The 226941-nt window shown below is 68.8% G+C and carries 218 protein-coding genes, 2 tRNA genes, 4 pseudogenes and 1 riboswitch (1 of these 225 only partly in view); of the genes and pseudogenes, 76 read left to right on the plus strand and 148 right to left on the minus strand.

Features of this window, described 5'->3' with window-relative positions; all coding sequences use genetic code 11:
* Positions 1–285: 285 nt before the first annotated feature.
* Positions 286–1584, plus strand: coding sequence for a CoA transferase (locus WDU99_RS08065; protein ID WP_337331939.1), 1299 nt, complete (start codon positions 286–288; stop codon positions 1582–1584).
* Positions 1585–1639: 55 nt separating this feature from the next.
* On the opposite strand, the gene WDU99_RS08070 is transcribed toward WDU99_RS08065, so the two are convergent.
* From WDU99_RS08070 to infC, 24 genes are all read right to left on the minus strand, one after another.
* Positions 1640–2455, minus strand: coding sequence for a DUF4184 family protein (locus tag WDU99_RS08070; RefSeq protein WP_337331940.1), 816 nt, complete (start codon positions 2453–2455; stop codon positions 1640–1642).
* Positions 2456–2466: 11 nt separating this feature from the next.
* Entirely contained in the window at positions 2467–3768 is a 1302-nt protein-coding gene (tyrS, locus tag WDU99_RS08075) for a tyrosine--tRNA ligase (protein ID WP_337331942.1), read from the minus strand.
* A gap of 39 nt (positions 3769–3807) precedes the next feature.
* Positions 3808–4557 carry a hypothetical protein gene (locus WDU99_RS08080; RefSeq protein WP_337331943.1) on the minus strand — a complete coding sequence of 250 codons (750 nt, stop codon included), beginning with the start codon at positions 4555–4557 and terminating at the stop codon, positions 3808–3810.
* Entirely contained in the window at positions 4554–5198 is a 645-nt protein-coding gene (locus WDU99_RS08085; RefSeq protein ID WP_337331944.1) for a SatD family protein, read from the minus strand. The genes WDU99_RS08080 and WDU99_RS08085 overlap by 4 nt, the downstream gene beginning before the upstream one ends.
* Before the next feature lie 85 nt (positions 5199–5283).
* Positions 5284–6708, minus strand: a complete 1425-nt coding sequence (gene argH / locus WDU99_RS08090) for an argininosuccinate lyase (RefSeq protein WP_337331945.1) — start codon at positions 6706–6708, stop codon at positions 5284–5286.
* Positions 6708–7643 (minus strand): ornithine carbamoyltransferase, encoded by a 936-nt coding sequence (argF, locus tag WDU99_RS08095; RefSeq protein WP_337331946.1) that lies wholly within the window; start codon positions 7641–7643, stop codon positions 6708–6710. The genes argH and argF overlap by 1 nt, the downstream gene beginning before the upstream one ends.
* Positions 7640–8827 (minus strand): acetylornithine transaminase, encoded by a 1188-nt coding sequence (locus tag WDU99_RS08100; RefSeq protein WP_420063998.1) that lies wholly within the window; start codon positions 8825–8827, stop codon positions 7640–7642. The genes argF and WDU99_RS08100 overlap by 4 nt, the downstream gene beginning before the upstream one ends.
* Before the next feature lie 32 nt (positions 8828–8859).
* Positions 8860–9759, minus strand: a complete 900-nt coding sequence (argB, locus tag WDU99_RS08105) for an acetylglutamate kinase (RefSeq protein WP_337331948.1) — start codon at positions 9757–9759, stop codon at positions 8860–8862.
* Entirely contained in the window at positions 9756–10913 is a 1158-nt protein-coding gene (gene argJ, locus WDU99_RS08110; RefSeq protein ID WP_337331949.1) for a bifunctional glutamate N-acetyltransferase/amino-acid acetyltransferase ArgJ, read from the minus strand. The genes argB and argJ overlap by 4 nt, the downstream gene beginning before the upstream one ends.
* The gene (gene argC / locus WDU99_RS08115) at positions 10910–11962 is read right to left on the minus strand and encodes an N-acetyl-gamma-glutamyl-phosphate reductase (RefSeq protein WP_337331950.1); all 1053 of its coding nucleotides are present in this window, start codon (positions 11960–11962) and stop codon (positions 10910–10912) included. Before argC ends, argJ begins: the two co-directional genes overlap by 4 nt.
* A 263-nt stretch (positions 11963–12225) precedes the next feature.
* Positions 12226–14352, minus strand: coding sequence for a bifunctional hydroxymethylpyrimidine kinase/phosphomethylpyrimidine kinase (locus WDU99_RS08120; protein ID WP_337331951.1), 2127 nt, complete (start codon positions 14350–14352; stop codon positions 12226–12228).
* Positions 14349–15191 (minus strand): hydroxyethylthiazole kinase, encoded by an 843-nt coding sequence (gene thiM, locus WDU99_RS08125; RefSeq protein ID WP_337331952.1) that lies wholly within the window; start codon positions 15189–15191, stop codon positions 14349–14351. The genes WDU99_RS08120 and thiM overlap by 4 nt, the downstream gene beginning before the upstream one ends.
* Positions 15183–15276, minus strand: a riboswitch (TPP riboswitch). It overlaps the preceding gene by 9 nt.
* Before the next feature lie 27 nt (positions 15277–15303).
* A complete protein-coding gene (locus WDU99_RS08130) occupies positions 15304–16269 on the minus strand; it encodes an NAD-dependent epimerase/dehydratase family protein (RefSeq protein ID WP_337331953.1) in 966 nt (321 codons plus the stop codon).
* A 133-nt stretch (positions 16270–16402) separates the two neighbouring features.
* On the minus strand, positions 16403–16987 hold the full coding sequence (locus WDU99_RS08135; RefSeq protein ID WP_337331954.1) for a pyridoxine/pyridoxamine 5'-phosphate oxidase: 585 nt from the start codon (positions 16985–16987) through the stop codon (positions 16403–16405).
* 40 nt (positions 16988–17027) lie between these two features.
* Positions 17028–19553 (minus strand): phenylalanine--tRNA ligase subunit beta, encoded by a 2526-nt coding sequence (pheT, locus tag WDU99_RS08140; protein WP_337331955.1) that lies wholly within the window; start codon positions 19551–19553, stop codon positions 17028–17030.
* Positions 19553–20593, minus strand: coding sequence for a phenylalanine--tRNA ligase subunit alpha (gene pheS, locus WDU99_RS08145; RefSeq protein ID WP_337331956.1), 1041 nt, complete (start codon positions 20591–20593; stop codon positions 19553–19555). The genes pheT and pheS overlap by 1 nt, the downstream gene beginning before the upstream one ends.
* A gap of 46 nt (positions 20594–20639) precedes the next feature.
* Positions 20640–21569 (minus strand): amino acid ABC transporter permease, encoded by a 930-nt coding sequence (locus WDU99_RS08150; RefSeq protein ID WP_337331957.1) that lies wholly within the window; start codon positions 21567–21569, stop codon positions 20640–20642.
* Entirely contained in the window at positions 21566–22222 is a 657-nt protein-coding gene (locus WDU99_RS08155; protein ID WP_337331958.1) for an amino acid ABC transporter permease, read from the minus strand. Before WDU99_RS08155 ends, WDU99_RS08150 begins: the two co-directional genes overlap by 4 nt.
* Positions 22223–22297: 75 nt before the next feature.
* Entirely contained in the window at positions 22298–23218 is a 921-nt protein-coding gene (locus WDU99_RS08160; RefSeq protein ID WP_337331959.1) for a glutamate ABC transporter substrate-binding protein, read from the minus strand.
* 32 nt (positions 23219–23250) lie between these two features.
* Positions 23251–24000 carry an amino acid ABC transporter ATP-binding protein gene (locus WDU99_RS08165; RefSeq protein WP_337331960.1) on the minus strand — a complete coding sequence of 250 codons (750 nt, stop codon included), beginning with the start codon at positions 23998–24000 and terminating at the stop codon, positions 23251–23253.
* A 96-nt stretch (positions 24001–24096) separates the two neighbouring features.
* Positions 24097–24903, minus strand: coding sequence for a TrmH family RNA methyltransferase (locus tag WDU99_RS08170; protein WP_337331961.1), 807 nt, complete (start codon positions 24901–24903; stop codon positions 24097–24099).
* Positions 24904–24995: 92 nt separating this feature from the next.
* Positions 24996–25382, minus strand: coding sequence for a 50S ribosomal protein L20 (gene rplT, locus WDU99_RS08175; RefSeq protein WP_337331962.1), 387 nt, complete (start codon positions 25380–25382; stop codon positions 24996–24998).
* A gap of 37 nt (positions 25383–25419) precedes the next feature.
* The gene (rpmI, locus tag WDU99_RS08180; RefSeq protein WP_179410442.1) at positions 25420–25617 is read right to left on the minus strand and encodes a 50S ribosomal protein L35; all 198 of its coding nucleotides are present in this window, start codon (positions 25615–25617) and stop codon (positions 25420–25422) included.
* A gap of 74 nt (positions 25618–25691) precedes the next feature.
* A complete protein-coding gene (gene infC, locus WDU99_RS08185) occupies positions 25692–26315 on the minus strand; it encodes a translation initiation factor IF-3 (RefSeq protein WP_337332179.1) in 624 nt (207 codons plus the stop codon).
* Positions 26316–26562: 247 nt separating this feature from the next.
* Between infC and WDU99_RS08190 the strand changes: the two genes are divergently transcribed.
* Positions 26563–26937, plus strand: coding sequence for a DUF1844 domain-containing protein (locus WDU99_RS08190; protein ID WP_337332180.1), 375 nt, complete (start codon positions 26563–26565; stop codon positions 26935–26937).
* A gap of 151 nt (positions 26938–27088) precedes the next feature.
* On the opposite strand, the gene WDU99_RS08195 is transcribed toward WDU99_RS08190, so the two are convergent.
* The 6 genes from WDU99_RS08195 to WDU99_RS08220 all read right to left on the minus strand — a co-directional run bounded on the left by WDU99_RS08195 (position 27089) and on the right by WDU99_RS08220 (position 31450).
* A complete protein-coding gene (locus WDU99_RS08195; protein WP_337331963.1) occupies positions 27089–27880 on the minus strand; it encodes an SseB family protein in 792 nt (263 codons plus the stop codon).
* Positions 27864–28610, minus strand: coding sequence for a bifunctional 1-(5-phosphoribosyl)-5-((5-phosphoribosylamino)methylideneamino)imidazole-4-carboxamide isomerase/phosphoribosylanthranilate isomerase PriA (priA, locus tag WDU99_RS08200; RefSeq protein ID WP_337331964.1), 747 nt, complete (start codon positions 28608–28610; stop codon positions 27864–27866). Before priA ends, WDU99_RS08195 begins: the two co-directional genes overlap by 17 nt.
* A gap of 92 nt (positions 28611–28702) precedes the next feature.
* Positions 28703–29335, minus strand: a complete 633-nt coding sequence (gene hisH / locus WDU99_RS08205; RefSeq protein ID WP_337331965.1) for an imidazole glycerol phosphate synthase subunit HisH — start codon at positions 29333–29335, stop codon at positions 28703–28705.
* On the minus strand, positions 29332–29955 hold the full coding sequence (hisB, locus tag WDU99_RS08210) for an imidazoleglycerol-phosphate dehydratase HisB (protein ID WP_337331966.1): 624 nt from the start codon (positions 29953–29955) through the stop codon (positions 29332–29334). The genes hisH and hisB overlap by 4 nt, the downstream gene beginning before the upstream one ends.
* Positions 29952–31043, minus strand: a complete 1092-nt coding sequence (locus WDU99_RS08215; protein ID WP_337331967.1) for a histidinol-phosphate transaminase — start codon at positions 31041–31043, stop codon at positions 29952–29954. The genes hisB and WDU99_RS08215 overlap by 4 nt, the downstream gene beginning before the upstream one ends.
* A gap of 44 nt (positions 31044–31087) precedes the next feature.
* On the minus strand, positions 31088–31450 hold the full coding sequence (locus WDU99_RS08220) for a LysM peptidoglycan-binding domain-containing protein (RefSeq protein WP_337331968.1): 363 nt from the start codon (positions 31448–31450) through the stop codon (positions 31088–31090).
* A gap of 302 nt (positions 31451–31752) precedes the next feature.
* Between WDU99_RS08220 and lexA the strand changes: the two genes are divergently transcribed.
* Positions 31753–32439, plus strand: coding sequence for a transcriptional repressor LexA (lexA, locus tag WDU99_RS08225; RefSeq protein WP_337331969.1), 687 nt, complete (start codon positions 31753–31755; stop codon positions 32437–32439).
* A gap of 106 nt (positions 32440–32545) precedes the next feature.
* On the opposite strand, the gene metE is transcribed toward lexA, so the two are convergent.
* Both metE and WDU99_RS08235 read right to left on the minus strand, forming a co-directional pair.
* Positions 32546–34858: a 5-methyltetrahydropteroyltriglutamate--homocysteine S-methyltransferase gene (gene metE / locus WDU99_RS08230; RefSeq protein WP_337331970.1), complete on the minus strand. Its 2313-nt coding sequence runs from the start codon at positions 34856–34858 to the stop codon at positions 32546–32548.
* Positions 34859–34866: 8 nt separating this feature from the next.
* A complete protein-coding gene (locus WDU99_RS08235) occupies positions 34867–35808 on the minus strand; it encodes a methylenetetrahydrofolate reductase (protein ID WP_337331971.1) in 942 nt (313 codons plus the stop codon).
* Between the two features lie 133 nt (positions 35809–35941).
* Here WDU99_RS08235 and WDU99_RS08240 point away from each other — a divergent pair, with 133 nt between their 5' ends.
* On the plus strand, positions 35942–37825 hold the full coding sequence (locus tag WDU99_RS08240; RefSeq protein WP_337331972.1) for a prolyl oligopeptidase family serine peptidase: 1884 nt from the start codon (positions 35942–35944) through the stop codon (positions 37823–37825).
* Positions 37826–37828: 3 nt separating this feature from the next.
* On the opposite strand, the gene smpB is transcribed toward WDU99_RS08240, so the two are convergent.
* The 3 genes from smpB to ftsE form a co-directional block, all read right to left on the minus strand.
* Positions 37829–38305, minus strand: coding sequence for an SsrA-binding protein SmpB (smpB, locus tag WDU99_RS08245; protein WP_337331973.1), 477 nt, complete (start codon positions 38303–38305; stop codon positions 37829–37831).
* A gap of 65 nt (positions 38306–38370) precedes the next feature.
* Complete coding sequence (gene ftsX / locus WDU99_RS08250; RefSeq protein WP_337331974.1) at positions 38371–39285, minus strand: permease-like cell division protein FtsX; 915 nt, start codon at positions 39283–39285, stop codon at positions 38371–38373.
* The gene (gene ftsE / locus WDU99_RS08255; protein ID WP_337331975.1) at positions 39282–40310 is read right to left on the minus strand and encodes a cell division ATP-binding protein FtsE; all 1029 of its coding nucleotides are present in this window, start codon (positions 40308–40310) and stop codon (positions 39282–39284) included. Before ftsE ends, ftsX begins: the two co-directional genes overlap by 4 nt.
* Before the next feature lie 178 nt (positions 40311–40488).
* On the opposite strand from ftsE, the gene WDU99_RS08260 reads away from it, so the two are divergent.
* On the plus strand, positions 40489–41451 hold the full coding sequence (locus tag WDU99_RS08260; RefSeq protein WP_337331976.1) for a DUF2510 domain-containing protein: 963 nt from the start codon (positions 40489–40491) through the stop codon (positions 41449–41451).
* Between the two features lie 81 nt (positions 41452–41532).
* On the opposite strand, the gene prfB is transcribed toward WDU99_RS08260, so the two are convergent.
* Positions 41533–42642 (minus strand): peptide chain release factor 2, encoded by a 1110-nt coding sequence (gene prfB, locus WDU99_RS08265; RefSeq protein ID WP_337331977.1) that lies wholly within the window; start codon positions 42640–42642, stop codon positions 41533–41535.
* A gap of 74 nt (positions 42643–42716) precedes the next feature.
* On the opposite strand from prfB, the gene WDU99_RS08270 reads away from it, so the two are divergent.
* Positions 42717–43940 (plus strand): MFS transporter, encoded by a 1224-nt coding sequence (locus WDU99_RS08270; RefSeq protein ID WP_337332181.1) that lies wholly within the window; start codon positions 42717–42719, stop codon positions 43938–43940.
* A gap of 22 nt (positions 43941–43962) precedes the next feature.
* Here WDU99_RS08270 and WDU99_RS08275 read toward each other — a convergent pair whose 3' ends face one another.
* The 16 genes from WDU99_RS08275 to WDU99_RS08345 all read right to left on the minus strand — a co-directional run bounded on the left by WDU99_RS08275 (position 43963) and on the right by WDU99_RS08345 (position 53182).
* Positions 43963–44409: a pilus assembly protein TadG-related protein gene (locus WDU99_RS08275; protein ID WP_337331978.1), complete on the minus strand. Its 447-nt coding sequence runs from the start codon at positions 44407–44409 to the stop codon at positions 43963–43965.
* Positions 44406–44873 carry a TadE family protein gene (locus WDU99_RS08280; RefSeq protein ID WP_337331979.1) on the minus strand — a complete coding sequence of 156 codons (468 nt, stop codon included), beginning with the start codon at positions 44871–44873 and terminating at the stop codon, positions 44406–44408. The genes WDU99_RS08275 and WDU99_RS08280 overlap by 4 nt, the downstream gene beginning before the upstream one ends.
* 7 nt (positions 44874–44880) lie before the next feature.
* Positions 44881–45288: a TadE/TadG family type IV pilus assembly protein gene (locus tag WDU99_RS08285; protein ID WP_337331980.1), complete on the minus strand. Its 408-nt coding sequence runs from the start codon at positions 45286–45288 to the stop codon at positions 44881–44883.
* A 3-nt stretch (positions 45289–45291) separates the two neighbouring features.
* On the minus strand, positions 45292–45477 hold the full coding sequence (locus WDU99_RS08290; RefSeq protein ID WP_337331981.1) for a hypothetical protein: 186 nt from the start codon (positions 45475–45477) through the stop codon (positions 45292–45294).
* 106 nt (positions 45478–45583) lie between these two features.
* Entirely contained in the window at positions 45584–47215 is a 1632-nt protein-coding gene (locus WDU99_RS08295) for a recombinase family protein (protein ID WP_337331982.1), read from the minus strand.
* Entirely contained in the window at positions 47212–47376 is a 165-nt protein-coding gene (locus tag WDU99_RS08300; protein ID WP_337331983.1) for a hypothetical protein, read from the minus strand. Before WDU99_RS08300 ends, WDU99_RS08295 begins: the two co-directional genes overlap by 4 nt.
* Positions 47373–47708: a DUF4314 domain-containing protein gene (locus tag WDU99_RS08305; protein WP_337331984.1), complete on the minus strand. Its 336-nt coding sequence runs from the start codon at positions 47706–47708 to the stop codon at positions 47373–47375. The genes WDU99_RS08300 and WDU99_RS08305 overlap by 4 nt, the downstream gene beginning before the upstream one ends.
* Positions 47709–47720: 12 nt before the next feature.
* A complete protein-coding gene (locus tag WDU99_RS08310; RefSeq protein WP_337331985.1) occupies positions 47721–47939 on the minus strand; it encodes a hypothetical protein in 219 nt (72 codons plus the stop codon).
* Positions 47936–48211: a hypothetical protein gene (locus WDU99_RS08315; protein ID WP_337331986.1), complete on the minus strand. Its 276-nt coding sequence runs from the start codon at positions 48209–48211 to the stop codon at positions 47936–47938. The genes WDU99_RS08310 and WDU99_RS08315 overlap by 4 nt, the downstream gene beginning before the upstream one ends.
* Positions 48212–48313: 102 nt before the next feature.
* The gene (locus WDU99_RS17270) at positions 48314–49096 is read right to left on the minus strand and encodes a WhiB family transcriptional regulator (RefSeq protein WP_420063992.1); all 783 of its coding nucleotides are present in this window, start codon (positions 49094–49096) and stop codon (positions 48314–48316) included.
* 74 nt (positions 49097–49170) lie between these two features.
* Positions 49171–49566, minus strand: a complete 396-nt coding sequence (locus tag WDU99_RS08320; protein ID WP_337331987.1) for a hypothetical protein — start codon at positions 49564–49566, stop codon at positions 49171–49173.
* Positions 49567–49639: 73 nt separating this feature from the next.
* Positions 49640–50017 carry a hypothetical protein gene (locus WDU99_RS08325; RefSeq protein WP_337331988.1) on the minus strand — a complete coding sequence of 126 codons (378 nt, stop codon included), beginning with the start codon at positions 50015–50017 and terminating at the stop codon, positions 49640–49642.
* Between the two features lie 90 nt (positions 50018–50107).
* A complete protein-coding gene (locus tag WDU99_RS08330; protein ID WP_337331989.1) occupies positions 50108–50452 on the minus strand; it encodes a hypothetical protein in 345 nt (114 codons plus the stop codon).
* Positions 50449–50676 carry a hypothetical protein gene (locus tag WDU99_RS08335; protein ID WP_337331990.1) on the minus strand — a complete coding sequence of 76 codons (228 nt, stop codon included), beginning with the start codon at positions 50674–50676 and terminating at the stop codon, positions 50449–50451. Before WDU99_RS08335 ends, WDU99_RS08330 begins: the two co-directional genes overlap by 4 nt.
* A gap of 233 nt (positions 50677–50909) precedes the next feature.
* A complete protein-coding gene (locus WDU99_RS08340) occupies positions 50910–52961 on the minus strand; it encodes an AAA family ATPase (RefSeq protein WP_337331991.1) in 2052 nt (683 codons plus the stop codon).
* Positions 52961–53182 carry a hypothetical protein gene (locus tag WDU99_RS08345; protein WP_337331992.1) on the minus strand — a complete coding sequence of 74 codons (222 nt, stop codon included), beginning with the start codon at positions 53180–53182 and terminating at the stop codon, positions 52961–52963. Before WDU99_RS08345 ends, WDU99_RS08340 begins: the two co-directional genes overlap by 1 nt.
* 588 nt (positions 53183–53770) lie before the next feature.
* Here WDU99_RS08345 and WDU99_RS08350 point away from each other — a divergent pair.
* On the plus strand, positions 53771–54634 hold the full coding sequence (locus WDU99_RS08350; protein WP_337331993.1) for an AbiJ-NTD4 domain-containing protein: 864 nt from the start codon (positions 53771–53773) through the stop codon (positions 54632–54634).
* A gap of 35 nt (positions 54635–54669) precedes the next feature.
* Here the strand turns inward: WDU99_RS08350 and WDU99_RS08355 are convergent, their stop codons facing one another.
* Together WDU99_RS08355 and WDU99_RS08360 are read right to left on the minus strand one after the other, a co-directional pair.
* The gene (locus tag WDU99_RS08355) at positions 54670–55770 is read right to left on the minus strand and encodes an HNH endonuclease family protein (protein ID WP_337331994.1); all 1101 of its coding nucleotides are present in this window, start codon (positions 55768–55770) and stop codon (positions 54670–54672) included.
* Between the two features lie 2 nt (positions 55771–55772).
* Complete coding sequence (locus WDU99_RS08360) at positions 55773–56861, minus strand: adenine-specific methyltransferase EcoRI family protein (RefSeq protein ID WP_337331995.1); 1089 nt, start codon at positions 56859–56861, stop codon at positions 55773–55775.
* Positions 56862–57031: 170 nt separating this feature from the next.
* On the opposite strand from WDU99_RS08360, the gene WDU99_RS08365 reads away from it, so the two are divergent.
* Both WDU99_RS08365 and WDU99_RS08370 read left to right on the plus strand, forming a co-directional pair.
* Positions 57032–57304 (plus strand): hypothetical protein, encoded by a 273-nt coding sequence (locus tag WDU99_RS08365; protein ID WP_337331996.1) that lies wholly within the window; start codon positions 57032–57034, stop codon positions 57302–57304.
* Positions 57305–57397: 93 nt separating this feature from the next.
* Complete coding sequence (locus WDU99_RS08370; RefSeq protein ID WP_337331997.1) at positions 57398–57589, plus strand: zinc finger domain-containing protein; 192 nt, start codon at positions 57398–57400, stop codon at positions 57587–57589.
* Between the two features lie 4 nt (positions 57590–57593).
* Here the strand turns inward: WDU99_RS08370 and WDU99_RS08375 are convergent, their stop codons facing one another.
* From WDU99_RS08375 to WDU99_RS08395, 5 genes are all read right to left on the minus strand, one after another.
* A complete protein-coding gene (locus WDU99_RS08375; protein WP_337331998.1) occupies positions 57594–57752 on the minus strand; it encodes a hypothetical protein in 159 nt (52 codons plus the stop codon).
* Positions 57753–57981: 229 nt separating this feature from the next.
* On the minus strand, positions 57982–58680 hold the full coding sequence (locus WDU99_RS08380) for a hypothetical protein (protein WP_337331999.1): 699 nt from the start codon (positions 58678–58680) through the stop codon (positions 57982–57984).
* A 138-nt stretch (positions 58681–58818) separates the two neighbouring features.
* Positions 58819–59697, minus strand: a complete 879-nt coding sequence (locus tag WDU99_RS08385) for a type II secretion system F family protein (protein WP_337332000.1) — start codon at positions 59695–59697, stop codon at positions 58819–58821.
* The gene (locus WDU99_RS08390; protein WP_337332001.1) at positions 59694–60551 is read right to left on the minus strand and encodes a type II secretion system F family protein; all 858 of its coding nucleotides are present in this window, start codon (positions 60549–60551) and stop codon (positions 59694–59696) included. The genes WDU99_RS08385 and WDU99_RS08390 overlap by 4 nt, the downstream gene beginning before the upstream one ends.
* Positions 60548–61708 (minus strand): TadA family conjugal transfer-associated ATPase, encoded by a 1161-nt coding sequence (locus WDU99_RS08395; RefSeq protein ID WP_420063993.1) that lies wholly within the window; start codon positions 61706–61708, stop codon positions 60548–60550. Before WDU99_RS08395 ends, WDU99_RS08390 begins: the two co-directional genes overlap by 4 nt.
* Before the next feature lie 125 nt (positions 61709–61833).
* Here WDU99_RS08395 and WDU99_RS08400 point away from each other — a divergent pair.
* Both WDU99_RS08400 and WDU99_RS08405 read left to right on the plus strand, forming a co-directional pair.
* A tRNA-Leu gene (locus WDU99_RS08400) sits at positions 61834–61915 on the plus strand.
* 115 nt (positions 61916–62030) lie between these two features.
* On the plus strand, positions 62031–62795 hold the full coding sequence (locus tag WDU99_RS08405; RefSeq protein ID WP_337332003.1) for a DedA family protein: 765 nt from the start codon (positions 62031–62033) through the stop codon (positions 62793–62795).
* Between the two features lies 1 nt (position 62796).
* On the opposite strand, the gene ku is transcribed toward WDU99_RS08405, so the two are convergent.
* Positions 62797–63618 carry a non-homologous end joining protein Ku gene (gene ku, locus WDU99_RS08410; protein WP_337332004.1) on the minus strand — a complete coding sequence of 274 codons (822 nt, stop codon included), beginning with the start codon at positions 63616–63618 and terminating at the stop codon, positions 62797–62799.
* A 77-nt stretch (positions 63619–63695) separates the two neighbouring features.
* Between ku and WDU99_RS08415 the strand changes: the two genes are divergently transcribed.
* Entirely contained in the window at positions 63696–66152 is a 2457-nt protein-coding gene (locus WDU99_RS08415; RefSeq protein ID WP_337332005.1) for an ATP-dependent DNA ligase, read from the plus strand.
* On the opposite strand, the gene WDU99_RS08420 is transcribed toward WDU99_RS08415, so the two are convergent.
* Entirely contained in the window at positions 66139–66855 is a 717-nt protein-coding gene (locus WDU99_RS08420) for a hypothetical protein (RefSeq protein WP_337332006.1), read from the minus strand. The two genes, WDU99_RS08415 and WDU99_RS08420, sit on opposite strands and share 14 nt — an antisense overlap.
* Before the next feature lie 72 nt (positions 66856–66927).
* Positions 66928–67848: a cation diffusion facilitator family transporter gene (locus tag WDU99_RS08425; protein WP_337332007.1), complete on the minus strand. Its 921-nt coding sequence runs from the start codon at positions 67846–67848 to the stop codon at positions 66928–66930.
* Between the two features lie 174 nt (positions 67849–68022).
* Between WDU99_RS08425 and WDU99_RS08430 the strand changes: the two genes are divergently transcribed.
* Complete coding sequence (locus WDU99_RS08430; protein WP_337332008.1) at positions 68023–68724, plus strand: DedA family protein; 702 nt, start codon at positions 68023–68025, stop codon at positions 68722–68724.
* Here the strand turns inward: WDU99_RS08430 and rdgB are convergent.
* From rdgB to WDU99_RS08455, 5 genes are read right to left on the minus strand one after another with little or no spacing between them, the layout of a single operon-like run.
* The gene (gene rdgB / locus WDU99_RS08435; RefSeq protein ID WP_337332009.1) at positions 68721–69314 is read right to left on the minus strand and encodes an RdgB/HAM1 family non-canonical purine NTP pyrophosphatase; all 594 of its coding nucleotides are present in this window, start codon (positions 69312–69314) and stop codon (positions 68721–68723) included. The genes WDU99_RS08430 and rdgB overlap by 4 nt on opposite strands.
* 11 nt (positions 69315–69325) lie before the next feature.
* Positions 69326–70081 carry a ribonuclease PH gene (gene rph, locus WDU99_RS08440; protein WP_337332010.1) on the minus strand — a complete coding sequence of 252 codons (756 nt, stop codon included), beginning with the start codon at positions 70079–70081 and terminating at the stop codon, positions 69326–69328.
* A 53-nt stretch (positions 70082–70134) separates the two neighbouring features.
* Positions 70135–70971 (minus strand): glutamate racemase, encoded by an 837-nt coding sequence (gene murI / locus WDU99_RS08445; protein WP_337332011.1) that lies wholly within the window; start codon positions 70969–70971, stop codon positions 70135–70137.
* An 11-nt stretch (positions 70972–70982) separates the two neighbouring features.
* Positions 70983–71918: an N-acetylmuramic acid 6-phosphate etherase gene (gene murQ / locus WDU99_RS08450; RefSeq protein WP_337332012.1), complete on the minus strand. Its 936-nt coding sequence runs from the start codon at positions 71916–71918 to the stop codon at positions 70983–70985.
* Positions 71915–73459, minus strand: a complete 1545-nt coding sequence (locus WDU99_RS08455) for a glycoside hydrolase family 3 protein (protein WP_337332013.1) — start codon at positions 73457–73459, stop codon at positions 71915–71917. The genes murQ and WDU99_RS08455 overlap by 4 nt, the downstream gene beginning before the upstream one ends.
* Before the next feature lie 91 nt (positions 73460–73550).
* Here WDU99_RS08455 and WDU99_RS08460 point away from each other — a divergent pair, with 91 nt between their 5' ends.
* Positions 73551–74870 (plus strand): nicotinate phosphoribosyltransferase, encoded by a 1320-nt coding sequence (locus WDU99_RS08460; protein ID WP_337332014.1) that lies wholly within the window; start codon positions 73551–73553, stop codon positions 74868–74870.
* A 3-nt stretch (positions 74871–74873) separates the two neighbouring features.
* On the opposite strand, the gene WDU99_RS08465 is transcribed toward WDU99_RS08460, so the two are convergent.
* From WDU99_RS08465 to WDU99_RS08475, 3 genes are all read right to left on the minus strand, one after another.
* Positions 74874–75140, minus strand: coding sequence for a DUF3039 domain-containing protein (locus tag WDU99_RS08465; protein WP_337332015.1), 267 nt, complete (start codon positions 75138–75140; stop codon positions 74874–74876).
* An 82-nt stretch (positions 75141–75222) separates the two neighbouring features.
* A complete protein-coding gene (locus tag WDU99_RS08470) occupies positions 75223–76788 on the minus strand; it encodes a hypothetical protein (protein ID WP_337332016.1) in 1566 nt (521 codons plus the stop codon).
* On the minus strand, positions 76764–78701 hold the full coding sequence (locus WDU99_RS08475; RefSeq protein WP_337332017.1) for an ATP-binding cassette domain-containing protein: 1938 nt from the start codon (positions 78699–78701) through the stop codon (positions 76764–76766). Before WDU99_RS08475 ends, WDU99_RS08470 begins: the two co-directional genes overlap by 25 nt.
* Before the next feature lie 240 nt (positions 78702–78941).
* On the opposite strand from WDU99_RS08475, the gene WDU99_RS08480 reads away from it, so the two are divergent.
* The 4 genes from WDU99_RS08480 (at position 78942) to WDU99_RS08495 (ending at position 82979) form a co-directional block, all read left to right on the plus strand.
* Positions 78942–79634 (plus strand): phosphocholine cytidylyltransferase family protein, encoded by a 693-nt coding sequence (locus tag WDU99_RS08480; RefSeq protein ID WP_337332018.1) that lies wholly within the window; start codon positions 78942–78944, stop codon positions 79632–79634.
* 120 nt (positions 79635–79754) lie between these two features.
* Positions 79755–80768: a hypothetical protein gene (locus WDU99_RS08485; RefSeq protein WP_337332019.1), complete on the plus strand. Its 1014-nt coding sequence runs from the start codon at positions 79755–79757 to the stop codon at positions 80766–80768.
* Between the two features lie 77 nt (positions 80769–80845).
* Entirely contained in the window at positions 80846–81151 is a 306-nt protein-coding gene (locus WDU99_RS08490; RefSeq protein WP_337332020.1) for a hypothetical protein, read from the plus strand.
* A gap of 211 nt (positions 81152–81362) precedes the next feature.
* Positions 81363–82979 (plus strand): HNH endonuclease signature motif containing protein, encoded by a 1617-nt coding sequence (locus WDU99_RS08495; protein ID WP_337332021.1) that lies wholly within the window; start codon positions 81363–81365, stop codon positions 82977–82979.
* 22 nt (positions 82980–83001) lie between these two features.
* Here WDU99_RS08495 and WDU99_RS08500 read toward each other — a convergent pair whose 3' ends face one another.
* A complete protein-coding gene (locus WDU99_RS08500; RefSeq protein ID WP_337332022.1) occupies positions 83002–83268 on the minus strand; it encodes a helix-turn-helix domain-containing protein in 267 nt (88 codons plus the stop codon).
* A gap of 134 nt (positions 83269–83402) precedes the next feature.
* Between WDU99_RS08500 and WDU99_RS08505 the strand changes: the two genes are divergently transcribed.
* Complete coding sequence (locus tag WDU99_RS08505; RefSeq protein WP_337332182.1) at positions 83403–85121, plus strand: type I restriction-modification system subunit M; 1719 nt, start codon at positions 83403–83405, stop codon at positions 85119–85121.
* Between the two features lie 230 nt (positions 85122–85351).
* The gene (locus WDU99_RS08510) at positions 85352–86323 is read left to right on the plus strand and encodes a restriction endonuclease subunit S (protein ID WP_337332023.1); all 972 of its coding nucleotides are present in this window, start codon (positions 85352–85354) and stop codon (positions 86321–86323) included.
* A gap of 92 nt (positions 86324–86415) precedes the next feature.
* Here the strand turns inward: WDU99_RS08510 and WDU99_RS08515 are convergent, their stop codons facing one another.
* Entirely contained in the window at positions 86416–86781 is a 366-nt protein-coding gene (locus WDU99_RS08515; RefSeq protein WP_337332024.1) for a DUF5615 family PIN-like protein, read from the minus strand.
* A complete protein-coding gene (locus WDU99_RS08520; protein ID WP_337332025.1) occupies positions 86778–87200 on the minus strand; it encodes a hypothetical protein in 423 nt (140 codons plus the stop codon). Before WDU99_RS08520 ends, WDU99_RS08515 begins: the two co-directional genes overlap by 4 nt.
* Before the next feature lie 62 nt (positions 87201–87262).
* Between WDU99_RS08520 and WDU99_RS08525 the strand changes: the two genes are divergently transcribed.
* Positions 87263–90391 (plus strand): type I restriction endonuclease subunit R, encoded by a 3129-nt coding sequence (locus WDU99_RS08525; protein WP_337332026.1) that lies wholly within the window; start codon positions 87263–87265, stop codon positions 90389–90391.
* On the opposite strand, the gene WDU99_RS08530 is transcribed toward WDU99_RS08525, so the two are convergent.
* On the minus strand, positions 90392–90535 hold the full coding sequence (locus tag WDU99_RS08530; protein WP_337332027.1) for a hypothetical protein: 144 nt from the start codon (positions 90533–90535) through the stop codon (positions 90392–90394).
* Positions 90536–90622: 87 nt separating this feature from the next.
* Here WDU99_RS08530 and WDU99_RS08535 point away from each other — a divergent pair, with 87 nt between their 5' ends.
* Together WDU99_RS08535 and WDU99_RS08540 are read left to right on the plus strand one after the other, a co-directional pair.
* The gene (locus tag WDU99_RS08535; protein WP_337332028.1) at positions 90623–92221 is read left to right on the plus strand and encodes an acyl-CoA carboxylase subunit beta; all 1599 of its coding nucleotides are present in this window, start codon (positions 90623–90625) and stop codon (positions 92219–92221) included.
* A complete protein-coding gene (locus WDU99_RS08540) occupies positions 92218–92433 on the plus strand; it encodes an acyl-CoA carboxylase subunit epsilon (protein ID WP_337332029.1) in 216 nt (71 codons plus the stop codon). The genes WDU99_RS08535 and WDU99_RS08540 overlap by 4 nt, the downstream gene beginning before the upstream one ends.
* Before the next feature lie 249 nt (positions 92434–92682).
* Here the strand turns inward: WDU99_RS08540 and WDU99_RS08545 are convergent, their stop codons facing one another.
* From WDU99_RS08545 to WDU99_RS08560, 4 genes are read right to left on the minus strand one after another with little or no spacing between them, the layout of a single operon-like run.
* Entirely contained in the window at positions 92683–93684 is a 1002-nt protein-coding gene (locus tag WDU99_RS08545; RefSeq protein WP_337332030.1) for a hypothetical protein, read from the minus strand.
* Entirely contained in the window at positions 93681–94913 is a 1233-nt protein-coding gene (locus WDU99_RS08550) for a sensor histidine kinase (protein WP_337332031.1), read from the minus strand. Before WDU99_RS08550 ends, WDU99_RS08545 begins: the two co-directional genes overlap by 4 nt.
* Positions 94906–95568 (minus strand): response regulator transcription factor, encoded by a 663-nt coding sequence (locus WDU99_RS08555; protein ID WP_337332032.1) that lies wholly within the window; start codon positions 95566–95568, stop codon positions 94906–94908. The genes WDU99_RS08550 and WDU99_RS08555 overlap by 8 nt, the downstream gene beginning before the upstream one ends.
* Before the next feature lie 49 nt (positions 95569–95617).
* The gene (locus tag WDU99_RS08560) at positions 95618–96865 is read right to left on the minus strand and encodes a class I SAM-dependent RNA methyltransferase (RefSeq protein WP_337332033.1); all 1248 of its coding nucleotides are present in this window, start codon (positions 96863–96865) and stop codon (positions 95618–95620) included.
* Between the two features lie 34 nt (positions 96866–96899).
* Between WDU99_RS08560 and WDU99_RS08565 the strand changes: the two genes are divergently transcribed.
* Positions 96900–97547 (plus strand): Maf family protein, encoded by a 648-nt coding sequence (locus WDU99_RS08565; RefSeq protein ID WP_337332034.1) that lies wholly within the window; start codon positions 96900–96902, stop codon positions 97545–97547.
* A gap of 66 nt (positions 97548–97613) precedes the next feature.
* On the plus strand, positions 97614–99383 hold the full coding sequence (locus tag WDU99_RS08570) for an acetyl/propionyl/methylcrotonyl-CoA carboxylase subunit alpha (RefSeq protein WP_337332035.1): 1770 nt from the start codon (positions 97614–97616) through the stop codon (positions 99381–99383).
* Positions 99384–99457: 74 nt separating this feature from the next.
* On the opposite strand, the gene WDU99_RS08575 is transcribed toward WDU99_RS08570, so the two are convergent.
* Positions 99458–100906: an NAD(P)H-quinone dehydrogenase gene (locus WDU99_RS08575; RefSeq protein ID WP_337332036.1), complete on the minus strand. Its 1449-nt coding sequence runs from the start codon at positions 100904–100906 to the stop codon at positions 99458–99460.
* A gap of 48 nt (positions 100907–100954) precedes the next feature.
* Here WDU99_RS08575 and WDU99_RS08580 point away from each other — a divergent pair, with 48 nt between their 5' ends.
* Genes WDU99_RS08580 through WDU99_RS08590 form a run of 3 tightly spaced genes read left to right on the plus strand, consistent with a single transcriptional unit; the run spans position 100955 to position 103760 of the window.
* Positions 100955–101788, plus strand: coding sequence for a purine-nucleoside phosphorylase (locus tag WDU99_RS08580; protein ID WP_337332037.1), 834 nt, complete (start codon positions 100955–100957; stop codon positions 101786–101788).
* A gap of 32 nt (positions 101789–101820) precedes the next feature.
* On the plus strand, positions 101821–103497 hold the full coding sequence (locus WDU99_RS08585; protein ID WP_337332038.1) for a phospho-sugar mutase: 1677 nt from the start codon (positions 101821–101823) through the stop codon (positions 103495–103497).
* The gene (locus tag WDU99_RS08590; RefSeq protein ID WP_337332039.1) at positions 103494–103760 is read left to right on the plus strand and encodes an HPr family phosphocarrier protein; all 267 of its coding nucleotides are present in this window, start codon (positions 103494–103496) and stop codon (positions 103758–103760) included. The genes WDU99_RS08585 and WDU99_RS08590 overlap by 4 nt, the downstream gene beginning before the upstream one ends.
* On the opposite strand, the gene WDU99_RS08595 is transcribed toward WDU99_RS08590, so the two are convergent.
* Complete coding sequence (locus tag WDU99_RS08595) at positions 103757–105673, minus strand: BglG family transcription antiterminator (RefSeq protein WP_337332040.1); 1917 nt, start codon at positions 105671–105673, stop codon at positions 103757–103759. The two genes, WDU99_RS08590 and WDU99_RS08595, sit on opposite strands and share 4 nt — an antisense overlap.
* A 157-nt stretch (positions 105674–105830) precedes the next feature.
* On the opposite strand from WDU99_RS08595, the gene WDU99_RS08600 reads away from it, so the two are divergent.
* The 9 genes from WDU99_RS08600 (at position 105831) to WDU99_RS08640 (ending at position 115472) form a co-directional block, all read left to right on the plus strand.
* Entirely contained in the window at positions 105831–106160 is a 330-nt protein-coding gene (locus WDU99_RS08600) for a hypothetical protein (RefSeq protein WP_337332041.1), read from the plus strand.
* The gene (locus tag WDU99_RS08605; RefSeq protein WP_337332042.1) at positions 106157–106432 is read left to right on the plus strand and encodes an HPr family phosphocarrier protein; all 276 of its coding nucleotides are present in this window, start codon (positions 106157–106159) and stop codon (positions 106430–106432) included. Before WDU99_RS08600 ends, WDU99_RS08605 begins: the two co-directional genes overlap by 4 nt.
* On the plus strand, positions 106429–108087 hold the full coding sequence (gene ptsP, locus WDU99_RS08610; protein ID WP_337332043.1) for a phosphoenolpyruvate--protein phosphotransferase: 1659 nt from the start codon (positions 106429–106431) through the stop codon (positions 108085–108087). The genes WDU99_RS08605 and ptsP overlap by 4 nt, the downstream gene beginning before the upstream one ends.
* 47 nt (positions 108088–108134) lie before the next feature.
* Positions 108135–110234 carry a PTS mannitol transporter subunit IICBA gene (locus WDU99_RS08615; protein ID WP_337332044.1) on the plus strand — a complete coding sequence of 700 codons (2100 nt, stop codon included), beginning with the start codon at positions 108135–108137 and terminating at the stop codon, positions 110232–110234.
* Positions 110231–111391, plus strand: coding sequence for a mannitol-1-phosphate 5-dehydrogenase (locus WDU99_RS08620; protein ID WP_337332045.1), 1161 nt, complete (start codon positions 110231–110233; stop codon positions 111389–111391). Before WDU99_RS08615 ends, WDU99_RS08620 begins: the two co-directional genes overlap by 4 nt.
* A gap of 43 nt (positions 111392–111434) precedes the next feature.
* Positions 111435–112154, plus strand: coding sequence for a sulfite exporter TauE/SafE family protein (locus tag WDU99_RS08625; RefSeq protein WP_337332046.1), 720 nt, complete (start codon positions 111435–111437; stop codon positions 112152–112154).
* Between the two features lie 83 nt (positions 112155–112237).
* A complete protein-coding gene (locus WDU99_RS08630; protein ID WP_337332047.1) occupies positions 112238–113542 on the plus strand; it encodes a flavin-containing monooxygenase in 1305 nt (434 codons plus the stop codon).
* Positions 113542–114528, plus strand: coding sequence for a bile acid:sodium symporter family protein (locus WDU99_RS08635; RefSeq protein ID WP_337332183.1), 987 nt, complete (start codon positions 113542–113544; stop codon positions 114526–114528). The genes WDU99_RS08630 and WDU99_RS08635 overlap by 1 nt, the downstream gene beginning before the upstream one ends.
* Positions 114525–115472 carry an SDR family oxidoreductase gene (locus WDU99_RS08640; protein ID WP_337332048.1) on the plus strand — a complete coding sequence of 316 codons (948 nt, stop codon included), beginning with the start codon at positions 114525–114527 and terminating at the stop codon, positions 115470–115472. The genes WDU99_RS08635 and WDU99_RS08640 overlap by 4 nt, the downstream gene beginning before the upstream one ends.
* Before the next feature lie 56 nt (positions 115473–115528).
* Here the strand turns inward: WDU99_RS08640 and WDU99_RS08645 are convergent, their stop codons facing one another.
* From WDU99_RS08645 to WDU99_RS08680, 8 genes are all read right to left on the minus strand, one after another.
* Positions 115529–116644, minus strand: a complete 1116-nt coding sequence (locus tag WDU99_RS08645; RefSeq protein ID WP_337332049.1) for an adenosine deaminase — start codon at positions 116642–116644, stop codon at positions 115529–115531.
* Entirely contained in the window at positions 116641–117981 is a 1341-nt protein-coding gene (locus tag WDU99_RS08650) for a thymidine phosphorylase (protein ID WP_337332050.1), read from the minus strand. The genes WDU99_RS08645 and WDU99_RS08650 overlap by 4 nt, the downstream gene beginning before the upstream one ends.
* Positions 117978–118376, minus strand: coding sequence for a cytidine deaminase (locus tag WDU99_RS08655; RefSeq protein ID WP_337332051.1), 399 nt, complete (start codon positions 118374–118376; stop codon positions 117978–117980). The genes WDU99_RS08650 and WDU99_RS08655 overlap by 4 nt, the downstream gene beginning before the upstream one ends.
* A gap of 13 nt (positions 118377–118389) precedes the next feature.
* Positions 118390–119673: an ABC transporter permease gene (locus tag WDU99_RS08660; protein ID WP_337332052.1), complete on the minus strand. Its 1284-nt coding sequence runs from the start codon at positions 119671–119673 to the stop codon at positions 118390–118392.
* Positions 119670–120956: an ABC transporter permease gene (locus tag WDU99_RS08665; protein WP_337332053.1), complete on the minus strand. Its 1287-nt coding sequence runs from the start codon at positions 120954–120956 to the stop codon at positions 119670–119672. The genes WDU99_RS08660 and WDU99_RS08665 overlap by 4 nt, the downstream gene beginning before the upstream one ends.
* The gene (locus tag WDU99_RS08670) at positions 120953–122533 is read right to left on the minus strand and encodes an ABC transporter ATP-binding protein (protein WP_337332054.1); all 1581 of its coding nucleotides are present in this window, start codon (positions 122531–122533) and stop codon (positions 120953–120955) included. Before WDU99_RS08670 ends, WDU99_RS08665 begins: the two co-directional genes overlap by 4 nt.
* A gap of 94 nt (positions 122534–122627) precedes the next feature.
* On the minus strand, positions 122628–123725 hold the full coding sequence (locus WDU99_RS08675) for a BMP family lipoprotein (protein WP_337332055.1): 1098 nt from the start codon (positions 123723–123725) through the stop codon (positions 122628–122630).
* Positions 123726–123879: 154 nt separating this feature from the next.
* The gene (locus WDU99_RS08680; protein ID WP_337332056.1) at positions 123880–124992 is read right to left on the minus strand and encodes a mannose-1-phosphate guanylyltransferase; all 1113 of its coding nucleotides are present in this window, start codon (positions 124990–124992) and stop codon (positions 123880–123882) included.
* Positions 124993–125141: 149 nt separating this feature from the next.
* Here WDU99_RS08680 and sdhC point away from each other — a divergent pair, with 149 nt between their 5' ends.
* Genes sdhC through WDU99_RS08720 form a run of 8 tightly spaced genes read left to right on the plus strand, consistent with a single transcriptional unit; the run spans position 125142 to position 132467 of the window.
* A complete protein-coding gene (gene sdhC, locus WDU99_RS08685) occupies positions 125142–125576 on the plus strand; it encodes a succinate dehydrogenase, cytochrome b556 subunit (protein WP_337332057.1) in 435 nt (144 codons plus the stop codon).
* The gene (locus WDU99_RS08690) at positions 125576–126028 is read left to right on the plus strand and encodes a succinate dehydrogenase hydrophobic membrane anchor subunit (RefSeq protein ID WP_337332058.1); all 453 of its coding nucleotides are present in this window, start codon (positions 125576–125578) and stop codon (positions 126026–126028) included. Before sdhC ends, WDU99_RS08690 begins: the two co-directional genes overlap by 1 nt.
* Positions 126029–126045: 17 nt before the next feature.
* On the plus strand, positions 126046–127872 hold the full coding sequence (gene sdhA / locus WDU99_RS08695; RefSeq protein WP_337332059.1) for a succinate dehydrogenase flavoprotein subunit: 1827 nt from the start codon (positions 126046–126048) through the stop codon (positions 127870–127872).
* Positions 127872–128660, plus strand: a complete 789-nt coding sequence (locus tag WDU99_RS08700; protein ID WP_337332060.1) for a succinate dehydrogenase iron-sulfur subunit — start codon at positions 127872–127874, stop codon at positions 128658–128660. Before sdhA ends, WDU99_RS08700 begins: the two co-directional genes overlap by 1 nt.
* A gap of 31 nt (positions 128661–128691) precedes the next feature.
* Positions 128692–129954, plus strand: coding sequence for a YihY/virulence factor BrkB family protein (locus WDU99_RS08705; RefSeq protein ID WP_337332061.1), 1263 nt, complete (start codon positions 128692–128694; stop codon positions 129952–129954).
* A 9-nt stretch (positions 129955–129963) separates the two neighbouring features.
* On the plus strand, positions 129964–130860 hold the full coding sequence (locus WDU99_RS08710) for an exodeoxyribonuclease III (protein ID WP_337332062.1): 897 nt from the start codon (positions 129964–129966) through the stop codon (positions 130858–130860).
* Between the two features lie 10 nt (positions 130861–130870).
* A complete protein-coding gene (gene trpS / locus WDU99_RS08715; RefSeq protein ID WP_337332063.1) occupies positions 130871–131875 on the plus strand; it encodes a tryptophan--tRNA ligase in 1005 nt (334 codons plus the stop codon).
* A gap of 22 nt (positions 131876–131897) precedes the next feature.
* Positions 131898–132467, plus strand: a complete 570-nt coding sequence (locus WDU99_RS08720; protein WP_337332064.1) for a hypothetical protein — start codon at positions 131898–131900, stop codon at positions 132465–132467.
* An 11-nt stretch (positions 132468–132478) separates the two neighbouring features.
* On the opposite strand, the gene pth is transcribed toward WDU99_RS08720, so the two are convergent.
* Both pth and WDU99_RS08730 read right to left on the minus strand, forming a co-directional pair.
* On the minus strand, positions 132479–133060 hold the full coding sequence (gene pth / locus WDU99_RS08725) for an aminoacyl-tRNA hydrolase (protein WP_337332065.1): 582 nt from the start codon (positions 133058–133060) through the stop codon (positions 132479–132481).
* Between the two features lie 95 nt (positions 133061–133155).
* A complete protein-coding gene (locus WDU99_RS08730; RefSeq protein WP_337332066.1) occupies positions 133156–133776 on the minus strand; it encodes a 50S ribosomal protein L25/general stress protein Ctc in 621 nt (206 codons plus the stop codon).
* Between the two features lie 207 nt (positions 133777–133983).
* On the opposite strand from WDU99_RS08730, the gene WDU99_RS08735 reads away from it, so the two are divergent.
* Both WDU99_RS08735 and gndA read left to right on the plus strand, forming a co-directional pair.
* Positions 133984–134109: a hypothetical protein gene (locus tag WDU99_RS08735; protein ID WP_337332067.1), complete on the plus strand. Its 126-nt coding sequence runs from the start codon at positions 133984–133986 to the stop codon at positions 134107–134109.
* 88 nt (positions 134110–134197) lie between these two features.
* Positions 134198–135673, plus strand: a complete 1476-nt coding sequence (gene gndA / locus WDU99_RS08740) for an NADP-dependent phosphogluconate dehydrogenase (RefSeq protein ID WP_337332068.1) — start codon at positions 134198–134200, stop codon at positions 135671–135673.
* A gap of 77 nt (positions 135674–135750) precedes the next feature.
* Here gndA and WDU99_RS08745 read toward each other — a convergent pair whose 3' ends face one another.
* Positions 135751–136977, minus strand: coding sequence for an FAD-binding oxidoreductase (locus WDU99_RS08745; protein WP_337332069.1), 1227 nt, complete (start codon positions 136975–136977; stop codon positions 135751–135753).
* A 151-nt stretch (positions 136978–137128) separates the two neighbouring features.
* On the opposite strand from WDU99_RS08745, the gene WDU99_RS08750 reads away from it, so the two are divergent.
* Both WDU99_RS08750 and WDU99_RS08755 read left to right on the plus strand, forming a co-directional pair.
* Complete coding sequence (locus tag WDU99_RS08750) at positions 137129–137857, plus strand: response regulator transcription factor (protein ID WP_337332070.1); 729 nt, start codon at positions 137129–137131, stop codon at positions 137855–137857.
* A gap of 11 nt (positions 137858–137868) precedes the next feature.
* Positions 137869–139404: a sensor histidine kinase gene (locus WDU99_RS08755; protein ID WP_337332071.1), complete on the plus strand. Its 1536-nt coding sequence runs from the start codon at positions 137869–137871 to the stop codon at positions 139402–139404.
* Here the strand turns inward: WDU99_RS08755 and WDU99_RS08760 are convergent.
* The 6 genes from WDU99_RS08760 to WDU99_RS08785 form a co-directional block, all read right to left on the minus strand.
* Positions 139398–140948 carry an FAD-dependent oxidoreductase gene (locus WDU99_RS08760; RefSeq protein ID WP_337332072.1) on the minus strand — a complete coding sequence of 517 codons (1551 nt, stop codon included), beginning with the start codon at positions 140946–140948 and terminating at the stop codon, positions 139398–139400. The two genes, WDU99_RS08755 and WDU99_RS08760, sit on opposite strands and share 7 nt — an antisense overlap.
* Before the next feature lie 25 nt (positions 140949–140973).
* Positions 140974–141828 carry an FAD:protein FMN transferase gene (locus WDU99_RS08765; RefSeq protein WP_337332073.1) on the minus strand — a complete coding sequence of 285 codons (855 nt, stop codon included), beginning with the start codon at positions 141826–141828 and terminating at the stop codon, positions 140974–140976.
* Positions 141829–141837: 9 nt separating this feature from the next.
* Positions 141838–142302 (minus strand): FMN-binding protein, encoded by a 465-nt coding sequence (locus WDU99_RS08770; RefSeq protein WP_337332074.1) that lies wholly within the window; start codon positions 142300–142302, stop codon positions 141838–141840.
* Positions 142303–142337: 35 nt separating this feature from the next.
* Entirely contained in the window at positions 142338–143372 is a 1035-nt protein-coding gene (locus tag WDU99_RS08775; RefSeq protein ID WP_337332075.1) for a ribose-phosphate diphosphokinase, read from the minus strand.
* A 12-nt stretch (positions 143373–143384) separates the two neighbouring features.
* Positions 143385–144815 (minus strand): bifunctional UDP-N-acetylglucosamine diphosphorylase/glucosamine-1-phosphate N-acetyltransferase GlmU, encoded by a 1431-nt coding sequence (glmU, locus tag WDU99_RS08780; protein WP_337332076.1) that lies wholly within the window; start codon positions 144813–144815, stop codon positions 143385–143387.
* A gap of 1 nt (position 144816) precedes the next feature.
* A tRNA-Gln gene (locus WDU99_RS08785) sits at positions 144817–144888 on the minus strand.
* Between the two features lie 100 nt (positions 144889–144988).
* Between WDU99_RS08785 and WDU99_RS08790 the strand changes: the two genes are divergently transcribed.
* Positions 144989–145483, plus strand: coding sequence for a MarR family winged helix-turn-helix transcriptional regulator (locus tag WDU99_RS08790; RefSeq protein ID WP_337332077.1), 495 nt, complete (start codon positions 144989–144991; stop codon positions 145481–145483).
* A 56-nt stretch (positions 145484–145539) separates the two neighbouring features.
* Positions 145540–146478, plus strand: a complete 939-nt coding sequence (locus WDU99_RS08795; protein ID WP_337332184.1) for a pseudouridine synthase — start codon at positions 145540–145542, stop codon at positions 146476–146478.
* Between the two features lie 31 nt (positions 146479–146509).
* Here the strand turns inward: WDU99_RS08795 and WDU99_RS08800 are convergent, their stop codons facing one another.
* On the minus strand, positions 146510–147622 hold the full coding sequence (locus tag WDU99_RS08800) for an ROK family transcriptional regulator (RefSeq protein WP_337332078.1): 1113 nt from the start codon (positions 147620–147622) through the stop codon (positions 146510–146512).
* A gap of 118 nt (positions 147623–147740) precedes the next feature.
* On the opposite strand from WDU99_RS08800, the gene WDU99_RS08805 reads away from it, so the two are divergent.
* From WDU99_RS08805 to WDU99_RS08820, 4 genes are read left to right on the plus strand one after another with little or no spacing between them, the layout of a single operon-like run.
* Entirely contained in the window at positions 147741–149912 is a 2172-nt protein-coding gene (locus WDU99_RS08805) for an alpha-galactosidase (RefSeq protein ID WP_337332079.1), read from the plus strand.
* A 32-nt stretch (positions 149913–149944) separates the two neighbouring features.
* Entirely contained in the window at positions 149945–151225 is a 1281-nt protein-coding gene (locus WDU99_RS08810) for an ABC transporter substrate-binding protein (protein WP_337332080.1), read from the plus strand.
* A gap of 1 nt (position 151226) precedes the next feature.
* A complete protein-coding gene (locus WDU99_RS08815) occupies positions 151227–152144 on the plus strand; it encodes a carbohydrate ABC transporter permease (protein WP_337332081.1) in 918 nt (305 codons plus the stop codon).
* Between the two features lie 17 nt (positions 152145–152161).
* Complete coding sequence (locus tag WDU99_RS08820; RefSeq protein ID WP_337332082.1) at positions 152162–153058, plus strand: carbohydrate ABC transporter permease; 897 nt, start codon at positions 152162–152164, stop codon at positions 153056–153058.
* Positions 153059–153091: 33 nt separating this feature from the next.
* Here WDU99_RS08820 and WDU99_RS08825 read toward each other — a convergent pair whose 3' ends face one another.
* From WDU99_RS08825 to rsmA, 12 genes are all read right to left on the minus strand, one after another.
* Positions 153092–153751, minus strand: a complete 660-nt coding sequence (locus WDU99_RS08825; protein WP_337332083.1) for a methionine ABC transporter permease — start codon at positions 153749–153751, stop codon at positions 153092–153094.
* The gene (locus tag WDU99_RS08830; RefSeq protein ID WP_337332084.1) at positions 153751–154791 is read right to left on the minus strand and encodes a methionine ABC transporter ATP-binding protein; all 1041 of its coding nucleotides are present in this window, start codon (positions 154789–154791) and stop codon (positions 153751–153753) included. The genes WDU99_RS08825 and WDU99_RS08830 overlap by 1 nt, the downstream gene beginning before the upstream one ends.
* A gap of 82 nt (positions 154792–154873) precedes the next feature.
* A complete protein-coding gene (locus WDU99_RS08835; protein WP_337332085.1) occupies positions 154874–155782 on the minus strand; it encodes a MetQ/NlpA family ABC transporter substrate-binding protein in 909 nt (302 codons plus the stop codon).
* 136 nt (positions 155783–155918) lie between these two features.
* A complete protein-coding gene (locus tag WDU99_RS08840; protein WP_337332086.1) occupies positions 155919–157742 on the minus strand; it encodes an ABC-F family ATP-binding cassette domain-containing protein in 1824 nt (607 codons plus the stop codon).
* A gap of 86 nt (positions 157743–157828) precedes the next feature.
* On the minus strand, positions 157829–158953 hold the full coding sequence (locus tag WDU99_RS08845) for a sugar-binding protein (RefSeq protein WP_337332087.1): 1125 nt from the start codon (positions 158951–158953) through the stop codon (positions 157829–157831).
* Positions 158954–158991: 38 nt separating this feature from the next.
* Positions 158992–160383 (minus strand): multiple monosaccharide ABC transporter permease, encoded by a 1392-nt coding sequence (gene mmsB, locus WDU99_RS08850; protein WP_420063994.1) that lies wholly within the window; start codon positions 160381–160383, stop codon positions 158992–158994.
* Positions 160370–161932, minus strand: a complete 1563-nt coding sequence (mmsA, locus tag WDU99_RS08855; RefSeq protein WP_337332186.1) for a multiple monosaccharide ABC transporter ATP-binding protein — start codon at positions 161930–161932, stop codon at positions 160370–160372. Before mmsA ends, mmsB begins: the two co-directional genes overlap by 14 nt.
* Before the next feature lie 122 nt (positions 161933–162054).
* Entirely contained in the window at positions 162055–163068 is a 1014-nt protein-coding gene (locus WDU99_RS08860) for a LacI family DNA-binding transcriptional regulator (RefSeq protein ID WP_337332088.1), read from the minus strand.
* Positions 163069–163143: 75 nt separating this feature from the next.
* Positions 163144–164535, minus strand: coding sequence for a threonine/serine exporter family protein (locus WDU99_RS08865; protein ID WP_337332089.1), 1392 nt, complete (start codon positions 164533–164535; stop codon positions 163144–163146).
* A gap of 32 nt (positions 164536–164567) precedes the next feature.
* Positions 164568–165500, minus strand: coding sequence for a 4-(cytidine 5'-diphospho)-2-C-methyl-D-erythritol kinase (locus WDU99_RS08870; RefSeq protein ID WP_337332090.1), 933 nt, complete (start codon positions 165498–165500; stop codon positions 164568–164570).
* Positions 165501–165552: 52 nt separating this feature from the next.
* The gene (mgrA, locus tag WDU99_RS08875; RefSeq protein ID WP_337332091.1) at positions 165553–166617 is read right to left on the minus strand and encodes an L-glyceraldehyde 3-phosphate reductase; all 1065 of its coding nucleotides are present in this window, start codon (positions 166615–166617) and stop codon (positions 165553–165555) included.
* Positions 166614–167495 carry a 16S rRNA (adenine(1518)-N(6)/adenine(1519)-N(6))-dimethyltransferase RsmA gene (gene rsmA / locus WDU99_RS08880; protein WP_337332092.1) on the minus strand — a complete coding sequence of 294 codons (882 nt, stop codon included), beginning with the start codon at positions 167493–167495 and terminating at the stop codon, positions 166614–166616. The genes mgrA and rsmA overlap by 4 nt, the downstream gene beginning before the upstream one ends.
* A gap of 58 nt (positions 167496–167553) precedes the next feature.
* Between rsmA and WDU99_RS08885 the strand changes: the two genes are divergently transcribed.
* Positions 167554–168816 (plus strand): MFS transporter, encoded by a 1263-nt coding sequence (locus WDU99_RS08885; protein ID WP_337332093.1) that lies wholly within the window; start codon positions 167554–167556, stop codon positions 168814–168816.
* On the opposite strand, the gene WDU99_RS08890 is transcribed toward WDU99_RS08885, so the two are convergent.
* The 5 genes from WDU99_RS08890 to rsmI form a co-directional block, all read right to left on the minus strand.
* Entirely contained in the window at positions 168813–169397 is a 585-nt protein-coding gene (locus WDU99_RS08890) for a GNAT family N-acetyltransferase (protein WP_337332094.1), read from the minus strand. The two genes, WDU99_RS08885 and WDU99_RS08890, sit on opposite strands and share 4 nt — an antisense overlap.
* A gap of 24 nt (positions 169398–169421) precedes the next feature.
* Positions 169422–170336: a TatD family hydrolase gene (locus WDU99_RS08895; protein WP_337332095.1), complete on the minus strand. Its 915-nt coding sequence runs from the start codon at positions 170334–170336 to the stop codon at positions 169422–169424.
* Positions 170337–170386: 50 nt separating this feature from the next.
* Positions 170387–171979 carry a methionine--tRNA ligase gene (gene metG, locus WDU99_RS08900; RefSeq protein WP_337332096.1) on the minus strand — a complete coding sequence of 531 codons (1593 nt, stop codon included), beginning with the start codon at positions 171977–171979 and terminating at the stop codon, positions 170387–170389.
* A 302-nt stretch (positions 171980–172281) separates the two neighbouring features.
* On the minus strand, positions 172282–172923 hold the full coding sequence (locus tag WDU99_RS08905; RefSeq protein WP_337332097.1) for a class I SAM-dependent methyltransferase: 642 nt from the start codon (positions 172921–172923) through the stop codon (positions 172282–172284).
* Between the two features lies 1 nt (position 172924).
* Entirely contained in the window at positions 172925–173740 is an 816-nt protein-coding gene (rsmI, locus tag WDU99_RS08910) for a 16S rRNA (cytidine(1402)-2'-O)-methyltransferase (RefSeq protein WP_337332098.1), read from the minus strand.
* A 59-nt stretch (positions 173741–173799) separates the two neighbouring features.
* Between rsmI and WDU99_RS08915 the strand changes: the two genes are divergently transcribed.
* Positions 173800–175356, plus strand: a complete 1557-nt coding sequence (locus WDU99_RS08915) for a dolichyl-phosphate-mannose--protein mannosyltransferase (protein WP_337332099.1) — start codon at positions 173800–173802, stop codon at positions 175354–175356.
* A gap of 2 nt (positions 175357–175358) precedes the next feature.
* A complete protein-coding gene (locus WDU99_RS08920; protein ID WP_337332100.1) occupies positions 175359–175577 on the plus strand; it encodes a hypothetical protein in 219 nt (72 codons plus the stop codon).
* 22 nt (positions 175578–175599) lie between these two features.
* Here the strand turns inward: WDU99_RS08920 and WDU99_RS08925 are convergent, their stop codons facing one another.
* From WDU99_RS08925 to WDU99_RS08975, 11 genes are all read right to left on the minus strand, one after another.
* Positions 175600–176523: a DUF808 family protein gene (locus WDU99_RS08925; RefSeq protein WP_337332101.1), complete on the minus strand. Its 924-nt coding sequence runs from the start codon at positions 176521–176523 to the stop codon at positions 175600–175602.
* Positions 176524–176607: 84 nt separating this feature from the next.
* Positions 176608–176955 (minus strand): GntR family transcriptional regulator, encoded by a 348-nt coding sequence (locus WDU99_RS08930; RefSeq protein ID WP_337332102.1) that lies wholly within the window; start codon positions 176953–176955, stop codon positions 176608–176610.
* Entirely contained in the window at positions 176952–177866 is a 915-nt protein-coding gene (locus WDU99_RS08935) for a hypothetical protein (protein WP_337332103.1), read from the minus strand. Before WDU99_RS08935 ends, WDU99_RS08930 begins: the two co-directional genes overlap by 4 nt.
* Positions 177867–177943: 77 nt before the next feature.
* Entirely contained in the window at positions 177944–178180 is a 237-nt protein-coding gene (locus tag WDU99_RS08940; RefSeq protein WP_474199789.1) for a hypothetical protein, read from the minus strand.
* Between the two features lie 32 nt (positions 178181–178212).
* Positions 178213–178851, minus strand: a complete 639-nt coding sequence (locus tag WDU99_RS08945; protein ID WP_337332105.1) for a GyrI-like domain-containing protein — start codon at positions 178849–178851, stop codon at positions 178213–178215.
* Positions 178848–180638 (minus strand): thioredoxin domain-containing protein, encoded by a 1791-nt coding sequence (locus WDU99_RS08950; RefSeq protein ID WP_337332106.1) that lies wholly within the window; start codon positions 180636–180638, stop codon positions 178848–178850. The genes WDU99_RS08945 and WDU99_RS08950 overlap by 4 nt, the downstream gene beginning before the upstream one ends.
* A gap of 148 nt (positions 180639–180786) precedes the next feature.
* Complete coding sequence (locus WDU99_RS08955) at positions 180787–181623, minus strand: aldo/keto reductase (RefSeq protein ID WP_337332107.1); 837 nt, start codon at positions 181621–181623, stop codon at positions 180787–180789.
* Positions 181624–181678: 55 nt separating this feature from the next.
* A complete protein-coding gene (locus tag WDU99_RS08960) occupies positions 181679–181969 on the minus strand; it encodes a transcriptional regulator (RefSeq protein ID WP_337332108.1) in 291 nt (96 codons plus the stop codon).
* Complete coding sequence (locus tag WDU99_RS08965) at positions 181962–182642, minus strand: hypothetical protein (protein ID WP_337332109.1); 681 nt, start codon at positions 182640–182642, stop codon at positions 181962–181964. The genes WDU99_RS08960 and WDU99_RS08965 overlap by 8 nt, the downstream gene beginning before the upstream one ends.
* Before the next feature lies 1 nt (position 182643).
* On the minus strand, positions 182644–183432 hold the full coding sequence (locus WDU99_RS08970) for a CPBP family intramembrane glutamic endopeptidase (RefSeq protein WP_337332110.1): 789 nt from the start codon (positions 183430–183432) through the stop codon (positions 182644–182646).
* A gap of 75 nt (positions 183433–183507) precedes the next feature.
* Entirely contained in the window at positions 183508–184584 is a 1077-nt protein-coding gene (locus WDU99_RS08975) for a heparan-alpha-glucosaminide N-acetyltransferase domain-containing protein (protein ID WP_337332111.1), read from the minus strand.
* A gap of 198 nt (positions 184585–184782) precedes the next feature.
* Here WDU99_RS08975 and WDU99_RS08980 point away from each other — a divergent pair, with 198 nt between their 5' ends.
* From WDU99_RS08980 to WDU99_RS08995, 4 genes are all read left to right on the plus strand, one after another.
* A complete protein-coding gene (locus WDU99_RS08980; RefSeq protein ID WP_337332112.1) occupies positions 184783–185241 on the plus strand; it encodes a hypothetical protein in 459 nt (152 codons plus the stop codon).
* A gap of 458 nt (positions 185242–185699) precedes the next feature.
* A complete protein-coding gene (locus WDU99_RS08985; protein ID WP_337332113.1) occupies positions 185700–186158 on the plus strand; it encodes a hypothetical protein in 459 nt (152 codons plus the stop codon).
* Between the two features lie 153 nt (positions 186159–186311).
* On the plus strand, positions 186312–186854 hold the full coding sequence (locus WDU99_RS08990; RefSeq protein WP_337332114.1) for an RNA polymerase sigma factor: 543 nt from the start codon (positions 186312–186314) through the stop codon (positions 186852–186854).
* Entirely contained in the window at positions 186851–187831 is a 981-nt protein-coding gene (locus WDU99_RS08995) for a hypothetical protein (protein ID WP_337332115.1), read from the plus strand. Before WDU99_RS08990 ends, WDU99_RS08995 begins: the two co-directional genes overlap by 4 nt.
* 220 nt (positions 187832–188051) lie before the next feature.
* Here WDU99_RS08995 and WDU99_RS09000 read toward each other — a convergent pair.
* The 7 genes and pseudogenes from WDU99_RS09000 to merA all read right to left on the minus strand — a co-directional run.
* A pseudogene (locus WDU99_RS09000) lies at positions 188052–188621 on the minus strand (integrase core domain-containing protein); the annotation flags it as partial.
* A gap of 57 nt (positions 188622–188678) precedes the next feature.
* Positions 188679–189926 carry an IS256 family transposase gene (locus WDU99_RS09005; RefSeq protein ID WP_337332116.1) on the minus strand — a complete coding sequence of 416 codons (1248 nt, stop codon included), beginning with the start codon at positions 189924–189926 and terminating at the stop codon, positions 188679–188681.
* A gap of 122 nt (positions 189927–190048) precedes the next feature.
* Positions 190049–190486, minus strand: a pseudogene (locus WDU99_RS09010) (helix-turn-helix domain-containing protein); the annotation flags it as partial.
* A gap of 69 nt (positions 190487–190555) precedes the next feature.
* On the minus strand, positions 190556–191476 hold the full coding sequence (locus WDU99_RS09015; protein ID WP_058623030.1) for a cytochrome c biogenesis CcdA family protein: 921 nt from the start codon (positions 191474–191476) through the stop codon (positions 190556–190558).
* Between the two features lie 3 nt (positions 191477–191479).
* A complete protein-coding gene (locus tag WDU99_RS09020; RefSeq protein WP_337332117.1) occupies positions 191480–191854 on the minus strand; it encodes a TlpA family protein disulfide reductase in 375 nt (124 codons plus the stop codon).
* Positions 191855–191867: 13 nt separating this feature from the next.
* Positions 191868–192263, minus strand: coding sequence for a hypothetical protein (locus WDU99_RS09025; RefSeq protein WP_337332118.1), 396 nt, complete (start codon positions 192261–192263; stop codon positions 191868–191870).
* Positions 192264–192308: 45 nt separating this feature from the next.
* A complete protein-coding gene (gene merA, locus WDU99_RS09030; RefSeq protein ID WP_337332119.1) occupies positions 192309–193733 on the minus strand; it encodes a mercury(II) reductase in 1425 nt (474 codons plus the stop codon).
* A 105-nt stretch (positions 193734–193838) separates the two neighbouring features.
* Here merA and WDU99_RS09035 point away from each other — a divergent pair, with 105 nt between their 5' ends.
* Positions 193839–194228: a heavy metal-responsive transcriptional regulator gene (locus WDU99_RS09035; RefSeq protein WP_337332120.1), complete on the plus strand. Its 390-nt coding sequence runs from the start codon at positions 193839–193841 to the stop codon at positions 194226–194228.
* A 172-nt stretch (positions 194229–194400) separates the two neighbouring features.
* On the opposite strand, the gene WDU99_RS09040 is transcribed toward WDU99_RS09035, so the two are convergent.
* Genes WDU99_RS09040 through WDU99_RS09055 form a run of 4 tightly spaced genes read right to left on the minus strand, consistent with a single transcriptional unit; the run spans position 194401 to position 197516 of the window.
* Positions 194401–195546 (minus strand): ABC transporter permease, encoded by a 1146-nt coding sequence (locus WDU99_RS09040; protein ID WP_337332121.1) that lies wholly within the window; start codon positions 195544–195546, stop codon positions 194401–194403.
* Positions 195543–196235 carry an ABC transporter ATP-binding protein gene (locus WDU99_RS09045; RefSeq protein WP_337332122.1) on the minus strand — a complete coding sequence of 231 codons (693 nt, stop codon included), beginning with the start codon at positions 196233–196235 and terminating at the stop codon, positions 195543–195545. The genes WDU99_RS09040 and WDU99_RS09045 overlap by 4 nt, the downstream gene beginning before the upstream one ends.
* Positions 196228–197025 (minus strand): efflux RND transporter periplasmic adaptor subunit, encoded by a 798-nt coding sequence (locus tag WDU99_RS09050; protein WP_337332123.1) that lies wholly within the window; start codon positions 197023–197025, stop codon positions 196228–196230. The genes WDU99_RS09045 and WDU99_RS09050 overlap by 8 nt, the downstream gene beginning before the upstream one ends.
* Positions 197026–197033: 8 nt before the next feature.
* Positions 197034–197516 (minus strand): hypothetical protein, encoded by a 483-nt coding sequence (locus tag WDU99_RS09055; RefSeq protein WP_337332124.1) that lies wholly within the window; start codon positions 197514–197516, stop codon positions 197034–197036.
* A gap of 775 nt (positions 197517–198291) precedes the next feature.
* On the opposite strand from WDU99_RS09055, the gene hrpA reads away from it, so the two are divergent.
* The 7 genes from hrpA (at position 198292) to WDU99_RS09090 (ending at position 210206) form a co-directional block, all read left to right on the plus strand.
* Positions 198292–202389, plus strand: coding sequence for an ATP-dependent RNA helicase HrpA (hrpA, locus tag WDU99_RS09060; RefSeq protein WP_420063995.1), 4098 nt, complete (start codon positions 198292–198294; stop codon positions 202387–202389).
* A gap of 186 nt (positions 202390–202575) precedes the next feature.
* Complete coding sequence (locus tag WDU99_RS09065; RefSeq protein ID WP_337332126.1) at positions 202576–203520, plus strand: quinone oxidoreductase family protein; 945 nt, start codon at positions 202576–202578, stop codon at positions 203518–203520.
* A 79-nt stretch (positions 203521–203599) separates the two neighbouring features.
* Positions 203600–204919 (plus strand): O-acetylhomoserine aminocarboxypropyltransferase/cysteine synthase family protein, encoded by a 1320-nt coding sequence (locus tag WDU99_RS09070; protein ID WP_337332127.1) that lies wholly within the window; start codon positions 203600–203602, stop codon positions 204917–204919.
* A gap of 94 nt (positions 204920–205013) precedes the next feature.
* Entirely contained in the window at positions 205014–206003 is a 990-nt protein-coding gene (locus WDU99_RS09075; protein ID WP_337332128.1) for a Gfo/Idh/MocA family protein, read from the plus strand.
* Positions 206000–207004 carry an NYN domain-containing protein gene (locus WDU99_RS09080; RefSeq protein WP_420063996.1) on the plus strand — a complete coding sequence of 335 codons (1005 nt, stop codon included), beginning with the start codon at positions 206000–206002 and terminating at the stop codon, positions 207002–207004. Before WDU99_RS09075 ends, WDU99_RS09080 begins: the two co-directional genes overlap by 4 nt.
* 105 nt (positions 207005–207109) lie before the next feature.
* Positions 207110–208900, plus strand: a complete 1791-nt coding sequence (locus WDU99_RS09085) for a glycoside hydrolase family 3 protein (RefSeq protein WP_337332130.1) — start codon at positions 207110–207112, stop codon at positions 208898–208900.
* Between the two features lie 4 nt (positions 208901–208904).
* On the plus strand, positions 208905–210206 hold the full coding sequence (locus tag WDU99_RS09090) for an exo-beta-N-acetylmuramidase NamZ family protein (RefSeq protein ID WP_337332131.1): 1302 nt from the start codon (positions 208905–208907) through the stop codon (positions 210204–210206).
* Positions 210207–210248: 42 nt separating this feature from the next.
* Here WDU99_RS09090 and WDU99_RS09095 read toward each other — a convergent pair.
* A pseudogene (locus WDU99_RS09095) lies at positions 210249–210788 on the minus strand (sugar phosphate isomerase/epimerase family protein); the annotation flags it as partial.
* 57 nt (positions 210789–210845) lie between these two features.
* Between WDU99_RS09095 and WDU99_RS09100 the strand changes: the two are divergent.
* The 3 genes and pseudogenes from WDU99_RS09100 to WDU99_RS09110 form a co-directional block, all read left to right on the plus strand.
* Positions 210846–211853, plus strand: a pseudogene (locus tag WDU99_RS09100) (ROK family protein); the annotation flags it as partial.
* 51 nt (positions 211854–211904) lie between these two features.
* Positions 211905–212525 (plus strand): DUF4166 domain-containing protein, encoded by a 621-nt coding sequence (locus WDU99_RS09105; protein ID WP_337332133.1) that lies wholly within the window; start codon positions 211905–211907, stop codon positions 212523–212525.
* Positions 212522–213496 carry an epimerase gene (locus WDU99_RS09110; RefSeq protein ID WP_337332134.1) on the plus strand — a complete coding sequence of 325 codons (975 nt, stop codon included), beginning with the start codon at positions 212522–212524 and terminating at the stop codon, positions 213494–213496. Before WDU99_RS09105 ends, WDU99_RS09110 begins: the two co-directional genes overlap by 4 nt.
* Positions 213497–213503: 7 nt before the next feature.
* On the opposite strand, the gene WDU99_RS09115 is transcribed toward WDU99_RS09110, so the two are convergent.
* From WDU99_RS09115 to WDU99_RS09160, 10 genes are all read right to left on the minus strand, one after another.
* Positions 213504–214766, minus strand: coding sequence for an MFS transporter (locus WDU99_RS09115; protein WP_337332135.1), 1263 nt, complete (start codon positions 214764–214766; stop codon positions 213504–213506).
* Positions 214763–215365, minus strand: a complete 603-nt coding sequence (locus tag WDU99_RS09120) for a helix-turn-helix domain-containing protein (protein WP_337332136.1) — start codon at positions 215363–215365, stop codon at positions 214763–214765. The genes WDU99_RS09115 and WDU99_RS09120 overlap by 4 nt, the downstream gene beginning before the upstream one ends.
* Before the next feature lie 141 nt (positions 215366–215506).
* Positions 215507–215902, minus strand: coding sequence for a PLDc N-terminal domain-containing protein (locus WDU99_RS09125; protein ID WP_337332137.1), 396 nt, complete (start codon positions 215900–215902; stop codon positions 215507–215509).
* Between the two features lie 41 nt (positions 215903–215943).
* A complete protein-coding gene (locus WDU99_RS09130; RefSeq protein WP_337332138.1) occupies positions 215944–216783 on the minus strand; it encodes a sulfurtransferase in 840 nt (279 codons plus the stop codon).
* 24 nt (positions 216784–216807) lie between these two features.
* On the minus strand, positions 216808–217980 hold the full coding sequence (locus WDU99_RS09135) for a serine hydrolase domain-containing protein (RefSeq protein WP_337332139.1): 1173 nt from the start codon (positions 217978–217980) through the stop codon (positions 216808–216810).
* A complete protein-coding gene (locus WDU99_RS09140) occupies positions 217977–218804 on the minus strand; it encodes an ATP-binding cassette domain-containing protein (RefSeq protein ID WP_337332140.1) in 828 nt (275 codons plus the stop codon). Before WDU99_RS09140 ends, WDU99_RS09135 begins: the two co-directional genes overlap by 4 nt.
* Positions 218804–219763, minus strand: coding sequence for an ABC transporter ATP-binding protein (locus WDU99_RS09145; protein WP_337332141.1), 960 nt, complete (start codon positions 219761–219763; stop codon positions 218804–218806). The genes WDU99_RS09140 and WDU99_RS09145 overlap by 1 nt, the downstream gene beginning before the upstream one ends.
* The gene (locus WDU99_RS09150) at positions 219760–220656 is read right to left on the minus strand and encodes an ABC transporter permease (RefSeq protein WP_337332142.1); all 897 of its coding nucleotides are present in this window, start codon (positions 220654–220656) and stop codon (positions 219760–219762) included. Before WDU99_RS09150 ends, WDU99_RS09145 begins: the two co-directional genes overlap by 4 nt.
* Positions 220653–221669 carry an ABC transporter permease gene (locus WDU99_RS09155; protein WP_337332143.1) on the minus strand — a complete coding sequence of 339 codons (1017 nt, stop codon included), beginning with the start codon at positions 221667–221669 and terminating at the stop codon, positions 220653–220655. The genes WDU99_RS09150 and WDU99_RS09155 overlap by 4 nt, the downstream gene beginning before the upstream one ends.
* A 21-nt stretch (positions 221670–221690) precedes the next feature.
* Positions 221691–223289, minus strand: a complete 1599-nt coding sequence (locus WDU99_RS09160) for an ABC transporter substrate-binding protein (protein WP_337332144.1) — start codon at positions 223287–223289, stop codon at positions 221691–221693.
* Between the two features lie 112 nt (positions 223290–223401).
* Here WDU99_RS09160 and WDU99_RS09165 point away from each other — a divergent pair, with 112 nt between their 5' ends.
* From WDU99_RS09165 to pgi, 3 genes are all read left to right on the plus strand, one after another.
* The gene (locus WDU99_RS09165) at positions 223402–224289 is read left to right on the plus strand and encodes a LysR family transcriptional regulator (protein ID WP_337332145.1); all 888 of its coding nucleotides are present in this window, start codon (positions 223402–223404) and stop codon (positions 224287–224289) included.
* Positions 224290–224452: 163 nt separating this feature from the next.
* Entirely contained in the window at positions 224453–226672 is a 2220-nt protein-coding gene (locus WDU99_RS09170) for a hypothetical protein (RefSeq protein ID WP_337332146.1), read from the plus strand.
* Between the two features lie 33 nt (positions 226673–226705).
* On the plus strand, positions 226706–226941 hold the beginning of the coding sequence (gene pgi / locus WDU99_RS09175) for a glucose-6-phosphate isomerase (protein ID WP_337332147.1). 1444 nt of this gene lie beyond the right edge of the window; only the first 236 of its 1680 coding nucleotides appear in the window; it begins with the start codon at positions 226706–226708; its stop codon lies beyond the right edge, outside the window.

Consider the following 226941-nt stretch of genomic DNA (forward strand, 5'->3'; position numbering starts at 1 on the left):
ATACCGGACGTTCCAGGGGTTGCTGTGCAGCCAAGCCGGAGCCGGAACCTCTACCTTACACCAACGTTGCCGTGAGTGAAAGTTAGAAGTGGTGTTCGCTACTTGGAGGGGAGCCAGGCCTTCTGGCCTTCCGCTCAACCGCTTGGGGCGAACAAGTAATAATTTACGTGGATCCCGGCATCCCGGCAAATCACCGCAGCATCCCGGGCGTGTCGCACGAGTCCCTCTGGAGGGATCATCCCAGGTCACAAGCGCTTCCGGCCCCCGTCGACGTACGATCGACGCATGTCGGCGCCCTCCGCAGTGCACGATGCGCACCCTCCGGTCCCCCTGCCCTCGTCGCTGTCCGTCGGTGCACTCGCCTGGCGCAGCGTGACCGCCGCGGGCCGTGCCTTCGCCCGCCTTTCGCCGCCGACGGACGTGGCGATGCATCCCGACGCATCGCGCATCGCCGCGGCCTATCGCAGTGAACGGCACCTCCTGATCGACGGGTCGAGCCCCGGTGCGTGGTCATCGCTCTCGCGCTTCTGGCCCGTCGCCGATGGGTGGGTTCGCACGCACGGCAACTATCCGCACCACGCGACGGCACTGCGCACTGGCCTCGCGCTCTCCGCTTCCGCGGGAGCCGACGACGTCGCAGCCCGCCTGCGAGAACTGTCCATGTCCGCCGCGGTCTCGGCGATCGGCTCCGTCGGCGGTCTGTGCGTACCCGTGCGTACAGAGGATCCGGCTCCCGATGCGGCGCTGCGACAGCATCCGATCGTCGCCACCGAGCGTCTCGGCGATGCTCCCCCTCGTCGCCTTCCCACCGCATCGGCCGCACAGCCCCTGCGGGGCGTGCGGGTGCTCGACCTGACGCGGGTGATCGCGGGCCCCGTCGCCACGCGCACACTGGCACTCGCCGGAGCCGAGGTGCTGCGGATCGACGCCCCGCAGCGCCCGGAGTTCACCTGGCAGCATCTCGACACCGGCCACGGCAAGCGCACGGCGCTGCTCGACATCCGCGCGCAGCCGGATCGTCTGGAGCAGCTGCTTGCGGGTGCCGATGCGGTCGTGCTCGGCTACCGACCCGACGGACTGCGCCGGCTGGGACTCGCGCCGCACGCACTGGCCTCGAGACACCCGCATCTCGTCATCGCCCAGCTGACGGCCTGGCCCGGCGCCGATTCGCCGCGCGGCTTCGACAGCCTCGTGCAGGCGGAGTCGGGCATCGCGTGGCTGGAATCGCCCGACGGCGGCGACACCCCGGGTGCGCTGCCCGCCCAGGCGCTGGATCATTCGGCGGGGTACCTGCTCGCGGCCGGCATCGCCGATGCCCTGCGTCGCCGCGCTGACGAGGGCGGCACGTGGACCGTGCGCACCTCGCTGAGACGCGTCGCCGCCGAACTGCTCGGGATGCCGCGCGGCGAGGCAGCCCGCACGGTCGGCGATCCGCCGGCCGACCCCGTGACGCAGTCCTTCGACGTCGACGGGCAGCGGGTCACGACCGCGGTGCCCGCCGTCGTGTGGCCCGGTTCGCCGACCCTGTACGCGCCACCGCGCGCGTGGGGTCGTGACGCCCCCGAGTGGCTGCCGACGCCCTGACCGCGCTCGCCCATCACGCGTCGAGCGCGACGGCCCGCGCACGTTGTCATAACCCTCAACGCGATGCGGTCCGAGAAGCTTCCTGCTTCGCCGGCGCATGCCGTGGCAGCAGCACGATGACCACGCACAGCAGCACCGTCATCCCGCCCCACAGGCCGGAGGCGGTGGGCAGGGTGCGATACGCGAGGTGCTGCACGGTGAACTCGTCCGACAGCGGGCCGAACGCGGCGAGCCCCAGCAGCCAGGCGGCGAGAAGCATGGCAGGCAGAGTGAGCATCCACACCCACCGCAGCCAGTTCGGCAGCAGACGGACGTGCTGCAGCACCGGTCGTCTGCGGATCCACCGCATCGCGAAGACCGCCAGGATCACCAGGCCGATGATCCCCGACCCGTACTGCAGCCACTTGTAGCCGAGCAGCGGACCCCACATCTCATCGAGCACCGGGAACGCCACGACACCCCAGCGCCCCTCGTGGGTGAACGCGTCCCACACGATGTGCGAGAGCACACCGATCATCAGCGACAGCACCAGCAGCAGCGGACGGCCGAACCGGTCTCCCGAGCCGACCGCGTCGAGCGCGACCGCCGGGCCGGTGCGCCGCCAGTCTTCGGGCATCCGCCAGGCGATGGGGTCCGGTGCGAGCTCGACCAGACCCGGCCGAAGCACCACCCTCCACACCAGGAAGAGCACGAGGGCGATCAGCGTCGTCCACACCACGTTCACGGCGGAATGCGTGAAGCCGTACGTCGCACCGACCCTCACGAACAGGGGCAGATCCGGCGCCATCGCACCGATCGCGATCGCTGCCGGAACCAGCGGCGTGCGGATGAACGGCAGCGCGACGATCGCGTGGCTCGGGGTGAAGGGCATGACGGACCGACTCAGCCGGCGAACACGCCGGCGAGGGTCTTCTTGCCGCGACGCAGCACGGTCACCGCCCCTGGCAGCGCGAAGCCGACGACCGCGTCGTCGGCAGTCACCTTCTCGCCGTCCATCGACACGCCACCCTGCGCGATAGCGCGACGGGCCTCCGAGGCACTGGAGACGAGGCCGGTCGCCACCAGCGCCTCGACGACGCCGGTTCCCTCGGGAAGAGTCGCGTTGGGCAGTTCGTCGAGCGCTGTGCGCAGCGTGGACGCGTCGAGCGTCGTCAGGTCGCCCTGGCCGAACAACGCCTCGGATGCTGCGATCACCGCCGCGGTCGCCGCGATGCCGTGCACGGTCGCGCACACCTCGAGGGCGAGCCGCTTCTGCGCCGCACGACGGAACGGCTCGGCCTCGACCAGGGCCGCGTACTCGGCGATCTCGGCGCTCGTCAGGAATGTGAACACCTTGAGCCGGTCGATCACGTCGGCATCCGCAGTGCTGAGCCAGAACTGGTACATCCGGTACGGGCTGCACATCTCGGCATCAAGCCAGATCGCGTTTCCCTCGCTCTTGCCGAACTTCGTGCCGTCGCTGTTCGTGATCAGCGGAGTGCCGATAGCGTGCGCCGAGACGCCCTCCACCCGATGGATGAGGTCGGTGCCACTGGTGAGGTTGCCCCACTGGTCGGATCCGCCGGTCTGCAGCACGCAGTCGTACGAGCGGTACAGCTCGAGGAAGTCCATGCCCTGCAGGATCTGGTAGCTGAACTCGGTGTAGCTGATGCCGGCATCCGAGTTCAGGCGCGCAGCGACGGCATCCTTCTTCAGCATCGTGCCGACCCGGTAGTGCTTGCCGATCTCGCGCAGGAAGTCGATCGCGCTCAGGGGCGCGGTCCAGTCGAGGTTGTTGACGATGCGCGCGGCGTTCTCACCCTCGAAGCTGAGGTAGCGCTCGACCTGGGCTCGCAGCCGATCCACCCACTCCTCGACGGTCTCGCGGGTGTTCAGCGTGCGCTCTGCGGTGGGGCGGGGGTCGCCGATCAGGCCGGTCGAGCCGCCGACCAGACCCAGAGGCTTGTGGCCGGCGAGCTGGATGCGACGCAGGGTCAGCAGCTGCACGAGGTTGCCGAGGTGCAGGCTCGGAGCAGTGGGGTCGAAGCCGCAGTAATACGTGATCGGGTCCCCGGAGAGCAGGGCGCGCAGCGCCTCCTGATCGGTGGACACGTGGACGAGGCCACGCCAGACGAGCTCGTCCCACACGTTCTCGAACGCGGGATCGAGCGCCTCGGGCGCTGTCGTCAGAGCGGTTTCAGACACGCGTCCCAGGCTATCAGCGCGCAGGTCGACCGCCCGCCGTCAGACGCGGGCGCCCCACCACAGCAGGAGTGCCGCGCCGAGCGCCACCACCCAGCTGACCAGGCTGCCCACCAGGAAGTACTCGGCGCGCGCGCCCGTCTCGCCGTCCTTCGAGATCTCCGGGAAGCGCACGATGCCCTTCGCCGCCAGCATCGCCGCGAGCAGCGCATATGCCCCGGCCAGCATCAGCACGACCACGAGGAAGCGCTCCAGCGGCCCGATCAGTCGTCCGCCCTGGAATCCCGTCGCCGCCTGCGGTGACTGGCGCAGCTGACCGCCCCGGAACAGCCCGCCCTGCTCGGCGGGCCGCCAGGTGCCCTCGCGGTCCAGCGCGGCGCGCACGATGAGGTTCGCGGACTCGCCGACGAACAGCACGACGCCGACCGCGAGGATCGCCACATCGAACGGGATCTCCCCGTCGGGCGCGGGCAGGTGCCACACCGCGCCGATCACGCCTGGTTCGTCGCGCGCCGGCATGAGCGCGGTGGTCGCGGTCGCGACCACCGCAACCAGAACCGCGGGCCAGAAAGACGCCCTGCCGGTGGCATCCAGCGGCATCAGCCAGATCCACGCACCGCCGATGACGACGCCGATCACGGCGGGGATGATCGCGTCACTGCAGGCGCCGGTCACGATGACGGCCGCCGCCAGCAGGAGCAGGAGCACCGTGCGCGCCAGACGGGCGGGCACGAAGCGCCGCAGCAGATCGCCGCCGCCGATCGCCACCAGCGTGAACGCGGTGAGGATCACGCGGTCACCCCCTGGAACAGCTCGATGCCCTCGAGCAGTGCGACCGCACCCGAGCTGCGCAGCGACTTCGACACGCTCGGCTGAGTGACGCCCTCCTGCTCGGCGAGCGCCTGCTGCGACATGCCGCCGAATCGGCCGTAGGCGATGCGTCTCTCTCTCGCCGTCATGCGCACGACGATCTCATCGCGAGCGAGCAGATAGGCGTTGGATGCGGCGATGACGGTCTCCATGACCTCATCCTGCCCCGGGGCACCGACGATCCAGGTGCGCGCGCTCGGCACGGCCCTGTCCTGCCTGGCGTGCACGACCTCGATCGCGTCGCGGGCCGCCCACCAGCCGGGACCATCCGAGAGCTCGCGATGCGCGGACTCGACGGACGTCACCGCCCCGATCCCCAGCCCGAAGCGGAACTCACTGTCCTCGGGCAGGGCGAGCTGCAGCAGGAGCAGCGAGGTCAGCGCGTCGGCGAGTGTGGCGTACACACCCTGCTGCTCATCCCCCACCGTCGGTCGTAGCGGCTGCTCTGCCAGGGGATGCTCGCGTTCGACGAGGGCGATCGTCTCGTCGAACGTGCGCTGTGCGCTGTTCCTGTCATCGAGTCGACGCGACCCGATGATGTCGGCGATCACTGCCACAACCATGGCATAACCGTAACACGACTAATGGCGATTTATAACTTATTCGGTTATTTCACACGAATAGTCGCGGGATGTGCATGCCCGGTCGTCATAGGCCAAGAGCGTGCGCGGCCGCCTGCGTACGGGCGACCAATTCGGCCCGCTGCTCGGCCACCCGCACCGGCGCGGTGCCTCCCGCACCCGATCGCGAGGCGACCGACCCCTCGATCGAGAGCACCCCGCGCACGTCTGGAGTCAGGTGCACCGACACGGAGGCCAGCAGGTCGTCATCGGCATCCTCGAGTCCGATCCCGCGCTCCTCGCACGCGCGCACGAGCGCACCCGAGATCTCGTGCGCATCGCGGAACGGCACACGCTGCTTCACCAGCCACTCCGCCACGTCGGTGGCGAGCGAGAAGCCCTGTGGAGCGAGCTCGGCCATGCGCGCGGTGTCGAAGCGCAGCGTCGCGATCATGCCGGCGAAGGCCGGCAGCACGACCTCGAGGGTCTGCACCGAGTCGAAGACGGGCTCCTTGTCCTCCTGCAGGTCGCGGTTGTAGGCCAGCGGCAGACCCTTCAGCGTCGCCAGCAGGCCCGTCAGGTTGCCGATCAGCCGACCGGACTTGCCGCGCGCGAGCTCGGCGATGTCGGGGTTCTTCTTCTGCGGCATGATGCTCGAGCCCGTCGAGTACGCGTCGTCGAGCGTGACGAAGCCGAACTCCCTCGTGTTCCAGAGGATGATCTCCTCGCTCAGCCGCGACAGGTCGATGCCGGTCATCGCGGTGATGAACGCGAACTCCGCCACGACATCGCGCGCCGCCGTGCCGTCGAGCGAGTTCTCCGCCGGACGATCCAACCCGAGCTCACGGGCGACGAGCGCCGGGTCCAGCCCGAGTGTCGAGCCGGCGAGCGCTCCCCCACCGTATGGCGAGACGCCCGCGCGCACACGCCAGTCGACCAGCCGCTCGAGTTCGCGCACCAGCGGCCAGGCGTGCGCCTGAAGGTGGTGGGCGAGCAGCACCGGCTGCGCGTGCTGCAGGTGCGTGCGTCCGGGCAGGATCGCCTCGGGGTGCGCCTCGGCCTGGGCCACCAGCGCATCGATCACGCGCAGCAGGTCACGGGCGATCACCCGTGCGTGGTCGATCAGGTACATCCGCACCAGGGTGGCGATCTGGTCGTTGCGGCTGCGCCCAGCGCGCAGGCGGCCGCCGACCTCGGCTCCGACCTCGGCGATCAGGGCCTTCTCGAGGGCGCCGTGCACATCCTCGTCACCCGGGGCGGGCAGCAGGGTGCCATCGGCGACCTTGGCGGCGAGTGCGTCGAGCCCGGCGTGCATGATCCGGGCCTCCTCCGCCTCGAGATAGCCGGCGGCCTCGAGCGCCGTGGCGTGCGCGTGGGATCCGGCGATGTCGTAGGGCGCGAGGATCCAGTCGAACTGCGTCGACCGGCTCAGCTCGGCGAGCTCCGGCGAGGGCCCGCCGGCGAATCGGGCGCCCCAGAGCGCTCCCTCATTGGTGCCGTACGCGTCAGCCATCACGCCGCCTGCTCCTGCTTCTCGAGCAGCCAGACCAGCAACGCCTTCTGCGCATGCAGCCGGTTCTCGGCCTCGTCCCACACCACGCTCTGCGGCCCGTCGATCACCTCGGAGTCGACCTCGTACCCGCGGTCGGCGGGGAGGCAGTGGATGAAGATCGCCTCGGGATCGGCGAGCGACATGATCTCGGTGGTGACCTTGTAGCCGCCCAGCTCGCGCAGCCGGCTGATCTTCTCGTCCTCCTTGCCCATCGACACCCAGGTGTCGGTGACCACCACGTCGGCGCCGAGCGCGGCCTCACGCGGGTCGGTGAGCAGGGTGACGGATCCGCCGGTCTCGGCGGCGCGCTTCTCGGCGGCCGCCACGACGTCGGCGCGCGGTGCGTACGAGGCCGGCGAGGTGATGCGCACGTGCATGCCGGCGGTGACGCCTGCGAGCAGGTAGGAGTGCGCCATGTTGCTGCGGCCATCGCCGAAGAAGGTCAGCGTGAGTCCGGCCAGCTCGCCCTTGTGCTCGCGGATCGTGAGCAGGTCGGCGAGCAGCTGGCAGGGGTGGAAGTCGTCGGAGAGCGCGTTGACGACGGGCACCCGCGTGCCGCGCGCCATCTCTTCGAGCCCCGCCTGGGCATAGGTGCGCCAGACGATCGCGGCGACTTGGCGTTCGAGCACGCGGGCGGTGTCGGAGGGGGTCTCCTTGCCGCCGAGCTGGCTGTTCGCCGTCGAGATGATCAGCGGCGAGCCGCCGAGGTCGGCGATGCCGACGGCGAACGAGACGCGGGTGCGGGTGGACGACTTGTCGAAGATGACGGCGACGGTCTGCGGACCGGCCAGGGCCTTGTTCGCCCAGCGGTCCTTCTTGAGCTCGAGCGCGAGATCGAGGATCTCGGTCTGCTCGGCGCGGGTCAGGTCGTCATCGCGAAGCAGGTGGCGGGTCATACGAGGGTCTCCTGGGTGGATGCGGATGCTGCGACGTCGGCGAGCGCCGCGCCGAAACGGGTGAGGAACTCCTGCACCTCGGCGTCGCCGATGGTGTACGCCGGTGCAATGCGGATGACGTCGGGAGTGGGTGCGTTGATGATGAGGCCGTGCTCGTGCGCGGCGGCGCGCACCTGGGCGGCGATGGGGTCGCGCAGTCGGATGCCGATGAGCAGACCGGCCCCGGTGGTGCCGGTCACCTGCGGCAGCTCCTCGACGGCGGTCCGCAGCTCGTCACCGCGGGCGACGACGTTGTCGAGGACGTGCTCGTCCTCGATGAATCCGAGCACGGCGTTCGCGACGGCACTGGCCAGCGGATTGCCGCCGAAGGTCGAGTTGTGGGTGCCGGGGTAGAACAGATCGCTGGCGGCCGCGAATGTGATCAGCGCCCCCAGCGGGAACCCGGCGCCGATGCTCTTGGCCACCGTGACGGCATCCGGGATCACGCCTTCGCGCTGGAAGGCGAACCACTCGCCGGTGCGGCCCGACCCGGTCTGCACCTCGTCGAGGATCAGCAGCGCGTCGTGCTCGGCGGTCAGCGCACGAGCACGCGCCAGGAAGCCGTCTGGCATCTCCACGACGCCGGCCTCCCCCTGGATGGGCTCGACGATCATCGCCGCGATGTCGCCGTCGGCGAAGGCCGCGTCGAGACTCTCGATCGACTGCTCGACGGTCACCACGTCGGGGATCGCGGGCAGGAAGGGATCGCGGTACGCCGCCTTCGGGGTCAGCGACAGCGTGCCCATGGTGCGTCCGTGGAACGCTCCCTCGACGACGACGATGCGGGTGCGCACCCGCTCACCGCGCTCGGCGAACCGCGCGCCGTGCAGGCGGGCGAGCTTGATCGCGGTCTCGTTGGCCTCGGTACCCGAGTTGGCAAGATACACGCGTCCGCGCTCTCCGGTGCCGGCGAGGCGCTTGAGCCGCGCGGCGATCTCGAGCTGCGCGGGGGTGGCGAAGTAGTTCGACACGTGCGAGAGCGTCGCGGCCTGGGTCGAGACGGCCTCGACGAAGACCGGGTGCGCGTGGCCCAGGCAGTTCACGGCGATCCCGCCGAGGAAGTCGAGGTAGCGCTTGTCATCCGCATCCCACACCCACGAGCCTTCGCCGCGGGTGAGCATCGCGAGGCGCCCGCCCAGGCTCATCAGATCGCGGGAGGCATCTGCGTTCCAGTCGCTCACTTCGCCACCACTTCCGTTCCGATCCCCTTGCTGGTGAACAGTTCGACGAGCACCGAGTGCGGCACCCGCCCGTCGATGATTGCCGCGGCATCGACTCCGCCCTCGACCGCGTCGAGGCACGCGCGCATCTTCGGGATCATGCCCGACTCGAGCGACGGCAGCATGCGGGTGAGGTCGCTCGAGGTGAGGTGCGACACCAGCGAATCCCGGTTGGGCCAGTCGGCGTACAGCCCGGGCACGTCGGTGAGGATGACCAGTTTTCGGGCGCCGAGGGCGACGGCCAGGGCGGATGCCGCCGCGTCGGCGTTCACGTTCAGCGACTGCCCCGGGTGATCGAGATCGGGAGCGATCGATGAGACGACGGGGATGCGTCCCGCGGCGAGGTGGTCGAGCACCGGTGTCGGGTCGACCTGCACGACGTCGCCGACCCGGCCGAGGTCGACCTCTTCGCCATCGATCATGACACCGCGGCGACGACCGCCGAACAAGCCGGCGTCCTCACCGCTCAGGCCGGTCGCGATCGGTCCGTGGGAGTTGATCTTGCCGACCAGCTGCGGGTTGACCTGTCCGGTGAGCACCATCCGCACGACGCTGATCGCCTCGGTGTTGGTCACCCGGTAGCCGCCCTTGAACTCGCTGGGGATGTCGAGCCGGTTGAGCATTGTCGAGATCTGCGGACCGCCACCGTGCACGACGACCGGCTGCACGCCGACGTAGCGCAGGTAGGCGATGTCCTGCGCGAAGGCCTCCTGCAGCTCATCGCTGACCATGGCGTTGCCGCCGTACTTGACGACGACGATCTGGTCGCGGAAGCGTTTCAGCCACGGCAGCGATTCGATGAGGGTCGCGGCCTTGTTCGCGGCTTCCTCGGGGGCGGTGTCCTGCAGATCGGTCATGAGGCGTAGGTGCTGTTCTCGTGCACGTAGTCGTGGGTCAGGTCGTTGGTGAGGATGGTCGCGGTGGCCTCGCCGGTCTTGAGGTCGATCTCGAGATGGGTGGCGCGGGGGGTGAGGTCGACCTCCTCACGGGGACGGTCGGGGCCGCCGGCCGTGCACACGCGCACGCCGTTCATCGACACGTCGACGTCGTACGGGTCGAACTGCGCGGCGGTCGTGCCGATCGCGGCCAGCACACGGCCCCAGTTGGGGTCATTCCCGAAGATCGCGGCCTTGAACAGGTTGTTGCGTGCGACCGAGCGGCCGACCTCGACCGCCTCGGCTTCGGTGGCGGCGCCGGTGACCTCGATGGTGATGTCGTGGCTGGCGCCCTCGGCGTCCTGCTGCAGCTTCGACGCGAGCTCGTGGCAGAGCCCGGTGAGCGCATCGACGAAGTCGTCCATATCGGGTCGGATGCCCGAGGCGCCGTTGGCCAGCAGAGTGACCTGATCGTTCGTCGACATGCAGCCGTCGGAGTCGAGCCTGTCGAAGGTGACCCCGGTGGCGCGCCGCAGCGCGGCATCCGCCTCCGCCGCATCGAGATCGGCATCGGTGGTGAGCACGACGAGCATGGTCGCAAGCCCCGGCGCGAGCATGCCCGCGCCCTTCGCCATGCCGCCGATCGTCCAGCCGTCGCGCGAGACCGCCCCGGTCTTCGCGACGGTGTCAGTCGTCATGATCGCCTCGGCCGCGGACGGGCCGCCATCGGCGCTGAGCGCGGCGACGCCCTGTTCGACGCCCTCGAGCACCTTCCCGCGGAACACCTCGTCGCCGGTGCCGATCAGCCCGGTGGAGCAGACCAGCACATCGCCGGCGCTGACCTCGAGCAACGCGGCCGCCTTCTCGGCGGTGAGGTGGCTGGTCTGGAATCCGAACGGTCCGGTGAAGCAGTTCGCTCCACCGGAGTTGAGCACGATCGCCTCGACGACGCGATCGGCGATGACCTGCTGAGACCAGATGATCGGGTTCGCCTTGGCGCGGTTGGTCGTGAAGACGGCAGCACCGACCTTGCGCGGACCGCGGTTGACGACGACGGCGACATCGGGCTTTCCGGTGGGCTTCAGGCCCACGGCGACGCCGGCCGCCTCGAAGCCCTGGGGTGCGGTGACGGTCACGGCGCTACTCCGTTCACGGTGAGCGCGCGGTCTTCGGGAAGACCGAGCGCGAGGTTCATGGATTGCACGGCAGCGCCGGCGGTGCCCTTGACGAGGTTGTCGACCGCGGTCACGACGGTGACCCTGTTCGCGGCGCGATCGATGGCCAGCCCCATCAGCGCGGTGTTGGCGCCGAGCACGTCGGCCGTGCGGGGGAAGGTTCCCTCGGGCAGCAGCTGAACGAACGTCTCATCGCCGTAGGCGCTCTGCCAGGCGTCGCGGATCTGCGCGTCGCTGACGCCGTCGACGATCGGCGCGGTCGAGGTGGCGAGGATTCCCCGCGCCATCGGCACGAGCACGGGGGTGAAGGAGATGCGGATGCTGTCGGCGGGAACCGGTGCGGCCGCGGCGAGCGCCTGGCGGATCTCGGGGATGTGCCGGTGCGTCCCACCCACCGCGTACGGGTTGGCCGTGCCGAGGAGCTCACTTCCGAGCAGGTGCGGCTTGAGGCTCTTGCCGGCGCCCGAAGGTCCGACCGCGAGCACGCTGACGATGTCGGAAGGGTCGATGACCCCGGCCGCGACACCGGGCGCGAGACTGAGGCTGACCGTCGATGCGTTGCAGCCGGGGGCGGCGATGCGGCGCGCGCCCCGCAGGTTCTCCCGCTGCTTGACGCCGCCGACGATCAGCTCGGGCACGCCATAGGCCCACGGCTCGTGGAAGTGCCCGCCGTAGAACGCGTCCCAGGCATCCGGAGACGTCAGCCGGTGGTCGGCCCCGGCGTCGATCACGAGCGGCGTGTCACCGAGAGCATCGGTGTACTGGCCCGATTGGCCGTGCGGCAGCGCGAGGAACACGATGTCGTGTCCGGAGAGAAGCTCGGGTGTCGTCGGCTGCAACTCGAGTTGCGCCAGCGAGCGCAGGTGCGGCTGGTGCTCGACAAGACGCTGCCCGGCGTTGGAGTGCGCGGTCACGGTGCGGATCTCGATGTCGGGGTGTGCGGCGAGAAGCCGCAGGATCTCGCCCCCCGCGTAGCCGGATGCGCCGGAGACGGCGACGGTATGCGTCATGCTTCTACCTTAACGGTCGGTGTGCGCCCGATGACGGGCCTGGCCGAGGCGGCGACACCGCATTCCACCGAAGGTGGCTCCCCGTGCCGATGCAGCGGCGCAGGGGGCGGGGTCGCCTAGAGTCGGCGGTCGCCGCGGCGTCGACGCACGCGCACCGGAGCGACGCGCGGAGTGCGCGTCGGGCGGAGGTGCGGAGCCGAAGGCATGCGGTGACGATATCGGCTCACCGTCGGCATCCGCAAATCGACACCCGACGCGCCCACTCAGCGCAGGTCGAAGAATGCGCGTTCGTGCACGGATGCCGCCTCGAACGCGCGGCGCATGCGCTCGCGCGTTCCGTCATTGGCTCCGGCCGCGGCCTCGGTGACGTACCTGATCGCCCGCTCGGTCGCCTCTGCGAACGCGGGGTCGGCGTACGTCGCCAGCCACGAGGCGAACGGATGCGCGGCATCGAGCGCCTGTGCGCCGAATTCGCCCGCATGCAGGCGCGCGCCGAGGTCGGTGTACAGCCAGAAGCACGGCAGCACGGCGGCGATCAGGGTCGGGTAGTCGCCCGAGAAGGCCACGGCGCGCAGATGATCGAGGTACGCCGTCGTGACGGCGCTCGGCGAAGCCGCGAAGGTCGCCGCCGAGATGCCGGTCTCAGGGGTGAGCCACGAAGCGTGCAGTTCCAGCTCGCCGGCGATCGCGCCCTGCGCGGCGTCCGCCCAGAACGCCTGCTCGACCGGGGTGGGCGCGCGCCGGGCCGCTTCGGCGAGCACTCGGGCGTACTCGCGCAGGTACAGCGCATCCTGGGCGAGATAGGTCAGGAACAGTCCGCGCGCCAGTGTGCCCTCGGCGAGTCCGCGGATGAAAGGCAGCCTGTCTATTTCCCGGCGGATGTCGGCGATGCCGTCCCACCACTCCTCGCGGATGGTGTCGGCCGTCGGCCTGATCTGCAGTCCGCCGCGTCGCCACAGCCCGGCGAAGTGACTGATCGGACCGCTCCCCCGTCCGACGTCGAGGGAATCCGCGGCATGCAGCGATTCCCGCAGCCAGGCACGGGCGGCCCCCACCGTTTCGGGCCATTCGACGCCCGTCGCGCGCACGGTCGCGAGTGCCGCGGAGAGCGAGCAACCCGTGCCGTGCGTGCTCGTCGTGGCGATCCGCGCCCCGGGGAAGACGGTGATCCCGCCATCCCGATCGACGAGCGCATCAGGGGCGTCGGGGCCCGCGAGGTGCCCGCCCTTCACCAGCACGAGTGCATGGGATTCCGCGGCGACCGCCTGTGCCGCGCGCAGCGCGTCATCCCAGCCCTCCAGCGCGCGTCCGGCGAGCACGGCGAGCTCGTCGAGGTTCGGCGTGAGCAGGTCGGCCCGAAGTGCGAGGCTGCGCAGCGCGGACTCGGCGCGCGGGTCGAGCAGCCTGTCGCCGCTGGTGGCGACCATGACCGGATCGATCACGACCGTGGTGGGTCGGTGCGCCGCCAGCCAGGAGTCGACGACATCGATGACCTCGGCATCCGCCAGCATCCCGATCTTGACGGCGTCGATGTGGATGTCGTCGGAGATCGCGTCCAGCTGCGCCAGGAGGAACGGGGCGGGCGGCACGTACACCTCTCGCACGCCGCGCGTGTTCTGCGCGGTCAGCGCGGTGATGGCCGCCATGCCGTATCCGCCGTTCGCGGCGATCGCCTTCAGGTCGGCTTGGATGCCCGCGCCCCCGGAGGGGTCGCTGCCGGCTATGCTCAGCACCCGCGGGGCGACGCGGCCGGTCCAGTGTCGACGGAACTCCTGTGCGGTGCTGCGGGCGTCCTCCGCCGCGCAGATGGCCGAGACCACGGCGATGCCGGCCGCACCCGCCTTGCGCAGCGGCGCGACGTCGTCGATGCGGATCCCGCCGATGGCGACCGCCGGCACCGGGCTGTCCGCGGCGAGCGCGCCGAAGCCGTCGACGCCGAGCGCGGGCGGATGATCGACCTTGGTGCTGGTGGGCCGGATCACGCCGACGCCCACGTAATCGACCGTTCCCTCGGGAAGCTCGCGGAGCGCCGCCAGATGGGCCGGCGTGTTCGCGGTGAGGCCGATGACGGCATCCGGTCCGAGTCGCCGGCGGGCCTCGGCAACCGGCATGTCGGACTGTCCCAGGTGCACGCCGTCCACGGCGGCTCCGCGTCGGCGGGCCGCGATGGCGGCGTCGACGCGATCGTCGACCACGAGCAGGGCGCGCCCGTCGATGACCTGCGACAGCTGCACGAGCTGATCGACGACGGCCGCGTCGTCGGCGTGCTTGTCGCGCAGCTGCACGACGGTCACCCCGCCGGCGACTGCCTGGCGCACCGTCTCGACGACTCCACGCTCGCCGCACAGTTCCGGATCGGTGACGAGATGGATCCACAGCTCGGGGTTCACAGCATCCCCTCATCGGTGCGGGCTCGAGCGGCGACGTCGTCCGCACCGACCGCGTCGAGGGCGTCGAGCAGTGCGACGGCGAAGCTTCCGGGGCCACCCGCGACGGCAGCGGCCCGCTCGGCGGCCACCGTGTACACGAGTGCGGCAGCAGCGACGGCGTCCAGCGCATCGACGTCCTTCGCACGCGAGGCGCCGAGGAAGGCCGCCATAACGGCACCGAGCGCGCAGCCGCCGCCGGTCACGCGCGTGAGCAGCGCGTCGCCGTTCGCGATGCGGATCACCCGCTCGCCGTCGGTGAGCAGATCGACGGGGCCGGACACGGCCACGACGGCACCGGTCCGGGCGGCGATGCTGCGCGCCGCGTCCGCGGCGGCATCCGGTGTGTCAACCGCGTCCACGCCGCGGCCGCCCGCACCGTCGCCGGCCAGCGCGAGGATCTCGCTGGGGTTGCCGCGCACGGCCGTGGGGCGGTGCGCGAGCAGTTCGGATGCCAGTGCTGTGCGCACCGGCAGCGCGCCGACGGCGACGGGGTCGAGCACCCACGGCGTGCCGGCCGCGTCCGCTCCCCGCACGGCTTCGAGGATCGCGGCCCGCTGCTCGGGCGTCGGGGTGCCGAGGTTCACGACCAGGCCGGAGGCGATGCGCGCGAACATCCCGGCCTCGCCGACGATGTCGACCATCGCCGGGGCGGCCCCGACGGCGAGCAGCGCGTTGGCGGTGAAGCCGGTGACGACGGCGTTGGTGATGCAGTGGGTCAGCGGCGGGGTGCCGCGCACCCCCTGCAGCAGCTCGCCGGCGACTGCCGGGATACGGGTGGATGGACGCAGACGATCGCTCATGGGCGACATCCCTTCGCTAGTACGAACTAGATCAGGTTCGACGGGTGTGTTCTCAGCCGCGCGTGCGGCACCCCGTGTCACTGCCCGCGAGTCTAGCGAAGCGCAGCGCGCATCAGGTGAGCTGCGCGAGCAGGGCGAGTTCGTCTGCGCGGCGGAGCCCGGCACGGCGCTCGCGATCGAGGCCGCGCGCACGCTCGTCGGCGAGCACGCGTCGGATCGTCTGCTCGAGGGGCGTGGCGCGACCGCCGGATGCCCGGTATGCGGTGGTGTCGTGGCGCGCGAAACCGGTCATGTCGTGCGGCAGCCACAGCGGCAGCGAGCGCTCCCCCATCCAGTACTGCACGTCGTGTGCCTCGAGCCAGTCGTCGTCGGCCGCGACGACCTCGCCGCTGTGCTGCGCCGCGCTGCGGGACAGGTCGATGACCTCCGCGAGCGGGCGCGGGTCGTCGATCGCGTTCACGAAGCCCGAGCGCGGCTCGGCGGCGATGTAGTCGGCGAGGTCGTCGACGTCGATCACCTGCGTGTACCGGTCGGCGAGCACGGGGGTGAGCACAGGACCGTCGCCTGCCCGCGCGAACGCCGCCGCCCAGTAGCCGAACCGATCACTCGGGTCGCCGTCGCCGACGATCAGTCCCGGACGCACGATGAACGCACGCTCGCCCAGGGCGCTCACCGCCTGCTCGGCCGCGACCTTCTGCGCGGCGTACTCGTACTCTTCGCCGTCCTGGGCCGGTTCGTGCAGCGGCCCGGACTCATCCAGGCCGATCGTCATCTCGTCGGCGTACACCGACACCGATGAGACGTACGTCCAGTGCGCGGCTCGGTCGCCGAGCGCGGCGACGGCGGCACGCGCGTGGTCGGCGCGCGACGAGATGTCGACGACCTCGTCCCAGTCCCGCAGTGCGAGCGCGTCGTACACGTGCGGGTCGTCGCGGTCGCCGCGCAGCAGCAGCGTGCCCTCCGGTGCCGGGCGGGCGCCACGAGCCAGGCAGGTCACCTCGGCACCGGTGTCCCGCCACCGCTGCGCGATCCGCGTCGAGAGCCATCCGGTTCCGCCGAGCATGAGCACCTGGGTCATGCCTCCATGCCACCGTTCACCCGGCGAGGGTGCAAGCGGTTCCGCTCACACCGGAGGGGCGGATCGTCGCCCGCCCGGCTACCAGGGCATGGCGCGGTCGGGTCCCCGCCGACTGTCGTCACCTGGTGATCGCTCACCCGCTTTCCTCCCGATCGGCCGCAGCCTCGGCGCGCAGCATCCGATGAGTCCAACCGTGCGCTCCGCGTCGGTAGACGATCCGCGCGTGGTTGCGGTCGGCCCTGCCCTGCCAGAACTCGACGCGCTCGGGGACGACACGCCACAGCATCCACTCCCCCGGTGCGATGCCCGCGCGCGCGGCCGCGGAGCGCGCCGCGAGGTCGGCTGCGCTCTCGGTCTCGGATGCCGGCACGACGCGTCCCCGCACGCGCACGGCGCGCATCAGCGGCTGCCACCAGAAGCTCAGTGCGGCGGCGGGATTCTGTCGCAGCTGTCCGCCCTTCGCGGAGTCGCGGTGCCCGGCGAACGCCCAGCCATGAGCGCCCACTTCTTTGAGGATCAGCGTGCGGGCATCCGGCATGCCGTCCGCATCGACCGTCGCGAGGGTCATGGCGTGGGCCTCGGGCACGCCGCGGTCGACGGCATCCGTGAGCCACTCGCCGAACAGCGTCTCAGGGTCGACGGGCAGGGCGTGCAGATCGAGTGCGGGTGCGGTGCCGGTGAGACTCGGAAGGGATCTCAACCATCCGGCGTCCGTCATGGGAGCGAGCCTACCTGCCCGCTCCCTTGACGGAACGCGATCAGTCGCGGATGCTCGCGCCGAAGCGCTCGGTCGCGAGGGCGACGCCGGCGAGCTTCGCCTCGGTCGCCTCGGCCGCGGTCAGAGTGCGATCGGATGCCCGGAAGCGCAGCGCGTAGCTGAGGCTCTTCTGCCCCTCGCCGAGCCCTTCGCCGCGGTAGTCGTCCACCAGACGGACCGATTCGAGCAGTTCCCCCGCTCCCTCGACCAGGGCGGCGCGCACCTCGGCGGCCGGGACCTCGTGGTCGACGACGAGCGAGACGTCCTGCGTGGCCGCGGGGAAGGTCGACAGCGAACCGGCGACCACGCGCTCCCCTGCCAGCGTCAGCAGACGGTCGAGATCGAGCTCGAGCACGAAGACGCGGCCCGGCAGGTCGGCGTCGGCCGACACCTGCGGGTGCAGCTCGCCGACGTACCCGATCGCCTCGCCGCGCACGCTCAGCGCGCCGGCGCGACCCGGGTGCAGTGCCGCACGCTGCGTCTGCGCCACATCGATGTCGACACCCGCGGCGACGGCGATCACCGTCACGGCGTCGAGTGCGTCGGCGAGCTCGACGTGCTCGGCCGATCTGCCGGGCTGACGCGGCGTGATGTTGCCCGCCAGGAGGGCGGCGACATGACGCGGCTGCGGCGGGATCGCGGCGTTCAGTGCGGCGATCGTCTCGTCGTCAGGGCGCTGGCCGAGCGGCGGGACGAACTCCGTGCCGTACTCGACGCCGGGCTCGGGCGTGAAGACCGAGCCGACCTCGAACACACCCAGATCGACCAGACCACGCGAGATGTTGCGGTGCGCGGTCTGCACCAGTCCCGGCAGCAGCGAGCGGCGCAGGAACGGCGCCTGTCCGTCGAGCGCGTTGGCCAGTCGGATGCCGGGAAGGCTCTCACCCGAGGCCGAGCCGTGCAGGTCGTTGGCCTCAGCGGTGGTGAACGGGAACGACGGCGTCTCGACGAAGCCTGCAGCCGCGAGGGCGTCTGCCACGCGCTTGCGGCCCTGCTGCAGCGCCGTGTATCCGCGGCCGGACGGCGGAGTCGGCAGCACCGAGGGGACGCGGTCGAGTCCGTGGATGCGCGCGACCTCTTCGACCAGCGTCCACTTGTCGGTGAGGTCGGGACGCCAGCTCGGCGGGATGACGAACCATCCGTCGTTCTGCTGGGTCCCTGAGCTCGTCGAAGGCGTGACCTCGGCGCCGATCATCTCGAGCGCGCCGACGACCTCCTGGTCGGTGTACTCGACGCCGATGAGGCCATCGGCGAACCCGCGCGGCAGGTCGATGCCGGCGATCTCGACCTCGGTGTACAGCGCACCGCCCTCGTCGGTCAGGCTGCCGCCGGCGAGCTCGACCATCAGGTCGGCGACGCGGCGCGCGGCGACGAACGGGACCAGCGGGTCGACGCCGCGCTCGAAGCGCTTGGACGCCTCGCTGGGGAGCTTATGACGACGCGCCGTGCGGGCGATCGTGACGGGATCGAAGGTCGCGGCCTCGATCAGCACATTCCGCGTGGTGTCGCTCATCTCGGTGGTGCCGCCGCCCATGACGCCGGCGAGGCCGATCGGTCCGGAGCCGTCGGTGATGAGCAGATCCTCGACGTGCAGTGCACGGTCCTGACCGTCGAGAGTCGTCATCCGCTCGCCCTCGGTCGCACGGCGCACGACGATGCCGCCCTGCAGCTTGTCGAGGTCGTACCCGTGGATCGGGTTGCCGAGCTCGAGCATCACGTAGTTGGTGATGTCGATCAGCACGCCCAGCGAGCGCATGCCGGCCAGCGCGAGGCGCGCGACCATCCACGGAGGGGTGGGGCGCGACGGGTCGACACCGCGCACCACGCGGGCGACGAACTCGCTGGCGCCCACCTTGCCGCGGATCGGCGCCCTGTCGTCGACGCGGATGTCGAAGCCGGAGCCCGGCTGCAGTTCGGCGAAGTCACGGTCGGCAGGGTCGCGGAACTCGGCTCCTGTGGCGTGCGCGTACTCCCGGGCGACGCCGCGGAGTGAGAATGCGTAGCCGCGGTCGGGCGTGACGTTGATCTCGACCGCCGCGTCGTTCAGGTGCAGCAGCTCGATGGCATCCGATCCGACCTCGGGATCGAGACCGAGGGTCGACAGCACGATGATGCCGTCGTGCTCGTCACCGAGACCCAGCTCGCGCGCCGAGGCGATCATGCCGTCGGAGACGTGACCATAGGTCTTGCGGGCGGCGATGGGGAACGGCCCCGGCAGCACGGCGCCGGGCAGGGTCACCACGACCTTGTCGCCGACGACGAAGTTGTGCGCGCCGCAGACGATGCCGCGGACACCGCCGTTCGCCGGGCCGACGTCGACCTGGCACCAGTTGATCGTCTTGCCGTTCTTCTGCGGCTCGGGGACGATCTCGAGCACCTGCCCGACGACCACCGGACCACTGATCTCGATGCGGTGGACGTCCTCCTCCTCGAAGCCCACCGAGAGGAACGACGCCAGGACGTCCTCCGGCGTGGCATCCGCTGCCACATCGACGTACTCGCGCAGCCAGGAAAGCGGAATGCGCATCACACCACCATCCCGAACTGCTCGCTGAAGCGCACATCGCCCTCGGCCATATCGCGCATGTCCTTCACATCGCTGCGGAACATCAGGGCGCGCTCGACGCCGATGCCGAACGCGAACCCGCTGTACGCCTCGGGGTCGATCCCCGCCGCGCGCAGCACGTTCGGGTTGACCATGCCGCAGCCGCCCCACTCGATCCAGCGTGCGCCGCCCTTGAAGGTCGGATGCCACAGGTCGAACTCGGCGGAGGGCTCGGTGAACGGGAAGTAGTTGGTGCGCAGGCGCGTCTTCGCCTCGGCTCCGAAGAGCTGGCGGGCCAGGTGATCGAGCGTGCCCTTCAGGTGTGCCATGGTGATGCCCTTGTCGACGACGAGGCCCTCGACCTGCGTGAACACCGGCAGGTGCGTCGCGTCGAACTCGTCGGTGCGGTAGACCCGGCCGGGGCACAGCACGTAGATCGGCACCTCGCGGTCGAGCATCGAGCGCACCTGAACCGGGCTGGTGTGCGTGCGCATCACCAGGTGACGCGAGGTCGGGTCGACGTAGAAGGTGTCCTGCTCCTGACGCGCCGGGTGGTCCTCGTCGAAGTTGAGCGCGTCGAAGTTGAACCACTCGTGTTCGAGCTCGGGTCCCTCCGCGATCTCCCAGCCCATTCCGACGAAGATGTCGCTGATCTGCTCCTGCATGAGAGGCAGCGGGTGCCTGGCGCCCACGCGCGAACGCGAGGCGATCGCCGTGATGTCGACCCGCTCGGACTCCAGCCGCGCCGCGGTCTCGGCCTCGGCGAGCTCAGTCTCCTTGGCGGCGAGTGCCTGGGTGACCCGGCCCCTGCCCTGCCCGATCAGCTTGCCGAACGTGGCCTTGTGCTCAGGGGCAACCTGGCGCATGGATGCGTTCAGGACGGCCAGCGGAGACCCGTCGGCGACGTGCGCTGCGCGGGCGGCTTTCAGCTGGGCGGTGTCGGATGCCGCGGCGATCGCCGCAAGCGCGGCATCGACGGCGGATTCGACCGCTTCGGAGGTGATCTCGGGAGTCTCTGACACGAGATCAGAGTCTACCGGCGCTCAGGACACGCGCCGTCCGGATGGCTCACCCTGCACCCGTGTTGGTGCCGTCGAACTTGCCGGCGCCTCTCTGCATGGCGATCACCTCGGTGACCGTCGAGCCCTCGTGGATGCGCGGATCCTGATCACCGGCGTCTGGGGTGTATCCCTTGAGCTTCGGCGACCGCCGGGTGCGCACCTCGAGCCACTTCGCGATGCCGGACAGGATCAGACACATCACGATGTAGATCCCGCCGATGACGAGCGCGGACTGCAGGATCGGGCGCCCCGGCTGCGAACTGAGCAGCTTGGCGTAGTACAGCAGCTCCTGGTAGGTGATGATGAACCCGAGCGCGGTGTCCTTCATGACGACGACCAGCTGCGCGACGATCACCGGCAGCATGGCGCGCACGGCCTGCGGCAGCAGGATCAGCATCATCACACCGCTCTTGCGGAGTCCGATCGCGTAGCCGGCCTCGCTCTGGCCACGGGGCAGCGCCTCGATTCCCGCCCGGAGCGCCTCGGCGAGCACCGAGCCGTTGTAGACCATCAGCGCCAGCACGACGGCCCAGTACGGGTCGACCTTCACCCCGAGCGTGGGGAGCCCGTAGTAGAGGATCATCATCATCACGAGCACCGGGACCGCGCGGAACAGCTCGGTGATGACGGTGACGGGCACGCGCACCCACTTGTGATCGGAGAGGCGTCCGATCGCGAGGATGAATCCCAGGGCGAGGCTGAGCACGGCGGCCAGTGCGAAGGCGCGCAGCGTGTTCAGCAGCATCTCGCCGATCGAGGACCAGACGACGCTGTAGGTGAAGACGTTCCACTTCGCGGCGCTGAACTGATTGGTGAGGGTCAGTCGCCAGACGATGAACGCGAGGAACGCGACGACCACCGCGACGGTGACGACCGCCAGGATCGCATTGCGGCGCCGTGCCCTCGGGCCGGGAACGTCGAAGAGGACGGAAGTCATCGTGCGATCCTCCAACGCTTCTCGAGGCTTCGCTGCAGCCAGGTGAGCAGCATGACCAGGGCGATGAAGATGAGTGCCACCCAGAGCAGGACCTCCATCGGGCTGCCCGTGCGGGTGTGGGAGTTCGAGATGGTCGACTGCAGCTGCGGCAGCACCGCGATCGAGAAGCCGGCCGCGACCGTGGTGTTCTTGAGCAGGGCGATGAACACGCTCATCATCGGCGGGACGACCGAGCGGAACGCCTGCGGCAGCACCACCAGGGTCATCACCTGCCCGAACGGCAACCCGATCGCCCTGGCCGCCTCGGCCTGACCGACCGGCACGGTGTTGATGCCCGCGCGCAGCGTCTCAGCCACGTACGTGGCCGTGTAGACGCCGATGGCGAGGATGCCGAGCACGGTGTTCGACAGGGTGGGCAGCGCCAGAGCGCTGTACCCGAAGACGAAGAAGAAGAAGACCAGTGTCAGCGGGGTGTTGCGCACCAAGGTGACGTACAGCGTGCCGACCGCACGGGCGACGGGCACCGGCGAGACGCGCATGGCGCCCACGATGGTCCCCAGCACCAGTGCGATGATGCCACCGCCGAAGAACACCAGCAGGGTGTAGGTGATGCCCTCGGCCCACAGGTCGAGGTTTCCGTTGATCGCGTCCACGGACGCTCCTTCTCTGAGGTGTCGACGGGGAGCTCGCCGCCGGTGTGCCGACGGCGGGCTCCCCGTCGATGCGGATTACTCGACCGGGTCGACGGCCGGCTGGTCGACCGAGATGCCCGACTGTCCGAGCGTCGCGTCGAAGATCGCCTGCCAGGTGTCGCCACCGTCGGTGAACAGCGTGTTGATGTGCTCCAGCAGGGCGGTGTCGCCCTTCGGGATGCCGACGCCGTAGCGCTCCTCGGTGAACAGTCCGTCGAGGACCTTCAGCTCGTCGGGGTTCTGTGCCGCGTAGCCGATCAGGATCGCCGCGTCCGTGGTGACCGCGTCGACCTTGCCGCTGAGCAGGTCCTCGACGCACTGCGAGTAGATGTCGTACTCCTGCGTCTTGATCTCGGGGTAGTTGTCCTTGATGTTCTGGATCGGCGTCGAACCCGTCGCCGAGCAGACCGTCATGCCGTTGAAGTCGGAGACGTCGCTGACCTCGGTCATCTCGCTGTCCGCTCCGACCAGGAAGCCCTGACCGGTGACGAAGTAGGGTCCGGCGAAGTCGATCTGCTCCTTGCGGGAGTCGGTGATCGAGTAGGTGCCGACGTAGTAATCGATGTCGCCGTTCACGAGCGCCTGCTCGCGGTTGGCCGAGGCGATCGGCTCGTAGGTGATGTCGCCCTCCTCGAACCCGAGCGAGGCCGCGATCCAGCGGGCGATCTCGATGTCGAAGCCGCTGCGCTCACCCGTGGTGACGTCGAGGTAGCCGAGGTTGGGCTGGTCTTCCTTGACGCCGATGATCGGGCCGCCGCGCTCGACCATCGCATCGAACGTGGGGCTGCCCTCGAGCTGGACGTCGGTGGCGACCTCGTATGCGGGTGCGTCGCCGCCATCCCCGCCGTCGCCGCCATCTCCACCCGGGCTGGTCGGGCTGCCGCTGTTGCAGGCGGTCAGTGCGAACAGGGCCACGGTCGCGATGCCGAGCCCTGCCAGTGTGCGTGTACGTCGCATGTTCGTCTCCTTATGGGATGGGTGGTCGGAAGTCAGTGCGTGAGCAGCTTCGAGAGGAAGTCCTTGGCCCGTGTGCTCTGCGGGTTGGTGAAGAACTCCTCGGGCGTGGCCTCTTCGACGATCTGCCCGTCGGCCATGAACACCACGCGGTTGGCGGCCTTGCGGGCGAAGCCCATCTCGTGGGTGACGACGATCATCGTCATGCCCTCCTTGGCCAGCCCGATCATCACGTCGAGCACCTCGTTGATCATCTCGGGGTCGAGCGCGCTGGTGGGCTCGTCGAACAGCATGACCTTCGGGCGCATGGCCAGGGCGCGCGCGATCGCCACGCGCTGCTGCTGTCCGCCGGAGAGCTGCGCGGGGAGCTTCGAGGCCTGCTGCGCCACGCCGACGCGCTCGAGCAGCGCCATGGCCTCCTTCTCAGCATCCACCTTCTTCAGTCCACGCACCTTGATCGGTCCGAGCGTGACGTTCTCGAGGATCGTCAGATGGGCGAAGAGGTTGAACGACTGGAACACCATGCCGACCTCGGCACGCAGATGCGCCAGGGCCTTGCCCTCGGCCGGCAGCAGCTTGCCGTCGATGCGGATCTCGCCGCTGGTGATCGTCTCGAGCCTGTTGATGGTGCGGCACAGCGTCGACTTGCCCGAGCCGGAGGGCCCGATCACCACGACGACCTCGCCCGTCTCGACGGTGAGGTCGATGTCCTTCAGCGCCTGGAAATCGCCGTAGTGCTTCTGCACGTTCTCGACGACCACGAGGGCGTCTCTGCTCTCTGCCATGACGACAACTCTAGGGCCGCAGGCGCCGGCGAACCGTGCGCGCACGGCGGGTTTTACCGTTTCGTGACCGTGCCCGATGGCCCGGGCGCGGCGTCGTCAGCCGGCGGCGCGCTGCGAGAAGGCGCTCTCGTACAGGCAGACACTCGCTGCGGTGGCGAGGTTCAGCGACTCGGCCCGGCCGAAGATCGGCAGCTTGAGGGCGTGATCGGCCAGCGCGAGGGCATCCGATTCGAGCCCGCGCGCCTCGTTGCCGAACAGCCAGGCCGTCGGGCGGTCCAGCACGCCCTCGGCGCGCGCGGCGAGCAGATCGTCGCCCTGCACATCGGCGGCCAGCACCTGCATGCCCGCGGCGTGCGCACGGGTGACCACGTCGTCGAGCTCGCCGCCCACCGAGATCGGCAGGTGGAACAGCGATCCGGTCGTGGAGCGGACGACCTTCGGGTTGTACGGATCGACGGTGCGGCCGGTGAGCACGACGGCATCCGCCCCCGCCGCGTCCGCGGCGCGGATGATCGTGCCGAGGTTGCCGGGATCGCGCACCTCCTCGCAGATCGCGATGAGCGTCGGGGATGCCGCGAAGATGTCCTTCACCGCGGTCGGCGTCTGCCTCGCCACGGCGACGAGCCCCTGCGGGGTGACCGTGTCGGCCATCGCCGAGAGGACGTCCTCGGTCACGTACTGCACCTCGAGGTCGGCGTCCGCCGCGAGGTCGCGCACGTCGGCGTGCTTCTCCCAGCTCGTCGGCGTCGCGAACAGCTCGACGATCGCCTCGGGCAGATAGCGCAGCGCCTCGCGGACCGCCTGCGGCCCCTCGAGCAGGAACAGCCCGGTCTCGGTGCGGGCGCTGCGCTTGGACAGCTTGGCGACGGCACGGACGCGGGGTGAGCGAGGATTCTCCAGCACGGGGCCAGTCTATCGGCGCGATGACCCCGATCCGGGGATGCGAAACGGGCGCCTCCCCGCAGGGAGACGCCCGTTTCCGGAGAGCGAACCGATCAGGCGGCCGACTTCGGAGCGTTGACGTCCGAGGGCAGCGCCTGCTTCGCGGTCTCGACCAGCGACGCGAACGCGGCGGCGTCGGTCACGGCGAGCTCGGCGAGCATGCGGCGGTCGACCTGCACACCGGCCAGGCCCAGACCCTGCATGAAGCGGTTGTACGTGATGCCGTTCTGGCGGGCAGCGGCGTTGATGCGCTGGATCCACAGACGACGGAAGTCGCCCTTGCGCTTGCGACGGTCACGGTACGCGTAGACGAGCGAGTGGGTGACCTGCTCCTTCGCCTTGCGGTACAGACGCGAACGCTGGCCACGGTAACCCGAGGCGCGTTCCAGGATGACGCGACGCTTCTTCTGGGCGTTTACGGCCCGCTTGACTCTAGCCATTTTCGTGTATTCCTCTTCGTACGTTCAGTCCGGGCGCTCAGCCGCGACCGAGAAGCTTGTTCGCGACCTTGGAGTCGGCCTTCGAGAGCACCTGGTCCTGGTTCAGGCGACGGGTGCGACGGCTCGACTTGTGCTCGAGGTTGTGGCGCATACCGGCCTGCTGCTTCTTCAGCTTTCCGCTGCCGGTGATCTTGAAGCGCTTCTTCGCACCCGAGTGGGTCTTCTGCTTCGGCATCTTCTCTTCCTTCGTGTGGCGCCCTGGCGGGCGACGGTGGATACCCGCTCGCAAGCGGGAGACTGGGGGGCCGCTCAGGCGGCGGATTCGTCCTTGGCGGCGTCGCCGCCCTGCGCGGCGGACTTCGCATCGCGGGCTGCCTGCTTGTTGGCGGAGCGGACGGCGTTCTGCTCTGCCTTGGCCTCGGACTTGTTCTTCAGCGGCGCGACGACCATCACCATGTTTCGGCCGTCGATGGTCGGGTTCGACTCGACCGTGCCGAACTCGGCGACGTCCTCGGCGAACTTGCGCAGCAGACGCACGCCCTGCTCGGGGCGCGACTGCTCACGTCCGCGGAACAGGATCATGGCCTTGACCTTGTCGCCCGCCTTGAGGAAGCCCTCGGCGCGCTTGAGCTTGGTCGTGTAGTCGTGGGCCTCGATCTTCAGGCGGAAGCGGACCTCCTTGAGGATGGTGTTCGCCTGGTTGCGGCGCGCTTCCTTGGCCTTCTGCGCGGCCTCGTACTTGAACTTGCCGTAGTCCATGATCTTGACCACGGGCGGCTTGGAGTTGGGCGCCACCTCGACGAGGTCGAGGTCGGCTTCCTGGGCCAGACGCAGCGCTGCCTCGATGCGGACAACGCCGATCTGCTCACCCGCGGGGCCGACGAGGCGGACCTCGGGGACGCGGATGCGCTCATTGGTACGGGGATCGCTGATGCGGAGCTCCTTAGACGTGGGTTTCGGCCACCGATCCGCTTTGTGCGTCTCGGGCGAAGTCGGAGTTCTCCCCACCCGCCGATGCATGAGAAGCACCGGCTTACACACCCTTTCCACCGGAATCCGGCGGGGTGCAGAACCCGGTAGCCTGGAACGGCAAGCGCGGGTGGGATTCGATCCTCTTTCGTACCGGAGCAGAAAGCTCCGGAGCCCGCAGAAGTCTACCAGAAAGCACCCCGAAGTGACGATTCCTGCTGACGACCACCGCCACGAGACCTGGGAACAGCAGGAGCGCGCCGCGAACGCGGCAAGCCGCGACATCGCCGACGTTCCCGCCGTCGAAGTGATCACCACGACGGCCGTGCACCTGATGAGCGCCGCCGCCGTCAAGCTGGGCCTGGCCGACGACCCCGACAACCAGCTCGATCTCGACGAGGCGCGCAAGCTGATCAACGCCCTGGCCGGGCTCATCACCGCCGGCGCCCCCGAGATCAGCAGCGCCCATGCCGCTCCCCTGCGCGACGGCCTGCGCTCACTGCAGCTCGCGTTCCGCGAGGCGTCGTCGATCCCGGATGCCATCGGCCAGGGCCCCGGCGAGAAGTGGACCGGGCCGGTCAACTGAGGCACTGAGAGCCGGCTGCGGGAAGGATCCCTGCGCTCGCAGAGCGGGTACCCCTCCCGCTTCGCGGGTCCCTCCCCGATGCTCGCTCCGGGAACCTTCCCTCCGCCTTGCGTCTCAGGTTGACCTTTGAATGAGAAGTGAGGAAGAGAGGTCAGGCGGAGCGGGTGAGCTTCACCGTCAGCGAGTCGACCAGCACGGCCATGCGGTCATCCGCCGCCCAGCGCTGGGCGAGCCGTGCGAGCACGGCGTCGAGGGTCTCGCGGTCGAGGCCGTCGATCAGCTCGAGGGTGACGATCAGCTCGGGACCGCGCATGCGGGCATCCGGATCACCGGCCGAGACCGACACGTCGATCACCGCCATCTCCTGGCCGATGCTCTCGTGCAGCGCCGTGAAGACCTCGGGCGAGAGGAAGCTCGGCTCCCAGGGCTGACCCTGCGCGATCGCCCAGACCGCAGGCCGCCGCAGCACGAACTCGGTGTCGGATGCCGGATCGAGCACGATCAGGTCGGTCTCCTCACCGGAGGCCGACAGCGCGACCCGCACCGCCTCGACCGGGATCGGCCGCGCCAGGGCATTCCATCGCCGCATCGTGTCGACCGACGAGAACACCGGCTGCACGCGCCGACCGTCCGGGGCTGCGACGGTGACGATCGACAGCTCCTGGCTCTTGTCGACCTTCAGGCCGGTGGGCCCGACACCCTCATCACCCTTCTCGGCGACGAGCGGCACGAGCACGCGGGCACGGCGGAACGCGTCGACGACCTCGACCTGGGAACCCTTGCCGGCACGGAAGCGCACCAGGGCCGCGAGCAGCGCGGGGTCGGCGGAGCCGTCGTCCCCCGCATTCGGGTTCGCCTCGAAGCTGCGCCCCTCCCAGGGGACACCGGCGGAATCGGCCGTGTTCGCCCCGCGGTCGCAGGCGTCGTCAGTCCCCTGCGACATCCAGTGCCTCAGCCAGCGTGAACTGACCGGCGTAGAGCGCCTTGCCGACGATCGCGCCCTCGACGCCCAGCGGCACGAGCTCGCGCAGGGCGGCGATGTCGTCGAGGTTCGAGACACCACCCGAGGCGATCACCGGCTTCGGGGTGCGCGAGGTGATCTCGCGCAGCAGATCGAGGTTCGGGCCGCGCAGTGTGCCGTCCTTGGTGACGTCGGTGACGACGTAGCGGCTGCACCCGGCCTCTTCGAGGCGCTCGAGCACCTCCCAGATGTCGCCGCCCTCCTTGGTCCAGCCGCGGGCCGCGAGCGTCGTACCGCGCACGTCGAGCCCGACCGCCACAGCCTCGCCGTAGCGGCTGATCACGTCGGCCGCCCACTCGGGGTTCTCGAGTGCCGCGGTGCCCAGGTTGATGCGCGCCGCGCCCGACTCGAGCGCCGCCTCGAGCGAGGCGTCGTCGCGGATCCCACCGGAAAGCTCGACGTTCACGCCACGGTACTGCTTGATGACCTTGCGCAGGATGGCCGTGTTGCTGCCGCGTCCGAATGCCGCATCGAGGTCGACGAGGTGGATCCACTGGGCGCCTGCGTCGACGAACTCGCCGGCCGCGTCGACGGGATCGCCGTAGTTGGTCTCGGTGCCGGCCTCGCCCTGGGTGAGTCGCACCGCCTTTCCGCCCGCGACATCAACGGCGGGCAGCAGGATCAGGGCAGGTGACTGTGCGAAATCGTTCATGTCTTCCTTGAAGAGGGGTGACGACGGCCCGAGTGGGCACGAGAGTCGAGAGTAGTCCGGGTCGGCGCTGCGCTCAAACCATGTTGCGCTTGTCAGAGCGCTTCGACCCAGTTGCGCAGCAGGCGGATGCCGGCGTCGCCGGACTTCTCGGGGTGGAACTGGGTCGCCGACAGCGGCCCGTTCTCGACGGCCGCGATGAAGCGCTCGCCGTGCGTGGCGTAGGTGACCGCGGGCTGCGGGAACGGCGGGATCACGTCGAGTTCCCAGGTCTTGGCCGCGTAGGAGTGCACGAAGTAGAAGCGCTCCTGCTCGATGCCGCGGAACAGCACCGTGCCCTCGCCCGGCTCGACCGTGTTCCAGCCCATGTGCGGCAGCACCGGTGCGTCGAGTTCGGTGACGGTGCCCGGCCACTCCCCCAGTCCCTCGACGTCGTGACCGCGCTCGACTCCGCGCTCGAACATGATCTGCATGCCGACGCAGATGCCGAGCACGGGACGCCCGCCCGCCAGTCTGCGGTCGACGATCTCGTCGCCGCCGTGGGCGATCAGGGCGTCTCGCACAGCGGCGAACGCCCCGACGCCCGGCACGACGAGCCCATCGGCCTCGAGGGCGCGACCGCGGTCACGGGTGAGCTCGACCTCGGCACCGGCGGCTGCGAGGGCCTTCACCGCCGAGTGGACGTTGCCAGACTCGTAGTCGAAGACGGCGACGCGGGGAGCGCTCACAGCGCTCCCTTGGTGGAGGGGATGCCCTCGACCAGTGGGTCGATGGCCTTCGCCTGCCGGAAGGCACGGGCGAACGCCTTGAACTCGGCCTCGGCGATGTGGTGCGGGTCACGCCCGCCGAGCACGCGCACGTGCACCGTGAGCCCGGCGTTCAGCGTGATCGCCTCGAACACGTGGCGGACGAGCGAGCCGGTGAAGTGGCCGCCGATGAGGTGGAACTCGAAGCCGGCCGGTTCGCCATCGTGCACCAGGAAGGGGCGACCCGAGATGTCGACGACGGCCTGCGCGAGGGCTTCGTCCAGGGGCACCAGTGCGTCGCCGTACCGCGAGATGCCCGCCTTGTCACCGAGGGCATCGCGGATGGCCTGTCCGAGCACGATCGAGATGTCCTCGACGGTGTGGTGGGCGTCGATGTGCGTGTCGCCCTTGGCCCGGACGGTGAGATCGGTGAGCGAGTGCTTTGCGAACGCGGTGAGCATGTGGTCGAAGAAGGGCACCGAGGTGTTGATGTCGGTCCGGCCCGTTCCGTCGAGGTTCACCTGCACCTCGACGGTCGACTCGGACGTGCTGCGGGTGCGCTGCGCGGTACGCGGCTGCGGGGCGGTGCGGGAGTCGCTCATGAGTGGGATCCTATCGATGCGAGGGCTTCGAGAAAGGCGCTGGTCTCGGCCTCGGTTCCTGCCGAGACGCGCAGGTGTCCGGGGATGCCGACATCACGGATCAGCACACCGCGCTCGTACAGAGCGCGCCAGAGTGCGGGCGGGTCATCGACCCCGCCGAAGAGCACGAAGTTCGACCACGACTCGTGCGGCGTGAAACCGAGCGCTTCGAGCGTGGCCGAGATGCGGTCGCGCTGCTCGACGATCTCGTCGACCATGCGCAGCATCGTGTCGGAGTTGCGGAGCGCTGCCAGGGCGGCGGCCTGAGTCAGGGCACTGAGGTGGTAGGGCAGCCGCACCAGGCGCAGCGCGTCGATGAAGGCCGGGTCCGCTGCGACGTAGCCGACGCGGGCGCCCGCGAACGCGAAGGCCTTGCTCATCGTGCGCGAAACCGCCAGCCGTGGGCGACCGTGCAGCAGGGTCACCGCCGATACCGCCTCGTGGGGGGCGAACTCGAAGTAGGCCTCGTCGACGATCACGACCCCGCGCGCGGCCTCGTACACGGCCTCGATCACGTCGAGCCCGAGCGGGGTGCCCGTGGGGTTGTTGGGTGCGCACACCATGACGACGTCCGGATCCGCGGCGGCCACCTGTGCCGCAGCATCGTCGGGACTCAGCGAGTAGTCGTCGTCGCGAGTGCCGGCCACCCAGCTCGCACCGGTGCCCTGGGCGATCAGCGGGTACATCGAGTAGGTCGGCGCGAACCCGAACACCGTGCGTCCGGGTCCGGCGAAGGCCTGCATGATGTGCTGCAGCACTTCGTTGGACCCGTTGCCCGCCCAGATCTGATCGGCGGTCAACCCGTGTCCGAGGTACTCGGCGAATCCCTCGCGGAGCGCCGTGAACTCGCGGTCGGGGTACCTGTTGACATCGCGCAGAGCGAGGGCGATGTCATCGAGGATGTCACTGGCGACCTCATCGGGAACCGGATGCGTGTTCTCGTTCACGTTCAGCGCGACGGGCAGAGGAGCCTGCGGGGCGCCGTAGGGAGTGAGTCCGCGAAGGTCATCGCGGAGGGGCAGCTCATCGAGGGAGGTCACCCTTCCCATCGTAGAGCGGGTGGCCGTGAGTGGAGGCTCGATGACGCCGGGCGTCAGCTCGTGTAGGCGGTGGGAATGGAGATCTCGGCACCGACCTGGATCGCACCGGAGCTGAGGTTGTTCAGGCGCTTGATGTCTTCGATGACCACGCGCGGGTCTGCGCCGGGTGCCGCTTCAGCGGCGATCGACCACAGGCTGTCACCCGGCAGCACGGTGACCGACTCGAACGAGACCGGCTCGCTGTGAGAGCCGGACGCGAGCGCCGAACCGCCGGCGAGCACTGAGAAGGCGATGCCCACCGCGACGGGAAGGGCCGCCGCCACCGCGAGCACCCGGCGACCACGGGCGGTGATCCGCAGCCGGGTGGCCATCGGGACCGGTCGGCTCGTCGTCGCCTGGATTCCGATCGTGCTCATGGTGACTCCTCTGCTCTCCCCGCCATGGGGTGGAAGTGGTACAGCTTTCGCATCCGGCATCCGGCCGGGGATGCCGGATGCGAAGCTACGTACCGAACTTATCTTCGATATCGAACATCTGTCAAGACTTCTTCGAAACCACACCCGTGACTTTGTCGACACGCTCGAACAGATCTTCCGATTCGGGCATGTTCTCGGATACGGTTTCGATGAAGACAGCCCACCATGGGCCACCGACATTCGAACCGGAACGCCGCGCAGCCGCGGTTCCCGCACCGGCAGGAACGCACGAAGGAGCACCGATGAGCGACACCCCCGCCCCCGCATCCGAGGCTCCGCGCACACGGCGTCGCAAGAATCTCAGCGCCAAGCAGATGGCGATCCTCGAGGTGATCCAGACGTCGATCGCCCGGCACGGCTACCCGCCGAGCATGCGCGAGATCGGCGACGCCGTCGGCCTGAAGTCACTCTCCAGCGTGACCCATCAGCTCGGCCAGCTCGAGCTCAGCGGCTACCTGCGCCGCGACCCGGGCAAGACGCGGGCCATGGAGGTGCTGATCGACCTGCCGGGCTCCGGCACCGAGAACCCCGCCGACACCTCGCCGACCGTCGGCGACGCCGCGCTCGTGCCCCTGGTCGGTCAGATCGCCGCCGGGGTGCCGATCACCGCCGACCAGCAGGTCGACGAGATCTTCCCGCTGCCGCGCCAGCTGGTGGGCAAGGGCGACCTGTTCATGCTCAAGGTCAGCGGCGAGTCGATGATCGATGCCGCGATCTGCGACGGGGACTGGGTCGTGGTGCGCACACAGAACACCGCCGAGAACGGCGAGATCGTGGCCGCCATGATCGACGGCGAGGCCACGGTCAAGACGTTCCGCCAGCGCGATGGCCACACCTGGCTGCTCCCCCGCAACTCCGCCTTCGAGCCGATCCTGGGCGACGATGCCGTGGTGCTCGGCAAGGTCGTGGCGGTGCTGCGCGCGGTCTGATCCACGCCCCCTCTGAACGCCGACGCCCCCTTCCAGATGCGCATCTGGGAGGGGGCGTCGACGGTGCGAGGGGGCGTCGGTGGATATCGCCTCGCGTATGCGCGGCTCAGACCGCGACCGACACGTCCTCACGCACGCGGCGGGTGGCCTCGACGATGTTGCGCAGCGAGGCGACCGTCTCGTCGTAGCCGCGGGTCTTCAGCCCGCAGTCGGGGTTGACCCAGAGCTGGCGCACGGGCAGCGCGTCGACGGCGCGACGCAGCAGCACCTCGATCTCGTCCACGCCGGGAACCCGCGGCGAGTGGATGTCGTAGACTCCAGGGCCGATGCCGTGATCGAATCCGTTCGCAGCGATGTCGTCGACCACGTCCATCCGGCTGCGAGCGGCCTCGATCGAGGTGACGTCGGCATCCAGCGCGCGGATCGCGTCGATGACGACGCCGAACTCCGAGTAGCAGAGGTGCGTGTGGATCTGGGTGGCGGCCGCCGCACCGCCGGTGGCGAGACGGAACGAGCCGACCGACCAGTCGAGGTATGCCGGCTGGTCGATGCTCTTCAGCGGCAGCAGTTCGCGCAGCGCCGGCTCATCGACCTGGATGATGCCGATGCCGGCCGCCTCCAGGTCGCCGATCTCGTCGCGCAGCGCGAGGGCGACCTGGTTGGCCGTCTCGCCCAGGGGCTGGTCGTCGCGCACGAACGACCACGCGAGGATCGTCACCGGGCCGGTCAGCATGCCCTTGACCGGCTTCACGCTCAGCGACTGCGCGTACGACGCCCACGACACGGTGATGGGCGCAGGACGCGACACGTCGCCCCACAGGATCGACGGACGCGTGGCGCGCGATCCGTAGGACTGCACCCAGCCGTGCTGGGTCACCGCGAAGCCGTCGAGGTTCTCGGCGAAGTACTGCACCATGTCGTTGCGCTCGGGCTCGCCGTGCACGAGCACATCGAGGCCCAGATCCTCCTGCAGCGCGACGACGCTGTCGATCTCGCGCTTGAGGAAGTCCTCGTAGTCGTCGGCGGGCAGCTCGCCGCGAGTGAACTGCGCGCGGGCGCGGCGGATGTCGCCGGTCTGCGGGAACGATCCGATGGTGGTCAGCGGCAGCGCCGGCAGGCCCAGCGCCCGCTGCGCCTCCTCGCGCGCCTCATAGGGTGCGCGTGCGAAATCGGCATCCGCCAGCGTGCGCCCGCGCACGGCGCCGTCGCGAACGCCCGGCGCATCCCGACGGTCGGCGAGTGCGGACGACGCCGCCTGCAGCTCCTCGGCGATGGCATCCGCACCCTGTGCGAGCCCGGCGGCGAGGGTGACGACCTGGCCGACCTTCTGGTCGGCGAAGGCGAGCCACGACACCAGACGGTCATCGAGCAGGCTCTCGTCGCTGACATCGTGCGGCACGTGCAGCAGCGACGTCGAGGTCGAGGCGGCGACCGATACGGCGCCGAGGGCACGCAGCTGCTCGAGCTTGCCGAAGGCGCCGGCGAGGTCGCCGCGCCAGATGTTGTGCCCGTCGATCACACCGCCGACGAGCGTCTTCTCACCGAGTTCGGGGAGCGCGGCCGGCACGCCACCGCGCACCAGGTCGATCGCGATCGCCTCGATGGGCGCGGCAGCCAGCACGGCGAGCGTGTCACCGAGCGCCGCGTAGGGCGCGGCGACGAGGATCGACGGACGCTCCGACTCGGCGCCCAGCACGGCGAGGGCGCGATGTGCGGCATCCGCCAGCGTCGCCGGGTCGGCCGGCAGCGACTCGCTCACCAGCGCGGGCTCGTCGAGCTGCACCCAGTCCGCGCCCGCGGCCTTCAGCCGGCCGAGCAGCTCGACGTACACCGGCAGCACATCGTCCAGACGGCTGAGCGGGTCGTAGCCCTCGGGTGCGGCATCCGACGCCTTCGCCAGCGCGAGCAGCGTGACGGGTCCGACGATGACCGGGCGGGTGCGGTAGCCGCCCGCGACCGCCTCACGCACCTGCTGCACGAGGCTGTCGTTCGAGAGCGAGAACGTCGTCTCCGGGCCGATCTCGGGAACCAGGTAGTGGTAGTTGGAGTCGAACCACTTCGTCATCTCCGACGCGGCGCGGTCACCCTCGCCGCGCGCGATGGTGAAGTAGGCCGGCAGGCCGATGGAGCCATCGGCGTCGCGCAGGTCCTCGAAGCGCGCCGGGATCGCACCGACCGTCACGGCGGCGTCGAGCACCTGGTCGTAGAACGAGAACGACTCGGGGATCGCCGAGTCCTCGCGACCGAGACCCAGCTCGGCGAGACGGGCGCGCGTCGCTGCGCGCAGCTCGGCGGCGGTGCTCTCGAGCTCAGCCAGGTCGGAGCGACCGGCCCAGAAGGACTCGACCGCCTTCTTCAGCTCGCGGCGACGGCCGATGCGCGGGTAGCCGAGGATCGTTCCAGCGGGGAAAGCGGTCATGGTGTTCCTTACTTCGATGGTGCGGAGAGCTGACAGTCGGGGATCACGTCCGCCGCGCGGAGGACGTCCAGCACGGTGTCGTGCTGGTTGAAGGCGTAGAGGTGCACCCCCGGTGCACCGCCGTCGACGACGGCGCGGACGAGATCGGATGCCCAGCGGATGCCGATCTGCCGGCGCCCTTCGGCGGTCGGCTCGATCTCGAGGGCGATGGCCAGTTCGCTCGGCAGCTCCTCACCGGTCAGCTCGAGCACGCGCGTCAGACGGGCGGGTGAGGTGATCGGCATGATTCCGGGCAGGATCGGGATGGTGACGCCGGCGCGACGCGCGCGCTCGACGAAGGCCAGGTAGTGGTCGGGATGGAAGAACAGCTGCGTGATCGCGAGGGTCGCCCCGGCCGCCTGCTTGGCCAGCAGCGCGTCGACGTGCTGACTGCTGTACGCGGAGCGCGGATGCCCGTTGGGGAATGCCGCGACGGCGATGTTCACCTTGCTGCGCGGCGCCACGCGCACCGCACCGGGGTTTCCGGGAACGGGCGACTCCTCGTACGGCGCCCGCTCGGCCTGCACCCGGTCGATGAGCTGTACCAGCTGCGCCGAGCTCTCGAGATCGCCGAGGAACGGCTCGTCCTCGTCGTGCCCGGCGGGCGGGTCGCCGCGCAGGGCGAGGAAGCTGCGCACTCCGGCGTCGAGGAACTCCCGGATCAGCCGGGCGGCGCCGGTGTAGGTGTTTCCGACGCAGGTCAGGTGGGCGAGCGGCTCGGTGTCGGTGTGCGCGCGGATGTAGCGCAGCACCTCGAGCGATCGCCCGCCCGTCGAGCCGCCCGCGCCGTAGGTGACCGAGAGGAAGTCGGGTCCGGCCGCGGCGAGGTGGTCGATCGTGGCGTGCAGGGCCTGCGTGCTGGCCTCGGTGCGCGGCGGGTACAGCTCGAAGGAGAACGGGACGCTGCTCATGACATTCTCCTCACGGTGTCGGGGTGCATAGGGCACGCCGGGGGCGCACCCAGAACGCTAAGTGAGCGGCCCGCTCGGATGCACGATGTGTGACGCCGTGTGACACTCGCGGTCCGCCGTTAGGCTCGGATGCATGACCTCGTCGTTCGGATCGTGGCCGTCTCCGTTCACCGCTGCGCACATCGCGCAGGCATCCCCCCGCATCGACGGGGCCCGCTTCGTGGGCGACGAGATCTGGTGGGGGGAATCGGTGCCCTCCGAGGGCGGGCGAATCACCGTGCGCAGCTCATCGGGAGCCGAGATCCTGCCGGCTCCGTGGAACGCGCGTTCGCGCGTGCACGAGTACGGCGGCGGGTCGTGGACGGCGGACGCCGACGGCACCCTGTTCTTCGTCGACGGCGCGGATCAGCGCGTGTATCGGATGCCCCGTGCCGGCGCCCCGGTGCCACTGACCGCACCGGGGGCGGCTTACGGGGGGCTGCGCGCGCAGCACGGGCGTCTGCTGGCGGTGCGCGAGGATCTGCGCCCCGAGCCGCACGTGCGCGCGATCGTCGAGATCCCGCTGGACGGGTCGGCCGCGGAGGACGACGCCGCATTGACGACCGTGATCGCGACGAGCGGATTCGTCGCGCACCCCGCGCTCTCGCCCGACGGCTCGCACGTCGCGTGGGTGCAGTGGAGCACGGTGCACATGCCGTGGGATCGGGCGCTGCTGCATGTCGCCCCCGTCGACGGTGATCAAGTCGCGGGCGGCGATCAGATCGCGTCGATCGCGACCAGAGCTGCGCTGCAGCCGGAGTGGACGGCCGACGACGAACTGCTCTACCTCGACGATCCGACCGGCAGGTGGAACCTGCAGCGTGTGCGTCTGACGGACACGTCCGCGACGCCGCCGCCCGAGCCGGTCGCTCCCGCCGATTCCGATACCGGTGGCGGACTGTGGGTGCTCGGCAACCGCTGGTATCAGCCGCTCGACGACGGCCGCATCGTCGCCGTGCGCACCAACGGTCAGGATGAGATCGTGCTCCTCGGCGCCGATGGCCGGGTCGAACTGCTGACCGTGCCGATCACGGCCGGCGCGAGTGTCGACGACGCCACCGGTTCGCGCGTGCTCATCTCGGGTTCCGGTGCGACGGTGGGCGCGGGCCTGTGGTGTCTCGACGTGGATCGCGGCACGGTGACGACCATCACCGGCGGCGACGAGGCGGACGCCGCCTGGGTGCCGCGTGCGCGGCCGGTCACGTTCGAGGGCCGGCACGGCGCCGTGCACGCCTTCGACTACCCGCCCGCCAACCCCGACGTCACGGCGCCGCAGGGCGAGCTGCCGCCGTACATCGTCATGGTGCACGGCGGTCCCACCTCGCACGTCTCAGGTGCCGCATCCACCGCCTATGCGTACTGGACCAGCCGGGGAATCGGCGTGCTGGATGTGAACTACGGCGGATCGACCGGCTACGGTCGCGCGTACCGCGAGCGCCTCGACGGCGCATGGGGTGTCGTCGACGTCGACGACGTGATCGCGGCGGCGCGCGGGTTGGCGGATGCCGGGCTCGCCGATCCCGACCGGATCGCGATCCGCGGCGGGTCCGCCGGAGGCTGGACCGTGCTGAGCGCGCTCGTGCGCGGCGGCACCTTCGGCGCCGGAATCTCACGGTACGGCGTCGCCGACCTGCGGATGCTGGCGGCCGAGACCCACGACTTCGAGGCGCGCTACCTCGACGGTCTCGTGGGCCCGCTGCCCGAGACGGAGGCGGTGTACATCGAGCGCTCTCCCCTGTCGCACGTCGATCGGATCGACGTGCCGGTGCTGCTGGAGCAGGGCAGCGAGGATCGGGTGGTGCCGCCGTCGCAGTCGGAGGCGATCCGCGACGCGCTGGCCGCCCGCGGCGTGCCGCACGAGTACGTGCTGTACGAGGGCGAGGGGCACGGGTTCCGCGCGGCGGAGACGATCATCTCGTCGCTGGAGACCGAGCTGCGCTTCCTCGGCCGGGTGTTCGGCTTCGACCCGCAGGTGTGAGGACTACTCCCCCATGCGGTTGCGGGTGCGCATGGCGCGCTCGGCCTCGCGGGTGTCCTGCCGCTCGCGCAGCGTCTGCCGCTTGTCGAACTCGCGCTTGCCCTTGGCCAGGGCGATCTCGACCTTGGCGCGCCCGTCCGAGAAATACAGTCGCAGCGGGATCAGCGTGTAGCCGCCGGCCGAGACGGCGTGCTCGAGCTTGTGGATCTCGTCACGGTGCAGCAGCAGCTTGCGGATGCGCTTGGCGGAGTGGTTGGTCCAGTGCCCCTGCGAGTACTCCGGGATGTGCACCGCGTCGAGGAAGGCCTCGCCGCCCTTGATGTACGCGTAGCCGTCGCTGAGGTTCGCGCGCCCCTGGCGCAGCGACTTCACCTCGGTGCCGGTGAGCACGAGGCCTGCTTCGTACGACTTCTCGAGGTTGTAGTCGTGACGCGCGCGACGGTTGGTCGCGATGACCTTCTCACCGCGTTCCCTGGGCATGTTCTTCTCCTGACGATGGGCAGCCCACAAGTATATGCCGGATGTGGCCGCGCGCGCAGCCGGTGCTAAGCGCGCAGCCAGCGGCGGATCGCGAAGCCGGCCGACAGGGCGGCGAGCACGATGCCGATCCCGATCAGCACCGGCACCACGAAGACGGCATCCGACATCCCGACCAGCGGACGCATGAACGGCACCCGCTCGGCGAGATAGCCCTCGACCCCGAATTGCACGCCGGCGAGCACCGCGCCGCTGGCGAGCACCGAGCCGAGGAACGCCGCGAACACACCCTCGAGCACGAACGGCAGCTGGATCGATCGGTTCGACGCGCCGACCAGACGCATGATCGCGATCTCCTTGCGGCGGGCGTACGCCGACAGGCGGATGGTCGTGCCGATCAGCAGCACCGCCGCGATCAGCATGAGAGCCGCGACACCGACGGCGATGTACGTCGCCACCGTCAGCCCCGAGAAGAGCGGATCGAGCAGCTTGCGCTGGTCCTGCACCTCGTCGACACCGGAAACGCCCGAGAACGCCTCGCTGATGACGTCGGACTGCTGCGGGTCCTTCAGGGTGACGCGGAACACCTCGCCCATGTTCTCGACGCCGAACGCTCCTGCCTGCTCCTCGCCGAAGCGCTCGACCCAGAGCTCGAAGGTGGCCTGCTTGTCTTCGAAGACCACGTCGCTGATCAGCGGCGACAGGGCGTCGCCGTCGAGATCCTGCTGGATCCTCTCCACCTGCTCGGGGGTGGCCGCCCCGTCGACGCAGTTCGCCGACGTCGACAGCGGAGAGCACATGTACACCGTGACCTCGGCCTGCTCGCCCCAGTACGCGCGCATGGTGCTGATCTGGGTCTGCATGAGGATCGCCGCGCCCACGAAGGTCAGCGACACGAAGGTGACCAGCACGACCGAGATGACCATGGAGATGTTGCGGCGCAGCCCTGCGAGTGCCTCACCGACGATGAGTCCGAATCTCATGACGTGGGACCCACTTCCTCGTCGTCGCCGTCGGAGAGGCCGAGACGATCGGCCATGCCGAGCTCGGCGACGTCGACCTCAGGCAGGATGATCGGGTTCGTGCGCGGCACGCGGGCGGAGGCCTGCTCGTCGCCGGATGCCGGCGCCTGCCCGGCGTCCGCGGGCTCGCCGGATGCCGCGGGCTCGGCGGCGCGAGTGGGTCGGTTCGTCTCGGCGGGCGGGTCGGGCGGGCGCACCTCGGGGACGGCAGCGGTCTCGCGCTGCACCTCCTGCACGGCTGTCAGCGCCGCTGCGGCGGCAGCGCCGCGCACCGTCTCGGGCTGCAGACGCGGGATGCTGGAGGTGTCGCCGTAGCCGCCACCCAGCTCGTCGCGCACCATCACGCCGTTCTGCAGCTCGATCACGCGCCGCTGCATCTGGTCGACGAACGCGGCCTCGTGCGTCGCCATCACCACGGTCGTGCCGCCGGCGTTGATGCGGGTGAGCAGCTGCATGATGCCGACCGAGGTGGCCGGGTCGAGGTTTCCGGTGGGCTCGTCGGCCAGCAGCACCTTGGGCCGGTTGACGATGGCGCGTGCGATCGCGACGCGCTGCTGCTCGCCGCCGGAGAGCTCATGCGGCATGCGCTTGGCCTTGCCGTCGAGGCCGACCAGCGCGAGCGCCTCGGGCACGGCCTGCTGGATGAATCCGCGTGAGGAGCCGATCACCTGCAGGGAGAAGGCGACGTTCTGCGCCACGGTCTTCGACGGCAGCAGGCGGAAGTCCTGGAACACCGACCCGATCTGGCGCCGGAAGTAGGGCACCTTGCGGTTGGCGAGCGAGCGCAGGTCCCGACCGAGCACGGCGACACGGCCGGTGGTGGGCACGTCTTCGCGGAGGATCAGACGCAGGCAGGTGGACTTCCCCGAGCCCGATGCTCCGACGAGGAACACGAACTCACCCGCCTCGACGTTGAAGTCGACATCGGAGAGCGCCGGGCGTTTGGTGCCGCGATAGCGCTTGGTGACGTTTTCGAACCGGATCATGGCGTTTCGAGCCTAGGCGCGCGTCGCCGTTCGAGGCACAGCGACACTCCCCGGGTGTCGGGTGGCGGCGATCAGGCACCTGCCCGCGTCCTGCGACTGATATACACGTAGGGGCGCATTTCGACGCCGATGAGGGGATGCCGGCCGAGGCCGGGACAGACGTGAGGAGGGTGCTGCCATGAGCACGCCTGCAGGATGGTACGACGACGGATCCGGTCGTCAGCGCTGGTGGGACGGCCAGCAGTGGACCGAGAACTTCGCCCCGGAGGGGCAGAACGCGGCTGACGCCGCGACGTCGGAGGCCGGCATCCCGGCCTTCGACCCCGACGCGACCGTGCTGCGCGAAGACATCGCCACGCCGGCATCGCAGGACGAGCAGCCCACTCAGGCCTACCCGCCCTCGGATGTCGCTGCGCCCGGCTACGCGCCTCCGGCCGCGCCCGGGTTCGCCGATGTGAACGCGACCGCGGCCTACCCCGGTGCCTACCAGGCGCCCGGCACGGGAGATCAGTATGGGGCCTATCAGGGGGGCGGTGCCTACCAGGGCCCCGGCGAGCCGGCCGGGCCAAAGAAGAAGGTCTCTGTCATCGGCTGGATCGCCTTCGGCGTTGCACTGCTGGGGCTGCTGATCTGCTGGATTCCCTTCGTCGGTCTCTTCCTGCCGGTTATCGGTCTCGTGCTCTCGATCATCGCCCTGTTCATGAAGGGCGCGAAGTGGCCGGGCATCGTCGGGCTTGTCGCATCCGTGATCGGCTTGATCGTTTCGGTCCTGATCGTGATCGGCATCTTCGCACTCGCCCAGCAGGCGAGCGAGTACAGCAGCTACCCGTCCTCAACCTCCGACACCGTCGAGCCCGACGAGACCGACTCCGATGAGCCCACCGACGCCTCGGGCGAGGGTCGCCCCTCGGCCGACGAGGTCGCCACCGGGTTCGAGGAGATCATCGCGACGATGGGCATGACCGACGAACTCACCGACGAGCAGATCACCTGCTACGCCGACTACTTCGTGGCCTCCGACATCCCCGACGAGACCCTGTGGGTGATCGCCTCGGGTGACGAGACGCTCTCCGACGTCGATGCCGCCACCGAGTTCACCGAGAAGCTCACCGACGGCATGAGCACCTGCCTGATCCCGTAAGCGGGACCGTCGACACGACGAAGGCCCGGGAGCGCTGCTCCCGGGCCTTCGGTCTGTGCCCCCGTCTGTGCGGGGTGAGGATCAGTCCTCTTCTTTGCGCTTGCGCCAGCGGATGCCCGCCGAGATGAAGTCGTCGAGGTCGCCGTCGAACACGCGGTCGGGGTTGCCGGACTCGTGTCCGGTGCGCAGGTCCTTGACCAGCTGCTGGCCGTAGAGGAAGTACGAGCGCATCTGGTCGCCCCAGCTGGCGGTGATGTTGCCCGCAAGCTCCTTCTTCTTCGCCGCTTCCTGCTCCTTCTGCAGCAGCAGCAGGCGGGTCTGCAGCAGGCGCATGGCGGCGGCGCGGTTCTGGATCTGCGACTTCTCGTTCTGCATCGAGATGACGATGCCGGTCGGCAGGTGGGTGATGCGCACGGCGGAGTCGGTGGTGTTGACCGACTGTCCTCCGGGACCGGACGAGCGGAACACATCGACGCGGATGTCACCCTCGGGGATCTCGACCTCGGTGGCCTCCTCCATCAGCGGGATGACCTCGACGGCGGCGAACGAGGTCTGCCGCTTGTCGGCCGAGCCGAACGGACTGATCCGCGCGAGGCGGTGCGTGCCTGCCTCGACCGACAGGGTTCCGAACGCGTACGGAGCGGTGATCTCGAAGGTCGCCGACTTGATGCCGGCGCCCTCGGCGTAGGAGGTGTCCATCACCTTGGCGGGATATCCATGGTGCTCGGCCCAGCGCAGGTACATGCGCATGAGCATCTCGGCGAAGTCGGTGGCGTCGTCGCCGCCCGCACCGGAGCGGATCGTGATGATCGCGTTGCGGTCGTCGTACTCGCCGTCGAGGAGCGTCTGCACCTCGAGCTGGTTGATCGTGTCGGTGAGACCGGCGAGCTCGCGACGGGCCTCTTCGGCCGAGTCCTCGTCCTGCATCTCGTTGGCGAGGTCGACGAGCACCTCGAGGTCGTCGAGACGCTGCTCGACCTCGGTGACGCGCTTGAGGTCTGCCTGCTTGTGGCTGAGCGCGCTGGTCACCTTCTGCGCTTGCTCGGGGTCGTCCCAGAGATCCGGGGCCCCCGCTTCTTCGCTGAGTCGCGCGATGTCGGATTGGAGCCCCTGGACGTCGACGACCTCGCGGATGTCGCCGAAGGTGTGTCGCAGGGCCTGGATGTCGGCGGAGAGATCGAGTTCGAACATGGCAGTTCAGCCTATCGCGCTAGCGTGATGGTGTGAGCGACAGTGCAGCCAGCGTCCTGAAACGGTTCGGACCGATGGTGTACGCGCCGACGGTCCTGTTCGCACTGGGCGAGGGCGCGGTCATCCCGCTGATCCCGGTGATCGCGACCCGGCTCGGCGCCGACGTGTCGATGGCCGCGCTCGTCGCATCCGCCCTGGTCATCGGCCAGCTGTGCGGCAACATCCCCGCGGGTGTGCTCGTCGCCAGGATAGGCGAGCGCTTCACGATGGTCTTCGCCGGCATCGCCTCGGTGATCGCCGGCGTGGGGATGCTGCTCGCACCGTCACTGGTGCTGTTCGCCGCGGCGGTGTTCCTGCTGGGCTTCTGCGCGGCGGCCTTCGGCCTGGCGCGGCACGCCTTCATGACCACCCGCGTGCCACCGCGGTTTCGCGCCCGGGCGCTGTCGCTTCTGGGCGGGAGCTTCCGCTTCGGCGTGTTCATCGGCCCCTTTCTCGCTGCTGGGCTCATTCAGCTGACGGGCACCGAGATGTCGAGCATGTGGGTGCTGCTCGCGTGTGCGGGCGTGATCGTGCCACTGGTGCTGTTCGGCCCCGACCCCGAGAAGAGCAACCCGGTGCTGCTGAAGCCGACCGGAGCGGCGGTGGCCGAAGACTCCGGCGAAGTCGTCACGGGCTCGATCCCGACGATCGACCAGCAGGGCGTGCTGCGCACCATGTGGGCGTATCGTGCCGTGCTGCTGCGGCTCGGCTCGTCGGCCGCCGCACTGTCGGCGGTGCGCTCGGCGCGGCAGGTGATCCTGCCGCTGTGGGGCGTATCCCTCGGACTGGACGCGTCGACCATCGCCCTGGTGGTCGGTGTGACCGGCGCGATCGACTTCGCGCTGTTCTATGCGAGCGGCCAGGTGATGGACCGCTTCGGGCGGATCTGGGCGGCGATGCCCGCGATGCTGATGATGGGGGCCGGCTTCATCGCGCTCTCCCTCACGCACGACCTCGACGAGGCGACCATGTGGTTCGCGCTGATGGCGGCCGTGCTGGGCGTCGGCAACGGTCTCTCCAGCGGCATCCTGCTGACGTTCGGCGCTGATCTCGCCCCTGAACGCGAGCCCGCGGCCTTCCTGGGTTCGTGGCGCACTCTGACCGATGCGGGTGGAGCGGCCGCGCCGCTGATCGTCGCCGCGGTCACGGCGGCCGTGTCGCTGCCGCTGGCAACCGGTGTGATGGGAGCCGTCGCGCTGCTCGGCGCGGCCGGCTTCGTGCGCTGGACCCCGCGGTACCTGCCGAAGCGCCCCGTCTGAGCGCACGCCCCGACCGGCGGGCTCAGCGCAGCGCGGTGCGGCTGGTGCCGGTGGCCTCGAGGGGCACGCCGTCGGGCACGAACGGCGAGAGGACCGGCGGATGCCAGGTCGTCGCGACCGTCACGCGGGCCGATACCCCGTCCGGGGTTCCCGCCGCGATGAGCTCGGCGCCGTCGGAGATCGCGGAGACCACGGCATCCGCCTGCTCGCGCACCCCCGCATCCGTCAGCTCGGCGCGCACGTCCTCGCCCTCGACCTGCAGCACGAAGCCGTCGGAGCCGGCGAGCGCGGCGGCATCGGCGAGGGAGTCGAGCCGCTTCTGTGCGATGTACAGGTCGGTGGCGCAGACGCAGGTGAGGACGACCGCGATCGCCAGCAGGGTGTAGCCGAGGATCAGCGGCAGGATGCTGCCGTCGTCGTCTGCGGCGAGCGCGCGCAGCCGCGCACTCAGGCCGGTCGGGCGGTTCATTCGCTCCCCCACAGCCGGGACACCTTCTGGGCGGACTGCGCCTCGACGGGGATCGCCGCGATCCTGTCGAGCCCGAACAGCGGGGGCATGAACGGCAGCGACACGCTCGTGCGCACAGTGACGATCACCGTGGCGCCCGCGTCGGGGCAGCGTGAGGTGGCCGGCCGGCACGAGATCCCCACGTCGACCGCGTCGGGGTCCATCCCGTACTCGCGGACGACGCTGGCCAGCACGGCGTCGCCGGCGGAGGCCGCGGCGTCGGCGTCCGGGGCCTGCCCGATCACGCGCGCGGTGTGCCGCGCCGCCGCCTCGGCGCCGAGGGTCTGCTCCTGCACCGCGCCGAGGGTCAGCACCAGGTACACCAGCGGCACGAGCAGCAGGACGCCGACGACGATGAACTCCAGCGCCGCCGAGCCGGTCTCATCGGTCAGCATCCGCCGCTGCGGGGTCCGCGCCGGCAGCATCCGCCGCTCACTCCTCACCGAACGTCTCCACCGGCGCACGCGCCTCCACCTCCATCCCGTACGGGATGCCGATCAATCCCAGCACCGGCAGCATCGTGCGCACGCGCACGACCACGCTCGGATGCCCCAGGCTGCGGTCCTCGCCGACCGTGACATCGTCGGCGTAGGCCGTGCCCACCGCGCGGGTGATGACCGTCCGGGTGCGGGCGGCGCCCTCAGCGGGTGTGGTGTCGGCGAGCGCGGCGTAGTGCGCCCCTTCGACGGCGGCATCGTGCACGACGTTGCGCACGTACACTGCGAACGCGATCTGCAGCACGGCCAGCACGAGCGCGGTCAGCAGCGCCCCGACGAGCACGAACTCGACGGGACTGGATCCCCGCTCCTCGGCGAGGGGCTGCCGCACGCGCACGGACACGGGTCAGATGCCGGAGACCCGCGACATCGCCTGTTCGAACAGATCCACCAGCGCGGGACCGGCGACAGCCCAGATCACGACGACCAAGGCCGCGGTCATCAGCGTGACGAGGACCCAGCCGGGAACGTCGCCGCGCTCGTCCTCGGCGAGCCTGCGCCCGGCCCGGTACAGCTTTCCGATGGTCGCCATGTGTTGCTCCTTGTCTGTGAGGTGAAGGTGGGGGCGGCTCAGCCGAGGCCGAGACGAAGGATGAAGAGCCCCGGGTAGATCGCGAAGAGAACGGAAAGTGGGAGGATCAGGAAGACCAGCGGCAGCAGCCTGCCTGCTCGGCTGGCTTGCGTTCTGCCGCGTCCGCCGGAAGGAACATCGAGGGGTCAAGCACACCGTGAATGGTGATCGCCTGGGGTCGTCCCTGCACGATGTCCGACACGAGCACCCGCACGTCCAGAAGCTCCACGACCTCCCGGCGCATCGCCGCCGAGGCGTTCTCCAGACGACCTCGGGCCCTCTCCGCGAGCGCCGCCACGTCGGTGATCCGCTGGGCCTGGTCCTCCCGCCGCGAGTGTATCGACGCGAGCGCCTCCAGCCGCTCGCGTACGTCTGCGAGCTCCCCGCGCAGGCGCTCCATCGTCGCGCGGTGCTCTTCGGGGTCGTCAGCCATGAGGTACAGGTCCTTGGCGCGACCCATCGCCCGCTCTAGGGTGGTCTCCTGCTTGCGGAGCGCCGCCACCATCGGGGCGTCGTCGTTCAGGTCGGCGTCGTCATCCAGTTCCAGCCACTGCCGCGCGAGGCGCTCCAGCCGCTCGGGGTCGGCCAGCATCGCGGCCAGCTCATCCCAGACTGCCGCGTCGATAGCCGGTCCCTTGATCTGGGTGCAGGAGCACCGGGGCTGTTCCTTCGACCGGTACCGCTTGCCCGAGCACAGGTAGTAGTGGTTCGGGCGGCTCTTCGTGGCCACCCCGTCGTAGTGCTTGCCGAAGTCGCACGGGCCGAACAGTCGACCGGTCAGCATCTGTCGCTGAGGGGCCGAGGGGGTCCACGATGCTTTACGGTTGACGGCGCGTTGGAGTGCTTGCCACTCCTGCCGCGTAAACACCGGCTCGCCGAGGGTGACCGTCACAGTGTCCCCGTATTTCGGGGTGCCGTCGCGGTTCGTCTTGGTGACGTGGGCGTACTTCCGTCGCGCGTGGTCCGGGCGGCTCGGTGCACCCCAGACGGTCTCCCCCGTCCACAGCGACGGATTCGTCGCTGTCTGCCGGACGGTCTGGTACTGCCAAGTCGCGGCCTGGCGCGGGCGAAGCCCCATGAGGTTGAGCCGTTCCGCCACTTCGGCGGTGCTCAGGCGCTCCTTCACGAACAGGTGGTGCATCGTGCGGAGCACTTCGCGCTCGCGCTCGTCAGGCACGGGGCGGGCGTCCTTCTTGAGCCCTTCGAGCCGCCAGCCGAACGGCGGCTTGGAGCCTGCCCACCCTCCGGCGCGGCCCTTAGCACGCTGACCGGCGGCGGTGCGGGCGACGATGGTGTCGCGCTCGAATTCGGCGAACCCGGCCAGCATTGTTCGCATTGCGCGCCCTGCCGGGGTGCTCATGTCGATCTGCTCCTTGACCACCACGAGGTCCACGCCCATGTCGGATAGGCGGTCGGTCTCGCGGATCGCGTCACCGGCTTTGCGAGCGAAGCGGTCGAGCTTGGCGACGACCACGGCGTCCACCTTGCCGTCGCGGGCGTCCTGGAGCATCTGTCGCCAGGCGGGCCGGTTCGAGTCGGTGCCCGAGAGTCCCTCGTCCACGTATGCGCCGACGAGCTCCCAGCCGCGCGCCTTGATCGTGGCTTCGCAGATTTCGCGCTGTTCCGGCAGTGAAGTGTTGTCCACCTGGAGGTCGGTGCTGACGCGGGCGTAGTAGGCGGCGCGGGTCTTGGCGCTCATGTGGTCCTCCGGGCGTACGCCTCGCGGCGGGTTTCGTTGATGCAGTCGCGGCACCACGCCTGCCGGGACTCGCCGCCCCGCTTGCGGAGGGCGAACGCCGACACCGGCAGGTCTCGCGTGCAGTGCGGGCAGGTCTTGGTGGCTTCGGCAGTCATGGTCATCGGGTCACTTCCTCCATCGGGGTCGGGAGCCAGCGCGGATGAATCCGCCGCCAGCGGTCCACGCCCGGGATCAGCCCGAGTGTCGAACCGTCGTCCCAGGCGACGTGAACGGTCCCGGCGTCGTCCACGCCGGTCACTTCACCAGTCGCGTTCGGTTCGAGTCGGGTGTACGGGTCCGCCACGGAAACGAGCGCGATTTGCGCGCCCGCATCTGTGGGGTTCAGGTTCTCGGGCAGGTTGGCCCAGTCCTCGGCGTCTGCGGCCTGCTTCGCGAGGATGCGCTGACCGATCTCGCCCGCAATCTCGGCGGATCGTGTCTGGTCGTCAGTCATAGTCGGGTCTCCTCAGAAGTCGTAACCACCGCAGGCGAGCGCGACCTCGTACACCTCGGCGTAGTCGTCGGCGTTGTCCGGGTCGGCAGGGCGGTCGTGGTCGAGTTCGAACTGTTCGGTGGCGGCACGGACCGCACCCTCGGGGTAGAAGTCGAGGTCGAGGTCGTCGGTCATCTGCCGGACGAGGGCGTCCCAGACGCCCCCGTTGTAATCGACGTATTCGAGGGTCACGCGGCCTGCTCCTCGGTCTTGGCCTTCGGTTCGGGCTTCGGGGCGGTCGCACGGGCGACGGCGCGCTGGGCCTTCGCGCGGAGCGCGTCACTTGGCAGGGTCGCCAGCAGGGCCTTGGCTTGCTTCGGGTTCTCGACCACTGCGCGGGCGACCATCCCGGCGTGGCGCGCATCGTGCCCTGGGCGATACGTCGCCTTCGGCCCGACCGGCTCGCCGCACGTGCAGGCGCAGGTGTTCAGCGGAATCTGGGTGGCGGTGACCTTGGTGTTCATGGGGTATCTCCAATTTGCCGTCTGACCAGGGCTTTCCTGGCTTCGTTTTCCATGAAAACACACCCGTGTTTTCGACACAATCTTGGGCTCATCTGGGCTTTTCTACTCTCGTACCCCGAGCTGGGCGCGGAGTTTGGCTTGCAGGCGTTCCGAGTGGGCGACCTCGGCCAGGGCCGCGTCGGCGGTGATGGTCTTTGAGCGAAGGTCGGCGCGGAGCCTCGCGAGGTGACGCGAGTCGTGACCGCTGAGGTACCAGCCGCCCTTCGTGACTCCGCCGCACCCGCACGTACAGTCACGCTGGCCCGGGCTCCAGCGTCGGCCTTCACGGGACGAGCGGCGACTGGCTCGGTCACGGCCCTTACCTGTCGTACCGCGCGCCTTCCGCGCCGCCCACTCCGCCGAGATGGCCCGGGTCTTGTTCCGCGTGACGCCCGCCCACGTCCCGGCGCTGGGCTCCTCCGCGTCGGCGTAGCGCTGGCAGAGGGCGAACACCGGGCAGAGCAAGCAAAGGTCGGCGGCGAGCTCCTGGTCTGTCGCGTCGTCAGACGTCCACGCCTCCGCACCAGGTCCGAGGCAGGGCACCTCCTGCCGCTTCTCCCGAGCCAACAACAGGCCGTGGCTCAAGTCGTCGAACGCCTCCGCCGCCTCAACTGTCTGCGAATGCCATTGGAAGACCTCGGCGATCAGCTTGTCGGTCTGGGCCGTCGTGAGACCGCGCGGCTGGGTCTCCCCGGCCTTCCGTACCGCCTCCGGCGACCTCACAGAGCCTGTCGGGCCCGGGAGGAGGGTTGCAACCTGCGAGGTCGCCGGAGAAGTCGTGAGAGCGGAAGCCGTAGCGAGGACGGACGTGCCGACTGCAAACCCCATACGATGAACTCCCCACATTCCGGCCCGCCCGTGCCCAGCGGGAAGTCCACCAGGCGCGGGCGGTCGATGGAATCAACCACGTCGAGAGACCGCTAGATCGACACATCGCGTCGATCAGACGCGCCCTCGACGGCGAACCGGCCCAGCTCGCGCACGAGCCCGGCGACCTGGAAGTTGTAGAGCCATTCCAGGACGGCGCGCTTGTGCTCGTCGTTGAAGTAGAAGAGGCCGCCGCCGTACTCGACCGGTCCCCCGAGCCCCGAGATTCGCCCGAGGTCGTACATGACGCTCATGCGGGCGTACTCGATGCCGCACCCGAGCCGGTCGCGGCGCAGAGAGACGAGCTCGTCGAGCGCGATGGGCCCGAGCGCGAGGACCCAAACGGCGAGCTCCGGCGCACGCTTCGCGTCGGCGGCTTCCTCGTAGAGCGCTTCGAGGCGCACGAGGTCGGCCTGGGTCATGGTCTCGGTGGTGTTGGTGGTGTTCATGTCGTCCTCCTCAGGGCTGTTGATGTGAGGTTGTGCCGGGGGCCGGGTCGCGCCGACCCCCGGCGGGATTGAGTCAGAGCGCGTACGAGATGGCGTCGAGCAACTCGGAGCCGACCCGTTCGAGCGCCGCGCGGTAGCCCTTGCGGAACTGCTTGGACTCCGAGCCGTCCAGCGGCCACGCATCGACGTTGATCGACTCCAAGATGTCTGCCGTGTAGGCGAGGACACCCGCGACGAGGTACGCGGCCTGGTTGGCGTGCTGGGCGGCGTCGAAGTCCGCGTCGTGGAACACGTACGACAGCGCGTCGGTCGTGTCTCGATGCGCGTAGAACCGGCGCGACACGTCGCGTGCGAGTTCGCGAAGGCGTTGCAGTTGCTCATCCTGCGAGGTGCCCATGATGCTAGGCGGGGTCACAGGCTGAACGATCTGCGTCGGGTTGAGAATGGTCATGATGTTGCCCTCCTTGGGCGATTGCGATTGGTGTCGTGTGGTCGGAAGCAGGGCCGCACGGTGGCGATCGCGCCCTACTGCGCACGGCGCTCATGACCCGGCTTCCAGCGAGGACGTGCGCCCCGCTGTTGTCTTGCGGGCGAGGCGCTTCGCGTTGAGCTCCTCGATGACGGCGACCATTTCGTCCATGCGCTTCTGCTGTCGTCGTGCCCAGCGGACCCGACGCGTGGCCTCCTTGCGGTCGACGCCCTCCTCGGCCACGATCTGGCCGGGCGTCTTCGTCGCATCCGAGCGCCAGGTCTCGTGCAGGTCTCGCGCGGGCGCGCGCAAAGGGTCGATTACATCCACGCCCTCGGCGGTCTCCGACTCAGCCCGTCTTCCGTCCTCGCGTGCGCCCGCGTGCGAGGGCTCGATAACGTCGCGCTGCTCGTTCATGCGCCGCTCCTCTCCGACCGGTGCTGTTTGGGAACGTCGGCGGGTCGCGGGTTCCATGCGCGCTGTGCACGGCGGTGGTGGGTCTTGCAGAGTCCGTGCAGGTGCGCATCGCGATGGCACTCGGCCACCCAGCACTCACGCGCTGCGGACGTCGGCCCCCAGTCGGCCACCTCCTCGGCGTGCGGGGTGAGCCAGTCCGGCAGGCCGGTCGGGATCGTGTTCATGTCGGCGCTCCTCTCGCGCGCGTGGGCCTCGGAGGGCAGGGATGATTGGTTGTTGTCGGCGGTGCCCCCGTGGGTTCCCCCGCTCCCCCGCCTTCCTAAAGTTGGCGGGGGAACTGGTCGGGGAACCTCGTGGGGGAACTCGGGGGAATTCGGGGGAACCGCGTCGTGACGGGGCTCGCCGGCTCGGAGGAACTCGGGGGAACCGGGTGTGGGGGAACTCGGGGGAACCGGCATCAGAACTCCTCCTCATCGACACCCGCGAGAGGTGTCTTGGTCTCCGCGTCGGGGTGGCCCGGCGGGTACCAGAGCGAGGCGTTGTTAGGCCCCTTTCGCCACCCGATCCGGCCCGCGAATCGCATCGCTTTGAGGGCGTCGTTCTCGGCCCCCTTCTGGAAGCTGTTGCCGCTCTCCTTGAGCCGCTTGCCGACCACGGTCGAGTTGATGCCCGGGTCCGCTGTGACGAGTCGCAGGATCTCCGGTTCGAGGTCGCTCCGCTTCTGCGCCTGCTTCACCTCGCGCCGCGACCCCTCGCCGGTCAGCGAGAGCCGGTATGTCGACGGGTCGAATGCCAGTTGCATCTCCTCCACGTCCACGTCGCGGCCCTTCGCCTCGATGTAGGTGGACTTGTCGCCCTTCTCCCGGTCGCCGGGCTTGAGCCAGATGATCGAGTCCGGGTGGTCCTCCGTGGCTGATGCACCGCGTGAGCGGTCGGCGTTCCATCCCGCGTGGACGTTCAGCACCACGTCGGTCGCGCCGGCCTCAGAGCGGGCGAAGGTGTCGAGGTCGGAGAGGAATCGCTGCATCTGCGTGTTGTCGTTGCCGTTGTCGCCGTAGAACGCACGACTCAGCGGATCCACGAACAAGAACTCGACCTCGCGCTGGCGCAGGTACGCCGCGAGGTCGGCCCGGTCCTGCGGGTGCAGGAGCGGGTTCCGGCGTCCCCGGAGCGTCACGATGTCGAACCGTTCGGGATCGACGCCGACGAGGTGAGCCCAGTGAGCCACCTGCTTCGCCGCGACCTCGAAGTTGAGCAGCGCAATGCGACCCTTGACAGGCTCGACCGGGAACCGCCCGAGGAAGTCGCGCCCGGTGAGCAGCGCATCCGCGAGGTTCAGGTTAAACGTCGTCTTGCCGGTCTTGCGTGCGGCGACGACGGTGGTGAACCCCTCTGCGAGGATCAGCCCATCGACACGGAAGCGAGTCGAGTCGGGCCGCGCGAGGATCTCCGCGAGCGAGCCCGCGTCGAACGGCTCGGCGGGTTCGAGCTCGGCAAGCGCGCGGGTAAACAGCGCCTTGGCCTCATGTTCGATGATCTTGGCCTCGACGCGTTCCTCGATGCGGCGAGCGCGCTCCCCCTCCTTCGAGTGCTCCGAGTTCCACACCGACTCGACCGTCTTGGCCTTGTCCTCGTAGGACGGGTCGACCTTCGCGATCCACTCGTTGACGTGGTAGTCGTACAGTTCGCGGGCCTCGCGGTGCAGACGGGCGTAGTAGCCCGCGACCTTAGTGAGCGCGTCGTTGGTGATGCCCTGCCCTCGCGCGGGAGGGTCGAGGAGGAACCTGACGGCCTCGGACTGGGCGAAGAGACCGCCTGCCGCTTCCGTGTTACGGGAGGGCCGTTCGGGGGCTGCGTCGGGTGCCTTCCGCTCCCCTGGGAGCTGGACGCCGTATGCCGACCAGATCGCGCGCACGTCGTCATCGGTCAGGGCGTGCTCCGGCACCTCCGGATTTGCGACCGTGTAGGGCTTGCCCGTGTCCGGGTGCCTTGACGGCGGCAGGACGACGTAGGAACCTGCCCCAGCGCGGATGTCGATCCCCTTGCCCAGGACGTTGACGCCGGGCCTGATCTGTCGGGCGAGGGTGCCCCCGACTCGGTAGATCAGGTGTACGTTGCCGTTGCCCCTGCCGCTGAGGTGCTCCCTCGTCGGCGGGAACACGTCGAGGCGCTTCGCGTCGTGCTGCACGTCGAGGTCGAAGATCACCCGGTCCGTCGCCGCCCCGCCGACATTGCCGGTCGGATACGAGGCAAACAGCCGCCCGAGGGCGTCGGCGCTGCGTGTGGCGTCGAGGACTCCGTGGCCGAACTTGCCGCAACGACCGTCGCACCTGACCGGCTTGCCGCTCGCGTCCTTCTCGCCCTTATGCACGTTGGGAATCGCGGGCGTCTTGTCGTTGTGACGGAGCGGGAACGTCGGCCACCCCCGCTCGCTCCAGTTGAGCGCGGAGGCGAGCGCCGGATTCTCTGCCCCGCTCGGCTCTAGCGTGTAGTCGGGTGCCTTCACCATCAGGCCACCCCCGACAGTTCGCGGGCGACGGCCTCGGCGTGGAACTGCGCGAGATGAGCGTCGAGACGGTCGAACGAGGCCCACAGGCCGCAGTCCGGCGGTGTCGCGTCGTCTGCCTCCCGGGCAGGCTCGGCCTCCGGTCCGAACAGCAGCGTCAGAAGGCGGCTGGTGTTCTCGGGCGGAAGCTGCTGAGCTTCCCAGTGTGTGGTCGGTGTAGCCACCGCGCACTCCCCTTTCGGGTGAGGAGTGCGTCAAGACGACGAAACGCACCCCGAATCCGAACCCGCTGTTGCGGGGAGGGGAAGCGTTGCCGCCGGATTCAGAATGCCGTCTGAACCTTCCACCCTCAGTGGGATTCGGTGTGCGTTGTAGGGATGCTCACCGTCCGGCCCAAACCAGGAACCGGATGTCGTCTTCAGTTGTTGTCCGGCCTCTCGGCTGAACAAGTCCAGTCGAACATGGCGTGGTACGTCGCCACAAGTGACGTACGACAAGACTGTGACCCTCTACAGCGCGGCGGGTCTCTCGCCCCGTCCGGGCGTTTGTAGATCGTCCACGATGACGCTCTGTCACGGGTAAGACGAGACCCCCGCGCTGGGCATCAGCCGGGGGTCTCGATGTCGTTCGGAGTGCGCCGTTCGACCCTCCAATCCAAACATCGGGCCAACGGTGGGAGGAATCCCGGCTCGACGTGTCGCACTACGGCGAGCTCTCCGGGATGCTGAGATTTTCGCGCGGGATGGTGTTGGTCATCGCGGGGCCCGACGCCCCTCCCGGCGAGCGTCGGGCCTCCTCAGTAATCTGAGTCCATGGCTTCCTTCGCGGAGCGGGTCGGCAAACGCGCGACCCGCACGATCACCCAGACAGACGACCTCGACGTCGAGACTCGCACCGAGCTCTGGAACACGTTCGTCGTGCTCCGCGACATCCTCAACGAGGCCGGGCGGCGGTCGAACTGGGACAACGACACCGCGAAGAACCTCCTCACATCAGTGTGGGCCTGGGAGTTCAAGAAGCCCCGCGACGAGATGAAGGGCGAGGGTCAGGTCTGGGGCCTCATCAAGAAGACCGTGATGGAGGCTGAGTGGTTCGACGTACTCGACCTAATCGAGGAGACCGTCAAGTACCTCAAGCGCTACGCGGAGCAGTACACACGGACCCTGGATGAGACCTTCACCGAAGCGTTCAACAACCGCTTTGAACACTTCCTGGTCGGGTACCGCTTCATCGGTCAGGAACTGACCCCCGTCGACACCAGCGCGGAGGCGGACGCGATCAACGCGGCAATCGAGGACGTGGCGTCAATCGCGGGCGCTCGTCACAGCCTCGAACGCGCGACGGAGCTTCTTGCCGACAGGGACAAGCCCGACTACCCGAACTCGATCAAGGAGTCCATTTCTGCGGTTGAGGCAGTGGTCAAGAAGGTCACCGGCAAGGGCGAGCTCAGCAAGGGTCTGGCCGACCTCGAAGCCGCCGGGCTGACGATCCACCCCGCCCTCAAAAGCGCGTGGATCAAGATGTACGGCTGGACCTCCGATGACGACGGAATCCGCCACGGCGGAATCGACGCAGCGGACGCCGACCAGGCGCTTGCCGCGTACATGCTCAAGACCTGTTCGGCGTTCGTGTCCTACCTCACCGAGGAGGGCAGGAAGACCGGTCTGCTCAAGTAGTTTCCAGCAGGAGCGCCCGTCCCGGCGGGAAGCCGCTAGTTCCCGCCCTTGCTGAGGTTGTCGGTGATGCAGAGCATCTGGCAATTCGCCGCCTCGGTCTTGCCGCCCTTGTGCCACGGTTTGATGTGGTCGGCGTGCATCTCCGTGAACTCGAAGTGCTCCTTGCAGAACGGGCAGATCCCCTTCTGCCGCTCGTACGCCTCGCGCTTCTGGTTTGGTGTGAACGCCCGAATGCTGAGGTGCTTCTCCTGGCCATCGAGCACGTACGAGTAGATGCCCTTCTTACGGGTCACGTCCTCGTCCTGCATCAGCCGCGCCACCTCAACTTCGAGCGTCGCCGCGTCCCAGGTCGCGCCCTTGTGCGCGTTGTAGAGCTCGCCCCACGGCACGCCCTTCATCGGCGCACGGTAGACAGGGAACGTCGCCTCAGCCCACGTGATCACGTTCTGAAAGTAGAGCCACAGGTCGAGGGCATTCGCGTCATGCTGGTGCGTGGCCATGTACCCCTTGACGTCACCGTCGTTGATCCACTTAATCGCGGTCTCCAGGTACGCCTGGCGGTTCAGTTCACCCGTAACGTACTTGCTCCCGAGCCCGTAGGCCGGACAGCCGCTCTTGCTGAAATAGCCCTTCGCGGACGACACCCACGGACCGGCGAACACCGCGTTCCGAAGCTCCTGCTGGGTGAGCTCCTCGCCCGCGATGTTGATCGTTTCGAACCACGCGAGCTTCTCGCTGGCGGGGCCCGAGCATAGGTAGACGGTCAGCTCGTAGTCGAGGATCTGGTCCTTCTCGTCGGGCTGGAGGTTGTGGAAGTAACGCCCTTCGAACGCGAAGTCACCGTCTACGTACTGGCAGATGCTGATGGTGCGCTGTTGGCCGTCCATCACCTCGTAGACGCGCTCGTCGCCGTCCGGCACGTCGTCGCGCACGGCCCAGTACATCACGTTGAGCGGGTAGCCCTTGATGAGGGTGTCGATAACGGCGTCGCGTTGCTTGTCCTTGTAGACGAACTCGCGCTGGTACGGCGGGCGGATGTCCAGCTTCCCCGCGTACCCGACGACTCCGGCCTCAGCGTTGTCCTCGTAGTCTTCCGTGAGTTCGCGGACGGTGACCTTGGTGTGCTCGATGGTCATCTTCATGCCGTGGCTCCCTTGCGGCGGATCAGGATTCGGGCGTACAACTGCACGTACTTCTCCCCGGCGACCTCGTAGTAGGTCTTTCCGTGCGGCGGCTCGTCTACCTTCATCGCGGGACCATCGTTCAGCTTCTTTACTGTGCTCCGGACGCCCTTGCTGCTCACCTGGGTCTGCGTCGGGTAGATCTTGCTGGGCTTGCCCATCGGGGCCTTCGCAATGCCGACAATCTCGAACTGATCGGGGTTGTACTTGTCGAGGAAGGTAATGGGCACACCCATCACGCCGTCGTAGTCCGCAGGGATCTCAACGGTCTTGCCTACCTCGATTGCGTCGTAGTTGTCGTACGCCGGATAATCATCCGGACTGTACGTCTTGTAGAGCACCAGCTCTTCATGCCGCTTCGAGATGTCCATGTTTGTGAACCACGTGACGTTACGGAACTTCACTAGACCGGTGGCCGGGTCGTAGACGCCCTTGGCATAGTCGGCATCCCTCGGAATGGCGAAGTAGGCGTTGCCAGCCTGGAACCCGTAGCCGAGCCAGAGTTTGTTCTGTTGGATGAGGGGGAAGATGCCCTGGTAGGTGATCGCGTTGTGCGGCCCAATAATAAGGAACTTCTTGTCGTACTCGATCAGCTGGGCCACATACTCGCGGAACAGCGAGAACGGGGGGTTGGTGACCACGATGTCGGCCTGCTTGAGCAGTTCAATGCTCTCCGGGCTCCGGAAGTCACCGTTGCCCTTGAGGGGCACGATGCCGATCTCCTCGGGGTCAGGAACCCCGTTCCCGCTCGTGTCGCCTTCGTATTCAAGGTAGATGGCCTGCTCTGCGTCGTACTGGCTGAACAGGTCAACGTCCTGGCTCTTGTAACAGGCCGCGATGAGCTTCTTCAGCCCGAGCTTCTCGAAGTTGTAGCTGAAGTAGTGGAAGAAGTTGCTCATCCGGGGGTCGTCGCAGTTTAGGTAGACGACCTTGCCCTTGAAGTGCTTCCGGTAGTGCTTCAACTCCCGTTCGATATCGGGAAGTTGCGTGTAGAACTCGTCCTCTTTGGCCGACTTGGCCGAGGTGAGATTAGCGGTGTTCGACACGGTGGCGGGTCACTCCTCAAGTTGGTTCGCGCGGATTCCCGGCGTCGCCTCGATCCTACGGGCGGGCACGGACGTTGAGTCGTAGCCGCTGGTCGCGTCGCCCCCGCGTCAATGTCGGTGGCCGCACATAGCCTGTTCCCGTCCGCTCCCGCGTACCCGAGGAGGCATACATGGCGGTTCACTGGGTCAACTACGACCTCAACAAATCCGGTCAGGACTATACGAAGCTGATCGAGTACCTGAAGTCCCACAACGGCTGGGCCAAGCCACTCAAGAGCAGCTTCTTCGTCGCCACGTCGCTAACGGCTGGTCAGCTACGCGACGGGATCAAGCAGCACATCGACTCGAACGACGATGTGGTGGTCGTCGGAGTCGGCGGTAAGGGGTGGGCCACCTACGGGCTCTCCGACGAGCTGAACAAGTGGCTCAAGGACAACCTGTAGGGGTGCGTTGGTCGGAGTCGGAAACAGGTCATCTGCCGCACGCCCGCGCCGTGCTCGTAAGCTGTCAGCGAGCTGATCAGTAAGGGGATGGCAATGAGTGATCTGACGTTGAAGGTCGGATGCGACTACTGCGGGGCACAGCCTGGCGAGCGCTGCCGCACATCGTCTGGCGCGGAGGCGTCGTCCAATCACGGCGCGCGGAACGCGGTCAGCGGAGAGTTCTTCCGGCAGGGCATGGACTTCGGCTACGAACAGGGGTTCGCTGACGGGCAGGCGCAGAGCTAGCCCGCTAGGCCGACCGGGAAGCGCCGCACTCTCGGCAGAGCCACATCAGGTCGTCGTCGACCTCGGCGGGCTCCATGCGGTGTAGGCATTCCGGGCAATTCGGCACGTCGAGGAGCCGGTCGCGCTCCCGCCGAAGTTCCCTCTGCCGCTCCAGATCGTCCATCCCGCCAGCCTACGCAGGCGCGAGTAGGTGCGCGCGGCTTCCCGTGGGGGCTTCCTTGACCTCGGACGGCCTCGCCGGTATTCGTGGGGGTCCCGGCGCTCTCAGGACGCGGGAGAGGCCTCCGTGACTTCGCGCCGCCCGGATACGACGAGACCCCCGGTCGCCGAAGCGATACCGAGGGCCTGTCGCTGTACCGGGGAGCGGTAGGGCGCTTACCCCGGCGGGTCTGTCACGCGGCGTGCGGGCCGACCTTGAACGTCTGGTCGAGCTTGCGCACGGCCTCCGCCGTGTCCGCGTTCACCACCGGCTCGGTGTTCGACGCCATCAGCGCCTCGAACCCCTCGTGGTCGGCCTTGAACAGCGCGGTGAGCCCCGCGCCGGTCTGCGCACCCTCGATGATGTCCTTGACCACCTCGCGCCACGCGGCCTGCTCGTCGAACTGCGCCTGAGCGTCCCGAGCGATGGTGGCCTGCGGGTGGCCGACCTCGACCAGCGCCTCGAACACCCGCTCGTGGATGCTCGCTACGACTGCCACCGGGTCGTCCGAGCGGAGCACCTCGGGCATCACTTCGGCGTTGCTGGCGATTGCCGCGAGGCGCTCGGGGCTGGCCCCGCGCATGACCTCCGCCAGTGTGCGACCCGAGGCGATGAGCCGGTCCACGATCCCCAGTTCCCGCGCCTGCACCGCGACCTGGTCGGCAGTCGTGGGGGTGAGCCCCGCGATGACCGACGCCCGATTGGCCCTCGGGGCCTCGGGCTCCGCCGGGAGCGACTTGAGGAGCTCCGCACGGGCCTCCATCACGCCGAGGTGCTTCCGCTTCGTGTTCGCGGTGTTCGTGCGCTCCGGGTCGTGTAACTTCACCGCCGTAGCGGTGTCGGCGCGGAACTTCGTGATTGCGGCCACGAGGGCCGACTTGTTTACTGCCATTGTGTTTCTCGATTCCCTGGACGGGGCTCTCGCCCCTGGGCGGGCCGGTCTGACGGTTGACAGACCGGGGTCTGTACCGTCTACGCGGCGCGCGGAAGCGCGACCTCGAACGGGAACTTGGGGAGGGGGGCGACGGGGCTAGATGCAAGCCCACCGAGTAGGGACGAGCATCAGGATCTCCTTCTGCCCGGCCTGCTCGATCAGCACCCGCTTGGCCTCTTCCCGGGCATCCGACGCCTGCGAATGCAGCACCGCGGCCAGCGGGGCGCCGTGCTCGAGCGCCGCGACGATCTGATCGACCGCGCGGGTGAGGCCGGGCAGCTGCAGACGCGAGGCGGTCTCGCCGAGGGCGTCGGCGAGCGGTGAACCGGTGTGCACGGCCAGCACGGTCTGCTTGAGCTCGTCGGTCAGCTCGCCGGTGCCGATGTCGGACACGCGGCGCAGGGCGTCGAGCAGTGACTCCCCCGCCGACAGGCACAGTGCCAGGAACTCGAGCGTGGTCGGCAGCTCATCGGCCAGTCGTGCCCGCCGGGACTTCGCCCTGGCCGTGAGCTGCATGTCGTAGGCCACGGCGGCGCCGGCCGCGGCGAGGATCGGCAGCAGCGCGGCGGGCGGCGTCATCCGGTCGGTGACGGCCAGCACGATCAGCAGCAGCGCTCCGGCGACGAGCCCGACGACGCCCCAGGCCAGCTGACGGGCCCGGAACGCGGCCGCGCCCTGCGCACTGCCGGCCTGCGCCAGCCGCAGCGACAGCGCGTCTCCGCCGCCCAGCATCCGCTCGAACCGCGCCTTCGCACCCGCCCACAGACGACGGCCGTGTACGGGCATCGCACCTACCGAGGGGAGGACACCCGAGGGGAGCATCTCGTCGGGGACGACGTCGCGCACGTACGGCGCGATGCGGCGCTCAAGCGGCAGGGCTCCCCAGCGCGGCAGGGCCGAGAGCATGCCGATCACACCCAGCGCGAACGCACCGCCGAGCAGCACGGCCAGGGCGACCTGGGTGATCATGGTCATCCGAACCACCGCTCCGGCTCGGGAAGCCTGCCGATGCGAAGCATGATGCGATACGCCACCACCGACACGGCCGCCCCGACGAGGATCACCGTGACACCGGCGGCACTGGCGTACGCCTCACGCCCCTCGGGGCGCATGGCGAGCAGCGCGAGGATCACCCACGGTGCGATCGATCCCAGCACGGCCGCACCGCGGATCCACGACTGCCGGGCCTCGACCTCGCCGCGCAGCGCCGCATCAGCGCGCACCGAGCCCGACAGCGCGCGCAGCACGCCGGTCAGTTCCATGCCGCCGACCTGTCGTGCCATCCGCAGCGTCTCGACGATGCGGTCGGCGATCGGGTCGGCCAGCGTCTCCTTCAGTCGGTCGAGGCTGGTCTCGAAGCGCCCGGTCGCCCGCAGATCACGCGCGAACACCGCGAACGCGGGGCGCACGGCGGGCGGCGCGGACTCGGCCAGGCTCGCCACGGCATCGGGCAGTGAGAGTCCCACCCGGATCGCCGCGACCAGCAGATCGCACACGTCGGGCCACACCTGCCGGCGGGCCTTGCGCAGTCTCAGCCGGCGCCCTCGCAGGTAGAAGACCGGCGCCGAGGCTGCGGCAAGAGCCGCCAGCAGCGCCAGCACCGGCAGCGTCGTGATGAGCCAGACGAGGGATGCCCCGGTGAGGGCACACGCGAGCATCACGACGACCAGGGTGCGCGTCGCGGTGCGTGCGTGCCCGGATTCGTCGAGCAGCCGGCGCAATCGGCCGCGGCCCGCGGGCTTCTCCGCCTGCGCGCGCGGCGGCCACAGCCACGGCGATGCGCACAGCAGCAGCCCCGCGCCGAGCAGTGCACCGACCAGCAGGGTCATACCCATTCCTCCACCCGATGCGCCGCGTCGGACGCGTATACGGATCGGGTGATGATGCGACCGTCGACCACCTCGCCGGTCGGCGCGATCACCTCGGTCACGCGTCGGGACCCGTCGCTCTCGCGACGGCAGTGCACGACGTACGAGATCGACGTGGCCAGTGCCGGGGCGATGAATCCCCGGTCGATGTTCCGGCCCGCCAGCAGCGGCAGCAGGGCGAGCTTCTCGAGGGCCTCAGCGGCGGAGTTGGCGTGCACGGTCCCGGCGCCCGGCACGCCCGTGTTCAGCGCCAGCACCAGATCGAGGGCCTCGGCGTCACGCACCTCGCCGACCACGAGGCGGTCGGGCCGCATCCGCAGCGCCTCCTTGACCAGGCGCCGCAGGGTGATCTCACCGGTACCCTCGAGGCTGGCCTGACGGCCCTGCAGTGCGACCACGTCCGGACCGTCGACCGCGAGCTCGAACGTCTCCTCGACCGTGATGATGCGCTGCTGCGCGGCGACGGATGCCAGCAGTGCGCCCAGCAGCGTCGTCTTGCCGGCGTGCGTCGCCCCCGAGACGATGACGCTGCTGCCGTCGAGCATCGCCCGGTGCAGCAGCTCGGCGAGCCGGGCCGGCATCGTGCCCTGTGCGATGAGGGAGTCGAGCGTGCGGTGCTGCGGCAGGAACTTGCGGATGTTCACGGCCCACGAGCCGCGCACCACATCGGCGATGGCGACATGCAGACGCGAACCGTCCGGCAGTGACGCGTCGACGAAGGGCTGGCTGACATCGACCCGGCGGCCGGTCGACTGCAGCATCCGCTCGACCAGGTCGCGCACGATGGCATCCGTCAGCGACAGGTCGACGCGCTGGGTGCTGCCACCGCGCGCCACGAACACGCGGTCGGGTCCGTTCAGCCAGATCTCCTCGATCGTGTCGTCGTCGAGCAGCGGCTGCAGGGCGCCGAAGCCCGATACGGAGGCCAGCACGTCGCGCACCAGTGCCGCCTCGTCGTCGATCAGCGCCTCGCCGCGCTGCAGCGCGTGGTCGTTGTGACGGCGCACCTCGGTCTGCGCGATTCGACGCGCCTCCTCGGGCTGCGACGACGGGTCGGTGTGCTCCAGGCGCAGACGACGCCGCACCCTCTCGGCGACCACAAGGGACGGATGACTCACGTGACGCATCCTGGCAGAACGCGCCGCACCGCCGCAGAAGTTATCCACAGGCGGTGTTCCGGACCCCGAATTGACAGCAGATCAACGGGAAGCGAACTTCTGCCCGCCACTAGACTGATCCGTGCGCGGGAGTGGTGGAATTGGTAGACACGCAGGATTTAGGTTCCTGTGCTTTCGAGTGTGTGGGTTCAAGTCCCACCTTCCGCACACGTGGCCGTAATCGGCCCGCCGGGCTGTGACGGGCCCACACGCGCAACAGCAGCACCGCCGACCGTGAACGACGGGACTCCCCCTTTTGCTCCACTCCGCAATCCAGCCTCCGATGGGCATCCTGCCCGACTGGCTCGACCCCGCCGTGATCATCGATGCGGCCGGCCCCTGGGCCCTGCTCGTCGTGTGCTTCATCGTCTTCGCCGAGACCGGTCTGCTGGTCGGCTTCCTGCTGCCCGGCGACACGCTGCTGATCATCTCGGGCCTGCTGACGCACACCAACGACATCTTCGGCGTGAACATCTGGGTCGTCGCGCTGCTGATCGCACTGGCCGCGTTCATCGGCGGCGAGGTCGGCTACTTCATCGGACACAAGGGCGGGCCGGCCGTGTTCGAGCGCAAGGAGTCGGGCCTGTTCAGCCGCGCGAACGTGGAGCGCACGAATGCGTTCTTCGAGCGGTTCGGCGGCATCACGATCATCCTGGCGCGCTTCGTGCCGATCGTGCGCACCTTCGCGCCGGTCGCCGCGGGCGTCGGGCACATGCCCTGGAAGCGCTACTCGCTCTACAACCTGATCGGCGCGCTGCTGTGGGGATTCGGACTGACGATGTTCGGCTACCTCATCGCGTACATCCCGTGGGTGTCGGAGTTCGTCGTCGACTACATCGACCTGATCCTGCTCGTCGCCGTCGGCGGCACCATCATCGTGACGGCCTGGCACTATTTCGTCGAGCGACACCGCGCCCGCAAGGCGGCCGCCGCAGAGGCAGCAGCCGCCGATGCGGGAGCGCAGGCGTCGGAAGCGGCGGCACCGGCATCCGAGGTGTCGGCACCGCCCGCCCCCACGGCGCCGACGCCCACCCAGTCATCCTCCTGAGCTAGCCGGCGTCCTTCTTGCGCGATGCGTCCTTGCGCTCGGACTTCGTCCGCTCGACGCTGGCGCGCAGCGCCTCCATCAGGTCGATCACCTCGCCGCCGGTGCCCTCCCCCTCGTCGGCGAACGTCTCGGACACCTCGAAGCCCTCGCCGGCCTCGATCTTGGCGTCGATCAGCGTGCGCAGCTCCTTCTGGTACTCGTCGACGAACGACTCCGGGTCGAAGTCGCTGGAGTAGCTGTCGACGAGCGAGGATGACAGCTCGAGCTCCTTCTTGCTGATCGTCACGTCCTCGTCCAGTGCGGGGAAGGACGCCTCGCGAACCTCATCGGCCCACAGCAGGGTCTGCAGCACCAGCACGTCGCCTCGCACGCGGAGGGCCGCGAGGCGGGTCTTCTGCCGCAGTGTGAACCGCACGATGGCGGTGCGATCGGTCTGCTCGAGCGTCTTGCGCAGCAGCACGTACGCCTTCGGCGATTTGGAGTCCGGCTCGAGGTAGTACGCCTTGTCGAGCGTCAGAAGATCCACCTGCTCGCTGGGCACGAACTCGACGACGTCGATCTCGCGGCTCTTCTCCGCCGGGAGCGCGGCCAGGTCGTCCTTGGTCAGCACGATCGTCTGGTCGTCGTCGACGTACGCGCGGTCGATGTTCGCATACGCGATCGTCTGGCCGCACACCTCGCACACGCGCTGATAGCGGATGCGCCCGCCGTCCTCATCGTGCACTTGATGCAGCGGCACATCGTGGTCCTCGATAGCCGAATACACCTTCACGGGCACGTTCACGAGCCCGAAGGTCAATGCGCCCTTCCAGATGCTTCTCATGCCCCCAGTGAACACCAGTCGCACCGGTCACGCATAGGGCTTGCGCTTTCGGCCGGGACGACCGTTACCCTGACCTCATGGCGCCCCCGCAGACCGTGCTCATCGATGGCCGGCGTCTGCGGGTGACCAACCTCGACAAGGTCGTCTATCCCGAGACCGGCACGACGAAGGGCGAGATCATCGCCTATTTCACGCAGGTCGCGCACGTCTCGCTGCCGCACCTGCGCGGTCGACCGGTGACGCGCAAGCGGTGGGTCGACGGCGTCGGAACGGCGGATGCCCCGCAGCCGAGCTTCTTCGCCAAACAGCTCGAGCCGGGCGCCCCCGACTGGGTGCGACGCATGCCCATCGAGCACTCCGACGGTCCGAAGGAGTATCCGCTCGCCGATGACGTCGCCACGCTGGCGTGGTTCGCCCAGGTCGCGGCCCTCGAGCTGCACGTTCCGCAGTGGCGGTTCACGCACTCCGGCGGCCGCGGCAGACCCGACCGCCTCGTGCTCGACCTCGACCCCGGCCCCGGCGTGGGACTCGCCGAATGCGCCGAGGTCGCGCGCATCGCCCGCGGCATCCTCACGGGCATGGGCCTCGACCCGCTGCCGGTCACGAGCGGCAGCAAGGGCATCCACCTGTACGCGCGGCTGCCCACCGCCGACGACGGCACCGGCAGGCAGAGCAGCGACGACGTGTCGGCTGTCGCCAAGGAACTCGCCCGCCTGATCGAGGCCGACCATCCGGCTCTGGCCACGCACGTGATGGCGAAGTCGGCGCGTGGCGGCAAGGTCTTCATCGACTGGAGCCAGAACAGCGTCTCGAAGACGACGATCGCCCCCTACTCGCTGCGCGGGCGCGCCCGACCGTGGGTCGCCGCTCCCCGTACCTGGGACGAGCTCGACGACCCGAAGCTGCGTCACCTCGAGTTCGCCGAGGTGCTCGAACGGGTGGATGCCGGCATCGATCCCCTGGCACCGCTCGCGCCCCCGTCACCCGCGCTGTCGTCGTACCTCGGCAAGCGCGACGCCGGCAAGACACCCGAGCCCATGCCGCGCACGGCATCGGCGTCTCCGACCGGAGCGACGCGCTTCGTCGTGCAGGAACACCACGCCCGCCGACTGCACTACGACCTGCGCATCGAACGTCACGGCGTGCTGATCAGCTGGGCCGTGCCGAAGGGCATCCCCGAATCCACCACCGGCAACCACCTCGCGGTGATGACCGAGCCACACCCGCTGGAGTACCTCGCCTTCGAGGGCGAGATCCCTCGCGGCGAGTACGGCGCGGGCTCGATGACGGTCTGGGACACCGGCACAGTGCAACTCGAGAAGTGGCGCGACGACGAGGTGATCGGCACGTTCACCGGACAGGTCGGCGGACGGATGGGCACCGCGCGGCTGGCTCTGATCCGCACGTCGGGCGAGGGCGAGAAGTCGCAGTGGCTGCTGCACCGCATGAAGGACGCGGTCGCGGTTCCTGAGCGCCCTTCGTCTCGTCGCTCCGCTCCTCGCTCAGGAACAGACAGTCCGGGTTCCCCGGTTCCTGAGCGAGCGAAGCGAGACGAAGGGCTCGCCCCGATGCTCTCCGAGCCGGGCACGCCCGGCCTGGCCCGCGCCCTCAGCACCCCGGCCTGGGCGGAGATCAAGTGGGACGGCATCCGTGCGATCGGCACGTGGCAGACCTCGGATGCCGGCGACGGCCGCTTCACGCTGCGCGCTCGCAGCGGCACCGACATCACCGCCCGCTACCCGGAGCTCACCGCCGACGGGGCGCCGCAGCTGCCGGCATCCGACGCCGTCGTCGACGGCGAGATCGTCGCCTTCGACGCGCAGGGACACCCGAGTTTCGCCCGCCTGCAGAATCGCATGCACCTCACGCGCGCCCGCGAGATCGAGCGCGAGGTCGTGCGCACCCCGATCGTGTACCTGCTGTTCGATCTGCTGCGGCTGGACGGACACGATCTCACCCGCATGCCGCTGCGGCAGCGCCGCGAACTGCTCGAGCAGCTGGCATCCGACCTCGACGCACCAGTTCAGGTGCCACCTGTGTTCGACGACCTCGATGCCGCACTGCGCATGAGTCGCGAGCACGGGCTGGAGGGCATCGTCGCGAAGGACCCGTCCTCGCCGTATCGGCCCGGTGCACGCTCGGCGTCATGGCTGAAACTGAAGAACACCCGCACGCAGGAGGTCGTGATCGTCGGCATCCGCCCAGGGCAAGGCCACCGCTCGGACGGCATCGGGTCGCTCCTGCTGGCGATTCCCGGCGACGACGGCGCGCTGCGATACGTCGGACGGGTCGGCACCGGGTTCTCCGCACGGACACTGACCGACCTCGACCGGCGACTGCAGCCGCTGCGCATCGACGACGCGCCCCTGAGCGGAGTTCCCGCCGCGGACAGCCGCGACGCGCTGTGGGTGCGGGCCGAGCTGGTCGGCGAGGTCGAGTTCGCGAACTGGTCGCCCGGCGGCATCCTGCGGCACTCCCGCTGGCGGGGCCTGCGGCCCGACAAGGCGCCGTCCGAGATCGTCAGGGAGTCGTGACCGCCTGCTCCGAACCCGAGCGCGCGGAGTCCGTCGCCAAGGCGAAGGCGAGCGCGACGGCGGGAGTGAGCGCGACGATCTCACCGCCGTCCTCGATCACCGTGAAGATCACATCACCCAGCGAACCCAGCGCGAACAGGCTGTGCACGGTGTCGACGACGACGGCGAAGAAGACCAGCACGGCGAAGAACAGCACGATACCGGCCGCATCTCGGCGGTCGTCGGTGCCCGCCCGCAGATACGAGATCACGAACAGCGTCGCGACCACGACCGCGACGACCCCGAGCCAGAGCAGCTCGCCCAGCTGCACCGAGAGGATGCCCCATCCGCTCAGCCCCGGCAGGGCGGCCAGGATCCTCTCGTTCAGGTGCCAGCCGATGCGCTCGTGCAGGATAAGCGCGTCCTCCAGCAGCAGCACCAGACTGCCCGCTGCGATGGCGGCGAAGACCGCGGCACGGCGGCGCCTGGCGAGCACGACGCCGAGAACCGCGATCCAGCCGAACTTGATGTACAGCAGGAACTCGCCGTACGAGCGGTCGACGCCCAGGTCGAAGTGCACGCCGGCCGGGACGCCGAGCAGCGTGTAGGCGAGGTGCAGTGCGATCACAGCGAGGTCGACGAGCACCAGCATCACCAGCAGCAGCGCTGCGGTGTCGTGACGCAGCGGGCGCAGGTCGATCAGTCGGCGGGGTGCGGCGGGCATCCCCTCAGGATGGGCCGCGCGCGTGGGTCAGGTGCGCGAGGGCCACGCGTGCGAGGGTCAGGCGCGCGCGGGTCAGGCGTGCGCGGCCTCGCACTCATCGCGCCCCGCGGGCTCGAGCTGGAACGTGGAGTGCTCGACGTCGAAGTGCTCGGCCAGGCACGACTGCAGGTTCTGCAGCAGCTCGGCGCTGCGCCCCTCGATCAAGAGCTGCGCGTCGACCGCGACATGGGCCGTGAACACGGGGGCACCGCGCGTGAGCTGCCACACGTGCACGTCGTGCACGTCGACGACGCCCTCGTACTGGCGCAGGTGATCACGGATCTCGGCCGCCGACATGCCCTTCGGGGCGGATTCCGCCAGCACCGAGAACACCTCCCGCAGCAGCGAGACCGCCCGCGGCAGGATCATCACCGCGATCAGCAGCGAGGCGATGGCATCCGCGGGCATCCATCCCGTGGTCACGATGACGATCGCGGCCACGATCACCATCGCCGAGCCGATCAGGTCGCCCATCACCTCGAGGTACGCGCCACGCACGTTGATGCTGGTCCTCTGCGCCGCACTGAGGAGCCACAGCGAGATCGCGTTGGCGATCAGGCCGATCACCGCCACGATCAGCATCAGCGGCCCCGCCACCTCGACATCGCCCGGGTCGAGCAGCCGCTGCACGCCCTGCACGGCGACGACGGCCATCAGCACGATCAGGATGATCGCGTTCACCAGAGCGCCGAACACCTCCGCGCGCTGATAGCCGAAGGTGCGCCGATCGTCGGCCGGACGGGCGGCGACCGAGCTCGCGATCAGTGCGATCAGCAGCGCCGACGCGTCGGTGAACATGTGCGCCGCATCGGCGAGCAGGGCGAGCGATCCCGACAGTGCGGCGCCCACGATCTGCACCACCATCACCGTGGCGGTCAGTCCCAGCGATATCGCCAGCAGACGTCGGTTGCCGGCGCCGCGGATGCCGCCGGGAGCGGGAGCATGATCGTGCATGTCTCCAGGCTAGGCCGGGTCGTCGGCGCCGGGCGCCGTTTCCCCGCAGTCGGGAACGGTAACGATTCTCATCAGCATCCGCCGCTCTCCAGGAGGTGCTCAGGTCGACTCGCGCGGACCATGGCACGATGGGATCGACGCGCGCCTGCGTCGCGATGAAGGGGGACGACGCAGATGATCTCGAGTGCGCTCGTGGCGCTCAGCGCCGCCGACGCGGAGTACGAAGGCTTCATCGGCTGGGTGCTCTCCCTGATGCAGACGCTCGGTGAGATCGGGGTCGGCGTCGCCGTGCTGCTCGAGACCTTCATCCCGCCGATCCCGTCCGAGGCGGTCCTGCCCGGCGCGGGCTTCCTCGCCTACGCCGGCAAGATGAGCTTCTGGTGGGCGTGGATCGCCGCGACCGCCGGCGCGCTGATCGGCGCGTGGATCTGGTACGCCCTGGGGGCAGCACTCGGTCGTGATCGCACGCGTCGCCTGGTCGGCGCGATCCCGCTGATGGAGACGGAGGACTTCGACAAGGCCGAGACGTTCTTCCAGCGCTGGGGCGGCGTCGCGGTGCTGGTGGGGCGGTGCGTGCCGCTGGTGCGCTCGTTCATCTCGATCCCGGCGGGTATCGAGCGGATGCCCCTGTGGAAGTTCACCGCATACACGCTGCTCGGATCGGGCATCTGGAACGGCGTGTGGATCGGCCTCGGCTTCGCCTTCGGCCCGGCGATCGAGCCGGTGCTCGCGCAGTGGAGCGGTGTGCTGTCGAAGGCCGTGCTCGCCGTCATCGCGCTGCTGGTGCTGTGGTTCATCGTGGCCCGCCTGCTGCGCCTGCGGCGTCAGAAGCGGACCGCAGCGACCGCGGACGAGCCCGACGCGCGCGCGGGCTAGAGGGATTCGAGCAGGGGCACCAGCGCGGTGAACGCCCGCGCGCGGTGCGACTGCGACTGCTTCTCGGCGTCGGTGAACTGTCCGACGGTGCGCTCGGATGCCGGATCCTGGCCGTCCGGGATGAACACCGGGTCGTAGCCGAAGCCGCCCTCCCCCGCCGCGGCGTGCGCGAGACGCCCCGGCCACACTCCCTCGACCACGTGTTCGGCGCCGTCGGACGTGACAAGTGCGATCGTGGAGCGGAACTGCGCCGTGCGCTGCGGGTCGGCGATGTCGCGCAGCTGGTCGAGCAGCAGCTCGAGGTTGGCGACGGCATCCTTGCGCTGCCCGGCCCAATATGCCGAGAAGACACCGGGCGAACCGCCCAGCACGTCGACGCAGATGCCGGAGTCGTCGGCGACGGCGGGCAGCCCGGTGTGCTCGGCGGCGGCCCGCGCCTTGATCAGGGCGTTCTCGGCGAAGGTCACGCCGTCCTCCACCGGCTCGGGCCCGTCGTAGCCGACGACCTCGAGATCGGGCCTGGTGGCGGTGACGATCTGCTGGAACTCGCTGACCTTGTGCGGATTGTGGGTGGCGAGGACGACCTTCATGCCGGGGCCCCTCAGCTCGCCGAAGCGCCCGACGCGCCGGCCAGCGCTGCGAGCTGGTGCTCCTTCAGCGTCGCGCAGCCGTTCAGGCCCAGCTCGGTCAGGGCGTCCAGCTCGCGCTTGTCGAAGGGCGCCCCCTCGGCGGTGCCCTGCACCTCGACGAAGAGTCCGCGCCCGGTGACGACCACGTTCATGTCGGTCTCGGCGCGCACGTCCTCGACGTATGCCAGATCGAGCATGGGCTCGCCGTCGATGATGCCGACCGACACGGCGGCGACCGAATCCAGCAGCGGCGTGGAGTTCTTGCCGATGAACTTCTTCTCGCGCCCCCACTCGATGGCATCCGCCAGCGCGACGTACGCCCCGGTGATCGCCGCGGTGCGGGTGCCGCCGTCGGCCTGCAGCACGTCGCAGTCGATGACGATCGTGTTCTCGCCGAGCGCCTTGGTGTCGACGACCGCGCGCAGCGCTCGGCCGATCAGGCGGGAGATCTCGTGCGTGCGTCCGCCGATCCTGCCCTTCACGGCCTCGCGATCGTTGCGCGAGTTGGTGGCCCGCGGCAGCATGGCGTATTCGGCGGTGACCCACCCCTTGCCCTTGCCGGTCAGCCAGCGCGGCACGCCGTTGGTGAACGACGCGGTGCACAGCACCTTGGTTCCGCCGAAGCTGATCAGCGCCGATCCCTCGGCGTGTGCGGACCAGCCGCGTTCGATGGTGACCTCTCGGAGCTGATCGGTGCTGCGGCCGTCGGCGCGGACTATGTCGGTCATGGTGTCCTCTCGGAAGGGATCAGGGCTGCGTGTGACTCAGGGCCAGGTGTGGCTCAGGGCTGGGTGTGCGACAGGTCGGGCAGATCGATGACGCCGGTCTGCACGAGCTGCACGTCGCGCACCTCGCGGCCCATCAGCCGGTTGGCCAGCGCGGTGAAGTCATCGGCCGAGTCGCCGGTGGCCTCGTAGGTGTAGGTGGCGACGGCGCCGGGCGGGGCGAGCAGATCGCGGCGCACCAGCTGGCGGTACACATCGGCGGCGGTCTCATCGTCGCTGGAGACCAGGGACACCCCGTCGCCCATCACGTAGCTGATCGCGCCGCGCAGGAACGGGTAGTGCGTGCATCCGAGCACCAGGGTGTCGACGTCGGCCTGGCGCAGCGGCGCGAGGTAGTCCTCGGCCGTGGCGAGCACCTCCGGCGAGCCGGTGATGCCGGCCTCGACGAACTCGACGAACCGCGGGCAGGCGGCGGTGACCACCTCAAGCCGCTCGTCGACCTCGAGCATGTCCTGGTACGCCCGCGACCCGATCGTGCCGACGGTGCCGATCACGCCGACGCGGCCGTTGCGCGTGGTCGAGACGGCGCGGCGCACAGCAGGGCCGATGACCTCGACAACGGGCACGTCGTAGCGTTCGCGTGCGTCGCGCAGCACAGCGGCGGATGCTGTGTTGCAGGCGATCACGAGCATCTTCACGCCCTGATCGACGAGGGTGTCAAGCACCTCGAGGCTGTACCGGCGGACGTCAGCGATGGGCTTGGGCCCGTAGGGCGAGTGCGCGGTGTCGCCGATGTAGACGAGCGATTCCTGCGGCAGCTGCGCTCGGATGGCTCTGGCGACCGTGAGCCCGCCGACCCCGGAGTCGAAGATGCCGATGGGCGCGTCGTTCATGGTCACCCAGCCTACTCGGGGTGCGCGTCCGTCCGGGTCGCGGCGAGCGCGTCGCGCAGTTTCCCGCCGGCGGCGTCGAGTGCCTCGCGAGCCGCTCGGGCATCCGCTCCGGTCTCGACGATGACGATCGCGAGCTTCACCGAGCCGTCCGCAGCCAGCAGGGCCGCAGCGGCGTCCTCCGCCGTGCACGAGGTGGCGTGCATGACGGTGCGCTCGGCACGGGCACGCAGCTTCTCGTTGGTCGACTGCACGTCGACCATGAGGTTGCCGTACACCTTGCCCGACTGCACCATAGCCAGGGTCGACAGGGTGTTCAGCACGAGCTTCTGTGCGGTGCCGGCCTTCAGCCTGGTGGAGCCGGCGACGACCTCGGGGCCGACGACGACCTCGATGGCGACATCGACGCCGACCGAGATCTCGGCGTCGCGGTTGCAGGCGAGGCTCACGGTGAACGCGCCCTGCTCTCGGGCGGCCCGCAGTGCGCCCGCGACGTACGGGGTGCGTCCCGAGGCGGAGATCCCCACGATCGCGTCGTCGGGGCCGAGTTCGCGACCGGCGCGCTCCCCCGCGTCGATTTCGTCCTCGGCGTTCTCGACGGCGCCGCGCAGCGCATAATCTCCGCCGGCGATCAGCCCGGTGACCAGGGACGGGTCGGTGCCGAACGTCGGCGGGATCTCACTGGCATCCAGCACTCCCATGCGCCCCGCGGTGCCGGCGCCGATGTACACCAGTCGGCCGCCGCGGTGCAGGCGCGCGACGATGCCGTCCACGGCACGGGCGATGCTCGCCCGCTCGGCGGCGACGGCCTGGGCTGCGACGACGCCCTGAGCGGCCATCAGTGCGACCTGATCATCGGTGCCGAGCAGGTCGAGTTCGGCGAATGCCGGGTCGACGCCTTCGGTGGCCAGGGTGCCCAGTGTGGAGCGCAGCCGCGCACGTTCTGTCATCTCTGCTCTTCTTCCGTCGAGATCGGGGTGGGCTTCGGTCGCTGCAGCGCGCGGCGCGCTGCCCGCGCGGCGAGGGGGCTCGCCGCCGGCGAGGACACGACGGGACCGTCGATGTCGGCGGGCATCCCGACGTTGACGACGGCGACGTGCGCCGCCAGGTCGGCGGGGATCGCGGCTCGGATGCTGTCGAGCACGGCCCGCTGCGGCGCGCCCTCATCGGCCCGGTCGACGAGGATCACGCACTGCGCGGGTGCACCGGTCGCGGTGATCGTGTTCCGTGCCGTCGTGATCTCAGCATCCGACGCGGTCTCGGCGTCGAGGCGCACGATCTCACCGCCGGCCGCGAGTGCCACGGCGACGTGCGCGGCGGCGCTGTCGACGGCGAGGCTGGACGGGCGCCGCAGGTCGATCACGGTCGTCGGTCCGTCGTCGTGCGGGGCGGGGTCACCGCTGATCCGCACGGCGCGATCCGCGATGGCATCCGCGTCGAGGGAGACCTCGGATGCTGTCGTGTGCGATGCTCCCGGGCGTGCGCGGACAGCATCCGCCATCGCCGCCACGCGCCGTGCGGCGTCCTCGACGCGCTGCCGCGGCAGATCGCCGCTGCGGAGCGCCGCGACGATCGCGTCGCGTGCGGCGAGGAAGTCGTGTTCGTCCTGGCCGGGCAGCATCTCGGGGCCGGGGTTGGTGGGATTTCCGATGCAGAGCAGGTCGGCTCCGGCGGCCAGCGCGCGTACCGCTCCCTCGCCGATGCCGACGGTCTCGCGGATGGCGGCCATGTCGAGGGCATCGGTGATGATGACGCCGTCGAACCCCGAGGCGCGCAGCCCGCCGAGCACAGCGGGGTTGAGCGTGGCGGGCGCATCGCCCCAGTGGGCGGCAGTGATGTGCGCGGTCATGATCGCCTGCACGCCGGCTCGGGTGGCCGCGACGAACGGCGGAAGATGCACCGCGCGGATCTCGTCCTCATCGAGGTCGATGTGGGGCAGGTCGTGATGCGAGTCGGTGTGCGTGTCGCCGTGGCCGGGATAGTGCTTCGCGCACGCCGCGACGCCGGCGCTCTGCACACCCTGCACGGCGGCGGCGACGTGGCGCGAGACCAGGCCGGTGTCGGCGCCGAACGCGCGCACCCCGATCACGGGGTTGCGCGGGTCGGTGTTCACGTCGGCGACGGGTCCGATCACCACGTCGGCACCGATGCTGTCGACGCGGCGTCCGATCTCGTACCCGGTCGCCCTCGTCGCGTCGAGGTCGTCGACGACACCCAGCTGCGCGGCACCGGGCACGGTCGAGCCGGTCTCGGTCTCCAGCCGGGTGACGCTGCCGCCCTCCTCGTCGATGCCGATCAGGGCCTGCGGATTGAGACGGTGGATCTCGGCGCTCAGCGCGGCGGTGTCGCCGCCGAGGTTCTGCGCGAAGTAGACGACGCCGGCCAGCCCCTCGGCGAGCGCGTCGGCCAGCCACGACGGCACCTCGTGCCCGAGGAAACCGGGCCAGAGCACGCAGCCGGCCAGTCGCTCGAGCCCATCGGCCTGTGTCATACTCCGGTCCCCATCGCTCGCGCCTGATCGGCCGGAGTCTTCCGGCCCGGTGATCAGTATTCCCGATTCACCGGCTGGATACACTGGGCCGATGAGCTCCGCGTTCCTCACCGACCGGTACGAACTGACCATGCTCGCCGCGTCGCTGCGCGATGGAACCGCCGATCGACCCAGCGTCTTCGAGCTGTTCTCGCGTCGACTGTCGGGCGGGCGCCGGTTCGGTGTGGTCGCCGGCACCGGGCGACTGCTGGAGCTGCTGCGCGGATTCCGGTTCGGCGACGACGAGCTGCGGTACCTGCGCGACAACGACGTGGTGGATGCCGATGCGCTGGGGTACCTGGAGCGCTACCGCTTCACCGGCACCATGCGCGGATATCGCGAGGGGGAACTGTACTTCCCCGGCTCGCCGATCCTCACGGTGGAGGGGACCTTCGCGGATGCCGTCGTGCTCGAGACCCTGGCGCTGAGCGTGCTGAACCACGACTCGGCCGTGGCGACGGCTGCCTCGCGCATGAGCATCGCCGCCGGCGAGCGTCCGCTTGCTGAGATGGGGTCGCGCCGCGCCGCCGAGCAGTCCGCCGTCGCGGCCGCGCGTGCCGCCTACATCGCCGGCTTCGGGGCGACCAGCAATCTCGAGGCGGGTCGGCAGTGGGGCATCCCCACCATGGGAACCGCCGCGCACTCGTGGACGCTGCTGCACGACTCCGAAGAAGCCGCGTTCCGTTCGCAGATCGACAGCCTGGGCACCTCGACGACACTGTTGGTCGACACCTACGACATCCGCACCGGCGTCGAGACGGCGATCCGCGTGGCCGGCACCGGGCTCGGCGGAGTGCGGCTCGACTCGGGAGACCTGCCGCTCGTCGCCGCGTCCGTGCGGGCGCAGCTCGACGAGCTCGGCGCGACCGGGACGAAGATCACCGTGACCAGTGACCTCGACGAGTACGCGATCGCCGCCCTCGCCGCCTCTCCGGTGGACTTCTACGGAGTGGGCACATCGGTGGTCACGGGGTCGGGCTACCCGACGGCGGGCATGGTCTACAAGCTCGTGGCCCGCCAGGATCCGACCGGATCCTGGGTGGCCGTGGCGAAGGCGTCGGCAGACAAGAGCTCGAAGGGTGGTCGCAAGGCGGCGTTCCGCACTCTGCGGAACGGCGTGGCCGTCGCCGAGACCATCTCGGTCGCCGACGGCTTCGAGAAGGTCGACGGCGCCGCCGAGCACCCCGACGCCAGGGCGCTGCAGGTCGTGCTCGTCGACGGCGGCGAGATCGATTCGTCGTACGAGGGGCCCGCGGGCACGGCATCGGCTCGCGCGCACCACCTGCGCGTCCGTGAGGAGCTGCCGGTGCGCGCCCTCGCGCTCAGCAAGTCCGACCCGGCGATCCCGACCCTGTTTGTTGACGCGGACTGACGCTCAGCGCACCATCGACTCGTAGATCTCCTTGCAGGTCGGGCAGACCGGGAACTTCTCGGGGTCACGCCCCGGGGTCCACTTCTTGCCGCACAGGGCGCGCACCGGCTTGCCGGTGATCGCCGACTCGAGGATCTTGTCCTTCTTCACGTAATGCGAGAAGCGCTCATGGTCGCCGGGCTCGATCTGCTCCTCGCGGAGGAGCTCTTCGAGTTCGCGATCAAGTGTTGCCACGCCACCCTGATCGGGGCTGTCCAGCGGAGTACTCATGTCGTGATTCTAGCCCGCGCGACGGACACCGGCTCGGTCGTCTGCGACGGCGGCTCGGGTCGTCTCGCTCGGGTCGTCTTGCTCAGGTCGTCTCGACGAACTCCATCAGCCGTTCGCCGCTGCGCTCGAAGATCGCGCCGCCGATGGCCGCTCCGCCGATCAGCACGAGCACCCCGGTGATGATCCCCACCCAGAACGTCGCGGGAGCGTGCTGGCTGCCCTCCGTGACAGTCAGCGCGAACAGCCAGATCGTGGGCGCACTGAACAGCAGCGCGCCCAGGAAGGTCCCCGCTGCTCCGAACGAACCGTGCGCTGACGAGCGCTGCGGCTGCTGGAAAGGGCTGTCACCCGGCCGCGAGACCGCGTACGGGAAGACCACCGAAGCGATGCTCGACATGCCGAGCGCACTGAGCAGCAGTGCAGCGGCGACGCCGATCAGCGGCAGCAGCAGGCTCCACTGCGCGATGAACGCGAGCGTCACCGAGACGGCGATCGCCAGCACGGGGATCGACACCAGCAGCACGGGCACCAGACGGCCCAGTCTGTCGGGGAGCCCGCGCAGTCCGCTCGCGATGTGGATCCACAAGGCCGTCGAGTCGTAGGCGACGTCGTTGTGGGGCAGCCATCCGAAGAACAGCGCCATCAGCGGCACCGGAACCAGGGCGGCGATCCACACCGGCACCCCGGCGACGATCAGCGGGAAGACCGTGAGCACACCGGCGATGGGCACGACGATGAAGTTGACGATGTAGCGGCGATCACGCAGCCAGTAGACGAGGCTGCGTGCGGCCACGGCGCCGAACGCATTGGCGGGCAGCGAGCCGAACCACCCGAGTCCGGATCGCTCGCGCGTCGCGTACGGCCGCTCGGTGACGGTGCGGAGGCGGTGCACGAGGTACGCCCAGAGCGCGAGCAGGATGACCAGGGATGCCAGGGCGATCGTCCCGCTGACCCACGCCTCACGGGTCTCGCCCGCCGCGATGTGGAACAGCAGCGCGTGCGGAGCGGCGAGCGGGGAGAAGCCGACGACGGTGGTGGCTGCGTCGACGGCCGACGGCACGTTGCCGTCCCATCTCAGCGAGGCGAAGTAGGCGGCCACGGGGAATGCGACGACGAGCACCGGGATCGTGATCAGCACGGTGAGCTCGCGAGACCGGCGCTCGGGCAGCAGGATGGCGCTGAGCGCCATGCCGATCCGCGCGATCACGGTCGTCGAGATCACTCCGACGGCGCCGGCGAGCACCGAGATCGTCACGGGCGCCCCCGCACCGACGACGACGACCACCAGACAGGCGGTCACAGCGATCAGCGCGAGGCTGGGCACGCTGACCAGCGAGGCGAGGGCGAGGATCCACGGCAGCTGCCGGCCATCGACGGCGAACGGTGCGAAGCGCCTCGGGTCGAGCTGGTCGGGCGACCCGGTGAGCATGGGTGCCAGGAAGAACGCCAGGAACGTCGCGGCGGCGCCGAGCACCAGCACGGTGTATGCCGTGGGAAGCGGCGCGGATCCCAGCCCGATGATCGCGATGCAGACGGCGACGGTGACGGCGATGGATGCCAGCAGCGCGAGCACACGTCGGACGGCGTGTTCGCCGCGGGCCGCGCCGACGAGCAGCGCGAGCCTCAGTCGGAGAACGTGTGCAACCACTCGAGCCCCTCCACTTCGCCCCCGGAGCCCGAGAGCTCGACGAACCGCTGGCTGAGGCTGCGCCCGGCGCGCACCTCGTCGACGGTGCCCTCGGCGAGCACCTCGCCGCCGACGATCACCGCGACCCGCGAGCAGACGCGCTCGACGAGGTCCATGCCGTGACTGGAGAGGATGACGGTGCCGCCGTGTGAGACGTAGGCGCGGAGGATGTCGAGGATCACCCCGGATGAGACCGGGTCGACGGCTTCGAACGGCTCATCGAGCACGAGCACGCGCGGCGAGTGGATGAGTGCCCCGGCGAGCATGAGCTTCTTGGTCATGCCGGCGGAGTAGTCGGAGACCACACGGCTCAGCGCGTCGGTGAGGTCGAAGGCGCGCGCCAGATCGGCCGTGCGGCTCTCGATCACCGCCCGCTTCAGGCCGCGCAGCTGTCCGTAGTAGAACAGCAGCTGCCGTCCGGTGAGCCGGTCGAATGTGCGCAGCCGATCGGGCAGCACGCCCATCACCCGCTTGGCGTCGAGGGGTCGCGTGCGCTGATCGATGCCGCTGATGTGCACGGAGCCGACGTCGGGCCGCAGCAGGCCCGAGATGATCGACAGCGTGGTGGTCTTGCCGGCGCCGTTCGGGCCGACGAGTCCGTAGAACGACCCGGCGGGCACGGTGAGGTCGATGCCGTCGACGGCCGTCGTGTCGCCGAAGCGCTTCACGAGCCCGCGGATGCGGATCGCGTCGGTGATGCCCGTCGGTGCGGTGTCGGATGCTGACGGCGCGGACTCAGGATCGAACGCGGGCGTCGGCTGGTCGGCCAGGGTGTCGCCCTGGGGGGCGACGGTGTCGGTCTGGGCGACAAGGGGGTCGGTCTGGGCGACAAGGGGGTCGGCCTGGGCGACAAGGGGGTCGGCCTGGGCGGCGGTGCCGGTCGGGGCGGTTTCGCGGGGTTGGCGCGCCTCCGCTGCCTCCGGCGCGCTGTGCGAGGCCGCCACGAGACGGCGCGCCGAGGGCGCGGCCTCGAGGTCGATGACGACGTCCGCGGTGAGGATCGGCGTCGCGACCTCGCTCGCCGCGGGGACGGCCGCGACGGCCACCGTCTTCGCGGGAGCCTTCTTGACCGATGCCTTCCTCGCGGGTGTGGCCGCCCTGCCGCCGGTGGTCCTGGCCGGAGCCTTGGCGGCTGCGGCGGTGCCGGCCGGGGCGGTCTTGGCGGCCGCCTTCTTGGCGGGCGTACCTCTGACCGGCGCCTTCTCGGCGGGGCTGGTCTCGGCTGGGCTGCTCTGTACGGGTGCCGGCAGTGTGTCGATCACGGGCGCAGCCGCTGCTGCAGCTCGCGCGGCCGGCGCCTTCTTCGTCGTGGTCGTCCTGGTGGAAGCCTTCTTCGCGGGCGACTTCTTGGCGGTGGTCTTGGTCGCGGTGGACTTCGCGTCCGCGGTCTTGGCCGCGGTGGACTTCGCCGCCGCGGTCTTGGCCGCCGCGTCCTTCGCCGCTGCCTCCTTGGCCGCGCTCTTCGCCGCCGCGGTGGTCGTGGCCGCCTTCTTCACCGCTGCCGTGCGCTTCGCAGCCGTCGCGGCCGCGGTCTTGGCCGCCGTCGTCTTGGCAGCGGCGTTCGACGCCGCGGCCTGCTTCGCGGCGGCCGTCGCCTTCGGATCGCTGTCGGCCACCGGCTTCTTCGCCGGACTCTTCTTCGCCGCAGTCTTCGTGACCGCAGGCTTCTTGACCGCAGGCTCCTTAGTCGCAGGCTGATCACCCGCGGTCTGCTTTGCCGGAGTCTTGCTCGCGGAAGTCTTCTTCGCCGGAGCCTGCTCGGTGGGGCTCACCTGCACGGCGCCGGCTTCCGATGCGGGACGTGTGTCAGCATCCGCGATCTCGGTCTGCACCGTCTCGATGCGGGCGTCCTCTGATTCCGGCGAAGCTGTCACGCGTCTACGGTATCAATCCGATCTGACAGAACATCGGAGCCGGTGACGGCCTGTTTCGGCCGCGGCAGCCCTCGACGCCGCACGAGAACCCTGACAGACTCGTGTGCAACACATCACGAAACAGCAACGGCGTCTGTAACGTCCCGTGGCCTCCCAGGTGGGATCAGTAGCATTGCGGAGGCACGAAGAGGTGTCCCGTCGATGAATCGACAGTGAACACAGTTCTTATTAGGAGAAATCGTGACTCTTCAGACCGTCATCCTGGCCGCCGGAATGGGCTCGCGCCTCGGTCGCGCCCTGCCCAAGCCGCTGACAGAGCTCAGCGACGGCCGCACCATCATGCGCCAGCAGCACGACAACATCCGGGCGGCGTTCGGCAGCGATGCCCGCATCACGGCTGTCGTCGGCTACCGCGCCGAGACGATCATCGAGGCCTTCCCCTCGGCCAAGTACGTGCACAACGAGCGCTACGACGTCACCAACACCTCCAAGAGCCTGCTGCGTGCGCTGGGCGCCACCGGCAAGGGCGGCGTGCTTTGGATGAACGGCGACGTCGTCTTCGACCCGCGCATCCTGGGCCGCGCCATCGAGTTCATCGAGCGCGACCAGTCGTTCGTGACGGTCAACACCTCGAAGGTCAGCGACGAAGAGGTCAAGTACACCGTCACCGCCGAGGGGTTCATCAAGGAGCTCTCGAAGACGGTCAAGGGCGGCCTGGGCGAGGCCGTCGGCATCAACTACATCTCGTCCGCCGACAAGAAGGCGTTCATGCGCCAGCTGCAGCGCGTCGACGACCAGGACTACTTCGAGCGCGGTCTCGAGCTGGCGATCGCCGAGGACGGCCTGCTCCTCGAGCCGATGGACGTCTCTGACCTGTACGCGGTCGAGGTCGACTTCGCCGAGGACCTGGAGCGCGCGAACCTCTTCGTCTGAGCGCACATCGATTCCCGGGCGACCCGGTTCCTGAGCGAGCGCAGCGAGACCCGGTTCCTGAGCGAGCGCAGCGAGACGAAGGGTCGGCGTTCTTGCGGACGCTGTGCATAGGATCGCCGCATGTCCGAGAAGGTCCACAAGATCCACTCACTGCCCGACGGCGCACCCTGGGATGTCCCGGTCCCGCCGGTCGGCTCGAACGAGCATCCCCTCACGGTGCGCGGGATCGATCGGGTCATGGCAGTGCAGCGGCCGCTGGTGGTCGCGCACATCCGCAGCATCCGACTGCGCAACCCGAGCGCGACGCCCGGCCAGATCGTGCGGATCCTCGAGACGCGCTATCTCGCCGCGGTCACGACCGGTGGCGCGGCGGTCGGCGCGACCGCCGTCGTGCCCGGCATCGGCACCGGGGTGACGCTCGCGCTGTCGGGCGTCGAGACCATCGGGTTCATGGAGTCAACGGCGCTGTTCGCGCAGTCGGTCGCCGAGGTGCACGGCATCGCGATCGAGAACCCGGATCGTGCCCGCGCGCTGGTGATGACGCTGATGCTGGGCAAGGAGGGCGTCGACCTGGTCTCGCAGCTGGCGCGACAGGCAGCCGGAAAGGGCGGGCCTCGCTCGTCGTACTGGGGTGAGCTGGTGACGAAGTCGCTGCCGCGCGCGGCGGTCGGACCGCTCGTCGACCGATTGAAGTCGGAGTTCATCCGCCAGTTCGCCGGGCACGGCGGCGCGTCGTTCATCGGCAAGGCTCTGCCGTTCGGCATCGGCGCCGTGATCGGCGGCGCGGGCAACAACATCCTCGGCCGGCGCGTGCTGACGACGTCGCGGCGTGCCTTCGGCGCCGCTCCGTCGGTGCTGCCGGCCGAGCTCGAGCCGATGCCCGGCTCGGAGAAGCTGGAGCGGCGGATGCTGACCGGTGCGCGCTCCATCGGCGGCGGCATCGTCGGCGCGGCGGGCAGCGTCGGGAGAGGACTCGGCGCGGCGGGGCGCGGGATCGGCGCGGCGGGGCGCGGTCTGGGGTCGAAGCTGCGCAGGCCGCGGCGGGAACTGGGTGGCGGTTCGGACACGGAGTCGGATGCCCTTTCGGGCGCCGGCTCGGATGCTCGTGACTCGCCCTCCACAGGTACGGACTGAACCGACTTCTCCACAGCGACTGGCGCACGCGCGTCGGCGGGGCTTCTGGCGTCGGCGGTCGTTTCTAGCGTGACGGCATGCCCCATCGCATCGATCCCGCTCAGCCCGTACCGCCGCTCGCCTACTGCGTACCCTGGACGATCGTTCGCGCCGATCGCACCCACCCCGTCGTGACGAACGGCGGAAGCGAGCCCGTGGACTTCGTGCGGGTGTTCCGCGACGACGTCGACAGCCACAAGGTCGTCGACCTGTGGGGTCAGGTGCTGCCGACAGAGACGATGGAGCTGTGCCTGTGCGCATCGGACCCCGACGAGGTCGTCGTGACCGTCGCGTGGTTCCGTCAGGCCGACGGGCTCGAGTACGTCTGGCGGTTCGTGGTGTGAGCTTCCCGGCGCTGCGCGCGACCTTCCGGTCGTTGAGCGACCGAAGCACCCCCAGTCGTTGAGTAAGCGCAGCACCCCCGGTCGTTGAGCGACACTTCGACTCGCTGCGCTCGCTCAGTGCGGGTCTTCGCGAGACGAAACGGCCCAGCTTGCCAGAACAATCACGAACAGAACCCTTGCGTTATTCGCATCTTTGTTCTAGCCTAGACTTATGATCATTTCACCCACCTTCGATCGCATGGACGCTGCAGCGCACGTGCTCGACGAGTGGGTCTCCGTGCGCGAGCAGATCAATCGACTCGAAGCGCGCGCCTCCGAGCTGTTGATCGAGCGCCTGTCGCTGCACGACGAAGACGTGGCCGAACTGCCCGTGCACCGCGAAGCGATCTGGCGCTCGATGCTGAGCGAGTTCTCGGCCGCCGGGCGAATCGCCCAGGGCGCGGCGGAGTACGCGTTCATCGATGCACGCACGTTGTCCTCCGGTGAATTCCCGGTCCTGCGCGAGTCTTTCCGCGCGGGTCGCATCACGGCATCGCACGTGCGTGAGATCCTGCGGGCGTCCTCCCCTGTCACTGCGGCGATCACCGAGGGCACGGTCGAACAGGGCACACTCGGCCTCTATGAGACTGCGACTGTGGTGTTCGCCGAGGCGGAGTCGCCGTCACGCACCCGCGTGCACGCGAAAGAGGTGGCCGCAGCGCTGGCCGGATCGACCATCGCCGACCGACACCGTCGCGCGAAGGCCGATCGCGCCGTGACCGTGCAGACGATCGGTGACGGGCTGGCGTTGCTGCAGGTCGTGCTACCCGAGCATCTTGCCGTGGCGATCCATGATCGTCTCAGTCAGATGGCTCGGCATCAGAAGCAGCACGTGGCCGACCGCGAGCCCACTCTTCCCGTTGACGAAGATGCCCTGGAGGCCGAGGCGAACGACCCGCGGCACTTCCACCCCGACTACGAGAACCCGTTCAGCGGCCGCGCAGGCGCTGACTCCGGTGCGGGTGCCAACTTCCCAGGCAGCACGATCTTCGGCGACGGCGACACCTTCACCAGCGACCCCTTCGACGCCGATCGCGACCCCTTCAAAGGAGACCCGGACGCGTATTGGGCGCACGTCGAGAAGATGATCTCGCAGGGTTCGCAGCCCATCCAGATTCCGGCCGACGAGCGCACACTCGACCAGATCCGCGCCGACCTGCTGGCCGATCTACTGCTGACGGCCGAGCCGAGTGAGGTGCAGGGTGACGGGCTCGGCAGTATCAAGGCACGCATCCAGGTCACGGTCGGAGCGGGAACGCTACTCGGCACCGATGATGCCCTCGCCCAGTTGGACGGACATGGTGAGCTGCACCCAGACATCGCCCGTGCACTCGCCGGCAGAAATTCCGGGTGGACTCGCCTGTTTCTCGATTCGAGCGGCATGGTGACAGAGACCGACACCTACACTCCGACCGAGCCGATGCGTCGGTTCCTGCGCGCCCGCGACCAGCATTGCCGCTTCCCGGGGTGCCGCATGCCGGTGCACCGGTGTGAGACCGACCACACTTTCGACTTCGCGCTCGGCGGCCAGACGTCGATCGACAACCTCGCCCACCTCTGCAAGAGGCACCACACCCTGAAGCATCCCGACATCCCCGACGATCATCGCTGGCGGGTCAGGCAGCTGCCGAACTGGGAGCTCGAGTGGACGAGCCCCACGGGTCGCGTGCACACCGACGCCCCTCCGCGCCGCGTGATGTTCGCGCCATCCCCCGCAACAGCTCCCCAGGGCGCTGCGCGCAGCTGGGATGACCCCTCCGACGCTGCAGGCGTCGACGCGCCGTTCTGATCAGCGCTGCTCGCGTCTCTGATCAGCGCTGCTCGCGGCGACGAAGTTCGCGACGAAAGTCCGCCTCCGAGTAGGGCTTCAGGCTCTCCGGCAGATCGGCGGCTGTCAGGCCCTTGATGAAGGTCTCCGGCTTCACGTCAAGCGCAGTGGCTAGTTGGATCAGCACGAACAGCGTCGGATTCCCCTCCCCCGACTCGATGCGCGCCAGGTGTGAGACGTCCATGTCCGCGCGATCGGCAAGACGGGAGCGCGGAATGCTCGCCTTCGCGCGGAGCTCCCGAATGAGCATTCCGACATGCTCGGATGCTCGAGACCGGGGCGCTTTCATCCCTCAAGCTTCCAAGCGTTACGCGAATTGCAACACCGCTTATATGCATGGGCTTGTATGCCTATGGTTAAGCGGTGAGTAGCCTCGGGACTTTTGTGTGGCAGATCGCGGATCAACTCCGGGGGCCCTTCAAACCGCATCAGTACGGCGACGTGATCCTGCCGATGACGATCCTTCGTCGCTTGGACGGGATCATGGCCGCGCATCGTGATGCCATCGACGCAGTGCTCGCCGCAACCGAGAACGACGAGCTTCGCGAAGTGCGGGTAAGGCAGAAGACCGGCTTGGGCTTCTACAACGCATCGCCGTGGACGTTCACGCGCCTGCTCGGCGACCCCGAGGGTCTGCAGGCCAACCTCGTCGACTACATCTCAGGGTTCTCACGCACGATCGACGTGTTCGAACGGTTCAAGTTCGAGGACCAGATCGAGGCGCTCGCCGAGAGCAACCGGCTGCTCATCGTGGTGCAGCGGTTCGCCGAGGTCGACCTCTCCCCCGAGGCACTGCCCAACGCGGCGATGGGCGACCTGTTCGAAGAGCTCATCCGCAAGTTCGCCGAAGCGTCGAATGAGACGGCCGGCGAGCACTTCACCCCGCGCGATGCGATCCGACTGATCGTCGACCTGCTCTTCGCGGGCGACGATTCCGGACTCACCGACAAAGGCGCCGTCCGATCGATCTATGACCCGACGGCCGGCACCGGCGGCATGCTCTCGGTTGCCGAAGAGCACCTGCTCGAGATGAATCCGGATGCTCGGCTGCGTCTGTACGGGCAGGAGATCAACCCGCAGTCGTACGCGATCTGCAAGAGCGACATGATCGCGAAGGGGCAGGATGCCACCAACATCCGCCTCGGCAACACACTGTCCGACGATCTGTTTGCCGGCCAGCACTTCGACTACTGCCTCTCGAACCCGCCGTACGGAGTGGACTGGAAGGCGTCGCAGGCGGCGGTGAAAGCGCATGTGCAGGATGCCGGCGAGCGCAGCCGCTTTCCGGGCGGCCTCCCGCCGATCAGCGACGGGCAGATGCTGTTCCTGCAGCACCTGGCGACGAAGATGCGTCCGGTGCACGAGGGCGGCGGCCGCGCGGGCATCGTACTGAACGGCTCGCCGCTGTTCACCGGGGCAGCCGAGTCCGGGCCGAGCCAGATCCGCCGGTGGCTGCTCGAGCACGACCTTGTGGATGCCATCGTCGCCCTGCCGACGAACATGTTCTACAACACCGGCATCGCCACTTATGTCTGGCTGCTCGACAACAGGAAGCCGGCCGATCGCATCGGCACGGTGCAGCTGATCGACGCGACCGGTTTCTGGAGCAAGCTGCGCAAGAACCTCGGCCAGAAGAACCGCGAGGTCTCAGCGAAGGACCGCGCCGAGATCGTGCGGCTCTACGACGAGCACGTCGAGCAGAAGCACTCGAAGATCTTCCGCAATGACGAGTTCGGCTACTGGACGATCACCGTCGAGCGTCCGCTGCGCGACGACGACGGCGAGATCGTGCGCGACCGCAAGGGCAACCCGAAGCCGGACTCGAAGCTGCGCGACACCGAGAACGTCCCGTTCACGTGGGGCGGTAATGAAGCGGGGTCGGATGCCCGGGATGCCACCATCCAGGCCTACTTCGACTCGGAGGTGGTCCCCCACGTCGAGGACGCCTGGGTGGACACCGCCAAGACGAAGGTCGGCTACGAGATCCCCTTCACCCGCCACTTCTACGAGTACGTGCCGCCGCGTCCCCTCGAAGAGATCGACGCCGAGCTGAACCAGCTCGTCGGCGAGATCATGGAGCTCCTCAAGGAAGTGGAGCGGTGAACAGCACCGTGGCATGGGCTCCCACGTTGCCCAGCGGCTGGCGGACTGCACGTGGTCGTCACCTCACATCGCCCGTACGACGTGAGCCGCGTCCAGCAGACGGGATCGTCACAGCGTTTCGCGATGGCACGGTGACCCTTCGTTCAAATCGTCGCACTGACGGGTTCACCGAAGCAATCCAGGAAATCGGCTACCAGGGAGTGAGAACTGGAGACCTGGTTATACACGGAATGGACGGATTCGCGGGCGCGATCGGGGTGTCCGACTCAGAAGGCAAAATGTCGCCCGTGGTGCATATTTATCACCCCGTGGGCGCGGACGCCCGCTACCTGGCCCATGCTTTGCGGGTTGCGGCTTCGAGCGGCTTCGTGACCGCACTCGCCAAAGGTATTCGCGAACGATCAACGGCATTTGACCGCAAGACCTTCCGGGACATGGACTTGCCATGCCCTCCCCTGTCCGTACAATCCGCGATCGCTGACTACCTCGACCGCGAGACCGCCCAGATCGACAAGCTCATCGCCAAGCAGGAACGGCTCATCGCCACCCTCCGCGAGCGGCGCACACAGATGATCGCCAACGCCGTGACCGGAAGTCTTGCGAGCTCCCACTCAACTCGACCGGGTGGTGTCAGTTGGTTGAGTAGCATCCCGTCGCACTGGGAGCTGGCGCGAGTACGTCACATCGCGGATATCGCCACCGGGTACGGAGATACGGTCGACGCTGAGGACGTCGGAGAGTTTCCGTTCTACGTGCGATCGCAGACGCCTCTGAGAAGCTCCACGTGGGATCACGAGGGCCCCGCAGTACTCACCGCTGGCGACGGCGCAGGAGTCGCTAAGGTGTTCCATCTCGTCGGTGGGAAGTTCAAGGCGCATCAACGCGTGTATGTCCTTGACAACTTTCGTCGTGTCCTCCCTCAGTTTTTCCTCGCCTACTTCTCCACGTTCTTCAGTCGAGTTGCGCTGGACGGCAGCGCCAAATCGACGGTCGATTCAGTGCGCCGTCCCATGATCAGCGATATGCCCATATGCATTCCCGGCTTGGACGAGCAGCGAGATATCGTCACGTTCGTATCGGGTGAGACGACGAAGATCGACACCCTCATCGCCAAGGCCGAGCGGTTCATCGAGTTGTCGAAGGAGCGGCGGGCGGCGCTGATCACGGCGGCGGTGACGGGGCAGATCGAGGTTCCTGCGTAGGGGTCTGCTGCTTCGTCTCGCTGCGCTCGCTCAGCGCAATTCGACTCGCTTCGCTCGCTCAATGACCGGGAGAGGCAGACGGCCCTAGCAACTCACACCAACCAGTCCTCAATGGGGCGCGCATCGGCATCCGGACGCTCAAGCCACGCGGCGAGCGCGGCGATGATCGCGGCCGTGCGGTCTCCCGAGCCACGCGGGAATCGCCGTGGCGATACCAAGAGCAGCGAGGCGGCCGGTTCGTCTCGTGCGAGGGCATCCATCAGCAACGGTCGGAAGTCCTTGATATTCTCAGTGACGACGCGGCGGCCCTGCTCAGCAGCCGCCGCGTAGACCATGGCGTCACTCGCACTGCGCAGCGCAGGATCCGCCACGACCGACACGACGTCGAAGCGGCGCTCCCGAAGGGCGACGGCGACTGCTTCGCCGTAGTGCTCGTCGAGCAGCAGTCGTGCGGTCACGAGACGAGTCGCTGCTGGGCTTCCCACGACTTCAATGCCTCTTCGGCGGCACGGTCGTTCTCGGCGATCTCAGCGTCGATCTCGTCGGCGTGCGCACCGTAGTAGGCGAGCGCGATCCGTACGCTCGCGGGCGTGAGGTCGAAGTCCGCCGCAACGGCATCGACGGCTGCGTCCCCGCGGGCGTCGACATCACGAAGGGCAGAGGCGATCTCCCAGACGTCCGGACCGACTGCCAGTGACGCGCGTCGACCAGATGGTCCGTCACGAAAAACGATGCCCGGGAAGTCTTGCGCGCGCAGCGCTTCTTCGACGTAGCGCTGGATGAGGCTGGACGCCGTCGTGTCTCGCATCACGGCAGAGCGTCGCACACGGTCGAGCAGCGCGTCATCGAAGCGAATGGACACGGGAGTGGAAGACATGCACTACATTGTAGTGTGATATCCGCGTGTCCCCCACTCGTAAATGCGACATGCTTACAAGCATGGGACTTCAGCACGAGAAGGCTTTCGAGGAAGAGATCTGCGAGCACCTCGCCGCGAACGGGTGGATGTACGAACCCGAGAACACGCAGGGCTACGACAAGGCCCGCGCGCTCTTCCCCGAAGACGTCTTCGCGTGGATCCAGCAGACGCAGCCCGAGGAGTGGGCGAAGGTCGTGAAGCCCGGGGCATCCGGCGCCGAACAGGGCAAGGCAAAGGAACAGCTGCTCGACCGGCTCGTGAAGTCACTGGATCTGCCTCTCGATTCCGGCGGCGGCACGCTCAACGTGCTGCGGCGCGGGTTCAAGAAGACGCCCGCGAACATCCGGATGTGCGCGTTCAAGCCCGCCACATCACTGAACGCCAAGGCCCTGACCGACTACGAGGCCGTCCGCCTGCGCGTCGTGCGTCAGGTCTACTACTCCACGAAACATTCCGGTTCCATCGACCTGGTGCTGTTCGCGAACGGCATCCCTGTCGCGACTCTCGAGCTGAAGACCGACAACACGCAGTCGATCGCGGACGCCATCGCGCAGTACCGCCACGCCCGCGACCCCAAGGGCGAACCGTTGCTCGGCTTCGCCAATCGCGCGCTCGTGCACTTCGCCGTCTCGACCGACGAGGTTGCGATGACCACGAAGCTCGCGGGCAGCGCGACACACTTCCTGCCCTTCAACCTCGGCCGCGATCAGGGCGCCGGCAACCCGGTGAACCCGCATGGTGCTGCCACCTCGTATCTCTGGGAGCGAGTGCTGCGGCGCGACGCGTGGCTGAACATCCTGGGCCGCCTGCTGCACATCGAGAAGTCGTCATCGACCGACCCGATCACCGGGGCGATCACCCACAAAACCGCTCTGCTGTTCCCGCGGTTCCACCAGTGGGAGCTCGTCACCGACCTGCTGCAGACCGTCCGCGAAGAGGGACCAGGCAACCGGTACCTGGTGCAGCACTCGGCAGGCTCCGGCAAGACCAACTCGATCGCGTGGCTCGCCCACGGACTGTCGAACCTGCACGACGACACGAATCACAAGGTGTTCGACTCGGTGATCGTCATCACCGACCGCACCGTGCTCGATGACCAGCTGCAGAAGGCCATCAAGCAGATCGAGGGCGTCGACGGCACCGTCGCGACCATCAACGCCGACGAGGTGCGCAAGGCCGGAGAGTCCTCGAAGTCGGGCCTGCTCGCGCAGACGCTGCTCTCGGGCAAGCTCATCATCATCGTCACCCTGCAGACGTTCCCGTTCGCACTGAAGGCCATCCAGGACAACGCGGGGCTCGCGGGACGCAACTTCGCGATCATCGCCGATGAGGCGCACTCCTCGCAGACCGGCGAGGCCTCGAAGAAGCTGCGAGAGGTGCTCACCGCCGACGAGCAGGCTGCGCTCGACGACGGTGGCGAGGTGGATGCCGAAGCAGTGCTCGCCGCACAGATGACCGCCCGCGCAGACTCGCCGAACCTGTCGTTCTTCGCATTCACCGCGACACCCAAGCCGAAGACGCTCGAGCTGTTCGGACGCCCGGATGCCGAAGGCATCCCGATGGCCTTCCACGTCTACTCGATGCGTCAGGCCATCGAAGAGGGCTACATCCTCGACGTGTTGCGCAACTACACCACCTACTCCACCGCGTTCCAGCTCGCCGAGAAGACCAAGCGCCACCTGCAGATCGTCGACGAGGTCGATGAGTCCGAGGCCGTCAAGGGTCTGATGCGCTGGGTGTCGCTGCATCCGACCAACATCGCGCAGAAGGTGCAGATCATCGTCGAGCACTACCGCGCCAACGTGCGCCACCTGCTGGACGGGCATGCCAAGGCGATGGTCGTCACCGCATCGCGCGAGCACGCGATCCGCTACAAGGAGGCGATCGACGCCTATATCGCCTCGAAGAAGTACCCGCTGGCGACGCTCGTGGCCTTCTCGGGAACGATGACCGCTGAGCAGGTGCCCGGTGTCGCTTTCGCCGGCGTCGAGCCGCCGTTCTCCGAGGCCAACCTCAATGCCGGTCTGCGGGGGCGCAGCATCCCGACCGCCTTCGCCTCCGATGATTTCGATGTGCTCATCGTTGCGAACAAGTACCAGACCGGCTTCGATCAGCCGCTGCTGTGCGCGATGTACGTCGACAAGCGCCTTGACGGCGTGACGGCCGTGCAGACACTGTCCAGACTGAACCGCACCTACCCCGCCGGCGGCAAGGACACCACCTACATCCTCGACTTCGTCAACGATGCCGACGAGATCCTCGAGACGTTCCGCGATTACCATCGCACGGCCGAGCTCAGCGCCACGAGCGATCCAGATCAGGTGCATGACCTGCAGAACAAGCTCGACGGCGCCGGCATCTACACCGATCCCGAGGTCGAGGCCTTCGCGAACGCGTTCCTGGCCACATCGGCCCCGCCCAAGCATGGAGCGCACACGGCGCCGTTGAAGGCCGCAGCCACCCGATTCAACGAGCGGTACGCCGCGTCGCTGGCATCCGACGACAAGGCTGAGCAGGACGCCCTCGACCTGTTCCGCAAGGACGTCGGGACGTTCGTGCGGCTCTACGACTTCCTCTCGCAGATCTTCGACTACGCCGACACCGGTCTTGAGAAGCGGTCGCTGTTCCTGCGGCTGCTGCTGCCGCGGCTCACCGGTCGCGTCGCGAACGAGCAGATCGACTTCTCAGCCGTCGAGCTGACCCACATCAAGCAGACCCGCCACGGCGAGCACGCCCTCGATCTGGATGCCGGTACCGCCGAACCCATGCAGCCCGCCGGTGCGGGCGGCACCGGCACTGCCCGCGATCCGCGCTTCGCGCGACTGGCCGAGATTCTCGCCAGGATCAACGAGCTGTTCTCCGATGAGGACTTCAGCGACTCCGGCATTCAGAACTGGGCCGACGGCGTCGTCACCGTGCTGACCGAGAACCCGCAGCTGCGTACCCAGGCCGCCGCCAACTCGCTGACCCAGTTCATCGAGTCCCCCGATCTCAGCGACGCGGTGACGGATGCCGTGCTGAGCAATCAGCACACCAACAACCGCATCGTCGACTACGTGTTCAGCCGGCCCGAGATGCGAACCACCCTCGAGCGACTGCTCGGGCAGCTCGTGCACGAGAACGTCACCGCCGACCAGGAGACCGCCTGATCAGGGGTCGGGCGAGTCGGCCGGCGCCAGCACCCACAGCCCGGCCCGCCGCGCGGCGTCCGCCATCTTCTCGTCGTACGTGATGATCTCATCGACGCCGAGCGACAGCGCTGCGGCCAGGTGAAGGGCATCCTGCGAGCGCAAGGGCGTGATTCGCCTGCCCCATCCCCCAAAGGAATCGTCTCCCCGTTGTGCCGAGCATCCAACGGCAGCGCGCACCCCGGCGCTAGGGTGGAATCCGTGACGGAAAAGCCTGACCTCTCGACCACGGCCGCGAAGCTCGCGGACCTTCGCTCCCGCTTCAACGAAGCGGTCGTCGAGCCCGAGAAGCTCGCGCAGCAGAAGCAGCACGCCAAGGGCAAGATGACCGCCCGCGAGCGCATCGAGCTGCTGGTCGACACCGGCAGCTTCGTCGAGTTCGACGAGTACGTGCGCCACCGCACGACCTCGTTCGGCATGGACCGCAACCGCCCCTACGGCGACTCGGTCGTCACGGGCGTCGCCACGATCCACGGCCGCACCGTCGCCGTGTACTCGCAGGACTTCACCACCTTCGGTGGTTCGCTCGGCGAGGTCGCCGGAGACAAGATCATCAAGATCATGGAGTTCGCGCTCCAGGGCGGGATGCCGATCATCGGCATCCTCGACTCCGGCGGCGCCCGCATCCAGGAGGGCGTGCTGGCGCTGAGCAAGTACGGTGAGATCTTCCGGCACAACACTCGCTCCTCGGGTGTCATCCCGCAGATCTCGATCATCATGGGGCCGGCTGCCGGCGGCGCCGTCTACGGCCCCGCCCTCACCGACTTCGTCATCATGGTCGACAAGACCAGCCAGATGTTCGTCACCGGCCCCGACGTCATCAAGACCGTCACCGGCGAGGACGTCGGCATGGAGGAGCTCGGCGGGGCGTACACCCACAACACCCGCTCCGGCGTCGCGCACTACCTGGCCGAGGACGAGGACGACGCGCTCGACTACGCCCGCACGCTGCTGAGCTATCTGCCCGACAACAACATGGCAGAGGTGCCGTCGTACGACTCGGCGTTCGAGTTCGAGACGACGGATGCCGACCACGCGCTCAACACGATCATCCCCGACTCCCCCAACCAGCCGTACGACATCCACACCGTCATCGAGCACGTCGTCGACGAGGGCGAGTTCCTCGAGGTGCAGCCTCTGTTCGCCCCCAACATCGTGATCGGATTCGGCCGCGTCGAGGGTCGATCGGTGGGCATCATCGCAAACCAGCCGTCGCAGATGGCCGGCACGCTGAACATCGAGGCCGGCGAGAAGGCCAGCCGGTTCGTGCGCTTCTGCGATGCGTTCTCGATCCCCATCGTCACGCTCGTCGATGTGCCAGGCTATCTGCCCGGCACCGACCAGGAATGGACGGGCGTCATCCGCCGTGGCGCGAAGCTCATCTACGCCTACGCCGAGGCCACCGTGCCGCTCGTCACCGTCATCCTGCGCAAGGCGTACGGCGGCGCGTACATCGTGATGGGCTCCAAGCAGCTCGGCGCCGACGTCAACATCGCCTGGCCCACCGCCGAGATCGCGGTGATGGGCGGTCAGGGCGCCGTGAACATCCTGTACCGCAACGAGATCAAGAAGGCCGAGGAGAACGGCGAAGACGTCGCGGCGGTGCGCACGCGCCTCGCCAATGAGTACACCTACAGCGTGACCTCGCCGTTCCTCGCCGCTGAGCGCGGCGAGATCGATGGCGTCATCGAACCGGCCGCCACTCGCGTCACGATCGCCAAGGCGCTGCGCTCACTGCGCGGCAAACGCGCTGAGCTGCCGCCGAAGAAGCACGGGAACATCCCGCTGTGACCGACGAGCAGCCCACCGCGATCGAGATCGTTCGCGGCACCCCCACCGCCGAGGAGCTCGCAGCGCTCATCGCGGTGGTCAGCGACGCCCACGCGCGCGAGACGAGTGAAGCGGTCGCCGCAGTGCCGCACGTCTCGGCCTGGCAGCGCTCGGCCCGCGGCCTGCGCACACCGCTGCGCCGCGACATCCCGTGGGGCCGATATTCGGGCTGAAATGCCCGAGATGGCGTACTCCGACCTGAAATCGCCGAATTTGTCCCCCGAAATACCTACAGACAGACACGTTTCTACGCGCGAAACTATCAGAGACGCTTCGCGTTAGGCGGCTGCTCTGTCCCAGGGTAGACAGACGCAGTACGCCCCCAGCGGACAGTTTTCGGGTAGCTGTTCCGCGTCGGCGAGGGGCGGGCGGCTTCGCCGCCCCTCGCCCATCTCACTCCCCCGGAGTGGCCCCGGTCGGGGTCATTCCGCCGCGCGCCGGATCTCGTGCCACAGATCGACGGCATCATCGTCGTGCGCACCGCCGGCCGCTCGACCGACGACCGTCACCGCCACCCTGTCATCACGTCCCGCGCGGATGATCACCCGATTCGATCGTGCCCGCTCCAGCACCGCGGCGAGTTCATCGCGGATCTCCTCCGCGCGCACCTCGTCGAGTCCGTCCATCCCGCCCTCGTCGAATACGGTCACCGAGGTTCCGCGCCGCCGGGCATCCGAGATCGCCGAGCGCACCGCCTCGTTGAGCAGCGCCGCACCGCGCAGCTCGTCGCGCAGCGTCCCCTCGGCGAGACGCGCATCAAACCGCTCCTGCGCCGTGAGATCGCCGCGCGCGGCGACCGTGCGCGTGAGCACCGGACCGGCGACGGCGAGCGCGAGTTGAGCCCGCACGCGGCGCTCGCGCTGCCGCACCTCCTGCGTCGCGTTCCATGCCGACACCGCCTGCTGGATGTCGGCGAGGCGCTCGGTATCGCGCACAGCCCTGTCCCAGAACAGCACCAGCAGCTGGGCGACGACCACCCACGTGATCGAGCCCACCAGACCCAGCGTGAACGCCTCGCCGAGACCCATGTACAGCGATGCCGCGACGATCAGGGCGGCGAGCATCAGCCAGCCGCACAGCAGCCGGCGGCGCACGATGCACACCACCGCCAGCAGCCCGATCGCCCCGATGTACCAGGTGGCGAACGGCGCATCACGCTCGTGCCACGGCAGGGAGAGACTCACCAGGGACGGCACGGCCAGGCTTGTCACGAACGCGAGAACGGCCGGTCCCGACGGCATCCGCACACTGTGCGCTGCACCCGCCAGCACGGTCGTCAGTGCGGTCGCGAGGTACAGACCGATCGCGCTGACCATGAGCAGCGGCGCGGTGGGCTGCACGATCCACCAGATGCCTCGGGCGGCGAAATACAGCGCGAACCCGAGAGCCAGCGCGGTCACGATGCTGCGGACGGTCCGTCTCATGCCGGCTCCCAGCCGAGCTCCACGACCGTGCCGCCGGCATCCGTCCTGATATCGGAAGTGCCGGCGACCGCCGCCATCCTCGCCACGATCGAGGCGCGGATGCCGAGGCGATCCTCGCCGATGGCATCCGGATCGAAACCGGGCCCGGCGTCGACGACGGTCAGCGTCAGACGATCATCTGCGGCCGACTCGGCGATGACGTGCAGTCCGCGTCCTCCGGCGTGGTCAAGAGCATTGCCGATCGCCTGCCGGGCGGCGAGCACCATCGCCCGCGCCACACGACCGGGCAGCTCGGCGGCGACACCGCGCTCCTCCACCACGGCGTCCACGCCCTGCTCCGAGAGCGTCCGCCGCAGCTCGGCGACGATCTGCGCCCGGCTGATCGGCTCATCGTTGCCCTCCTGTGCGATCGAGGCCTCGGTGTTCGCCAGCCTCGTCAGCGCCTCGCGCGCCATCACGACGGCGAGGTCGTGTTCACGTTCGGACGTCGCCCGCTCCGCGGCGATCAGAGCAGCCAGCACGCTGTCGTGCATCAGCGCCGACATCGCCACCCGCTCCTCCTCAGCGGCGGATGCCGCCGCCGCAGCCGCGTACGTCGCCACGGCCTTGCCGCGGGCGTCATCGACACCGGCCGCAACCTGCCGGAACATCCAGCCGAGCGAGACGATCACCGCGCCGAGGATCAGGGTGAACGACACATCGAACGCGGTGGTGATCCAGAACTCCTGCGAGAAGCCGCCCTCGACGAGCCGCACATACCCGTACACGAACGGCAGCCCGAGCGCCCACATCAGCTGCAGACGCGGACGGAAGGCGAGCAGCGCTGCGACGACGGCGATGTTGACGAGGAAGAAGATCCACGGCTGGCTGGCCGGTTCGCGCGTCGTGCGGTCGACGATCACCGGCCACAGCACCAGTGCGACCACGTAGGCGACGGCGAACGAGCCGCAGGCCGGCCTGATCGCGCGAGCGCTGATGCACGCGACGATCATCCACAGCAGAGGACCGAACACCAGCAGCATCATGGCGACGCGCGGTGCGTCGACGACGCTGATGTTGGTCACGGCCGCCAGGAGCGCCTGTGCGCCGAGCGCGGCCGAGCCGATCGCCGCGACGATCGCGAGGATGCGCTCGATCCGGTTGCCGGTGAAGCGCTCGAGCCCGACCGCGACATCCCCGGGCGAGGGGATGTTCTGCCAGGCCTCGCGGATGCCGCGGCTGTCAGCCACCACTCGGCACCCCGTCAGGGGCGACGATGCCGTCCTCCATCGCCCGGCGCAGCAGATCGACCTTCGTCGGTGCGGGGCGCCCGACCTCGACGTACTTGACCCGGATGCGGGTGATGTTCTCCTTGGCGGTGGAGTAGGCCACCCCGAGGCGCTCGGCCACGGCCTTCAGCGGCAGGCCCGCGGCGTACAGCCTCAGCACCTCGCGCTCGCGCGCGGAGAGCTGCGCGTCTGCGAACTCCCGGTCGCCGTCGACGGCGCTGGCCCACTCGACGTTGTTCAGCGCGTCCCCGCGGGCCACGGTGCGGATCGCGTCGAGCACGTCGTCGAGCGCGGAGGACTTGCTGACGACGCCGGCGGCCCCGGCGACGAGCGCCTCGCGCACGGATGCCGGGCGGTCGGCGACGCTGTGGATGACGACACTCGCTCCGTCGGCGACGAGCGTCGCGACGTTCTCGGTGACGGTGGTGCCGTCGCCCAGCGTCAGATCGAGTACGACCACATCGACCGGCGGCGCTTCCGAGCCGTGGCGCCAGGCGAGGTACTCCTTGACGGTGCCGCCCGAGAAGACGATCTGCTGCTCCCCATCGCGCACACACGCGGCCTCGAGGCCGAGACGGACCGACTCGTGGTCGTCGATGAGGGCGACGGTACTCATCCCGCCAGCCTACTCAGTGCCCGACCCGTGTCCCGTCCGGTGCCGTAAGTCACCGGGTCAGAACGGCAACGGCCTCGAAATGATGAGAGTGCGGGAACAGGTCGAACGCCCGCAGGGATGACACGTCCCAGCCCAGACCGCGGAACGTGCCCAGGTCCCTGGCGAGTGCCACCGGATCGCAGGCGACGTAGACGACGGCCTCGGGATCGACCCCGTGGATCGACTCCACGACCGCGCGTCCTGCCCCCGCCCGCGGCGGGTCGAGCACCACGGCACCTGCCCGCGTGCCCTCGGGCAGGCCGGCCAGGAAGCGGTCGACACGCGCCGTCACGGCCTGCGCGTCGAGATCGGCGAGGTTCTCCGCGGCGTACTCGGTCGCCCGACGGTCGGATTCGACGGTGACGATGTCGGTCGCACCCTGCTCACCCAGCGTCGCGGCGAACAGGCCGACACCCCCGTAGAGGTCGAAGTGCGTGGCGTCCGGATCCACGCGTCCGGCGAGCGCGTCGGCGACGGCCGCGTGCAGGGTCTCCCCCGCTCGGGGATGCACCTGCCAGAAGCCGCCGGCATCGAGGCGGAACCGGCGTCCGGCCACGCGCTCGACGATCGTCTCCGACCGTCCGCGCCGCCCGCCCTCAGGGCGCGGCAGCACGTGCACGCGTTCATCGCCCGACTCGACGAGATCGACGCGGCCCGGCTTCTGCGCGCGCAGCGCGAACGCCGCCTGTTCGACGGCGGCCCGCGCCAGCGGCAGCGACGCCACATCGATCACCCGGTGGCTGCGTGCGGCGTATGGTCCGATGCGGCCCTCGGCATCGACGTGCAGCGAGATCCGGGTGCGCCAGCGCGTGCCGTCGCCGTCGTCCACCGACCGCACCTCGGGGGCGCTCAATCCCGCTCCGGCGAACTTGTCGAGTGCCTCCTGCAGCACGCGGCGCTTGAACACGCGCTGCTCGTCGAGGGCGATGTGCCCGAGGTCGGCACCGCCGACGCGATCCTCAGGAGCGCGGGAGACATCGGCCTCGGCCCACACGTGCGGGCGGCGGTGCGGCGAGGGATCGAGCACCTCGAGGGTCTCGGCTCGCCAGAAACTCCGCGTGTCGGCCCCTGAGCCCGACGCTTGTACTGAGCGAGCGTCAGCGAGACGAAGTGAAGGGTCGACGATGCGCGCCCGCACCCGCTCGCCGGGAATGGCGTCCGGCACGAACACGACGCGCCCCTCGTGGCGGGCGATGAAGGTGCCGCCGTGGGCGATGCCGGTGATGTCGAGGTCGAGGACGGGGGCCTGAGCGGTCATCGTTCCAGGATCCCACACCGGCTAGCGTGGGAGCATGCGCGTATGCCTGGCATCCACCTCCCCCGCCCGACTGATGCTGCTGCGTCAGGCCGGCATCGAGCCGCTGCTCATGGCCCCCGAGGTCGATGAGGACGCCGTCTCCGCCGCGGCGGAGGCCGAGCGCGGCGGCCCCCTGGCCGCTGACGAGCTCGTGCTGCTGCTGGGCAGGGCGAAGGCCGCCGACGTCGCCCGGCGCGTGCGCGCCGAGCATCCGCACTTCGACGGCATCGTCATCGGCGGCGACTCGATGTTCGCGATCGGGGGTCGCGTTCTCGGCAAGCCGCACACCGCGGAGGTCGCCAGGGAGCGCTGGCACGCCATGCGCGGCGCGACGGGAATCCTGCACTCCGGCCACTCGGTGTTCCGCGTGCGTCCCGGCCACGATCCGGTGGAGGCCGCGGACGTCGCCCAGGCGGCGGTCACCTTCGCGGAGGACGTGTCGGATGCTGAGATCGACGCCTACATCGCCACCGGCGAGCCGCTGCACGTCGCCGGCGCCTTCACCGTCGACAGCCTGGGCGGCGCGTTCATCACGCGGGTGGAGGGTGATCCCTCGACCGTGGTGGGGATGTCGCTGTCGACGATTCGCCGGCTGGCCGGCGAACTCGGCGTCGTGTGGACCGACCTGTGGACGCAGTCATAGCGAAACCGAGATTTCTTGTGGAGAGTCGTCAAAAGGAACGCGGCGTCACTCGCTAGGCTGAAACCCATGCCTGCTATCGCCAAGGTGCTCATCGCAAACCGCGGCGAGATCGCCGTACGCATCATCCGTGCCGCCCGGGACTCCGGGATCTCCTCCGTCGCCGTGTACGCCGACCAGGACCGTGACGCGATGCACGCGCGACTCGCCGACGAGGCTTACGCCCTCGACGGCGCCACGAGCGCCGACACCTACCTGCAGATCGACAAGATCCTCTCGGTCGCGCGCCGCTCCGGTGCGGATGCTGTGCATCCCGGCTACGGCTTCCTGGCCGAGAACGCCGAGTTCGCCCGCGCCGTCATCGCCGCGGGACTGACCTGGATCGGGCCGTCGCCCGAGGCGATCGAGTCGCTCGGCGACAAGGTCACCGCTCGCCACGTGGCCGAGAAGGTCGGCGCCCCGCTGGCCCCCGGCACCCCGGGACCGGTCGCCGGCGCCGACGAGGTCGTCGCCTTCGCCCAGCAGCACGGGCTGCCCATCGCGATCAAGGCCGCGTACGGCGGCGGCGGACGCGGACTCAAGGTTGCCCGTGAGCTCGACGAGGTCGCCGAGCTGTTCGAATCGGCGACCCGCGAGGCGGTCGCCGCGTTCGGACGCGGCGAGTGCTTCGTCGAGAAGTACCTCGACAAGCCGCGCCACGTCGAGACCCAGTGCCTGGCGGATGCCGAGGGAAACGTCGTGGTCATCTCGACCCGCGACTGCTCGCTGCAGCGCCGCCACCAGAAGCTCGTCGAGGAGGCGCCGGCGCCGTTCCTCACCGATGAGCAGAACGAGCAGCTCTACACCGCGTCGAAGGCGATCCTCAAGGAGGTCGGCTACGTCGGCGCCGGCACGTGCGAGTTCCTCATCGGCGCCGACGGTACGGTGTCGTTCCTCGAGGTGAACACCCGCCTGCAGGTCGAGCACCCCGTCTCCGAAGAGGTCACGGGCATCGACCTGGTGCGCGAGCAGTTCCGCATCGCGGCCGGCGGCACCATCGACTACGACGACCCGACTCCGCAGGGCCACTCGATCGAGTTCCGCATCAACGGCGAGGATCCCGGCCGCGGCTTCCTGCCCCAGCCCGGCCCGATCAACGTGTTCAAGACCTTCGGCGGTCCCGGTGTGCGCCTCGACTCCGGTGTCACCGCGGGCGACGCCGTCTCGGGTGCGTTCGACTCGCTGCTGGCGAAGATCATCGTGACCGGGCGCGACCGCTCCGAGGCGCTCGAGCGGGCCCGCCGCGCCCTCGACGAGTTCGAGGTGTCGGGTCTTCCCACCGTGCTGCCGTTCCACCGCCAGGTCGTGCGCGAGCCCGCGTTCGTCGCCGAGGACGGCGAGTTCGGCGTGTTCACCCGCTGGATCGAGACCGAGTTCGCAGGTGAGATCCCGGCGTGGGACGGCGAGCTCGACGACCCGACGCCGGCGCCCGGCCGGCACACGGTCGTCGTCGAGGTCGCCGGCAAGCGACTCGAGGTCAGCCTGCCCGACCGCGTCGCCGCCCCCGTCGCCGGGACCGCCGGCCGCCCCGCCGCGGTGCCACCGTCCCGCCGCAGCCATGCCACCACCGCCAACGCGGGTGCCTCGGGCGACGCCGTGAAGTCGCCCATGCAGGCGACCGTCGTCAAGGTCGCCGTCGAGGACGGCCAGCAGGTCGTCAAGGGCGACCTGGTGGTGGTGCTCGAGGCGATGAAGATGGAGCAGCCCCTGCAGGCGCACAAGGACGGCGTGATCGGCAACATCAACGCCGACGCGGGCAGCACGGTCTCGGCCGGGCATCAGCTGCTGACGATCAGCTGACGCGCACTGCACAGACCGGCGGCCCTGCACCCTCGAGGGTGTCGGGCCGCTCGGCTCGGCTGATGTCGACCGCGTCAGCTGATGTTGACGGCGTGCATCGCGCGGCTCGCGTCGGTGATGCTCGAGGTCAGTGACGGGTAGGCCGCGAACACGCGCGAGACCTGGTCGACGTTGAGTCGGCGCTCGACGGCCATCGCGAGCGGGTAGATGAGCTCGGATGCCCGCGGCGCCACGATCACCCCGCCGATCACGGTGCCGGATCCCCGTCGGGCGATGATCTTCACGAAGCCGTCCTTGATGCCCATCATCTTCGCGCGCGGGTTGGCCGCCAGCGGCAGCTTGTAGGCGATGCCCTCGGCCTCGCCGTTCTCGATGTCGCGCTCGGAGTAGCCGACGGTGGCGATCTCCGGTGCGGTGAAGATGTTGGCGGTGATCTTGCGGTGCTCCAGCGGGATCACGATGTCGCCCAGCGCGTGGAAGACGGCGGTGCGTCCCTGCATCGACGCGACGGATGCCAGCGGGAAGAAGTTCGTGCAGTCGCCGACGGCGTACACGTTGGGCACCGAGGTGCGCGCGACCCGGTTCACGCGCACGTGGCCGGACTCGTCGAGCTCGACGCCGGCCTCCTCGAGACCGATGCCTGCGGTGTTCGGGATGGATCCGACCGCCATCAGGCAGTGGCTCCCCTCGACCGTGCGTCCGTCCGAGAGCGTGACCATCACACCGTCCTCGGTGCGCTCGACCTTGTCGGCGCGCGACTTCGAGAGCACCTGCATGCCGCCGCGCTTGAACACCTTCTCGAGCACGTGGGCGGCGTCGACGTCCTCACCGGGCAGCACCTGGTCACGGCTGGAGACCAGCGTGACCCTGGCACCGAGGTTCATGTAGGCCGAGGCGAACTCCGCGCCCGTCACGCCCGAGCCGACCACGATGAGGTGCTCGGGCAGCGACTTCATGTCGTACAGCTGCGTCCAGGTGAGGATGCGCTCCCCGTCGGGCTTGGCCGAGTCGAGCTCGCGCGGCGATGCGCCCACCGACACGACGACGGTGTCGGCCTCGACGCGATCGAAGTCGGTGCCGCCGGGCCCGGTGGCGACCACGATCGCGTTCGGCCCCTCGAGTCGTCCGTGCCCGGACAGGATGCGCACTCCGGCCTCGAGCAGCGTGGCGCGCATGTCTTCGGACTGCTGCCCGGCCAGCGCCAGCAGCCGCTTGTTCACCGCGGCGAGGTTGATGGCGATCTCGGGCTTGAGCGGCTTGCCGTGGGCGCCCTTCGCATAGAACTGCACGCCCAGATCGGATGCCTCGGAGATGGCAACGGCGGCGTCGGCCGTCGCGATGAGGCTCTTCGACGGCACCACGTCGGTCAGCACGGCGGAACCGCCCACACCGACACGCTCGACGAGGGTCACCTCCGCACCGAGCTGCGCGGCGGCGAGTGCTGCCTCATAACCGCCGGGGCCGCCGCCGAGTACGGCGACGCTCTGCCTGTTCGCGAAGGAAGTCTGGGACATGCTCTCCATTCTTCCGCAATCCTGGCTCCGCAGCCGCCACCTTCCTAGAGTGGAGTCATGCCTGAAACCGCATTGCACCCCCTCGACGACCCGAACGCCGATCCGTTCGCCATCGCCACGCAGGCCGCTGCAGACATCGCGCGCCTCACCGGGGTCGACCACCACGACATCGCACTGACCCTCGGCTCGGGCTGGGGCAAGGCCGCCGAGCTCATCGGCGAGACCATCGCGACCATCCCCGCCACCGAGGTCACCGCCTTCTCCCGGCCGGCACTGGACGGCCACGTCGGCACGCTCCGCAGCATCCGCACCCCCGGCGGCAGGAACGTGCTCGTGATCGGCGCCCGCACCCACTACTACGAGGGACACGGCGTGCGCCGGGTCGCGCACAGCGTGCGCACCGCTGCCGCCACGGGGGCCAAGATCATGGTGCTCACCAACGGCGCCGGCGGCATCCGCGACACATGGAAGCCCGGGCAGCCCGTGCTGATCAGCGATCACATCAACCTCACGGCCGACTCGCCCCTGGAGGGCGCCACCTTCGTCGACCTCACCGATCTGTACGCGAAGCGCCTGCGCGACATCGCCCACACGATCGACCCGAACCTCGACGAGGGCGTGTACACGCAGTTCCGCGGACCGCACTACGAGACGCCCGCCGAGGTGCAGATGGCGAAGGCCATCGGCGGCCACATCGTCGGCATGTCCACCGCCCTCGAGGCCATCGCGGCCCGCGAGGCCGGCATGGAGATCCTCGGATTCTCGCTCATCACGAACCTCGCCGCCGGCATCCAGCAGACCCCGCTGAGCCACGCCGAGGTGATCGAGGCCGGCCGCGAGGCCGAGCCCGTGATCTCAGCCCTGCTCGCCCGAGTGATCGAGGCGCTGTGAACGACGCAGGCGCCGTGAACGAGAGGCGCACCGTGAACGACCGACTCGCCCAGGCCCGCGCCTGGCTGAGGCAGGATCCCGATGCCGAGACGCGCGATGAGCTCGCAGGCATCATCACGCGCGCGGCCGCCGGCGACGCGGCCGCCGCCGCCGATCTCGACGACCGGTTCGGCGCCCGCCTCGCCTTCGGCACCGCGGGTCTGCGGGGCGCACTGGGCCCCGGCAGCAACCGCATGAACCGCGTGCTGGTCGCCCAGGCGGCCGCGGGCTTCGCCGCGTACCTGCGGCAGCGCACCGCCGGAGCCCCGACCGTGGTGATCGGCTACGACGGGCGTCGCAACTCGCGCCGGTTCGCCCAGGACTCCGCGGAGCTGTTCGCCGGCGCGGGGCTGCGGGCGATCCTGCTGCCGCGGCTGCTGCCGACTCCGGTGCTCGCCTTCGCCGTGCGCCACCTCGGCGCGGATGCCGGCGTGATGGTCACCGCCAGCCACAACCCGCCCGACGACAACGGGTACAAGGTCTATCTGGGCGGAGCTGACGGCGGATCGCAGATCGTGGCGCCCGCCGACGCCGAGATCGCCGCGCACATCGCCCGCGTCGCCGAGCAGGGCGACGTCGGCCTGCTGCCCCGCTCTGAGGCGTACGAAACCGCAGGCGAGGAGGTCGTCGAGGCCTACATCGCCGCGACGGCGGGGCTGGCCCCCGCGCCGTTCGGCGTTCAGGAGATGCGCTGGGTCTACACCGCCATGCACGGCGTGGGCTGGCAGACGTTCTCGCGGGTGCTGAAGGCCGCCGGCTACCCGGCGCCCCGCGTCGTCGACGAGCAGAGCGATCCCGACCCGAGCTTCCGCACCGTCTCGTTCCCCAACCCCGAGGAGCCGGGCGCGATGGACCTCGCCTTCGCCCGTGCCCGCACGGCCGATGCCGAGTTCGTCCTCGCCAACGATCCCGACGCCGACCGGCTCGCGGTCGCGATCCCGGATGCCGGTGCCGACGGCGGCTGGCGGCGACTGACCGGCAACGAGGTGGGACTGCTGCTGGGCTGGCGCGCGGCACGGACCGCCGCCGAGGCGGGCGATGCATCCACGGCGTCGCTGGCCTGCTCGCTGGTCTCCTCCCCCGGCCTCGGTGCGATCGCCGAGCGGTACGGGCTCGCCTTCCACGAGACGCTCACCGGTTTCAAGTGGATCTCGCGCGCCCCCGACATGGTGTTCGGCTTCGAGGAGGCGCTGGGCTACCTCGTCAACCCCGGGACCGTGCGCGACAAGGACGGCATCTCGGCCGCCATGGCGATGCTGTCGCTGGCGGCAGAGGCCCGCGTGCGCGGGGCGACGATCGCCGACCTGCTCGATGAGCTGGGCGCCGAGATCGGGCACTTCGCCAGCGGCCAGGTCTCGATCCGGGTGGACGACCTCTCGGTGATCTCCGGCACCATGGCGTCGCTGCGTGCGCAGCATCCGACCGCCTTCGGCGCACGAGCCGTCGCGAGTGCGGAGGACCTCGCCGTCCCCGCCGACGACGCCGTGCCGACCGGTGACGTGCTGCGCTACCGGCTCGCCGACGGATCGCGGGTGATCGTGCGCCCCAGCGGCACCGAGCCGAAGCTCAAGGTGTACATCGATGCGCGCGCCGACTCGGCCGACGAGGCGTCGGCCGCGGTGACCGAGCTCGAGGCCGCAGCGCGGGAGCTGCTCGCGGAGCGACGATGAGCGTGCTGCGGAGGCGGGTCACGGTCGCCGTGCACAACGGCGTCCACGCGCGACCCGTCGCAGAGCTGGTGCGGCTGGCGGAGGCGCACGGCGCCGTCGTGATGCTCTCGACCAGCGGCGGCGACACAGTGGATCTCTCCAGCGTGCTCGCGGTGATGGATCTCGGCATCGCCTCCGGCGACGAGGTGACCCTCGAGGTCGACGACTCCCCTGAGGCTGCGACGCTGCTGGACAAGCTCTCGGCGGTGCTGGCGCCGGCCTAGCCGTCGATGACCGCGACCAGCTCGTCCAGGAAGGACTCGAAGTCCGCGGAGCGGCGCATGATGCGCTGCACGCTGTCACGCTCGCTGAACACCTCGACCAGCTGCTCGAACACGGTCTGGAAGGCGTCACGGTCGGTGTCGCTGAAGGCGGCGAGCGCGACGACCTGCACGCGTCCGCTCCCCCAGGCGACCGAGCCGTCGGCGATGCCGATCGCGATCGCCGTGCGCTGCGCGCTCATCTGCAGCGCGTGCGGCACCGCGAGTGCGTCGGTGAACGCCGTGGACGACATGCGCTCGCGCGCGATCGTGTTCTCGACGTAGTCCTCTCCGATGAGGCCGGCCGCCTTGAGCATCCCGCCGAGTCGCCGGATGATCTGCTCCTCGCCGATGTCCGGGAGCGGCACGAGGTAGGCGTCGGCGGAGAAGTAGCGCTGCAGCTCCGTGCGCAGCCGACGCAGGCGGCGGCCACGGCGGATCCTGGCGGCGGCCTGCTGCACGCGCTCGACATCCGCCTCGGCCAGGAACGGCTGGATGCGCACGACGCGGTCGTCGGCGCCGGCCAGCGGGATCGTGCTGAGCACCAGGTCGGTGTCGAGGTCGCGCCAGTCCGGGTCGACGCTCGTCTCGACGCGCACCACCTCGATGAGTCGCCCGAGCGACTGGTCGACGCTGGAGCGCAGCAGCTCCTGCAGCTCCTGGTAGCCGGGGCAGACGATGGTGGCGGTGAGGATGGCATCCGCCGCTCTGCTGCGCTCGAGGCGCCCGCCGACGTGCATGGCGATGTAGGCGATCTCGTCCTCCTGCAGCGGCACGCCGAGCCGGTCGTGCAGTCCGCTGGCGATCGACACGGCGACCTCGAAGATCATCGGATACGACGATTTCAGCGATCGGGTGAGGGGGTTGCGCGTCCACGCCTGCTCCTGCGAACGGTGCAGCAGGTTCTGCACGTGCAGCGTGAGGCGCAGCGCGAACGCGTCATCGACGAGGTCGACCTGGTAGTCGCGCGCGGCCTGCTCGATCTCGGCGCGCACCGCCCGCGCCACCTCGGGGTCGGTGCTGCGCGGCGCCCGCTCGCGCGCGCTGTCGCCGGGAGTGACGACCCTGGTGAGGACGAGGTTCGCCAGATGCTCCCGGTCGCCGTCGCCGAGCGTGACACCGAAATGCTGCTCGGCCAGCCGTGCGATCGCCTCGCCGACGGCCGCCACCGCGTCGTCATCCGCGGTCGAGCGGCCCTCCAGCGCCCGTCCGCCCGCGACCCGCTCTGCGGCGATGGTGATGTGCAGCAGCACGTCGCTGATCGCCAGTTCGTTCACGTAGTACCCGAGCGACCCGAGTTCGCCCACCAGCGCGGCCTTGAACGGCCCGATGGCCCCGGCCGGCACCGCCTCGGGCGCCAGGGCGCGCTGCAGCGCGTCGGCGCGCAGCGGACCGGCATCCATCTCATCCTGCGCGAGCCTGCTCAGCAGGCGCCGCAGCGCCTGCTCGTCGCCGCGCAGGCGCACCGCGTCGCGTTCGCGCTCGAGGCGCACCGCGGTGCCGTCCAGCAGCGCGCGCACGCGCATGAGGTCGTTCTCGAGCGTCGTCTCGCTCACCTGCAGGGTCAGCGCGCTGTCGTAGACGTCGATGCCGCCCGGATCATCGACCAGCGCGCGCAGCAGCCGATGCAGACGCGCGCGGGGCGTGTGCGCCTGTTCGCCGGTGCCGACCGCGTCGTGCGCATGTGCACCGGCGCGATACCCGGCCGAACCGGACTCGACCGCGTCGCCGTCGGCGACGCGCGCGTTGAGAGCGGCGACATAGGTGCGGATGCTGCGCGGCGTGACGCCCAGCTGGTCGGCCAGGCTCGCGGCCGTCGACCAGGCATCCTGACGCAGCAGGAGGGCGAGGAGCTGGTCCTGTCGCTGACGTGACATCCTCCGTCTTCCTCCCTGACGACGCGTGCGCCTCCATGATGCCAGCCCGAGCGACCGGGCGGGCGGAAGCCGATGTTCCGCAGGGGCGGAAAGAACGTTGCTGGAAGAACGCTGAACGCCCCGGGCACACTGATCGGAAGAGCGCAAGCGGAAAGGGATGTCGATGCGGATCCTCGTGGTGTGCGGCGCCGGAGCGTCGAGCACGTTCGTCGCCCAGCGCCTTGCGCGCGCGGCGAACGCGGCGGGCATGGCGTGGTCCACGGAGGCCGGCACGGAGCGGACTGCGCTGTCGGCGGTCGGCGTCGACATGGTGCTGATCGGGCCGCATCTGGCCGATCACGCGGAGGGCATCCGCTCGGCCCTGACCGGGCGCTCCCGCGTCGTCACCCTCCCCGACGACGCCTTCAGCGATCTCGACGGCAGCCGAACGCTGCGTCTCGTCCGCGACGCGATGGCCGCGCCGCACGACCGGAAGGAAGCACCATGACCGTCTCCAGAACCGTTCGGGTCGGCTCCTCGCACGGACTGCACGCCCGGCCGGCGAAGCTGTTCGCGCAGGCGGCGAAGGACGCCGGCATCCCGGTGACCATCGCGAAGGATGCCGGGAAGGCCGTCAACGCCGCCAGCATCCTCAGCGTCATCGCACTCGGCATCGACTTCGGCGACCACGTTGTGATCACCGCCGACGGCGAGAGCGCCGAGCAGGTGCTCGACACGCTCGTCGAGCTGCTCACCACCGACCACGATGAGGGCGCATGAGCGCCATGCGCGGTGTCGGCATCGGCCAGGGCGTGGCGACCGGACCGGTCGTGCGCATGGCCGAGGCGCTGCCCGCCCCGCAGGATCAGCCGAGCACGCTGAGTGCCGACGAGGAGCGCACCCGCGCCCGCGAGGCCGTCTCCGCCGTCGCCGCTGAGCTGCAGCAGCGCGCGGAAGCGGCCGGCGGTGCCGCGCAGGAGGTGCTCGAGGCGCAGGCGATGATCGCCGAGGATCCCAGCCTGCAGGACGAGATCGACTCCAGGCTCGGCGAAGGGGCCACCGCCGAGTGGGCCGTGCACGACGCGTTCGCCGGCTTCCGTGCGACCCTGGAAGCCGTCGGCGGCTACCTCGGCGAGCGCGCCGCCGACCTCGACGACATCGCGCAGCGCGTGCTGGCACGTCTGCAGGGAGTCGCCGCGCCCGGTGTGCCCGACCCCGGGCATCCGTTCGTGCTCGTCGCCCGCGACCTCGCCCCCGCTGACACGGCGCTGCTGAACCTCGAACAGGTGCTCGCGCTGATCACCACCGACGGCGGCCCGACCTCGCACACCGCGATCCTCGCCAGGGAGAAGGGCATCGTCGCCATCGTCGGCGCCGGGGACGCCTCAGCCCTCGCCGACGGTCAGACCGTCATCGTCGACGCCGCCGCGGGCACCGTCAACGACGCGCCGACGGCGGAGGAGATCGCCGCCGTGGCCGATCGACTCGCCGCACGCGCGGCCGAGGAGTCCGGCCCGCCCGCCCCCGGTGCCCTCTCGGACGGCACGCCGATCGGCCTGCTCGCGAACCTCGGCAAGCCCGCCGACGCCGCCGACGCGGTCTCGCGCGGCGCCGAAGGTGTCGGCCTGTTCCGCACCGAGTTCCTCTTCCTGTCGTCGGCACAGGCGCCGACGATCGAGCAGCAGCGCGCCTCGTACATCGAGCTGCTGCAGCCCTTCGAGGGCAAGAAGGTCGTGGTGCGCCTGCTGGATGCCGGAGCCGACAAGCCGCTGGCCTTCCTCAACGACGCACACGAGGAGAACCCCGCGCTGGGTCTGCGCGGCCTGCGCGCGCTGCGCGCCAGCGAAGACATCCTGCGCGAGCAGCTGACGGCGCTCGCCGAGGCGGATGCCGCGACGTCGGCCGATCTGTGGGTGATGGCCCCGATGGTCACCACCGTCGAGGAGACCGCGTACTTCACCGCCCTCGCGCACGAGTACGGGCTGCGCACCGCAGGCGTCATGGTCGAGGTGCCCGCGAGCGCGCTGCTCGCGGACCGGGTTCTGGCGCACGCCGACTTCGCCTCCATCGGCACGAACGACCTCACCCAGTACACGATGGCCGCCGACCGGCTGCTCGGCTCCGTCGCCTCGTTCCAGGACCCGTGGCACCCCGCCGTGCTGCGCCTGGTGCGCGAGGTCGGCGAAGCCGGCGCGCGCACCGGCAAGCCCGTCGGCATCTGCGGCGAAGCCGCCGCGGACCCCCTGCTGGCGGTCGTGCTCGTCGGGCTCGGCGCTACGAGCCTGTCGATGGCTCCCGCCGCCCTCGCCGACGTGCGCCGATCGCTGGCCGCGCACAGCTCCGACGACGCCCGGCGCCTGGCCGAGGCGGCCCTCGCCGCCGACGATGCCGCGGGCGCCCGAGAGGCGGCACGGGCCGCCTCTACCACGACCTGAATCCCCCTCCACCCGACACAGCACCTGATACGAGAAAGAGACAGATCATGACGACGACGTCACCGACCAAGCCCGGAGGAGCCCGCGTCGCGGTGCAGCGCTTCGGCACGTTCCTGTCCGGCATGATCATGCCGAACATCGCGGCGTTCATCGCCTGGGGCTTCATCACGATGCTCTTCATCCCCGCCGGGTTCTTCGGCGCCGACAGCCCGTTCGACTGGCACTGGGCGCCCGTCGCCGAGATCCTCGGCGGCGGCGGCGACGCGGCGATCATCAACTGGCCGGGCGCCATGACCGCCCTCAGCGAGGGCGACGCCGGCAACTACGCCGCCTACGTCGGTCTGGTCGGCCCGATGATCACCTACCTGCTGCCGCTGCTGATCGCCAACACGGCCGGCCGCATGGTCTACGCCGAGCGCGGCGGCGTCGTGGCGACGATCGCCACGATGGGCGTCATCGTCGGCACCAACATCCCGATGTTCCTCGGCGCGATGATCATGGGCCCGATCGCCGCATGGATCACCAAGCAGATGGACCGCCTCTGGGATGGCAAGATCAGGCCCGGCTTCGAGATGCTGGTGAACAACTTCTCGGCCGGCATCCTCGGCATGGTCCTCGCCATCGTCGGATTCTTCGCCTTCGGACCGCTCATGCTCGGCATCAGCGCGGTGCTCGGCGGCGCGGTCGGCTGGCTGGTGTCCATGCAGCTGCTGCCGCTCGTGTCGATCATCGTCGAGCCGGCGAAGGTGCTGTTCCTCAACAACGCCATCAACCACGGCGTGTTCACCCCGCTCGGCATCGAGCAGGCCGCTGAGACCGGCAAGTCGATCCTGTTCCTCATCGAGGCCAACCCCGGCCCCGGACTCGGTCTGCTGATGGCCTTCACGTTCTTCGGCGTCGGCGCCGCCAAGGCATCCGCACCTGGCGCGGCGATCATCCAATTCTTCGGCGGCATCCACGAGATCTACTTCCCGTACGCGCTGAGCAAGCCGATCACGATCCTCGCACTGATCGCCGGTGGCGCAGCCGGTGTCACCACGAACATGATCCTCGGCGGCGGTCTGGGCTTCCCCGCCGCCCCCGGCAGCATCATCGCCGTCACCGCCGCGGCCATCGGGCCCGGCGTCACCAACCTGCTGGTGGTGTACCTGTCGGTGCTGATCGCGGCGACCGTCACCTTCCTGCTCGCCGCCGTGATCCTGCGCGCATCGCGCCGCCGCGACCTCGAGGCCGAGGCCGACACGTTCGGCGCAGCCATCGCGCAGACCGAGGCGAACAAGGGCCGCTCGTCCAGCACGCTGTCGGGCCTCGCCGCGAGCGCGGCCGCTGGAACCGCCGTCGCCACCAGGCCGATCTCGTCGATCGTGTTCGCCTGCGACGCCGGCATGGGCTCATCGGCCATGGGCGCCAGCGTGCTGCGCAACAAGATCAAGAAGGCAGGCATCGACGGCATCACGGTCACCAACGCGGCGATCGCGAACCTCGACGGCACCGCCGACCTGGTGATCACGCAGCAGCAGCTCACCGACCGCGCCAGGTCGAAGTCTCCGGCGTCGATGCACGTCTCGGTCGACGAGTTCATGAACTCGCCGAAGTACGACGAGGTGGTCGAGCTGGTCAGGGAGCAGGCTCAGGGGGCATCCGCGACCGAGGCGCCGTCGGCGGTCGCATCCGACGCCGGCGCGCCCGCTGCGGGTGCCGGCGCGCCCGCGTCGGCCGTGCTCACGCTCGACCGGATCCGCATCCACGCCGGGTCCGCGACCCGAGATGAGGCGCTGAAGGAGGCGGCCGACGCCCTCGTCGCCGCCGGTGCCGTGACGCCCGACTACCTGCGGGCCATGCACGACCGCGAGGCCTCGGTGTCGACGTTCATGGGCAACGGCCTGGCGATCCCGCACGGCACCAACGATGCCAAGGACGCCGTGCTCGGCTCCGCGCTCAGCGTCGTCCGCTACGACGGCGGCGTCGACTGGGACGGCGACACCGCGACCTTCGTGATCGGCATCGCCGGCAAGGACGGCGATCACCTGCAGATCCTCTCCCAGATCGCCGAGCTGTTCTCGGATGAGGATGACGTGGCCCGCCTCAACGCCGCGGCCACGCCCGAGGAGCTGTACGAACTGCTGGGGGCGGTGAACAGGGCATGAAGGCCGTCCACTTCGGCGCCGGCAACATCGGGCGCGGCTTCGTCGGGCAGCTGCTGCACGAGGGCGGCTACGAGCTGGTGTTCTCCGACGTCGCAGCACCGCTGGTCGACGCGATCAACGCCGCCGACAGCTACACGGTGCACGAAGTGGGCGAAGGCGGCCGCGACACCGTGGTCACCGGCTTCCGCGCGATCAACAGCGCCGAGCATCCCGACGAGCTCGTCGCCGAGATCGCGAGCGCCGACGTGGTCACCACCGCCGTGGGCGTGGGTGTGCTGCCGTTCGTGGCCGAGCCGATCGTCGAGGCTCTGCGCCGTCGGGATGCAGCGGCTCGCCCGCTGCAGGTCATGGCGTGCGAGAACGCGATCGGCGCGACCGGCCTGCTGCGGCAGGAGATCACCGCACGCGCCGGCGGGGACTGGGGGGCCCTCGCCGGGCGGGCGGTGTTCGCCGACACCGCGGTCGATCGGATCGTGCCGGGCCAGCCGGCAGGCGCCGGGGTCGACGTGACCGTCGAGCCGTTCCACGAGTGGGCGATCGAGAAGGCGCCGTTCGGCGACGAGCTCCCGCACATCCCGGGTGCGCATTTCGTCGACGACCTGACCCCCTACATCGAGCGCAAGCTGTTCACGGTGAACACCGGGCACGCCACCACCGCCTACCTCGGCGCGCAGGCCGGCATCGAGCGCATCTCGGACTCCCTCGCCGACACCCGGATCGCCGAGGCTGTGGCGGCCGTGCTGCAGGAGACCTCCGTCCTGCTGGCCGCCAAACACGGTCTCGATCCGGACGAGCTCGCCGAGTACCGGGCGACGATCCTGCGGCGATTCGCGAACCCCGCACTGCCCGACACGGTGTGGCGGGTGGGCAGGCAGCCGCTGCGCAAGCTGGGACGGCACGACCGGTTCATCGGGCCCGCGGCCGAGGCCGCCGAGCGGGGGCTGCCCACCGAGGCGCTGATGCACGCGGTCTCGGCGGCGCTCGCCTTCGACGCCCCCGACGACCCGCAGTCGGTCGAGCTGCAGCAGCGGCTGCGCGCCGAGGACGCGGTCGCACTGGCATCCGCGGTGACGGGTCTCGACGACGGGCATCCGCTCTTCCCCGCGGTGCGCGCGGCCTTCGTCGCGCGCGCCGCGCAGCTGGCCGACGCACCGTAGCCTCGACCGGGAACGGCCCGCACCGCGGGCCACGGGAGGTCGGATGCTGGTGCTCATCGCCGCGGCGACGGTTCTGGCCTCGGTCATCCAGCGCGTGACCGGCCTCGCGTTCGTGCTGGTGCTGATCGGCCCGATCGTGCTCGCATACGGGCCCGTCGAGGGTGTGACGGTCGCCGTCCTGCTCGCGGTGATCGCCTCGCTGTTCGCGGTTCCCAGCGCCTGGCGCGAGGTGGACTGGCCGCGCACCCTGTGGCTGCTGGGCGCCGGTGTCATCGCTGCGCCCCTGGGAGCGCTCACCGCCGCGGCTCTGCCCGAGCCCGCGCTGCTCGCGCTGATCGGCGCGATGGGCGTGCTCGCGCTGAGCGCCCAGCGCCTCGGCCCTCTCGCCCGGCACGTGCGTGGCAGGCCCGGTGCGATCGGGGCGGGTGCGGTGGCCGGTTTCATGCATGCCTCGAGCGGCCTGTCCGGCCCGGCGCTGGCATCCTTCGCCCTCGGTGATGACTGGCCGCAGCGCCGTTTCGCCGCCAGCGCGCAGATCATCTTCCTCGGCTACGGTGCCGTATCGGTCGCCCTTCGCGGCCTGCCCACGATCGCTCCCATCGAGCTGGGCGTACTCGCCGTATGCACTGTCGTGGGCATGCTCGCGGGTGCGTACGCGGCACGGCGCGTGGCACCCGCACTCGCCCGCCGCGTGATGCTGCTGTGCGCCTGGGCCGGCACGCTCGTGGTGCTGGGGCGCGCCATCGCAGCGCTGCTCGGCTGACGGCGGTGTTTCGAACCGCCGCGTACACGATACGATCGGATCACCCGGGGGGATGTCTGTGCACGACGTCGTGCGGGAGTGAAATGAAGAGATACGCCGTCATCGGCGCCGGCCCCTCAGGTCTGGCAGCTGCGCGCGCCCTGCAGAGGCGCGGCATCCACGTCACCGGTTACGAGGCGTCCTCAGGCGTCGGCGGCCTGTGGGACATCGATAATCCGCGCAGCACGATGTACGAATCGGCGCACCTGATCTCGTCGCGCACGACGACCGAGTTCGCCGAGTTCCCGATGGACTCCGATGCCGACTACCCCGGCCACCGCGAGCTCAAGCGCTACTTCGACGCGTACGCCGACGGATTCCGACTGCGCGAGCTGTTCCGCTTCGACACGAAGGTGGTGCGCCTGGAGCCGTCCGGCGGCTCGGGCGACGGGTGGATGCTGCTGGCCGAGGGCGACGAACCCCGCCACTTCGACGGCGTCGTGCTCGCCAACGGCACGCTCGCAGAGCCGAACGTGCCGACGTTCGAAGGCGCGTTCACCGGCGAGATCATGCACACCAGCGCCTACAAGGAGCCCAGCGTGCTCACCGGCAAGCGGGTGCTGGTCGTCGGGGCGGGCAACTCGGGCTGCGACATCGCGGTCGACGCCGTGCACCATGCCGCGTCCGTCGACATGAGCGTGCGTCGCGGGTACTACTTCGTGCCCCGCTACCTGTTCGGCCGGCCCAGCGACACCCTCAACCAGGGGCGTCCGCTGCCCGCCCGTCTCAAGCAGGCCGTCGACACCCGCGTGCTCAGGGCCTTCACCGGCGACCCGGTGCGGTTCGGATTCCCGAAGCCCGACTACCGCATCTACGAGTCGCACCCGATCGTGAACACGCTGATCCTGAACCACCTCGGGCAGGGCGATCTGCGCATCCGCGGCGACATCGAGCGCTTCGACGGCGACACCGTGCACTTCGCCGGCTCGTCGCACTTCCCCGGCGGCTCCTCGGCCGCATACGACCTCATCCTGCTCGCCACCGGGTACACGCTCGACTACCCGTTCGTCGACCGCGAGCACCTGCATTGGGCCGGCGCCTCGCCGCGACTGTTCCTGAACCTGTTCCCGCCCTCGTTCAACGGACTGTACGTGATGGGCATGATCGAGGCGTCCGGCATCGGCTGGCAGGGGCGCTACGAACAGGCCGAACTGCTCGGGGCCTACCTGGCAGCACTCGAGAAGCGGCCCACCGCGGCGGCGGCCTTCCGCGAGCGCGTCACGGGCCGGCCGTGGCCCGACACCACCGGTGGGTACCGCTATCTGGGCCTGGAGCGCATGTCGTACTACGTGAACAAGAACGCGTACCGCTCGGCGGTGCGCTCGGCGGCCCGCACCCTGGAGGCGTGATGGACTTCGACGACCTGGTGCTGAATTTCACCCCCGGCACGCTGCTGATCCTGAACATCGTGCTCGGACTGATCATGTTCGGCATCGCCCTGGACACCGCGCCCAAGGACTTCAAGGTCGTGGCGCGGCACCCCAAGCCGTTCATCATCGCGATCCTCGCCCAGCTGCTGGTGCTGCCGGCGGTCACCTTCGGTCTGACGCTGATCCTGCCGGTGAGCGCATCGATGGCGCTGGGCATGATCGTGGTCGCCTGCTGCCCGCCCGGCAACATCTCGCAGGTGCTGACCCACCGCTCGGGCGGCAACGTCGCCCTGTCGGTGTCGATGACCGCGGTTGGCAACCTGCTGTACATCGTCGCGATGCCGCTCAGCATCGCCTTCTGGGGATCGCTGCACCCCACCGGCCGGGAACTGCTGCGCACGGTCGAGCTCGATCCGTGGAAGATGCTGCTGGAGATCGTGCTGATCATCGGGCTGCCGTTCGCCATCGGGCTGCTGATCAGGGCCCGCGCACCGCGCTTCGCGCAGCGCGTGCAGCCGTTCGTGCGCTGGTTCAGCCTGCTCGCCCTGCTGGGGTTCATCATCGGCGCGCTGGCCGGCAACTGGGCGGTCTTCCTGAGCGTGATCGGCACGGTGCTGATCGTCGTCGCCGTGCATGACGCCGTCGCCCTCGCGATCGGCTACGGCACTGCCGTCGCCGGGGGCCTCGGCACGCGTGAGCGCAAGGCGATGACCTTCGAGGTCGGCATTCGCAATGCGGGCCTCGGCCTCGGGCTGATCTTCACCTTCTTCGGCGGTCTGGGCGGCATGGCCGTCGTCGCCGGATGGTGGGGTGTGTGGGACATCATCGCGGGCCTGCTCGTGGCGGGCCTGTGGGCCCGGCACACGCGCCGGCGCACCGGCTCGGCGCAGGGCGATGCGAGTCGGCTCGCGGTGTCGTCCGATACGCCGGGGGCATCGGATGCTGCGCCGGAGGCGACCCGATGACGCGGGTGCTGGTCACCGGCGGTGCCGGCTTCCTCGGCTCGCACGTGACCCGCCTGCTCGCCGGGCATCCCTCGGTCGAGGTCGTCGTGAGTGGCGACCTGCGCGACTCGGACGTGCCCGGTGTCGTCTCGGCGCGCTTCGATGTGACCGACGGGGATGCCCTGGCGCCGGTCCTGGCGGCGCACGACATCGACACGGTCGTGCACCTGGCGGCGATCGTGAATCCCGGCAAGGATGTCGGCCTCGAGTACCGGGTCGACGTCGAGGGCACCGCGCATGTGCTCGACGCCTGCATCCGCACGGGTGTCCGGCGCATCGTCGTCTCCAGCTCGGGCGCCGCGTACGGCTATCACGCCGACAACCCGGAATGGCTCACCGAGGACGCCCCTGCCCGGGGCAGTGACGAGTTCCCCTACTCGAAGCACAAGCGCCTGGTCGAGGACATGCTCGCTGCGGCCCGCGACGAGCACCCGGAGCTCGAGCAGGTGATCTTCCGGATCGGAACGATCCTCGGGCCCACCGTGCGCAATCAGATCACGGCGCTGTGGGATGCGCCGCGCCTGCTGCGGGTCGCGGGCTCCGACTCGCCGTTCGTGTTCGTCTGGGTGGACGATGTGGCCGGCGCCATGGTGCGGGCCGCGACCGACGGACCGGTGGGGATCTTCAACGTCGCCGGCGACGGCCGGATGACGGTGCCCGAGATCGCCGAGCGCCTCGGCAAGCGGATGCTCACCATCCCCGCCTGGCTGCTCGGCGGCGCTCTGCGCGTCGGGTGGGCGCTGCGCCTGACCGAGCACGGCCCCGAGAAGGTGCGGTTCCTGCGCTACCGTCCCGTGCTGGCTAACACGCGGCTGAAGGAGCAGTTCGGGTATGTTCCCCTGCTGACCACTCGCGAGGCGTTCGAGGAGTACCTGCGCACGCACCCCGGCGTCGCGCGCCGATAGCCTTGGCGCTCACGACGAGCGCACGCGGGATGTGGATCACGAGGGTCTGGGCTGACTCAGCGCTCGAAGCCCTCGGCGATCATCTCCACGAGCTCTTCGCGCTCCTCGACCGGCAGGAACGCGGCCGAGGCCGCATTGAACTGGAACGTCTCGAGGTCGTCGAGGTCGTAGTCGAAGGCGTCAACCAGAAGACCGAGCTCGCGGGTGAGCGTCGTGCCGCTCATCGTGCGATTGTCGGTGTTGACGGTCACCGAGAAGCCCAGCTGGTACAGCAGATCGAAGGGGTGATCGGCGAGTTCGTCACCCCAGCGGGCGATCGCGCCGGTCTGCAGGTTCGACGACGGCGACAGCTCGAGCGGGATCTCGCGATCGCGCACCCACCGGGCGAGGTCGCCGAACTGCACCTGCACCTCGTCGCCCTCCTGCTCGATGATCTGCAGGTCTTCGGCGATGCGCACGCCGTGCCCCAGCCGCAGCGCGCGCCCGTCGACGAGCGCGGAGCGGATGGATGCCGGCCCCGCCGCCTCACCGGCGTGCACGGTCACCGGGAAGAACTCCGCGGCGAGGTAGTCGAAGGTCTCGCGGTGCTGCGAGGCCGGGAAGCCGTCCTCGGGCCCGGCGATGTCGAACGCGACCACGCCGCGCTCACGGAAGGCGACGGCGAGCTCGGCGACCTCGCGCGCGCGGTCGTTGTGCCGCATCGCGGAGAGGAGCTGCGCGACGCGGATGCTGTCGCCTGCCGCATCCGCCTCGTCCTCGCCCTGCTCGATGCCGCGCTGCACGGCGTCGACGGCCTGGGCGAGCGTGAGCCCACCGGTCAGGTGCTGTTCGGGCGCCCATCGCACCTCGCCGTAGATCACGCCGTCACGGGCGAGGTCGACGACGTACTCCCGCGCGATGCGGGTCAGCGCCTCTTCGGTCTGCATGACCGCGGTGACCAGATCGAAGGTCTTCAGGTACTCGGTCAGCGATCCCGAATCGGCCTGCTCGGCGAACCAGCGACGCAGCTGCCGCACCTCGTTCGCCGGCGTCGGCACACCGGTCTCGGCCGCGAGCTCGAGGATGGTCGCGGGGCGCACTCCCCCGTCGAGGTGGTCGTGCAGCGAGATCTTCGGGAGGTCTCGCAGCGACAGGCCCTGAACCCTGCGATCGGCGTACTGGTCGGCGGTCATGATGCCGTCCCCTCCGCGGTGATCCGCTCACGCACGATGGGCCGCGCTTCCACGTGGGCTGCCGAGCCCGTCGAAGCGTCCTCGATGGCGAAGGCGCCCTCGAGCGCGTCCAGCGCGCGGGCGAAGCGCCCCTCGTCGTCGGCCGACAGCGTGAACAGCGGCTGTCCCGCGGTGACAGTCTCGCCCGGCTTGACGGCCAGGTCGATGCCCGCAGCGTGGATGACGGCATCCTCCGCCCGCGCGCGGCCGGCACCAAGGCGCCAGGCGGCGATTCCGAACGGCAGCGCGTCCATGCGGGTGACGACGCCGTCGCGGTCCGCGGTGACCACGTGGGTCTCGCGCGCGATGGGCAGCGCGGCCTCAGGGTCGCCGTCCTGCGCGCGGATCATCGCGTTCCAGCGGTCCATGGCCCGCCCATCGTCGAGGGCGGCCTCGACGTCGGCATCCGGCTGCCCGGCCAGGGCCAGCATCTCGCGGGCCAGCGCCATGGTCAGCTCACGCACGTCGCCGGGCCCACCACCGGCGAGCACCTCGACCGACTCCCGCACCTCGTTGGCGTTTCCGATCGCGCGGCCGAGCGGCGCGTTCATGTCGGTCAGCAGCGCGGTGGTCGCCACGCCCGAGTCGGTGCCGAGCTCGACCATCGTGCGCGCGAGCTCACGGGCGCGGTCGATGTCCTGCATGAAGGCGCCGTTGCCGAACTTCACGTCCAGCACCAGTGCGTCGGTGCCCTCGGCGATCTTCTTCGACATGATGCTCGAGGCGATCAGCGGGACCGCCTCGACGGTGCCGGTCACGTCGCGCAGCGCATAGAGCTTCTTGTCGGCCGGGGCCAGCCCCGAACCCGCGGCGCAGATCACCGCACCGACCTCGCCCTGCAGCTGCGCGAACATCTCGTCGTTCGACAGCGCGGCGCGCCAGCCGGGGATCGACTCCAGCTTGTCGAGCGTGCCGCCGGTGTGACCGAGACCGCGGCCGCTCAGCTGCGGAACGGCGACCCCGAACACGGCGACCAGCGGGGCCAGCGGCAGCGTGATCTTGTCACCCACACCGCCGGTGGAGTGCTTGTCGACGGTGCGCTTGCCGAGCGCGGCGAAGCTCATCCGCTCCCCCGAGGCGATCATCGCGTCGGTGAGCACCCTGATCTCGTCGCGCTGCATGCCGCGCTGGAAGACCGCCATCGCGAACGAGGCCATCTGGGCATCGGACACGTAGCCGCGGGTGTACGCATCGACCATCCAGCGCAGCGCCGGCTCGGGCACCGCCCCGCCGTCGCGCTTGGCGCGGATGACGTCGATCGCGTCGAACGCCTCGGTCGCGGTCTGTTCGGCGCTCATCGCACGTCCTCCAGGTCGGCGGGCCCGAACCGGTCGGGCAGCACCTCGTCGATCGTGCGGATGCCGGCCACGGTCTCCAGCAGCATCCCGGGCATCGCGTGCTCCGAGAGCAGCTGACGGCAGCGACCGCACGGCATGATCGTCTGGCCCTCGCCGTTCACGCAGACGAAGGCGACGAGCTTGCCCCCTCCCGACATGTGCAGGTCGCCGATCAGGGCGCATTCGGCACACAGCGTCACCCCGTACGAAGCGTTCTCGACGTTGCATCCGGCGACGACGCGCCCGTCGCCGACCAGCGCCGCCGCACCTACCTTGTAGCGCGAATACGGCGCGTACGCCTTCTGCATGGACTCGGTGGCGACCTGTCGCAGCTCGTCCCAGTCGATGTCGGTCATCTGCGTGTCTCTCCTATGACTTGATGTACGGTTCGCCGTCAGCGGCGGGCGGACGCGAGCGTCCGACCAGTCCGGCCACCGCGAAGATCGTCACGACGTACGGCAGCATCAGCATGAACTGGCTGGGCACCGGCGATCCGATCACGCTGAGCACGCCCTGCAGGTTGGTCGCGAAGCCGAACAGCAGCGCCGCCAGCGTCGCGCGGATCGGATCCCACTTTCCGAAGATCACCGCGGCGAGGGCGATGAAGCCCGCCCCCGCTGTCATCTCCTGGTTGAACCTCGGCACCGACACGAGCGTGTAGAAAGCACCGCCCATGCCCGCGACCGCTCCGGCCAGCAGCACCGCGCGATAGCGCGTGGCCGCGACCTTGATGCCCACGGTGTCGGCCGCCTGCGGGTGCTCGCCCACGGCGCGCAGGCGCAGCCCCCAGCGGGTGCGGTACAGCGAGAACGCGACGAGTGCGACGACCGCGTACATCAGATACACGATGAGCGACTGCTGGAACAGGATCGGCCCGATCACCGGGATCTCGCCGAGCACCGGGATGGGGATCACCGGGAAGGTCTCCGGGCTGTTCAGCGTCTCGGTGTTCGGTGCGAGCACCTGACGGAACAGGAAGGTCGTGAGGCCCACCACCAGCACGTTCAGCACCACGCCGACGATGATCTGGTTCACGTAGTACGTGATCGTGAAGACGCCGAGCACCAGTGCGACGAGAACACCGGCGGCCATGGCGGCGACCAGTCCGGCCCACGGCGTGCCGGCCAGCGATGCGGCGACCGCCGCGGTGAACGCTCCGGCGAGCAGCTGCGCCTCGATCGCGATGTTGACGACGCCGGCACGCTCGCCGATGACGCCACCGAGAGCACCGTAGATCAGCGGGGTGGCCAGCGCCAGCGCACCGGCGAGCAGGCCGATCATCGGCAGGGTCGCCCCAGCCGCAGCCCAGGCGAGGAAGCCGATCAGCAGCACGGCCACGTAGGCGACGATCAGCCACAGCGAGATCTTGCGGTGGCTGCGCACCGCGAGCGCGGCGACGACGGTGCACACCGCGAGCAGCACGACGGCGACCCACGCGGTGACCGTGGACGGCAGCACCACATCGGGCACCGGGATGGCCGCGTTGCCCTCGGCGAGCCGGAACGTGGTCACCCCCTCGCGCGGGACCAGCAGCGGCAGCAGCGCGAACAGCACCGTGAACAGGCCGAAGATGATCGGCGTCTTCCACGAGACGACGGCGACGCGGCGCGGCTCCTCGATCTGCGCGTCGTTGATGGGAGCGGTGACGGTCATGCCGACACCTCCGTTCCTTCGGCCTTCTGCGAGCGACGCTTGGCTGCGGCGCGCTTGCTGCGCCGCGACGGGCGACCGGGCTGCGGAAGCCCGAACATGGCGCGCACCAGCGGCGGCGCGGCGATGAACAGCACGATCAGGGACTGCACGACGAGGATGATCTCCACCGGGATGCCCTGCGATGACTGCATGGTGAAGCCACCCGTCTTGAACGCCCCGAACAGCAGACCTGCGCCGAGGATGCCCAGTGGCGAGGAGCGCCCGAGCAGCGCGACGGTGATGGCGTCGAAGCCGATGCCGGCGTCGATGCCACCGCTGAATCCGTTCACCTCGGTGCCCAGCACCTGGCTGATGCCGGCGATGCCGACCAGCGCACCGGCGATGAGCATCACGACGAAGTACATCCGCCCGACGTCGATTCCGGCGACACGCGCTGCCGCGGGGTTCTCTCCGACCGCGCGGAACCGGAACCCGAGCGCCGAGCGCTCCAGCAGCCACCAGGTGAACGCGACCGCGATCAGCGCGAGCAGGAAGCCGGCGTGCAGCTTGTACCCCGGGCCGAGGATCAGCGGCAGCTGCGCCGTCTCCGGCATGGGGGCCGTCTTGGGGTTGCTCGAGCCCGGCGCCTGCAGCAGCCCCTGCGTGGCGAGCATCCAGGCCAGCAGGTAGAACGCGATGTGATTGAGCATGATCGTCGTGATCACCTCGTGCGCCCCGGTGCGCGCCTTCAGATATCCGGCGATCCCGCCCCAGACCGCTGCAGCGACCATACCGGCGATCACTGCGACGATCAGGTGAAGCACGATCGGCAGGTTCATCGTGGTGGCGACGTAGCCGGCCGCTGCGGCGGCCATCAGCATCTGCCCCTGACCGCCGATGTTGAACAGACCGGCCCGGAAGGCGAGCCCGACGCCGAGGCCGGCCGCGATCAGCGGCGTCGCGAACTTCAGCGTCTCGGTGAGGGGTCGGATGCCGGCGGCGAACGAGTCGGCGTTGTAGTTGTAGATCGCGCCGCGGAACAGTGCGGCGTACGCGCCGGACACCGACTCCCAGATGGCGACGAACGTGTCTGCGGGCTGCGCGAAGAAGTATCCGGCCGCGGCCTGCACGTCCTCGTCGGTGGCGGCGATCATGATCGAGCCGACGACCACCGCGATCAGCACCGCGAGCAGCGAGATGATCCCGTTACCGTGCACGATCGCCTGCAGGGTGACCTGCCAGCGCGAGGGTGCGATCTTCGTCTCGGGCTCGGCGAGCGGACCAGGTGTCTGCGTGACACTCATGCGATCTCTCCGTTCTGGTCGGCGGAGGGGTTCTGGTCGGCGGAGGGCCGTGCGGTGACGCTCTCGGCGGCTGCGTCCGACTCGTTCATGCCGGCCATCATCAGACCCAGCACCTCGCGCGAGGTGTCGCCGGGCACGATCCCGACGATCCGCCCGCGGTACATGACCAGGACGCGGTCGGCGAGCGCCGAGACCTCGTCGAGTTCGGTGGAGACGAGGATCACCGGCACGCCGGCGTCGCGGGTCTCGACGATGCGCTTGTGGATGAACTCGATCGATCCGACATCGACACCGCGGGTCGGCTGCGCCGCGACGAACAGCGAGAGATCGCGGCTCAGCTCGCGGGCCAGCACCACCTTCTGCTGGTTGCCGCCCGACAGACGTCCGGCGGACTGCGTCGGTCCCTGTGTGCGGATGTCGAACTCGGCGATCTTGTCGTGGGCGAAGGTCTCCAGAAGGCCTCGCTGCACGGCGCCGGCGACGACGAACGGCTTGCCGTACGAGCGGTCGAGCATCAGATTCTCCGAGATGGAGAACTCCTTCACCAGACCGTCGACGCTGCGGTCCTCGGGGACGAAGCCGACGCCGGCCTCGAGGATGTGCCGCACCGAGCGGCCCACCAGCTCCTGCCCGTCGAGGCGGATGCTGCCGTGCACGTCATGCTGAAGACCCATGATCGCCTCGGTGAGCTCGGTCTGGCCGTTGCCCTGCACGCCGGCGATCGCCAGCACCTCGCCTCCCCGCACCTCGAAGCTCGCTCCGTCGACGGTGACGGTGCCCGCCTCGTCGGCGACGGTCAGGTCAGTGACGACGAGGCCGTTGTCGCGCAGCGTCGGCTCGTCCTTGCTGACGGTGAGCTCGACGGCGCGGCCGACCATGAGCGAGGCCAGTTCGGCGTTGGATGCCGTGGGCTCGGCCTCGCCGACGACTTTGCCGAGCCGGATGACGGTGATGCGGTCGGCGACCTCGCGGACCTCGCGCAGCTTGTGCGTGATGAACACGATCGAGGTGCCCTGCTCCTTGAGCTGACGCATCGTCGCCATCAGCTCGTCGGTCTCCTGCGGGGTCAGCACCGCGGTCGGCTCGTCGAAGACGAGCACCCGCGCCTCGCGCGAGAGCGCCTTGATGATCTCGACGCGCTGCTGCACGCCGACCGGCAGGTCCTCGACGAGGGCGTCGGGGTCGACGTGGAATCCGAACCGGTCGGAGATCTCGCGCACCTTCGCACGGGCGGCGGCGATGTCGAGACGTCCGCCGAATGTGGTCTGCTCATGACCGAGCATGACGTTCTCGGCGACGGTGAACACCGGGATGAGCATGAAGTGCTGGTGCACCATGCCGATGCCGGCGGCCATCGCGTCGCCGGGTCCCGCGAAGTTCTGCTCGACATCATCGAGCAGGATCTCGCCCTCATCGGCCTGGTAGAGACCGTAGAGCACGTTCATCAGGGTCGACTTGCCGGCACCGTTCTCGCCGAGCAGGCAGTGGATCTCCCCTGCCTCGACGGTGAGATCGATGTGGTCGTTGGCCGTCAGCGCGCCGAACCTCTTCGTGATGCCGCGCAGTTCAAGCTTCATGTGTTGATCCTATTCAGGCGCCGTCCTGTGCGGGAGGGCCCGACAGGCAGAATCGGGGAGGCCGGCGTCCGCCGACCTCCCCGATCCCATGGCATCAGTTGTTCAGGTACGAGGTGACCTCGACGGTGCCGTCGATGATGTCCTGACGCAGCTGGGTGACCTCGTCCTGCAGCTCCGCGTCGACCTTGTCGGCGAAGTTGTGCAGGTCGGCGATCCCGACGCCCTCGTTCTCGAGGGTGCCGATGTACGCCTCGGCGTCGAACTCGTCGTTGCCGCTGGACAGCACCGCCTGGTAGGTCGACAGGTCCATGGCCTTGAGCACCGAGGTCAGCACGATGTCGGCAGTGCTGGGGTCGGTGACGAACAGGTCGGCGTCGGCGCCGATCAGGGCGATGTCCTTGCCGGACTCCTTGATCGCCTGCTGGGCCGACTGGTAGATCGGGCCGCCGACGGGCAGGATCACGTCGACACCCTGGTTGAGGATGTTGACCGCGACCTGCTTGGCGTCGGGGTTGGCCTCGAAGCCGCCGGTGAACGAGCCGGTCGTGCCGTCCCAGCCGACGACCTCGACGTCATCGCCCTTGACCTCGTTGTAGTGGTTGACGCCCTGCAGGAAGCCGTCCATGAAGATCGTCACGGTCGGGAACTCCATGCCGCCGTAGGTGCCGACCTTGCCGGTCTCCGAGTAGCCGGCTGCCAGGTAACCCGCCAGGAACGCGGCCTGGGCGGTGTCGTAGAGCAGCGGCTTGATGTTCTCGGCGTCCTTGGTGCCGTCGAAGTCGTTGTCGGCGGCGTCGTCGACCAGGATGAAGTCGATGTCGGGGTTGGCGGTGGCGGCCTCGACGGTCGCGGCCGAGAGGGCGAAGCCGACGGCGACGATGGCGTTGCAGCCCTCGCTGACCAGGTTGGTCATGTTGGGGCCGTACTCGGTCTCGGCATTGGACTGCACGTCCTTCAGCTCGACGCCGAGCTCGTCAGCAGCCTTCTTGGCGCCTTCGAACGACAGCTGGTTGAACGACTTGTCGTCGAATCCACCCTGGTCGGAGACGATGCAGGGCAGGAAGTCGAGCGCTTCGCCTCCCCCGTCTCCCGCAGGGGTGTCGGTGGGGGCCTGACCACACGCGGCCAGGCTGAGGACGACGCCGGCAGCGACCGTCGCGCCGAGCAGCTTCTTGGTGATGGAGATGGACACTCGTGCCTCCCTGAACGGTTCCGCGGACATCGCGGATCGATCGAGATTACCTACTGTTACGCGCTCTGCGCACCCTCGGCGGGGATGTGCTCGCGAAAGGTTACAGATCTGCAATGATGACCGCGCGATGCGCACGGACATCCGACCAGGCGACTCAGAGCACGTCGCCGCGACCGGTCAGCTTCAGCGACTCCACCACGCCCTTCACGCGCTGTGCGTGCTCCACGGTCGTCACCAGCAGCGCGTCGTCGGTGTCGACGACCACGATGTCCCGCACGCCGACCAGGCTGATCACGCGGCTGGTCTGACTGACCAGGATTCCGCTGGCGGCATCCGAGAGCACGCGCGCCCGCGGACCGAGCACGGCGAGGTCGTTCTTGCGGCCGTGCGTGATGAGCTTGGTGAGCGAGGCGAAGTCGCCGACGTCGTCCCAGTCGAAGTGACCGGGGATCACCGCGAGGTGCCCCCGCTCGGCGGCCGGCTCGGCGACCGCGTAGTCGATGGCCACCTTCTTCAGCGACGGCCAGATGCGGTCGACCGCCGGACCGCGGAGGTCGCGGTCGTCCCACGCCTCGGCGAGTTCGAGCAGGCCCGCGTGCAGCTCGGGCTCGTTCGCCGCGAGCTCGTCGAGCAGCACACTCGCCTTCGCGATGAACATGCCCGCGTTCCACAGGTAGTCGCGATCGGCTGCGTACTCGCGGGCCGTCTCGAGGTCGGGCTTCTCGACGAAACGCTCGACCAGCGTCGCCTCGGGAGCGCCCTCCACCACGATCTCCTCGGCGCGCTTGATGTAGCCGAACCCGACGGAGGGCTCGGTGGGCGGGATGCCGATCGTCACGATGTAGCCCTGGCGCGCCACCTGCACCGCTTGCTGCACCGCCCATTCGAACACCTGCGTGCCGCGGATGACATGGTCGGCGCTGAACGAGCCGATGATCACATCGGGGTCGCGCCGGTGCAGGATCGCCGCGGCGAGGCCGATGGCCGCCGCCGACTCGCGCGGTTCGGATTCGAGGATGACGTTCTCATCCGGGATGCCCGGCAGCTGATCCTCCACGGCGGCGCGGTGCGCACGCCCGGTGACCACGGCGATGCGCCCCTCGCCCGCCAGCGGCACGAGCCGATCCCAGGTGTCGCGCAGCAGCGAGTGACCGGAGCCGGTCAGATCGTGCAGGAACTTCGGCGCGTCCGCGCGGGAGAGCGGCCACAGCCGGCTGCCGATGCCGCCGGCCGGGATCACCGCGTAGAAGTCATCGATTCTGCCCATGGCATCCAACCTATCCGCCCGCCGTCCGCCGCCGAAGACGCGCTAAGGGTCGCCTTCGTCGCACCCAGCGTTCTGACAGGAATAGGATGGAGACGGCCGGGCGTGCCCTGACGCACGCACCCGACATCTCATCGATCAGGGAGGACGACGTGTCCACGAGCACACGCTTGACACCGTCGATTTCGGAGACCACCTCGAAGTCTCCGCGCGGAACGCTCTACCGGGGGCGAGAAGGCATGTGGTCGTGGGTGCTGCACCGCATCACCGGCGTCGCCATCTTCTTCTTCCTGCTGGTGCACGTGCTCGACACGGCGCTCATCCGGGTCTCGCCGGAGGCGTACGACGCGGTCATCGGCACCTACAAGAACCCCGTCATGGCGTTCGGCGAGGTCGTGCTGGTCGCCGGCATCGCCTACCACGCCCTCAACGGCCTGCGCATCATCCTCGTCGACTTCTGGACGAAGGGCGCGCGGTACCAGCGCCAGATGTTCTGGATCGTCCTCGGGCTGTGGGCGGTGGTGATGGCCGGCTTCGTGCCGCGCCACCTCGCGCTCGCGTTCGCCGGATTCGGAGGGGGTCACTGATGTCCGCCCAGACCGCTGTGCCCGCCGCCCGCCGCCAGCGCGGCATCAACCTCGAGAAGTGGGGCTGGCTGTTCATGCGCGGCTCCGGCGTCATCCTCGTCGTGCTGATCTTCGGCCACCTGTTCGTGAACCTGATGCTCGGCGACGGCATCCGCGCCCTGGACTTCGGCTTCGTCGCGGGGAAGTTCGCCACCCCGTTCTGGCAGTGGTGGGACGTGCTGATGCTCTGGCTCGCGCTGATCCACGGCGCGAACGGCATGCGCACCATCGTGAACGACTACGTCACCAACGAGAGGGCGCGCAAGACGCTCGTGTGGGCGGTCGGCCTGGCTGCGGCCCTGCTCATCATCCTCGGCACCCTGGTCGTCTTCACCTTCGATCCCTGCCTCGGCCTGACCGAGGGCAGCGCACTCGAAGAGGTCTGCGCCGCCCAGGGCATCTTCCCGAACTGACAAGAGAGCAACGACAAGTGACTACTGAGACCCAGGATTCCGTCGTCCGCGACGGCGTGCACTACCACCAGTTCGACATCGTGATCGTCGGCGCCGGCGGCGCCGGCATGCGCGCCGCGATCGAAGCCGGACCGGGCGCGAAGACGGCGGTGATCTCGAAGCTGTACCCCACGCGTTCGCACACCGGTGCGGCACAGGGCGGCATGGCAGCGGCGCTCGCCAACGTCGAGGACGACAACTGGGAGTGGCACACCTACGACACCGTCAAGGGCGGCGACTACCTCGTCGACCAGGACGCCGCCGAGATCCTCGCCAGGGAGGCCATCGACGCGGTCATCGACCTCGAGAACATGGGCCTGCCGTTCAACCGCACCCCGGACGGCAAGATCGACCAGCGCCGCTTCGGCGGACACACCGCTGAACACGGCAAGAGCCCCGTGCGCCGCGCGTGTTACGCCGCGGACCGCACCGGTCACATGATCCTGCAGACCCTGTTCCAGAACTGCGTCAAGCTCGGCATCAACTTCTTCAACGAGTTCTACGTGCTCGACCTGATCACGGTGAAGGACGACGCGGGTGCCACCCAGGTCGCAGGCGTCGTCGCCTACGACCTCGCCACTGGCGAGCTGCACGTGTTCCAGTCGAAGGCCGTCATCTTCGCCACCGGCGGATTCGGCAAGATCTTCAAGACCACCTCCAACGCGCACACCCTCACCGGAGACGGCGTCGGCATCGTGTGGCGCAAGGGCCTGCCGCTCGAGGACCTGGAGTTCTTCCAGTTCCATCCCACCGGTCTCGCTGGCCTCGGCATCCTCCTCACCGAGGGTGCGCGCGGTGAGGGCGCGATCCTGCGCAACGCCTCGGGTGAGCGCTTCATGGAGCGCTACGCCCCCACGATCAAGGACCTCGCCCCGCGCGACATCGTCGCGCGCAGCATGGTGCAGGAGGTCGCGGAGGGTCGCGGCGCCGGTCCGCACAAGGACTACGTGTATCTGGACTGCACCCACCTCGGTGCCGAGGTGCTCGAGACCAAGCTGCCCGACATCACCGAGTTCGCGCGCACCTATCTCGGTGTCGACCCTGTCGTCGAGCCCGTGCCGGTGATGCCCACCGCCCACTATGCGATGGGCGGCATCCCCACCAACAACGACGCCGAGGTGCTGGCCGACAACACCACAGTGGTGCCCGGCCTGTACGCCGCCGGCGAGTGCGCCTGCGTCTCGGTGCACGGCTCGAACCGTCTGGGCACCAACTCGCTGCTCGACATCAACGTGTTCGGCAAGCGGGCCGGCCGCAACGCGGTCGAGTTCGTCAAGACCGCCGAGTTCGTGCCGCTGCCCGAGAACCCCGCCGGGTTCGTGGGCGACATGATCGAGGGCCTGCGCAACAACCAGGGCACCGAGCGCATCGCCGTGCTGCGCAAGAAGCTGCAGGACGAGATGGACAAGGGCGCGCAGGTCTTCCGCACGCACGACTCGCTCGAGCACGTGCTGGGCGTCATCAAGGAGCTGCGCGAGCGCTACAAGAACGTCCACGTCGACGACAAGGGCCGACGGTTCAACACCGATCTGCTCGAGGCCGTCGAGCTGGGCTTCCTGCTCGACATCGCCGAGGTCGTCGTGTACGCCGCACAGAACCGCGAGGAGAGCCGCGGCGGCCACATGCGCGACGATTTCCCGAACCGCGACGACGAGAACTACATGAAGCACACGATGGCTTACCTTACCGGCGACCCGCACTCGTCGACCCCGGCCGATCACATCAAGCTGGACTGGAAGCCCGTCGTCTTCACGAAGAACGACAAGGGCGAGTTCAACTACCCGCCGATGGAGAGGAAGTACTGATGTCCACCGCAGTCGTCGAGGCAGAGACCACCGGCCAGGCCGAAGCCGCCGACGCGGCATCCGACTCCGGGGTCCAGTCGTTCCTCGTCACGTTCAACATCCGTCGCTTCGACCCCGAGGTCGACGAGGAGCCGCGCTGGGTCGATTACGACGTCGAGCTGTACGCCACCGACCGCGTGCTCGACGCGCTGCACAAGATCAAGTGGGAGGTCGACGGCTCGCTGAGCTTCCGCCGCTCGTGCGCTCACGGCATCTGCGGTTCCGACGCCATGCGCATCAACGGTCGCAACCGCCTCGCCTGCAAGACGCTGATCAAGGACCTCGACATCTCGAAGCCGATCTACGTCGAGGCGATCAAGGGATTGCCGCTCGAGAAGGACCTCATCGTCGACATGGAGCCGTTCTTCGCCTCCTACCGCGAGGTGCAGCCCTTCCTGATCGCGAACTCGACGCCCGAGAAGGGCAAGGAGCGCGTGCAGTCCATCGCCGACCGCGCGATCTTCGACGACACGACCAAGTGCATCCTGTGCGCCGCTTGCACCTCGTCGTGCCCCATCTTCTGGACCGATGGCCAGTACTTCGGCCCGGCCGCGATCGTCAACGCGCACCGCTTCATCTTCGACTCGCGTGACGACGCCGGAGACGTGCGTCTTGACATCCTCAACGACAAGGAGGGCGTGTGGCGCTGCCGCACGACCTTCAACTGCACCGAGGCGTGCCCGCGCGGCATCGAGGTCACCAAGGCGATCGCCGAGGTCAAGCAGGCGGTGCTGCGCGGCGGTGCCTGAGCGACGCTGACCGGCTCGCTACTCTGGGTTCGTGACCGAGAGCGAGTCAGCAGAGACGACGCGAGGCAGCGCGCGTGAGCGACGTGGCCTCGCGGCGCGAGCCGCGCGCGAGGAGCAGGATCTCCGAGCGCGCTGGGAGGCGACGCAGGAGAGCCTCCGCGAGCGCTTCGATGTGCCGATCGCGCGTGCGACGACCCTGACCCGCAAGACGCTGGCGCTGTTCCCCGTGCGCGTGTGGCGCAACTTCCTGCAGCACGAGGGCTTCCTGCTCGCCGCCGGAGTCAGTTACCAGACGCTGTTCGCGACGTTCGCGGCCGTGTACGTCGCCTTCGCAGTGGTCGGGGTCTGGCTCGGCAGCGATGTGGCCGCCGTGGACGCACTGATCAACGTCATCAACGACTACATCCCCGGCATCATCGGCGAGAACGGCATCGCGACACGGGAAGACGTGCTGACCATCACGACCCGCAACAGCGTCGGCCTGACGATCACCGGTGCGATCGCGCTCGGCACGCTGATATGGACCGCGATCGGCGCGATCTCGTTCGCGCGCCGCGCGGTGCGCGGTGTCTTCGGGATCGCGCCCGATCGGCGCAACTACATCCTGCTGAAGTCTCTCGACCTGCTGGCGGCCATCGTGTTCGGTGCGGGTCTGGTTCTCGGCACGATGCTGGGGACGCTGGGCACCTGGGCGCTGAGCCTCGTGTTCGAGATCATCGGCATGAGTGAATCGTCAGCGCTGTTCGGCTTCATCGTGCGCGCGGTCACGGTGCTGATCCTGTACGGCATCAACACCGCGCTCCTGGCCGGGCTGTTCCGCTTCCTGACGGGCACGAGCCTCACCTGGCGGCGCATCCTGCCCGGTGCCCTGCTCGGCGCGAGCGCGACCACTCTGCTCCAGCTGGGCTTCGGTCTGTTCCTCAGCTACTCGCCGACCAACCCCCTGCTCGTGACGTTCACGGTCTTCATCGTGCTGCTGCTGTGGTTCCGGCTGATCGGCATCGTGCTGCTGGTCTCGGCCTCGTGGATCGCGGTGGCCGCATCCGACAAGCATGTCGCACTCATCCCTCAGACCGAGGCCGACCGCCTCGCCGCCGAGCACAAGGCCCTGCTGCTGGCCGCGCAGGTTCGGCTGCGCACCGCCGTTGACGAGCGCGAGACGGCGCCGTGGTACCGACGGTGGGCGGCGGAGCGCGCGGTGCGTGATGCGCAGGAGGAGCTGCGCCAGGTCGAGGATGCCACCCCGCCGGCGCCGAAGAAGCGCGGGAGCGTGAGTGTCCGCACCGGTCGTTAGGCTGGTTGCATGCCTCATCTGCGTATCGCCTCGGTCAACGTCAACGGGATCAGGGCGGCGGTGCGCAACGGGCTGCACAGCTGGCTCGACGCCGCCGATGTCGACATCCTGACCGTGCAGGAGGTGCGTGGGGCTGATGAGCATCTCGAAGCGGCGTTCCCCGGGTGGTCGATCCTGCACGACGCCGCCACGGCGAAGGGCCGCGCCGGCGTCGCCGTCGTGAGCCGCGAGCCGGCGCTCGCGTCGCGCACCGCTCTCGGGAGCGACGACTTCGACTCGGCCGGCCGCTGGCTCGAGGCGGATTTCCTGCTCGGTGACACGCCGCTCACCGTCGTGAGCGCCTACGTGCACTCCGGCGAGGCCGACTCGCCGAAGCAGGACGAGAAGTGGAAGTTCCTCGACGCGATGGAGCAGCGCATGTCCCAGCTGGGCGCCGACGGCGCTCTCGCGCTGATCACCGGCGACCTCAACGTCGGCCACCGGCCGCTTGACATCCTGAACTGGCGGGGCAACGTCAAGAAGTCGGGTTTCCTGGCGCGTGAGCGCGCCTACTTCGACCGCTTCCTGGGAGCCACCGGCGAACCCGTCGTCGGGCAGGAGGGCATCGGGCGCGGAATGGTCGGACAGCTCAGCGACACGCGACTTCACGTGACGGAGGGCGGTGGCATCGGTCTCGGCTGGATCGACATCGGGCGCGCCCACCACGGCGAGATCGACGGGCCGTACACCTGGTGGTCGATGCGCGGCAAGGCGTTCGACAACGACAGCGGCTGGCGCATCGACTACCACCTGGCCACTTCCCCGCTCGCCGCACGCGCGACGGGGTACTCCATAGCCAGGGCGGCGACCTACGCCGAGCGCTGGAGCGACCACGCCCCGGTCATCGTCGACTACGTGTACGAATAGGATTGAACGCGTGACGAAACCACGCCTCTACTCCGGAATGCAGCCCTCCGCCGACTCCCTCCAGGCCGGCAACTACATCGGGGCGCTCCTGCAGTGGCGTGACATGCAGGCGTCGTACGACGCGTTCTTCTCGGTGGTGGATCTGCACGCGATCACCGTGCCCCAGCAGCCCGAGGAGCTGCGGGAGAAGACGCGTCGCACCGCGGCCCAGTACATCGCCGCCGGCATCGAGCCGTCGAAATCGACGCTGTACGTGCAGTCGCACGTGCGCGCCCACGCCGAACTCGCCTGGATCCTCAGCACGATCACCGGCTTCGGCGAGGCCGGCCGGATGACCCAGTTCAAGGACAAGTCGCAGCGGTACGGGTCGGATGCGACCTCGGTCGGGCTGTTCACCTACCCGGTGCTGATGGCCGCCGACATCCTGCTGTACCAGAGCGAGCTCGTGCCGGTCGGTGACGATCAGAAGCAGCACGTCGAGCTGACCCGCGATCTGGCGGAGCGCTTCAACAGCCGCTTCGGAGAGACGTTCACGGTGCCGATGCCGGTGATCCAGAAGGACACCGCCCGCATCTACGATCTGCAGAACCCCACCGCGAAGATGTCGAAGTCGGCCGAGAGCGACGCGGGCGTGCTGTGGCTGCTCGATGACCTCGCGAAGTCGGCGAAGAAGATCATGCGCGCCGTCACCGACAACGAGGGCTCGGTGCACTTCGACCGCGAGAACAAGCCCGGCGTCTCCAACCTGCTGACCATCTACGCCGCCCTCACCGGCCGCCAGGTGGGATCTATCGAAGACGAGTACGCGGGCCGCGGCTACGGCGATTTCAAGAAGGGACTCGCCGAGGTGGTCGTGAACGAGTTCGGTCCGGTTCGGGAGCGGGCGAACGAACTGCTCTCGGATCCCGCCGAACTCGACCGGATCCTGGCCGCGAACGCGGCCAAGGCGGATGCTGTGGCCGACGCCACCCTCGCCGATGTGTACGACAGGATCGGGCTGCTGCGCCGCGTCTGACGGCCCGTTCCAGGAAGACGAGATGACTGATCAGCCCACCCCTCCTGCGCCAGGGCAGACCGCTCCCGCTTCGAGCCCGTTCCCCGCGAACCCGTTCGGCCCCCCGCCTCCGCCGCCCGCGCCGTATGCGCCGCCCACCGGCGCGTACGGCGTTCCCGTGGGCGGATACACGGCGCCCGCGGGCGGCTACACCGTCCCGAGCACCGAACGTCCCGCCTCGCGCGGCGCCGGAGCGATCGCGCTGATCGCGGCGGTGCTCGCCGCCGTGGTCATGCCGATCCTCGGCGCCGTGTTCGCCTTCCAGATCGGCGCGCTGCTGCCGGTCGAGTACATCGACGTCGACACGACCCTCGAGAACGACCTCGCCGCGCTGTCGCCGGCACGCATCCAGGTGCTCTGGGCCGAGATCGCCTTCTGGGCAGGCACGGCGCTCGGCGTGCTCGCACTGGTCATGGGTATCATCGCCGTCGCCAGGCGCCGCGGCCGGGGTCTGGGCATCGCCGCGATCGTCGTGGCAGTGATCGGCCCTGTGCTGTTCTTCGTCGCCGTGTTCGTGATGCTCGGAATCGGGGCGGCGGTCGGGACGCTGTAGCCCGCGAGCGCTCAGCCGCGCGAGTGGTGCTTCTGCTGCGCGGCGAGCAGCCCCTCGTCGACCAGCTGCTCGACGGCGTCGGCCAGGTCGACGATGAAGTTCGGCAGGGTCTTCTGCTCGACCGAGCCGAACGGCGCAAGCACCCAGTCCGCCGGATCCTGGCGCCCCGGCGGACGCCCGATCCCGGCCCGGACCCGGGGGAACTCCGGCGTCGTGAGCGTGCGCGCCACGTCGCGGACGCCGTTGTGGCCGCCGTGGCCGCCGCCGATCTTCATGCGGATGCTGTCGAACGGGATGTCGAGCTCGTCGTGCACGACGACCACGCGCTCGGGGTCCACCGAGTAGAACCTCGCCAGTGCCGCGACGGGCGTCCCTGAGACGTTCATGAAGGAATTGGGCTTGGCGAGAACCAGCTTGTCGCCCCCTGGCCGCAGCCAGGTCTCGACGACGCGCGCGCCGGCCTTGTGCTCACGGAAGCGCTCACCACGGCGGCCGGCGAGCTCGTCGACCACCATCTGCCCGATGTTGTGTCGGGTCGCCGCGTACCGGGGGCCGGGGTTGCCCAGCCCGACGATCAGCCAGGTGGCCGTCATGCTCTGCTCCTCGCAATCACGACTGATGTCTTCAGCCGGATATGACGAAGGGGACGCGATCAGCTCGCGCCCCCTCCGTCGATGTCATCGGCGGATCACTCCGCAGCGGCCTCCTCGGCCGACTCGGCCGGAGCCGCAGCGGTCTCGGCCTCTTCGGCGTTCTCCTCGGAGACCTCGGCGGCCGGGATCGAGACGGCGACGAGCAGAGCCTCGGGGTCGTCGAGCAGCGACGCGCCCTTGGGCAGCGTGACCTCACCGGCGGTGATGTGTGCACCCTCTTCCAGGCCCTCGACGCTGACCTCGACGTGCTCGGGGATGTGGGTCGCCTCGACCTCGAGCTTGATGGTGGTGAGGTCCTGGGTCACGATGGTGCCCGAGAACGACTCGCCCACAAGCACGACGGGCACCTCGACGGCGACCTTCTCGCCCTTCTTCACGACCAGCAGGTCGATGTGCTCGATGATCTGGCGCACCGGGTCCTTCTGCACGTCCTTGACGAGCACCAGCTGCGACTTGCCCTCGATGTCGAGGTCGAGCAGCGCGTTGGCACGGCGGATGATCAGCGACACCTGGTGTCCGGGCAGCGCGACGTGCACCGGGTCGGTGCCGTGGCCGTAGATGACCGCGGGGATCTTGCCCTCGGCGCGCAGACGACGGGCGAAGCCCTTGCCGAAGTTGGTGCGGAGGTCGACGTGGACCTTGTTGTCATCGGACATGAGTGGTTCTCCTTCAGACACGCGGTCGGGCCGCGCGGTGGTCATGGATCGGCGTCTCGGACGCGGACACGAGGAGGCGAAGCCACGATGCCCATGAAGACCAGTGTGCTCACATCGCCGCGTCGATTACGGATACCTGCGCACGCGCGAAGCATCCCTCGCCGAGGAACATCTCCATCGTACCGGAAACGTCGATATGCTGTTGCCATGCTTGATGCCGCCTTCATCTCCCACGCGATCCTCTGGCTGATCGGCGCCATGACCCTTGGCGCGATCGTCACCACCGCCGGTGCGCTCTTCGCCATGGGACGCTCGGGCTACCGCAAGGACTGAGCTCCGCAGCGGATGTCATACGGACTTCCCGGGCATCGCGTGACGGTACGCTGAGACCGATCCACCCGTTGCCCTCGAGGAGTTCACTGTGCCCGAAGCATCTGCCAACATCGGAGTCGTCGGCCTGGCCGTGATGGGGTCTAATCTGGCCCGTAATCTTGCCAGCCGCGAGGGCAACACGGTGGCGGTGCTGAACCGTTCCCGGGCCAAGACGGATGAGCTGGTCGCGGCGCATCCGGAGGCGGGTTTCGTGCCGGCGTTCTCGTATGAGGAGTTCGCGGCGTCGCTGCAGCGCCCGCGGACGGCGATCATCATGGTCAAGGCCGGAGGGCCGACCGATGCGGTGATCGATGAGCTGGTGCGGGTGTTCGAGCCGGGCGACATCATCGTCGACGGCGGCAACGCCTACTTCCCGGACACGATCCGTCGGGAGAAGGCGGTGCGCGAGACGGGCATCAACTTCGTCGGCGCGGGGATCTCCGGCGGTGAGGAGGGCGCCCTGCTGGGCCCGTCGATCATGCCCGGCGGGTCGAAGGAGTCCTGGGTCACGTTGGGTCCGATCCTCCGCTCGATTGCGGCGGTGGCGGAGGGGGAGCCGTGCGTGACGCACATCGGCGCCGATGGTGCGGGGCACTTCGTGAAGATGGTGCACAACGGCATCGAGTACGCCGACATGCAGCTGATCGCCGAGGCGTATGACCTGATCCGCCGCGGCACCGGGAAGACCCCCGCGCAGATCGCGGACATCTTCGCCGACTGGAACACCGGGGAGCTGGAGTCGTATCTGATCGAGATCACCGCCGAGGTGCTCCGCCAGACCGACGCCGAGACCGGGCGGCCGCTGGTGGATGTCATCGTCGACCAGGCCGGCGCCAAGGGCACCGGCGCGTGGACGGTGCAGACCGCCCTGGCCCTCGGGGTGCCGGTGTCGGGGATCGCGGAGGCCACCTTCGCCCGGTCGCTGTCCTCCCACCCCGAACAGCGCGCCGCCGCCGCACACCTGCCCGGCCCGGACGCCCTTCGTCTCGCTGCGCTCGCTCAGGGACCGGAGGGGGTCGCTGACGAGGACGCGTTCATCGAAGATGTGCGCCTGGCCCTGTATGCGTCGAAGATCGTCGCCTACTCCCAGGGGTTCGATGAGATCCGTGCGGGCGCTGCCGAGTACGGCTGGGATATCGACCTCGCCGCCGTCAGCAGGATCTGGCGCGGCGGGTGCATCATCCGCGCCCAGTTCCTGAACCGCATCGCCGACGCCTACACCACCACCCCCGACCTGCCCGTGCTGCTGGCCGCCCCCTACTTCACCGAGGCCCTCACCCGCAGCCAGACCGCCTGGCGGCGCGTGGTCATCGCCGCCGCCCAGTCCGGCATCCCCGCCCCCGCCTTCTCCTCGTCCCTGTCGTACTACGACGGCATCCGCGCCGACCGCCTCCCCGCCGCCCTCATCCAAGCCCAACGCGACTACTTCGGCGCCCACACCTACCGTCGCACCGACAAACCAGGCACCTTCCACACCCTCTGGTCCGGCAACCGCACCGAAATCGAAGCCGAAGACACCCACTGATCCCCACGCCCACTCCACCCGCCGCTGACGCGTCGCGCGGAGCCTCCGGGCGCGTGGCCCCACAAAGGAGCCCGCACTCAGACGATGTTGTGGTTGCGCCGGAACGTGTTGCGCGGGTCCCACTGCGCCTTCACCTCACGCAGTCGCGCGTAGGCCGCATCGTCGAACATGCCCGGCACCCTGTCTGGCGCCTCGACGGGCACGAAGTTGCCGTATTCGGCGAGGCGACCCTGCTGGATGCTGTTCGCGTCGGCATCCATCGCCGTGCGGGTGTCGTCGTCGACCATGCCGGGGATGTCGAACCCGCCCGCCATGACGAACCAGGTCGCATCACGCGCCGGGAACGCCGTGGCGTCCTGCGCCACGGCACCGTAGGCGCCGCCCAGAGAGCGCAGGAAGACCACCGACACGGGGTACGCCGCGCGGAATGTCACCAGGCGGTCGATCAGCTCATCGTCGAGTGAGGCGAACAGTCCGTTGCCGCCGATGAAACCCGGCGGCGGCTGATCGGGATCGGCCGGCGCCGGAAGCTCCGCGAGGATGTCGCGGTACGCCGGGGTCGTGATCTCAGCGGCCACGCCGTCGATCTCGTGCACCGGTGCGAGCGCCGCGCGCATGCGCGCTTCGTCATCACCGGCCCACACCGCGACCAGGCTCGCACCGGCCGGTGCGCTGGGGTCCATCGGCGGGACATCCATGTACGTCACCGTCAGTGCGTCCGGCGCGTTGCGCATCGCATCGCGCATGGCCCGCAGCAGGGCCGCCGGATCGCCCGCGCCGGTGTACCGGGCGTGGACGATGGCGGGCAGTCGGTGTGCGGCGAAGTCGAACCGGATCACGACGCCGAAGTTCCCGCCTCCGCCGCGCAGTGCCCAGAACAGGTCGGGGTGCTCGTCTGCCGAGGTCTCGACCACCTCGCCGTCGGCGGTCACGAGTTGTGCGCCGACCAGCTGGTCGGCCGCGAGTCCCCAGAGTCGCGTCATCCATCCGATGCCTCCGCCGAGGGTGAGTCCGCCGACACCCACCGAGGCGGTGTCACCCGAGCTGATGGCCAGGCCCTCGTCGGAAAGTCGCGCGGCGACGGCACCCCAGGTCGCCCCTCCCCCGACGCGCACCGTCGTTCCGTCGACGTCGATGTCGGTCAGCGCCGACAGGTCGAGCCGCAGGCCGTCACTCGGCGCGTGCGCCCAGGGCCCGTGCCCGCCGGCCACGACGGTGACGGCGAGATCGTCCTGCCGGGCGCGGCGCAGCGCCTCGACGACCTCGGCGGTGGAGCCCGGCTTCACGGTGATCTGATCTGTCATGGTTCACGACGATAGACCCGGCCGCCGACAAGCGGACACGCGGTCGCACCGTCCGGACGATCTGTCGGGTGCGCCGGACGCTCGATCTGCTCACAGGCCCCGCACAGCAGAACCTATGGATTTTCGATGATCCACCGCGCAGAATGGGCACATGAGCACCGAGCACCCCGAACTGCGCCGCGCCGACGGCGCTCCGCTGCGCATCCTGGCCGTCGACGACGAACCCATGCTCACCGATCTGCTCGCCATGGCACTGCGCATGGAGGGCTGGGAGGTGCGCACCGCCGCCTCGGGTCTCGAGGCTCTTCAGGTCGCCCGTGAGTTCGAGCCGGACGCCCTGGTGCTCGACGTCATGATGCCCGATCTCGACGGCATGAGCGTGCTGCGGCGCCTGCGAGAGTCCGGCAACCTGGTTCCGGTCGTCTTCCTCACCGCGAAGGACGCCGTCGCCGATCGGATCGCCGGCCTCACCGCGGGCGGAGACGACTACGTCACCAAGCCGTTCAGCCTGGAGGAGGTCATCGCGCGCCTGCGCGCCGTGATCCGCCGTTCCGGCCAGGGCCGCACCGAAGACGAGCAGGCGATCCTGAGGGTCGCCGATCTGTCGCTGAACGAGGACAGCCACGAGGTGATGCGCGGCGACGACGAGATCGAGCTGACGGCCACCGAATTCGAGCTGCTGCGCTTCCTGATGCGCAATGAGCGCAGAGTGCTCTCGAAGGCGCAGATCCTCGACAGGGTGTGGAGCTACGACTTCGGCGGCAAGTCCTCGGTGGTCGAGCTGTACATCTCGTACCTGCGCAAGAAGATCGACGCCGGTCGCACCCCGCTACTGCACACCGTGCGCGGTGTGGGGTACATGATCAAGGCGCCCCAGTAGGAGGAATCCGCATGCGCTCCCATCCGCTGAGCCTGCAGGCCCGGCTGATGGCCGCGGTGATCGGGTTCGTCAGTCTCATCCTGGTGATCGTCGCGATCATCACCAGCGCCACCCTCGGCAACACCCTCGAGATCCGCCTGCAGGAGCAGGTGCGCGGCGCGGCAGCCGAGACGGTGCCGCTGGTGCGGGACCGCGCTCAGACGGCCGCCCTGCACGGGCAGCTGCTCACCGCCGAGTACGTCATGGAGGGGCAGAACGTGCAGGGCAACGATCTGCTGCTGATGGTCGTTCCGCCCGGCGCCGCCCCCTCGGGGATCATCATCACGCCCGACGAACGCAGCCCGCTCTCGGCTTCAGATCTGCTCACCCTCACCAACGCTCTGCAGAACTCCGCCAGCGCGACCGTCATCCTGCCGGACTTCGGCTCGTACCGCGTCACCGCCGATCGCACCGACAACGGCGTCGTCGTCGTCACCGGCCTCTCGCGCGCGGACGTGCAGCACACCATGACCTCGCTGTTCACCACGATCGCGCTGGCGACTCTCGGCGGACTGATGCTGCTCGCGATCACCACCGCGCTGACCATCAGCATGGGTCTGCGTCCGCTGCGTGCCGTCGCCGCAACGGCGACCAGAGTGGCGAGCCAGCCGCTGGACCGCGGCGAGGTGACCATCACCGAGCGGGTGCCCGATTATGAGGCCGACCCGCGCACCGAGGTCGGCCGGGTGGGCGTCGCGCTGAACACGCTGCTCGACCACGTCGACTCCTCACTGTCGGCCCGCCAGCGCAACGAGGAGCGGATGCGGCGCTTCGTCGCCGACGCCAGTCACGAGCTGCGCACGCCATTGGCATCCATCCGCGGCTACTCCGAGCTCTCGCTGCGTGCGCTGGGGCAGGGTCACGGGCCGGATGCCCTCGAGCACACGGCCTCAGCGCTGGAGCGCATCCAGGCCCAGTCGCTGCGCATGACCCGCCTGGTCGAGGATCTGCTGCTGCTGGCGCGCCTCGACGAGGGCACCGAGCTGGTGCACGGCACAGTCGACCTGTCGCAGCTCGCGGTGGAGGCACTGGCCGACGCCCAGCCCACCGGCCCCGACCACGTGTGGGAGCTGGAGGCACCCGAGGATCCGGTGACGGTTCCGGGCGACACGGGGCGCCTGCATCAGGTCGTGGCGAACCTGCTCGCCAACGCGCGCACCCACACCCCCGCCGGCACCACCATCACCCTGACCGTCGCCGCGGTCGGCGGCGGTGCGGAGCTGCGCGTGCACGACGACGGTCCTGGAATCGATCCAGCAGTGCGAGACGAGCTGTTCGCCCGGTTCGCTCGTGGTGACGTGTCGCGCGCCCGTCAATCCGGCGGCACGGGGCTCGGCCTCGCGATCGCGAAGGCGATCGTCGAGGGGCACGGCGGCACGATCTCGGTGGCCAGCGAACCGGGTGACACGACGTTCACCGTGCACCTGCCCGCTGCCGAACCGGTACCGCCGCCGGCCCCGGAACAGCACACTCCCCCACCGCCGGCTCCCCCGGCACCGGCTCAGTAACCGGCGAACGCGTCGGTGGTGAGGCCCCGCGCCTTCTGCAGTGCGGGGGCGAGGTCGGCGATCAGACGCGGCGGGCCCGAGATGTAGGCATGACGGGCGGCGAGATCAGGCACGACCTGCTCGAGTCCATCGGCGTCGAGTCGGATGCCCCGGGCCCACGTCCAGTGCGCGGGAAGGTCGGCGGGCCGGTCGCGTGTGAACACGATGGTGGGTGTGCCCGTGGCCTCGAGCTCGGGCCGGAAGGCGAGCTCTTCAGCCGAGGAGGCGACGTAGACGAGCACGATGTCGCGCTCCTGCCCCGTGGCCTGCAGCTGACGCAGCTGCGAGACGAACGGCGTCACGCCGATGCCCGCGGCCACCATCAGCACCGGCGCGGTGCCGCGCGGCAGCACGAAGTCGCCCCACGTGCCGGTGACGCCGAGCACCGCACCGGGCTCTGCCGCCTTGAGCGCCCGCTTGTAGCTGGACGGATGCTTCTGGTCACCGTCCTTGTAGGCGATGCGCAACTGGGGCAGATCCGCCGGCGCCGAGACGATGCTGAACTCGCGCCGCGTGCCGCGCGCGTCGGGGTTGCGATGCGGCACCTCGAGCTCGAGGTACTGACCGGCGACGAACGACAGGCGCCCCTTGGTGCGGAACGTGAGCTTCTGCGCGGTGGGCGTGACGAACTCGCGCCGGGTGAGGATGAGCCGCACCGACCCGCGCACGGCGAACGCGAACGCGAGCAGGTTGCCGATCAGCAGCGCCCGCTCCTGCCCGAGGGTGACCACCGCGCCCAGGGCGATCGGCCACCCGGCGAGCACGCCGACGAGCGACGCGACGCTGAACTGCTGCCAGCGGCGCGGCGGCAGGGTGAGCGGCTCCGAGAGCATGAACGCCCCCAGGAACAGGTACGGCGTCTGCGTGAGCGATAGGGCGACAGCATCCGACAGCGCGAACGGCAGCCCCGCCCCCTGGGCGAGGGCGGCCTGGCGCACGACGGAGACGCCCACGGCGATGAGCAGGAACACCAGCACGATGCGCACCTTCTCAGTGCGCCACAGCACGATCAGTCCCAGCAGTGCGACGGGAACAGCCATGGCCGGGGTACCGACCCACCATGACGAGAACGTGCCGAGGCCCGCGACGGTGACGACCGCCGCGCCGAACGCGGCAGGGTTGAGGATGTGCCGCCCGCGCCAGGCGATGAGGTACTTCGACAGGGCGGCGAGCGCTCCGGCCAGTGCGTTCCCGGCGAGGCCGGCCGCGGTCAGCGAGGGGTGCAGCACGAACAGCAGGATCAGCGCCGTCACCAGCGACGACTCGATGCGCCACGGTTTGCGCAGCACGCGCTGGGCGACCGCGTCGACCGCCGAGATGACGACGGCGAGGACGACGAAGGATGCCAGGATCTCCACCGCCGTCGGCCCGACGAGCCCTGCCAGCGACAGCCCGACCGCGATCACCCCCAGCGCGATGAGGGCGAACAGCACGAGCCGGTACATGGAGAGGGCGCCGAGTACGGCGAGCACCCGCTGCCGCAGCGCTGTGAAGGAAGTGATCACCCCACCACTCTTCCGCATTTCCCTATCACCGGGCTTCGGTGAACAGCCGGCCCGTGAACCCCTCGGAGCGCTCGACGCGCCCGTCGGTGGTCATCCGCACCCAGTCCGCACCCCAGTCGTCGGCCAGTTCGGCACCGCCGTCGAAGAACAGCGCCGTCGCGACCGCGTCGGCGCGCATGGCGTCGTCGGCGATCGCCCAGGTCGCCGCCCACTGACGCACGGGGATGCCGGTGCGGGCGTCCAGCACGTGATGCAGGCCGTCGCCCCAGGCCCGCCGGTTCACCGCCGACGCGCACAGTGCCCTGCCGTTGACCTCGGCCACGCCGATCGCCGACGTCGGGTCGTAGGGGTGCTCCAGGGCGATGCGCGCGCTGCCGCCGATGATGCGCAGGTCACCGGAGGCATCGACGATGGTGCGCCCCGGCAGATCCCGCAGAGCATCGGCGACGAGATCCACCAGCCGGCCCTTCCCGAGCGCGCCGACGTCGATCACGGCCGGTCCGCGCAGCGTCAGCATCCCGTCGGTGCAGGTCAGCATCCGATCCCACTGGGCGGGCGCCGGCTCGGGATGCCCGCGGCGCAGCGTCACCTCGGAGTCGTACCCGATCGCCTCCAGCCCTCCTCCGACAAGGGGGTTCACCGCGCCGCGCGTGGCGCGACTGAGCTGCCGGTACGCGTCGAGCATCGGCACGGCGTCGGGCGGGGCGACCGCCGTTCCGCCGTCACGCAGTGCGCTCACGACCGACTCGGTGCGGAACCGCGACCACTCCCGGTCGAAGCGGTCGATCACCGCCGTCACACGCGCACGGTGACCGGCCGTCAGCGGCGTCGTGGTCTCGATCTCCCAGTGGGTGCCGATCGCCTCGAAACGCCAGCTCATGGCATCCGCCTATTCGGCCACCGTGTCGTCGACAGCGGCCGCACCGGCGACGGCCTGATCCTTGATGCCGACGACCGCCTGATTGAAGCCGCCGCTGGTCAGCGACGACCCCGCTACACGGTCGACGTCGAGCTCGTCGAGCTTCTGGCCCACCACCACATCCGCGATGCCCGCGATGAACTGGCCCTGGAATCGGGTCGACTCGGGAGCGGTCGGGTCACCGTCCACCTCGACGGCGGTGACCACGTCATCGGTCAGCGTCATCGTCACCGACACCGTCTCGACGGTCTCCGGCGTCTGGTACGCGCCCTCGGCGGTGTAGGTGCCATCGGCGTACGGCGCCGTCGCATCGGTCGAGCTCGGAGCGGGGTCGGCATCGCGAGCGGCATCAGCCGAACCGGAGCATCCGGCCAGCAGCAGTGCACCGGCGACGCCCAGCAGGGCCGATCCGGCGCGAGCGGGGTGGATGGTCATCGTCCCAGCATCCGACACGCGGCTATGTGCGGCTCTCAGGCGTCGCCGCCGAACATGCTCGTGACCGAGCCGTCTTCGAAAACCTGCTTGATCGCCGCCGCGAGCAGCGGCGCGATCGGCAGGATCGTGAGGCCGTCCCAGCGCCGCGACTCGGTGAGCGGGATGGTGTCGGTGATGACGACGTCATCGATCGCCTCGTCCTGCAGGCGCTCGGATGCCGGGTCGCTGAAGACCGCGTGCGTGGCGGCGACGATCACCTTGCGCGCGCCGTTCGCCTTCAGCGCCTGCGCGGCCTTGACGATCGTGCCACCGGTGTCGATCATGTCGTCGACCAGCAGGCAGGTGCGGCCGTCGACCGCACCCACGATCTCGTGCACCGAGACCTGGTTGGCGACCTTCGGGTCGCGACGCTTGTGGATGATCGCCAGCGGGGCACCCAGGCTGTCCGACCACGTGTCGGCGACCCGCACGCGGCCCATGTCGGGCGAGACGATCGTGAGGGTCTCACGGTCTTCGGGAGTCAGGGTGCGCTCGAAGTGGTCGAGCAGGACTGGCTTGGCGAAGAGGTGGTCGACCGGGCCGTCGAAGAAGCCCTGGATCTGCGCGGCGTGCAGGTCGACGCTCATCACGCGGTCGGCGCCGGCGACCTTCAGCATGTCGGCGATCAGGCGCGCCGAGATCGGCTCGCGACCGCGGCCCTTCTTGTCCTGGCGGGAATACGGGTAGTACGGGGCGACGACGGTGACGCGCTTGGCGGATGCCCGCTTCGCGGCGTCGAGCATGATGAGCGTCTCCATCAGCCACTCGTTCACCGGCTCGCCGAACGACTGCACGATGAACAGGTCGCACCCGCGGATCGACACCTCGAACCGCGCGTAGATCTCACCCGAGGCGAAGGTGCGGTGCTCGACGGGAGCGACCTCCTGCCCGAGCACGGCCGCCACCGCGCCGGTCAGTTCGGGGTGCGAACGCCCGCCCGCGACGACCAGTCGCTTCTTGGTCTTGGCGATCAGACCGGGGGCGACCCCGTTCTCACGATCCAGTGCCGCGCGCTTCTTCTTCTGGCCCATGAGTGCCCGCCCCTACTCCGCCGATCGTTCCCGGGCCGCCGCATCGGCTGCGCCCGTGCCTGCTCTGTTCTTCTCGACCCACCCGACGATGTTGCGCTGGGGGGCGACGCTCATGGCCAGCGCGCCGGCGGGGACGTCCTTGCGGACGACGGCGCCGGCGCCGGTCTTCGCACCTGCTCCCAGCCTAACGGGAGCCACGAGCACGGTGTGCGAGCCGGTGTGCACCTCGTCGCCGATCTCGGTGCGGTGCTTGTTGACGTCGTCGTAGTTGGCAGTGATCGTGCTGGCGCCCAGGTTCACGCCGCGGCCGATCGTGGCATCGCCCACGTACGACAGGTGCGGCACCTTGCTGCCCTCGCCGATCTGCGCGTTCTTCGTCTCCACGTACGCCCCGATCTTGCCGCCGGCACCGAGCACGGTTCCAGGGCGGAGGAACGAGAAGGGACCGACCGTGGCGTTCGCGCCGATCACGGCGAGGTTCGCGTCGGTGCGGCGCACGACGGCATCCTCACCCACCTCGCAGTCGACCAGGGTGGTGTCGGGGCCGATGACGGCCCCGGCGGAGATCACGGTGGCCCGCAGGATCTGCGTGTTAGGCAGGATCGTCACGTCGGGCGCGAGCTTGGCGTCATCGTCGATCCAGGTGGTCGCGGGGTCGATGATCGTCACGCCCTCGCGCTGCCAGTGCCGCACGATCCGCTGATTGAGCACGCGGCCCGCCTCGGCGAGCTGGGCGCGGTCGTTGACGCCGAACGTCGAGACGGCGTCGGATGCCCGCTCGGCGGCGACCTTCTCGGCGTCGCCGCGCAGCAGGCCGATCACGTCGGTGAGGTACATCTCGCCCTGCGCGTTGTTCTGGTCGACCCTGGCGAGCGAGCTGCGCAGTGCGCTCGCGCGGAACACGTACACGCCGGCGTTGATCTCGGTGACCGCGGCCTCGTCGGGCGTCGCGTCCTTCTGCTCGACGATCCGCTCGACCACACCGTCGGCCCCGCGGATGACACGGCCGTAGCCCGTGGGGTCGTCGAGGTGGGCGCTGAGCAGAGTGGCGGCGGCAGCGGCGGCCCGGTGCCCGGCGACCAGCGCCTGCAGCGTGTCGGCCTGCAGCAGCGGCACGTCACCCGAGAGCACGAGCACGTCGCCCTCGAAGTCGGCGGGCAGGGCGTCGAGCGCCACCTGCACCGCGCGTCCGGTGCCGGGGATCTCGTCCTGGTCGACCACCACGGCATCCGGGTAGTGCTCGGTCAGCGCGGCGACCACCTGATCGCGCTCGTGACGCACGACGACCTCGATGTGCTCGGCGGCCAGCGCCCGCGCCGTGGTGAGCACGTGCCCGACCAGCGGCCGGCCGCCGATCTCGTGCAGCACCTTCGGAAGGCGCGACTTCATGCGGGTGCCCTGCCCTGCGGCGAGCACGATGATGGCGAGTGGGGTGTTCGACATGCTCCGCCGCCAGGATTCGAACCTGAACCTCACAGCTCCAAAGGCTGTCGTGCTGCCGTTACACCACGGCGGACCACGGCCACCCGCACGCGCGCGGCCGCCTGACAAGTCTGCCACGTCCCGGCTGTGTCTCACGTCCCGACGCGACAGCGGCGGCACGCGATAATGGGTGCATGAGCGAGGCGGATGAGGTCGATCGCATCGTCGGCGCCTGGAACACCCAGCGACCCGACCTGGACTTCTCACCCCTCGAGGTGCTCTCCCGCATGGACCGGCTCTCGCGGCACCTCGACCGTGCCCGCCGCGAGGTGTTCCACCGCAGCGACATCGAGCCGTGGGAGTGGGATGTGCTCTCGGCGCTGCGCCGCGCCGGGGCCCCGTTCCAGCTGTCGCCGAAGCAGCTGCTGCAGCAGACCCTGGTCTCCAGCGGCACCATGACCAACCGCATCGACCGGCTGGTGGGGCGCCGGTTCGTGCGACGTGAGGCGGACCCCGCCGACGGCCGCAGCATCCTCGTCATCCTCACCGACGATGGCAGGATCCGCGTCGACGCCGCCATCACCCGCCTGGTGGATGCCGAGGCGGAGCTGCTGCGCGCGCTCCCCCGCGCCGACCGCGACCGGCTGGCGGCGCTGCTGCGCAAGCTGAGTCTGAGCTTTGATGCGTGATGGGTTTCGACACGTGATGGGCTTCGACACGTGATCGCCGGCGGTTCGTGATGGCGATGGCATCCCCGCTGCCGGTGCGCGACGGCGTCGGCGCGACCCGGCTGCATCTGCCGATGGACGGCCCGTGGCCGACGATCGGCGCCTACATGGCCGAGAGGTTCTTCCACCTCGATCCCGAGCGGCTGCTCAGCCGCTTCGACCGCGGCGAGATCGTCGCCCGTGACGGCACCGCCCTCACCCGTGAGACGCCGCTGGGCGCACACGAGTTCGTCTGGTACTACCGCGAACCGCCGGTCGAGCGCGAGATCCCGTTCGAGGTCGAGGTGCTGCATCAGGACCGTGATCTGGTCGTCGCCGACAAGCCGCACTTCCTGCCGACGACGCCGGGCGGCAAGTACGTGCAGAACTCGGCGCTGGTGCGACTGCGCAACCAGCTCGGGATCCCCGAGCTCACGCCGATCCACCGCCTCGACCGCGCGACCGCCGGACTGCTGATGTTCTCAGTGCGGCCCGAGACCCGCGGCGCCTACCAGCTGCTGTTCGAGCGCCGCACGGTCGAGAAGGTGTACGAGGCCGTCTCGGCGCTGCCGGACGAGTGGGATCCGGCATCCCCCGCCCTGGGCGGCCATCCGTTCCCGATCGTCTACCGCAACCACATCGAGAAGCTGCGCGCGAACGTCTGCGTGAGGGTGGATGCCGGACGCGAGCCGAACTCCGAGACGCTGATCGAGCTGATCGGCGCCGACGACCGCGTCGTGCACACCCTGCTCCGTCCGCACAGCGGACGGATGCACCAGCTGCGCGTTCATCTGGCAGCGCTCGGCGCGGGCATCCTGAACGACGGCTTCTACCCCGAGCTGCTGCCCGAGGCGCCCGACGACTTCGACCGGCCCCTGCAGCTGCTCGCCCGCGAGCTGCGCTTCACCGACCCGCTCAGCGATGCGCCACGCGAGTTCGTCACGCAGCGGACGCTGCAGAACGCACCGGTCGCATGACGGGGCGCCGGGTGCGCACACGCGGCCGGCGTCACCGACCGCCCAACCCGTTCATGGCCGACTGGATGGCCACGGCCGCAGCCCCCCGCGCCCAGGCGCGGAATCCGGAACGGTCGACATGGATCTCGACCGGCTCCGCGTCCGGATCGCGCCCCTCGGCGATCGCCGCCCGCACCTCCTCCTCGACGATGGAGAACAGCTCGACCCCCTCACCCGCCAGGACGACGGCCGGCTGCAGCGAGAGGTTGACGGCCAGCGCGATCATGCGCCCCAGCGCCGTGCCCGCGGCTGCCACGACGCTGCGTGCAGCCGGCTCCCGATCGGCGGCCCTTCGCAGGACCTCGTCATAGGTGACCGGCTCACCGGACGCAGCCGAGACCTGCCTCTCGATCGAGGCCGAGGTCAGCATCGCCTGCGCGCACCCGCGGTGCCCCGCCGTACAGAGCGGACCGTACGGATCCAGGGGGATGTGCCCGCCCGTGCCGACAGTGGAGTCGGGCGTGCGCACCACGCGCCCGTCGACGACGAGTCCGTAGCCGACGCCGGCACCCACCGTGATGGTCACGAAGCCGGGCAGCCCTCGCCCTGCTCCGAACCAGCGCTCGGCCTCCGTCAACGCCACGAGGTCGTTCTCGAGGACCACCGGCACCTGCAGCTTCGACTCCAGACGCATCGCGAGATCCACATTCCCCCAGCCCAGGAACGGCGCATGGCGCACGACTCCGTCGCGCACGCTGCCACCGAGGCTCACCCCGATGCCGGTGAGCGAGTCGACCGCGAGGGCGTCGACCGCCTCTTCGATCCGCGTCTCGACCGCCTCGGGCCGCTTGTCTGTCAGTGGTCGCGCCCAGTCCGAGACGACGTCGGCGCGGATGTCGGTCCCGACGGCGTAGAGATGATCACCGGTCAGCTTGATGCCGATGAACCGGCCGAGGTCCGGGGCGATGTCGAGTGGTCGCGACGGCCTTCCCACTGTGCCGTCCAAGACGTCACCGAGCTCGACGAGCACTCCCCCGTCGATCAGCGGCTTCGCAATCCGGGTCAGGCTCGCGGGCGACAGCCCGAGCCGCGAGGTCAGTTCACGTCTCGACAGCGGACCGTGGATCAGCACGGCCCGAGCCAAGGCTGCTTCGTTGTCGCCCATTCGCGCCCCTTTCGAGCCGATTGCTTCCAGTCTGGCACGAATCCGTCAACCCGAGCACGCAGAAACCCCGACGAACACGTCATTGACAGCATATTTATTTCCGTGCTAGAACTAATTCATGCTCGCCACCGACCCTGACGTCACGACCCCGCTGCACCAGGGCTCGACGATGCCCCCGGTGGTGCATCTGCGCAACGGGGGCACCAGCCTGGTCGTCGATCTGACGGCACATCCCAACCCCGCGATCGTCCACTGGGGTGCCGACCTCGGTGACGCCTCGGAGCGAACACTCGAGTCGCTCGCCGTCGCCGCACGCCTGCAGCGTGTCTCCGGCGGCCTCGACGCGACCGCACGGCTCACCGTGGCCCCCACGGATGCCGGCGGCTGGCTCGGCACGCCGCCCCTCGAAGGTCATCGCAACGGTGCGAGCACCAGCGCCCTGCTCACCCTGAACGGGATCGAGCACGATGGCGCCGCCGTGCTCATGCACCTGGTCGACGATGAGAACGCCCTGACACTTGATGTGCGCCTCTCGGTCGGATCGGCGGGACTGGTCCGCGCGGGAGTGACCCTGACGAACACGGGAATGACCGAATACACCGTGCAGACCCTGCAGGCGATGCTGCCGGTGCCCTGGGATTCCACCGAGATCCTCGATACGACGGGGCGGCACCTGCGGGAGCGCACGTCGCAGCGCCATACGATGACCTTCGGCAGCTATGTGCGCGAGAGCCGGCGAGGTCGCCCTGGAGCGGATGCGACGCTGCTGCTCGCGGCCGGTCGTCCGGGATTCGGCTTCGAGCATGGCCAGGTCCACGCCGTTCATCTCGCCTGGAGCGGCAACCAGCGGGTTCTCGCCGAACGCGGGACCACCGGCGAAGTGTTCCTCGGCGGAGGCGAGCTCTTCGGTCCGGGAGAAGTGACCCTGGCCCCCGGAGAGCGACTCGCCGCGCCGGAGCTGATCGGCTCGTGGGGCGACGGCCTGAACGAACTGGCCGGTCGCTTCCACGACGAGTGGCGCGCCCGCCCCCAGCATCCGCGTCGCCCCCGCCCGATCACGCTGAACACCTGGGAGGCGGTCTACTTCGACCACTCACTCGCGCGGCTGACCGCGCTCGCCGACGCGGGCGCACGACTGGGAGTCGAACGATTCGTCCTCGATGACGGCTGGTTCCGTCATCGCCGCGACGACACGGCAGGGCTGGGCGACTGGTACGTCGATGACGGCGTCTGGCCGCAGGGACTGCACCCGCTGACCGACCACGTCACCGGCCTCGGAATGGAGTTCGGACTGTGGTTCGAACCCGAGATGGTCAACCCCGACAGCGACCTGGCACGCGCGCACCCCGACTGGCTGCTGCGCGGGCGAGAGACTCTTCCGCCCTCGGCCCGTCAGCAGCAGGTGCTGAACCTCGCCCACCCTGACGCGTACGACTATCTGTTCACGCGTATCAGCGCGATCCTCACCGAGTACCCCATCTCGTACATCAAGTGGGATCACAACCGCGATCTGGTGGATGCCGGCTCCGGCCCGAACGGTGCACGCCGGGTGCATGCACACACGCTGGCCGTGTACCGCCTGATCGACGCGCTCAAAGCGGCCCATCCGGGTCTGGAGATCGAGAGCTGCGCCTCGGGCGGCGCTCGCGTCGACCTCGGCATCCTCGACCGCACCGACCGCATCTGGGTCAGCGACTGCCTCGACCCGGTCGAACGCCTCGAGAACCAGCGCTACACCGGGCTGGTCGTGCCCCCCGAGATGATGGGGATGCACCTGACCACCCCGCACGTGCACTCGACGGAGCGCACCGTGCCGCTCACGATGAGCGGTGCGGTCGCCCTCTTCGGCCACTTCGGCATCGAGTGGGACGTGAGCGCCCTGTCGGATGCGGATGCCGCCACCGTTGCCGATTGGGTCGCGCTGGCCAAGTACGTGCGCCCCGTGGTCGCCACAGGGCGCGTCGTGAACGTCGACGTCGCCGACCCCGGACTCGACGTGCGCGGCGTGGTCTCGGCCGATCAGAGCACGGCGTTCTTCACGATCTCGCAGACACAGACGCTGATCTCCTCGCCCACCGGGCGCATCCGCCTGCCGGGCCTGGTCGACGGGCACGAGTACCGTCTTCGCGTCATCACGCCCGGCGGCGTGGTGACCGAACCCGCACAGTCCCCGTTGGAATGGGCGCACCACGACACCGTCCTGACCGGACGCCAGCTCGGCGCCGTCGGCGTGCGTCCCCCCGTTCAACATCCGCAGCAGTCCGTCGTCGTCGCCCTTACACGCGTCTAGACCCGGCTACCCACCAGCGCAAGGAGGCGCACATGAGAAAGCGTCTGATCCGCACCACAGCGGCTATCGGCATCGTCGGGCTCGCCGCTCTCAGCGGCGGGTGCGCGGCGAACCCCGCCGGCGAGGTGACCACCCTCGACTTCTTCCAGTTCAAGGGCGAGGCGCTGGGCGATTTCAACGACATCATCGCCGATTTCGAAGCCGAGAACCCCGATATCAAGGTGGTGCAGAACCAGGTCGCCGATTCGGAGACGCTGATCCGCACGCTGCTGGTGAAGAACAGCACACCGGATGTCATCACCCTCAACGGCAACGGCAGCTTCGGCAGGCTCGCCGAGGCCGGCGTCTTCTACGACTTCTCCGACGAGCCCGTGCTCGAGACCATCAACCCCGGGGTGCAGGAGATCCTCGCCCAGCTGGGCAACGCCCCCGGCGAGGTCAACAGTCTCGGCTACGTCAACAACGCCAACGGCATCATCTACAACCGCCAGATCTTCGCCGAACAGGACCTCGACGTACCCGAGACCTGGGACGAACTGATCGCGCTGTGCGACACGCTCGTCGAGCGGGGCATCACCCCGTTCGCGACCTCACTGGCCGAGAACTGGACGGCGATGCCCTCGTGGAACGGGATCGGCGCCTACTACAGCCAGGACGACTTCTTCGACGCGATGCGCGCCGAAGGCGAGAACGTCGGCCCCGACTCGGCGGTGTCGTTCGAGAAGGACTTCCCCGATGCGATGGCGCAGCAGGCACAGCTGTTCGAGTACTCGCAGGACGGATACCGCGGCGCGTCGTACGACGACAGCACCTCGTTGTTCGCGCAGGGCGGTGCCGCGATGATGTTGCAGGGCATCTGGGCGCTCAGCCCGGTCAAGGCCGCGAACCCCGACATCGATGCCGCGATCTTCCCGTACCCCGTGCCCGCCGACCCCGACGATCGGATGCTGGTCTCCGGCGTCGACGTCACCGTCACGATGGCCAGGGACACCCCGCACCGCGAGGAGGCACTGCGCTTCATCGAGTACCTGTTCCAACCCGATGTGATCGAGAGTTTCGCCGCCTCGCAGACGATGGTGCCCTCGGTCATCGGCGCGTCGCTGAGTGACGACCCGGCACTGCAGTCGATCGCTCCGTACTTCGACGCCGGGCGCATCACCGGGTTCATCGACCACCAGGTTCCCCCGGCGATCCCGCTCACCGGCATCGTGCAGCAGTTCCTGTACGACGGCGACGCCACCGGTGCGCTGCGCACTCTCGACAACGAGTGGCGCAAGGTCGCCGCGCGTACGATCACCCCGACGGAGGACTGAGATGGCCACGCTCACCGCACCTGCCCCGCCCGCTCGCGAATCATCGCCATCACGGCGACGCAGCCGGCTGGCCCCACGTGGCTACTACTGGTTCGTCTGGCCGGCGGTGATCGCCTTCGCCGCGTTCCACACGCTGCCCGTCATCATCGGCGTGTTCTTCAGCTTCACGAACTACGCCGGATACGGCACCTGGGACTTCGTGGGGTTCGCGAACTACGCGAACATCTTCCGCGACGACCGCGTGCTGCAGGCCTACGGGTTCTCGTTCCTGTTCGCCATCGTCGCGACGGTGCTGACCAACGCGATCGCGCTCGCGATCGCGATGGGACTCAACGCCAGGATCCGGGCCCGCAACTTCTGGCGCGGCGTCTACTTCGTGCCGTACATCCTGGCCGTCCTCGTCGTCGGGTACGTCTTCCAGTTCCTGTTCTCCAACTCGCTGCCGAAGATCCTCTCCGGCATCCCGCTGTTCGCCGACAACATCCTCACCGACCCCACCTGGGCATGGACGGCGATCGTGGCGCTGGCGGTCTGGCAGGCCTGCGCGTTCGCGATCATCATCTACCTGGCGGGGCTGCAGACCATCCCGGGTGAGCTGTACGAGGCCGCCGCCATCGACGGGGCGAGCACGGCCCGTCAGTTCCGCTCGATCACCTTCCCGCTCATCAGCGCGTTCTTCACGATCAATGTCGTGCTCAGCCTGAAGAACTTCCTGCAGGTGTTCGACCCGATCGTCGCCCTCACCAACGGCGGCCCGGGCACATCCACCGAATCCGTCACGCTGTTGATCTTCCGCGGCGGCTTCACCGGCGGCGAGTTCGCCTACCAGACGGCGAACGCCGTGCTCTTCTTCATCGTGATCACGCTCGTCTCACTCTTCCAGTTCCGGGTCCTTCAGCGCAGAGAGGCCGACTTCTGATGTCCGACTCCACCACAATGCCTCACACGAACGACGCCACCCGTGCGGTCGTCATTCCCCGCCGACGTCGCGAGCCAGGCGGCGACCCCGCCGACACGCGACGCACGAACTGGTGGGCGACCGCACTCATCGCCGTCTGCTCGCTGACGGTGTTCATCCCGCTCTACCTGTCGGTGTCGGTCGCACTGAAGACGCCCGAGCAGCTGGCATCCGGCACGGGTTTCGAACTGCCCTGGCCGATCAACTGGCAGAACTTCGCCGTCGCGTGGGAACGCACCGACTACCCACGGGTGCTGCTGACCACGGCGATCATCACGGCGGGCTCGGTCGTGTTCACGCTGCTCACGAGCTCACTGGTCAGCTACGCGCTGGCGCGCAACCTGCACCGGCCGTTCTTCAAGGGCGTGTTCTACTACCTGCTCGCCGCACTGTTCATCCCGTTCCCGATCATCATGCTGCCGCTGGTGAAGCAGACGTCGCTGCTGGGCCTGGACAACCCGGCGGGGATGATCATCCTGTACACGATCTACGGCCTGAGCCTGAACATCTTCATCTACACGGCGTTCATCCGCTCGATCCCGATCGAGCTCGAGGAGGCCGCGCGCATGGACGGCGCATCGACGTGGCGCGTGTTCCGCCAGATCGTGTTCCCGCTGCTCATGCCGATGAACGCCACAGTCGGGATCCTGACCTGCGTGTGGGCGTGGAACGACTTCATCATGCCGCTGGTCGTGCTGACCTCGCCCTCCGATCGCACACTCTCGCTCGCGCAGTACGTGTTCCAGGGACAGTACAACACCGACTACACGGTCGCCTTCGCGTCATACCTGATGGCGATGGCACCGCTGCTGATCGTCTACATCTTCTCGCAGCGATGGGTCATCTCGGGCGTGATGCGAGGCTCGATCAAGTGATCCCCGGGGTGGGCTTCGGTCACCGGTCGGGCATCAGCGCCGCATGATGACGCGTGCCAGTCTCGTGCCCAGCAGCTGCACGAGGTGCACGAACACGACGATCAGGATGATCGCCGCCCACATCACGACCGGCTCGAACTTGCGGAAGCCGTAGATCTGGGCGAACGCGCCGAGGCCGCCACCGCCGATGAGCCCTGCCATCGCGGTCATGTCGATCAGGGCCACGACGATGAAGGTGTAGCCGAGGATCAGCGGGCCCAGGGATTCGGGGATCGCGACGGTGAACAGGATCCGCCACGGCCCCGCGCCCATCGATCGGGCCGCCTCGATCACGCCGGGCGAGACCGAGACGAGGTGCTGCTCGACGATGCGGCCGATCGCGAAAGCAGCCGCGATTCCGATCGCGAAGGCTCCGGCGGTGGTGCCGATGCCGATGCCGATCACGGCGCGCGTCACCGGCTGCAGCACCGCGATGAAGATCACGAACGGAATCGGCCGGAAGAAGTTCACCAGCAGCTCGAGGATGCCGTTGACGAGCCGGTTCGCCATCAGACCACCCGGACGGGTCACGTACAGGCCGATGCCGATCAGCGTGCCGAGGATGCCGGCCAGCACGAGCGCGTAGGTCGTCATGTACAGCGTCTCGAGCGCGGCATCCCAGAACTCGGGCCACAGTTCGTTGAGGCGATCCATCAGGCGGCCCCTTCCTGGATCTCAGTGACCGTCGCGTGGGACCGGATCTTCTGCAGGGTCGCGTCGACCGCGGCATCCGCCCCTCTGATCGCCAGGGTGAGGTGACCGAAGGCGCGACCGCGGATGTCGTTGATGCCGCCGTAGACGAGCTCGAAGCCGAGTCCGGCCTCGGCGAGGTCGACGAAGACCTGTGCCTGCGACGAGTCGCCGTCGCGGAACGAGAACGTGACCAGTCGCCCCTCGTGGCGCGCGCGCAGCGCGGCGCTCTCGACAGGCGACGGGATGCCCTTGATGACCGTGCCGACGAAGCGCTGCGAGGCGGGGTTCTGCGGGTCGGAGAAGACCTCGAACACGTCGCCCTGCTCGATCACCCGGCCGTGCTCCATGACGGCGACCTTCGTGGCGATCGTCTGGATGACGTCCATCTCGTGCGTGATGACGATGATCGTGACGCCCTGCTCTTCGTTGACCCGCTTGAGCAGCGCGAGCACCTCGTGCGTGGTCTGCGGGTCGAGTGCGCTCGTCGCCTCGTCCGCCAGCAGGATTGCGGGGCGGGTGGCCAGTGCCCTGGCGATCCCGACGCGCTGCTTCTGTCCACCCGAAAGCTGCTCGGGATACGCCTTGGCCTTGTCGGCGAGACCGACGAAGCGCAGCAGTTCATCGACCCGCGCGTCGATGTCGGCCTTCGACCAGCCGGCGAGCTTCAGCGGATAGGCGATGTTCGCCTTCACGGTCTTCGACGAGAACAGGTTGAACTGCTGGAAGATCATGCCGATGCCGCCGCGCACCCGACGCAGTTCGCGTTCACTCAGCGCGGTGATGTCGACGCCGTCGACGTGGATCGTGCCGCGGGTGGCGGGCTCCAGCGCGTTGACCAGCCGCACCAGCGTCGACTTTCCGGCCCCGGAATAGCCGATGATGCCGAAGATGTCGCCACGATCTATATCGAGCGACACGTCGTCGACCGCGATCACCTCCGCACCGCCCTTGGCTGCGGGCGGGTACGTCTTGGTGACGTCGGTGAGGCTCACGATTGTCATCTGCTTCTCCTTGTGAGCGCGGGAATCGGGCGGCGCAGGATGCGCACCGCCCGATTCTCTCGCAGTCAGTCTCCGAGCGGGCTCAGCCCTGCGCCGCGGTGTCCTCCTCGACCTTGGCCAGCGACTCCTCGAGATCGGCGACCGGCGTCTGCAGCGGGACGATGGTGTTGCCGGATGCCTCGAGCAGGCCCTCCTGCACGGCCTCGTCGGTCTGGAAGATCTCGACCAGCTTCAGGTAGGTCTCGTTGTCCTTGTCCTCGGCGCGCGAGGCGAAGATGTTCACGTACGGCAGAGCGTTGGGGTCGCTCGGGTCGTCCTGTGCGATGGCGTCCTCGAACTTCAGGCCGGCCTGCGTGACGAAGTCGTTGTTGATGATGGCCGCGGCCACGTCGGGCAGCGAGTTCGGGATCAGCGCCGCCTCGAGCGCGATCACCTCGACCTTGGACTTGGCCTCATCGATGTCGGAGAGATCGGAGAAGATCGTGCCGCCGCTCGTGAGCTCGATGAGTCCGGCGGACTGCAGCACGAGCAGGGCGCGCGCCTGGTTCGACGCGTCGTCGGGAACGGCGACCTTCTCGCCCTCCTCGATGTCGGCGACGTCGTCGACCTTCTGCGAGTACAGACCCAGCGGGTAGATGCCGGTCGACCCGATCGGCGTGAGGTCCTCGCCAGAGGCGACGTTGTAGCCGGCCAGGTACACGATGTGCTGGAACTGGTTCAGATCGAGCTCGCCCTCCGTCAGCGCGGGGTTCGGCTGCTCGTAGGAGCCGAAGTCGACCAGCTCGACGTCGATGCCCTCGGCGGCGGCGGCCTCGACGAATGCGGGCCACTGCGGATCGCTCTTGCCGACGACGCCGATGCGGACGGTCTCGTTCTCGGCCGATCCGGCGTCACCGCCGTCCGCGGCGGGTGACGAGGCGCATCCGGCGAGGGACACGATGAGCGCGGTCGCTGCTGCGGCGACTGCGAGGGTGGTGGTGCGGCGGGACATCTCGGGTCTCTTCCTCTCGTGGGGACTCGAAAACCGTATGCTCCGGGCACACGCGCCCAGTAATCAGCGCGTCATATTACGTCACAGCGAACGCGATGTGAGTAATCTTCGCGCCGCAGCGCTCTTCCGCAGTGTCTCAGCCCAGCTGCTCGGTGAGCTCGAACCAGCGAAGCTCGAGCTCTTCGATCTCGTCCTGCTGCGCCTGGATCTGCTGCATCTTCTCGCCGAGACCCGCGTAATCGGCCTGGTCGTGATCAGCGAGGGCGTGCTTGGCCCGATCGACCTGGTCGTTGAGCTTCTGCATCTTGCGTTCGAGCGCGGAGAGCTCCTTCTGCGCGGAACGGAGATCGGCTCCCGAAAGAGCAGGGGCAGACGGCTCTCCGCCGCGTCGCGTCTCGCCTCGCTCGCTCGACGACCGTGGTGCGGCGGTCTGCGCCGCACGCAGTCGCAGGTACTCGTCGATGCCACCGGGCAGGTGGCGCAGCCGGCCGACCCCGTCGGCGCCTGCGAGCACGGCGTACTGCTGGTCGGTGACCCGCTCGAGGAAGTAGCGGTCGTGGCTGACGACGAGCAGCGTGCCCGGCCACGAGTCGAGCAGATCCTCGATCGCGGCGAGCATGTCGGTGTCCATGTCGTTGGTCGGCTCGTCGAGGATCAGCACGTTCGGCTGGTCGAGCAGCACCAGCAGCAGCTGCAGGCGACGCTGCTGACCTCCGGAGAGGTTCTTGACCGGGGTGGAGAGCTGTGCCGAGGTGAAGCCGAGCCGTTCGAGCAGCTGGCCCGGGGTCAGGTCCTGCGCTTTGGAACCGGCGCCGAACGTGTACGAGGTGCGCAGGCCGTTGATCACGGTGCGCACGGGATCGTTCCAGTGCTGCTCGAGCTCGTCGATCCGCTGGGTGAGGGTGCGCACCTGCACGGTCTTGCCGCGTTTGACACGGCCGCTGGTGGGCTCGACGGTGCCGGCGACGAGACCGAGCAGCGTCGACTTGCCCGCGCCGTTGACACCGAGGATGCCCGTGCGCTCCCCCGGCGCGATGCGCCACTCGACGTCCTTGAGCACTTCACGATCGCCGTAGCTCACCCCGGCATCCAGCAGGTCGACGACGTCCTTGCCGAGGCGGGCGACGGCGAGCGACTGCAGCGAGACCGTGTCGCGGATCGGCGGCTCATCGGCGATCAGCGCGTTGGCCGCGTCGATGCGGAACTTGGGCTTGCTGGTGCGCGCCGGGGCGCCGCGGCGCAGCCACGCGAGCTCCTTGCGGGCGAGGTTCTGGCGCTTCGCCTCGGACGCGGCGGCCATGCGGTCGCGCTCGACCCGCTGCAGGATGTATGCCGCATACCCGCCTTCGAAGGGCTCGACGATGCGGTCGTGCACCTCCCAGGTGGCGGTGCAGATCTCGTCGAGGAACCAGCGGTCGTGCGTCACGACCAGCAGAGCGCCAGCGGTCTTCGCCCAGCGCGACTTCAGATGCCCGGCCAGCCAGGTGATCGCCTCGACATCGAGGTGGTTGGTCGGCTCGTCGAGGGCGATGACGTCCCAGTCGCCGGCGAGCAGCCGCGCCAGCGAGACCCGGCGGCGCTGGCCGCCGCTCAGTGCGCTCACCGGGGCATCCCACTCCAGGTCGCCGACGAGACCGGCGATGACGTCGCGGATCTTCGCATCCCCCGCCCACTCGTGCTCGGGGGTGTCGCCGACCACCGCTCCGCCGACGGTCAGCGAATCATCGAGCGTGTCGGCCTGGTCGAGCACGCCGATGCGCGTGCCACCGCGGACGGTCACGCGACCGGCATCCGGCTCCTTCCTGCCCGCGAGCATCGCGAGCAGGCTCGACTTGCCGTCGCCGTTGCGCCCGACGATGCCGATCCGGTCCCCCTCCTCGATGCCGAGGGTGACGGAGTCGAAGACGACGCGAGTGGGGTATTCGAGGTGGAGCCCTTCGGCTCCGAGCAGATGTGCCATGTCGTCTCCAGGGTAGTCGCGTCGCACGCACGAGCCGCCCGCACCCCGAGGGGAACGGGCGGCCGGTGCGCAGCGACGCGGAGTCGTTACTGGTACGACTCGACGATCTCGAGCAGGTTCGGCACGTTGGCGTAGGCCTCGGCGGCGTTGTCCTTCGTGACGATGACGGGGTCGAGCAGGTACGACGGAACGATCTTCATGCCGTTGTCGTACTGCTCGGTGTCGTTGACGTCGACGTCGGTGCCCTCCTGCAGCTGGCCGACCATCTTGATGGCCTGCTCCACGAGCAGCGCGGTGTCCTTGTTGATCGTGGAGTACTGCACGCCCTCCATGATCGACTTGACCGACTCCACCTCGGAGTCCTGACCGGTGACGACCGGGATGTCCTTGCCGGCCTGCTGCACGGAGGTCAGGATGGCGCGGGCGAGCGTGTCGTTCGGCGAGAGCACACCGTCGATGACCGTGTCACCGCCGTACGTCGAGGTGATCAGGGTGTCCATGCGGTTCTGCGCGTTCTCGGCCAGCCAGCCCTCGGTGGCCGTCTGCCCGATCTCGGTCTGACCGGATGCCACGACGAGCGTGCCGTCGTCGATCTTCGGCTGCAGCACGTCCATCGCGCCGTCGAAGAAGACGGCCGAGTTCGCGTCGTCCGGCGAGCCGGAGAACAGCTCGATGTTGTACGGCGCCTCGTGGCCGGCGTTCGCCTCCAGCCCGTCCAGCAGCGCCTGCCCCTGCAGCTGGCCGACCTTGAAGTTGTCGAAGGCGACGTAGTAGTCCACCGCCTCGGTGTTCTCGATCAGGCGGTCGTAGGCGATGACGTAAGCACCGGCGTCCTTCGCCGCCTGCACCTGGGTGGCCAGTTGCTTGCCGTCCTTGGCGCCGATGATGATGACCTTCGCACCGCCGGTGACCATCGCCTGGATCTGGTTCTGCTGCTCTGCCACCGTGTTGCTCGCCGGGGCGTACTGAACGTCGGCCTTGAAGCCGGCCTCCTCCAGCCCGTCGGTGAACAGCTGCCCGGCCAGCACCCAGTTCTCACTGGTCTTGTCCGGAAGGGCGACGCCGATGGTCGCCCCGGCCTCGAAGCCCGCGGCCTCCTCGCCGCCGGTGTCACCGCCGGTTCCGCCGCCGCGCTGCGCGCCCGAGCAGCCTGTGAGGGCCAGTGCACCTGTGACGACCAGCGCTGTCGCCGCTACTGCGATTCTCTTCATGCGATCACTTTCTCTCAAGGTGTCAGGGCCGCCCGCGCTCAGCGCGAGGACGGCTCCCTTGTCCCGTTCGCGCCGTCGGCGACGGGGGTCTGCAGGGTCGACGAGCCGAAGTCATCGGTTCGGGCTCGGCGACGGGTGAGGAATCCGATGAGCGAGGGACGTCCCTGCTGCTTGTTCCACACGTCGATGCCGACGGCGAGCAGCAGCACGAGGCCCTTGACCATCGAGACGACATCGGCCGACAGGCCGAGCAGCGCCATCCCGTTGTTGAGGAAGGCCATCACGAGACCGCCGATGATCGAGCCGATCACCGTGCCGATCCCGCCCGACACGGCAGCGCCGCCGATGAACACCGCCGCGATCGCGTCGAGCTCCCACATGTTGCCGTCGCCGGGGCCGGAGGCCTGCGAGCGGGCGACGAAGATCATCCCGGCGAGCGCGGCCAGCACCGACATGTTCGTGATGACGAAGAAGTCGACCCAGCGGTCCTTCACGCCGGACAGCCGTGCCGCCTGCCGGTTGCCGCCGACCGCATAGATGTGCCGGCCGAAGATCGTGTTGCGGGTGATGAAGGTGTACAGGATCACCAGTGCGAGAAGGATCAGGCCCGAGATCGGGAAGCTCGTGCCCGGACGCCCGGTGGCGAACAGCCAGCCGGCGCCGAGGATGACGGCAGACAGCACGACGACCTTCGTGGTCGCGACCCACGTGGGCGCGACCTCCGCCCCCATCTTCCGCTGGCTGCGCCGGGTGCGCAGCTCGTAGACGACCACCCAGGCGACTGCGACGAGGGCGAGGATCATCGTCGGCACGTTGAAGTTCATCCCGGGAATCGGGACCTCGGGCATGTACCCGGCGCCGATCACGACGAACTCCTTGGGCACCGGGACGGTGGTCGACTGCCCGATGAACTGGTTCGCGCCGCGGAAGAACAGCATTCCCGCCAGCGTCACGATGAAGGCCGGCACGCCGACATACGCCACCCAGAACCCCTGCCACGCGCCCACCAGAGCACCTACGACGAGCCCCAGCACGATCGCCCAGGGCCAGGGAAGGCTCCATTCGGTCATCGCCTTGGCGACGATGATGCCGGTGAAGGCCGCCACCGATCCGACCGACAGATCGATGTGCCCCATGATGATGACCATCACCATCCCGATCGCGAGGATCAGGATGAACGAGTACTGGTTGATCACGTTGATGAGGTTGTTCGGTGACAGCGTGGCGCCGTTCGGATTGCGCATCATCGTGACGACCTGGAAGAACAGCACGATCACCAGCAGGCTGCCCAGGATGCCGAATTGACGCAGCGACGAGGTGCCGTTGCCGCCGAGCATCTGCTTGATGTCGCCGAAGTGGAAGCCGCGCTTCCCCGTGTCGGTCGTGGTCGTGCTCACGTCGACCCGCTCCGCTCTCTCAGTTCGTGCCATGCGCATTCGCCTTCTGGTTCGTGGAGGTCATGCTGCGCATGAGCGCCTCCGGTGTGGCCTGGTCCGCGGGGATGCAGTCGGTGACGCGCCCCTCGAAGATTGTGTAGATGCGGTCGGAGATGCCCATCAGCTCCGGCAGCTCGCTCGAGATCACGATGACGCCCTTCCCCTGCGAGGCGAGCTCGTTGATGATCGAGTAGATCTCGTACTTCGCGCCGACGTCGATGCCTCGGGTGGGCTCATCGAGGATCAGCAGGTCGGGATCGGTGAACATCCACTTGGCGAGCACGACCTTCTGCTGGTTGCCGCCGGAGAGCTTCGAGACGCCCTCGTCGACGGTCGGGGTCTTGATGCGCAGCGCCTTGCGGTAGCGTTCCGAGACCGCGTACTCCTCGCGATCGTCGACCACGCCCCGTCGGGCGATCTTCGACAGCTTCGCCGAGACGATCGAGCGCTTGATGGTGTCGAGCAGGTTCAGGCCCAGCACCTTGCGGTCCTCGCTGACGTAGGCCAGTCCGTGCCGGATCGCCGACGCGACGTCGGGCAGCACGATCTCCTGTCCGTCTTTGACGAGCGTGCCGCTCTGGTAGATGCCGTAGGACCGCCCGAAGACGCTCATCGCGAACTCGGTGCGCCCGGCTCCCATGAGCCCGGCGATGCCGACGACTTCACCTCGGCGCACGGTGAGGCTGGAGCCCTTGACGCTCATGCGCTCCGAGACGGTCGGATGCTGCACCCGCCAGTCGCGGACCTCGAAGAACACCTCGCCGATCTCCGGGGTGCGATCGGGGTACCGACTCTCGAGCGAGCGACCCACCATGCCGCGGATGATGCGATCCTCGCTGATCTCACCGCGGGTGATGTCGAGGGTCTCGACCGTGCGCCCGTCGCGGATGATGGTGATCTCGTCGGCGATCTGCTCGATCTCGTTGAGCTTGTGGCTGATGATGATCGACGCGATGCCCTTGGCCTTCAGACCGAGGATCAGATCGAGCAGGTGCTGCGAGTCGGACTCGTTCAGCGCTGCCGTGGGCTCGTCGAGGATGAGCAGCTTGACGTCCTTGTTGAGCGCCTTGGCGATCTCGATCAGCTGCTGCTTTCCGACGCCGAGGTGCTTGATGGCGATGTCGGGGTCCTCATCGAGGCCCACGCGCGCCAGCAGTTCGAGCGCACGGGTCTTCGCGGCCCGCCAGTCGATCGCGCCGAAGTGGGCGATCTCGTTGCCGAGGAAGATGTTCTCGGTGACGGAGAGCTCGGGGATCAGCGCCAGTTCCTGGTGGATGATCGCGATCCCGGCCTGTTCGCTGGCGGCGATGTCCCTGAAGCGCTGCTCCTGCCCGTAGAGCAGGATGTCGCCGTCGTAGCTGCCGAACGGGTACACCCCCGACAGCACCTTCATGAGCGTGGACTTGCCCGCGCCGTTCTCGCCGCAGATCGCGTGGATCTCGCCCGCCCTGACGGTGATCGACACGTCGGAGAGAGCCTTCACCCCGGGGAACTCCTTGGTGATGTTGCGCATCTCCAGGATGGGGGCTGACACGGTCGGCATCGTTGCTGTGGTGCTCACGGATCTTCCTCGCGATTCGACGGTCACGCGATGTGACCGTTCACATGATCACATTTCTAAGCCTTGGCATCCACCGCTGTCAAGTGCGACGGGCGACTGCGACCTCATCGTGATGAACTTGACTCGCGTGTGCGCAGGATCGGGTCGAGCGCGCCGAAGACCGGCACCTGCTCGCCGCGGATCTCGGCGAGCAGGATCGCCACCGCGCGCCTGCCCAGCTCGGTGAAGTCCTGGTGCACGGTCGTCAGCGTGGGGCAGACGTGCGCCGCCACCGGTATGTCGTCGAAGCCGACCACGCTCACGTCGCGCGGCACATCGATTCCGGCGTCGCGGAATCCGTGCATGAGCCCGATCGCCATCAGATCGTTCGCGGCGAACACGGCCGTGAAATCGCGTCTGCGCGCGAGCTCTCCCCCGGCGAAGTACCCGAAGTCGGCCGTCCAGTCGCCCCGGATCGGCGGGAACGTCGTCAGGTCGGCATCCCGCATCGCGTCGAGGTAGCCGCGCATCCGCGACTCGGCCTCGATCCAGTCCTGCGGACCGGCGAGGTGCAGGATCTCGGTGTGCCCCAGCGCGATCAGATGCTGCGTGACCAGCCGCGCACCGGTGAGCTGATCGGCGGAATGCGTGACCCCGTCCGACCCGGACGCGGTCTGCAGGCTGACGTAGGGCACGCCGATCGCCATCCCGCGCAGCACGTTGAACACGCGCACCTGCGGCGCCAGCGCGACGATGCCGCTGACCTGCTCGCGTGCCAGCTGACGGATCGCCTCGCCGATCGCCTCCGGCGTCGTCTCGGGGAGGTTCACAGTGGTCACCGAGTACCCCTCCGCGCGTGCGGCGTCCTCGATGCTCGCGATCGACGCCGTCGGCCCGAACTCGCCGACGGTGGCCGAGAGGATGCCGATGTTCGTCGTCCTGCTCGTCACCAGTGCGCGGGCAGCGCGGTTGGGGCGGTAGTCGAGCACCGAGATCGCATCGAGGACGCGGCTCTTGGTCTCGGGCCGGATGCTCGGGTGGTCGTTCAGCACCCTCGAGACGGTCTGATGCGAGACTCCGGCCAGACGCGCCACATCTCGGATGCTGGGCACCCGGGCGCGCTCGGAGGACTCAGCCATCGGAACGCCTCCCTCGGAATGTGCACGATCACATCAATAGTGCCATTATGCCGGGTCGGTGCCGGGCCATGCCGGTCAGCGGATGCGCCCGCGTCGGCGCACCACACTCTGCAGGGTGTCGCGCACCGGTGCGCCGAGGAAGAGTCCGAGAGACGCACCGGAGGCCAGCGCGAGTCCGATCGCTCCGGCCTGGAACAGCTCCGAGAATCCCAGGATCAGGCCTGTGACGTCGCCTTCGGCCTCCACGATGCCGAGCAGCCCGCGGTAGACCACCGATCCGGGCACCATCGGCACGATCGCCGCGGTCGTCACGGCGATGGAGGGGACGTGCAGACGGTGCGCCACGAGAGTGCCGACGAAGCTCGCGATCAGCGCACCGACGGCACTGGCCAGCGGCACGCCGATGCCGGCTGCGACAGCCGCGCTGAAGCCGCCCCAGGCGATGCTGCCCAGCAGCGCCGAGACGAGGATGGTGCGTCCGGCGGCGCCGTTCCATACGGCGACGGTGACGGCGATCAGCACGACTCCGGCGACCTGCATGGCCACCGGACCCAGCGTCGGCGGGTCCGTCGAGAGCGGGATGCCCAGACCGACGCGCTGCGCCAGCGAGACCCCGCCCACGATGCCGATGACGACTCCGAGAGTCAGCAGCGCGAGATCGAGGATGCGCCCGCCGGCGGTCAGCGCGAAGCCGTCGATCGCGTCCTGAGCGGCCGCCACCACCGACATCCCGGCGAGCATCAGCACGATCCCTGCCGCCACGATGATGCCGGGGCTCGCGTCGTCGAAGAGGGGGACACCGTTCACACGCAGGGCGTTCGCTGCGGCGGCGAACGCCGTCACCACCAGCGCTCCCCCGGCCTGCGAGAAGAAGAACGGCACGTGCATCCGCGCCATCCACCGCTGTGTCAGCGCGGCGCCGCAGGCGGCGAGCAGCGCCACCAGCGTCGTCATCCACGACGCCCCGTACAGCAGGCACACGCCGACGGCGAGCAGCCCCTGCGCCAGCACGATCACGGCGGGGCGATACCGGAACGGCGTGCGGCGGATGACGTGGAAGCGGATCCGCGCCTCGCCGAGGTCGAGCCCGGCCTCGATGTCGGCGACGAGGGCCTGCAGCTGCTGCAGCTTGGCATGGTCGGGCACCGGAGCGCGCACCACCCGGATCAGCGTGAACGGCAGGTCGGACTCATCGCCGTGGTACGAGACAGCGATCGAGTTGAAGGTGATGTCGACGTGCACCGGTCGGATGCCGAATGCCGCGGTGACCCGGGTGACCGAGAGCACCACCTCGTTGGCAGCGGCCCCGACGGCGATCAGCGCTTCGGCGATGCGCATCGACAGATCGATCACGCGACGCGCGTGCATCTCGTCGATCGACAGGATCGCCTGCGTCTCGGGGCGCGAGGCCGCGTCGACATGGATCGCCTCGGCGATGCGCACACGCCAGTTCTTCCGTGCAGCCATCACCCCATCCTCACAGGATGCTCGGCCACGGCTCAACCCATCAGTCGGGCGCCCGCCACGGGGCCGTGCACGTGCAGCGCGGTGCGGCCGGTCGCCTGCAGCTCCTGCTGCACCGTGCGGGCGACGTCGGGGCCCGCACAGAGGAAGGCGATCGTGGGTCCGGATCCCGACACGATGCCCGACAGCGCGCCGAACCGCACTCCGTCGGCGAGCGCGAGCTCGAGATCGGGCCGGCCGTCGATCGCGGCCCGCTCGAGGTCGTTGAACATCACCGGGGCGAGCGCCGTGGCATCCCCCGCGCGCAGCGCCTGCAGCACCGCGACGGGCACGTCCAGCGACAGCGGGGGGGCATCGGCGAGCGCCTCGCCGTGCGCGCGCAGCGCGTCGAGGCGGCCGTAGATCTCGGGGGTCGAGAGACCGTCGGCGCTGGTCACCAGCACCCAGTCGAATCGTCCCCGTGCCAGTGCCGGTGTCAGCTCGTCGCCGCGTCCGGCACCCAACGCGGTACCCCCGTGCAGTGCGAAGGGCACGTCGGCACCCAGTCGGGTGGCGAGCTCGTGCAGGCCGTGCACACCCAGTTCGGTGCCCCACAGGGCATCGCAGGCCACCAGCGCCGCCGCGGCGTCGGCCGAGCCGCCGCCCATCCCGCCCGCGACGGGCACCCCCTTGCGGATCTCGAGATGCACGCCAGTGGTGACCCCTGCCGTCTGCGCCAGCAGCTTCGCCGCCCGCATGGCCAGATTGCGGTCGTCGGTGGGCACATCGCCGACGTCCACATCACCGTGGATCTCGAGCGAGAAGCCGTCGGACGGGTGGGCGTAGACGTCCTCGTACAGCGACACCGCCTGGAAGACCGTGGCGAGCGAGTGGTAGCCGTCGTCGTGCCTGGGCCCGACGCCCAGGTACACGTTGATCTTCCCCGGGGCGCGCACGTGCACGGCATCCGCCGATCGTGCCGTGCTCACTTCGACTCACTCCGCTCGCTCAGTACACCGCATCGCGATTCCCCGATCCTGATCACAGGTCCGACGACACGGCCCACAGGTTCACATCGATACCGTGCGAGAGCGCATCGATCGCGGTCAGCTCCTCGTCACTGAAGGCGGGGCCGTTCACCGCGGCGATGTTCTCGTCGAGCTGCTCGGGTCGCGAGGCGCCGATCAGCGCCGATACCACCACCGGGTCGCGCAGCACCCACTGCAGCGCCATCTGCGCCAGGCTCTGGCCGCGCTCGACGGCGATCTCGTTCAGTCCGCGCAGCACGGCCAGTCCCTCTTCCGAGAGGGGCTTGTCGGGCAGCGAACCGCGCTTCTGGGCGCGCTCTGCGGTGCCGTCGGCGAGGTACTTGCCGGTGAGCAGCCCCTGCGCGAGCGGGGTGAAGGCGATCGCGCCGACGCCCTCGGTGCGCAGCACGTCGGTGAGGCCGTCTTCAACCCAGCGGTTCAGGATCGAGTACGACGGCTGGTGGATCACCAGCGGCGTGCCCAGATCGCGGGCGACCGCCATCGCCGCCTCGGTGCGCTCGGCGCTGTACGACGAGATGCCGACGTAGAGCGCCTTGCCCTGGCGCACGAGCGTGTCGAGCGCGCCGATGGTCTCCTCGACCGGGGTCACCGGATCGACGCGGTGCGAGTAGAAGATGTCGACGTAGTCGAGGCCCATGCGGGTGAGCGACTGCTCGGCGCTGGCGAGGATGTACTTGCGGCTGCCGAGGTCGCCGTACGGCCCGGGCCACATGTCCCAGCCGGCCTTCGACGAGATGATCAGTTCGTCGCGGTACGGCGCGAAGTCCTCGGCGAAGATGCGGCCGAAGTTCTTCTCGGCCGAGCCGTACGGCGGGCCGTAGTTGTTGGCCAGGTCGAAGTGCGTGATGCCGTTGTCGAACGCGTGGCGCAGCAGCGCACGCTGGTTGTCGAGCGGGATGTTGTCGCCGAAGTTCCACCACAGGCCGAGCGAGATCGGCGGCAGATACAGCCCCGACGAGCCCACTTGACGGTATTCGAACCGCTGATAGCGGTCGGCCGCGGCGACGTACGGTCGGTGGATCTCGGGGACGTGAGGCTGAAAACGCGGTTCGGTCACGGTGCCAGAGTATCCGCATCGGCGCTGACAGGCGTCGCCGGGGCGACGAGGGCGATGCGATGGTAGTCGTCGACGGTGAGGTCCTCGCCGCGCGCGGTCGGTGCGACGCCGGCCGACTCCAGGACCTCGGATGCTGCCGCCGAGCTTCCGAACAGGCCCGACAGCGCCTGGCGCAGCATCTTGCGACGCTGGTTGAAGGCGGCATCCACGATCCGGAAGGTGCGGCGCCGCTCGTCTTCGCCGCCCCGCGGCTCGGCGTCTCGCACGAAGCCGACCAGCAGGCTGTCGACGTTGGGCACGGGCCAGAAGACCTGCCGCGACACGGTGCCACGAAGCTGCCACGGCCCGTACCAGGCGGCCTTGACGCTCGGAGCACCGTAGATCTTCGACCCTGGCTTCGCCGCCAGTCGCTCGGCGACCTCTGCCTGCACCATCACGACCCCGCGCTGCAGGTCGGGGAAGGTCTCCAGGAAGTGCAGCAGCACCGGCACCGAGACGTTGTACGGCAGGTTGGCGACCAGGATCGTCGGGTCGCCCGGCAGTTCGGTGACCTGCATCGCGTCGGCATCCACCACCGTCAGCGCGCCGTCGGCGACCCCGCGCTCGGCGGCCGTGTGCGGCAGCCGCTCGGCGAGGCGGTGATCGATCTCGACGGCGGTGACGGATGCCCCGGCCTCGAGGATCGCGAGGGTGAGCGACCCCAGCCCTGGGCCGATCTCGACCACCCGCTCCCCCGGTTCGACGCCGGCGGCGTGCACGATCTTGCGGACGGTGTTCGCGTCGACGACGAAGTTCTGCCCCAGCTTCTTGGTGGGGGTGACGTCGAGCTCGGCGGCGAGCCTGCGGATCTCGGTGGCGCCGAGCAGTGAGACGGTCATGGTGACATTCTTCCGCATAAGCCATCGCCCGTCGGTGCCCGCCCCTAAGATCAAGCGGGTGACCGCACTCGGAGAGCTCATCGCACCACGCCGGATGGGCCGTGACTTCCGCTGGCTGCTGGCGTCGTCGTGGACGAGCAACATCGGCGACGGTGTCGCGCTGGCCGCCGCGCCGCTGCTGATCGCCTCGATGACCTCATCGCCGATCCTGGTGGCCTCCGGCGCGGTGCTGCAGTTCCTGCCATGGCTGCTGTTCGGTCTGCACGCGGGGGCTATCGCCGATCGCTTCGACCGCCGCCGGCTGGTGATGTTCGCCAACGCGGCGCGGGCGGTCGTGCTCGCCGCGCTGTGCGTCTTCCTGCTCACCGGCACGGCGAACATCTGGATCGTGCTGGCCGTCGCCTTCCTGTACGGCACGGCCGAGGTGTTCGTCGACACCACGGCCAGCACCCTGCTGCCGATGCTGGTCCGGCCTGCCGACCTCGGCATCGGCAACGCGCGGCTGCAGGCCGGGTACCTGGTCGCGAACCAGTTCGCAGGGCCCCCGCTGGGCGCCTTTCTGTTCGCCGCGGGAGCCGCGTGGCCGTTCCTGCTCGAGGTGCTCTGCGTGACGCTCGCGATCGTGCTCGTGTCGCGGATGGCCGCGACACCGGTTCCGGCGCGCGCCTCAGGAGCCGACAAGCCGCCCGCCGTGCACACCGACATCGCCGAGGGGGTGCGCTGGATGTGGCGCAACCCGCCCGTGCGGATGCTGGTGCTGATCATCCTCACCTTCAACGTCACCTGGGCGGCGCCCTGGGGCGTGCTGGTGCTCTACGCCACCGACCACCTGAACATGGGAGCGGTCGGCTTCGGTGCGCTCACCACAGCATCCGCCGCCGGAGGTCTGCTCGCCACCGTCAGCTTCGGCTGGCTCGAGCGGCACGTCTCGTTCGCCACCATGATGCGCGCGTGTCTGTCGCTCGAGGTTCTGATGCACCTCGCCTTCGCCCTGACGACCACCGGGTGGGTGGCGCTGGTGATCATGGCGGGCTTCGGCTTCTACGCGTTCGTGTGGGGCACCATCTCGACCACCGTGCGCCAGCGCCTGGTGCCGCCGGAGCTGCAGGGTCGCGTGGCGTCGGTGAACATGGTGGGCGTCTTCGGCGGCATGGTCATCGGCCAGGCGCTCGGCGGCGTGATCGCCCAGACCTGGGGTCTCACGGCGCCCTGGTGGTTCGCGTTCGCCGGCGCGGCGGTCACGCTGCTGCTGGTCTGGCGTCCGATCTCGCACATCGTGAACGCGAAGCCGGTGCTCGAGCAGGCCGAGCCCGACGCTTAGAACCGTGCGAGCCGGGCATCGAGCCCGTTCCGCACCGCGGGCCACTCGTGCGGAAGGATCGAATAGACCACCGTGTCGCGCAGCGAGCCGCCCGGCGAGATCCGGTGATTGCGCAGCACTCCGTCGAGCTTCGCACCGAGGCGCTCGATCGCCGCGCGGGACTGACGATTGTGGAAGTGCGTCATGAACGTGACGGCGATCGCCTCGCACGCCTCGAACGCGTGCGCGAGCATGAGGCGCTTCATCGCGGGGTTGACCTCGGTGCCGTGCGCGTCGGCGCTGAGCCAGGTGTATCCGATCTCGACGCGACGGTTCGGCTGGTCGATGTTGCAGTAGGTGGTCATGCCCACCACCTCGCCCGTGGACCGCCTCCGCACGGCGAACGGGTTCATCATGCCGTCGGTGTGCAGGGCACGGCGCCCGTCGATCTCCGCCGGAACCTGATCGGCGTTCGGAACCGACGTGTACCAGGCGTGCGAAAGCGTCGTCGCCGCGCGCGCGAGATCATCGGCATGGACGTGGTCCAGCGGCTCGAGCCGCACGTGGTCGTCCTGCAGGGTGATCGGTTCGTCGAAGCGCACCCGGCAAGCGTAGCGGCGACTCGGTCAGTCGCTGAACGAGCCGTAGACCGCGAGCGTGTTCGCAGCGAGCTGCGTGCACAGCTCATCGACGTCGATGCTGAGCTCGGTTGCCATGAACCGCACCGTGATCGGCACGAGGTACGGCGCGTTGGGTCGGCCGCGCAGCGGCACGGGTGTGAGGAACGGGGCATCCGTCTCGACGAGGATGCGGTCCAGCGGCGTCACAGCCAGCGCATCGCGCAGGTTCTGCGCATTCTTGAAGGTGATGTTCCCCGCGAACGACAGGTAGTAACCGGCATCCGCCGCGACCCGCGCCATCGGCTCGTCACCCGAGAAGCAGTGGAACACCGTGCGCTCAGGCGCCCCGACGCGCGCGAGCGTCTCGAGGACGTCATCGTGCGCATCACGGTCATGGATCTGCATGGCGATGCCGTGCTTCTTCGCCAGCCCGATGTGCGCCTCGAACGACTCGTGCTGTGCGGCGCGGTCGCGCGAGCCGGCCACCGCGGCGTCCGGCGTGCGGAAGTAGTCCAGCCCCGTCTCGCCGATCGCCCGCGTGCGCGGATGCGCGGCGAGCTCGTCGATGACAGCGATCGCCTCGTCGAGGCTCCCCTCGGCCGCATACGTGGGCGCATCGTTGGGGTGGATCGCGACGGCGGCGAGCACGCGGCTGTCGGATGCTGCAGCATCCACCGCCCATCGCGACGACTCGATATCGCCCGACGCCTGCACGACACCGGCCACCCCCACCGCCTGGGCGCGATCGAGCTGCTCCGTCAGGGTCAGCCCCTGAGTCCCTGAGCCTGTCGAAGGGCCATCGGTGATCTCGAGGTGCGCGTGGTTATCGTACACCGGCACGGTCAGCGGCTCAGGGGCAGCCGGGTAGCTCAGATCCTTGCGCCCCTTCGTCGAGCGCTCCTGGACATAGGTGTCTGTCACGCGTTTCGTCTCCTCGCTGCGCTCTTCGCTCAACGACCGGGAAGGCGCACTCAGGCGGTCTGCTCCACGCGCGGGAACAGCGGGGCCAGCGTCGAGACCGTCGTCCCCGGCTTCAGCGCACCCCACGCACCGGCCTCGCGGATCGGCTGCGCCGTGAGCTCCCCCAGCGAGCCGGCGACGCCGAGGGCATCCCACAGCTTCGCGGTCGACTGCGGCATCACCGGCGACAGCAGCACGGCCAGCGCGCGCAGGCCCTCCGCGCAGGTGTACAGCACGGTGCCGAGGCGCTCACGCTGAGCCTGGTCTCCGCCGTCTGCCTGCTTGGCGAGCCCCCAGGGCTCGTTCTCGGTGATGTAGTGGTTGAGCTGGTCGACGATCGTCCAGATCGCGTCGATGGCCTCGTCGATGCGGAACTGCTCTATCGCCGCATCCGCCCCCTTCGCAGCATCCGCCACCGTCTTCTGGATCTCGAGGTCGCGCTCGTTGTACCCGGCCGCAGCCGGCACGACACCGTCGAAGTACTTCTCGATCATCGCGACCGTGCGCGACGCGAGGTTGCCGAAGCCGTTCGCGAGCTCGGCCTGGTAGCGGGCCGACAGGTCCTCCCACGAGAACGAGCCGTCCTGGCCGAACGCGATGGCCGACAGGAAGTAGTAGCGGTACGCGTCCGAGCCGAACACATCGGTGATCTCGGTCGGCGCGATGCCGGTGAGCTTCGACTTCGACATCTTCTCGCCGCCGACGAGAAGCCAGCCGTGGGCGAAGACCCCCTTCGGTACGTCGACACCGGCGGCCATCAGCATGGCCGGCCAGATCACCGCGTGGAAGCGCAGGATGTCCTTGCCGACCACGTGGTGTGCGGGCCAGCGGCGGTCGAAGTTCTGCTGGTCCTCGCCGTAGCCGACGGCGGTGGCGTAGTTCAGCAGCGCATCGACCCAGACGTAGATGACGTGCGACTCGTCCCACGGCAGCGGGATGCCCCAGTCGAAGGTCGAGCGCGAGATCGAGAGGTCCTTCAGACCCTGGCTGACGAACGAGACGACCTCGTTGCGCGCGGAGTCGGGGCGCACGAAATCGGGCTGGGTCTTGTACAGCTCGAGCAGACGGTCCTGGAACTCGCTGAGCTTGAAGAAGTAGTTCTTCTCCTGCAGCAGCTCCAGCGGCTTCGAGTGGATCGCGCAGACCTTCAGGCCCTCGAACGGACCGGTGCCGTCGACGATCTCGGAGTCGGGCTTGAACTCCTCACAGCCCACGCAGTACAGCGCCTCGTACTCGCCGGCGTAGATGTAGCCCGCGTCGTACAGCTTCTGGAAGAACACCTGCACGTTCTTCTCGTGCCGCTCCTGCGTGGTGCGGATGAAGTCGTCATTGGCGACGTCGAGCGTCTTCAGCAGCGGGAACCAGCTCTCGCCCACGAGACGGTCGACCCACTCCTGCGGGGTGACGTTGTTCGCCGCAGCGGCGCGGAGCATCTTCTGACCGTGCTCATCGGTGCCGGTGAGCATCCAGGTGTCGTCCCCTGCCTGGCGGTGCCACCGCGACAGCGTGTCGACGGCCACCGTCGTGTACCCGTGGCCGATGTGCGGCACATCGGACGGGTAGTAGATGGGCGTGGTGATGTAGAAGGAATCGCCTGCGGGCATGCTGTCGATTCTAGGCGGGAACGCGGGCGGGTTCGGCTTCGTGACTGCTACTGGTACGGGCGGGCTCCGGGATGCCGCCGCCGCTCGCAGAGTGGGGCCCCTCCGCTTCGCTCCTCCCCAATGCTCGCTTCGGCGGCATCCCTGCGCCCTCACCGGAGACCGGTTCTTGAGCGAACTCCAGCGAGACGAAGGACGCGTGTGTACACCCCACGCGGGAATGTGCGCTTCGCGCGGATGGATTCCGGGAATTCGTCCGCGCGTGGTGTACAAATCCGCGCGAAGCGTCCGGTGACGAGCAGTGGTCAGCGCCGGGCGGCGGTGAGAGAGGCGTGCGGGCGGATGCTGACCTCACCGGGGGCGCGACCGCGACGTTCGGATGCTGTCACCGTGAAGCCCGCGGATTCGAGCAGTTCGGCGAGGGCATCCGAGGTCCAGAAGTAGGCGGTCGTGACGGCGTGGGCGAACTGCTCGCGCGGGGTGCCGTCGAAGAAGCCGATCAGGACGCTGCCGCCGGGCGCCAGCACGCGGGCGAACTCGGCGAAGACCGGGGGCAGTTCCTCGGGCGGGGTGTGGATCAGTGAATACCAGGCGAGGATGCCGCCGTGCGACGCATCGGCGACGGGCAGCTCGGTGAACGAGCCCTCGACGAACTCCAGGTGCGGATAGCGCGACCGTGCGTTGGCGATGAACTCCGCCGACAGGTCGATGCCCAGCACGGCGCGGGATCCGCCTGCCGATCCGCTCTGAGGCGAGTCACCCGCGTGCAGGAACTGCGCCCAATGGCCAGGCCCGCACCCGGCATCCAGCAGTCGGCCCGTCGTGGCATCCCGCCAGCCCGCGATCAGCGCACGGTCCTCTTCAGCCATCTGTTCAAGGTCTCCGGCGAGCGCGATGTACTCCCCCGCCCGCGCACCGTACGCCGCCGCGATCTCGGAATCCGGCATGTCAGCGGGCGGCGAGCGCGGCCTGGTACAGGTCGCGGGACGACAGGCCCGTGGCGGCGGCGACCTCAGCGGTCGCGTCCTTCAGACGGGTTCCGGATGCCACGAGTGCCTGCACCTGCGCGAGGGCGTCCTCTGCGGAGACCGCGGCGGCGGCGGCGCCGGAGACAACGATCACGATCTCACCCTTCACGCCCTGCTCGGCCCATTCCACGAGCTCGGACGCCGTGCCCCGCCGCACCTCTTCATAGAACTTGGTGAGTTCGCGGCAGACGGCGATGCGTCGGTCGTCGCCGAACGCGGCGCCGATGTCGGCGAGAGCGGATGCCAGCCGCGCCGGCGACTCGAAGAACACCATCGTGCGTGGCTCGGATGCCAGCATGCGAAGGGTCTGCCGCCGCTCCCCCGGCTTGCGCGGCAGGAACCCCTCGAACGTGAACCGGTCGGTGGGCATTCCCGAGATGGCGAGCGCCATCAGCACCGCACTCGGCCCAGGGATCGCCGTGACGGTCACGCCGCGCTCGACCGCGGCGGCGACGAGTCCGTAGCCGGGGTCGCTCACGGCAGGCATCCCGGCGTCGCTGACCACGACGACGTCCTGCTGCTCAGCCAGCTCGGCCAGCTCGGCGGCCTTGTGCTTCTCGTTGTGATCGTGCAGGGCGATCAGCCGCGGACGGTTCTCGATCTGCAGCGCCTGCAGCAGCCGCTGCGTCGTGCGGGTGTCTTCGGCTGCGACGACCTCGGCGTTCTCGAGCACCTCGATCAGCCGCCGCGACGCGTCGCCGAGATTGCCGATCGGAGTCGCCGCGAGGATGATCATCCGACCAGCTTAGGCGGCGCCGCCGCACTGATCCCGGCCCGAATGCCTAGGCTGATCCTGTGACCTCGTCCCCCTCGCTGCTGCCACCGCTCGAGACGCGCGCAACATTGTGGGAACGGCTGAGCGCCGCCGCGACGGCGGACGCCGCGAGGGCGCGGATGCTGGCCTGGCTCGCCCCGACCCTGATCACCCTGCTGGCTGCCGCGCTGCGCCTCGTGAACCTCTCGCACCCGCACGAGATCATGTTCGACGAGACGTACTACGTCAAAGACGCCTGGTCGCTGTGGAACCTCGGATACGAGGGCCAGTGGGGTGACGACGCGAACACGCAGCTGCCCGGGGGCGATGACTCCGGGCTGCAGACCGAGGGCTCGTACGTGGTGCACCCGCCGCTGGGCAAGTGGATCATCGGACTGGGCATGGTTCTGATGGGCCCCGGCTCGAGCTTCGGCTGGCGTGTGACGACAGCGCTGCTCGGCGCGCTCACAGTGCTGCTCGTGTACCTGATCGCCCTGCGCCTGACCCGCTCGCACGCGGTCGCCACGATCGCGGGAGGCCTGCTCGCCATCGACGGCGTGGGGATCGTGATGAGCCGGCTCGCGCTGCTCGATGGCATCCTCACCTTCTTCATCACCCTCGGCTTCCTTTTCGTGCTGCTGGATCGCGACCGCACCCTGCCTCGGGTCGAGGGCGTCGAAGCGACCGAAGCGGGCCCGCGGATGATGGGCCCCGTGATCTGGGCGCGTCCGTGGCTGATCGCGGCCGGCATCGCCCTCGGAGCCGCGTCGGCGGTGAAGTGGTCGGGTCTGTACGCCCTGGCCGTTCTGGGTCTCTACGTCGTGATCACCGATGCGCTGGCGCGGCGACGCGCGGGCATCGCCCTCTGGCCGACGGATGCCGTGTTCCGTCAGGGTCTGGTGTCGTTCGCTCTGCTGGTCGGACCGGCGCTGCTCACCTATCTGGCGTCGTGGACCGGATGGCTGGTGACGGCCGGCGGCTATGACCGTGGGGCGCACGCGAACCCGCTGATCGCCCTGTGGAACTATCACGCGTCGATGCTGGGCTTCCACGTGGGTCTCGCCAGCCCGCACCCGTACGCGAGCCCGGCGTGGCAGTGGCCGCTGCTGATGCGCCCGACGGCGATCTGGGTGGCGGATGATCCGGCTCCGTGCGGCACCGACCACTGCATCGCGGTGATCTCGTCGGTGCCGAATCCGCTGATCTGGTACGGCGCCGTGGCCGCCAGCGTGTACCTGTTCTACCGGTTCATCCGCGGGCTCATCGAGCGCTCGCCGGTCGGTCCGCTGCTCACCTACCCGCTGATCGGCCTGCTGGCCACCTATGTGCCGTGGCTGCTGGTGCCGAACCGCACGATCTTCCAGTTCTACACGGTGGTGATGATGCCGTTCCTCGTGATCGCCCTCGCCATCGCGCTGCGCGAGCTCGCCGGCCGCGCCGACGATCCCCTGCACCGACGCCAGGCGGGGCAGCGCACAGTCGCGGTGTTCCTCGTCGTGACCGTGCTGGTCTCGGCGTTCTACTACCCGGTGTGGACGGGCATGAGCGTGCCCTATGACTTCTGGCTCATCCACAACTGGCTGCCGGGGTGGATCTGATCATGCCCGCACCCCATGGCTTCGAGCACTTCGTCAGAGGAGACGATGTGGTCATCCTGCACCACGGCATCCGCGCCGCCACCCTTCGCGGCCAGAAGGCGACGGATTTCCTCAGCCGGGTCGAGACCGAGGACCCGCAGCTGCTGATGGCGCGCGTGACCGGCAACTATCGTCGCGGCAACGAACGCTCAGCCCGGCAGCATCCGCGCAACCAGCGCTGACGCAGGCGTTGCCGAGGCGCGCTCAGTGCGCGTCCGAGGCCACCGACGGCTTGGCGTGCCCCTCGTCGAAGCTCGGCTTCCTGCCCAGCATCCGACCGATCCCGAGCACGACGCCGACGACGACCAGCCCGACGATGAGGCCTACCACCGCCGACAGGGCCGTCCCGCCGAGCCACACGACGAAGCCGCCGAAGGCGGCGAGCAGGTCTTCCACACCGTGCAACAGGTCAGCGAGCCAGTGCAGCCCGACCTCGCCGAGGTTGACGACGACGAGGTGACCGCCGACCCACAGCATCGCGACGGTGCCGATCACACTGATCACGCGGAACACCGTCGGCATGGAGCGAACGATGCGCGTTCCGGTGTGGCGGATGCGCCGCACCGGGTTCTTCGCCATCTTCAGGCCGACGTCGTCGATCTTCACCAGCAGCGCGACCGCTCCGTAGACGGCGAGCGTCATCAGCACGGCGATGACCGCCAGTACGCCGAGCGTCTGCCACAGCCCCATGCCCTTGTCGAGGTTCGCGAGCGAGATGAGCATGATCTCGGTGGAGAGGATCAGGTCGGTGCGGATGGCGCCCCAGATCAGCCTGTTCTCGTTGCGCTCGCCCTCATCGGCATGACCGTGCCCGAAGCCGAACCACTCCAGCACCTTCTCGGCACCCTCGAAGCACAGATACGTTCCGCCGATGATCAGCAGGTACGGCAGCACCCAGGGGGCGAACGTGGTCAGCAGCAGCGCGATCGGGATGATGATCAGGAACTTGTTACCGATCGACCCGAGCGCGATCTTGCCGACGACCGGCAGCTCGCGCGCGGGTGTGAGTCCCTGCACGTACTGCGGCGTCACGGCGGCATCGTCGATCACGACGCCGGCCGCCTTCGACGATGCCTTCAGAGCAGCGCTGAGAATGTCGTCGACGACCGCCAGCAGACCAACCGACATGTGGGTTCCTTCCCCGCAGCGCGTGAGCAGAAGTGGCGCACCGCAGGCGATAAGACTACTGGGCGCGGGAGTCGTGCGTGTGCCTCAGCGCGTGGCCCAGACCGCGCGGACCGCGCCGAGCGCCTGCTCCAGCGACAGCCCTTCCGCGGCCGTGGCGAACGCGCGGGCCGCCTCGTGCACAGCATCCGAATGCGCCTGTCCCGCCGCCACGCGCGTGCCCGTCGCGCGGCTCGTCTCGACGAGCCCCTCCTCTTCGAGCAGCGCGTACGCCTTGGCGACCGTGCCCGCGGCGACCCTCAGGTCGCCGGCGAGCTGCCGGATCGACGGCAGTCGATGCCCGTCGCCGAGTTCACCCGATCGGATGCCGTCGGCCAGCTGCACGCGGATCTGCTCGTACGGGGCGAGCGCGCCGGCCGGGTCGACGATGATCATCGCCGAGCTCCCTCGACGCGCACGACGCGGTCGCCGATCGTGAAGGCGGTGAGTGCAGCCAGTGTGACCGCCACGACGCTGAGGACGAGGGAGAGGATGCCCGAGATCACCAGCACATCGGCGACGACGTCCCAGACCACCGGCGTGACCCCGTCGATGATCGCGTTGTTCATGGTCAAGCCGGCCATCAACGCGATTCCGCCCAGAGAGAAGAGCACCGCGCCGGTCGCGAGCGACAGGACGACGGATGCTGAGGCCCGCCGCCACTGCGCGTCAGCATCAGAGTCGTCAGGACTCGGGAACGCCGCCGTCGCGCCGATCCGCTGCAGCGCGACGACCACCGCCGCCACGAGCACGGCGAGCGCGATCAGCGCCGGGATGCCGTAGAACCAGCCCGGGTACGGGCTGGACGACGACGCCTGATCGGCGGTCTCGAACCCGATGGCCCGCGAGCGCCCCTGATCGTCGGCATCGGCGGTGAGACCGCAGAACACGAGGACGACGATGAAGATCACCACGATCTCGAGGCACCCGTGCAGCCATCCGCCGGGGATGACCGTCAGCCACGAACGCCGGGACAGTCCGGCGGTGCGCGGCTGATCATCGGCCACCGTGATGCTGCGCGGCGGGGTCGCAGCGTACAGCGCCAGGCCGGCGGCAGCGGCAAGAAGAGGCGTCACCGCGAGCGGCAGGCCGAGCAGAGCCGGCATCGACACCGCGGCGATCGCACCGGCGAGGAACACCACGATCGCGCACAGCACACCGATGAGCGCGCGCCGGCGCGCCGCGGCGATCACCGGCACCAGATGCGCCGGCACTCGCTCGGCGCGACGACGGTGCGTGATCGCCCAGACGAGGACGACGGCGACCACGACGAGCAGAGCATAGAGACTGAGTGCAGCACCAGCCATGAGCACCATCCTTCCGTGTACTGATCAAATGGTACACAGAATCCCCCTGGTGTATCAAGATGTTGATACACCAGGCTCTATCGCCCTTCCAGATCGCGGATGCGCTGATTCACCTCGGCCAACTCGGCTCGCACGGCAGCCGCCCTCTCAGGCGTGAACCGCCGAATCTGCATGTCCAAGACCGCCTGCGCTTGGAGATCGCTGATTCCGAACGCGTCCGCCAGCGCCTCATCCGCCGCACCGGCCGCCGCCGTCGAGCAGATTCTCATCACCTGCTCGGCGTTCTCGACTGCCAGGAGGATGGCTTCGATCATCTCTCGACGCCCTCGCAGATTACGCAGATCAGTCATGAGTGATCCTCTCCCCCGACCGGCCGTACCGGCTGCCGCAGCAGGGTGCGCAGCTTCTCCGGCGCGACGCGGCGGAAGTCGCTGAAGTAGACCTCGTGGTGCGTGCCGGTCAGCTCCAGCCCCTCATTCGGGATGAACTGGTCGTGCATCTCGGCCAGCACCGGCGCCTCATCATCGAAGGATCCGACGTGCAGCGTCTGCACGCACAGTCCCTCGGTCAGCGCCTCCAGCCGCAGGTCGTGCAGCCGCGCCGGCGCGTCCTTCTTCGCCGCGACCTTCGTCACGGCCGCGTCGACCAGCTCGGGCGGCACCCAGTCCGGCACCATCAGCATCATCGTCCAGTGCCACCGCGACTTGTCACGCGCCGAGGTGAATGCCGTCACGTCGTCGGCCCACCACAGTCCCTCCAGGGGCGGGACGACATAGTCCCAGCCGAGTTCCCGCACGCTGGCGACCTTCAGGGTGTACGCGACCGGATACAGCGTCTGCAGCGCTGCGGTGTACGCCGGCGAGGTGTTCGGATCGCCCTGCCCGTCGACCATCAGATAGCGCATCTCGGGCATCTCGACGATGCGGAACTCACCGCGCTTCGCCCGATACCCGTCGAGCGCCTTCTTGAGGTCGACCTTCGTCATCCTGCCTCTCCCCGCTCGCGGCGCACCTGCGCCGGATCCGACACGGGCAGCCGGCACACGAAATCCCGGCAGTCGTACACGACGCCGTCCGTCGCCTCCTTGCCGTCGAACAGTTCGAACCCGGCATCGGCGAAAGCCCGCGCCTGCGCGGGGGTGATCGCAGCAACGACATCGGCATCTGCGGCGAGCGCGGCCTCGGCGAGCGGTCCCGTGCGATCGGATGCCACCTCGATGACCTGTCTCGGGGCCTCGATCAGCCCGGCAGCGACCCGCAGCAGCGATCCGAAAGCGAAGGGCTGCCCCAGTGCCCGGCCCACGAGTCCTGCGGTCAGCCGCTCAGCGCGCTCGCGATGCGCGTCGCCGGCCCCGAGCCGCCAGGCGGTCAGGTGCGCGGATGCCAGCGCCGAGGTGCCCGACGGCAGATCGCCATCACTCTCGTCGGCTCCGGCGGGGATGCCCTGCGCCGTCAGGACCGGGTCGGGCAGCGCCTCGGTCGCGAGCACGTCGAGCGCCCGCGTCGCCCACATCGCGTCGCCGGATGCCAGCGCGAGCGCGAACAGCCCCTCGGCCAGCAGCCCGAGGTCCGCCGTCGTGGCGACGGCGTCGGCCGCCGCGCCATCGAGCGAGGAGCGCACGAGCTCTCCCCGCTCCCCGCGGTTGGTGCGCAGCACATCGGATGCTGCCGCCGCAGCGGCCTGCACCCAGTCGGGCTCCTCCAGTCGTGCCCCCGCGCGGGCGAGCGCCCCGATGGCCAGGCCGTTCCACCCCGTGAGCACCTTGCCGTCAACCGCCGGCGGCTCCAGCGAGGCGCGCTCTGCGGCGTCGCGGCGATAATAGCCGCCCTCGCTGCGCTCCCCGTCGATCCACGACTCCGAGTCCTGGGCGGCGCCGAACCCGCCACTCCCGAGGCGCAGTACGCCGAGCAGGAAGCCGGCGATGCCGCGGACGATGTCGTCGCGCCCCGCGTCGAGGGCGACGTCCATCAGCTGAGCGTTGTCGGTCAGCATCCGCTCGTAGTGCGGCACCGTCCAGTCGCGCTGCGTGGCGTACCGGAAGAAGCCACCGTCGACGTCATCGCGCAACTCGGAGCCCGACATCGCCGTGAGGGCACGCGCGACAGCATCCGACCCGGCAGCGACCGGATGCTGCAGGAACCGCAACGTGGTCGCCACAGGGAACTTCGGGGCTCCCCCGAAACCGCCCAAGAGCCGATCCTCGCGCTCGAGGATCGCCGATGCGGCGGCGCGCAGTGCTGCGGTTTCCGGCAAGGATGATGGCGCGCGGGCGGTCGCATCGCGCAGGGCTGCGGCGACAGCATCCGACGATGCCATCACCTCGTCGCGGCGCTGGGTCCACGCATCGGTGACCGCGTTCAGCACGTCGCGGAAGGCGGGCATCCCGCCGCGAGCCGTGGGCGGGAAGTACGTGCCGGCGTAGAAGGCGCGCCCCTCGGGCGTCGCGAAGACGGTCAGCGGCCAGCCGAGGCTCTGCGTGAACGCCGACGCGGCCGACATGTAGGCCGCATCGACCTCGGGGTGCTCCTCGCGGTCGATCTTCACCGACACGAAGTCGGCGTTCAGCTGCGCGGCGGTCGCGGGATCGGAGAACGACTCCCTGGCCATGACGTGGCACCAGTGGCAGGTCGAGTAGCCGATCGAGATGAGCAGCGGCACATCACGCCGGCGCGCCTCGTCGAAGGCCTCCTGCCCCCAGGGGTGCCAGTCGACCGGGTTGTCGGCGTGCGCGCGCAGGTAGGGGCTGCGGGTCTGCGCCAGCCGGTTGCTCATGCCCTCACGGTACGCGGCCGGCCCGCGTCACGCCACGCCCCCGGCATGACGCGCCGACACCCCCATTAACCGCCGACACCCCCACCTGCAGGCGCCGATACGCGGGGGTGTCGGCGGCAGCTGGGGGTGTCGGCGAACGCGGGTGAGGTCAGTTGAACTCGTTCGGGTGGGTGCCCACGCGGCCCGAGCCGTCCAGCGGGTCGAGCCCGTCGATGGCCGCGATCTCAGCATCCGACAGCTCGAAGTCGAACACGTCGAGGTTCTCGCGCAGCCGCTCGATGCGCACCGACTTCGGGAACACGATGATGCCCTTCTGCAGGTGCCAGCGCAGCACGACCTGCGCCGGGGTCTTCTGATGGGCGCCTGCGGCGTCCGAGACCGCGGCGGTGCCGAACAGGTCGTACTTGCCCTGTCCCAGCGGACCCCACGCCTCGGTGCGCATGCCGCGCTCGGCACCCCAGGCGACCTCGGCCCGCTGCTGGTAGGCGGGGTGCAGCTCGATCTGGTTCACCGCGGGCACCACGCCGGTCTCGGCGACGACGCGCTCGAGGTGCTCGACGAGGTGGTTCGAGACGCCGATGCTGCGGGTCAGGCCGGCCTCGCGCAGCTCGATGAGCTTGGCGAAGGCGTGGACGTAGTTGTCCTTCGCCGGGGTCGGCCAGTGCACCAGGTACAGATCGACCTGCTCGAGGCCGAGCTTGTCGAGGCTCTCGGCGATCGCGGCGCGCGGCTCGTCGCCGTCGTGGCGGTCGTTCCACAGCTTGGTGGTGATGTACAGCTCGTCTCGCGGGATGCCGCTCTTGGCGATCGCCGCGCCGACGCCGGACTCATTGCCGTAGATCGCCGCGGTGTCGATGTGGCGGTACCCGACCTCGAGCGCGTCGCTGACGGCGCGCTCTGCGTCGTCAGCGGGCACCAGGAAGACGCCGTAGCCGAGCTGGGGGATCGAGTTGCCGTCGTTGAGTTCGACTGTGGGGATGGTCATGAGTTCAGCCTAGAGGCTGTCATGACAGGTTGCACGCGGTGCGCGTAGGGCGCGTTCACGCACCCAGCAGTGCACGCAGCTGAGCCGTGTAGTCCTCGAAGGCGCGGCGCCCGCGCATCGTCAGCGCGACGTATGTGACCGGCGTACGACCCCGGTGCGACTTCTCGACACCGACGTACGCCGCTTCCTCGAGCTTGCGCAGGTGCGTCGAGAGGTTGCCCGCCGTCATGTCGAGCAGCTCCTGCAGCCGGGGGAACGTGATCTGATCCTCCTGCGCGAGCGTTGCCAGGGCGGCGACGATCCGCAGGCGCGACTCGGCATGGATGATCGGATCGAGCTCAGCCACGTTCTCCTCCCGTGCCGGTCAGACGGCGCCGCGAACGGCGCAGCCACCAGGCGCTCCACCCGGCCACGACGAGGAACGCGCCACCACCGGCGCAGCCGTAGACGAGATAGGCGGTCGGATGCGGGATGAGCGCGCCCACGGCGGAGAGGACCACCGACCAGACGCCGAGCACGAGCATGGGCACCGCGTTCCAGATCAGCCCGCCCATCAGATACATCAGTCCGGCGAACAGGATGAACGCGCTCGGGTAGAACACCGGCAGGAGCTCTTCGGGCATCCCGCCGCTGCGCAGCGCCTGCCCGATCACGAAGACGGCGATGCTGCCCAGCCACCAGGTGTTGCCGTAGACGATCCCGGTGAACGCGGCCTGCCTCGTGCCGCGCAGGCCGCGCCCGGAGCGGGCGCCGAGCACCGTGGAGACGATTCCCGCGGCGGCGAGCAGGGCGGCGAAGGTCAGGCCGGCAGCGGGAGCGGGCATCGCATCGTTCGGATGCCCGAGGGCATCGGCCCAGAGCACGATGAACCCGATCACCCAGGCGATTCCCCAGGCGGTCAGGATCCAGGGCACGAAGGCCGCGGTGCGGGCGGTGACCTGGCGCTGCTGATCCTCCAGCAGCGCCAGCATCCGCTCCGGTGTCAGTGGCGCATCCGCGGATGCGGCGTGGTCGGTCATCTCAGGCTCCGATCAGGAAGGGAAGCAGAAGTGCGGGCACGGTGAATGCGAGATTCACCAGGGCATGCGCGAAGACGAGCGGCATGAGCCTGCCCTGCCACCGGTAGATGAGACCAGAGATCAGGCCCCAGACGGTGAAGCAGCAGACGAACACGAGCACCGCGTCGGGCGTGGGCGCGTACCAGGCGTGCTGCAGGCCGAAGAGCACGGCCGGGAGGGCGACGGCCACCGCCGCGGGCATCCGGCGTGCCAACCGGCCCTGCGAGAAGCCGCGGTAGACGAGTTCCTCCGCCGGAGCGTTCAGCGGCGCGAAGGTGAGCGCGGAGACGACCCCCAGCACGCCCCAGACCGCGGTCGGCAGCTCCGGCAGCGTGCGGGGCGCGAAGACGAGTTCGAACGACTCGAACACCTCGGGACCGAACCTCAGTGCCATCACGGCGATCATCACGCCGACGAATGGCAGATACATCACCATCAGCCAGAGCACGCCCCACGCGAGATCGCGTCCGACGCGCTCGCGGCGCCAGCCCAGCATCGCGCGCACGCTGCCACCGGAGCGGCGCACCAGGCGCAGCACGAGCAGCAGACAGACCACGTTCACCGGCAGCATCGCCACCGACGACAGCAGCGGTGACGGCGGGAAGGCCTCGCCCTGCGCCCCGGCGAGCAGCCAGACCAGCGTCGAGGCGAGGGCGACCAGCACGATCCGCAGTGCCGGCAGCCCCCAATCCCACATGGCAGGCACCGAGATCGCGCTCGGCGCTCTGTGGCTCGTCAGCGTTCCGCTCATGCCTACTTTGTACTGCAAACCTCTTTGTGAGTCAATGCCTGTTGTCGGCAGGGTCAGTTCCTGTTGTCGGCAGGGTCAGTTCCTGTTGGCCAGCAGCGCGACAGCGTCGCCGGCCCGTGCAGCGGCGGTCTCAAGCGGCCCGCGCCGCCAGAGGATCGACCAGAGCGTGGTCGCCACCAGCAGGATCACGGTCGACCACAGCACGATCTCGGGCGCCGCGAGGCGACCCTCGGGGCCCGCCATCGCGAAGTACGACACCACGTGCGCCGTGTATGCACTCAGCGGCATGGAACCGAGCGCGGCCACCGGCAGCAGCACCCATCGCAACGGCTGAGCCAGCAGCAGGCAGCAGCCGATGACGAGCAGTCCCATGCCGAGCGCCGCCAGGATTTCGAGCATCGAACCCGAATGGGGCTCGAGGTCGAAGACCGCCGCGTACAGCATCCGATCCTCGATCAGCATCCGATGCGCGACGGGCAGGGCGGCGAGCGTGTGCGCGCCGACCAGCAGCACCGCACCGGCGACCGCGAACCAGGCCGCGGTGACGAGCCGCAGCAGCGGCAGCCGCGCCAACGCCATCCCGGTGAGCGCGAAGAACATCCAGACCGTGATCGGATACGAGCCGCGCAGTAGGAACTCCAGAAGCGGCCCCATGGCGTCCTCGGGCAGCGGCGCGAGCAGTGCCAGGGCGATCGGGCCGAGCAGACCGAGCACGACGGCCGATAGCACCAGCCACGGAGTGCGCCAGCGGAGCACGGGGATCAGCACCAGGTACAGCGCACCGTAGAGCGTGAGGATGATGGCGATCGGCGTGCTCAGCAGCTCGAGCAGCACGCCGATCGTGAAGATCACGACCCCGCGTCCCAGCATCCGAAGGCGCGCCGCGGCGATGTCGTCGTCGGGGATCTCGCCGCGTCGCGTCATCAGCGACACCGAGAAGCCGGCCAGCAGGGCGAACAGCAGCGACGGGTAGCCGTGCACGATGCCGGCCCAGCTGGATGGATCCGCGAGCGCGAACGACTCGTCGATGCCCGCGAAGTGCGCGCCCATCATCCCGATGACCGCCAGCGCGCGGGCCACATCGAGACCCATCACCCGCGGCGGTCGCCCGAAAGAGCGCCACCACAGGGAGATCGCGTCGTCGGACGTCATCCTTATGTCCTAAGTCAAGCGACCTGGGGATGCAAGTCGTTTGAGCTCCTTCATGGCGGATGAGGATGTTGAACACGACACGAGCGGGCCGTCGCGCAGGGCTCGGTAGGTCTCTGTGGACCGGAACGGAGCCGAGCCGCACCGATTGCTCTCGAGCCCCTTCCGCGAAAGATCCGTGTCGCGCGCCCTGTGCGATAGGTGAAGAAGAAACTGTTCGCCGCCGGTGTCGCGATGGTTGTCGGCATGTTGTTGTGGGCGTCTCCGGCGCACGCCCAGGAGGCCCGGGTTCACCCCGATGTGGCGTACGCCATGGGCGCAGTGCCGGGCGGCATCCTCGTTGATGCCAACACCGTGGTTTGGCCGACGCTCGACATGCAGCTTTCAGCCACACCAACGACACTACGCTCAGTAGGAACCTGCGCGAGCGGCCGCTACTGCGCATACTCGATGGTGAACCGCGGCGGCACCAAGCTGAGCTGGTCGACCTGCACCACCGTGAGCACTGCGGCTCTCGCGTCAGTTGGCTCCGTTGCAATTGCACGCCCGTCGGGCACAGTGCAAGCACGAGCATCGTCCGGCACGATCCTTACTTCGGTGTCCGCAGGCTCCTCAGTCGACGCTTTCGGCGCTGTGCCCACGCTACGGCGTATTTCCTAGCAACTTTTCACAGCTATCCTGATCGAGCGAATCGCGCTTCCGCGAGCGAGGCCGACCAATGCACTCAGAACAGTTCCTTGCCAGACACACCCCCGTTTTTTCGGGGGAGACTCGTGTTGAGCCGTCGACGGAGTCGCGCGACCGCCCGCGCCTGGGTCCTCGGGGAATGGACCCGTCGCCGGCGAGTCGGGCGCCTCTTCGCCTCGCAGTCCATTTCCTGACTCTTTTTCCACGAGACGCCTGGCCAACTCCCGGGACTCCAAACGTTCCGCGAAAGCCTCGTATCGTGCTGGGCCTGTTCGAAGGGCGCGAAATGGTCTGTAAGGAAGAGCCTCAAGCTGCAAAAGCACGGGACTCACGTGCGCCCGGGGGCGCAGGAAGTCTCCAGAATTAGGGAACGGTGGGCACGAGGCGCCTCATCGTCGGACTGAAGAACGTCGTACAGAAGAGGGCACGTATTGAAGAAGAAACTGTTCGCCACCGGTGTCGCGATGGCTATCGGCATGCTGGTGTGGGCATCTCCGGCGCACGCCGAGGAGTCCCCGGTTCACCCCGATGTGGCGTACGCCATGAGCGCAGTGCCAGGCGGACTTCTCGTTGATGCCAACACCGTGGTTTGGCCAGCGCTCGACATGCAGCTTTCAGCAACCCCAACGATGCTTCGCTCAGTCGGAACCTGCGCAACCGGCCAATACTGTGCGTACTCGAAGGCGAACCGAGGCGGCACCAAGCTGAGCTGGACGACATGCGCCACTGTGAGCACTGCGGCACTCTCATCGGTCGGCTCCATTGCCAATGCACGCTCGTCGGGCACAGTGCAGGCGCGAACATCGTCCGGCACAATCCTTGCTTCGGCGTCCGCAGGCACCTCAGTCAACGTCTTCGGCGCTGTGCGCTCCCTGCGCTGCATTTCATAGAGTCTCTGTCCACAGCTAGCCTGATAGAGCTCATCATGTTTCCGTGAGCGAGGCCGACCAATGCATCCAGAGCAGCTCTTTGCCAGACTCACCCCCGTTCTCTCGGGGGCGACTCGCGCTGGGCCGTCAAGTGCGTCGCTCCGCCGCGCACGCGTGGACTCCCAGAAGTTTGGTGCGTCTAGTTCTTCAGGTAACGACAGCGAACGCCGTAAGGCGGCCGTGTATCGTCTGTTGTTCGATGAGAACTGGCCACGAGTCAGACGCTTCCTCGACTGCTACCTCGACGATGACAACGAAGTCGAAGAGATCACCGCCGAGGTATTCGTGATCGCGTGGCGAAAACTCAAGCCGGACGCCCCGATGGGGTTGACGTGGTTCTTGCGCACGGCGAACAACAAGCTCCGCGACAGAAGTCGACGCGCCAAATCTCGTGCTCGCGCTCTGGAGGCCCTAACGCGCAGCCTTGAGAACCCTGCTGAGCCGCTCGACCCACTTGAAGCGTTAGCGCTAAGGACCGCACTGAGAACGCTAAGTGCCCGTGAACAACAGGTGGTCGTTCTCACCTATTGGAACGATCTCAGTGCCGGTGAGGTCGCAGAGGTATTGCACAGTAGCCAAGGGGCCGTGTGGGCAACGCTGACGCGCGCTCGCGCGAAGCTACGCGCGCAGCTGGAAGAGAAGGCAGCACCGCGATGAACGTGACCGAGGACGACCTCGACCGCATTTTCCGCGCCGTACGCCCGAACCGTACGCACAACGGTCTCGATGCGAAGCGGATAGCTCTCCGTGAGGACATCATTCGGGGTACGCACACCACGCCTCGCACGTCGAAGCGTCCAAGGTTCGTCTGGGCGGGTCTCACCGCAGGGATCGCTTCCGTGGCCGTCGCTGCATTCGTCGCTGCGAGTGTTCTGGCGCCGGGCCACCAAGCTAGCGCGCTCACTCCTCCGAAACTGCATTACTCATCGGCTCCGGCGTTAGCGGATGTGATCGAGACGGCCCGTCAGACACTCGCAAGCTCGGCGGGCCCGCGCCAGATGTCACACGTCGAATCAGTCTCTTGGGGCTGGAGCGTGGAGATCGAAGAATCAAGGATCGAGTCTGTCCCGCAAGCCATCACATTCGACTGGGCTCCGGGTGAGCCCGCGAGCGCGACGATCTTGGCAGGCGACTCATACTGGAGCGGAGATGACCGTCCGCCGGGCGTGCGCCCAAGCCCGTACCAGCCGGGAGATCTGATCGACGAGATCGAGACCTCAGCCGCAGATCTAACGTTGCCTGGGCCGTTGATGGACCTTGCCGACGCAGACGCTGGCAGTCTTGAAGCCGCTCTAGAGGTGTTCGGGATCGACGATGATCCGACTTCGGGTGAGTTGCTCGCCGCCATCGACGGAGTCATGCAGTACTGGACCTTGTCTAACGCTCAACAGAGCCACCTTCTCGATCTTCTCGCTGCTACTGGGGACGTGCGTGTGCGTGGGGCAACAACTGACCGCGTGGGCCGTGAGGTCATCGGTCTGGAGGTATCCTCCCCCGTGCCAGAGCGAACGAGCACCCTGTTCGTCTCCGCTGACTCTGGGCGTCTTGTTGGTATCGAGACGGAGCTGAGCAGGCCGTTTGAGGACCTGCCGGCCGGCGTGATCTCTTACACGATGTGGGACGCTGACCTCTGAAGACAGATGCACAAACAGCGAGATCCGGGGGAAGGATTGTTACTTCCGGTTCTGTGCCGCACAGTGGCAATTGACATGCTTCTCCTTCATTCGCGCCGCTCAATGTATGGCCGCCGGCGGGCGGGGAGCAGCCCCCGAACCTGTCAGGGCGAGGAAGGCATCAGGACGCACAGTGATAGGTAGTCCGCAGCGGCCGCCGGGTGAGAACTCGGCCTTGTAATTAGGTGTATGAGGCCAGGACGTTGTTGACGCGAATTGGCACGAGCGTGGCCGGCGGCTGACCGTCCGCGGCACCGTGCGGGCGGTGGTAGTTGTAGTGCAGGTTCCAGCGCTCGAGGGCGTTGGCGCGTTCGTCTTCTGAGGTCCATGTCCGTGCATAGAGGAACTCTTCGGCAAGGATCCGGTTGTACCGCTCGATCTTTCCGTTGTGGCGGGGCGTGTAGGGCGTGATCCGTTGGTGCCGCGACCCGGCCAGTGCATCGGCGAACGCTGAGGCGCGGTAACAGGATCCGTTGTCGGTCACGATCCGTTCGATGTGCGTGATGCCATGAGCCGCGAACCATGCCCGCGCTCGCGCGAGGAACGCAACGGCCGTCGCGGCCTGCTCGTTCGGCAAAGCCTCGGTGTACGCGAGGCGTGAGTAGCCGTCAATCGCTGAGTGGAGGTAGACGTAGCCGGCTCGCGTGCCGCGGGTTTTCGTCCGCGCGACGGCGCGAGCTTCCGGGCTGTCCTTGCCATGAGCCCGCCATCCGCCGCCATCGGGGATTCGGCCGACCTTCTTGACGTCCAGGGGTCAAGCCCCAGGAAGTGGTGTAGCGGTCGGTGATCCTTCTGCTGTTGGTTTTGGTTAGGCACTGAGCTCGGGGGTGGGGTCGGTGTTCACCTCGCTTCCGGTGTCGGGGGCGAGGGTGAGGCGGGACTTGGCGAGGATGTCGAGGCCGAGGTAGCGGCGACCTTCGGCCCATTCGTCGGTCTGTTCGGCGAGGACGGCGCCGACGAGGCGGATGATCGCGTCGCGATTCGGGAAGATGCCAACACTGTCGGTGCGGCGGCGGATCTCGCGGTTGAGGCGCTCGTTGGGGTTGTTGGACCAGATCTGCTGCCAGAGCCCTTCGGGGAATCCGGTGAACGCGAGGATGTCCGCCCTCGCATTGTCGAGGTGCTCGAACGCGTCGGGGAGTTTGCCGTCGACGTAGTCCAGGAGCCGGTCGAATTGGGCGTTCACGGCCTTCGCGTCGGGCTGGTCGTAGACGGAGTGCAGCATCGCTTTGACCGCGGGCCACATGGTCTTCGGGGTCACGCTCATCAGATTCGCCGCGTAGTGGGTTCTGCATCGCTGCCAGACAGCGCCGGGCAGGTTCGCCGCGATCGCCTCCACCAGGCCCTGGTGCGCGTCGCTGGTGACCAGACGGACCCCGGCAAGCCCACGGGCGACGAGTTCGGCGAAGAACGAACTCCACGCAGCCCCGGTCTCACTGGTCGCGACCCGCAGGCCGAGGACCTCGCGGCGCCCGTCGGCGTTGACACCGGTCGCGACCAGCACGACAGCGTTGATCACGCGGCCGCCCTCGCGGACCTTCATCGTCAACGCGTCGGCGGCGACGAACGTGAACGGGCCCGCGTCCCCGAGCGGACGGTGTCGGAACTGGTCGACGTGCTCGTCGAGCTCGGCCGCCATCCGGGACACCTGGGACTTGGACAGGGAGTGGATCCCGAGGGTCTTCACCAGCTTGTCCATCCGGCGGGTCGAGACGCCGGCGAGGTAGCAGTCCGCGATCACGGTGATCAACGCCGTCTCCGCACGTTTGCGGCGCTCGAGCAGCCATTCCGGGAAGTAGGTCCCTGTGCGTAGCTTCGGGATCTGAACGCCGATCGTGCCGACCCGGGTATCCAGGTCGCGATGCCGGTAGCCATTGCGCTGCGCCGCGCGGTCGGGAGAGGGCTTGCCCCATTCGGCGCCGACGACCGCGTCCGCATCGGCGGACAGCAGCGCGTTGATCGTGGTCTGCAACAGCGAGCGCATCAGATCCGGCGACGCATCGGTCAGGGCTTCAGCAAGCACGCCAGCAGGGTCGACAATATTAAGTGCGGTCATCGTGATGATGCCTTTCGAGTGGGATGTGAGAGTTTCCTCGAAGGATCACACGGTGACCGCGCTCACGTCATACACGACGAGGCGAGCCACCGCGCGCTACACCACCTTAAGGGGCACTACTCGTCCAGGTGAACCATGTGGCCGGGGCACCGAGCGACAATCTTCCTCGCTTCGCGGTTACTTTCCCCGGTCGGGTCGATGAAGCGGCGCCGGTTGAGCTGCAGGTCGGTGAGGATGCGACTCACCGTGCGCCGACTGATCTGAATGCCGACCTGTTCGAGCTCGAACGTGATCCGAGCCGCTGACCACTTGTGCTCGCGCCGCATGCGTTCGACTTCGCGAACAACGACGTTGGGGGTGGCTGTCGGGGATTGCTTAGGCGTCGATGAGCGGTCGAGCAGACCGACCTCACCGAACTCACGATGGCGATGGACCCACTTTGACGCGGTAGCGCGGGAGATTCCCATCTCAGCTGCCACGTGAGCGATCGGCCGGGTCTTGCAACGCTCGACCAGCCGCCGACGTCCCTCGACTGACAGTGGCGAGTTGCGGTGAGTCATGCACGTCCTTCGAAGAATGTTCCAGTCGAGTCGCTGAGTCCCGGACCAAGCCCCCCATTCAGCCGTCGGCTACTGACCCTCGTGGTCGCCGCCTGACACGCCGAGCCCGACGTTCGTGGTGTCGCAGCAGGCCTCCGGCGATTCGGAACTGGCTCGACGCCGCCTATGGGCGGCGCCAAGGGCGAGTACTACGAGGAGGGAGATGACCGCGAGCGCCGCGATCGGCGCCGTGTGAGCCTGAACCCAGCCGGACAGGGTCGTTGAGAGCCTGGCGACACCGCCGGCACGGCCGGTCGCGACGAGGTTGTTGTCGGCGGTGGCGGCGGGCCACCAGTACCACGCGAGGTAGACGCCGGTGAGCAGCAAGACGGCGCCGGTGATCCGGGGGCCATAACTCCCGAGGCGTGCGACGTGGCGGGTTAGGCCGGTACCCGCGGCGGTGGTCGCGAGTGCGAGCAGCAGCAGGATGCTGGCTGAGCCGGCGGCGTAGACACCGAAGACCAGCAGCAGCCCCGCGTAGCTGGCGGTGGCCTGTGCCTGGGCGATGACAGCAAGGATCACTCCGAAGGTGCACGACAGGGAGGCGAGGGCGTAGCCGATCCCGAAGACCAGCATCCGGGCGGTTGGCGGGAGGCCTTCGGTTGCTCGGCCGGTGATCCGGGGCAACCGCACGGAGATCGAACGGCCGGCCAGCATCCACAGGCCGAGGAGCACCAGTAGGACGCCTACGGCGAGACCGAGTTTGGGCGCTGCCTGGATCAGGCCCCGAGCCCCGGCGCTCACCAGCAGGCCCGCAGCTGCGAGGGTGCCGGCGAACCCGATCGCCAGTGCGATTCCGGACCGCAGGGCCCTCAGCAGCCGCACCGGGACGGGCGAGGCGTCAGCGTCGCCGAGGGTCTGGCTGATCCAGGCCGGCAGCAGCGCGAACCCGCATGGGTTGACCGGCGCCACCATGCCGGCGGCGAAGGCGAGGCTGAGCAATCCGCCCATGGATCAGGCTCCGGCCTTGACGAGTTCGGCGGTGATCGTCTTCGCGTCGGGCTCGGTGGCACGGAAGGTCACCTTGCCGTCGCCGTCGATGACGATGAGGGTGGACAGGGCGGCAACGTCGAATCGCTGGGACAAGGCGGCACCCTCGTCTATGGCGGCCGGGACGTGTTCGGCGTCGACGTACTCCATGAATCCCTCGATGGTCTCCTTGGACTCGCCGGGGTCCATGTCGACGGCGAGGAAGCTCGCCCCAGCACCCGACTTCTCGGCAGCGGTGGCGGCCTCGCCGAGGGAGCGGACGCCTTCAACGCATTCGCCGCAGCCGACGGAGAAGAAGAACACCGCGGTCGGCTTCCCGCTGGCGGGCAGGCTGACCATCTGGCCGTCGATGCTAGTAACCGCCGCTGGCGTGCCCGCATCTGCGGCTGGTGTGGCGTCGGTGTTTCCGCAGGCGGTCAGAGCCAGGGAGCCTGCAAGCAGGAGGCCGGCGACCGAGAGGGTCGCGCGGCGGGTGCTCACCGGCCACGGTGAACCGGTGAGGGGTGGGGCGCAGGGTGAGGCCCTGGCCGATGATGCGGCCCTGGTCGTCGTACTCGGTGTCCGGCACCGCGGCCAGACCCGTGCGTACGTCGTCGACCGGACGGCCGGCGGCCGCGGCGAACTGCTCGACGGTGACCGGGCCGCCCTCGACGATCAGCCGCAGCAGCGGGATCAATAGGACGGCGTCAAGGCCGGTCTCTTCGGTGTTGTTGAGTCGTTCGGGCAGTTGCGTCGTGAGCTCCGACATGGCGGTACCTTCTTCATGAGTCGGGTGGAGGCTGTCGGCTGCGGGTCACGCGCAGCAGGACAGCTTGGAGATGTCGGTGGTGAAGGCCTTGGCGGCGATCCGGATGCCTTCGGTCATGGTCAGGTAGGGCGCCCATGCGTCGGCGACCTCGGTGACGGTCTTGCCGAGGATGTGGACACCGGCGGCGGCGAGCTCGCCGGTGTCTTTGGCGACGGCGGTGAGGCCGAGGATCTCGCCGGTCTCAGCGTTGGCGACGATCTTGATGAAGCCGCGGGTGTCGCGGTTGACCAGCGCCCGGGGCACGTAGTCCAGCGGCAGGACGCGGCAGTCGCAGCGGATCCCGGCAGCGAGCACCTGGGCCTCGGTCATCCCGACCGCGCCGATCGCCGGACTGGTGAAGGTCACCCGCGGCAGCCGGCTGTGGTCCACCGACCGCTCAGCGCCAGCGAACGTGTTCTCAGCGACCATGTTGCCGTGGTGGGCGGCGACGTAGACGAACTCGGGGTGCCCGGTCACGTCGCCGGCTGCCCAGATCCGGGGGTTGGAGGACTGCAGTTGGTCGGTGACCACGATCTCGCCCGTGTCGCCGGTCTTCACCTCCACCGCATCGAGGTTCAGCCCATCGGTGACCGGTCGGCGGCCGAGGGCGACGAGGACCTGTTCGGCGTGGAATTCCTGCTCGCCGCCGGAGATGTCAGCGGTGACAACAACCTGGCCCCTGACGTCGTCACGGGCAACGTGGGTCGGGACCGCACGGCGGACCACGCGGATGCCCTCGTCGGCGAAGACCTCCTGCAGCGCCTTGGATACCTCCGGCTCCTCCTTCGACGCCAGCCGGGAACGAACCAGCAGGGTGACCTTCGACCCGAGCCGGGCGAACAGTTGGGCCTGCTCCAAGGCGACGTAGCCGCCGCCGAGCACCAGCAGCGAGTCGGGAACCTTGGTCAACTCCATCGCCGTGGTCGAGGTCAGGTAGCCGGCCTCCTCAAGACCGTCGATCGGTGGGGCCCATGCGCTGGCGCCGGTGGCGACCAGGTAGTGATCAGCGTCGATCGTCTCGACCGCACCGTCAGTCGCGGTGACCTCAAGAACGGGCGCTTCTGGCGTGCCGGCGAACGCAGCGTCGCCGTGGCGGATCTGCCAGCCGTAGGCGTCGGCGACGTCGACGTACTTCTCACCCCGAAGTTCCTCGACGAGGTCCTGCTTGCTGCTGATCAGCGCGGGCATGTCCACGTCGTCCGCTGTGGTGGCGATCCCCGGGAAACGGTTGCCCGCCTCGGCAGCGGTCTGGCGGGCCTCAGCGGCGGCGATGAGCGCCTTCGACGGCACGCAGCCGGTGTTCACGCACGTGCCGCCGAAAGTGCCGCGCTCGATCATCACCACCGACTTGCCGAGCGTGGTCGCGCGGATGGCGGCGGCGAACGCGGCGCCACCCGATCCGATGATCGCAAGGTCGTACCTGGACTGCATCCCGATTCCTCCCCTGAGTCTTGAGAATTGCTCTTGATGCAGCCACAATGGACCTTCCAGTACGGGGGAAGGTCAAGTGCGACCTGTGACACATCGGAGACCCAGATGAGGACCGGCGAACTCGCCGAGGCGGCCGGCACCACCGCCAAGACCCTGCGGTTCTACGAGGAGCAGGGCCTGCTTCCCGCGGCCGAGCGCACCGCGTCGGGATACCGCGACTACGATCCGGAAGCAGCGACTCGGATCGACTTCATCCACCGCGGCCAGGCTGCCGGACTTACCCTCGCGCAGATCAAACAGATCCTCGACATCCGCGATGGAGGCGAGATTCCCTGCGGCCACGTCCGGGACCTCCTAGACGTTCGTCTGAAGGACATTGAGCGCCAGATCTCGGATCTCGTCTCCCTCCGCGACAACGTTGCCGCCCTCCGCGACGCAGCCGCAGAACCCGAACCCGAGACCTGCAACGCCGACGAGGTCTGCAGGTACCTGTAGCCAATCCGAGATGACGCGCGCAGAGGCGGAGCCTCCTGCCGCGACCTTCCTACGTGACCACAACGTTATGGCCAGCAACAATTAGGCGGGAATCCGACTCGAAGCTCCCGCAGGTGCATCTGAACGGCCATGCGTCCGCTCATCGGGCTCGCCACCCGTTGTCTTCACCACGTCACTCCCTCATCACTGACGACAAGTCGCGACCGTAGCTCAAGAGAGCGGGGGCGAAGCTCGACAACAACGCCGTTGCGCTCGCAACAGCGAGGCATATGATTCCGTAAGCCGGGTCATACGGTGGTGGCGATACTCCCAACTGTGTGTTGAATGCCCCAACCACGACCGGAAACAGGAGATACGACCCTCCGAACGCCACGAGTGCCGCACTGAGTGCGAGGATCTGGGATTCCAACATCACGATGAAGGCAACGTTGCCTCGCGATGCCCCCATCGTCCGGCGCAGAGCGAACTCTTTTGCCCGGGCGCGTGCGGTCGCCAGTCCGACGTTCATGATCCCGACAATCGTCGACGAAAGGCTTAGCGCACCGAGAACGAACAGAACCCTGCTCGTCGTCGCGATTTCTGAGGAAAGCGCCGAAATACGGTCGGTCTGCGTCACGCTGGCAAGCTCTATCCGCGCGCCCAGCGAAGCTAGATGCCGTGCTGCTGCAGTGACAGCGGAATCCGTGAGCGCAGGCCCATGCAGGGCAACTGTAACGGTCGGGACTTGTTCGGCGAACTCGAAGTAGTCGCGCACCGACGCATACACTTGCGGTTCGTCCAGGGCATCGCGGATGACGCCGACAACGACCATCTTCCTCTTGACGTAATCCGATCCGATCTGAGCCGCACCGTGCGCGGAAAGCTGAGCGGCGGCCGCTTCGTTGACGAGGACGCGTGGGGCGAGCGCCGGCTCTGACTCGAACCATTCTCCGCTCACGAGTGGGAACGGATGGATGTCGATGAGCGACGAGGTCACGAACACGATCTTCAGGTTGTCTACTCGAAGCCCATTGGTCCACACTCCGACATCCGGATCGTCGATGCGCGCCGCAGAGTGTGTCGCACCCGAACGACTCTTCAACTGACGGATCGCTGTAGCGACCTCGTCCTGCGATTCAGGCCCCTTTACGGAGGCCTCGAATGTCGGCTCCTTGCCGCCAGTGAGCAGCGCACGCTGGATCACGGTTTCTCTCATAACCTGATCCGCACTGAGGACTGCCACGAACCCCAGCATCCCGAGGGTGAGAGCAAGCACGACGAGGATGCTCCTGACGGGCGCGCCACGAAGCCCTTGGAATGCGACGATGAGCGACCTCATCGCGTGAGCCCCTGCAACTGACGGAGAGTGCCGTGTTCCAGACGGAAGACTCTATCCATCTGGCCCGCGACCTCATGGTCGTGAGTGACGACCACAAGTGACGCTGCCGCCTCTCGCACCCGCGACAGCATCTCAGCGAGGACCACCTGACCGGTGTGCTCGTCGAGCGCCCCGGTGGGTTCGTCGGCGAGGATGAGTCGAGGATTGATTGCGAGTGCTCGCGCGATTGCTATTCGCTGCCGCTCTCCACCGCTCACCTTCGCTGGGCGCCGGCGCGCGAGGTGAGCGATTCCCATTCGCGCGAGCGCATCGGCCGCGAGAGCTTTCGCGCGCTGTGGTGAGACGAGACGAGAGTGCAGGAGCGGCATCCGCACGTTTTCCATGGCTGAAAGGTGGTCGATGAGTCCGGAGTTTTGAAGCACAAACCCGATGCTTCGCGCGCGAAGTCGGGCAGACTGTCGTTCCCGCATGCGTTGAACGTCTTTCCCGACCAGGCGAAAGTGGGACCCGTGGTCGAAGGAGCTGAGAAGGCCCAGTCCCGCGAGAAGCGTGCTTTTCCCGCTTCCTGAACGGCCGACGACGGCGATGCTCTCACCGGGATGCACGGCGAGGTCGATGCCCTGAAGAATCGAGGTCCCCCCAGGGAGGGTCCGTCGTGCACCTTTCAGTTCGAACGTCGGCTCAACCATCAAGTATCGACGGGCTCGGCACGAACACGACGTCGCCGACAGCGAGACCCCCGGTCACCTCAATGAATGCACCATCGGTGATTCCAAGGGTGACCGGATGCGGGGCTCCGTCGCGTGAGAGATATACCTGCCCCTGTCCTCGTGTTCCGGCGACCGCTTCCAGAGGAAGGGCAGGAACGTCGACGCGCTCGTCGAGCGTTAGGGCAAGCAATCCGGTCGATCCGACCACGGCGGGAACCTCAATCGGCAGTCGGCAGCTGAGCACATAGCTCTCCTCACTTGCAGTCGGACGCGGGTCGTTGAGGCCGCATTCAAATGGGGCGCTTGAACCCTCAATCTGCGCGCGAACGGAGGCCGGAACCCGCTCTGCGAGGCGGAGTACCTGCGCAGGTGTGAGCTCAGCCCGCACACTCAGCGACGTGTCGTGAATCGTGAGGAGGGGCGTACCTACGCCGACCTCCACGTTGAAGGGGACAGCTGCTTCCGCCAGAGTGGCCGTTGTTGGAATTGCTACTTGAGCCTGCTCAGAAGTCCCCGTCGGGGTGAAGAAGAACCGACCCTGATCGTCCTGGCTGAGCTGACCTCGCGATGATGCTGTCACCGCGTAGTCAAGTCCAGCGCTCACCGTCATGGGCAGCGTAAGCACGTCCGTGATGGTGCGAGCTTCGACAGCGGCGGTGACTTCGGGAGCAACCTGCTCTGGCTCGGAACTCGGGTCGAAAAGGTCTGGCATCTCCATTGCGCAGCCGCTCATCGAAAGCACTGCGAGCGCTAGAACAGCGGTTGCCACGCCCCTTCTCACGCTCCGTCTCCCGTGCGGTAGAACGAGCAATCTGACTCATGGAATGCTCGCAGTTCGGTGAGATCGCCGAGCTCCGCGGCATCGAGTGTTGCGCCCCAGACGTTGTCCGGGTCGTCGTAGTACCGGCTTCCCCACTCTGTCTGAGGGAACTTGCGCATCGCGTCCATCGCTGTCTGACGTGTCGAAGAGTCCGTCTTCGTGAGGTATATGTCCTCCCAGGCACACACCCAGTAGAAGTACGCGGCGCCCGCCGCATTTCCGCGCCCGATCTCACCTTCCATGGGTGGCGGTGTGTCGGGAAAAGTCATGCCATCGGGAAGGTGCTCTGGGAAGCTGACAACTGTCTCCTGATAGAGCTCCACATAAGTATCGCTGTCGACGATATTGGCGATCTCGGCGGCTTCACCTTGCGCGCACCCCGTGGTGGCCATTGCAATAGTTGCCGTGGCCACCACAGAGATGAAGAACCGCAGCCTCACAGCGTGAGGGTTCCTTCGAAGCTCGGCGGAAAGAGCACGCATCCGGGGTTTCCGGCTGTGTTGACACGTGCGTTGACCGCGTAGCTCCCGGTCGGAAGAGTCGTGCTTCCCGCTGAGGTCCGGTAGCTGTGCGTGGAGCGGCTCGAGGGCGCGAACTCGAGCGTCTGGGTCGTCTGTGTGGAACCGACGCGGAGGCCTGTGCGAAGCTTCCACCCGGTCTTCCACCAGTCGTGCTTGCTCAGCTTGATGGTGGCCGGTCCCGAGCTGTGCGGACGGAACGTGTCGCTCTGGAAGAGCGCCGAGGCGCAGTTGAGCGAGGCGCTGATGCTGTACGAAGCCGCTGACGCTGGCAGAACACTGCCCAGGACGATAGCTACGGACGCAGCCATCGCTGCCCCGGCGATTCGCGCGCGTCTGATGCCGCTGGACTTGGTCTTCATGTTTCCTCCGGTCTTTTCGTGACCTCGATCCACTTCGACCGAGGTCACATGTAGCAGGCTACGGGCGATAGGAGGAAGAAAACGGAGGTGTAAGGACTTTGCGATTCGCGACAAAGGCGTGTAGCTGTGTGCGAATCGTTACATAGAACGGCGTGAACGACGTGACCGCGGGACAAGTGCCACGCATGTGGGTAGCGCTGGCGTCATGTTAGTAGGCGCGATCGAGGTGGTCGACGCGTTGGTCGCGTGAAACGGGGGGCAGTTCGCGCAATCCAGGCGGCGCATGACCACCGGAGTCAATGCACAACGCCCGAATCGGAATACGATTGAGGGCTATGTCTGCACCGGTGATCACCTATCCGCCCGAGCTGCCCGTCAGCGCGGCGCGAGAGCAGATCGCCGACGCCATCCGCGACAACCAGGTCGTCATCGTCGCCGGCGCGACCGGGTCGGGCAAGACCACGCAGCTGCCGAAGATCTGCCTCGAACTCGGCCGCGAGAAGATCGCGCACACCCAGCCGCGCCGCATCGCCGCCCGCACGATCGCCGAGCGCGTCGCCGAAGAGCTGCAGGTCGAACTCGGCGACCTCGTCGGGTACAAGGTCCGCTTCACCGACCAGGTGTCGGATGCCACCCGCATCGCCCTGATGACAGATGGCATCCTGCTCAATGAGATCCACCGCGATCGGCCGCTGCGTAGGTACGACACGATCATCATCGACGAGGCGCACGAGCGCTCCCTCAACGTCGACTTCCTGCTCGGGTACCTGCGGCGGATCCTGCCGGAGCGCCCGGATCTGAAGGTGATCATCACCTCGGCGACCATCGACCCCGAGAGCTTCGCGAAGCACTTCGCCGATGCCGACGGTGAACCGGCGCCCATCATCGAGGTCTCCGGGCGCACGTATCCGGTCGAGATCCGGTATCGGCCGCTCGTCGATGAGGACACAACTCCGGAGAAATCCGCCGGAAAGCGGACTGCCGGGGACGCAGACCGCGGATCTGCCCCGAATCTCCGGAGTTCTGAACAGGGCAGCGCTGAGCCCGAAGACGAAGTGTCGGCGATCGTCAGCGCCCTGCGCGAGCTCGACCGCGAACCGGCGGGTGACGTGCTGGTGTTCCTGCCCGGAGAGGCTGAGATCCGCGATGCGGCAGAAGCCGTGCGCGGCGCGTACCGGTCGACCAGTGCACCGGTCGAGGTGCTGCCGCTGTACGGACGGCTGTCGGCGGCAGAACAGCACCGGGTGTTCGAGCGCTCGAAGGTCGCCGGCGTCCGCCGCCGGGTGATCCTGGCCACGAACGTCGCCGAGACCAGCCTCACCGTGCCCGGCATCAAGTACGTCATCGACACCGGCACGGCACGCATCTCGCGATACAGCGCCCGCTCGAAGGTGCAGCGACTGCCCATCGAGGCCGTTTCTCAGGCATCCGCCAACCAGCGCTCCGGCCGCGCCGGCCGCACGAGCGACGGAATCGCGATCCGCCTGTACAGCGAAGACGACTTCGAGAAGAGACCGGAGTTCACCGAACCCGAGGTGCTGCGCACTTCGCTCGCCTCGGTGGTGCTGCAGATGCTCTCGCTCGGATTCGGCGACATCGCGGCGTTCCCGTTCCTCACTCCCCCGGACTCCCGCGGTGTCAAGTCGGCGCTCGACCTGCTCACCGAGATCGGTGCGGTCACCGTGGCTCACGGCGCCGAGCCGCGGCTCACGAAGATCGGCCGCGAGATCTCGCGGATGCCCATGGATCCCCGCTTCGCCCGGATGCTGGTGGAGGCCGCCCGCCCTTCGACAGGCCCGTCGACAGGCTCAGGACAGGCAACAGGGACCCAGCCTGGTGTACTGCGCGATGTGATGGCGATCGTCGCCGGACTCTCGATCCAGGACGTGCGCGAACGCCCCAGCGCCGAAGCTCCGCAGTCGGTGCGCGATGCGGCCGACCGCGCGCACGGCCGCTTCGTCGATCCGACCAGTGACTTCCTCACGCTGCTGAACCTCTGGAACCACCTGCGCGAGCAGCAGCGCGAACTGGGCTCGAGCGCGTTCCGGCGCATGTGCCGCAGCGAGCACCTGAACTATGTGCGCGTACGCGAGTGGTTCGACGTGCACCGCCAGCTGCGCACCCTCGTGAAGGCGAAACCGGCTCCTGAGCGAGCGAAGCGAGACGAAGGACGCTCAGCAGCATCCGATCCGGATGCCATCCACCGGGCGATCCTGGCGGGCCTGCTCTCGCAGATCGGCATCCTCGACGAGCGGACGGCCTCCCGCACCCCGGTTCCTGAGCGAGCGAAGCGAGACGAAGGACGCGCCAAGGGCCGCCGCATCACCGAGTACCGCGGCGCCAGGGGCATCCGATTCTCGATCTTCCCGGGTTCGGGCCTGCGCAAGAAGTCCCCGCAGGCGGTGATGGCGGCCGAGATCGTCGAGACCTCGCGCACCTTCGCCCGCACGGTGGCCGCGATCGACCCCGCCTGGGCGGAGTCGCTCGCCGGCGACCTCGCGAAACGGCAGGTCTCGGAGCCGCACTGGTCGAAGGATGCCGGTGCCGCCGTGGCGTTCGAGAAGGTGACGCTGTTCGGTGTGGAGATCATCCCGCGTCGGCGCATGCAGTTCGCCCGCATCGACCGCCCCGGCGCGAGGGAGCTGTTCATCCGCCACGCGCTCGTGGAGGGCGAATGGGATCCGTCGCGGATCGACAAGCGGGTCAGCGCGTTCTGGCGGTCGAACGCCGAGCTGCGCAGGCGGCTGGAGAAGCTCGAGGAGCGCGAGCGGCGCCGCGACATCCTCGCCGGCGACGAGACGGTGTTCGCGTTCTACGACGAGCGCATCCCCCGCGACGTGTTCGACGTGCGCTCCTTCGAGAAGTGGTGGCGCGACGCTCTGGCGAAGACGCCGAAGCTGCTCGTGATGCGCGAGAGCGACCTGATCGACGACGACGAGCGGGCGGATCAGAGTGAGTTCCCCACGCGCTGGAAGCAGGACGATCAGGTGCTCGGCCTTGCCTACCGCTTCGAACCGGGCGCTGAGGACGACGGCGTGAGCGTCGTCATGCCGCTGGCGCTGCTGCAGCAGATCCGCGACACGGGATTCGACTGGCAGGTGCCGGGGCTGCGCGCCGAGCTGATCACGGCACTGCTGCGAGCGCTGCCCAAGGCGATCCGCCGACACGTCGTGCCGGCCGCGGACTGGGCCGAGAAGTTCGGTGCCGAGGTGGCGTCCGACGGGCCGGAACATCACGACGGCATGCCGTCCCGCACGCTGAAGGAGGCGCTGGCGCGCCTGATCCAGCCGCTGGCGAATCAGCCCGTCGCGGCGAGTGACTTCGATGATGAGCGTGTGCCGGGCCACCTGCAGGTGAACTTTCGCGCCGTCGACGAGCGGGGTCGCGTGGTCGGCTCCGCCCGCGATCTGTCCGAGCTGCAGCAGAAGCTGTCGGACCGGTCCCGGCAGAGCGTCAGCCGGTCGCTGAGCCGGACCACGCCGATGACTGACCCCAACCGGTCGTTGAGCGAGCGAAGCGAGACGAAACGCCTTGCCGCAGCATCCACCCGCGCCCCGTTGGAGCGCGACGACCTCACGGACTGGACGTTCGGCGATCTGCCCGAGGTGCTCGACACGAAGGTCGCCGGCGGCACCGTCCGCGGCTATCCCGCGATCGTCGATCGCGGCAAGTCGGTGTCGGTGCGCGTGGAGGCGACGGCGGATGCTGCAGCGAAGGCCACCCGAGAAGGCGTTCTTCGGCTGGTGCTGCTGAACGTCCCCTCCCCCGCCTCATACGTGCAGAGTCACCTCACCTCTCCTGAGAAGCTCGCCCTCGCCGCCTCGCCATATCAGAATGTGGCCGCGCTGATCGAGGATGCCCGCACCGCGGTGGTGCGGTATCTCATCGAGAAGCAGGAGCCCGGCAGGGTGATCCGTGCTGAGGCCGAGTTCCGGCGGGTGCGGGACGCGGTGAACAGCGAGCTCGTCGATCAGCTGTTCGCGTGCGTGTCGCTCGTCGCCCGCATCCTCACCAAGAGCCGTGACGTCGAACGCGGCATCAAGTCGCAGAACTCGCTCGCGCTGCTCGGCCCGCTGAACGACATCCGCTCGCAGCTCTCCGGGCTGATCCGCCCCGGTTTCATCTCCGCGACCGGCGTGGATCGACTCGCGCACCTGCCGCGCTACCTCGACGGGATGCTGGAGCGGCTGAAGACACTCGAGAACGACCCGGGCAAGGACCGTTCACGCACGACCGAGTATGAACGGACAGCGAAGGCGTTTGAGGATGCCGGAGGCATGATCCCCCTGGCATCCGATGCGCCTGCGCATCTGGTCGAGGTGCGCTGGCTGCTCGAGGAGTACCGCGTCAGCGTGTTCGCCCAGCGTCTCGGCACCGCCCAGCCGGTATCGCCGCAGCGCATCACGAAGGCGCTCGCGGCCGCCCGCGCGTGAACGCCTCGGGTTCCTGAGCGCTTACTGCCGCGCCATGGGAGCCAAATGCTGGTTCTGAGCGGTTCATTCCCGTCTTTTGGCTCCCCGGCTGCACGAGCGGGGACCGCACGCCTCGCGCTCGCCAGACGTGAGGCACTTCAAGCGAGGAGGCACTCCCTCGCCCCGAAGGCCGGATAGCCTGGCCACATGGCTCGCGCAATCGTCTACACGGAAATCGGCACCCCTGACGTCCTGCACATGGCAGAGATCCCCGACCCGACGGCCGGGCCCGGCGAGGTCGTGGTGCGCATCGAGGCGGTCGGCGTCAACCCGCTGGATGCCAAACTGCGCCGTGGTGCGCGGCCGTCGCCGCCCATCACCGAGCCGCGCCGGGTCGGCTTCGACGGCGCCGGTGTGATCACCGAGCTCGGCGAGGGCGTCACAGGCTTCGCCGTCGGAGATCGCGTAGCGATCAACAACGTGCTCGGCACCTACGCCACCGCGCTGACGGTGCCCGTCTCGCGGCTCGCCCGGCTCTCGGACGGCGTGACGATGTCCGAGGGCGCAGCACTCGGCATCCCGATCGGCACCGCGTACCAGTGCCTGCGCTCGCTGCGCGTCGGCCAGGGCGACACCCTGCTCGTGCACGCCGGCTCCGGCGCAGTGGGTCAGGCCGCCGTGCAGTACGCCGTGCTGTGGGGCGCGAAGGTGATCGCCACCGGCAGCCCGGAGCGCTTCGAACAGCTGCGTGCACTCGGAGCGACACCGGTCGCGTACGGCGACGGTCTCACCGACCGGGTCCGCGAGGCGGCACCTGAGGGCGTCACCGTCGCACTGGACTGCGCCGGAACCGACGAGGCCATCCAGACCTCGCTCGAACTGGTCGCCGATCGGGACCGCATCGCGACGATCGTGCGCGGACCGGATGCTGCGGATTTCGGCATCCGAGCATTCTCGGGCGGCAGCCCGGTTCCGCTGACCGAGCAGGAGCTGGCCTGGCGCGACGAGGCCGTGGGGATCACGGTCAACCTCATCGAGGCCGGTGACTTCCAGATCGAGCTCGGACCGGAGCTTCCCCTCACCGAGGCCCCGCGAGCGCACGAGCTCATCGAGGAGCACGCCGCCGGCGGCAAGATCGTCCTCGTCCCCTGAGCGGCCGCGGGCATTCCGTCCGCCGCAACAGTTCGACACATCCACGGCCCGAGAAGCCTCTGGCCGCAAGGATGAGAAGATGACGACGACCGAGCTCGCACTCGCGCCCTCCACCGGCTTCTCCACCACTCAGGTGCAGGGCGGCTACCGGGCGTCCGCATCGGTCGGGGCGGTGCCGCCGATCCACCAGACCGCCGCGTACGAGTTCTCGAACCTCGCCGAGGCCGCCGACCTGTTCGCCCTGCGCAAGCCCGGCATCATCTACAGCCGCAACGCCAACCCCACCCAGCAGATCCTCGAAGAGCGCATCGCGTGTCTCGAGGGTGGCGCGAGCGCGGTCGCCGTGGCCTCGGGCCAGGCCGCGGTCGCCGTCACCCTGCTCGCCCTCGCGCACCGCGGCGGGCACATCGTGGCCGCCCATCAGCTGTACGGCGGCACGATCGACCTGCTGCAGGAGACGCTCGACGACTTCGGCATCGGAGTGACCTTCGTCGACCAGGACGACCTCGATGCCTGGCGCGACGCGATCACCCCGCAGACGAGGGTCGTGTTCGCCGAGACCGTGGCCAACCCGATCGCGCAGGTGCTCGACATCCGCGCCGTGGCCGACATCGCGCACGAGGCCGGCGTTCCGCTGGTGATCGACAGCACGGTCGGCACCCCGCACCTGATCCGACCCGGCGAGCACGGCGCCGACTTCGTGGTGCACTCGGCGACGAAGTTCCTCTCCGGCCACGGCAGCTCGCTCGGCGGTGTGGTAGTCGATCAGGGCACGTTCGATTTCGGGGCGGATGCTGCGCGCTGGCCGCAGTTCACCGGGCCGTACACGCGGTTCGGCGAGATGGTGCTGTGGGAGCAGTTCGGTCAGGGGCACGCGTTCGCTGCGCTGGTGAAGTCGAAGTACGTGCACGATCTCGGCCCGTCGATCTCGCCGTTCAACGCGTGGCAGATCCTGCAGGGCATCGAGACGCTCGATCTGCGGGTCGCCAGGCAGAGCGCTACGGCGCTGACGGTCGCCGAGCATCTCGCCGGTCACCCCGCCGTCTCAGCCGTGCACCACCCCGGCCTGCCGGGCAACCCCTGGCACGAGCTCGCCGAGCGGTACCTGCCGAACGGCGTGCCATCGGTGTTCTCGTTCGACCTGGCCGGCACTCAGGACGAGACGGCGTTCACCCGCGTCGCCACGGTGCTCGACAACCTGCGCGTCTTCCGCCTGGTCGCGAACATCGGCGACGCTCGCAGTCTCGTCGCGCACCCGGCATCGATGACCCACGGTCACCTCACCGCCGATCAGCGCGCCGCAGCCGGGATCTCCCTGACCACGATCCGCGTCTCGGCCGGTCTCGAGGACCCCGCCGACCTCATCGCCGACCTCGATCGGGCACTCGCACTGCTCTGAGCGCCCCGGGCACGACTCCGGTTGAGCGCTCCGGCCTCGCGACCGGCGCGGGCGCCTGCCACCCCGGTGAGGGGCGCCGCACTACGCTGAAGTCATGACCGGACTTCGATGGGGCCTCCTCGCCACCGGCGGCATCGCCGCGGCATTCGCATCCGACCTGCGCACGGCGGGTCTCGACCTCGTCGCGGTGGGCTCGCGCAGCCAGGCGTCGGCCGACGCCTTCGCGGGGCGCTTCGACATCCCGCGCGCGCACGGCTCGTACGAGGCCCTCGCCGCCGATCCCGAGGTCGACATCATCTACGTCGCCACACCGCACCCGATGCACCATGCGGATGCCCGCCTCGCCCTCGAGCACGGCAAGCACGCGCTGGTCGAGAAGGCGTTCACCGTCAACCGCGCCGAGGCGGAAGACCTGCAGAATCTCGCTGCTGAGAAGGGTCTGCTCGTCATGGAGGCGATGTGGACCCGCTACCTGCCGCACATGGTGCGCATCCGCGAGATCCTCGCCGCGGGCACGCTGGGTGAGATCCGCACGGTGATGGCCGACCACACCCAGAAGCTCCCCACCGACCCCGCGCACCGGCTGAACGCGCTCGAGCTCGGCGGCGGCGCGCTGCTCGACCTCGGTATCTACCCGATCTCGTTCATCTGGGATGTGCTGGGTGAACCGGCGACGATCCAGGCGACGGCACGGCTGATCGAGACCGGGGCGGATGCCGAGGTCGCCACCCTGATGACCCACGCCGGCGGGGCGGTCTCGACGAGCATCTCATCGTCGCGGGCCGCGGGGCCCAACGCGGCGGTCATCGTCGGCACGGATGCCCGGATCGAGATCGACCGGGTCTGGTACGCGCCCACCACATTCCGGGTCGTCGCGCCGGACGGCACAGTGCTCGAGGAGTACGTCTCGCACGTCGAGGGGCGCGGGATGCAGTACCAGGCGCTCGCCGCCGAGACCGCGGTGACCGGCGGTGACCCGACGGGCGAGACCCTGGCCCTGCCGGTCGCCGAGTCGGCCGCCATCATGGGAACGCTCGACGAGATCCGCCGCCAGATCGGCGTCGTCTACCCGAACGAGGCATGATCGTGGCCGACACCACCGGACGCGTCGCCGTCTACCTCGACTTCGACAACATCGTCATCAGCTGGTACGACCGCGTGCACGGGCGCAACTCCTACGGCAGGGACCGTCAGCGCATCACCGATAACCCGAACGACCCCGAAGTCGTCGAGCGACTGAAGCAGGCCGTGATCGAGGTGGGCGCCATCATCGACTTCGCGTCGTCATTCGGCACGCTGGTGCTCACGCGCGCCTACGCCGACTGGTCGTCGGCCGTCAACGCCGAGTACCGCTCGCAGCTGGTCGCCCGTGCCGTCGACCTGGTGCAGCTGTTCCCCGCCGCCGCGTACGCGAAGAACGGCGCCGACATCCGGCTCGCGGTGGATGCTGTCGAAGACATGTTCCGCCTGCCCGATCTCACCCACGTCGTGATCGTCGCCGGCGACAGCGACTACGTGCCGCTCGCGCAGCGCTGCAAGCGCCTGGGCCGATACGTGATCGGTGTGGGCGTGGCCGGCTCCACCGCCAAGTCACTGGCCGCCGCCTGCGACGAGTTCGAATCCTACGACTCGCTGCCCGGTGTGGATCGGCTCGTCGTGGAGAAGCCCGCCCCGAAGAAGCGAAGCACGTCGAAGGCGGCCGCTGCGAAGACAGCCGAGCCCGATGCATCCGACACGAAGAGCACGAAAGCGGAACCGGCGCAGAAGCCCGCACCTCAGCGCAAGAGCACCAAGAAGACCGTCGCCCCTCCGGTCGACGACGACGCCGACCTCACTTCGGAGGAGCAGATCGAGGCGTCGGCACTGCTCATCCGCGCGCTGCGCCTCGGGCACGACAAGGCGGACGCCGACGAGTGGCTGTACGCGTCGGCGGTGAAGACGCAGATGCGCCGGATGGACCCGTCGTTCAGCGAGAAGGCCCTCGGCTACCGGTCGTTCAACGACTTCCTGCGTTCGCGCGACGAGATCGCAGAGCTTTCCGAGCAGGGTCACGAGCGCATGATCCGCCTGCACGAGGACGACTGATTCCATCCGGGATAGTTAGGGCTCTGTTCAGAACACCGCCGCGTTGTTAGGCTGACCAGCACGTCTGGGGACGAGCTGGGGACGAATCTCAACGAGGAGAACGTCATGCTGAAACGCCCCGTCCATCGCGCGCTGGCTCTCGCCGCCGCACTGTCGCTCACGGCGACGCTCGCCCCGGCGGCCGCCGCGTCGGCTGCCCCGAAACCGCCCGGCAAAGAGCGTGCGGCCGAGGCGTACGCGCACCGCACCATGAAGCACATGACCCTCGAGCAGAAGGTCGGCCAGCTGTTCATCCTGTTCGCCTACGGTCCTGATGCCGACGCGGCCGATGCGCGCAACACCGCGCTGTACGGCGAAGCGACGGCATCCGACATCGTCTCCGAGTACGAGCCCGGCGGGTTCATCCTGTTCTCGGCGCGCGACAACATCGTCGACCCGACGCAGGTCGCCACCCTCTCGAACGGGCTGCAGGATGCCGCGATGGATTCCGGCGCCGGTATCCCGATGCTGGTCAGCACCGACCAGGAGCAGGGGCTCGTCACCCGCATCGGCTCCCCCGCCACGCTCTTCCCTGGCAACATGGCACTCGGCGCCGGGCGCAGTGCGAAGGACGCACGCAAGGCCGCGGCCATCACCGGCCAGGAGCTGCTGGCGATGGGCATCCATCAGAACAACGCCCCCGTCGCCGACGTCAACGTCAACCCCGACAACCCCGTCATCGGCGTGCGCAGCTTCTCATCCGACCCCGGTCTGGTCGCCGAGCTCACCGCCGCCTCGGTGCGCGGATATCAGAAGGATGCCGGGATCGTCGCGACCGCCAAGCACTTCCCCGGTCATGGCGACACCGCCACCGACTCGCACACCGGCCTGCCGGTGATCACGCACACGCTCGAGGAGTGGCAGCGGATCGACGCGCCGCCGTTCGAAGCCGCGATCGCGGCCGGCGTCGATTCGATCATGACCGCCCACATCGTCGTGCCCGCGCTCGATGACAGCGGCGACCCGGCGACGCTCTCGCACAAGATCATCACGGGTCAGCTGCGCGAGGCGCTCGGATTCGAGGGCGTCATCGTCACCGACGGGCTCGAGATGGCCGCGGTGCGGCAGAAGTACGGCGACGGCGAGGTCGCGGTACGGGCCATCGAGGCCGGCGTCGACCAGCTGCTGCTGCCAGCCGACCCGCAGGAGGCGTACCAGGCGATCGACGAGGCACTCGATTCCGGGCGGCTCACCGAAGACCGCATCGACGAGGCCGTCGAGCGGATCCTGAAGATGAAGTACCACCAGGGCGTCATCAAGCAGCCCACCGTCCGGGTCGACAAGGTCATGAAGACCGTCGGCAAGCACTCCAGCCTGCGCGCAGCCGAGAAGATCACCGACCGCACCACGACGCTGGTGCGCAACGACGACGGGACGCTTCCCGTCGCCGTCGACGGCAGGACGGTGCTCGTGACCGGCTACGGCGAGGTCACCGGACGCACCTTGGCCGCCGAACTGACCGCCCGCGGCGCCGAGGTCACGACCCTTCCCACCGGCACTGCTCCGTCTGCGGCGCTGATCGACCAGGCGTCCGCTGCGGCGGCCGCCAGCGACGTCACGATCGTGCTCACCAACGGCGTCACCGCCACGAGCAGGCAGAAGGATCTGGTCGCGGCGCTGGATGCCGCCGAGACCCACCTGGTCGTCGCCGGCGTTCGCAACCCGTACGACATCAACCAGCTGCCCGGCGTCGACAACTTCATCGCGACGTACTCGTACGCCGCGCCTGCCCTGGCGTCGCTCGCGAAGGTCATCACCGGTGAGATCACTCCGCGAGGCCAGCTGCCCGTCGACATCCGCACCGGAGACGACTCGGGTGACATCCTGTACCCCTTCGGCCACGGACTGGGGTGGTGATCGCATGACCATCAGCAGACGAGGAGTGTTCCGCGCCGCCGGTGTCGCGGCGGCCACCGCTGCCGGCGTCGCCGCCACCGGAGGCTCCGCCCTCGCGAGCGCGCCGGCGGCAGCATCCGGTCGGGGTCGCCGACTGCGCACCGGTGCCGACATCGCCGCCGCCGACGGCTGGCGCATGTTCGCCGGACGCAAGGTCGGCATCATCACCAACCCGACCGGTGTGCTGGATGATTTCACCAGCATCGTGGACGACATGCACGCGAAGGGCGTGGATCTCGCCGCGGTGTTCGGCCCCGAGCACGGCTTCCGCGGCACCGCGCAGGCCGGTGAGGCCGAGGAGACGTTCATCGATCCGCGCACCGGTGTGACCGTCTACGACGCGTACGGTGCGAACGTGGCGAAGATGGCCGGTTTCTTCACCGCAGCGGGTGTCGACACGGTCGTCTTCGACATCCGTGATGTCGGAGTGCGGTTCTACACCTACATCTGGACGATGTGGACGGCGATGCAGGCCGCCGCCCAGGTCGGCGATCTGCGGTTCGTCGTGCTCGACCACCCCAACCCGCTCGGCGGCCGCGCACGCGGTCCCGTTCTGCAGGAGGGGTACACGTCGGGCGTCGGTCTGCTCGAGATCGCCCAGCAGCACGGCATGACGGTGGGTGAGCTGGCGCTGTTCTTCAACGCGACGTTCATGGAGCGCGCAGGGCAGCAGAAGCTCACCGATCTGCAGGTCGTAGAGGTCAAGGGCTGGCGCCGCGAGATGGTCGGCCCCGATCAGGCCGACCGGTGGATCCCGCCGTCGCCGAACATGCCCACGCCGCAGACCGCGACGCTGTACCCGGGCACGGGTCTGGTCGAGGCGACCGACTGGTCGGAGGGGCGCGGCACGACGCGCCCGTTCGAGCTGATCGGCGCGCCGTACCTCGATCACCGGTGGGCTGAGGCGCTCGACGCGAAGAGGCTGGCCGGCGTCGAGTTCCGCGAGGCGTATTTCACGCCGACGTTCTCGAAGAACGCCGGCGAGGTCTGTGCGGGCGTGCAGGTGCACATCATGGATGCCGAGAAGGTGGATGCCATCGAGGTGGCCACCCACATGCTCGTCGAGGCGCGCCGGATCTATCCGGAGTTCTCCTGGCGCGGTGATGGTGGCCGGTGGATCGGCCTGCTCACCGGTTCGGGTCGGTTCCAGGAGCAGCTCGAGGCCGGCGCCTCCGCCGAGGAGATCATCGCCGCCTGGCAGCCCGAGCTGAAGAAGTTCGTGCGTGACACCCGGCCCTACCTGCTGTACGGGGGTCCGCGGCACTGACCGTGGCGCGGGCGCCGGTCATGGCTCGGCGCCCGCGCTGCCTCACTGGTTCGAGAACGCCGCGTCGAAGGATGCGGCGGGCTGCGGCCACAGCAGCGAGCGAACGTACTCGACCGCCTGCGCCGCGCCGTGCAGCCGGTCCATGCCGGCATCCTCCCACTCGATCGAGATGGGGCCTGTGTAGCCGATCGCGTCCAGGGCTCGGAAGGCGTCCTCCCAGGGCACGTCCCCGTGCCCTGTCGAGACGAAGTCCCAGCCGCGGCGCGGGTCGCCCCACGGCAGGTGCGAGCCGAGCGCCCCGGCCCGGCCGTTGTGCGGCCGCATCCTGGTGTCCTTGCAGTCCACGTGATAGATCCGGTCCTGGAAGTCCCAGATGAAGCCCACCGGATCGATGTTCTGCCACATCATGTGCGAGGGGTCCCAGTTGAAGCCGAACGCCTTCCGGTGGTCGATGGCTTCCAGTGCGCGCACCGAGCTCCAGTAGTCGTAGGCGATCTCGCTGGGGTGCACCTCGTGCGCGAAGCGCACGCCCTCGCCGTCGAACACGTCGAGGATCGGATTCCACCGCGCGGCGAAGTCCTCGGCGGTGGCCGGGTCGCGGGCGAGCATCCTGGATGCCTCGCGCGCCCCCAGCCAGCCGCCGGAGAGGCGGTCTCCACCGGTGGACGCCCTCCCGCGCGACTCGCGTTCAATCCGCGCGCCGGCGTGACACTGGCGATCGACCTGGGTGCGACGCACGCCACGGTCGCGATCGCCGACCTGTCCGGCAGCATTCTCGACGCGCTCACCCGGCGCATCGACATCGGCGACGGTCCCGAGCCGCTGCTGGACCGGCTGCTCGATGATGGGGGCGATCTGCTCGCCGGCACAGGACTGCCGCTGCTCGGCGTCGGCATCGGACTCCCGGGGCCGGTCGAGCACTCCACCGGCCGGCCCACGAACCCGCCGATCATGCCGGGGTGGGACCGCTTCGACGTGCCGGGCTACGTGCAGCGCCGCTTCGATGTCCCGGTGCTCGTCGACAACGATGTGAACATCCTCGCCGTCGGCGAGCAGGCCACGTCGTGGCCGCACACGCGCGATCTGATCTTCATCAAGGTCGCCACCGGCATCGGCGCCGGCCTGATCAGCGGCGGACAGCTGCAGCGCGGCGCACAGGGATCAGCGGGCGATCTGGGTCATGTGCAGGTGCCCCGCGCCGCAGACAGCACCCGCCCCCCGGGCGACGACCGCGACCTGGAGGCGATCGCGAGCGGCACGGCGATCGCCGCCGTGCTGCGCGCACAGGGCATCGACGCCGCAGGCAGCGCCGATGTCGCCGACCTCGTTCGCGCCGGCAATCCCGCCGCGATCGAGGCGACCAGACAGGCGGGGCGCGACGTCGGCGAGGTGCTCGCCACGGTCGTGAACCTGCTGAACCCGTCGGTCGTCGTGCTGGGCGGCATCGTGGCCCGCGCCGGAGAGCACCTGCTCGCCGGCGTGCGCGAGGTCGTCTACCGGCGCTCGATCCCCCTCGCCACGCAGCACCTGACCATCGTGCAGAGCCAGGCCGGCGAGCACTCCGGTGTGCTGGGTGCCGCGATCATGGTCGCGCGTCACGTGCTCTCGCCCGCGAGTGTCGACGCGCGCATCGCCGCCATCGGCTGATCCGACGGCCGCAGCCGCGGTGACGACAGCGCTTCGGGATAGTCTCGAAGTGTGGAACACGTCCCGCATTCGCCGTATCTGAGAGCCCTCGGCGGACAGCGCACACAGCTGCACCCGGCGCTGCGCACCTACTTCTCGGCGATCCCCTCCGGACATGTCGGCGTCGGCGAGGGCACCTTCTCGCGCATCGGCACGCCCCGCCGGTGGCTGTGGCCGGCACTGCGGTGGCTGCAGAAGTACGGTGTCGTCCACGCGTGCTGGCACCAGGACGTGCCGTTCACCGTGCGCAACCTCAGCGTCGCCAGCCGCGTGGTCGGCGAGCGCACCCTGCACCTTCCCGACGGCGATTGGACGATGCGCGATTCGGCCGGCTCCACGGCACATGGCCGCGTGTTCGATCAGCTCGGCGAGCCGGTGACGCTGGCCGTCGTCTTCGACGTCTCCGTCGACGGTGACGCGCTCGCCCTGCGCAGCCGGTCGGTGGGCATCCGCCTCGGTCGCGTGCGCATCCGGCTTCCGAAGCCGATCGCGCCCGTGGTGAGGCTGCGCGAGAGTGCCGAGAAGCGTGCCGGACATCAGCGGGTGGCGCTCACCGTCGACATGCCGGTGATCGGCCGCATCTACGAGTACGAGGGCACGTTCACCTATGGCATCCACGAGGCCGGCGCGTGAGCCGGGTCGTGATCGGCGGATCGACGGGGTTCATCGGCCGGCATCTGCAGCAGAAGTACCGTGCGGAGGGACGCGAGTTCGTCACGATCTCCCGCTCGGGAGCCGACCTGAGCTGGGACGACCGGGCCGGCATCGACGCGGCCGTCGACGGCGCGGCGCTGGTCGTGGGCCTGGCCGGCAAGAGCGTCAGCTGCCGCTACACGCCGGCGAACCGCGCCGAGATCTTCGCCTCGCGGTTGGACACGACCGCGGCACTCGGCACGGCCATCGCCCGGGCATCCGCTCCCCCGTCGCTGTGGGTCAACTCCTCGACCGCGACCATCTACCGGCACGCCGAGGACCGCCCGATGACCGAGGCCGACGGCGAGATCGGCACCGGCTTCTCGGTCGAGGTGGCGAAGGCCTGGGAGCACGCACTGTACGAGCACGATCTGCCGCACACCCGCCGGGTGGCGCTGCGCTCGGCGATCGTGCTGGGCGATGCCGGTGTGCTCGGCCCGCTGCGCGCGCTCGCGCGGCTGGGTCTCGGTGGCACGCAGCTCGACGGCCGGTGGCCGGTGTCGAACGCGCGGCGCGCCGCAGGGACGGCGCACCTGCCTGGTGCCCGCGGCGGGCGTCAGCGGTTCAGCTGGATCCACGTCGACGACGTGCTCGGCATCGTCGACTTCCTCGAGCAGAATCCGCAGCTCGAGGGACCTGTCAACGCATCGACGCCGAACCCCGTCGACAACCGCACATTCATGGCCGCCGTGCGTCGCACGCTCGGCGTGCGCTTCGGCCCGCCCACACCTCGATGGATGCTGGAGATCGGCGCCCTGGGCATCCGCACCGAGACGGAGCTGATCCTGAAGAGCAGGTGGGTGCTGCCCGAACGGCTGCTCGACGCGGGATACGAGTTCCAGCATCCCGACCTGGACGGGGCGCTGCAGGCCTCGTTCTCGGCCTCGACCACCACCTCGACCGTCGCCTGACCGCCGCTCATGTGTTCTCGGCGACGGGACCGCTCCGTTCCTGTCGCAGGGCCGGCAGGTACCCGAGGGCGCCGACGACGCTGAACGCCCCGGCTGCGACGATCGCCACTGCGGGACTGGTCACCTCGGCCAGCGGCATGAGCACGAGCAGCCCGAGGCTGTACGAGCCGCCGGCGATCATCGAGTTCATCGACAGCACCATCGCCCGCGTCTGCGGCCCGCTCTGCCGGTGCAGCAGCGCGTTGTGCACGGGACCGGCGGCGCCGTGCGTGAGGTAGGCGAGTCCGTACCCGATCAGCAGCCCGGCAGGACCGGCGGCCAGGCCCATCAGCACGACGAACAGCCCGTTCACCGCACGCATCGCGATGGCGGCGCCCGCCGTGCCGAGCCTTCTGCGCAGCAGCGGCACCGACGCGGAGCCGACCGCGAACAGCCCCCAGGCCAGGGCCGATGAGGGTCCGAACACGGCCGCCGCCGTGCTCTCGGCGCCCAGCTGCTCGGCGAGGCGAATCGGAGTCAGCGACTCGAACGCGATCATCGCGATGCTCCAGAACACCTCCACCAGCACCAGCGCGCGAAGCACTCCGGACCCGCGCAGAAGGCGGACGCCGCCCCGCATCGCGAGGGGCGTCTCCCGCACAGCGAACCTCAGCGTGACGCGGGCGCGCGCCGGCTCGCGAACGAGTATCGCCACGAGAACACCCGAGACCGCATACAGGGCCGCCGCGAGGATGAACGGCAGCACCAACGCCGACATCGCGGCGAAGGGATGCCAGGCCACCAGCGCTCCGCCCGCTGCCGCACCGGCGGCGATCGCGATCCCGAGCGCCGCCGCCCCGCGCCCGAGCGGCGTATCCAGCGGCGCATCGGGATCGTCGGCCAGCGCGACATCGACGAACCACGCTTCCAGCGGGCCGGAGTCCAGCGCGCGGAACACCCCCTGCAGCACGAGCGCGATCGCGAAGACGGCGAACGACTCTGCGAGCAGGAACACGCAGGTCGAGGCCACGGCGAGCGCAGATGCCGCCAGCAGCAGCGGTCGGCGACCGATGGCATCGGCCAGCCCGCCGGTGGGCAGTTCCAGTCCGAGCACGACGAATCCCTGCACCGACAGCAGCACGCCGATCTCGGCGAGGCCGAGACCCCGCTCGAGCGGCAGCAGCACGGTCATGCCGATGGTGAGACCGACCGGGAGCCAGCGCACGGCCGTGAGCAGCACGAACCGTCGTTCGGCCTGGCGTCGGGTGAGAGCCGGAGTCGTCATCGTCATGGACGATCGTCGTCGGGGTGAGCGGCAGCTGCGGTGAGCGCGAGCGGTGCCGCGTGCGTCGTGATGTGCAGCCGCAGGGCATCCTGTGATCCGGTGCCGGCCGCCCGATAGCGGGCGAAGAGGGCGTTCAGCTCCTCGCGGAGTGCGGTCGCCTGCGTCGGCGTCACCTCGACGAACGTGTCGCTGAGTCCAAGGCTGTCCCGCCATCGCTTCGGCCACTCCGGCGCGGCATTCTCCCACCGCTCGGCACGCTCGACGAACTCACGCAGGTACGCGCGCTGCAGCCAGCCCACGGCAGCGGCAGCATCAGGGCGATCGTCGAAGTCGGATGGCACCCAGGAGTGGAAGCCGCTGGTGGCCCGCCATTCGCGGCGTCGCCCGACTCCCTCGCCGGTGTCGGTCACCAGCCCCACTTCGGCGAGCCGACGCAGATGGTAGCTCGTGGCGCCCGAGTTCGTGCCGAGGTGCCGGGCGAGGTCGGTGGCCGTTGCAGGGCCGCCGATGCGCAGCAGCCCGGGGATGCGCGCCCGCAGCGGATGCGCGAGCGCCCGCAGTTGGCGCTCGTCGAGTCTGATGCCGCCCTGTTCCGCGTCGCTCATGCAGCCAGCGTGACATGCCTGTGACGTATGCACAAGTCCTTTGCAAAGGTTCTGTGCATGCGCAGACGCCGGCAGCACCTGCCCTCTTCGTGCGGGCTCTGTCCGTCGGGGTCGGCAGCGGTTGCCGAACGAGCGCCGGGTCTATTCGTCCTGAGAGCTCGGACTCGCCGAAGGACCCTCGCGCTCCTTCTTGCGCTTCTCGATCTCCTCGCGCAGTCGCCATTCCTCGATCTCGCGGTCGAGATCGGCGATCTGCTGCTCGGTGGTGCGCGTGTCGATCGGCACCACCGGCGCTGGGGGCGCCGACGGGCGCGAGCGGGTCGTCTCCCGTGCCGGGCGTCCTATGCGGATGCCGCCCTCCGGGTACACCCGCCCGAGCGCGAACCACAGGATGCTGCCCAGCAGCGGAAGCAGCACGACCAGCAGCAGCCAGACGAATCGCGGCATGTACCGCACCTCGGAGTCGTCACGGCGGATGATGTCCACGACGGCGAACACCATCAGCCCGATGGTGATCAGCGAGAACAGGAACGGCATGTTCTCAGGGTATCCCGGCGGTGACCGCGTGCGCTCCGCTCTCAGTCATCGCCGGTGGCGATCCGAGTCCCTTCGGTGTTCGACCAGGCGCTCCACGAGCCCGGGTAGACGGTCACGGGCCGCCCGATGACCGCGCCGGCCAGTGCGAACTGTGCGGCAGTGATCCCCGACCCGCAGTACGCCGCGATGGGGGTATCGGCCGTGGCACCGACGTCGTCGAATGCGGCGGCGATGTCGGATGCCGGAGTGAACCGTCCGTCCGCGGTCAGCAGTTCTCCGATCGGCAGGTTCCGTGCACCCGGGATGTGCCCGGCGATCGGGTCGATCGGCTCTGTCTCACCGCGATAGCGCTCGGCGACACGAACGTCGATCAGCACTCCGGCGTCCGGCCACGACGCTGCGGACCGGGTGTCGATGACCCCGCGGTCGCCCGGTGAGCCGAGCGTCACGTCACCGGCCGGTGCGACGACCTCGCCGGTCTCGCTCTCACCGCCGGCTGCCAGCCACGCCTGCCACCCGCCGTCGAGCACCCGCACGTCGGCCAGACCGGCACGGCGCAGCGCCCACCAGGCGCGCGAAGCCGACAGCATCCGCGCACCGTCGTAGACGACGACCGGCACGCCGTCGCGGATTCCCCAGCGTCGTGCGGCCGCGGCGAGCGCGTCGTCGGAGGGCAGCGGATGGCGTCCCTCGTGGGGCTCGCCGTGCCGCGACAGGTCGCCCTCGACGTCGATGAAGACAGCACCCGGAATGTGTCCGGCGAGGTACTGCTCGTGGCCGTCGTCGCGACCCAGCTGCCAGCGCGCGTCGAGCAGGTGCAGCTCCCCGAGGCGATCGCGCAGCTCATCGACGGTGATCAGCGGATGAACGGTGTCGGTCATGACACCCACGGTAGTGCCCAGGGACTACCCGACGGCGGCGCACACGTCCCGGAACAGCGTGGCGTGCAGCGCGTTCCAGTCCGCGGTGACCGGTTCGGGGCACGAGGAGAGCTTCACGATCACCGTGCTGGTCGGCGGGTCGAGCCAGATGTACTGCCCGTGGATGCCGACGGCGTAGACGTTGCCGCGCTCGTTGCCGGTCGACCACCACTGGTTGCGGTAGGAGACATTCGGGTGGACGTCCTGGATGATCAGATCCTGGACCGCGTCCACGTCGCCGCCGGCCATGGTCGACGCGACCCAGTCGGCCGACACGACCCGGCGTCCATCGATCCTTCCTCCGGCGAGCATCAGGCGCCCCACGCGCGCGAGGTCGCCGGCGGTGCAGGAGATGCCTCCGTTGGCGAAGGCGAATCCCGCAGCATCCACGGTGATCGATGCGTCGTGGTCGCAGCCGAGTGGCTGCCACAGCCGATCGGCGAGCACATCGGCGTACCGGCTGCCCGTGACCGACTCGATGAGCCAGGCGAGCACATCGGTGTCGGCCGAGCAGTACTGGAACCGGCGCCCATGCGATCCCGACTTGCGCAACTGCAGCAGGAAGTCGTACGTGTTCTCCGGATCCGTCGCGAGGCGGGTTCGCCAGCCGGCGATGCGGTCCTGCGCCTGCACGTGCGAACGCTCGTCACGATAGTTCTCGTCGTAGTCGACGGCGACGGTCATATCCAGCACCTGCTGCACCGTCGCATCGCCGTAGGCGGAGTCCGCCAGTTCGGGGAGGTACACGCTCACGGTCTCGGCGGCGTCGATGAGACCGTCGTCGATGAGCGTGCCGACCACGATGCCGCACAGCGACTTCGACACACTCATGAGCAGATGCCCGTCACGCTCCCCGAACCCCGGCCGCCGGTACTCGGCGATGCGCTCACCGTCGCGCACGACGAGGAAGGCGTCGGTATGCGACGCCTCCAGACGCGCGCCGATATCGCCGACAGTGGCGAGTGCGGCGAGGTTCGACGTGCCGGCGCGATCGACCGGCGTCTGGCGGATGACGGCGGTCGGCACGTACTCCGAGACGTGCGCGAACGCCCACTTGCTGTGCGGCGCATCCTGCCAGGTGTCCAGCGTCGGCTGTCGTTCGGCATCCGGGTAGCGGGACACGCGGGTGCGTGGTCCCGCGAAAGTCAGGTCGGTCACGGCAGGAGGCTCCTCTCAGCGCGGTCGGAAACGGCCGGATCGACGCCCGGCGCGGGTGGCATGGATGCGAGCAGACGACGCGTGTAGTCGTGCGACGGCTCCGAGAGCACGGTGTCGGCGGATCCGCGCTCGACGAGGGCTCCGCGCCGCATGACCCCGACCTCGTCGCTCATGTACCGCACGACGTCGAGGTCGTGGGAGATGAGCAGGAAGCTCAGCGATCGCTCCCGCTTGAGCCGCTGCAGCAGGTTGAGAACCTGCGCCTGCACGGAGACGTCCAGAGCGCTGGTCGGCTCATCGAGCACGACCAGGGCGGGCGACGTGGCGATGGCGCGGGCGACACCCGCCCGCTGGCACTGCCCGCCGGAGAGCTGATGCGGCAGGCGATCGGCATGCGAAGCCGCAAGCCCCACCTCATCGAGCAGAGCGTCGACGGTGCGGCGGACCTCGGCTGCTCCCAGCCGCGTATGAGTGCGCAGAGGCTCGGCGACCGAGTCGCGAATGCGCATCCGCGGGTCGAACGCCGCCATCGGATTCTGGAACACCATTCCCGTGCGCGCACGCAACTGCCGCAGCGCTCCGCCGCGCAGCGTCGCCGGGTCCTCGCCGGTGATCATCGACCGCCCCGATGTCGGCGGCACGAGACGCAGGGCGCATCGCGCGATCGTGCTCTTCCCCGAACCGGACTCCCCTACGAGTCCGAACGTGGTCCCGGCGGCGACCCGCAGGCTGACGCCGTCGACGGCTCTGACCTCGGTCCTGTGCGAACGGTAGATCTTGACCATGTCCTCGATGACCAGGGCGTCCGTGGCCGTGGCATCCATCATTCCTCCCCCAATCGCAGGCAGGCGGCCTCGTGCAAGGAGCCGACCGGCTCCAGCGACGGGTCGCTTGCGCGGCAGCGTTCCTGCACGCGCGGGCATCTGTCGGCGAAGGCGCAGCCGGACACCATCAGCAGGTTCGCCGGCACGCTGCCGCGGATCGCCTCGAGCGCTCCGCCGTCGCGGTGCCGCGACGGAAGCGCACCGAGCAGACCACGCGTGTACGGATGAGCGGGGCGGGTGAGGACCTCGGCGCTGGGGCCGGTCTCGATCACCCGGCCCGCGTAGAGCACGGCGACCGTGTCGCAGACCTCCTGCACGATGCCGAGGTTGTGCGTGATCAGCAGCACGCCGAACCCGAACCGGTCTCGCAGCGACAGCACGAGCTGCAGGATCTGCCGCGCGATGGTGACGTCCAGCGCAGTGGTCGGCTCATCGAGGATGAGCAGCCGCGGCTCGCTGAGCAGCGCCATCGCGATCATCACACGCTGCAGCATGCCCCCGCTGAGCTCGTGCGGATAGCTGTCGAACACCCGCACCGGGTCGGGCAGACCGACGTGGTCGAAGTACTCCAGGATGCGCTCGCGCGCCTGAGCGGTGCTCATCCGACGATGCCGTCGTGCCACGATGCGCAGCTGCGTGCCGAGGGTGAAGACCGGGTTGAAGGCGGTGCCGGGATTCTGGAAGACGATCGAGACGATGTCACCGCGCGCCGGCGACGGAGTCGCCAGGTCCTGCTCCACGCCGTCGAGCACGATCCGCCCACCGGGCTGCGCACCGTTCGGCAGCATCCCGAGCACGGCGAGCCCGGTGAGGCTCTTGCCGCAGCCGGTCTCACCGACGACCCCGAGCACCTCGCCGGCGCCGATGGTGAAGGACACCCCGCGCAGCGGCCGATTGGTCAGCCGACCGCGCTCCGCGAACGCGATCTCCAGCTCGTCCACTCTCAGCAACTCGGTCATCGCTTCACCTGCCTGGGGTCGAAGAAGTCGCGCAGCGCATCGCCGAGCAGATTGAAGCCGAGCACCGCGGCGAAGATCGCCAGACCGGGGAAGGCCGAGATCCACCACGCGGTGAAGATCTGCCCTCGCCCTTCGGCGACCATCAGGCCCCAGTCCGGCGAGGGCGGCTGCGCGCCGAGCCCAAGGAAGGCCAGTGAGCCGGCCGCGAGGATGACCGCACCGACATCGACGGTCGCCTGCACGAGCACCGGTGTCATGCAGTTGCGCAGGATGTGCCGGGTGAGGATACGCCAGGTGGGCACGCCGATGGCTCTGGACGCCTCGATGAACGGGCGCTCGCGCAGTGAGCGCGCCTCAGCGCGGACCAGCCGCGCGTACCAGGGCCACCAGCAGATCGCCAGCGCGAGGCCCGCGTTGAACAGGCTCGGACCGAGGATCGCCACGGTCACCATGGCCAGCAGCAGCGGCGGGAAGGCCTGGAAGACCTCGGTGATGCGCATGAGCAGGTCATCGAGCCACCCACCGCGATACCCCGCGATCGCGCCGAGGGGAATGCCGATCAGGGCAGCCAGCAGCACGACCACGATCGAGATGACCATCGCCGGGCGTGCCCCCATGATGACGCGGGACAGGATGTCGCGACCGAGCTGATCGGTGCCCATCAGGTGTGTGAGCGAAGGAGCCAGGCTCCGGGTGGTCACATCCGTCTGTCCGAGCCCCTGAGCGGGGTTCGGCGCGATCCACTCGCCGAACAGGGCGAGCATGATCATCAGCAGCACGATGGCGAGGCCGGATGCTGCGAGCCAGTCCGTTCTGAGCACACGCCAGAGGCGTGTGGCGGATGTGTCCCGTGCGGGGAGGGGCAGCGGGCTGAGTGTCGTCGTCGCGGTCATGCGATCCTCACTCTCGGGTCGAGCCGGGCCTGCACCACGTCGACGACGAGGTTCGCCGCCAGGTAGCCGAAGGCACCCAGCAGGGTGATCGCCATGATCGACGGGTAGTCGACGGCGAGCATCGCAGAGCTGGCGAACTGTCCGATGCCGGGCCAGTTGAACACCACCTCGACGAAGAACGTGCCGGTCAGCGCGTACGCCGTGGCCAGGCCGATGATCGTCATCGTCGACGGCAGCGCGTTCTTCAGCGCAAGGCGCCAGCGGACCATGAACTCGCGCAGACCGTACGCGTTGGCAGTGAACACGTAGTCCTGGCCGAGCACCTCGAGCATCGAGGCGCGTGTCATGCGGGCGATCAGGCCCAGCGGATAGGCGGCAAGGGTGATCGCGGGCAGGACCAGGTGGGCGAGCCCATCCGTCCACGCGACGTAGTTTCCCGTGATCAGGCTGTCGAACAGGGGAAAACCGGTGACGTGGGTGATGGGGCTCGTGTATTCGATCTGCTTGGAGAACTGCCCCGTGGCGGGCAGGATGCCCAGTCGTCCTACGAACAGCACCTGCAGGAGCAGCCCCAGCCAGAACGCGGGAACCGAGACACCGCCTATCGAGATGACGCGGATGATGCCGTCCACCACACCGCCCGGCCGGCGAGTGGCGATCACGCCGAGGACGATGCCCACCACTGTCGCCAGCAGCATCGCGGCGAACAGCAACTCAAGGGTGGCGGGCAACCGGGAAGCGAGCTCCTGCAGCACCGGTCGCTTGGTCGAGAGCGAATCACCCCAGTCGCCGGTCAGCAGCCCCGCCAGGTACTCGAAGTACTGCACCGGAAGCGGGCGGTCGAAGCCGAGCTTCTCGCGGATGCGGGCGAGCTCTTCGGGCGGCGCCTTCGGGCCGGCGTAGACCACCGCCGGGTCGGAGGGGATGACCCTGGTGAGCACGAACACGATGATCGTGATCACCAGGAGCACGAGGGCGGCGGTTCCGACCCGGCGCGCCAGGAATCTCCACATGCTGTCGTCCTCAGCCCCGACTCACGCGGCGGGTTCGATGGGGGCGAAGAACGTCGTGAACGGGTAGTTCTCGTTGAACTGACCGATCTTCAGATCCTCCGGCACCACCGTGACCACCTGGGCGTCGAACAGGTAGAGTCCCGGTGCCTGGTCGTACAGCATCCCCATCGCCTTCTCGTACTCCGCCTGCGCCGCGTCACGGTCACTGCCGGTCAGAGTGCCGGCGTTCTCGATCAGCGCGTCGTACTCGGGGTTGTTCCAGTAGCTGAGGTTGAAGAACGGCTCCTCGCTGGAGTGGAACAGCGAGTAGAGGTTGTCGGAGCCGGCATCGCTGTACGTCGGCCAGTAGTAGACGATGAAGATGTCCTGGGCGTTCTGCGGGTCTGCCTTGGCCTTCTCCCACTGCTGGTTGAACAGCTCGGCGGTCACCTCGACGTCGACGCCGATCTTGGCGAACGAATCCTTGATCAGCGGCACGAAGCGGGCTTCGGCGGGGTTCTCGGAGGCGTAACTGAGCGTGAGAGTGAAGCCGTCGGGGTGGCCGGCCTCGGCCAGCAGCTCCTTCGCCCGCTCGAGGTCGTAGGTGTACTGCGGCACGCTGTCGGAGTACGGGAAGATGCCCTTCGGCACCGGGCCGTGCGCCTGGGTGCCGAAGCCCTGCACTCCGACGTCGATGAGGTCCTGGTAGGGCACGGCGTAGCTCAGCGCCTGGCGCACGGCCGGATCGTCGAGCGGCGCGCGCAGGGTGTTGAAGTAGCCGAGGTAGTTGAACGGCGAGTTCGCGGTGCGCACGGTGGCTCCCGTCTGCTCGGCCACCGACTCGACGTTCTCCAGCGGCACGGTGGTGGCGAAGTCCACCTCGCCGGCGGTGAGCATCTGCTGGGCCGTGACGGCGTCGGGTGTGATCGAGATGTCGACGATGTCGTAGTTCGGCGCCTTGTCGTCGTTCCAGTAGTCCTCGTATGCCTTCAGGACGACTTTGGATCCTGGTTCATAGCTGTCGAGGACATACGGGCCGGTGCCGGCGTCGACGCCCGCTTCGAAGTACTTCTCGTCCTGGGCCGCGGCCTCGAGCGCCTTGGGCGACACGATCCATGCCCCGTAGGTGGATGCCGCCACGAGGTCCATCGGCGCCGAGTACTTCAGGTGCATCACGACCGTGAGGTCGTCGGTGGCCTCGACGCTGTCCAACGGCGCCCAGATGAACGAGGCGCCGGCGCGCTCGCGTGCGGCCTCGATGCTGGCGACGACGGCAGCAGCATCCACCGTCTCACCGTCGTGGAAGGTCACGCCGTCGCGGATCGTGAACGTCCAGGTCAGGCCGTCTTCGCTCGTCTCCCACTTCTCGGCGATCGCGGGCGTGAACTCCTCGGCGGCTCCCTCGGGGTTCTTCCACAGGAGCGGCTCATACAGGTTGCCCATGTACAGGGCCTCGGTCGAGAACGACGAGACGGGGTCCCATGTCGTCACCGCCGCGGATGCGGCGACGGTCAGGATGCCGGTGTCTGCCTGCGCCGGTGCGCCGCTGTCCGGCGAACACGCGGCGAGGCCGGCGACGCTGAGTGCTGCGACCAGCCCCACGACGGCGAGTCGGCGGGAACGAGCTCGGGTGACGACCATGTCTACCTCCAGGGAAGGGGAACCCCGGTGCGGGGCATGGCCAGTGTATGGACAATCATGCGAGACTCACCAATACTTGATTTTCACTGTTTCGATACCTTGGAGGCATCGCATGGATCTGCGGCTGCTGCGTTACTTCGTCGCGGTGTGCGAGCACGGCACGATGCACGGTGCCGCCGAGGCGGTGCGCGTCGCCCAGCCTTCTCTGAGCCGCCAGATCCGCGGGCTGGAGCAATCCCTGGGGTTCGTGCTGTTCGATCGCGTTCCCCGCGGGGTCACCCTGACCCCTGCCGGTCGGGCGTTCCTTCCCGTCGCCCGCGATCTGCTCACGCACGCCGCCCGCGCGACGACCACGGTGCAGGCGATCGCCTCAGGCGCCGGAGCGGGTCTCACCGTGGCATCCGCGACCACCACGGTCACCGACATCATCGCCCCGTTCGTCGTCTCGCAGGGTGCGCACGGCCCCATCGACAACGTCGTCGAGTCGCTGCCTCAGCACGTGTACGACCGGTTCGCACGGGGCGACGCGGACTTCGCCGTTGGCACTCGCGTGCCGCCGGCGGAGTTCCGGTCAAAGGTCGTCGGGCATGCCTATCTCTGGGCGCAGGTGCACCCGGACCACCCCTTCGCGAACGTAGACGCGTTCCCGCTGCAGGCGCTGCTCGCGGAGCCGCTGATCGTGCTCAGTCGAGCGCACGGAGTGCGGCAGATGTTCGACAACGCCGTCACCGCGGCAGGGCTCTCGTACACGCCGGCCGTCGAGACGGAGTCCTCGTCGCTCGCACTGGCGCTGGCCGCCGCAGGTCGCGGGGTCTGCGTCCTCTCCGACGACTCGCGCTACGGTCTGCGCACCGTTCCGATCGGGACGCCGGACGGCGATCTGGCCATCACGCTGTACGGCGTCTGGGACGACAACCACTTCGCCGCCGCGCGGATCCGCCAGTGCCTTCACGAGCTCGGCGACTTCGTCGCAGAGCTGTATCCGCAGGCGAAACGGTGACGACTCGGATGCCCGCGAGGCATCGCGAAGAGACGGAACGGGCCTTGGACGAGAATCTCCCTGCCTTCCAGACTGAGAGCGCACATCGATCGAGGAGGATCATATGCGTGCGCTTCGGCTCCTTGCTTCTCTCGCCGCCATCTCCGTGGCAGGCGGGATGATGATGACCACCGACGTCACCGCCGTCGCGGCCGACGGCCTCGGCCCGCTCGACGGCGACGGCGCGGTGACTCGGACCGTGCTCACCGCCGCACACTTGCAGACCGGCACTCCCACCGGCGCTGTCGACAGCGAGGCGTTCGGTCTGCCCGATCGCGCGGCGAACCCCGTATCCACATTCGAGGGCACCCTGACGATCGCCGATGCGGCAGCCGTCGGTGGATTCGCGTCTGTGAAGGATCCGTACGGCTATGCCTCGAACCCGCAGGTGCGGCACCTTCCGGACTTCTCGGCCACCCTGGTCCAGAACGGCAGCTATCTGATCCCTGTCGAACGAGGCGTGCAGATCACGGGAAGCAGCGTGTGGAACGTGGCGCTCGGAGTCGGCCGAGTGTGGAACGAGAATGCTGATGGATCGTTGACCCGGGCCGCGCTGCCCTTCTCACTGATCGAACGCAACGCGAACTGCACGCACAACGGACTGCTGACCTTCCTGTTCTCCGATTCGCAGACCTCGCAACTTCGCTACCAGATCACCAGTGAGACCTGCGAGTACTTCCAGTTCGACATGTGGGGTCAACTGCCGGTGACCCTCGCGCAGACGAGTGTGCCGGAGGCAGATGCGGTGCGCGCGGCGTTCTCCGATGAGCTGGCCTCTCGCCTTCCCACGCGTCCCCTTTCCCAGCTGGCGTCCGACTACCCGGCCGCCGGGATCGACGTCTCCGCATTCGGAGCCGGCATCACCCCCTCGGCTCGCACCGGACTCGGCTTCGTCTACGACGGGGTCAACTACGTCGCGGACTGCCCCACCCGCGCAGGGGCGCACCCGTTCTGCAGCGAGGTGCTGATGCCGTCCTACTCGACCGCGAAGACCGCCTTCGGCACATTGGCCCTGCTCCGGCTCGCACAGAAGTACGGGCCCGAAGTCGCCGATGAGCTGATCACCGATCACATCCCACAGGCCGCGGCGAAGCCGGCATGGAGCGACGTCACCATCCGCGATGCGCTCGACATGGCCACCGGCAACTACACATCAGCGGGATACGAGGTCGACGAGGCCGGCAGCACGATGAGCAACTTCTTCCTCGCTGAATCCGAGGCGCAGAAGACCGCCACTGCGCTCTCCTTCCCGCGAAAGAGCGCTCCGGGAACGACCTGGGTGTACCACACCTCCGACACGTACCTCGCCGTGCAGGCCATGCAGGCCGTTCTCCGCGAGCAGGAGGGATCCACCGCAGACCTGTTCCGGATGCTGCGCGATGAAGTGCTGATCCCCGCCGGGATCGGCGCCGACTCGCTGACCACCCTGCGCACGGACAACTCCCCCGCCGGCGCGGCGTTCGGCTGCTACGGACTGTTCTGGACACAGGATTCGATCGCGAAGCTCGCTCAGCTCATCGGGCCTCACCGCGGACAAGCAGACGGTGTCCAGCTGCTGCATCCCGGTCTGCTGGACGCCGCTATGCAGCGCGACACCGCAGATCGGGGCCTCGCCGTCACCGGCGTGACAGGGATGCGATACAACGCCGCCGTATGGGCGAAGGACTTCTCCTCGTCGGATGACGCCTCGTTCACATCCGAATTCACGGTGCCCTTCATGTCGGGTTTCGGCGGCATCACCGTCGCGATGATGCCGAACGGCTCGACGTACTGGGTCTTCAGCGACAACAGCGAATTCGTGTGGACGCCCGCCGTGGTGCAGTCGAACCGGCTCGCCCCGATGACCGGTGGGCCCACGCCCACCCCCGACCCCGACTGCGATCTCGACGGCGTCATCGGAAACGGCGGCTTCGAAACCGGCAGCGCCACCCCGTGGAGTGCCACTCATGCCGTCGTCGACTCCCGCTCATCTCTGCAGCCGCCGCACAGCGGCTCGTGGAAGGCATGGCTGAACGGCTTCGGCTACGGGAACACCGACACGCTTTCTCAGGTCGTCGACATCCCCGCGGGCTGCGCGGATGCTGCGCTGGAGTTCTGGCTGCGGATCACCACTTCCGAGACCCTTCCGATCGCGTACGACACATTGAAGCTCACGGTCTCCCGACAGGGCACGACGACGCCATTGCGCACATGGAGCAACCTCGATGAACAGGAGTACACGATGGTCCGTGTGCCCTTGGGCGCGTACGCGGGCTCCACGGTCACGCTCGCGTTCACCGGCACCGAGGACTACTCGAAGACGACCTCTTTCGTCATAGACGACGTGCGCATGGTCGAATCCTGAGCAGGTCGCTCACCCGCCCGCTAACGTGGGATCATGACCGCGCCGATCGATCCCACCACCACTCCGGCCTGGGCCGAGCTGTCGTCCGCTCGCGACGGGTTCTCGCCCGATCTGCGGGGCTGGTTCGCCGATGATCCCGCCCGCGCGGAGCGGCTCTCGCTGCCGCTGGCCGATCTGCACGTCGACCTGTCGAAGAACCTCGTCACCGACGAGATCCTCGGCTCTCTCGTGCGGCTGGCCGAGCAGACCGGTGTCGCCGAGCGGTACGC

It is taken from the genome of Microbacterium bandirmense, from assembly GCF_037204185.1.
In the GTDB taxonomy this organism is placed as follows: domain Bacteria; phylum Actinomycetota; class Actinomycetes; order Actinomycetales; family Microbacteriaceae; genus Microbacterium; species Microbacterium bandirmense.

Bases quoted from the DNA above. Each gene is read 5' to 3' on its own strand.
- WDU99_RS08905 (WP_337332097.1), bottom strand. From the start codon at position 172,923: ATGCCGGATTCCGAGATCGCGGCGGCGTACGGTGCGCGGGCGGGGGAG.
- WDU99_RS08325 (WP_337331988.1), bottom strand. From the start codon at position 50,017: ATGACCATTCTCAACCCGACGCAGATCGTTCAGCCTGTGACCCCGCCT.
- WDU99_RS08770 (WP_337332074.1), bottom strand. From the start codon at position 142,302: ATGACCATCCACCCCGCTCGCGCCGGATCGGCCCTGCTGGGCGTCGCC.
- WDU99_RS08135 (WP_337331954.1), bottom strand. From the start codon at position 16,987: ATGACGGACGCCGGATGGTTGAGATCCCTTCCGAGTCTCACCGGCACC.
- WDU99_RS08560 (WP_337332033.1), bottom strand. From the start codon at position 96,865: ATGACCGCTCAGGCCCCCGTCCTCGACCTCGACATCACCGGCATCGCC.
- WDU99_RS09080 (WP_420063996.1), top strand. From the start codon at position 206,000: ATGATCGTGGCCGACACCACCGGACGCGTCGCCGTCTACCTCGACTTC.
- argF (WP_337331946.1), bottom strand. From the start codon at position 7,643: ATGACCCGCCACCTGCTTCGCGATGACGACCTGACCCGCGCCGAGCAG.
- murQ (WP_337332012.1), bottom strand. From the start codon at position 71,918: ATGACAGAACGTGCGCGGCTGCGCTCCACACTGGGCACCCTGGCCACC.
- thiM (WP_337331952.1), bottom strand. From the start codon at position 15,191: ATGAGCGATCGTCTGCGTCCATCCACCCGTATCCCGGCAGTCGCCGGC.
- WDU99_RS09090 (WP_337332131.1), top strand. From the start codon at position 208,905: ATGACCATCAGCAGACGAGGAGTGTTCCGCGCCGCCGGTGTCGCGGCG.
- lexA (WP_337331969.1), top strand. From the start codon at position 31,753: ATGAGCGACACCCCCGCCCCCGCATCCGAGGCTCCGCGCACACGGCGT.
- rph (WP_337332010.1), bottom strand. From the start codon at position 70,081: ATGACCGACATAGTCCGCGCCGACGGCCGCAGCACCGATCAGCTCCGA.
- WDU99_RS08330 (WP_337331989.1), bottom strand. From the start codon at position 50,452: ATGAACGAGCAGCGCGACGTTATCGAGCCCTCGCACGCGGGCGCACGC.
- WDU99_RS08195 (WP_337331963.1), bottom strand. From the start codon at position 27,880: ATGTCGCAGGGGACTGACGACGCCTGCGACCGCGGGGCGAACACGGCC.
- WDU99_RS09075 (WP_337332128.1), top strand. From the start codon at position 205,014: ATGACCGGACTTCGATGGGGCCTCCTCGCCACCGGCGGCATCGCCGCG.
- argH (WP_337331945.1), bottom strand. From the start codon at position 6,708: ATGGCTGACGCGTACGGCACCAATGAGGGAGCGCTCTGGGGCGCCCGA.
- WDU99_RS08680 (WP_337332056.1), bottom strand. From the start codon at position 124,992: ATGGGCAGAATCGATGACTTCTACGCGGTGATCCCGGCCGGCGGCATC.
- WDU99_RS08625 (WP_337332046.1), top strand. From the start codon at position 111,435: ATGCTGGTGCTCATCGCCGCGGCGACGGTTCTGGCCTCGGTCATCCAG.
- WDU99_RS08925 (WP_337332101.1), bottom strand. From the start codon at position 176,523: ATGTCGGTTGGTCTGCTGGCGGTCGTCGACGACATTCTCAGCGCTGCT.
- WDU99_RS08215 (WP_337331967.1), bottom strand. From the start codon at position 31,043: ATGGGAAGGGTGACCTCCCTCGATGAGCTGCCCCTCCGCGATGACCTT.
- WDU99_RS17270 (WP_420063992.1), bottom strand. From the start codon at position 49,096: ATGTGGGGAGTTCATCGTATGGGGTTTGCAGTCGGCACGTCCGTCCTC.
- WDU99_RS08525 (WP_337332026.1), top strand. From the start codon at position 87,263: ATGGGACTTCAGCACGAGAAGGCTTTCGAGGAAGAGATCTGCGAGCAC.
- WDU99_RS08720 (WP_337332064.1), top strand. From the start codon at position 131,898: ATGACTGATCAGCCCACCCCTCCTGCGCCAGGGCAGACCGCTCCCGCT.
- WDU99_RS08815 (WP_337332081.1), top strand. From the start codon at position 151,227: ATGGCCACGCTCACCGCACCTGCCCCGCCCGCTCGCGAATCATCGCCA.
- WDU99_RS08490 (WP_337332020.1), top strand. From the start codon at position 80,846: ATGCCCCATCGCATCGATCCCGCTCAGCCCGTACCGCCGCTCGCCTAC.
- WDU99_RS08640 (WP_337332048.1), top strand. From the start codon at position 114,525: ATGACGCGGGTGCTGGTCACCGGCGGTGCCGGCTTCCTCGGCTCGCAC.
- WDU99_RS08555 (WP_337332032.1), bottom strand. From the start codon at position 95,568: ATGAGTACCGTCGCCCTCATCGACGACCACGAGTCGGTCCGTCTCGGC.
- glmU (WP_337332076.1), bottom strand. From the start codon at position 144,815: ATGTCGAACACCCCACTCGCCATCATCGTGCTCGCCGCAGGGCAGGGC.
- hrpA (WP_420063995.1), top strand. From the start codon at position 198,292: ATGTCTGCACCGGTGATCACCTATCCGCCCGAGCTGCCCGTCAGCGCG.
- WDU99_RS08220 (WP_337331968.1), bottom strand. From the start codon at position 31,450: ATGAGCACGATCGGAATCCAGGCGACGACGAGCCGACCGGTCCCGATG.
- WDU99_RS08385 (WP_337332000.1), bottom strand. From the start codon at position 59,697: ATGACCATGATCACCCAGGTCGCCCTGGCCGTGCTGCTCGGCGGTGCG.
- WDU99_RS08380 (WP_337331999.1), bottom strand. From the start codon at position 58,680: ATGGCAGTAAACAAGTCGGCCCTCGTGGCCGCAATCACGAAGTTCCGC.
- WDU99_RS08845 (WP_337332087.1), bottom strand. From the start codon at position 158,953: ATGAAGAGAATCGCAGTAGCGGCGACAGCGCTGGTCGTCACAGGTGCA.
- WDU99_RS08805 (WP_337332079.1), top strand. From the start codon at position 147,741: ATGCTCGCCACCGACCCTGACGTCACGACCCCGCTGCACCAGGGCTCG.
- WDU99_RS08940 (WP_474199789.1), bottom strand. From the start codon at position 178,180: ATGATCGAAGCCATCCTCCTGGCAGTCGAGAACGCCGAGCAGGTGATG.
- WDU99_RS08070 (WP_337331940.1), bottom strand. From the start codon at position 2,455: ATGCCCTTCACCCCGAGCCACGCGATCGTCGCGCTGCCGTTCATCCGC.
- WDU99_RS08340 (WP_337331991.1), bottom strand. From the start codon at position 52,961: ATGGTGAAGGCACCCGACTACACGCTAGAGCCGAGCGGGGCAGAGAAT.
- WDU99_RS08795 (WP_337332184.1), top strand. From the start codon at position 145,540: ATGGCATCCCCGCTGCCGGTGCGCGACGGCGTCGGCGCGACCCGGCTG.
- rdgB (WP_337332009.1), bottom strand. From the start codon at position 69,314: ATGAAGGTCGTCCTCGCCACCCACAATCCGCACAAGGTCAGCGAGTTC.
- WDU99_RS08750 (WP_337332070.1), top strand. From the start codon at position 137,129: ATGAGCACCGAGCACCCCGAACTGCGCCGCGCCGACGGCGCTCCGCTG.
- WDU99_RS08065 (WP_337331939.1), top strand. From the start codon at position 286: ATGTCGGCGCCCTCCGCAGTGCACGATGCGCACCCTCCGGTCCCCCTG.
- WDU99_RS08290 (WP_337331981.1), bottom strand. From the start codon at position 45,477: ATGGCGACCATCGGAAAGCTGTACCGGGCCGGGCGCAGGCTCGCCGAG.
- prfB (WP_337331977.1), bottom strand. From the start codon at position 42,642: ATGTTCGAACTCGATCTCTCCGCCGACATCCAGGCCCTGCGACACACC.
- WDU99_RS08790 (WP_337332077.1), top strand. From the start codon at position 144,989: ATGAGCGAGGCGGATGAGGTCGATCGCATCGTCGGCGCCTGGAACACC.
- mmsA (WP_337332186.1), bottom strand. From the start codon at position 161,932: ATGCCGACCGTGTCAGCCCCCATCCTGGAGATGCGCAACATCACCAAG.
- WDU99_RS08820 (WP_337332082.1), top strand. From the start codon at position 152,162: ATGCCTCACACGAACGACGCCACCCGTGCGGTCGTCATTCCCCGCCGA.
- WDU99_RS08950 (WP_337332106.1), bottom strand. From the start codon at position 180,638: ATGAGCAACCGGCTGGCGCAGACCCGCAGCCCCTACCTGCGCGCGCAC.
- WDU99_RS08955 (WP_337332107.1), bottom strand. From the start codon at position 181,623: ATGACCATCCCCACAGTCGAACTCAACGACGGCAACTCGATCCCCCAG.
- mmsB (WP_420063994.1), bottom strand. From the start codon at position 160,383: ATGGCACGAACTGAGAGAGCGGAGCGGGTCGACGTGAGCACGACCACG.
- WDU99_RS08465 (WP_337332015.1), bottom strand. From the start codon at position 75,140: ATGAGTACTCCGCTGGACAGCCCCGATCAGGGTGGCGTGGCAACACTT.
- merA (WP_337332119.1), bottom strand. From the start codon at position 193,733: ATGCAGTCCAGGTACGACCTTGCGATCATCGGATCGGGTGGCGCCGCG.
- WDU99_RS08930 (WP_337332102.1), bottom strand. From the start codon at position 176,955: ATGATCATCGTCGACCCGGCCGGCGCGCTCGCCCCGTACGAGCAGATC.
- murI (WP_337332011.1), bottom strand. From the start codon at position 70,971: ATGAACGACGCGCCCATCGGCATCTTCGACTCCGGGGTCGGCGGGCTC.
- WDU99_RS08840 (WP_337332086.1), bottom strand. From the start codon at position 157,742: ATGGCACATCTGCTCGGAGCCGAAGGGCTCCACCTCGAATACCCCACT.
- rsmA (WP_337332092.1), bottom strand. From the start codon at position 167,495: ATGACCGTCTCACTGCTCGGCGCCACCGAGATCCGCAGGCTCGCCGCC.
- WDU99_RS08130 (WP_337331953.1), bottom strand. From the start codon at position 16,269: ATGACCCAGGTGCTCATGCTCGGCGGAACCGGATGGCTCTCGACGCGG.
- WDU99_RS09065 (WP_337332126.1), top strand. From the start codon at position 202,576: ATGGCTCGCGCAATCGTCTACACGGAAATCGGCACCCCTGACGTCCTG.
- WDU99_RS08520 (WP_337332025.1), bottom strand. From the start codon at position 87,200: ATGTCTTCCACTCCCGTGTCCATTCGCTTCGATGACGCGCTGCTCGAC.
- rsmI (WP_337332098.1), bottom strand. From the start codon at position 173,740: ATGATCATCCTCGCGGCGACTCCGATCGGCAATCTCGGCGACGCGTCG.
- WDU99_RS08355 (WP_337331994.1), bottom strand. From the start codon at position 55,770: ATGACCATCGAGCACACCAAGGTCACCGTCCGCGAACTCACGGAAGAC.
- WDU99_RS08350 (WP_337331993.1), top strand. From the start codon at position 53,771: ATGGCTTCCTTCGCGGAGCGGGTCGGCAAACGCGCGACCCGCACGATC.
- WDU99_RS09115 (WP_337332135.1), bottom strand. From the start codon at position 214,766: ATGACGATGACGACTCCGGCTCTCACCCGACGCCAGGCCGAACGACGG.
- WDU99_RS08765 (WP_337332073.1), bottom strand. From the start codon at position 141,828: ATGAGCTGGCGTTTCGAGGCGATCGGCACCCACTGGGAGATCGAGACC.
- WDU99_RS08570 (WP_337332035.1), top strand. From the start codon at position 97,614: ATGCCTGCTATCGCCAAGGTGCTCATCGCAAACCGCGGCGAGATCGCC.
- WDU99_RS08240 (WP_337331972.1), top strand. From the start codon at position 35,942: ATGACCTCGTCGTTCGGATCGTGGCCGTCTCCGTTCACCGCTGCGCAC.
- WDU99_RS08405 (WP_337332003.1), top strand. From the start codon at position 62,031: ATGGGCATCCTGCCCGACTGGCTCGACCCCGCCGTGATCATCGATGCG.
- hisB (WP_337331966.1), bottom strand. From the start codon at position 29,955: ATGAGCGACTCCCGCACCGCCCCGCAGCCGCGTACCGCGCAGCGCACC.
- WDU99_RS08150 (WP_337331957.1), bottom strand. From the start codon at position 21,569: ATGACTTCCGTCCTCTTCGACGTTCCCGGCCCGAGGGCACGGCGCCGC.
- WDU99_RS08970 (WP_337332110.1), bottom strand. From the start codon at position 183,432: ATGAGCGGAACGCTGACGAGCCACAGAGCGCCGAGCGCGATCTCGGTG.
- WDU99_RS08495 (WP_337332021.1), top strand. From the start codon at position 81,363: ATGATCATTTCACCCACCTTCGATCGCATGGACGCTGCAGCGCACGTG.
- WDU99_RS09020 (WP_337332117.1), bottom strand. From the start codon at position 191,854: ATGGTCAGCCTGCCCGCCAGCGGGAAGCCGACCGCGGTGTTCTTCTTC.
- smpB (WP_337331973.1), bottom strand. From the start codon at position 38,305: ATGCCCAGGGAACGCGGTGAGAAGGTCATCGCGACCAACCGTCGCGCG.
- WDU99_RS08415 (WP_337332005.1), top strand. From the start codon at position 63,696: ATGGCGCCCCCGCAGACCGTGCTCATCGATGGCCGGCGTCTGCGGGTG.
- WDU99_RS08635 (WP_337332183.1), top strand. From the start codon at position 113,542: ATGGACTTCGACGACCTGGTGCTGAATTTCACCCCCGGCACGCTGCTG.
- WDU99_RS08935 (WP_337332103.1), bottom strand. From the start codon at position 177,866: ATGGCTGGTGCTGCACTCAGTCTCTATGCTCTGCTCGTCGTGGTCGCC.
- WDU99_RS09035 (WP_337332120.1), top strand. From the start codon at position 193,839: ATGAGGACCGGCGAACTCGCCGAGGCGGCCGGCACCACCGCCAAGACC.
- WDU99_RS08615 (WP_337332044.1), top strand. From the start codon at position 108,135: ATGACGACGACGTCACCGACCAAGCCCGGAGGAGCCCGCGTCGCGGTG.
- WDU99_RS08620 (WP_337332045.1), top strand. From the start codon at position 110,231: ATGAAGGCCGTCCACTTCGGCGCCGGCAACATCGGGCGCGGCTTCGTC.
- WDU99_RS08320 (WP_337331987.1), bottom strand. From the start codon at position 49,566: ATGAACACCACCAACACCACCGAGACCATGACCCAGGCCGACCTCGTG.
- WDU99_RS08965 (WP_337332109.1), bottom strand. From the start codon at position 182,642: ATGACCGACCACGCCGCATCCGCGGATGCGCCACTGACACCGGAGCGG.
- WDU99_RS08800 (WP_337332078.1), bottom strand. From the start codon at position 147,622: ATGGGCGACAACGAAGCAGCCTTGGCTCGGGCCGTGCTGATCCACGGT.
- WDU99_RS09120 (WP_337332136.1), bottom strand. From the start codon at position 215,365: ATGAGCGACGCGGAACAGGGCGGCATCAGACTCGACGAGCGCCAACTG.
- WDU99_RS08810 (WP_337332080.1), top strand. From the start codon at position 149,945: ATGAGAAAGCGTCTGATCCGCACCACAGCGGCTATCGGCATCGTCGGG.
- WDU99_RS08500 (WP_337332022.1), bottom strand. From the start codon at position 83,268: ATGCTCATTCGGGAGCTCCGCGCGAAGGCGAGCATTCCGCGCTCCCGT.
- WDU99_RS08370 (WP_337331997.1), top strand. From the start codon at position 57,398: ATGAGTGATCTGACGTTGAAGGTCGGATGCGACTACTGCGGGGCACAG.
- WDU99_RS09165 (WP_337332145.1), top strand. From the start codon at position 223,402: ATGGATCTGCGGCTGCTGCGTTACTTCGTCGCGGTGTGCGAGCACGGC.
- WDU99_RS08995 (WP_337332115.1), top strand. From the start codon at position 186,851: ATGAACGTGACCGAGGACGACCTCGACCGCATTTTCCGCGCCGTACGC.
- WDU99_RS08375 (WP_337331998.1), bottom strand. From the start codon at position 57,752: ATGGACGATCTGGAGCGGCAGAGGGAACTTCGGCGGGAGCGCGACCGG.
- WDU99_RS08755 (WP_337332071.1), top strand. From the start codon at position 137,869: ATGCGCTCCCATCCGCTGAGCCTGCAGGCCCGGCTGATGGCCGCGGTG.
- WDU99_RS08945 (WP_337332105.1), bottom strand. From the start codon at position 178,851: ATGACGAAGGTCGACCTCAAGAAGGCGCTCGACGGGTATCGGGCGAAG.
- WDU99_RS08485 (WP_337332019.1), top strand. From the start codon at position 79,755: ATGTCCGAGAAGGTCCACAAGATCCACTCACTGCCCGACGGCGCACCC.
- WDU99_RS08270 (WP_337332181.1), top strand. From the start codon at position 42,717: ATGGTGTACGCGCCGACGGTCCTGTTCGCACTGGGCGAGGGCGCGGTC.
- WDU99_RS09150 (WP_337332142.1), bottom strand. From the start codon at position 220,656: ATGACCGCGACGACGACACTCAGCCCGCTGCCCCTCCCCGCACGGGAC.
- WDU99_RS08860 (WP_337332088.1), bottom strand. From the start codon at position 163,068: ATGGCTGAGTCCTCCGAGCGCGCCCGGGTGCCCAGCATCCGAGATGTG.
- WDU99_RS08085 (WP_337331944.1), bottom strand. From the start codon at position 5,198: ATGGTTGTGGCAGTGATCGCCGACATCATCGGGTCGCGTCGACTCGAT.
- WDU99_RS08700 (WP_337332060.1), top strand. From the start codon at position 127,872: ATGTCCACCGCAGTCGTCGAGGCAGAGACCACCGGCCAGGCCGAAGCC.
- WDU99_RS08425 (WP_337332007.1), bottom strand. From the start codon at position 67,848: ATGCACGATCATGCTCCCGCTCCCGGCGGCATCCGCGGCGCCGGCAAC.
- WDU99_RS08300 (WP_337331983.1), bottom strand. From the start codon at position 47,376: ATGACCATGACTGCCGAAGCCACCAAGACCTGCCCGCACTGCACGCGA.
- WDU99_RS08600 (WP_337332041.1), top strand. From the start codon at position 105,831: ATGTCGATGCGGATCCTCGTGGTGTGCGGCGCCGGAGCGTCGAGCACG.
- WDU99_RS09025 (WP_337332118.1), bottom strand. From the start codon at position 192,263: ATGTCGGAGCTCACGACGCAACTGCCCGAACGACTCAACAACACCGAA.
- WDU99_RS08575 (WP_337332036.1), bottom strand. From the start codon at position 100,906: ATGGAGAGCATGTCCCAGACTTCCTTCGCGAACAGGCAGAGCGTCGCC.
- WDU99_RS08730 (WP_337332066.1), bottom strand. From the start codon at position 133,776: ATGTCCGATGACAACAAGGTCCACGTCGACCTCCGCACCAACTTCGGC.
- WDU99_RS08645 (WP_337332049.1), bottom strand. From the start codon at position 116,644: ATGACCGCCGACCAGTACGCCGATCGCAGGGTTCAGGGCCTGTCGCTG.
- WDU99_RS08420 (WP_337332006.1), bottom strand. From the start codon at position 66,855: ATGCCCGCCGCACCCCGCCGACTGATCGACCTGCGCCCGCTGCGTCAC.
- WDU99_RS09130 (WP_337332138.1), bottom strand. From the start codon at position 216,783: ATGACCGACACCGTTCATCCGCTGATCACCGTCGATGAGCTGCGCGAT.
- metE (WP_337331970.1), bottom strand. From the start codon at position 34,858: ATGACCGCTTTCCCCGCTGGAACGATCCTCGGCTACCCGCGCATCGGC.
- WDU99_RS09015 (WP_058623030.1), bottom strand. From the start codon at position 191,476: ATGGGCGGATTGCTCAGCCTCGCCTTCGCCGCCGGCATGGTGGCGCCG.
- argC (WP_337331950.1), bottom strand. From the start codon at position 11,962: ATGACGCATACCGTCGCCGTCTCCGGCGCATCCGGCTACGCGGGGGGC.
- WDU99_RS08660 (WP_337332052.1), bottom strand. From the start codon at position 119,673: ATGACCGTCACCGCTCCCATCAACGACGCGCAGATCGAGGAGCCGCGC.
- WDU99_RS08655 (WP_337332051.1), bottom strand. From the start codon at position 118,376: ATGACCGACATCGACTGGGACGAGCTGCGACAGGTCGCCACCGAGTCC.
- WDU99_RS09085 (WP_337332130.1), top strand. From the start codon at position 207,110: ATGCTGAAACGCCCCGTCCATCGCGCGCTGGCTCTCGCCGCCGCACTG.
- rpmI (WP_179410442.1), bottom strand. From the start codon at position 25,617: ATGCCGAAGCAGAAGACCCACTCGGGTGCGAAGAAGCGCTTCAAGATC.
- WDU99_RS08275 (WP_337331978.1), bottom strand. From the start codon at position 44,409: ATGAACCGCCCGACCGGCCTGAGTGCGCGGCTGCGCGCGCTCGCCGCA.
- WDU99_RS09125 (WP_337332137.1), bottom strand. From the start codon at position 215,902: ATGCCGTTCCTGTTCTCGCTGATCACCATCGGGCTGATGGTGTTCGCC.
- WDU99_RS08710 (WP_337332062.1), top strand. From the start codon at position 129,964: ATGCCTCATCTGCGTATCGCCTCGGTCAACGTCAACGGGATCAGGGCG.
- WDU99_RS09155 (WP_337332143.1), bottom strand. From the start codon at position 221,669: ATGTGGAGATTCCTGGCGCGCCGGGTCGGAACCGCCGCCCTCGTGCTC.
- WDU99_RS09045 (WP_337332122.1), bottom strand. From the start codon at position 196,235: ATGGTTGAGCCGACGTTCGAACTGAAAGGTGCACGACGGACCCTCCCT.
- WDU99_RS09140 (WP_337332140.1), bottom strand. From the start codon at position 218,804: ATGGATGCCACGGCCACGGACGCCCTGGTCATCGAGGACATGGTCAAG.
- WDU99_RS08580 (WP_337332037.1), top strand. From the start codon at position 100,955: ATGCCTGAAACCGCATTGCACCCCCTCGACGACCCGAACGCCGATCCG.
- metG (WP_337332096.1), bottom strand. From the start codon at position 171,979: ATGCCCGCAGGCGATTCCTTCTACATCACCACGCCCATCTACTACCCG.
- ku (WP_337332004.1), bottom strand. From the start codon at position 63,618: ATGAGAAGCATCTGGAAGGGCGCATTGACCTTCGGGCTCGTGAACGTG.
- rplT (WP_337331962.1), bottom strand. From the start codon at position 25,382: ATGGCTAGAGTCAAGCGGGCCGTAAACGCCCAGAAGAAGCGTCGCGTC.
- WDU99_RS08775 (WP_337332075.1), bottom strand. From the start codon at position 143,372: ATGGGCCAGAAGAAGAAGCGCGCGGCACTGGATCGTGAGAACGGGGTC.
- WDU99_RS08305 (WP_337331984.1), bottom strand. From the start codon at position 47,708: ATGACTGACGACCAGACACGATCCGCCGAGATTGCGGGCGAGATCGGT.
- WDU99_RS08825 (WP_337332083.1), bottom strand. From the start codon at position 153,751: ATGGATCGCCTCAACGAACTGTGGCCCGAGTTCTGGGATGCCGCGCTC.
- WDU99_RS09070 (WP_337332127.1), top strand. From the start codon at position 203,600: ATGACGACGACCGAGCTCGCACTCGCGCCCTCCACCGGCTTCTCCACC.
- WDU99_RS08670 (WP_337332054.1), bottom strand. From the start codon at position 122,533: ATGAAGCTTGAACTGCGCGGCATCACGAAGAGGTTCGGCGCGCTGACG.
- argB (WP_337331948.1), bottom strand. From the start codon at position 9,759: ATGACCGATCTGCAGGACACCGCCCCCGAGGAAGCCGCGAACAAGGCC.
- WDU99_RS08605 (WP_337332042.1), top strand. From the start codon at position 106,157: ATGACCGTCTCCAGAACCGTTCGGGTCGGCTCCTCGCACGGACTGCAC.
- ptsP (WP_337332043.1), top strand. From the start codon at position 106,429: ATGAGCGCCATGCGCGGTGTCGGCATCGGCCAGGGCGTGGCGACCGGA.
- WDU99_RS08430 (WP_337332008.1), top strand. From the start codon at position 68,023: ATGATCTCGAGTGCGCTCGTGGCGCTCAGCGCCGCCGACGCGGAGTAC.
- WDU99_RS08280 (WP_337331979.1), bottom strand. From the start codon at position 44,873: ATGCTGCCGGCGCGGACCCCGCAGCGGCGGATGCTGACCGATGAGACC.
- WDU99_RS08390 (WP_337332001.1), bottom strand. From the start codon at position 60,551: ATGACCCTGCTGGTCGGTGCACTGCTCGGCGCGGGGCTGCTGCTGTGC.
- WDU99_RS08455 (WP_337332013.1), bottom strand. From the start codon at position 73,459: ATGACACAGGCCGATGGGCTCGAGCGACTGGCCGGCTGCGTGCTCTGG.
- WDU99_RS08460 (WP_337332014.1), top strand. From the start codon at position 73,551: ATGAGCTCCGCGTTCCTCACCGACCGGTACGAACTGACCATGCTCGCC.
- WDU99_RS08235 (WP_337331971.1), bottom strand. From the start codon at position 35,808: ATGAGCAGCGTCCCGTTCTCCTTCGAGCTGTACCCGCCGCGCACCGAG.
- WDU99_RS08835 (WP_337332085.1), bottom strand. From the start codon at position 155,782: ATGTCCCGCCGCACCACCACCCTCGCAGTCGCCGCAGCAGCGACCGCG.
- WDU99_RS08510 (WP_337332023.1), top strand. From the start codon at position 85,352: ATGGACGGATTCGCGGGCGCGATCGGGGTGTCCGACTCAGAAGGCAAA.
- WDU99_RS08260 (WP_337331976.1), top strand. From the start codon at position 40,489: ATGAGCACGCCTGCAGGATGGTACGACGACGGATCCGGTCGTCAGCGC.
- WDU99_RS09005 (WP_337332116.1), bottom strand. From the start codon at position 189,926: ATGACCGCACTTAATATTGTCGACCCTGCTGGCGTGCTTGCTGAAGCC.
- WDU99_RS09160 (WP_337332144.1), bottom strand. From the start codon at position 223,289: ATGGTCGTCACCCGAGCTCGTTCCCGCCGACTCGCCGTCGTGGGGCTG.
- WDU99_RS08335 (WP_337331990.1), bottom strand. From the start codon at position 50,676: ATGAACACGATCCCGACCGGCCTGCCGGACTGGCTCACCCCGCACGCC.
- WDU99_RS08165 (WP_337331960.1), bottom strand. From the start codon at position 24,000: ATGGCAGAGAGCAGAGACGCCCTCGTGGTCGTCGAGAACGTGCAGAAG.
- WDU99_RS08830 (WP_337332084.1), bottom strand. From the start codon at position 154,791: ATGACAATCGTGAGCCTCACCGACGTCACCAAGACGTACCCGCCCGCA.
- ftsE (WP_337331975.1), bottom strand. From the start codon at position 40,310: ATGATCCGGTTCGAAAACGTCACCAAGCGCTATCGCGGCACCAAACGC.
- WDU99_RS08295 (WP_337331982.1), bottom strand. From the start codon at position 47,215: ATGAGCGCCAAGACCCGCGCCGCCTACTACGCCCGCGTCAGCACCGAC.
- WDU99_RS08735 (WP_337332067.1), top strand. From the start codon at position 133,984: ATGCTTGATGCCGCCTTCATCTCCCACGCGATCCTCTGGCTGATCGGC.
- WDU99_RS08920 (WP_337332100.1), top strand. From the start codon at position 175,359: ATGCCCGCACCCCATGGCTTCGAGCACTTCGTCAGAGGAGACGATGTG.
- WDU99_RS08545 (WP_337332030.1), bottom strand. From the start codon at position 93,684: ATGAGACGGACCGTCCGCAGCATCGTGACCGCGCTGGCTCTCGGGTTC.
- ftsX (WP_337331974.1), bottom strand. From the start codon at position 39,285: ATGAGATTCGGACTCATCGTCGGTGAGGCACTCGCAGGGCTGCGCCGC.
- WDU99_RS08745 (WP_337332069.1), bottom strand. From the start codon at position 136,977: ATGACAGATCAGATCACCGTGAAGCCGGGCTCCACCGCCGAGGTCGTC.
- pth (WP_337332065.1), bottom strand. From the start codon at position 133,060: ATGACGGCCACCTGGCTGATCGTCGGGCTGGGCAACCCCGGCCCCCGG.
- WDU99_RS09170 (WP_337332146.1), top strand. From the start codon at position 224,453: ATGACCACCGACGTCACCGCCGTCGCGGCCGACGGCCTCGGCCCGCTC.
- WDU99_RS08590 (WP_337332039.1), top strand. From the start codon at position 103,494: ATGAGCGTGCTGCGGAGGCGGGTCACGGTCGCCGTGCACAACGGCGTC.
- WDU99_RS09040 (WP_337332121.1), bottom strand. From the start codon at position 195,546: ATGAGGTCGCTCATCGTCGCATTCCAAGGGCTTCGTGGCGCGCCCGTC.
- WDU99_RS08690 (WP_337332058.1), top strand. From the start codon at position 125,576: ATGTCCGCCCAGACCGCTGTGCCCGCCGCCCGCCGCCAGCGCGGCATC.
- WDU99_RS08315 (WP_337331986.1), bottom strand. From the start codon at position 48,211: ATGAACACCAAGGTCACCGCCACCCAGATTCCGCTGAACACCTGCGCC.
- WDU99_RS08650 (WP_337332050.1), bottom strand. From the start codon at position 117,981: ATGAGCGCCGAACAGACCGCGACCGAGGCGTTCGACGCGATCGACGTC.
- WDU99_RS08630 (WP_337332047.1), top strand. From the start codon at position 112,238: ATGAAGAGATACGCCGTCATCGGCGCCGGCCCCTCAGGTCTGGCAGCT.
- WDU99_RS08865 (WP_337332089.1), bottom strand. From the start codon at position 164,535: ATGGCTGCACGGAAGAACTGGCGTGTGCGCATCGCCGAGGCGATCCAT.
- WDU99_RS08665 (WP_337332053.1), bottom strand. From the start codon at position 120,956: ATGAGTGTCACGCAGACACCTGGTCCGCTCGCCGAGCCCGAGACGAAG.
- WDU99_RS08365 (WP_337331996.1), top strand. From the start codon at position 57,032: ATGGCGGTTCACTGGGTCAACTACGACCTCAACAAATCCGGTCAGGAC.
- WDU99_RS08565 (WP_337332034.1), top strand. From the start codon at position 96,900: ATGCGCGTATGCCTGGCATCCACCTCCCCCGCCCGACTGATGCTGCTG.
- WDU99_RS08975 (WP_337332111.1), bottom strand. From the start codon at position 184,584: ATGACGTCCGACGACGCGATCTCCCTGTGGTGGCGCTCTTTCGGGCGA.
- WDU99_RS08595 (WP_337332040.1), bottom strand. From the start codon at position 105,673: ATGTCACGTCAGCGACAGGACCAGCTCCTCGCCCTCCTGCTGCGTCAG.
- WDU99_RS08100 (WP_420063998.1), bottom strand. From the start codon at position 8,827: ATGAGCCTGGGCGGGCGCCTCGCGATGCTCACCCGCGGCGAAGGCTCG.
- WDU99_RS09145 (WP_337332141.1), bottom strand. From the start codon at position 219,763: ATGACCGAGTTGCTGAGAGTGGACGAGCTGGAGATCGCGTTCGCGGAG.
- priA (WP_337331964.1), bottom strand. From the start codon at position 28,610: ATGAACGATTTCGCACAGTCACCTGCCCTGATCCTGCTGCCCGCCGTT.
- pheT (WP_337331955.1), bottom strand. From the start codon at position 19,553: ATGCGCATTCCGCTTTCCTGGCTGCGCGAGTACGTCGATGTGGCAGCG.
- WDU99_RS08160 (WP_337331959.1), bottom strand. From the start codon at position 23,218: ATGCGACGTACACGCACACTGGCAGGGCTCGGCATCGCGACCGTGGCC.